Origin of the sequence: Sphingorhabdus buctiana, assembly GCF_042680825.1 — a bacterium.
In the GTDB taxonomy this organism is placed as follows: Bacteria; Pseudomonadota; Alphaproteobacteria; order Sphingomonadales; family Sphingomonadaceae; genus Sphingorhabdus_B; species Sphingorhabdus_B buctiana.
Window position 1 is genome coordinate 170,568 of sequence record NZ_JBHUEL010000011.1, and the last position, 193,652, is coordinate 364,219.

At 58.7% G+C, this 193,652-nt stretch carries 199 protein-coding genes, 4 tRNA genes, 2 pseudogenes and 1 riboswitch (1 of these 206 only partly in view); of the genes and pseudogenes, 86 read left to right on the top strand and 119 right to left on the bottom strand.

Annotated elements, in window-relative coordinates; all coding sequences use genetic code 11:
* Positions 1-60 carry the start of an NAD(P)-dependent oxidoreductase gene (locus ACFSAG_RS13340; RefSeq protein ID WP_381515718.1) on the bottom strand. 810 nt of this gene lie to the left of the window's left edge, so only the first 60 of its 870 coding nucleotides appear in the window; it begins with the start codon at positions 58-60; the stop codon falls past the left edge of the window.
* A gap of 58 nt (positions 61-118) precedes the next feature.
* On the opposite strand from ACFSAG_RS13340, the gene ACFSAG_RS13345 reads away from it, so the two are divergent.
* Both ACFSAG_RS13345 and ACFSAG_RS13350 read left to right on the top strand, forming a co-directional pair.
* On the top strand, positions 119-1,336 hold the full coding sequence (locus tag ACFSAG_RS13345) for a threonine ammonia-lyase (RefSeq protein ID WP_381515721.1): 1,218 nt from the start codon (positions 119-121) through the stop codon (positions 1,334-1,336).
* A gap of 103 nt (positions 1,337-1,439) precedes the next feature.
* Complete coding sequence (locus ACFSAG_RS13350) at positions 1,440-2,198, top strand: arginyltransferase (RefSeq protein ID WP_374612783.1); 759 nt, start codon at positions 1,440-1,442, stop codon at positions 2,196-2,198.
* Positions 2,199-2,245: 47 nt separating this feature from the next.
* Here ACFSAG_RS13350 and ACFSAG_RS13355 read toward each other — a convergent pair whose 3' ends face one another.
* From ACFSAG_RS13355 to ACFSAG_RS13380, 6 genes are all read right to left on the bottom strand, one after another.
* On the bottom strand, positions 2,246-3,070 hold the full coding sequence (locus ACFSAG_RS13355) for a glycine zipper 2TM domain-containing protein (RefSeq protein WP_381515725.1): 825 nt from the start codon (positions 3,068-3,070) through the stop codon (positions 2,246-2,248).
* A gap of 134 nt (positions 3,071-3,204) precedes the next feature.
* A complete protein-coding gene (locus ACFSAG_RS13360) occupies positions 3,205-3,687 on the bottom strand; it encodes a GAF domain-containing protein (protein WP_381515728.1) in 483 nt (160 codons plus the stop codon).
* A gap of 14 nt (positions 3,688-3,701) precedes the next feature.
* On the bottom strand, positions 3,702-4,103 hold the full coding sequence (gene arfB, locus ACFSAG_RS13365) for an alternative ribosome rescue aminoacyl-tRNA hydrolase ArfB (protein ID WP_374612787.1): 402 nt from the start codon (positions 4,101-4,103) through the stop codon (positions 3,702-3,704).
* 32 nt (positions 4,104-4,135) lie between these two features.
* Positions 4,136-4,927 (bottom strand): dioxygenase family protein, encoded by a 792-nt coding sequence (locus ACFSAG_RS13370; RefSeq protein WP_381515732.1) that lies wholly within the window; start codon positions 4,925-4,927, stop codon positions 4,136-4,138.
* A gap of 3 nt (positions 4,928-4,930) precedes the next feature.
* Complete coding sequence (wrbA, locus tag ACFSAG_RS13375) at positions 4,931-5,530, bottom strand: NAD(P)H:quinone oxidoreductase (RefSeq protein ID WP_374612791.1); 600 nt, start codon at positions 5,528-5,530, stop codon at positions 4,931-4,933.
* Positions 5,531-5,604: 74 nt separating this feature from the next.
* Positions 5,605-6,318, bottom strand: coding sequence for a pirin family protein (locus ACFSAG_RS13380; RefSeq protein ID WP_381515736.1), 714 nt, complete (start codon positions 6,316-6,318; stop codon positions 5,605-5,607).
* Positions 6,319-6,407: 89 nt separating this feature from the next.
* On the opposite strand from ACFSAG_RS13380, the gene ACFSAG_RS13385 reads away from it, so the two are divergent.
* Complete coding sequence (locus ACFSAG_RS13385) at positions 6,408-7,304, top strand: LysR family transcriptional regulator (protein WP_381515739.1); 897 nt, start codon at positions 6,408-6,410, stop codon at positions 7,302-7,304.
* Here ACFSAG_RS13385 and ACFSAG_RS13390 read toward each other — a convergent pair.
* Together ACFSAG_RS13390 and ACFSAG_RS13395 are read right to left on the bottom strand one after the other, a co-directional pair.
* Complete coding sequence (locus ACFSAG_RS13390) at positions 7,301-8,335, bottom strand: S66 peptidase family protein (protein WP_381516181.1); 1,035 nt, start codon at positions 8,333-8,335, stop codon at positions 7,301-7,303. The two genes, ACFSAG_RS13385 and ACFSAG_RS13390, sit on opposite strands and share 4 nt — an antisense overlap.
* A 20-nt stretch (positions 8,336-8,355) precedes the next feature.
* On the bottom strand, positions 8,356-11,274 hold the full coding sequence (locus tag ACFSAG_RS13395; protein WP_381515741.1) for a TonB-dependent receptor plug domain-containing protein: 2,919 nt from the start codon (positions 11,272-11,274) through the stop codon (positions 8,356-8,358).
* A 354-nt stretch (positions 11,275-11,628) separates the two neighbouring features.
* On the opposite strand from ACFSAG_RS13395, the gene ctrA reads away from it, so the two are divergent.
* Positions 11,629-12,330: a response regulator transcription factor CtrA gene (gene ctrA / locus ACFSAG_RS13400; protein ID WP_374612800.1), complete on the top strand. Its 702-nt coding sequence runs from the start codon at positions 11,629-11,631 to the stop codon at positions 12,328-12,330.
* Positions 12,331-12,435: 105 nt separating this feature from the next.
* On the opposite strand, the gene ACFSAG_RS13405 is transcribed toward ctrA, so the two are convergent.
* The 8 genes from ACFSAG_RS13405 to ACFSAG_RS13440 all read right to left on the bottom strand — a co-directional run bounded on the left by ACFSAG_RS13405 (position 12,436) and on the right by ACFSAG_RS13440 (position 18,822).
* A complete protein-coding gene (locus tag ACFSAG_RS13405) occupies positions 12,436-13,212 on the bottom strand; it encodes a metallophosphoesterase family protein (RefSeq protein WP_381515744.1) in 777 nt (258 codons plus the stop codon).
* 29 nt (positions 13,213-13,241) lie between these two features.
* Entirely contained in the window at positions 13,242-14,411 is a 1,170-nt protein-coding gene (locus ACFSAG_RS13410; RefSeq protein ID WP_381515746.1) for a saccharopine dehydrogenase family protein, read from the bottom strand.
* Between the two features lie 87 nt (positions 14,412-14,498).
* The gene (locus ACFSAG_RS13415) at positions 14,499-15,236 is read right to left on the bottom strand and encodes a hypothetical protein (protein WP_381515749.1); all 738 of its coding nucleotides are present in this window, start codon (positions 15,234-15,236) and stop codon (positions 14,499-14,501) included.
* 74 nt (positions 15,237-15,310) lie between these two features.
* Positions 15,311-16,486, bottom strand: coding sequence for an acyl-CoA dehydrogenase family protein (locus tag ACFSAG_RS13420; protein ID WP_381515751.1), 1,176 nt, complete (start codon positions 16,484-16,486; stop codon positions 15,311-15,313).
* 82 nt (positions 16,487-16,568) lie between these two features.
* Positions 16,569-17,123 (bottom strand): dCTP deaminase, encoded by a 555-nt coding sequence (gene dcd / locus ACFSAG_RS13425; RefSeq protein WP_115549989.1) that lies wholly within the window; start codon positions 17,121-17,123, stop codon positions 16,569-16,571.
* 62 nt (positions 17,124-17,185) lie between these two features.
* Positions 17,186-17,629 (bottom strand): cytidine deaminase, encoded by a 444-nt coding sequence (locus ACFSAG_RS13430; RefSeq protein ID WP_374612812.1) that lies wholly within the window; start codon positions 17,627-17,629, stop codon positions 17,186-17,188.
* Positions 17,626-18,270 (bottom strand): GH25 family lysozyme, encoded by a 645-nt coding sequence (locus ACFSAG_RS13435; RefSeq protein WP_381515756.1) that lies wholly within the window; start codon positions 18,268-18,270, stop codon positions 17,626-17,628. Before ACFSAG_RS13435 ends, ACFSAG_RS13430 begins: the two co-directional genes overlap by 4 nt.
* Positions 18,271-18,339: 69 nt before the next feature.
* A complete protein-coding gene (locus tag ACFSAG_RS13440; RefSeq protein WP_374612815.1) occupies positions 18,340-18,822 on the bottom strand; it encodes a UPF0262 family protein in 483 nt (160 codons plus the stop codon).
* 121 nt (positions 18,823-18,943) lie between these two features.
* Here ACFSAG_RS13440 and ACFSAG_RS13445 point away from each other — a divergent pair, with 121 nt between their 5' ends.
* Together ACFSAG_RS13445 and ACFSAG_RS13450 are read left to right on the top strand one after the other, a co-directional pair.
* The gene (locus tag ACFSAG_RS13445; RefSeq protein WP_374612817.1) at positions 18,944-20,449 is read left to right on the top strand and encodes a replicative DNA helicase; all 1,506 of its coding nucleotides are present in this window, start codon (positions 18,944-18,946) and stop codon (positions 20,447-20,449) included.
* Positions 20,450-20,520: 71 nt separating this feature from the next.
* A complete protein-coding gene (locus ACFSAG_RS13450) occupies positions 20,521-20,904 on the top strand; it encodes a DUF3224 domain-containing protein (RefSeq protein ID WP_381515763.1) in 384 nt (127 codons plus the stop codon).
* Here ACFSAG_RS13450 and ubiG read toward each other — a convergent pair.
* Positions 20,886-21,641 carry a bifunctional 2-polyprenyl-6-hydroxyphenol methylase/3-demethylubiquinol 3-O-methyltransferase UbiG gene (gene ubiG / locus ACFSAG_RS13455; protein WP_381515766.1) on the bottom strand — a complete coding sequence of 252 codons (756 nt, stop codon included), beginning with the start codon at positions 21,639-21,641 and terminating at the stop codon, positions 20,886-20,888. The two genes, ACFSAG_RS13450 and ubiG, sit on opposite strands and share 19 nt — an antisense overlap.
* Positions 21,642-21,709: 68 nt before the next feature.
* Here ubiG and ACFSAG_RS13460 point away from each other — a divergent pair, with 68 nt between their 5' ends.
* The 4 genes from ACFSAG_RS13460 (at position 21,710) to ACFSAG_RS13475 (ending at position 26,083) form a co-directional block, all read left to right on the top strand.
* Positions 21,710-22,966 carry an aspartate kinase gene (locus ACFSAG_RS13460; protein WP_381515769.1) on the top strand — a complete coding sequence of 419 codons (1,257 nt, stop codon included), beginning with the start codon at positions 21,710-21,712 and terminating at the stop codon, positions 22,964-22,966.
* Positions 22,967-23,024: 58 nt separating this feature from the next.
* Positions 23,025-24,023, top strand: coding sequence for an NAD(P)H-dependent flavin oxidoreductase (locus ACFSAG_RS13465; protein ID WP_374612825.1), 999 nt, complete (start codon positions 23,025-23,027; stop codon positions 24,021-24,023).
* A gap of 66 nt (positions 24,024-24,089) precedes the next feature.
* Positions 24,090-24,557, top strand: coding sequence for a PH domain-containing protein (locus ACFSAG_RS13470; protein ID WP_374612827.1), 468 nt, complete (start codon positions 24,090-24,092; stop codon positions 24,555-24,557).
* Positions 24,554-26,083 (top strand): PH domain-containing protein, encoded by a 1,530-nt coding sequence (locus ACFSAG_RS13475; RefSeq protein WP_381515772.1) that lies wholly within the window; start codon positions 24,554-24,556, stop codon positions 26,081-26,083. Before ACFSAG_RS13470 ends, ACFSAG_RS13475 begins: the two co-directional genes overlap by 4 nt.
* On the opposite strand, the gene ACFSAG_RS13480 is transcribed toward ACFSAG_RS13475, so the two are convergent.
* Positions 26,067-27,239 (bottom strand): alkaline phosphatase D family protein, encoded by a 1,173-nt coding sequence (locus ACFSAG_RS13480; protein WP_374612832.1) that lies wholly within the window; start codon positions 27,237-27,239, stop codon positions 26,067-26,069. The genes ACFSAG_RS13475 and ACFSAG_RS13480 overlap by 17 nt on opposite strands.
* A 113-nt stretch (positions 27,240-27,352) precedes the next feature.
* On the opposite strand from ACFSAG_RS13480, the gene ACFSAG_RS13485 reads away from it, so the two are divergent.
* Together ACFSAG_RS13485 and ACFSAG_RS13490 are read left to right on the top strand one after the other, a co-directional pair.
* Entirely contained in the window at positions 27,353-29,104 is a 1,752-nt protein-coding gene (locus tag ACFSAG_RS13485; RefSeq protein WP_381515775.1) for a DUF885 domain-containing protein, read from the top strand.
* A gap of 13 nt (positions 29,105-29,117) precedes the next feature.
* The gene (locus ACFSAG_RS13490; protein WP_381515778.1) at positions 29,118-30,383 is read left to right on the top strand and encodes a SulP family inorganic anion transporter; all 1,266 of its coding nucleotides are present in this window, start codon (positions 29,118-29,120) and stop codon (positions 30,381-30,383) included.
* Here ACFSAG_RS13490 and ACFSAG_RS13495 read toward each other — a convergent pair.
* Positions 30,380-31,564, bottom strand: coding sequence for a CaiB/BaiF CoA transferase family protein (locus ACFSAG_RS13495; RefSeq protein WP_381515780.1), 1,185 nt, complete (start codon positions 31,562-31,564; stop codon positions 30,380-30,382). The two genes, ACFSAG_RS13490 and ACFSAG_RS13495, sit on opposite strands and share 4 nt — an antisense overlap.
* 89 nt (positions 31,565-31,653) lie before the next feature.
* Between ACFSAG_RS13495 and ACFSAG_RS13500 the strand changes: the two genes are divergently transcribed.
* The gene (locus ACFSAG_RS13500) at positions 31,654-32,076 is read left to right on the top strand and encodes a DUF6491 family protein (protein WP_381515783.1); all 423 of its coding nucleotides are present in this window, start codon (positions 31,654-31,656) and stop codon (positions 32,074-32,076) included.
* Between the two features lie 39 nt (positions 32,077-32,115).
* Here ACFSAG_RS13500 and pal read toward each other — a convergent pair whose 3' ends face one another.
* The 13 genes from pal to ACFSAG_RS13565 all read right to left on the bottom strand — a co-directional run bounded on the left by pal (position 32,116) and on the right by ACFSAG_RS13565 (position 40,682).
* Positions 32,116-32,649, bottom strand: coding sequence for a peptidoglycan-associated lipoprotein Pal (gene pal / locus ACFSAG_RS13505; RefSeq protein WP_381515786.1), 534 nt, complete (start codon positions 32,647-32,649; stop codon positions 32,116-32,118).
* A gap of 32 nt (positions 32,650-32,681) precedes the next feature.
* Positions 32,682-34,040 (bottom strand): Tol-Pal system beta propeller repeat protein TolB, encoded by a 1,359-nt coding sequence (gene tolB, locus ACFSAG_RS13510; protein WP_381515789.1) that lies wholly within the window; start codon positions 34,038-34,040, stop codon positions 32,682-32,684.
* Positions 34,041-34,056: 16 nt separating this feature from the next.
* Entirely contained in the window at positions 34,057-34,890 is an 834-nt protein-coding gene (locus ACFSAG_RS13515; protein ID WP_381515792.1) for a hypothetical protein, read from the bottom strand.
* 4 nt (positions 34,891-34,894) lie between these two features.
* Positions 34,895-35,371: a protein TolR gene (gene tolR, locus ACFSAG_RS13520; protein WP_381515795.1), complete on the bottom strand. Its 477-nt coding sequence runs from the start codon at positions 35,369-35,371 to the stop codon at positions 34,895-34,897.
* Positions 35,372-35,381: 10 nt separating this feature from the next.
* Positions 35,382-36,074 (bottom strand): protein TolQ, encoded by a 693-nt coding sequence (gene tolQ / locus ACFSAG_RS13525; protein ID WP_381515798.1) that lies wholly within the window; start codon positions 36,072-36,074, stop codon positions 35,382-35,384.
* 14 nt (positions 36,075-36,088) lie between these two features.
* Positions 36,089-36,541, bottom strand: coding sequence for a YbgC/FadM family acyl-CoA thioesterase (locus tag ACFSAG_RS13530; RefSeq protein ID WP_381515801.1), 453 nt, complete (start codon positions 36,539-36,541; stop codon positions 36,089-36,091).
* A 105-nt stretch (positions 36,542-36,646) separates the two neighbouring features.
* A complete protein-coding gene (gene ruvB / locus ACFSAG_RS13535) occupies positions 36,647-37,642 on the bottom strand; it encodes a Holliday junction branch migration DNA helicase RuvB (protein WP_381516183.1) in 996 nt (331 codons plus the stop codon).
* Positions 37,643-37,665: 23 nt separating this feature from the next.
* On the bottom strand, positions 37,666-38,274 hold the full coding sequence (gene ruvA / locus ACFSAG_RS13540) for a Holliday junction branch migration protein RuvA (protein WP_381515804.1): 609 nt from the start codon (positions 38,272-38,274) through the stop codon (positions 37,666-37,668).
* A gap of 58 nt (positions 38,275-38,332) precedes the next feature.
* On the bottom strand, positions 38,333-38,803 hold the full coding sequence (gene ruvC, locus ACFSAG_RS13545) for a crossover junction endodeoxyribonuclease RuvC (RefSeq protein ID WP_374612861.1): 471 nt from the start codon (positions 38,801-38,803) through the stop codon (positions 38,333-38,335).
* A 107-nt stretch (positions 38,804-38,910) separates the two neighbouring features.
* Positions 38,911-39,654 carry a YebC/PmpR family DNA-binding transcriptional regulator gene (locus ACFSAG_RS13550; RefSeq protein WP_381515807.1) on the bottom strand — a complete coding sequence of 248 codons (744 nt, stop codon included), beginning with the start codon at positions 39,652-39,654 and terminating at the stop codon, positions 38,911-38,913.
* Positions 39,655-39,734: 80 nt separating this feature from the next.
* Positions 39,735-40,055 carry a heavy metal-binding domain-containing protein gene (locus ACFSAG_RS13555; protein WP_381515810.1) on the bottom strand — a complete coding sequence of 107 codons (321 nt, stop codon included), beginning with the start codon at positions 40,053-40,055 and terminating at the stop codon, positions 39,735-39,737.
* 26 nt (positions 40,056-40,081) lie between these two features.
* Positions 40,082-40,324: a DUF2312 domain-containing protein gene (locus tag ACFSAG_RS13560; protein ID WP_374612866.1), complete on the bottom strand. Its 243-nt coding sequence runs from the start codon at positions 40,322-40,324 to the stop codon at positions 40,082-40,084.
* A 55-nt stretch (positions 40,325-40,379) separates the two neighbouring features.
* Positions 40,380-40,682 carry a DUF1244 domain-containing protein gene (locus ACFSAG_RS13565; RefSeq protein ID WP_381515813.1) on the bottom strand — a complete coding sequence of 101 codons (303 nt, stop codon included), beginning with the start codon at positions 40,680-40,682 and terminating at the stop codon, positions 40,380-40,382.
* Between the two features lie 84 nt (positions 40,683-40,766).
* Here ACFSAG_RS13565 and pyk point away from each other — a divergent pair, with 84 nt between their 5' ends.
* Positions 40,767-42,215, top strand: a complete 1,449-nt coding sequence (gene pyk, locus ACFSAG_RS13570; protein ID WP_381515816.1) for a pyruvate kinase — start codon at positions 40,767-40,769, stop codon at positions 42,213-42,215.
* Positions 42,216-42,219: 4 nt separating this feature from the next.
* On the opposite strand, the gene queA is transcribed toward pyk, so the two are convergent.
* Both queA and ACFSAG_RS13580 read right to left on the bottom strand, forming a co-directional pair.
* Positions 42,220-43,248 (bottom strand): tRNA preQ1(34) S-adenosylmethionine ribosyltransferase-isomerase QueA, encoded by a 1,029-nt coding sequence (gene queA / locus ACFSAG_RS13575; protein ID WP_381515819.1) that lies wholly within the window; start codon positions 43,246-43,248, stop codon positions 42,220-42,222.
* 27 nt (positions 43,249-43,275) lie between these two features.
* On the bottom strand, positions 43,276-43,929 hold the full coding sequence (locus ACFSAG_RS13580) for a peptidylprolyl isomerase (protein WP_374612874.1): 654 nt from the start codon (positions 43,927-43,929) through the stop codon (positions 43,276-43,278).
* Between the two features lie 151 nt (positions 43,930-44,080).
* On the opposite strand from ACFSAG_RS13580, the gene ACFSAG_RS13585 reads away from it, so the two are divergent.
* From ACFSAG_RS13585 to ACFSAG_RS13595, 3 genes are read left to right on the top strand one after another with little or no spacing between them, the layout of a single operon-like run.
* Positions 44,081-44,626: a DUF3617 domain-containing protein gene (locus ACFSAG_RS13585; RefSeq protein WP_381515823.1), complete on the top strand. Its 546-nt coding sequence runs from the start codon at positions 44,081-44,083 to the stop codon at positions 44,624-44,626.
* Complete coding sequence (locus ACFSAG_RS13590) at positions 44,623-45,177, top strand: DUF3617 domain-containing protein (RefSeq protein ID WP_381515826.1); 555 nt, start codon at positions 44,623-44,625, stop codon at positions 45,175-45,177. Before ACFSAG_RS13585 ends, ACFSAG_RS13590 begins: the two co-directional genes overlap by 4 nt.
* Entirely contained in the window at positions 45,159-46,298 is a 1,140-nt protein-coding gene (locus tag ACFSAG_RS13595) for a serine hydrolase domain-containing protein (protein WP_381515829.1), read from the top strand. The genes ACFSAG_RS13590 and ACFSAG_RS13595 overlap by 19 nt, the downstream gene beginning before the upstream one ends.
* Before the next feature lie 72 nt (positions 46,299-46,370).
* On the opposite strand, the gene ACFSAG_RS13600 is transcribed toward ACFSAG_RS13595, so the two are convergent.
* The 3 genes from ACFSAG_RS13600 to ACFSAG_RS13610 all read right to left on the bottom strand — a co-directional run bounded on the left by ACFSAG_RS13600 (position 46,371) and on the right by ACFSAG_RS13610 (position 48,310).
* The gene (locus ACFSAG_RS13600; RefSeq protein WP_374612882.1) at positions 46,371-46,556 is read right to left on the bottom strand and encodes a YdcH family protein; all 186 of its coding nucleotides are present in this window, start codon (positions 46,554-46,556) and stop codon (positions 46,371-46,373) included.
* Between the two features lie 237 nt (positions 46,557-46,793).
* The gene (gene dapD, locus ACFSAG_RS13605; protein WP_381515833.1) at positions 46,794-47,633 is read right to left on the bottom strand and encodes a 2,3,4,5-tetrahydropyridine-2,6-dicarboxylate N-succinyltransferase; all 840 of its coding nucleotides are present in this window, start codon (positions 47,631-47,633) and stop codon (positions 46,794-46,796) included.
* Positions 47,630-48,310, bottom strand: coding sequence for a pyrimidine 5'-nucleotidase (locus tag ACFSAG_RS13610; protein WP_381515836.1), 681 nt, complete (start codon positions 48,308-48,310; stop codon positions 47,630-47,632). Before ACFSAG_RS13610 ends, dapD begins: the two co-directional genes overlap by 4 nt.
* Before the next feature lie 334 nt (positions 48,311-48,644).
* On the opposite strand from ACFSAG_RS13610, the gene ACFSAG_RS13615 reads away from it, so the two are divergent.
* On the top strand, positions 48,645-50,747 hold the full coding sequence (locus tag ACFSAG_RS13615) for a S8 family peptidase (RefSeq protein ID WP_381515839.1): 2,103 nt from the start codon (positions 48,645-48,647) through the stop codon (positions 50,745-50,747).
* A 10-nt stretch (positions 50,748-50,757) separates the two neighbouring features.
* Here ACFSAG_RS13615 and ACFSAG_RS13620 read toward each other — a convergent pair whose 3' ends face one another.
* From ACFSAG_RS13620 to msrB (ACFSAG_RS13670), 11 genes are all read right to left on the bottom strand, one after another.
* Positions 50,758-51,216, bottom strand: coding sequence for an SRPBCC family protein (locus tag ACFSAG_RS13620; RefSeq protein ID WP_381515842.1), 459 nt, complete (start codon positions 51,214-51,216; stop codon positions 50,758-50,760).
* A 5-nt stretch (positions 51,217-51,221) separates the two neighbouring features.
* Complete coding sequence (locus tag ACFSAG_RS13625; protein ID WP_374612892.1) at positions 51,222-51,584, bottom strand: HesB/IscA family protein; 363 nt, start codon at positions 51,582-51,584, stop codon at positions 51,222-51,224.
* Complete coding sequence (locus tag ACFSAG_RS13630) at positions 51,584-52,054, bottom strand: DUF59 domain-containing protein (protein ID WP_374612894.1); 471 nt, start codon at positions 52,052-52,054, stop codon at positions 51,584-51,586. Before ACFSAG_RS13630 ends, ACFSAG_RS13625 begins: the two co-directional genes overlap by 1 nt.
* The gene (locus tag ACFSAG_RS13635; RefSeq protein ID WP_381515849.1) at positions 52,051-53,265 is read right to left on the bottom strand and encodes an aminotransferase class V-fold PLP-dependent enzyme; all 1,215 of its coding nucleotides are present in this window, start codon (positions 53,263-53,265) and stop codon (positions 52,051-52,053) included. Before ACFSAG_RS13635 ends, ACFSAG_RS13630 begins: the two co-directional genes overlap by 4 nt.
* Complete coding sequence (locus ACFSAG_RS13640; RefSeq protein WP_381515851.1) at positions 53,265-54,014, bottom strand: SufD family Fe-S cluster assembly protein; 750 nt, start codon at positions 54,012-54,014, stop codon at positions 53,265-53,267. Before ACFSAG_RS13640 ends, ACFSAG_RS13635 begins: the two co-directional genes overlap by 1 nt.
* Complete coding sequence (locus ACFSAG_RS13645; RefSeq protein WP_381515854.1) at positions 54,011-54,403, bottom strand: hypothetical protein; 393 nt, start codon at positions 54,401-54,403, stop codon at positions 54,011-54,013. Before ACFSAG_RS13645 ends, ACFSAG_RS13640 begins: the two co-directional genes overlap by 4 nt.
* Entirely contained in the window at positions 54,400-55,143 is a 744-nt protein-coding gene (sufC, locus tag ACFSAG_RS13650; RefSeq protein ID WP_374612898.1) for a Fe-S cluster assembly ATPase SufC, read from the bottom strand. Before sufC ends, ACFSAG_RS13645 begins: the two co-directional genes overlap by 4 nt.
* 46 nt (positions 55,144-55,189) lie before the next feature.
* Positions 55,190-56,671: a Fe-S cluster assembly protein SufB gene (sufB, locus tag ACFSAG_RS13655; RefSeq protein WP_374612900.1), complete on the bottom strand. Its 1,482-nt coding sequence runs from the start codon at positions 56,669-56,671 to the stop codon at positions 55,190-55,192.
* Positions 56,668-57,072 (bottom strand): SUF system Fe-S cluster assembly regulator, encoded by a 405-nt coding sequence (locus ACFSAG_RS13660; RefSeq protein ID WP_374612902.1) that lies wholly within the window; start codon positions 57,070-57,072, stop codon positions 56,668-56,670. Before ACFSAG_RS13660 ends, sufB begins: the two co-directional genes overlap by 4 nt.
* Before the next feature lie 108 nt (positions 57,073-57,180).
* Entirely contained in the window at positions 57,181-59,256 is a 2,076-nt protein-coding gene (locus ACFSAG_RS13665; RefSeq protein ID WP_381515859.1) for a transglycosylase domain-containing protein, read from the bottom strand.
* Between the two features lie 47 nt (positions 59,257-59,303).
* Positions 59,304-59,696: a peptide-methionine (R)-S-oxide reductase MsrB gene (gene msrB / locus ACFSAG_RS13670; protein WP_381516186.1), complete on the bottom strand. Its 393-nt coding sequence runs from the start codon at positions 59,694-59,696 to the stop codon at positions 59,304-59,306.
* 96 nt (positions 59,697-59,792) lie between these two features.
* Here msrB (ACFSAG_RS13670) and ACFSAG_RS13675 point away from each other — a divergent pair, with 96 nt between their 5' ends.
* Positions 59,793-60,305, top strand: a complete 513-nt coding sequence (locus ACFSAG_RS13675; RefSeq protein ID WP_381515862.1) for a DUF4402 domain-containing protein — start codon at positions 59,793-59,795, stop codon at positions 60,303-60,305.
* A gap of 4 nt (positions 60,306-60,309) precedes the next feature.
* Here ACFSAG_RS13675 and holA read toward each other — a convergent pair whose 3' ends face one another.
* Genes holA through ACFSAG_RS13695 form a run of 4 tightly spaced genes read right to left on the bottom strand, consistent with a single transcriptional unit; the run spans position 60,310 to position 64,837 of the window.
* A complete protein-coding gene (holA, locus tag ACFSAG_RS13680) occupies positions 60,310-61,338 on the bottom strand; it encodes a DNA polymerase III subunit delta (RefSeq protein ID WP_381515865.1) in 1,029 nt (342 codons plus the stop codon).
* A gap of 11 nt (positions 61,339-61,349) precedes the next feature.
* The gene (gene lptE, locus ACFSAG_RS13685) at positions 61,350-61,841 is read right to left on the bottom strand and encodes an LPS assembly lipoprotein LptE (protein ID WP_381515868.1); all 492 of its coding nucleotides are present in this window, start codon (positions 61,839-61,841) and stop codon (positions 61,350-61,352) included.
* The gene (gene leuS / locus ACFSAG_RS13690; RefSeq protein WP_381515871.1) at positions 61,838-64,348 is read right to left on the bottom strand and encodes a leucine--tRNA ligase; all 2,511 of its coding nucleotides are present in this window, start codon (positions 64,346-64,348) and stop codon (positions 61,838-61,840) included. Before leuS ends, lptE begins: the two co-directional genes overlap by 4 nt.
* A 60-nt stretch (positions 64,349-64,408) precedes the next feature.
* Positions 64,409-64,837, bottom strand: coding sequence for a DUF3576 domain-containing protein (locus ACFSAG_RS13695; protein WP_374612912.1), 429 nt, complete (start codon positions 64,835-64,837; stop codon positions 64,409-64,411).
* A 255-nt stretch (positions 64,838-65,092) separates the two neighbouring features.
* Here ACFSAG_RS13695 and ACFSAG_RS13700 point away from each other — a divergent pair, with 255 nt between their 5' ends.
* A complete protein-coding gene (locus tag ACFSAG_RS13700) occupies positions 65,093-65,839 on the top strand; it encodes a hypothetical protein (RefSeq protein WP_374612914.1) in 747 nt (248 codons plus the stop codon).
* A 7-nt stretch (positions 65,840-65,846) separates the two neighbouring features.
* Here the strand turns inward: ACFSAG_RS13700 and ACFSAG_RS13705 are convergent, their stop codons facing one another.
* A complete protein-coding gene (locus ACFSAG_RS13705; protein ID WP_381515874.1) occupies positions 65,847-66,398 on the bottom strand; it encodes a thiamine phosphate synthase in 552 nt (183 codons plus the stop codon).
* Between the two features lie 23 nt (positions 66,399-66,421).
* Between ACFSAG_RS13705 and ACFSAG_RS13710 the strand changes: the two genes are divergently transcribed.
* Entirely contained in the window at positions 66,422-67,099 is a 678-nt protein-coding gene (locus tag ACFSAG_RS13710) for a YggS family pyridoxal phosphate-dependent enzyme (RefSeq protein WP_381515877.1), read from the top strand.
* A gap of 10 nt (positions 67,100-67,109) precedes the next feature.
* On the opposite strand, the gene pdeM is transcribed toward ACFSAG_RS13710, so the two are convergent.
* Positions 67,110-67,793, bottom strand: a complete 684-nt coding sequence (gene pdeM / locus ACFSAG_RS13715; protein ID WP_374612919.1) for a ligase-associated DNA damage response endonuclease PdeM — start codon at positions 67,791-67,793, stop codon at positions 67,110-67,112.
* Positions 67,794-67,858: 65 nt separating this feature from the next.
* Between pdeM and trhO the strand changes: the two genes are divergently transcribed.
* Positions 67,859-68,608 (top strand): oxygen-dependent tRNA uridine(34) hydroxylase TrhO, encoded by a 750-nt coding sequence (gene trhO / locus ACFSAG_RS13720; protein WP_381515881.1) that lies wholly within the window; start codon positions 67,859-67,861, stop codon positions 68,606-68,608.
* On the opposite strand, the gene ACFSAG_RS13725 is transcribed toward trhO, so the two are convergent.
* The 5 genes from ACFSAG_RS13725 to ACFSAG_RS13745 all read right to left on the bottom strand — a co-directional run bounded on the left by ACFSAG_RS13725 (position 68,605) and on the right by ACFSAG_RS13745 (position 74,695).
* On the bottom strand, positions 68,605-69,582 hold the full coding sequence (locus tag ACFSAG_RS13725) for a retroviral-like aspartic protease family protein (RefSeq protein ID WP_381515884.1): 978 nt from the start codon (positions 69,580-69,582) through the stop codon (positions 68,605-68,607). The genes trhO and ACFSAG_RS13725 overlap by 4 nt on opposite strands.
* 79 nt (positions 69,583-69,661) lie before the next feature.
* The gene (locus ACFSAG_RS13730; RefSeq protein ID WP_381515887.1) at positions 69,662-72,067 is read right to left on the bottom strand and encodes a ligase-associated DNA damage response DEXH box helicase; all 2,406 of its coding nucleotides are present in this window, start codon (positions 72,065-72,067) and stop codon (positions 69,662-69,664) included.
* A 6-nt stretch (positions 72,068-72,073) separates the two neighbouring features.
* Positions 72,074-73,459, bottom strand: coding sequence for a phosphoglucomutase/phosphomannomutase PgmG (pgmG, locus tag ACFSAG_RS13735; RefSeq protein WP_381515890.1), 1,386 nt, complete (start codon positions 73,457-73,459; stop codon positions 72,074-72,076).
* 40 nt (positions 73,460-73,499) lie between these two features.
* Complete coding sequence (locus tag ACFSAG_RS13740; RefSeq protein WP_381515893.1) at positions 73,500-73,913, bottom strand: J domain-containing protein; 414 nt, start codon at positions 73,911-73,913, stop codon at positions 73,500-73,502.
* Entirely contained in the window at positions 73,913-74,695 is a 783-nt protein-coding gene (locus ACFSAG_RS13745; RefSeq protein WP_374612929.1) for a division plane positioning ATPase MipZ, read from the bottom strand. The genes ACFSAG_RS13740 and ACFSAG_RS13745 overlap by 1 nt, the downstream gene beginning before the upstream one ends.
* Positions 74,696-74,789: 94 nt before the next feature.
* Between ACFSAG_RS13745 and panC the strand changes: the two genes are divergently transcribed.
* A complete protein-coding gene (panC, locus tag ACFSAG_RS13750; protein WP_381515896.1) occupies positions 74,790-75,632 on the top strand; it encodes a pantoate--beta-alanine ligase in 843 nt (280 codons plus the stop codon).
* A 96-nt stretch (positions 75,633-75,728) separates the two neighbouring features.
* Positions 75,729-76,025: an SEL1-like repeat protein gene (locus tag ACFSAG_RS13755; RefSeq protein WP_381515899.1), complete on the top strand. Its 297-nt coding sequence runs from the start codon at positions 75,729-75,731 to the stop codon at positions 76,023-76,025.
* A 14-nt stretch (positions 76,026-76,039) separates the two neighbouring features.
* Here ACFSAG_RS13755 and ACFSAG_RS13760 read toward each other — a convergent pair whose 3' ends face one another.
* Positions 76,040-76,663 carry a TetR/AcrR family transcriptional regulator gene (locus ACFSAG_RS13760; RefSeq protein WP_381515902.1) on the bottom strand — a complete coding sequence of 208 codons (624 nt, stop codon included), beginning with the start codon at positions 76,661-76,663 and terminating at the stop codon, positions 76,040-76,042.
* A 61-nt stretch (positions 76,664-76,724) separates the two neighbouring features.
* Between ACFSAG_RS13760 and ACFSAG_RS13765 the strand changes: the two genes are divergently transcribed.
* Both ACFSAG_RS13765 and ACFSAG_RS13770 read left to right on the top strand, forming a co-directional pair.
* Positions 76,725-77,606: a metal-dependent hydrolase gene (locus tag ACFSAG_RS13765; protein WP_381515905.1), complete on the top strand. Its 882-nt coding sequence runs from the start codon at positions 76,725-76,727 to the stop codon at positions 77,604-77,606.
* A 175-nt stretch (positions 77,607-77,781) separates the two neighbouring features.
* The gene (locus ACFSAG_RS13770; RefSeq protein WP_381516189.1) at positions 77,782-78,660 is read left to right on the top strand and encodes a metal-dependent hydrolase; all 879 of its coding nucleotides are present in this window, start codon (positions 77,782-77,784) and stop codon (positions 78,658-78,660) included.
* On the opposite strand, the gene ACFSAG_RS13775 is transcribed toward ACFSAG_RS13770, so the two are convergent.
* From ACFSAG_RS13775 to rplU, 3 genes are all read right to left on the bottom strand, one after another.
* Positions 78,657-79,244 carry a GNAT family N-acetyltransferase gene (locus ACFSAG_RS13775; RefSeq protein WP_381515908.1) on the bottom strand — a complete coding sequence of 196 codons (588 nt, stop codon included), beginning with the start codon at positions 79,242-79,244 and terminating at the stop codon, positions 78,657-78,659. The genes ACFSAG_RS13770 and ACFSAG_RS13775 overlap by 4 nt on opposite strands.
* A 202-nt stretch (positions 79,245-79,446) precedes the next feature.
* On the bottom strand, positions 79,447-79,716 hold the full coding sequence (gene rpmA / locus ACFSAG_RS13780; protein WP_374612944.1) for a 50S ribosomal protein L27: 270 nt from the start codon (positions 79,714-79,716) through the stop codon (positions 79,447-79,449).
* A gap of 19 nt (positions 79,717-79,735) precedes the next feature.
* Entirely contained in the window at positions 79,736-80,146 is a 411-nt protein-coding gene (rplU, locus tag ACFSAG_RS13785) for a 50S ribosomal protein L21 (RefSeq protein ID WP_374612946.1), read from the bottom strand.
* Positions 80,147-80,363: 217 nt separating this feature from the next.
* Between rplU and ACFSAG_RS13790 the strand changes: the two genes are divergently transcribed.
* The 3 genes from ACFSAG_RS13790 to ACFSAG_RS13800 all read left to right on the top strand — a co-directional run bounded on the left by ACFSAG_RS13790 (position 80,364) and on the right by ACFSAG_RS13800 (position 85,588).
* Entirely contained in the window at positions 80,364-80,885 is a 522-nt protein-coding gene (locus ACFSAG_RS13790; RefSeq protein ID WP_381515912.1) for a hypothetical protein, read from the top strand.
* A gap of 75 nt (positions 80,886-80,960) precedes the next feature.
* A complete protein-coding gene (gene ppc, locus ACFSAG_RS13795) occupies positions 80,961-83,642 on the top strand; it encodes a phosphoenolpyruvate carboxylase (protein WP_381515913.1) in 2,682 nt (893 codons plus the stop codon).
* 113 nt (positions 83,643-83,755) lie between these two features.
* A complete protein-coding gene (locus tag ACFSAG_RS13800) occupies positions 83,756-85,588 on the top strand; it encodes a DUF885 domain-containing protein (RefSeq protein WP_381515916.1) in 1,833 nt (610 codons plus the stop codon).
* A 2-nt stretch (positions 85,589-85,590) separates the two neighbouring features.
* On the opposite strand, the gene ACFSAG_RS13805 is transcribed toward ACFSAG_RS13800, so the two are convergent.
* The gene (locus ACFSAG_RS13805) at positions 85,591-86,958 is read right to left on the bottom strand and encodes a cytochrome P450 (RefSeq protein ID WP_374612954.1); all 1,368 of its coding nucleotides are present in this window, start codon (positions 86,956-86,958) and stop codon (positions 85,591-85,593) included.
* A gap of 233 nt (positions 86,959-87,191) precedes the next feature.
* On the opposite strand from ACFSAG_RS13805, the gene ACFSAG_RS13810 reads away from it, so the two are divergent.
* Entirely contained in the window at positions 87,192-88,067 is an 876-nt protein-coding gene (locus ACFSAG_RS13810) for a hypothetical protein (protein ID WP_381515919.1), read from the top strand.
* Between the two features lie 115 nt (positions 88,068-88,182).
* Here ACFSAG_RS13810 and ACFSAG_RS13815 read toward each other — a convergent pair whose 3' ends face one another.
* The 8 genes from ACFSAG_RS13815 to ACFSAG_RS13850 form a co-directional block, all read right to left on the bottom strand.
* Positions 88,183-88,434 (bottom strand): hypothetical protein, encoded by a 252-nt coding sequence (locus ACFSAG_RS13815; RefSeq protein ID WP_374612958.1) that lies wholly within the window; start codon positions 88,432-88,434, stop codon positions 88,183-88,185.
* Positions 88,435-88,597: 163 nt separating this feature from the next.
* Positions 88,598-90,340 carry an N-acyl-D-amino-acid deacylase family protein gene (locus tag ACFSAG_RS13820; RefSeq protein WP_374612960.1) on the bottom strand — a complete coding sequence of 581 codons (1,743 nt, stop codon included), beginning with the start codon at positions 90,338-90,340 and terminating at the stop codon, positions 88,598-88,600.
* A 61-nt stretch (positions 90,341-90,401) separates the two neighbouring features.
* Positions 90,402-91,727, bottom strand: a complete 1,326-nt coding sequence (locus ACFSAG_RS13825) for a methyltransferase family protein (protein WP_381516192.1) — start codon at positions 91,725-91,727, stop codon at positions 90,402-90,404.
* 79 nt (positions 91,728-91,806) lie between these two features.
* Positions 91,807-92,610 carry a lipid II flippase Amj family protein gene (locus ACFSAG_RS13830; RefSeq protein WP_374612962.1) on the bottom strand — a complete coding sequence of 268 codons (804 nt, stop codon included), beginning with the start codon at positions 92,608-92,610 and terminating at the stop codon, positions 91,807-91,809.
* Between the two features lie 12 nt (positions 92,611-92,622).
* Positions 92,623-93,843: an argininosuccinate synthase gene (locus ACFSAG_RS13835; protein ID WP_381515925.1), complete on the bottom strand. Its 1,221-nt coding sequence runs from the start codon at positions 93,841-93,843 to the stop codon at positions 92,623-92,625.
* 66 nt (positions 93,844-93,909) lie between these two features.
* Positions 93,910-94,476 carry a TMEM165/GDT1 family protein gene (locus tag ACFSAG_RS13840; protein ID WP_381515928.1) on the bottom strand — a complete coding sequence of 189 codons (567 nt, stop codon included), beginning with the start codon at positions 94,474-94,476 and terminating at the stop codon, positions 93,910-93,912.
* An 11-nt stretch (positions 94,477-94,487) separates the two neighbouring features.
* A riboswitch (yybP-ykoY riboswitch) is annotated at positions 94,488-94,677 on the bottom strand.
* A gap of 40 nt (positions 94,678-94,717) precedes the next feature.
* Positions 94,718-95,074, bottom strand: coding sequence for a hypothetical protein (locus ACFSAG_RS13845; RefSeq protein ID WP_381515931.1), 357 nt, complete (start codon positions 95,072-95,074; stop codon positions 94,718-94,720).
* 13 nt (positions 95,075-95,087) lie between these two features.
* Positions 95,088-95,687: a hypothetical protein gene (locus ACFSAG_RS13850; RefSeq protein WP_381515934.1), complete on the bottom strand. Its 600-nt coding sequence runs from the start codon at positions 95,685-95,687 to the stop codon at positions 95,088-95,090.
* 89 nt (positions 95,688-95,776) lie between these two features.
* Here ACFSAG_RS13850 and ACFSAG_RS13855 point away from each other — a divergent pair, with 89 nt between their 5' ends.
* The 3 genes from ACFSAG_RS13855 to ACFSAG_RS13865 are packed head-to-tail and all read left to right on the top strand — an operon-like array spanning position 95,777 to position 97,543.
* Positions 95,777-96,745 carry a helix-turn-helix transcriptional regulator gene (locus tag ACFSAG_RS13855; RefSeq protein WP_381515937.1) on the top strand — a complete coding sequence of 323 codons (969 nt, stop codon included), beginning with the start codon at positions 95,777-95,779 and terminating at the stop codon, positions 96,743-96,745.
* Positions 96,742-97,074: a cupin domain-containing protein gene (locus tag ACFSAG_RS13860; RefSeq protein WP_381515940.1), complete on the top strand. Its 333-nt coding sequence runs from the start codon at positions 96,742-96,744 to the stop codon at positions 97,072-97,074. Before ACFSAG_RS13855 ends, ACFSAG_RS13860 begins: the two co-directional genes overlap by 4 nt.
* Positions 97,075-97,114: 40 nt before the next feature.
* Positions 97,115-97,543 carry a DUF1801 domain-containing protein gene (locus ACFSAG_RS13865; RefSeq protein ID WP_381515942.1) on the top strand — a complete coding sequence of 143 codons (429 nt, stop codon included), beginning with the start codon at positions 97,115-97,117 and terminating at the stop codon, positions 97,541-97,543.
* Positions 97,544-97,547: 4 nt separating this feature from the next.
* Here the strand turns inward: ACFSAG_RS13865 and ACFSAG_RS13870 are convergent, their stop codons facing one another.
* A complete protein-coding gene (locus tag ACFSAG_RS13870) occupies positions 97,548-97,766 on the bottom strand; it encodes a hypothetical protein (protein WP_381515945.1) in 219 nt (72 codons plus the stop codon).
* Positions 97,767-97,934: 168 nt separating this feature from the next.
* Between ACFSAG_RS13870 and ACFSAG_RS13875 the strand changes: the two genes are divergently transcribed.
* On the top strand, positions 97,935-100,019 hold the full coding sequence (locus tag ACFSAG_RS13875; protein ID WP_381515946.1) for a malate synthase G: 2,085 nt from the start codon (positions 97,935-97,937) through the stop codon (positions 100,017-100,019).
* Here the strand turns inward: ACFSAG_RS13875 and ACFSAG_RS13880 are convergent.
* Complete coding sequence (locus ACFSAG_RS13880; protein WP_381515948.1) at positions 100,016-101,185, bottom strand: M48 family metallopeptidase; 1,170 nt, start codon at positions 101,183-101,185, stop codon at positions 100,016-100,018. The genes ACFSAG_RS13875 and ACFSAG_RS13880 overlap by 4 nt on opposite strands.
* A gap of 95 nt (positions 101,186-101,280) precedes the next feature.
* Here ACFSAG_RS13880 and ACFSAG_RS13885 point away from each other — a divergent pair, with 95 nt between their 5' ends.
* The gene (locus ACFSAG_RS13885) at positions 101,281-101,694 is read left to right on the top strand and encodes a response regulator transcription factor (protein WP_381515950.1); all 414 of its coding nucleotides are present in this window, start codon (positions 101,281-101,283) and stop codon (positions 101,692-101,694) included.
* A gap of 94 nt (positions 101,695-101,788) precedes the next feature.
* Positions 101,789-102,322, top strand: coding sequence for a DUF4199 domain-containing protein (locus ACFSAG_RS13890; RefSeq protein ID WP_381515952.1), 534 nt, complete (start codon positions 101,789-101,791; stop codon positions 102,320-102,322).
* Here ACFSAG_RS13890 and trxB read toward each other — a convergent pair.
* Positions 102,319-103,269, bottom strand: a complete 951-nt coding sequence (gene trxB, locus ACFSAG_RS13895; protein ID WP_381515955.1) for a thioredoxin-disulfide reductase — start codon at positions 103,267-103,269, stop codon at positions 102,319-102,321. The genes ACFSAG_RS13890 and trxB overlap by 4 nt on opposite strands.
* A gap of 155 nt (positions 103,270-103,424) precedes the next feature.
* Between trxB and ACFSAG_RS13900 the strand changes: the two genes are divergently transcribed.
* Positions 103,425-103,742 (top strand): 2Fe-2S iron-sulfur cluster-binding protein, encoded by a 318-nt coding sequence (locus ACFSAG_RS13900; RefSeq protein WP_374612988.1) that lies wholly within the window; start codon positions 103,425-103,427, stop codon positions 103,740-103,742.
* 1 nt (position 103,743) lies between these two features.
* On the opposite strand, the gene ACFSAG_RS13905 is transcribed toward ACFSAG_RS13900, so the two are convergent.
* The gene (locus ACFSAG_RS13905; protein ID WP_381515958.1) at positions 103,744-105,009 is read right to left on the bottom strand and encodes a NupC/NupG family nucleoside CNT transporter; all 1,266 of its coding nucleotides are present in this window, start codon (positions 105,007-105,009) and stop codon (positions 103,744-103,746) included.
* A gap of 4 nt (positions 105,010-105,013) precedes the next feature.
* Complete coding sequence (locus tag ACFSAG_RS13910; RefSeq protein ID WP_381515961.1) at positions 105,014-105,814, bottom strand: NUDIX hydrolase; 801 nt, start codon at positions 105,812-105,814, stop codon at positions 105,014-105,016.
* Positions 105,815-105,921: 107 nt separating this feature from the next.
* Between ACFSAG_RS13910 and ACFSAG_RS13915 the strand changes: the two genes are divergently transcribed.
* From ACFSAG_RS13915 to ACFSAG_RS13930, 4 genes are all read left to right on the top strand, one after another.
* Complete coding sequence (locus ACFSAG_RS13915) at positions 105,922-106,494, top strand: sigma-70 family RNA polymerase sigma factor (protein ID WP_381515964.1); 573 nt, start codon at positions 105,922-105,924, stop codon at positions 106,492-106,494.
* Positions 106,491-107,414, top strand: coding sequence for a hypothetical protein (locus tag ACFSAG_RS13920; protein ID WP_381515967.1), 924 nt, complete (start codon positions 106,491-106,493; stop codon positions 107,412-107,414). Before ACFSAG_RS13915 ends, ACFSAG_RS13920 begins: the two co-directional genes overlap by 4 nt.
* A gap of 52 nt (positions 107,415-107,466) precedes the next feature.
* Positions 107,467-107,982 carry a hypothetical protein gene (locus ACFSAG_RS13925; protein WP_381515970.1) on the top strand — a complete coding sequence of 172 codons (516 nt, stop codon included), beginning with the start codon at positions 107,467-107,469 and terminating at the stop codon, positions 107,980-107,982.
* Between the two features lie 181 nt (positions 107,983-108,163).
* On the top strand, positions 108,164-108,772 hold the full coding sequence (locus tag ACFSAG_RS13930) for a DUF4126 domain-containing protein (RefSeq protein ID WP_381515972.1): 609 nt from the start codon (positions 108,164-108,166) through the stop codon (positions 108,770-108,772).
* Between the two features lie 12 nt (positions 108,773-108,784).
* On the opposite strand, the gene ACFSAG_RS13935 is transcribed toward ACFSAG_RS13930, so the two are convergent.
* The gene (locus ACFSAG_RS13935; RefSeq protein WP_381515974.1) at positions 108,785-109,678 is read right to left on the bottom strand and encodes a murein L,D-transpeptidase catalytic domain-containing protein; all 894 of its coding nucleotides are present in this window, start codon (positions 109,676-109,678) and stop codon (positions 108,785-108,787) included.
* A 140-nt stretch (positions 109,679-109,818) separates the two neighbouring features.
* Here ACFSAG_RS13935 and uvrA point away from each other — a divergent pair, with 140 nt between their 5' ends.
* On the top strand, positions 109,819-112,776 hold the full coding sequence (gene uvrA / locus ACFSAG_RS13940) for an excinuclease ABC subunit UvrA (RefSeq protein ID WP_381515977.1): 2,958 nt from the start codon (positions 109,819-109,821) through the stop codon (positions 112,774-112,776).
* 5 nt (positions 112,777-112,781) lie between these two features.
* Here the strand turns inward: uvrA and ACFSAG_RS13945 are convergent, their stop codons facing one another.
* Positions 112,782-112,913, bottom strand: a complete 132-nt coding sequence (locus ACFSAG_RS13945) for a hypothetical protein (protein WP_381515979.1) — start codon at positions 112,911-112,913, stop codon at positions 112,782-112,784.
* 318 nt (positions 112,914-113,231) lie between these two features.
* Between ACFSAG_RS13945 and ACFSAG_RS13950 the strand changes: the two genes are divergently transcribed.
* On the top strand, positions 113,232-113,561 hold the full coding sequence (locus ACFSAG_RS13950) for a hypothetical protein (protein ID WP_381515982.1): 330 nt from the start codon (positions 113,232-113,234) through the stop codon (positions 113,559-113,561).
* Between the two features lie 189 nt (positions 113,562-113,750).
* On the opposite strand, the gene ACFSAG_RS13955 is transcribed toward ACFSAG_RS13950, so the two are convergent.
* The gene (locus ACFSAG_RS13955) at positions 113,751-114,185 is read right to left on the bottom strand and encodes a hypothetical protein (RefSeq protein ID WP_381515985.1); all 435 of its coding nucleotides are present in this window, start codon (positions 114,183-114,185) and stop codon (positions 113,751-113,753) included.
* Between the two features lie 246 nt (positions 114,186-114,431).
* Between ACFSAG_RS13955 and ACFSAG_RS13960 the strand changes: the two genes are divergently transcribed.
* On the top strand, positions 114,432-115,154 hold the full coding sequence (locus ACFSAG_RS13960; protein ID WP_381515988.1) for a hypothetical protein: 723 nt from the start codon (positions 114,432-114,434) through the stop codon (positions 115,152-115,154).
* On the opposite strand, the gene ACFSAG_RS13965 is transcribed toward ACFSAG_RS13960, so the two are convergent.
* Positions 115,151-116,149 (bottom strand): adenosine kinase, encoded by a 999-nt coding sequence (locus tag ACFSAG_RS13965; protein ID WP_381515991.1) that lies wholly within the window; start codon positions 116,147-116,149, stop codon positions 115,151-115,153. The genes ACFSAG_RS13960 and ACFSAG_RS13965 overlap by 4 nt on opposite strands.
* Positions 116,150-116,245: 96 nt before the next feature.
* On the opposite strand from ACFSAG_RS13965, the gene ACFSAG_RS13970 reads away from it, so the two are divergent.
* Together ACFSAG_RS13970 and ACFSAG_RS13975 are read left to right on the top strand one after the other, a co-directional pair.
* The gene (locus ACFSAG_RS13970) at positions 116,246-116,917 is read left to right on the top strand and encodes an EI24 domain-containing protein (RefSeq protein WP_381515995.1); all 672 of its coding nucleotides are present in this window, start codon (positions 116,246-116,248) and stop codon (positions 116,915-116,917) included.
* Positions 116,914-117,309 carry a hypothetical protein gene (locus ACFSAG_RS13975; protein WP_374614362.1) on the top strand — a complete coding sequence of 132 codons (396 nt, stop codon included), beginning with the start codon at positions 116,914-116,916 and terminating at the stop codon, positions 117,307-117,309. Before ACFSAG_RS13970 ends, ACFSAG_RS13975 begins: the two co-directional genes overlap by 4 nt.
* Here ACFSAG_RS13975 and queG read toward each other — a convergent pair.
* Positions 117,287-118,426, bottom strand: coding sequence for a tRNA epoxyqueuosine(34) reductase QueG (gene queG, locus ACFSAG_RS13980; protein WP_381516000.1), 1,140 nt, complete (start codon positions 118,424-118,426; stop codon positions 117,287-117,289). The two genes, ACFSAG_RS13975 and queG, sit on opposite strands and share 23 nt — an antisense overlap.
* Positions 118,427-118,475: 49 nt before the next feature.
* Between queG and ACFSAG_RS13985 the strand changes: the two genes are divergently transcribed.
* From ACFSAG_RS13985 to msrB (ACFSAG_RS14000), 4 genes are all read left to right on the top strand, one after another.
* Positions 118,476-119,408 carry an ABC transporter ATP-binding protein gene (locus ACFSAG_RS13985; RefSeq protein WP_381516002.1) on the top strand — a complete coding sequence of 311 codons (933 nt, stop codon included), beginning with the start codon at positions 118,476-118,478 and terminating at the stop codon, positions 119,406-119,408.
* Complete coding sequence (locus ACFSAG_RS13990) at positions 119,405-120,628, top strand: ABC transporter permease (protein WP_374614356.1); 1,224 nt, start codon at positions 119,405-119,407, stop codon at positions 120,626-120,628. Before ACFSAG_RS13985 ends, ACFSAG_RS13990 begins: the two co-directional genes overlap by 4 nt.
* A gap of 91 nt (positions 120,629-120,719) precedes the next feature.
* Entirely contained in the window at positions 120,720-122,018 is a 1,299-nt protein-coding gene (locus ACFSAG_RS13995) for a cytochrome P450 (RefSeq protein WP_381516006.1), read from the top strand.
* A 66-nt stretch (positions 122,019-122,084) separates the two neighbouring features.
* Positions 122,085-122,576, top strand: coding sequence for a peptide-methionine (R)-S-oxide reductase MsrB (gene msrB / locus ACFSAG_RS14000; protein WP_381516009.1), 492 nt, complete (start codon positions 122,085-122,087; stop codon positions 122,574-122,576).
* A 6-nt stretch (positions 122,577-122,582) separates the two neighbouring features.
* Here msrB (ACFSAG_RS14000) and ACFSAG_RS14005 read toward each other — a convergent pair whose 3' ends face one another.
* Positions 122,583-123,218 (bottom strand): ankyrin repeat domain-containing protein, encoded by a 636-nt coding sequence (locus ACFSAG_RS14005; RefSeq protein ID WP_381516011.1) that lies wholly within the window; start codon positions 123,216-123,218, stop codon positions 122,583-122,585.
* Positions 123,219-123,272: 54 nt separating this feature from the next.
* On the opposite strand from ACFSAG_RS14005, the gene ACFSAG_RS14010 reads away from it, so the two are divergent.
* Genes ACFSAG_RS14010 through ACFSAG_RS14020 form a run of 3 tightly spaced genes read left to right on the top strand, consistent with a single transcriptional unit; the run spans position 123,273 to position 125,065 of the window.
* A complete protein-coding gene (locus ACFSAG_RS14010) occupies positions 123,273-123,911 on the top strand; it encodes an SCO family protein (protein ID WP_381516013.1) in 639 nt (212 codons plus the stop codon).
* A 1-nt stretch (position 123,912) separates the two neighbouring features.
* Positions 123,913-124,347: a YcgN family cysteine cluster protein gene (locus ACFSAG_RS14015; RefSeq protein ID WP_374614345.1), complete on the top strand. Its 435-nt coding sequence runs from the start codon at positions 123,913-123,915 to the stop codon at positions 124,345-124,347.
* Positions 124,304-125,065 carry a M48 family metallopeptidase gene (locus tag ACFSAG_RS14020; protein ID WP_381516016.1) on the top strand — a complete coding sequence of 254 codons (762 nt, stop codon included), beginning with the start codon at positions 124,304-124,306 and terminating at the stop codon, positions 125,063-125,065. The genes ACFSAG_RS14015 and ACFSAG_RS14020 overlap by 44 nt, the downstream gene beginning before the upstream one ends.
* A gap of 7 nt (positions 125,066-125,072) precedes the next feature.
* Here the strand turns inward: ACFSAG_RS14020 and ACFSAG_RS14025 are convergent, their stop codons facing one another.
* Both ACFSAG_RS14025 and ACFSAG_RS14030 read right to left on the bottom strand, forming a co-directional pair.
* A complete protein-coding gene (locus ACFSAG_RS14025) occupies positions 125,073-126,791 on the bottom strand; it encodes an MFS transporter (RefSeq protein WP_381516019.1) in 1,719 nt (572 codons plus the stop codon).
* An 81-nt stretch (positions 126,792-126,872) separates the two neighbouring features.
* Positions 126,873-128,777 carry a hypothetical protein gene (locus ACFSAG_RS14030; protein ID WP_381516021.1) on the bottom strand — a complete coding sequence of 635 codons (1,905 nt, stop codon included), beginning with the start codon at positions 128,775-128,777 and terminating at the stop codon, positions 126,873-126,875.
* A 162-nt stretch (positions 128,778-128,939) separates the two neighbouring features.
* On the opposite strand from ACFSAG_RS14030, the gene ACFSAG_RS14035 reads away from it, so the two are divergent.
* Complete coding sequence (locus ACFSAG_RS14035; RefSeq protein WP_381516025.1) at positions 128,940-130,889, top strand: TIR domain-containing protein; 1,950 nt, start codon at positions 128,940-128,942, stop codon at positions 130,887-130,889.
* A gap of 30 nt (positions 130,890-130,919) precedes the next feature.
* Complete coding sequence (locus tag ACFSAG_RS14040) at positions 130,920-131,177, top strand: hypothetical protein (protein WP_381516028.1); 258 nt, start codon at positions 130,920-130,922, stop codon at positions 131,175-131,177.
* 37 nt (positions 131,178-131,214) lie between these two features.
* Here ACFSAG_RS14040 and ACFSAG_RS14045 read toward each other — a convergent pair whose 3' ends face one another.
* The 9 genes from ACFSAG_RS14045 to ACFSAG_RS14085 form a co-directional block, all read right to left on the bottom strand.
* Positions 131,215-132,276 (bottom strand): S1 family serine peptidase, encoded by a 1,062-nt coding sequence (locus ACFSAG_RS14045; protein WP_381516031.1) that lies wholly within the window; start codon positions 132,274-132,276, stop codon positions 131,215-131,217.
* Between the two features lie 13 nt (positions 132,277-132,289).
* Positions 132,290-134,254, bottom strand: a complete 1,965-nt coding sequence (locus tag ACFSAG_RS14050; protein WP_381516034.1) for a caspase family protein — start codon at positions 134,252-134,254, stop codon at positions 132,290-132,292.
* Entirely contained in the window at positions 134,251-137,523 is a 3,273-nt protein-coding gene (locus tag ACFSAG_RS14055; protein ID WP_381516036.1) for a caspase family protein, read from the bottom strand. Before ACFSAG_RS14055 ends, ACFSAG_RS14050 begins: the two co-directional genes overlap by 4 nt.
* A gap of 143 nt (positions 137,524-137,666) precedes the next feature.
* Complete coding sequence (locus ACFSAG_RS14060) at positions 137,667-138,311, bottom strand: N-carbamoylsarcosine amidohydrolase (protein ID WP_374614328.1); 645 nt, start codon at positions 138,309-138,311, stop codon at positions 137,667-137,669.
* The gene (locus tag ACFSAG_RS14065; RefSeq protein WP_374614326.1) at positions 138,311-139,492 is read right to left on the bottom strand and encodes a CaiB/BaiF CoA transferase family protein; all 1,182 of its coding nucleotides are present in this window, start codon (positions 139,490-139,492) and stop codon (positions 138,311-138,313) included. Before ACFSAG_RS14065 ends, ACFSAG_RS14060 begins: the two co-directional genes overlap by 1 nt.
* Positions 139,489-141,363, bottom strand: coding sequence for a hydantoinase B/oxoprolinase family protein (locus ACFSAG_RS14070; protein ID WP_381516041.1), 1,875 nt, complete (start codon positions 141,361-141,363; stop codon positions 139,489-139,491). The genes ACFSAG_RS14065 and ACFSAG_RS14070 overlap by 4 nt, the downstream gene beginning before the upstream one ends.
* Positions 141,364-141,375: 12 nt before the next feature.
* A complete protein-coding gene (locus tag ACFSAG_RS14075) occupies positions 141,376-143,424 on the bottom strand; it encodes a hydantoinase/oxoprolinase family protein (protein ID WP_381516043.1) in 2,049 nt (682 codons plus the stop codon).
* A gap of 10 nt (positions 143,425-143,434) precedes the next feature.
* A complete protein-coding gene (locus ACFSAG_RS14080) occupies positions 143,435-144,346 on the bottom strand; it encodes a hydroxymethylglutaryl-CoA lyase (RefSeq protein WP_381516045.1) in 912 nt (303 codons plus the stop codon).
* Positions 144,347-144,389: 43 nt separating this feature from the next.
* Complete coding sequence (locus ACFSAG_RS14085) at positions 144,390-145,064, bottom strand: GntR family transcriptional regulator (protein ID WP_374614318.1); 675 nt, start codon at positions 145,062-145,064, stop codon at positions 144,390-144,392.
* Positions 145,065-145,151: 87 nt separating this feature from the next.
* On the opposite strand from ACFSAG_RS14085, the gene ACFSAG_RS14090 reads away from it, so the two are divergent.
* The gene (locus ACFSAG_RS14090) at positions 145,152-147,665 is read left to right on the top strand and encodes a TonB-dependent receptor (protein WP_381516048.1); all 2,514 of its coding nucleotides are present in this window, start codon (positions 145,152-145,154) and stop codon (positions 147,663-147,665) included.
* 131 nt (positions 147,666-147,796) lie between these two features.
* On the opposite strand, the gene ACFSAG_RS14095 is transcribed toward ACFSAG_RS14090, so the two are convergent.
* Together ACFSAG_RS14095 and ACFSAG_RS14100 are read right to left on the bottom strand one after the other, a co-directional pair.
* Positions 147,797-147,872, bottom strand: a tRNA-Ala gene (locus ACFSAG_RS14095).
* Between the two features lie 111 nt (positions 147,873-147,983).
* Positions 147,984-148,301: a TIGR02300 family protein gene (locus ACFSAG_RS14100; RefSeq protein WP_374542184.1), complete on the bottom strand. Its 318-nt coding sequence runs from the start codon at positions 148,299-148,301 to the stop codon at positions 147,984-147,986.
* A gap of 154 nt (positions 148,302-148,455) precedes the next feature.
* Here ACFSAG_RS14100 and aroA point away from each other — a divergent pair, with 154 nt between their 5' ends.
* The 5 genes from aroA (at position 148,456) to ACFSAG_RS14125 (ending at position 152,951) form a co-directional block, all read left to right on the top strand.
* Positions 148,456-149,787: a 3-phosphoshikimate 1-carboxyvinyltransferase gene (gene aroA, locus ACFSAG_RS14105; protein WP_381516052.1), complete on the top strand. Its 1,332-nt coding sequence runs from the start codon at positions 148,456-148,458 to the stop codon at positions 149,785-149,787.
* Positions 149,784-150,416: a (d)CMP kinase gene (locus ACFSAG_RS14110; RefSeq protein WP_381516056.1), complete on the top strand. Its 633-nt coding sequence runs from the start codon at positions 149,784-149,786 to the stop codon at positions 150,414-150,416. Before aroA ends, ACFSAG_RS14110 begins: the two co-directional genes overlap by 4 nt.
* 222 nt (positions 150,417-150,638) lie before the next feature.
* On the top strand, positions 150,639-152,345 hold the full coding sequence (gene rpsA / locus ACFSAG_RS14115) for a 30S ribosomal protein S1 (protein ID WP_374614310.1): 1,707 nt from the start codon (positions 150,639-150,641) through the stop codon (positions 152,343-152,345).
* 176 nt (positions 152,346-152,521) lie between these two features.
* Positions 152,522-152,800, top strand: a complete 279-nt coding sequence (locus tag ACFSAG_RS14120) for an integration host factor subunit beta (RefSeq protein ID WP_374614308.1) — start codon at positions 152,522-152,524, stop codon at positions 152,798-152,800.
* A gap of 65 nt (positions 152,801-152,865) precedes the next feature.
* A tRNA-Leu gene (locus ACFSAG_RS14125) sits at positions 152,866-152,951 on the top strand.
* Between the two features lie 29 nt (positions 152,952-152,980).
* On the opposite strand, the gene ACFSAG_RS14130 is transcribed toward ACFSAG_RS14125, so the two are convergent.
* Both ACFSAG_RS14130 and ACFSAG_RS14135 read right to left on the bottom strand, forming a co-directional pair.
* Positions 152,981-154,195 carry a tyrosine-type recombinase/integrase gene (locus ACFSAG_RS14130; RefSeq protein ID WP_381516063.1) on the bottom strand — a complete coding sequence of 405 codons (1,215 nt, stop codon included), beginning with the start codon at positions 154,193-154,195 and terminating at the stop codon, positions 152,981-152,983.
* On the bottom strand, positions 154,195-154,914 hold the full coding sequence (locus ACFSAG_RS14135) for a hypothetical protein (RefSeq protein WP_381516066.1): 720 nt from the start codon (positions 154,912-154,914) through the stop codon (positions 154,195-154,197). The genes ACFSAG_RS14130 and ACFSAG_RS14135 overlap by 1 nt, the downstream gene beginning before the upstream one ends.
* Before the next feature lie 192 nt (positions 154,915-155,106).
* Here ACFSAG_RS14135 and ACFSAG_RS14140 point away from each other — a divergent pair, with 192 nt between their 5' ends.
* The 5 genes from ACFSAG_RS14140 (at position 155,107) to ACFSAG_RS14160 (ending at position 157,594) form a co-directional block, all read left to right on the top strand.
* Positions 155,107-155,343 carry a DNA-binding protein gene (locus ACFSAG_RS14140; RefSeq protein ID WP_381516069.1) on the top strand — a complete coding sequence of 79 codons (237 nt, stop codon included), beginning with the start codon at positions 155,107-155,109 and terminating at the stop codon, positions 155,341-155,343.
* Positions 155,344-155,655: 312 nt separating this feature from the next.
* Complete coding sequence (locus ACFSAG_RS14145) at positions 155,656-155,841, top strand: hypothetical protein (RefSeq protein ID WP_381516072.1); 186 nt, start codon at positions 155,656-155,658, stop codon at positions 155,839-155,841.
* Positions 155,831-156,046 carry a hypothetical protein gene (locus ACFSAG_RS14150; RefSeq protein WP_381516075.1) on the top strand — a complete coding sequence of 72 codons (216 nt, stop codon included), beginning with the start codon at positions 155,831-155,833 and terminating at the stop codon, positions 156,044-156,046. The genes ACFSAG_RS14145 and ACFSAG_RS14150 overlap by 11 nt, the downstream gene beginning before the upstream one ends.
* Positions 156,039-156,395: a hypothetical protein gene (locus ACFSAG_RS14155; RefSeq protein WP_381516077.1), complete on the top strand. Its 357-nt coding sequence runs from the start codon at positions 156,039-156,041 to the stop codon at positions 156,393-156,395. Before ACFSAG_RS14150 ends, ACFSAG_RS14155 begins: the two co-directional genes overlap by 8 nt.
* Positions 156,395-157,594 (top strand): hypothetical protein, encoded by a 1,200-nt coding sequence (locus ACFSAG_RS14160; RefSeq protein WP_381516080.1) that lies wholly within the window; start codon positions 156,395-156,397, stop codon positions 157,592-157,594. The genes ACFSAG_RS14155 and ACFSAG_RS14160 overlap by 1 nt, the downstream gene beginning before the upstream one ends.
* A 162-nt stretch (positions 157,595-157,756) precedes the next feature.
* Here ACFSAG_RS14160 and ACFSAG_RS14165 read toward each other — a convergent pair whose 3' ends face one another.
* On the bottom strand, positions 157,757-158,050 hold the full coding sequence (locus ACFSAG_RS14165) for a hypothetical protein (protein ID WP_381516083.1): 294 nt from the start codon (positions 158,048-158,050) through the stop codon (positions 157,757-157,759).
* Positions 158,047-158,553, bottom strand: a complete 507-nt coding sequence (locus ACFSAG_RS14170; RefSeq protein ID WP_381516086.1) for a hypothetical protein — start codon at positions 158,551-158,553, stop codon at positions 158,047-158,049. The genes ACFSAG_RS14165 and ACFSAG_RS14170 overlap by 4 nt, the downstream gene beginning before the upstream one ends.
* 144 nt (positions 158,554-158,697) lie before the next feature.
* On the opposite strand from ACFSAG_RS14170, the gene ACFSAG_RS14175 reads away from it, so the two are divergent.
* The 12 genes from ACFSAG_RS14175 (at position 158,698) to ACFSAG_RS14230 (ending at position 171,424) form a co-directional block, all read left to right on the top strand.
* Entirely contained in the window at positions 158,698-158,838 is a 141-nt protein-coding gene (locus ACFSAG_RS14175) for a hypothetical protein (protein ID WP_381516089.1), read from the top strand.
* Positions 158,839-158,914: 76 nt separating this feature from the next.
* Positions 158,915-159,451 carry a hypothetical protein gene (locus ACFSAG_RS14180; protein WP_381516092.1) on the top strand — a complete coding sequence of 179 codons (537 nt, stop codon included), beginning with the start codon at positions 158,915-158,917 and terminating at the stop codon, positions 159,449-159,451.
* A gap of 434 nt (positions 159,452-159,885) precedes the next feature.
* Positions 159,886-160,185: a hypothetical protein gene (locus ACFSAG_RS14185; protein ID WP_381516095.1), complete on the top strand. Its 300-nt coding sequence runs from the start codon at positions 159,886-159,888 to the stop codon at positions 160,183-160,185.
* Between the two features lie 9 nt (positions 160,186-160,194).
* A complete protein-coding gene (locus ACFSAG_RS14190) occupies positions 160,195-161,049 on the top strand; it encodes a hypothetical protein (RefSeq protein ID WP_381516098.1) in 855 nt (284 codons plus the stop codon).
* Positions 161,046-165,836: a thermonuclease family protein gene (locus ACFSAG_RS14195; RefSeq protein ID WP_381516101.1), complete on the top strand. Its 4,791-nt coding sequence runs from the start codon at positions 161,046-161,048 to the stop codon at positions 165,834-165,836. Before ACFSAG_RS14190 ends, ACFSAG_RS14195 begins: the two co-directional genes overlap by 4 nt.
* Before the next feature lie 813 nt (positions 165,837-166,649).
* Entirely contained in the window at positions 166,650-166,889 is a 240-nt protein-coding gene (locus tag ACFSAG_RS14200) for an HGGxSTG domain-containing protein (RefSeq protein ID WP_381516195.1), read from the top strand.
* Between the two features lie 30 nt (positions 166,890-166,919).
* Positions 166,920-167,174, top strand: coding sequence for a hypothetical protein (locus ACFSAG_RS14205; RefSeq protein WP_381516104.1), 255 nt, complete (start codon positions 166,920-166,922; stop codon positions 167,172-167,174).
* A 29-nt stretch (positions 167,175-167,203) separates the two neighbouring features.
* Positions 167,204-167,746, top strand: a complete 543-nt coding sequence (locus ACFSAG_RS14210; RefSeq protein ID WP_381516106.1) for a hypothetical protein — start codon at positions 167,204-167,206, stop codon at positions 167,744-167,746.
* A gap of 116 nt (positions 167,747-167,862) precedes the next feature.
* Positions 167,863-167,951, top strand: a tRNA-Leu gene (locus tag ACFSAG_RS14215).
* A 51-nt stretch (positions 167,952-168,002) separates the two neighbouring features.
* Positions 168,003-169,538, top strand: a complete 1,536-nt coding sequence (locus ACFSAG_RS14220; RefSeq protein WP_381516109.1) for a peptide ABC transporter substrate-binding protein — start codon at positions 168,003-168,005, stop codon at positions 169,536-169,538.
* Positions 169,535-170,983: an ABC transporter substrate-binding protein gene (locus ACFSAG_RS14225; protein WP_381516111.1), complete on the top strand. Its 1,449-nt coding sequence runs from the start codon at positions 169,535-169,537 to the stop codon at positions 170,981-170,983. The genes ACFSAG_RS14220 and ACFSAG_RS14225 overlap by 4 nt, the downstream gene beginning before the upstream one ends.
* Before the next feature lie 18 nt (positions 170,984-171,001).
* Positions 171,002-171,424: a DUF4112 domain-containing protein gene (locus ACFSAG_RS14230; protein WP_374614300.1), complete on the top strand. Its 423-nt coding sequence runs from the start codon at positions 171,002-171,004 to the stop codon at positions 171,422-171,424.
* On the opposite strand, the gene ACFSAG_RS14235 is transcribed toward ACFSAG_RS14230, so the two are convergent.
* The 10 genes from ACFSAG_RS14235 to hisS all read right to left on the bottom strand — a co-directional run bounded on the left by ACFSAG_RS14235 (position 171,421) and on the right by hisS (position 181,118).
* Positions 171,421-172,089: a ribonuclease T2 family protein gene (locus tag ACFSAG_RS14235; RefSeq protein ID WP_381516114.1), complete on the bottom strand. Its 669-nt coding sequence runs from the start codon at positions 172,087-172,089 to the stop codon at positions 171,421-171,423. The genes ACFSAG_RS14230 and ACFSAG_RS14235 overlap by 4 nt on opposite strands.
* Before the next feature lie 61 nt (positions 172,090-172,150).
* Positions 172,151-173,005, bottom strand: coding sequence for a carboxylating nicotinate-nucleotide diphosphorylase (nadC, locus tag ACFSAG_RS14240; RefSeq protein WP_381516117.1), 855 nt, complete (start codon positions 173,003-173,005; stop codon positions 172,151-172,153).
* 26 nt (positions 173,006-173,031) lie between these two features.
* On the bottom strand, positions 173,032-174,042 hold the full coding sequence (gene nadA / locus ACFSAG_RS14245) for a quinolinate synthase NadA (RefSeq protein ID WP_374614294.1): 1,011 nt from the start codon (positions 174,040-174,042) through the stop codon (positions 173,032-173,034).
* A gap of 93 nt (positions 174,043-174,135) precedes the next feature.
* On the bottom strand, positions 174,136-174,840 hold the full coding sequence (locus tag ACFSAG_RS14250; RefSeq protein WP_381516120.1) for a DUF4230 domain-containing protein: 705 nt from the start codon (positions 174,838-174,840) through the stop codon (positions 174,136-174,138).
* Positions 174,822-175,733 carry an MBL fold metallo-hydrolase gene (locus ACFSAG_RS14255; RefSeq protein ID WP_381516122.1) on the bottom strand — a complete coding sequence of 304 codons (912 nt, stop codon included), beginning with the start codon at positions 175,731-175,733 and terminating at the stop codon, positions 174,822-174,824. The genes ACFSAG_RS14250 and ACFSAG_RS14255 overlap by 19 nt, the downstream gene beginning before the upstream one ends.
* Positions 175,734-175,843: 110 nt before the next feature.
* Positions 175,844-177,454 carry a M56 family metallopeptidase gene (locus ACFSAG_RS14260; protein WP_381516125.1) on the bottom strand — a complete coding sequence of 537 codons (1,611 nt, stop codon included), beginning with the start codon at positions 177,452-177,454 and terminating at the stop codon, positions 175,844-175,846.
* Positions 177,451-177,819, bottom strand: coding sequence for a BlaI/MecI/CopY family transcriptional regulator (locus tag ACFSAG_RS14265; RefSeq protein WP_374614286.1), 369 nt, complete (start codon positions 177,817-177,819; stop codon positions 177,451-177,453). The genes ACFSAG_RS14260 and ACFSAG_RS14265 overlap by 4 nt, the downstream gene beginning before the upstream one ends.
* 331 nt (positions 177,820-178,150) lie before the next feature.
* Positions 178,151-178,792, bottom strand: coding sequence for a glutathione S-transferase family protein (locus ACFSAG_RS14270; protein WP_381516130.1), 642 nt, complete (start codon positions 178,790-178,792; stop codon positions 178,151-178,153).
* 29 nt (positions 178,793-178,821) lie between these two features.
* Positions 178,822-179,901: a peptide chain release factor 1 gene (gene prfA / locus ACFSAG_RS14275; RefSeq protein ID WP_374614282.1), complete on the bottom strand. Its 1,080-nt coding sequence runs from the start codon at positions 179,899-179,901 to the stop codon at positions 178,822-178,824.
* A complete protein-coding gene (gene hisS, locus ACFSAG_RS14280; RefSeq protein ID WP_381516134.1) occupies positions 179,898-181,118 on the bottom strand; it encodes a histidine--tRNA ligase in 1,221 nt (406 codons plus the stop codon). The genes prfA and hisS overlap by 4 nt, the downstream gene beginning before the upstream one ends.
* Before the next feature lie 116 nt (positions 181,119-181,234).
* Here hisS and ppa point away from each other — a divergent pair, with 116 nt between their 5' ends.
* From ppa to ACFSAG_RS14305, 5 genes are all read left to right on the top strand, one after another.
* Positions 181,235-181,771 carry an inorganic diphosphatase gene (gene ppa / locus ACFSAG_RS14285; protein WP_381516137.1) on the top strand — a complete coding sequence of 179 codons (537 nt, stop codon included), beginning with the start codon at positions 181,235-181,237 and terminating at the stop codon, positions 181,769-181,771.
* Positions 181,768-182,079 carry a hypothetical protein gene (locus ACFSAG_RS14290; protein WP_374614277.1) on the top strand — a complete coding sequence of 104 codons (312 nt, stop codon included), beginning with the start codon at positions 181,768-181,770 and terminating at the stop codon, positions 182,077-182,079. The genes ppa and ACFSAG_RS14290 overlap by 4 nt, the downstream gene beginning before the upstream one ends.
* Positions 182,080-182,155: 76 nt before the next feature.
* Complete coding sequence (locus tag ACFSAG_RS14295; RefSeq protein WP_374614275.1) at positions 182,156-182,572, top strand: hypothetical protein; 417 nt, start codon at positions 182,156-182,158, stop codon at positions 182,570-182,572.
* The gene (ribD, locus tag ACFSAG_RS14300; RefSeq protein ID WP_417766384.1) at positions 182,569-183,555 is read left to right on the top strand and encodes a bifunctional diaminohydroxyphosphoribosylaminopyrimidine deaminase/5-amino-6-(5-phosphoribosylamino)uracil reductase RibD; all 987 of its coding nucleotides are present in this window, start codon (positions 182,569-182,571) and stop codon (positions 183,553-183,555) included. The genes ACFSAG_RS14295 and ribD overlap by 4 nt, the downstream gene beginning before the upstream one ends.
* Entirely contained in the window at positions 183,540-184,148 is a 609-nt protein-coding gene (locus ACFSAG_RS14305) for a riboflavin synthase (RefSeq protein WP_381516142.1), read from the top strand. The genes ribD and ACFSAG_RS14305 overlap by 16 nt, the downstream gene beginning before the upstream one ends.
* A 56-nt stretch (positions 184,149-184,204) precedes the next feature.
* On the opposite strand, the gene ACFSAG_RS14310 is transcribed toward ACFSAG_RS14305, so the two are convergent.
* A complete protein-coding gene (locus ACFSAG_RS14310) occupies positions 184,205-184,975 on the bottom strand; it encodes a DUF1134 domain-containing protein (RefSeq protein WP_374614271.1) in 771 nt (256 codons plus the stop codon).
* 183 nt (positions 184,976-185,158) lie between these two features.
* On the opposite strand from ACFSAG_RS14310, the gene ACFSAG_RS14315 reads away from it, so the two are divergent.
* A tRNA-Ser gene (locus ACFSAG_RS14315) sits at positions 185,159-185,251 on the top strand.
* Positions 185,252-185,518: 267 nt separating this feature from the next.
* Here the strand turns inward: ACFSAG_RS14315 and ACFSAG_RS14320 are convergent.
* The 6 genes from ACFSAG_RS14320 to ACFSAG_RS14345 all read right to left on the bottom strand — a co-directional run bounded on the left by ACFSAG_RS14320 (position 185,519) and on the right by ACFSAG_RS14345 (position 192,380).
* Positions 185,519-185,887, bottom strand: coding sequence for a hypothetical protein (locus ACFSAG_RS14320; protein ID WP_381516145.1), 369 nt, complete (start codon positions 185,885-185,887; stop codon positions 185,519-185,521).
* Between the two features lie 9 nt (positions 185,888-185,896).
* Positions 185,897-186,952, bottom strand: a complete 1,056-nt coding sequence (locus ACFSAG_RS14325; RefSeq protein ID WP_381516148.1) for a Y-family DNA polymerase — start codon at positions 186,950-186,952, stop codon at positions 185,897-185,899.
* A protein-coding gene (locus ACFSAG_RS14330) for an IS3 family transposase (RefSeq protein WP_381516151.1) occupies positions 186,883-188,051 on the bottom strand; the annotation gives its coding sequence in 2 pieces (ribosomal slippage) (positions 186,883-187,790 and positions 187,790-188,051; 1,170 coding nt in all). Before ACFSAG_RS14330 ends, ACFSAG_RS14325 begins: the two co-directional genes overlap by 70 nt.
* 195 nt (positions 188,052-188,246) lie before the next feature.
* Positions 188,247-189,803 (bottom strand): DHA2 family efflux MFS transporter permease subunit, encoded by a 1,557-nt coding sequence (locus ACFSAG_RS14335; RefSeq protein WP_381516154.1) that lies wholly within the window; start codon positions 189,801-189,803, stop codon positions 188,247-188,249.
* Between the two features lie 4 nt (positions 189,804-189,807).
* Positions 189,808-190,947 (bottom strand): HlyD family efflux transporter periplasmic adaptor subunit, encoded by a 1,140-nt coding sequence (locus ACFSAG_RS14340; RefSeq protein ID WP_381516157.1) that lies wholly within the window; start codon positions 190,945-190,947, stop codon positions 189,808-189,810.
* A complete protein-coding gene (locus ACFSAG_RS14345; protein WP_381516160.1) occupies positions 190,944-192,380 on the bottom strand; it encodes an efflux transporter outer membrane subunit in 1,437 nt (478 codons plus the stop codon). The genes ACFSAG_RS14340 and ACFSAG_RS14345 overlap by 4 nt, the downstream gene beginning before the upstream one ends.
* 87 nt (positions 192,381-192,467) lie before the next feature.
* Between ACFSAG_RS14345 and ACFSAG_RS14350 the strand changes: the two genes are divergently transcribed.
* Together ACFSAG_RS14350 and ACFSAG_RS14355 are read left to right on the top strand one after the other, a co-directional pair.
* Complete coding sequence (locus tag ACFSAG_RS14350) at positions 192,468-193,091, top strand: TetR/AcrR family transcriptional regulator (RefSeq protein ID WP_374612006.1); 624 nt, start codon at positions 192,468-192,470, stop codon at positions 193,089-193,091.
* Positions 193,092-193,204: 113 nt separating this feature from the next.
* Positions 193,205-193,352: pseudogene (locus ACFSAG_RS14355) on the top strand (IS6 family transposase); the annotation flags it as partial.
* Positions 193,353-193,455: 103 nt separating this feature from the next.
* Here ACFSAG_RS14355 and ACFSAG_RS14360 read toward each other — a convergent pair.
* Positions 193,456-193,652 (bottom strand): annotated as a pseudogene (locus ACFSAG_RS14360) (hypothetical protein); the annotation flags it as partial.

Below are 193,652 nucleotides of genomic sequence, written 5' to 3' on the forward strand. Positions count from 1 at the left end.
AAGGTGTCGTGCGATGGGGCCACCCATCACGCCCAGACCGATGAAAGCTATTCTTGACATGCCTGTGCCTTAATCACTGTTTTCACATTGCGCCAGATAGGTTAGGGCCCGCGCCATTATGTCCGAGCTTCTTACCCTTGCCGATGTCCGCGCCGCGCATGAACGTATCCGCGATGCAATCGTACCGACGCCGACCCTGCACAGCAAAACCTTGTCGCAGTTGACCGGCGCGAACATTTACCTGAAGTTCGAAAACCTCCAATTCACCGCTGCGTACAAAGAACGCGGCGCATTGAACGCGCTATTGCTGATGCCCGAAGAGGCGCGCAGTCGCGGTGTAATCGCGGCATCGGCGGGGAACCATGCGCAGGGGCTCAGCTATCACGGCACCCGCCTTGGCGTGCCCGTTACCATCGTCATGCCCAAAACCACGCCCACCGTAAAAGTCATGCAGACCGAAGCGGTCGGCGGCAAAGTGGTGCTCGAAGGCGAAAAGTTCGACGATGCCTACAAACATGCCCGTCTCCTCGAAAAGGAACTGGGGCTCACCTTCGTGCATCCCTTCGATGATCCAAAAGTTGCCGCAGGCCAAGGCACAGTGGCATTGGAGATGCTGCAGGAAATCCCGGAAATCGACAGCCTGGTTGTGCCAATTGGCGGCGGAGGCCTGTTGTCGGGGATGGGCACAGCAGCGCGAGGCATCAATCCTGCCATCGAACTGGTTGGCGTGCAGGCCGAACTTTATCCGTCCATGTATGCCCTGCTCAACAACAAGCAGATGCCATGCGAAGGCGACACGCTGGCAGAAGGTATCGCGGTTAAGGTACCGGGCGAATTCACGTCAAAAGTGATACGCGACATCGTCGACGATGTTGTGCTGGTTTCGGAACCCGAACTGGAAACCGCAGTCAGCTTGCTTTTGCAAATCGAGAAAACCGTCGTTGAAGGCGGCGGTGCCGCAGGCTTGGCCGCCGTCATGGCCAATCCTGAAAAGTTCAAAGGCAAGAATGTCGGCATCGTGCTGAGCGGGGGCAATATCGACACTCGTTTGCTGGCGAATGTCCTGCTGCGCGATCTTGCCCGGTCAGGTCGCCTTGCGCGCTTGCGCATCACGCTGCAGGATCGCCCAGGCGCTCTCTACAAGGTGATGAAGCTGTTCAACGAACACAACATCAACATCATCGAAATCTATCACCAGCGCATCTTCACGACGCTGCCTGCCAAGGGCCTGATCACTGATATCGAATGCGAAGCGCGTGATGCCGAGCAGCTGCAGGGGCTGGTCGATTCGCTCAAACATGCCGGTTACAAGGTCGAACGGGTCGAATTGAACTGAATAAAATCAAGGGCATCGCATTTGATGGTAAATGCCCTTTTCAGCACCGCATGAAAGCGGCATAACCTTGCGATAACACAAAATTAAGCAAGGTCGGGTTTTCATGAGCGCACCAGTCCGTTTTCCGCGCTTCTTCGTTACAAATCCTGCGCCCTGCCCCTATTTGCCCGGAAAAACCGAGCGAAAGGTATTCACCGAACTCAGCGGCGCGCATGCCAGCGAACTCAACGAAGCGCTGGGCCGCATCGGTTTTCGCCGCAGCCAGAACGTTGCCTATCGGCCGAGCTGTGTGGACTGCAAGGCTTGCGTCCCAGTCCGCATCCTTTCCAACGAATTCCAGCCGAACGCGACGCAGCGCAAGATCCTGCGCCGCAATTCCGACCTCATCGTCACGGCTTGCCGCCCATGGTCGACCAACGAACAGTTCGAACTGCTTCGCCGCTATCTGAAGCAGCGCCACCCCGAAGGCGGCATGGCTGACATGGACGACATGGATTATGCCGACATGGTCGAACAAACGCCGGTCCGCAGCCATGTAATCGAATATCGCCTCCCCGCCCGCTATGGCGCGCAAGGCGAACTTGTTGGCGCGTGCATCACCGATGTCCAGTCCGACGGGCTGTCGATGGTCTACAGCTTTTATGATGCCGAAGCTGAGGGCCGGGCTGGCCTTGGTAACTTCATCATCATGGACCATATTTTGCGCGCACGCGATGCTGGCTTGCCCTTCGTCTATCTCGGCTATTGGGTCGAAAATGCCGCGCGCATGCAGTACAAAACTCGCTATCGCCCACTGGAAAAGCTGACTCCCGATGGCTGGGTGGATTTCGATTCCGGTGAACAGGGCAATCTGTTCGGCTGACAAAAAACCCCGCCGAAGCGGGGTTTTCTGTTTCAATTCAACTGAACTTAACGGCAGACGCAGCGTGGCTTTGCCTTGGCCCTTGGTTTCCATTTGCGAACCGCCTTCCGCTTTACCGGCACGGTTTCATAATAGATTTCTTCGGTCACTGTGGTCGTGGTGACCGGAACCATCGAATAGGCCATGACTGGTGCAGCATAATAGTAGTAGCCGTGGGGATACGCGCCATAGCCGTAACCCGGGCCATAGGCATATCCGCCATCACGCGGCAGGTGCTTTTCGCACTTTTTCATCGATTTCTCGACACCCAAACCAGCCAATGCGCCGAGCCCGGCACCAATCAGCGAACCTTCGGTTCGATTGCCGCGACCCGCGATGCGATTTCCAGCAAGACCGCCCAGGATAGCGCCGATTGCAGCACCGGCGACGCCATCATTTTTGAGGCATTTTTCATATTCGCCATAGCCATGTTGCCCGCCCCATGACGGACCAGCAGGATAAGGCGCAGCCGTTGGTGGCGGAACATCATAAGGCGCACCTGCCATCGGCATCGGATGCGGCGGCATGTCCATGGCCGCAGGCGCCGTTGCACCCCTTGTGCGGATTACCTTACCGTTCCACTGGCCTTCATAAACGCGGCGTTCCGGATCGATATAACCGCCCTTGGTCCATGCGCCCTCATATTCATAGCGCTCACCATTTTCATCTGAATAGGTCGACATGGCCGGGCCATCAAATTCGTAGATGCCACGGTCCGTACCCATTGACGGTTGATATTCGGCCTTGTCGTGATGCGGTTTGCCAGACGCAGCATGTGCAGGTGACAGCGCGAGCGAACCGGCCACGACGCTTGCAAACAAGAGGGTTTTCATCACAATTGCTCCCTAATCATCGGGAAGCGGATAAGACGCATTCTCCGATAGTTAAGAAGAGCTTAACACCGTTTTGGGTCGACAGATGTAAAATGCGCGCACGGTTTGGGCGCTGTTTCAAAATGATGCAGCGATCAGATCCGGCTCGCGAGCAGATTTGCGAGCGCCTCAATACCCTTTGCGTCTTCTGCGTCGAACCTTGCTGGCAGGGGGCTGTCCAGATCGATGACCGCAATTACCACGCCATCGCGCTTGACGGGCACCACAAGTTCCGACCGGCTGGCGGCATCGCAGGCAATATGTCCGGGAAAGGCATGTACATCTTCGACCAGTTGCGTCTCACCGGTACGAGCCGCGGCACCGCATACACCCTTGGTTAGCGGAATGCGGATGCAGGCCGACTTGCCCTGGAACGGCCCCAGAACCAGTTCCCCGCCCACCATCCGGTAAAAACCCACCCAGTTGAGTTCGGGTACAAACTGCCAAATCAGGGCTGAGATGTTGGCCATATTGGCGATACCGTCCGCCTCTCCCGCAGTCAGCGCATCAGCCGCCTTGAGCAGTTCGGCGTAAAGTTCAGCCTTTGGGGCATCGGTTGCGATATCGAAAGCGTACATGCAGCGTCAGATAGTCATTCGAGACGAACTTTACCACGGCCCTTCTTGATTTCGCCCCGGCCTTTTTTGGCGTCGACGCGCTTGGCCTTGGCGGCCCTGCTCGGCTTGGTCTTGATCCTGGGCGCTTCGCGCACGAACGCCTGGTCAATCAGGCGAATGATCCGCGCCCTCGCCTCCGCCCGGTTGGCCTCTCTCGTGCGATGTTCGCGGGCCGTCACCACCAATTCGCCCGACGAGGTCATCTTGCTGCCCGCAAGTGTCTTGAGTTTGCGAAAGGCAAAGGGTGGAAGGCCCAACCGAAACACGTCAACGCGCAACTGGCAGGCAGTGGCGACCTTGTTGACATTCTGCCCGCCCGGACCGGTCGACGCCAGGAATGTTTCTTCAAGCAATTCTTCGGGCAGTTCAAACGGCATCGCCCATTCGTAAGACCAAGCTTACAAAGGCGCTAGTCGAAACGCCACGCGTCCATGGCCAGCACACCATATTCGACGCTGGAATGCAGCTTGATCGCGCGTCCTGTTGCCCCGCCCGCCCCCAACGCCACGTAAAGCGGCAGGATGTGGTCCATCGTCGGATGGTTGTCGCTGCCATGCGGAGCGTGACCAATCGCGCCCAAAACTGCCGGATGATCTCCGTCTGCCAGTTTGGCATCGAGCCAGCTTAGAAATTCGCGCACCCATGGTTGCGCAGGTGCGTCCACTGAAAATCCACCCCGGAAAAATGCGTGCAGATTGTGGGTGATGGCACCCGATCCCATGATCAGGACATTCTCATCACGCAGTGGCTCCAATGTCTGGCCAAGCCGATAATGATGCTCCGGCGTCGCATGCGAGTTGATCGACAGCTGCACCACCGGAATATCCGCCTCGGGCCATGCCAGCATCAGCGGAGTCCATGTGCCATGGTCAAATCCGCGTTTGGGATCGAGTCTGCTTTCGATGACTGCATCGTGCAACATCGCCTTCAAGCGTTGCGCCAGTTCCGGCGCGCCCGGGGCCGGATACCGCATCTGATAAAGCACTTCCGGAAAACCGCCAAAGTCGTGGATCGTTGTTGGGCGCTCGCCGGATGTGACCGATGTCATTGGTTCATCATGGTGCGCCGAAATCATCACAATGGCATCAGGTCGTGCCGGCAGCCCACCGGCCAGCCCGGCAAGAAAGTGTCGGGCTCGGGTGTCGGAAATCACAATGGTCGGTGAACCATGCGAAACGAAAAGGGCGGGCTGCCTTGCCATCGCTCAACCAAATAATTTGGCTGCGGTATCAGCGACACGCCGGCCGAGATAACGCGCGCCTTCAAGCTCGGTTTCGCTTGGCTGACGGCTACCGTCGCCATTGGCTATGGTGGTCGCGCCATAGGGCGCACCGCCCACGACCTCATCGTTACGCATTTGCCCGGCAAAACCATAGTCGAGACCTACGATGGTCATGCCAAAATGCAGCAGGTTGGTGATGATTGAAAACAAGGTCGTTTCCTGCCCACCATGCTGCGTAGCACTGGAGGTAAAGGCGGCGCCGACCTTGCCATTCAGTTCACCCCGCGCCCAGACGCCGCCGGCGCTATCCCAAAAGGCCGCCATCTGGCTCGACATGCGGCCAAAGCGGGTGCCCGTGCCGACGATGATGGCATCATAATCCTTGAGTTCTTCGATGGTTGCTACTGGCGCCGTCTGATCGAGTTTGAAATGCGCAGCCTGTGCAACTTCCAGCGGCGCGGTTTCGGGCACGCGTTTCACGTCGACGCTCGCGCCGGCTTCGCGGGCACCATCGGCAATGGCATTCGCCATGGTCTCGATGTGGCCATAGCTTGAATAATAGAGGATCAGGACTTTCGGCATGGATAGTTCCTTCTTGTTTTGGGAAAGGGGTGGAAGCGGGCAGGGTCGCGCCCGCTTCCGGGGGGGAGAGAGGTTTAGTCGGAGTCTACGAGGACGATTTCGCTATCCTCGACGGCGGTGATGGTGATGGTTCCTGCTGTGATCGCCACACCGTCCCGTGCGTTGGCACGCTGGCCGTCAACCTCGATCACACCAGTTGCCGGAACCATATAGGCATAGCGGCGATCACCAACCTGATAGGACAGGCTTTCACCAGCCTTTAGCGTCGCGCCGAGCACGCGGGCATCGGTGCGGATGGGAAGAGCGTCCTTGTCTTCGTCGAAGCCGCTGGCAAGCACCTGCCATGCGCCGGAGCGATCGCTTTTGGGGAATGGCTTGGTGCCCCAGCTCGGCGCGCCGCCTGTCCGTTTGGGAACGATCCAGATCTGGAACAAGGTGGTCGCTTCATCCTCCAGATTATACTCGGCATGGCGGATGCCGGTGCCGGCGCTCATCACCTGCACATCGCCCGCCGCAGTGCGGCCCTTGTTGCCTAGGCTATCCTGGTGGGTGATCGCACCAGTGCGGATATAGGTGATGATTTCCATGTCCGAATGCGGATGCGGGGGGAAACCGGTTTGCGGCTGGATGATGTCGTCGTTCCAGACACGAAGGCTGCCCCAATTCATCCGGTCAGGATCGTAATAGTTGGCGAATGAAAAATGGTGGTGCGCATCCAGCCAGCCATGATTGGCCCCGCCGAGGCTAGCGAAGGGACGGATTTCCACCTTTGCTTTGCTGTCGATCATCGGAATGCTCCTGATTTGCGTGTTGCCGCCAAGATAAGCAGCCGAATGAGGATTGAAATAGAAACATTGGAAACCTATTGTTTCCATTTATGCGCTTACCCGATTATGAAGCATGGTCGATTTTCGCGGCCGTTGCCACCGAAGGTGGCTTCTCCCGCGCGGCGGAATTGCTCGGCCTTTCAAAGGCAACGGTTTCAAAGGCCGTCTCTCGTCTCGAGGCACAGGTGGGGGCGCCGTTGTTCCACCGCACCTCGCGTCGGCTGGTGCTGAGCGAGAGCGGCACCGCCTTGCTCGAACAGGCGAAGGCTATTGTGGCGGCAGGTGAAGCCGCCGAAGAGGCCGCACGCGATGAAGCCAGCGAACCCGTTGGCCAAATCCGGCTCGCCGCCCCGATGAGCTATGGCATCAGCCGCGTCGCGCCCCTGCTATCCGAATTTCTGTGCAGCCATCGGGGCATCAGCATCGACATGCATTTGAGCGATGCGCGGGTAGACCTGATCGGAGAGCGTTTCGACCTTGCGTTGCGCATCGGCGCGCTGCCTGACAGTTCGTTGCGCGCGCGGCGGTTGCGCGGCGTGAAAAGCTATGTGCTTGCAAGCCCGGATTACCTTGCCGAAAATGGCGAGCCGCGCCATCCGGCGCAATTGGGGGAACATCGCTGCCTAAGCTACTCGCTATCCTCCAACCCCGAAAGCTGGCGCTTCACCGGCCCGGATGGAAGCGAGGCCGTGGTGCGGCTTTCTGGACCATTGCGGGTAAACAATGGTGAGGCGATGCTGCCCGCGCTTTGTGCAGGTCTGGGTATCGGGACTCTGCCCGATTTCATCTGCGAAACGGAAATTGCGGCAGGCCGCCTGATACCCATTCTCAGCGAATGGAAAACTCCACCGATTGCGATCCATATCGTCACGCCGCCCGGAAGCTTTCGCCCACGGCGGCTAACGGCATTGATCGAATTCCTGGCGGAGAAGCTATCGACGGCTTAGGAAACTGCGGGCTCCAACAGCCGCAGCGTTCCTGCATCGCCATCAATCTCTGCCATCACACCCTGAGGGATAGTGAACTGGTCAGAGATATGGCCAAACCAGGCTCCTTCGAATGCCGGAATACCGAGCGGTTCGAAATGCTGGCGCAGGATTGAATTGAGCGTAAAGCCGCCACCCGGCCCACTGCCATCGGGATCGCGGCAATTGGTGCACTGGCCGAATACAACCCCGGCCAGTCCCTTTAGGACGCCTGCCTGCCCCAACTGGGTCAGCATGCGATCAATTCGATATTCCGCCTCGTCGATATCCTCAAGAAACAGGATCGCCCCGGTGAAATCGGGGAGGTAGGGCGTACCGGCAAGCGCGGTCAGCACCGTCAGATTGCCGCCAAGCAACTGCCCCTGCGCCTTTCCGCCCCGTATCTTGATCGTCCGCCAGCGCCGCTGGACCAAACGGTCCTCGCTCGCCTTCGGATTTTCAAACAGCGGGGTCGCCGCATCAAATGCGATCCGCTTAAAGCTTTCAACCGAGGCCTTGCCCCATGCGCTGCTGGCATTGGGCCCGTGCAGCGTCACTGCCCCGCCCTTGGCCGCTATCGCCATATGGAGCGCGGTGATATCGCTATAGCCGATCAGGAATTTGGGATTCGCACGCACCACATCCCAATCGATGAACGGCAAGGCACGGGCCGATCCCCATCCGCCACGCACCGCGAAAATCGCTTTGACATCCTTGTCGGCAAACATCGCAGTGACATCTGCCCCGCGCTCCTTATCCTGCCCTGCAAGATAGCCATAGCGCTTGAAAAGGTTGGGCGCGCGCTTGGGCACCAGCCCCATTGCGCGGATCGCCTCTTCCACCAGCACCAGATCGAATGGATCATCGCTGGCCGAGGCGGGCTCGATCAGCCCGATCGTGTCACCCGGCTTGATACGTGGTGGCTTGATGCGCTTGCCGTTGGGAGCAGCAGCCGCCGCTCCTGTGAAAGCAGGCAGGGCCGGCGACGCCATCAGCGCCGCCAGCCCCGTCATGATCATTCGACGCGAGGGCGTCAGAATTTATACTCCATCAGCAATGTGAAGGCGCGACCACGCGGATCGGCGACACGGGGCTCCCAACTGCTGCCCGCACCCGTATCGGTATCGTAGGTGATCGCAAATGGCGGGTCGCTGTCGAGAATGTTCTTAACACCAGCCGTAACCCGCATATTCTTTATGCCCTCATACATGACCGAGGCGTTGAAGATAACATAATCGTCTGTCCGATTGACTTGATCCGGACGGGTCAACGTGCCTGCACCAATCTGGCCGATGCGATTGTTTTTGTATCCCAAACGGAAGATTTGCGACAGCGAGAAACCGAAATCCCCAATGTCATAGGTAGTAACCAGTTGATGTTTCCATTTGAGGCCCAAATCGCCCGAGAATGTGAATTTGCCAACTTCGCTGGCGCTGATCGGTGCGGAGGGAACCAATTGCGATTTCTTTTTCAGCAAATAAGTGCCGTCCAGCGTCAAGCCAATTCGTCCATTGCCAAGTTCACCGCTGCCTCGGAACGAGATATCTATGCCTTGCGTAAACGCTTTACCCGCATTGATCACCCGCTGGTCGATCTGGGTTAAGACTCCAGCTGCGTTGCGAATGAAGCGGTCTTCGAAGATCGAATAATTGTCCGCCAATTCGCGCACTGACAAGGTCGTGATTGCACCCGAACGGTTGATCTTCCACCAGTCGATGGTTGCGCTGAAGTCAGACGACGGCTGCAACACGACACCCAAACCCCATTGCTTGGCCTCTTCGGGTCCCACATTCAGATTGCCGCCAGACAAAACGTTGGGATTAATCGCAACGCACAGTGGGTTGCCGACAATAGGTCGACCGCCCGGACAATCACGTGGGTCGGCCAGATCCGCACCAGGAAGTGGGGACTCAAGCGTGCCGTTAAAAATCTGATTGAAAGACGGAACCCGGAAGCCCGTGCTATACGAACCGCGCAACGCAATTTCGGAAATTGGCGCATAGCGGAACGAGAATTTCGGATTCACAGTCGACCCAAAACCGGTATAGTCGTCCGCGCGAATAGCGGCATTGAGTTCAAACCCGTCAAATGCTGGCAGCAAAAGTTCTGCATATGCGGCTTTTACCGTTCGCTCGCGGGGAGTAAGGGCGAAGGCATCGTCAAAAGGCGCATTGAATATAACTGGGCGTGTCGCAGCCGCTCGTTCATCGCCGTTGAAGCGATATTCTTCCTTGCGATAATCTACGCCGAAGGCCGCTTTAGCGGTGCCTCCGGGAAGTTCAAATAGCGACCCAGTGACCGATGCATCGAGTTGCGTAACTTTATATTTTCCTCCGTACAAAACAACACCTTCAGCAGATACCGCTTGAAGTGCGGCGAGCCCGGCAGCCGTTTGAGTCTGGCCGGCAGGGAGGAATGGGTTGATGAGTCCGCTATTCAATACGCCGACAATACCGGGCGCAGTTGCTCCTGGTGCAGTTGGGGCAGTCGGGTCCGGTGCACCGTTTGCTAGCGTGCCGCGATAATGATAGCCATTGCCGAGACGCGATTTCGACTGACTGCTCGCAATGGACGCCCCAGCGCGATATTCCCAACCGGCGAAGAGCGGTCCTTCAGCTCCGAACGAAAGCCGATCAGCCTGTGTCGATGTATTGATCGTCCGCGGACCGCATTCGATGCAGCGCCAGCGATACGCAATCGGATTGCCTGCGTTGAGAACAATACCGGGGAATGCTGCCCGTAAACTTGCAACAATGCCATCATATGTTGCTGCGGTCAGCGTGTTGCGTGGATAGCGCAACTGGAGGCTGGTCGTATTGTTCGAATACTGATTTTCAGAAAAGCTTTTGGTCGCATCGGCGTCCGAACGCATATATTCGAGGCTTAATTCATGGTCACTAATTCGGGCAACAGCGCGAGTAATGAAGCTGATCGTTTGTAACGGCTGCGTCAGAACGGCGGGCTTTCCAGTTTCATATGCGCATGCATAAGCCCGGTCAGCTGCACCCCATAGCACTTCATCATAATCGAACATGCCAGGCACAGACGAGCATCCTGCTCCTCCTGGAATATTTAGAATATTGATGCCACCGCTGCCGCGAACCGTTGTGCTGCCTGGCACAAATGGCGCGTTACCTGCCGTAATCAATGTGTTGATTGGGTTGAGTGTCGTCGTGCCCGTCGGAATTATCGTTGCGAACGGTGTGCCGCGTGTATCAGCTGACAAGCCAAAGCTTGGCAGGTTGGTAGTTACAAAGTCTCGCTGTAAACCTCGCAAAATTTTGTTTTCACTGTAAGATCCGGCAGCCATGATGTTGAAACCATCTCTGTCGAGATTACCAATACCGAAGGTGATCGAACCTTTGTAAATGTCTCCACCGCCATGCTGGGTTTTGTCGATAAAGCTCGATACACCCATTCCCTCATAGTCTTTCTTGAGGATGAAGTTGATCACCCCTCCGATTGCGTCAGTCCCATAAATTGCTGACGCTCCGTCTTTCAAAACCTCAACCCGCTCAACAGCCGCAAAGGGTATCTGGTTTACGTCAACGGCTCCGCCTCCTAGGCCGTGGGAGGCCACGCGACGACCGTTGAGCAGGATGAGAGTACCGCCAGACCCCTGATTGCGAAGATTTGCAGAAGAAACGCCGTTTGTGCCGCGTTGAGCACCACTGGTGATGTCCGAATTGGACGCCAGATTGTCCGCACCATTGCCATTCGAATTCAGCAACGAAATGAACTGTTCTGGGTTACTAATGCCTTCGCGTTCGATATCCTGACTGGTGTAGACCTGCAAAGGAACAGCACTTTCTTGCGGTTTGCGTTTGATGCTCGATCCTGTGACGATGATGGCTTCATCTTCATTATCCGCTAAAGTTGTCGCATCCTGCGCTGCAACTGGAACAGCGAGGCTCGCTGCTGTCAGATACAATGCCAGCTTGTGCAATTTCATGAGTAAGCCCTCCAACTGGTGCCGTCCCGCTTTGCGGTGATGGCAAATCAAAAACCCTGTGAATTAAGGCTAGCAACGCTCTTCAGGGTTGGCAAACAGCAATTTGAACCAACTTTCAGGTTATTTTACACCCCCAAGCAAAAATTTTTCTTCGCCGCTTCGTGACTCCAAAACCCTAGGATTTGAGTCACTTTTGCCCGATCCGACTCCCCGCGACTCGTGGATTCCTGCGCGTTAACGCGAAATTAACCTTTTCAGTTCATCTCCCTTATGGTTAATAACTGTCGATGGCTGTGTCGCCGCTTCGGGCGGCAAAGCTATCGGGGGTTGCAAAAGCAAAGAGGGGCCAGCCGCATGCGCGTGTTGCTGATTGAAGACGAACCGACTACCGCGAAAGCCATCGAAATGATGCTCGCGACCGAGGGCTTTAACGTCTATTCGACCGACCTGGGTGAGGAAGGCCTCGATCTGGGTAAGCTTTACGATTACGATATCATCCTTCTCGACCTCAACCTGCCCGATATGCATGGTTATGATGTATTGAAGAAACTGCGCGTCGCCAAGGTGCAGACGCCGGTCCTCATCCTTTCGGGCATTTCGGAAATGGACAGCAAGGTGCGCTCGTTCGGCTTTGGCGCCGACGATTATGTCACCAAGCCGTTCCATCGCGAAGAACTGGTCGCCCGCATCCATGCCGTTGTGCGCCGTTCGAAGGGCCACAGCCAGTCGGTTATCCGCACCGGCAAGCTTTCGGTCAACCTTGATGCCAAGACGGTCGAAGTCGATGGCGCCCGCGTGCACCTGACTGGCAAGGAATATGCGATGCTTGAGCTGCTTTCGCTGCGCAAGGGCACCACGCTGACCAAGGAAATGTTCCTGAACCACCTTTATGGCGGCATGGACGAACCCGAACTCAAGATTATCGACGTTTTCATCTGCAAGCTGCGCAAGAAACTCGCGCTGGCCTGCGGCGGCGAAAACTATATCGAAACCGTCTGGGGTCGCGGCTATGTGCTGCGCGACCTGGAAGACATGGATCAGCCGTTGGTCGCCTGATCACAGCCGAAATTACCCTGGCAGTAGTTTGAGAGGGGGCGGTGTTGAGAGGCACCGCCCTTTTTCTGTGTTAGTTTACCAGACCAGCCGCGCTGAAACGTCAAACTAGGTCTGCAAATACCAGCGATCTGAACCCTCAAGCCCGATCGCTGTTAGCTTTCCGCTGGCATAGGCGCCAGTGTCGATCCCGATCCGCGAACCGCGTTCGTCGATGTCGTCATAGATGGTGTGGCCGTAGACGATGACCTTTTCGAGGTCCCCGCGCTGGCCGACAAATTCGTCGCGTATCCAGCGAAGGTCGCTCTTGCGCTGTTCTGAAAGCGGCACGCCGGGGCGGATGCCGGCATGGACAAAGGCATAATCGCCGACGACAATCATATCCTCAAAGCTCTCGAGAAATTCGAGATGCTGTTCAGGGACCAGCGTTTCCAGCCGTTCGGCGAGTTGTTCGATGTCGAGTTCGATATATTCGGCGCGCGTAATAGAATAGCTTTGCAGCGTTGCATCGCCGCCGATTCTGAGGAAGAAACGCAACGTCTTGGTATCACGATCACGGCACGCCTTGACGAACACCTCCTCATGATTGCCCATCAGATAGCGCACTTTGCGCCCCTGCCCTTTGAGCGCCATAGCCGTTTCGATCACCCCCGCGCTATCGGGTCCGCGGTCGACAAGATCGCCCAAGAAAATGATCTGTGTATCGGCACCACCACGGGCCTTATCGTCGGCATCGATCTTCGCGAGCAAGTCTTGCAGCAAGTCGTTGCGACCATGGATATCACCGATCGCATAGACGCGCACACCATCGGGCACGCGCGCGGTATCGAGCGGACGTGAAGGTGCAGCTTTACGGAACAGGCGGCCCAGCATGGTGCGCGCCATATAGGCACGCCCATGCGTAAGGGGAAGCCCTAGCCTTCTTCGGCGAACGTCAGCCCGGCATGGGCTTGCAGGCGCGCAACCAGCTTTTCGCCCAGCGCCGCGCCGGGGGTGGTCACGCCGCCCTCACCATCGGTTTCGGCAAGGCAGAGCGCGGTTTCGGCAATCATCTTTGAGGTCGAGCCATAGCCAGGGTCCTTGTCGCCCTTCACTGAGTAAAGCGCGCGCTTGCCATCGGGATATTCGCCGACGAACAGAACATCGTAAAAGCCGTTTTCCCGCTCTTCCTTGGTCGGGCCTTCGCCGGGCTTCGGGCCCCCGTCACCGCCAAATGGTGCCTTGAGCGCAGTAGCGAGCGCTTCCGCAGCCTTTTTGCCCATGTCGCCGGGGCTGGTGAGGACCATCTCATCATAGCGCAAGTCGGCGCCCCAGGGGTGCCCGAGCAGGAAGTTGGTGCGGTGGACATTCTTGGTATTGATCGCCGCCATGATGAACGGTGCAGCCCAGCTGTCGAGGCTGTCATCATATTCGGGGATCATGCCTGTCGGCTGGTTGGGCCCTTCAAAGCCTGGCGTAAGTCCGAACGGGCTTAGCATATAAGGCGTCAGCGACGGGTGCTTGGCCAGCGTTTTCAAGGTTTCTTTCAGGCTGGCAGCGGTACCGCCAGAAAAGCCGCCCTGCATAGCACGGACACGGCCTTTGACGCGCGGTGCAGGCGAACCGAATTTCTCGGTCGCATGCTTTTGCAGCATCAGCACGCCGAGATCGAAGGGGATCGAATCAAAGCCTGACGAGAAGGTGATGCGCGCGCCACTGGCCATGGCTGCGTCATGATATTTGTCGATCATCTGGCGCATCCACACCGGCTCACCGCACAGGTCAGTATAGTCAGTCCCCGCCTCGACGCACGCTTTCACCAGCGGTTCACCGTAAAGCTGATAAGGGCCGACTGTGGTCAGCACCACCTTGGTGCGCTTGGCCATTACTTCCAGCGAGGCCGGATCGTTAGCGTCCGCAACCACCAGCGGGGTATCGGCCGACGCCCCAATCAGGTCACGCACTTCCTGCAACTTGGTCAGTGAACGACCAGCCATTGCCCATTTAAGGCCTGTCTTGTCTTTCAAATATTCGGCAACCAGCCGACCGGTATAACCCGTGGCACCATAGACGATGACATCAAATTCACGTGCTTCCTTGGGCATCACTCTCTCCTGATTCTGCTTTGAAGAGAGTGATGCGCGGAAGGCAGGCGAATGTCAAAAAACGGTTTCGATGCCTTCCTGCGCTATTCATTTGACGGGCGGTGCACCTTCCGCCTCTCTCGTGGTAACTTTCCCCCGCGGAGCCGGCCCATCGACGATCGCCGGATCGCCATTGTAGAGGATGGTTACCGGCACTTTGCGCGAGGCCACACCCGGATAGGTCTTGCCCGCCAGCACCGAATTCGCGTTCGCATCCATTTTGCACCAGGCAACCAGGTTTACAGTCACATCCATGTCATAGGCCTGCGTTTCACGCAGATATTCCGCAGCAGTGTTCCCTTTGGCGACATAGGTCGTCAGCTTGCGCTCATATTCGCGTGCCGGATTGAAGGTAAAATCGACCAGCGCATCACCCGCGCGGCGCGTGACCTTCAGTTCCACCTGCAATTCGACGTCGGCGGCATTGCGTCCGGCAACGCTGCTGTCCTTTGCCGATTTGCCATAGGGTGCCATTGCTATCAGTTCGGTCTGGTTGATGATCGCCCTGCCAATAATCGCCTGCACCGCCGTCAACCGCGCCCCTTGCTTGCAAAAGGCCTGCCCAGTGACAGTGAAGCGCGGATTTGTGCCGGTAACAACCAGGTCGCGTTTTGCGGCGATTTTTGATGCCGCCATATTCTTGAGGCCTAAAGATGCTGACGGGATATTCTTGGTAATCGCCACGCTACCGACAGTAACGCCAAATTGCGTTTCATCGGCCGCATAGGCAGCCAGCGGTGCGGCAACAATGGTTAGCGCCAATAGCGCATTCAGTTTCCTGTTCATGGAGTCTCTCCTCCCCTTCAATAGGAATAGAGTGTCACTCTAGAACTGAATGTGCAATGAATAATTTTTACATGTTAAAATGCATATTGTCGGCTCGCGAGATCGAACATGATCTCTTCCGATCCGCCGCCGATCGCCATCACGCGGACTTCGCGGTAGATGCGCTCGACACGACAGCCACGCATGAAACTGGCACCGCCGAGAATCTGGCACGCCTCGCGCGCGCAAAATTCCATCGTGCGCGTTGCCTGGACCTTCAGCAGCGCGAAATCGCCGGGGAAGGCCTTGCCTTCACGCACGCTCCACGCGCACTGGTCGATCCATGCCTGCGTCGAGTTGATCTGGCGAAGCATGTCGGCGAGCTTGTGCCGGATCGCCTGATTGCGGATCAGCGGCTTGCCAAACACCTCGCGCTGTTGCGCCCAATCGAGCGCATCTTCGAAACAGACGCGGGCATAGGCTGCGGCCTGTTGCGCCATCCCCAATCGCTCGCCGTTGAAATTGCGCATGATGCCCATGAAGCCGCCATTTTCAGGCCCGATCAGGTTTTCGGCAGGCACCTCGACATTGTCGAAATGCAGCGTGGCAGTGTCGGAGGCGTGCCAGCCCATTTTCGCAAGCGGGGTGCGGCTGAAGCCAGGCCGGTCGGTTTCGATAAGAAGCAGTGAGACGCCGCCCATGCCGGGTCCACCGGTGCGCACGGCGGTCGTCACATAATCGGCGCGCATGCCGCTGGTAATATAGGTCTTGCTGCCATTGACGATGTAAGATGCGCCCTTGCGTTCGGCCTTGGTTTTCAAATTGGCGACATCCGAACCTCCCGACGGTTCAGTGATGCCCAGCGAGATAATCTTTTCGCCTGCCAGCACGGCCGGGGCGATGCGTTGCTTCATTTCTTCGCTACCCATGGCCAAGATCGGCGGCAGGCCGATACCATGGGTCATCAGCGAAGCGGGAATGCCACCGGCACCGGGGCGACACATTTCCTCGCTCTGCACGAGCGAGTGGAAGATATCGAAACCGTTGCTTCCCGTGCCGCCAAACTCGGCCGGATAGCCAAGGCCTAATATGCCCGCCTCAGCAGCCTTTTTGTGCAAGCTGCGCGGCAGTTCGCCCGCGGCTTCCCATGCATCAACATTGGGCAGAATTTCGCGCTCCACGAACCTGCGGACGGTATCGCACACCGCCTCATGGCTTTCGTCATAATAGGGTGATCGCGCACGCCACTGGTCGAAAAGGGGTGATGTCATCTGGGCCTCTCCTGCATCTGCATTTGCCCCATGCTTAATCGCTCGATTAAATTGAGCAAGCCAGCAATGAGGTGTCAGCAGATTACAGGCGCGGCAGTGTCACGCCCTTCTGCCCCATATATTTGCCTGCGCGGTCGGCATAGCTCGTCTCGCACGGCTCATTGCCTTGCAGGAAGAGAAACTGGCACGCGCCTTCATTGGCATATATTTTCGCGGGCAGCGGGGTGGTGTTCGAAAATTCGAGCGTGACATGCCCTTCCCAGCCGGGTTCGAGCGGCGTGACGTTCACAATGATGCCGCAACGGGCGTAGGTCGATTTGCCGAGACAGATGACGAGCACATCGCGCGGCACGCGGAAATATTCGACAGTGCGGGCAAGCGCGAAGCTGTTGGGCGGGATGATGCAGACATCGGTTTCGCGGTCGACAAAGCTTTTGGGATCAAACTCTTTCGGATCCACAACGCTCGAATCGACATTGGTGAAAATCTTGAACTCGGGCGCGACGCGCGCGTCATAACCGTAAGAGGAAAGGCCATAGCTGATGCAACCGTCGCGGCGCTGCGCCTCGACGAACGGCTCGATCATGCCGTTTTCGAGTGCTTGCTGCCTGATCCACTTGTCCGAAAGAATTGCCATGATGACTCCCCGTTATCGGCAACCGCTTTTGCCGTTTCAGCGGGGGAGCGCAAGGGGCGGAATCAGCTTTTCAGGTTCGCAGGTCCAAATCCGTGCGGCAGCAATTCAGACAGCAGGTGCGTTTCATAGCCACTGGCATGCGCGCAGTGCACCGGAAGGTCGATTTCCACCTCGTCTGCCACTTCCTTGATGACCTGACGGCAACGGCCGCACGGGGTAATGGGTTCGGCGCCGATCACCGCACCCCCTTCGCTCGAGCGTGGGCCTCCCGCAACAGCTATAGCAACGATCTTGCGCATCTGCCCGTCGCTATTGGCTTTGGCGATGGCCACCGTTTCGGCACACAACGTCATGCCATAACTGGCATTTTCGAAGTTTGAACCGGTAATGATCTGCCCATCGTCGAGGAGCAACGCCGCACCGACATGGAATTTCGAATAGGGCGCATAGGCGCGATGCGTGGCATCGATGGCCGCTCGGACCAGTTTCTCATTCGTCTCGTTCATTCGCGCACGACCACCCATTGCACTGGTTCATCGACTCCATCGATACGGCGCTGCGGGTTGGCTGTCCACATCACCCAGGGACGGGTAGCATATTCGGGCAGCAGCCATGTCTTTTCCAGCCAGACCGTGCGGTCGATCGATGTGCTCAGCCGGTAATGCTCCTCAAAATCCTGGCTGACCTTGAGTATCGCGGGCCTGCCCAGATGCGCTTCGATCTGGGAAAGGAATGTCGCCACCTCCGAAAGCACAAGTGCGCGATCAGGTTTGCTGGTGCATTTTTCGGAGAAACCGAAATCCACCGCGGCGGGCAAAGACGTGTCGCTGCGGGGAACCGTGGTGATGAAAAGCGTCGCCTGGTCGCTCGCAAGTCGGCACAGATCATAGCGATGGAGCGGCCCATACCGCACCCCAGCTTCTCGCGCCGAAGCAATATTGGCGGCAAAGCTCGGGTCGCGATCCTTTGATCCTTCAGTCGCCGCCACATAAGCGAAATCGACGCCCGTTGCCGAAAGCATCGCCCAATCAAGCTTCCCATGCGATGCATCCACGACGATTCCTTGCACCGGATAATCGTCGCGAGACGGGGCCCAGCCCGTAATCGCACGCCACAGCAAAAATGCGCCCAGCAACAATGCAAGCATTATTGCGGCGTAACGCCAAAGCCTGAAATTTCCGCTGGCCATCCCTGTCCCCGAACTATGCCTGATGGCCTATTGCTTGATGTGAAGCACGCAAATCAACGTAAACAATCGCCGTGCTGTCGCAAAATCGACCTCGATCTTGCCCTCAAGCCGCTCCATCAACAACTCTGCCGCGCTGTTGTGAACACCACGCCGCGCCATGTCGATGGTTTCGATCTCCGCCGCAGTCGCCTTGCGGATCGCTTGGTAATAGCTGTCGCAAATGGCGAAATATTCGCGAACCGGCCGCTGGAAACGCCCCAGCCCCAATATCAGCGTCTCGTGCGGGCTGCCGTCTTCGCGGGTGATATCGAGTACCAATCGGCCTTCGGTTACGCTCAGCTTCAGCCGATAGGGCCCCGCATAGCCATCGCCCATATCGCGCAGCGGCTTGAAATAATTTTCTTCGATCAGATCGAAAATTGCGACCCGCCGTTCCTGTTCGATATCAGCGTTGCGACGCAAAATGGTCGCTTCGTCAAGTTCGACGGAAATGATGCGCGGGTCGGCCATGCGCCTCCTCTAGCCGATGCGCATTTTCGGGCAAGGCCCTCAATGTTGTCCACAATTGTTTCAACGACTCTATTTCCCTCGCCCTATTGCGGTTATCACCACCCTGAGCGATAGCATGCCTATGGCCGAACTGATCCGTCTTGCCGCATCGAATGATGGCGAAGAACAGCGCCTGCCCCGCAATGTGGAAGCAGAGGCAGCGTTTCTTGGCGCGTTGATGATCGACAACCGCATCATCGAGGATGTTTCGATCAAGCTTCGCCCGGAACATTTCTTTGAACCGTTGCACGGCCGCATTTTTGAACAGATTTTACGGCTGATTGACCGCAACATGCTGGTCACGCCCGTCACATTGAAACCGCTGTTTGAAAATGACGAGACGATGAAGGAACTGGGCGGTCCCGGCTATCTCGTCAAACTGACGGCGGATGGCGCGGGGCTGATCGGTGCGCGTGATTTCGCGCAGCAGATTTATGACCTCGCGCTGTTGCGTGAATTGGTGAGCGTCGGGCGCGGACTGGTAGAAGGCGCACTCGATACCAGCGATGCCGTCGACCCCAAGGCCCAGATCGAACAGGCCGAAGCGCAGCTTTACAAGGTTGCCGAAGGCGAAGGCGAAACGGGAAGCATGAAGAGCTTCCTCGCCGCATCGACCGAAGCGATCAAGAATGTCGAAAAAGCGCTAAACAGCGGCGGCCATCTTTCGGGCGTCACCACCGGGCTCGACAGCATCAACGCCAAATGCGGCGGCCTTCATAATTCGGATCTTATCATCCTTGCTGGTCGTCCAGGTATGGGCAAGACCTCGCTCGCCACCAACATCGCCTTCAACGCGGCACAACGCTGGCTGCGCGATGAAGAGGATGGAATCCCGCCGGAAAAAAGCGTCGGTGCAAAGACCGCCTTTTTCAGCCTCGAAATGTCGGCCGACCAGCTTGCAACGCGTATCCTTGCCGAACAGTCGGGCATCAGTTCCGAAGCGCTGCGCATGGGCAAGATCAGCCGCGAAGATTTCCGCGAATTGTCACGCGCCAGCCGCGACCTGCAATCGCTGCCGCTCTATATCGATGACACCCCGGCGCTCACCATCGCCGGCCTGCGCACCCGCGCGCGGCGCCTGCAGCGCAAGCATGGCATCGGCCTGATCGTCATCGACTATCTGCAGCTACTGCAGGGCTCCTCGCGCAGCAGCGACAACCGCGTCAACGAAATCTCCGAAATTTCGCGCGGCCTGAAAACGCTGGCAAAGGAATTGCAGGTACCGGTGATCGCGCTTTCGCAGCTTAGCCGTGCAGTCGAGCAACGTGAAGACAAACGCCCGCAGCTTTCGGACCTGCGTGAATCTGGCTCGATCGAGCAGGACGCCGACATGGTCTGGTTCGTATTCCGCGAGGATTATTATGTCGCCGCACGCGAGCCCAAGCATGGCAGCGACGACGATGTGAAGGCCACCGAGGAATATGAAAAGTGGCGGCAGGAAATGGAACGCGTCTTCGGCATCGCCGAGCTGATCGTTGCCAAACAGCGTCACGGCTCAACCGGCAAGGTGCGCATGAAGTTCGAGGCGAAGATAACCCGCTTCAGCGATCTGGCCGATGACAGCTATGCCGATCAGGGATATGAATGAGGGGGTTGCTCGCCGCTTTTGCCATGATGTTGGCAACTGCCGCTTCCGCGGAATCGATCAAGGAGCCCTTCATGTTTCATGCCGCCGGGGAATTTGAAGTTTCATTGAAGCCGGTTTCAGCGGCCGATGAAGCGCCGATGCGCATGTCGATCGACAAACAATTCCATGGCGATCTCGAGGCGACCAGCGTCGGTCAGATGATGGCGGGCGGTAATGAGGCCAATGGCGCGCGCGTATATGTTGCGCTTGAAACGGTCACCGGATCGCTCAAAGGGCGCAAAGGCAGCTTCATACTTGCGCACCGCGGGTCGATGTCCGCCAATGGACAGGCTTTATCGGTGATAATCGTTCCCGATTCCGTAACCGACCAGTTGAAAGGTATCGCCGGAAATCTCGATATCGATATTCGCGACGGCAAGCATTTCTACTCGATCGATTATACGCTGCCCGAGTAACGCGCCGCCAATATATAGTTGAGCGCCTTGTTCGAACTGAGGTGCAAACCCGACAGCGGTGAAAAGGCGATACCCTCTATCGCAATCACTTCCAGCCCCGCATCCGCCAGCATCGGTGCAAGTTCTTCGGGTGTCAGGAATTTATCCCAATCATGCGTGCCACGCGGCACCTGACCCAGCCGTTCGGCGGCCTCGACAAGGAATAGTTTCGAAGCAGCGGTGCGGTTGGGGGTCGACAGGATCATGAGGCCATCGGGTTTCAGCCGGGCGGCCAGTTCGCCGACGAATGCCTTGGGGTCAGTCACATGCTCGATAACCTCCATCGAGGTGACGAGATCAAACGCCCCCAATTGCTGCTCTGCCAGTTCGCCCGCCCGATAATCGATAGGCAAGCCCGATTGGGCGGCATGCGACTTTGCCGCCGCGATATTTTCAGCCGCAGCATCGACACCGGTCACGCTTGCGCCAAGCCGCGCCAGTGGTTCGCAGAGCAGCCCAGCGCCGCAGCCGACATCGAGTGCGAACTTGCCTGCAAGCGGCTTCATCGCTTGCTCGTCCGCCCCGAAATGCAGGTCGATCTGCCGCCGGATAAAGCCCAGCCGCACCGGGTTCAGCTTGTGCAGCATCGCGCTTGACCCTTTCGGGTCCCACCAGTCAGCGGCCAACGCACCGAAATGTGCGGCTTCATTTGGGTCGATAGTAGCTTTTCTTGCGGGGGCAGCGCTTGCTTTTGTCATTTCATGACCCTATCAGGCCGCCCGTTTGCAACAAAGCCTTAATCGCGGCGAAATTCCTTGGGGACTCCATGGCCCGGATCGTAATGAAATTTGGCGGCACCTCGATGGCGGGGACGGAGCGTATCCGCCGCGTCGCGCAGATCGTGAAGCGCCAAGCCGAACGTGGCGACGAAGTTGCGGTGGTTGTTTCCGCAATGGCGGGCGAAACCGATCGGCTCGTCAATTTTTGCCGCGAGGCGAACCCGCTCTATGACCCGGCTGAATATGATGTCGTGGTTGCAAGTGGGGAACAGGTAACGTCCGGTTTGCTTGCTATCACGCTGCAAGCTTTGGGCTGCAAGGCACGCAGTTGGCTTGGCTGGCAATTGCCGATCCATACCGACAATGCCCATGCAAAGGCACGCATCGGCACGATCGACAGCGAAGAATTGCTCGCGTCGATGGCCGGTGGAACGATCGCCGTCATCCCCGGTTTCCAGGGGTTGACCGATGATAACCGCATCACGACGCTGGGTCGTGGTGGTTCGGATACATCTGCTGTTGCCGTGGCCGCTGCGGTGAAGGCCGATCGCTGCGACATCTATACCGACGTCGATGGCGTTTACACCACCGACCCGCGCATCGTCAGCCGCGCTCGTAAGCTGAAAGCGGTCACCTATGAAGAAATGCTCGAGCTGGCTTCGGTCGGCTCGAAAGTCCTGCAAACCCGCTCGGTCGGGCTTGCCATGAAGGAAGGCGTGCGCGTGCAGGTGCTCAGTTCCTTCATCGACGAAAATGCGCCGAGCGCAGACACCATCCCCGGCACGATGATCGTGACCGACGAAGAATTGGAGAACGCCCAAGTGGAACGCCAACTGATCACGGGTATCGCCGCCGACAAGAATGAGGCGAAGATCACTTTGACCCGCGTGCCCGACCGCCCGGGTGCGGTGAGCCACATCTTCGCGCCGCTCGCGGAATCGAACATCAATGTCGACATGATCATCCAGAACGTTGGCCGCGACAAGGGCGAGACCGATGTGACCTTCACCGTGCCGCAGGCGGACCTCGCCCGCGCCACCGATGTGTTGCAGAACCAGCGCGAAGCCATCGGCTATAACCGCCTGATCCCCGACACCAAGGTTGCAAAAATTTCGGTCGTTGGCGTCGGCATGAAAAGCCATGCCGGCGTTGCCTCGACGATGTTCACTGCGCTTGCCGAGCGCAAGATTAACATCCAGGCGATCTCGACCTCAGAAATCAAGGTCTCGGTGCTGATCGACGAAGACGAAACTGAGCTTGCGGTACGTGTGCTGCATACAGCTTATGGGCTTGATGCGGATTAATACGTTCTCCGTTTGAATTATTCGTCGCCCCTGCGTAGGCAGGGGGACGGAGATTGCCATGTCGAAACTCGCCCACCTCATGTATCGCGGTACCGAATTTCTCGGTTGCGATGTTTCCATCCTTGGCGGCGCCATGTCTTGGGTGTCCGAGCGCAACCTGGTTTCCGCGATTTCGAACGCGGGCGGGTTCGGGGTGATTGCGTGCGGGGCGATGACGCCCGAATTGCTCGATGCCGAAATCGCTGCGACCAAGGCGCTTACAGCCAAGCCATTTGGCGTGAACCTGATCACCATGCACCCGCAGATCATGGACCTGATCGCGGTCTGTGCGAAACACCAGGTGAGCCATATCGTGCTCGCCGGTGGATTGCCGCCCAAGGGCAGCATTGAAGCGATCAAGGAATCCGGTGCCAAAGTCATGTGCTTTGCCCCAGCGCTGACGCTCGCCAAGAAATTTGCGCGTTCGGGCGTCGATGCGCTGATTATCGAGGGTAGCGAAGCAGGCGGTCATATCGGCCCGGTTTCCACCAGTGTATTGGCGCAGGAAATTTTGCCCGAACTGTGCGACCAATTGCCGATTTTCGTGGCTGGCGGGATTGCGCGGGGTGGCCTTATGGCAAGCTATCTCGAAATGGGGGCATCGGGCGTCCAGCTCGGCACGCGCTTCGTGTGCGCGCATGAAAGCATTGCGCATCCCAATTTCAAGCAGGCCTTCCTGCGCGCCAATGCCCGCGATGCGGTGGCCAGCGTCCAGATCGACCCGCGCCTTCCGGTGATCCCTGTGCGCGCGCTGAAGAACAAGGGCACCGAGGAATTCACGCGCAAGCAGATCGAGGTCGCGGGCAAACTCGACCGCGGCGAAATCGACATGGAAGCCGCCCAGCTTGAAATTGAACATTATTGGGCAGGTGCATTGCGCCGCGCAGTGATCGACGGCGATGTCGAATATGGCTCGGTGATGGCTGGGCAATCGGTCGGCATGGTGCATGTAGAGCGCCCCGTGGTCGATATCATCGCAAAGCTGGTGCGCGAAGCCGAGGAAGCCTTGGCGCGCTGAGCATCCGCCCAAACGGGCCGGAATTACTGTCTTGTCAAAGCAACACAGCATCCGCATAACTTGCGCATGGATGAACCAGACCAGCTCAAGCCGCTTGATCCCGCTTATGTAACGGTAATGCGCATCAGCGCCGCTTTGATGGCAGTGCCATTGCTTTTCGGCGCGATCATACTTGAAACCGCGCAGTTCACCGCAAGCGGATTGTTCATCATTCCGGCGGCCTTTTTGGCAGTCTGGGCTGTGTTCCGTGTCCCGTCGCGCCGGTTCGCCCGCTGGCATTATACGCTTGGAACTGACCGGCTTCGCATTGTGCGCGGATATCTGTTCTTTAGCGACACCGTGGTCCCGCTGGGGCGGATCCAGCATATCGACGTCCACCAAGGCCCCATCATGCGGCGCTATGACCTAGCAACGTTGACCGTGCACACGGCGGGCAACCACAACAGCTCGGTCAGCCTTCCCGGGTTGCGCCATGCCGACGCCGTCGAAATGCGCGAGGCTATCCGCGAATATATCAAGGCGGCACAGGCTTGAACGAACCGCTTCCAGCAGAAGATAATCCTGTCGCTGAAGGCCAGCGGCTGCACCCGCTCGGGCTTATCGTCGGCCTTATCACCGGCCTGCCACAGTTGATTTTCCCGATGGTCGCCGCAGTGTTCGGCACCGGCAGTCGCGATCGCCCCGAACTCATCCCGCTCGTGATCCTCGCCGTCCTGCTGATCAGCGTTTTTTTCCGCTGGCTCGCTTGGCTGCGCACACATTATCATGTTGGCGACGACGATATCCGCATCGAACGCGGAATATTGAGCCGGTCGGCGCGCTCAATACCCTATGACCGTATCCAGGATGTCAGCGTGGAGCAGAAACTGCTCGCACGGCTGCTGGGCATCGGCGAAGTCAAGTTCGAAACCGGCGGCGGCGAGGGTGAGGACGCCAAGCTCAGCTATGTCTCGCTTGACGAAGCCGAACGGCTTCGCGAAACAGTACGGGCACGCAAGGCCGGTGTCGCAACGCCCGAAGCCAGCGCTGGAGCCGTGCCCGAACCGGATCTGCCCCCCGTTTTTGCGATGGATACAAGACGGCTTGTGATCCTCGGCTTCTATTCGTTCAGCCTTGTGATTTTTGCGATCCTCGGCGGCTTAGCGCAGCAATTCGATTTCCTGCTTCCGTTCGACTGGTGGGATTTCAAGAACTGGATCGGCATAGCGGAGGATAATGGCGTAGACATCACGCATATTGACCGCAGCGTGCAGATTGGGGGTGCTATCATCGCACTGCTGGCACTTACCGCCATAGGTTTTGCGACCGGAATCGTGCGGACTTTCCTCAAGGAATATGGCTTCCGACTTGATCGCACGGCCAAGGGGTTCCGCCGCCGCCGCGGACTGACGACGCTGACCGACGTGGTGATGCCCGTTGCGCGTGTACAGGCGGCGCAGATCGAAACCGGCCCGATACGCAAAATAAACGGTTGGCATGCATTGAAATTCGTCAGCCTGGCGCAAGAGAGCAAGGACGAGAGCCACCATATTGTCGCCCCGTTGGCGCAAATGGACGAAATCGCACCGATCATGGCAGAGGCGGGAATAGCCCTTCCTTCAACCGAAGCACAGTTCCGGCGTGCGCCGTTGCTGTGGTGGGGGCAGGGTCTGGTCTATCTTTGGATAGCAATGGCAATCGGAACAGCCGCCACCATTATCTTCGCAGATGCGCCTTTTTCGAAAGCAGGCTGGATGCTGATCATTCCCTTGGCTTTCGTTCCGTTGGTTTGGCTTGAGTGGCGCAATTACGGCGACCTCGTCGATGAAAGCCAAATCTACCTGCGCGAAAACTGGTGGAACCAGCAGTTCAGCATCGCCCCGCAAGTGAAGGTGCAAAGCGCCGAAGTGTCGCAAGGGCCGCTGGCCCGCTTGTTTGGCCTCGCGACGCTACATTTCGGTATAGCGGGCGGCTCACTCCGCTTTGCGGCACTGCCTTTGGAGGACGCGCTCGCTGTCCGCGACCGCATCATGGATGCAGTCGCACCGGTCGATTTTTCCGAAATCAATCGAAGGGGCTGATCGTCTGCTCTTCGATGACGCCGCCGTCATCTTTGCGCAGTGAAAGCTTCACCTTCCTCGCGCCCCAATCAATGTCGATTTGCCCGAAATTGGGTATCGCCCAGAAGCCGCCGGTGCGTGCGGGATCGGGTTCGCGTTCGCTGTTGTCGCCTCTGCCAAAGGCAAAGTTGAGCGACGACGATGTGAAATCCCACAAGGGTTTCGTTAATCCCGGCACGTCGGTCTTATAGAAACCAGCCGCATGACGATCACCCGAAAGGATTAGCGCGTTGTTGACCCGCTTTTCAGCCAGAAGGCTATAAAGCTTGGCTCGCTCGCGCGGAAAGTTGGTCCAACCTTCATAATTATGGGCGCTGGTGATGACCTGTGTCGATGAAATGATGATGCGCAAATCGGCTGGCTTGGACAGTTCAGCCGCCAGCCATTGCCATTGCGCCTCGCCCAGCAAGGTGGCTTTGCGATCTTCGTTGGGCAGGTACCAGCCCAATGCCGGGCCCGGATCGCGATAGGGCATGCGCACCAGATCCGATCGGAAGAAACGGGTGTCGAGCAGGATGAACTGCACCCTTTTGCCTTCAGGCCCGACTATGCGGCTTTCATACACGCCAGGGCGCGACTTCACCTCGTCCGACGCGTTCCAATAGGTCTCATAGGCCTTTTCAGCATATTCCTTGAACGCGAAGCTGCCGCCTGCATCATTGGCGCCGAAATCATGATCATCCCAACTGGTCAACATCGGCACGGAACGGCGGAAACGATCCCATTCCTGCCGGGTCGAAAGCTTGCGATAGCTGGCCGCCAGCGTCGGGATATCGGCGCTCCATGGCGAGCCGGTATCGCCATAGACATTGTCGCCGATGAGAAGGAAAGCCTGCGGTTTCTGGGCGGCAATCACATCCCAAAATGCCATCGACCGGTTTTCATTCTGGCACGATCCGAATGCTATGCGCGTCAGCACGGTATCGCTTGCCAGAGCCGGATTGGGTGCGGCGACAGGCAGCTTCGATTGAAGCGCGGCATAATAGGGCCGCAGCGCCTCTTGCGCGCTTTGCGGGCTGGCCGATGCGGTAGCAGGCGATCCCGCCGGCCCGCCGGAGCAGCCGGCGACCAACAAAGCTGCCGCTGAAGCCAATATCCAATTCTTTGTCCGCATCATGCTTCCTTCATTCGTGCCCGATCAAGCGGTGCCGCCTAATGGTGTCAATCCTGTGACATTGTGCCGTGCCGCAGTGCTGGTTACAAGCAATCAACAATTCGGGAGTTTTTTTCATGCGCAAATTGTTCATCGCCGCACTGCTGCTGGGTGCAGCAATCCCCGCCCATGCCGATGCAGGTGCAGATGTCAAATCGCTGGTCCACGAATATTGGGCGATGTCGCTGAAGGAATCGCCGATTTACGCCAGCTCGTTGGGCGTCGACGATTATGCCAATGAAGTAGGTGACTATAGCCTTGCGGGCCGCGATCGCTTCGCCGCCGCCAGCGCCGTCATTCTTGCCAATCTGCAAAAAATCGATGCCTCGCAACTCACTGCTGCTGACAAGATCGAATATGGCATCCTGAAACGCACGCTCGAAGACAATGTCGAAGCCAATCGTTATGGCCAGCGGACGATCAATTTTTCAACCTATTCTGGTTGGCACCAGAGCTTTGCCGGGATGGCGGATAACCTGCCTTTCCGGAACAAGGCCGATTATGAGAGCTACAACACCCGCTTGAAGCAATATCCGCGGGTGAACGACCAATCGCTTGCCGTCGCCAATGAGGCATTGAAGGGCAAATATGTACTGCCCTGCGTCGTTCTCAACGGCTACGAAAAAGGCATTGCGGGCCTGGTGACCAAGGACGAGCGCCAGTCGCGCTATTTCCAGCCCTATGCCAAGGCGAAACCCGCCAATATCAGCCAAGCCGATTGGGATAAACTTTCAGCCGACGCGGCTGCGATAATAAGCGGGAGTGTATATCCGGCGCTGCAGAAGCATCTCCAATGGTTTGCGGCGAACTATAAACCCAATTGCGCCAAGAACCCCGGCATTTCAGCACAGCCGGGTGGCCGCGAATATTATGATTTCCGCATCCGTCAGGAAACAACGACCAACCTGACCGCAGACCAGATCCACGAATTGGGGTTGAAGGAAGTCGCCCGCATCCGCGCCGAAATGGTCGAGGTCGCCAAAAAGGCCGGATATGAAAGCCGGGAAGCATTCATCCAGCATCTTCGCAACGACCCGCAATATTATGCCAAAACCCCAGAAGAGCTGATGGAAAAGGTCGCGCGGGTGAACAAGACCATCGATGGCAAGATGCCCGGCCTGTTCCATCGACTGCCGCGCCTTCCCTATGGCATCAAGGAAATTCCGGCCGAAATCGCAGAGGGGACGACCACCGCATATTACAACCCCGGTTCACCTGCGATCGGGGTTGCAGGCTTTTATTATGTGAACACATCGAAACTCGACCAGCGTCCTTTCTGGGAAATCCCCGCTCTATCGGTGCACGAAGCCGTTCCGGGACACCACCACCAGATTGCCCTGCAGCAGGAGTTGGAGCTTTCCGATTTCCGCAAGAACGCCGTGTTCTTCACTGCCTTTACCGAAGGCTGGGGGCTCTATTCGGAACGGCTGGGTATCGAAATGGGCCTGTACGACACACCTGCCAAGGATATGGGACGCCTGTCTTACGAAATGTGGCGTGCCTGCCGACTGGTTGTCGATACCGGCATCCATTCCAAGGGGTGGAGCAAGGAACAGGCGATCGCTTTCATGACCGACAACAGCGCCCTGTCAGCCGCCAATATCGAGGCAGAGGTGAACCGCTATATCAGCTGGCCCGGCCAAGCGCTCGCGTACAAGCTCGGCGAACTCAAGATCCGCGAGCTACGCGAACTCGCGAGCAAAGAGCTGGGTAGCAAGTTCGACCTCGCCGCATTCCATGACACGGTATTGGGCCAGGGTTCGGTTCCTCTCAATGTGCTTGAGGACATTGTGAAAGACTGGATCGCCGCAGAGAAGGCCAAGGCCTGATCGCCGAAAGCCGATGCGCCAACCCAAGCTCTTTACCACCATCCGGGACTATAGCTGGTCGCTGTTCCGGCAGGATGCGCTCGCCGGACTGACAGTGGCGCTGGTTGCGTTGCCGCTCAGTATCGCCATTGCGATCGCCTCTGGCGCGACACCAGCGCAAGGGTTGGTCACCGCCATTATCGGCGGTTTTGTGATTTCGCTGACCAGCGGCAGCCGTGTGCAAATCGGCGGACCGACGGGTGCCTTCATTGTCGTGGTATATTCGGTGATTGCCGATCATGGCTATGATGGGCTGGTGCTGGCAACAATGATGGCAGGTGCGATCCTGCTGGTAGCGGGTTTTTTCCGCGCAGGCCGGCTGATTGCGTTGGTGCCGGAGCCGGTGATCAACGGCTTTACCGTCGGCATCGCAATCATCATCGCGGCAAGCCAATTGAAGGATTTCCTTGGCCTCGACATTGCCAACCTTCCAGCCGAATTCATTCCAAAAATCATGGTGCTGGCGAAAGCATTACCAGCGAGCAATCCCTTTGCGGTCGGCGTCGCCATGCTGGCATTGGTGTTGATGGTTACCTTGCGCAAATTGGCGCCTCGGTCGCCCAGCCTTGTAATAGGGGTCGCTGCAGGATCAATATTGGCGGTTGCGGCTTCGCTTCCAGTCGACACAATCGCCTCCCGGTTTGGCGAGTTACCCGCTGCCCTGCCCATGCCGTCAATGCCCGAATTCAGCATTGCCAAAGCGATCGAGCTGTTGCCCTCGGCATTGATCATAGCCTTCCTCGCCGGTGTGGAATCGCTGCTTTCGGCGATCGTCGCAGACCGGATGATCGAAGGGCATCACCGCCCCAATGCGGAAATCATGGCGCAGGGTTATGGCAATATCGCGTCGGCGCTTTTTGGCGGCATGCCGGTGACGGGGGCCATTGCGCGCACTGCGACCAACATCCGCGCCGGCGGCAAGACACCGGTGGCCGGGCTGGTGCACGCGCTGCTAATCCTTGCCATCATGCTGCTGGCGGCACAATGGGCCGGGATGCTGGCGCTCCCGGCTTTGGCTGCTGTGCTGATGCTCACTGCATGGAATATGAGCGAACCCGAGAAATGGCGTGAGCATCTGCACCTGAGATGGGCAGAAAAAGCATTGTTCTTCTCAACCCTTGTCCTGACGGTGTTGACCGACCTGACCATTGCCATCGGTGTGGGTGTTGCTGCGGGCCTTGCTTTGCGCCTTTTCAACCAAAGCAAATCGGAAAAGGATTGGACGCCGCGCAACCGCTAGCTGTCGCCTCCCAACACCTCGTCCCGGTCTGCATCAAGGCTGGGTGGATCGGCAAATACCGAAGCGGGCGTCGAGGCATAATGCACCGGGTGGCGCATCGAACGATAACGGTATCCGGCCTTCGCCTCGCGTTCCTCGAAAAAGTCGACAGCCTTCAGATGCGGATCGTCGAACACATCGGCCATCCGGTTATATTTCATCGCCGGGATGTTGTTGGCGTCGAGCAATTCCACCCATTCGGCGGTGGTCTTTGTCGCACTGCATTCCTCGATCGTCGCATAAAGCTCGGTCGTGTTTTCGAGCCTTGCCTTATAGCTGGAAAAGCGCGGATCCTGGAATACGCCAGGCCTGCCAGCCAGTTCAAAGAAGCGTTCCCACTGATGGTCGGCATAAGGCACGATCGCGATATAGCCGTCCTTGGTGGGATAGGGCCGCCGACGCGGATTGATCGACCGCGTATAGGCCATCTTGCCATTGCCGGGCAGGAAAGTGTTGCCCCACAGATTTTCAACCATGTGGAACCAGGTAAAGCATTCGAACATCGGCACCTGCACGAACTGCCCACCAAGGCCGTTGGCCCTACCGAGCAAAGCGGCGAGCACTGCGTTGGCCGCAAACATCCCGCTAACCTTATCTGCCACCAGCGTCGGCGCATATTGCGGGCGCCCCTTATCGCGCATTTCAAACAGCGACGCGAAACCCGATGCTGCCTGAATCAGATCGTCATAGGCTTGCCGCTTGGCATAGGGCCCCTCTGCGCCATAGCCTGCGCAATGCACATAGACGATGTCAGGATTGACCGCTCTCACATCCTCGTAACCGAGGCCAAGCCGTTCCATCCCCGCCATGCGGACATTGTGGAAGAAAACATCGGCCCCCTTGGCAAGTTCGAGGATTGCCGCCTTCTCCTCCGGCTTGGAAGCATCAAGCGCGACCGATTTCTTGTTGCGGTTGAGGCTGGCATAAATCGGGCCAAGGTCGCCGGTCGGGTTGTCCCCTGCCTTGCGCATGATGTCTCCACCGCCTTGCGCATTTTCAACCTTGATGACTTCCGCGCCCAGATCGGCCAATTGAACTGTTGCAAACGGGCCCAATACCACCGACGACATGTCGAGCACTTTGACGCCCTGGAGTGGCCCTGTCCGTTCCCCATCCCATTCCAGTTTTGGCCATCCGCTCACATCACTCTCCCTGTTTCTTTGCTCGTTCATTTCCTGATAATCGGCTATGGAGCAATGTCGATACAGCAATTCAATCACGGAGAATGATAATGTTGCGCACGCACCTGATCTCGGTTCTTTCTGCCTCCGTCCTGCTGGCTGGATGCAATTATAGCGACGCGGAATCCGCCCCTGCCCCCATTCGCGATAAAGAGGCGAAGGTCCTGGAAAAGGAATTGAAGGGCAAGGTTGCTGGCGAACCGCGCAGTTGCATTTCAAACACCCGCAATGTGAATGCGATCCGGATCAGCGACGATACGCTGCTCTATCGCGAGTCCGGGCGTACAGTTTATGTGAACAAGCTACGCTCGTCCTGTCCGGGGCTGACCCGCGGCGACGATATCATGGTCGTTGAAACCTATAGCGGACAGCTTTGCAGCGGCGACCTCATCCGGCTGGTGGATCGCACCAGCGGCATTCCCGGGCCCGTATGCAGCCTCGGTGATTTCACGCCTTACAAAAAGGCTAAGTAAACGGTGCCCCCCTCCCTCACGGGGAGGGGACCGTTCAGTTTACCGGATAACAACCGTCACAGCCCGGCGGTTTTGCGCCCATGCTTCTTCATTCGACCCCAGTGCCTGCGGGCGCTCCTTGCCATAGCTGACGGTCTGGATGCGCGATGCATCAACCCCGAGCGACGCTAGGTAGTTCTTCGCAGCGTTCGCACGGCGCTCACCCAAAGCAAGGTTGTAATCGCGTGTGCCGCGTTCGTCGGCATGTCCCTCAACCGTCACGCGGGCATTGGGATAACGCGCCAGCCACTGCGCCTGCGTCTGCAAGGTAGCCTGGTCGGCGCTGTCGATGTTGAAGCGGTCGGTATCGAAGAATATGCGATCGCCCATCGAGCCAACCGACTGGAGGAAATCTTCCTGACTTCCGGGGATGATCGCATTGCCCGATGGTGTGACCGTGTCACCGGTGTTGCCATAGGTGGTGTTGTCAGCGACCGGAGGTACATTTTCGACCTCCTTCTTGCCGCATGCTGCAAGCGTAGTGCTGGCGACCAGCAACAGTGCGAAAGTGCGTGCCATGTTTGTCATCTTCATTTCCTTTCTTTCTGCCCCGTTGTTGTAACCGCTCATGGAAGCACCGGACCCCAGGCCGGGTCGGAACCATCGACCGGAGTCGGCAATTTGCGTTCGTTCCGTCCGGTCAAGTCTACCTGCCAGACGCTTGTTTTACCAGTGTTCCGTTCGGTGCGGAAGAACTGGATCACACGGCCATTGGGTGCCCATGTCGGCGCTTCATCCTGCCAGCTATCGGTCAGCAGGCGTTCGCCCGAACCGTCGGGACGCATCACGCCGACGCGGAAGTCCCCCGCTATCCGCGTATAGGCGATAAGGTCACCGCGCGGGCTCCACTCGGGCGTTGCATAGCGGCCACCGCCATGGCTGATGCGGCGCTGGTTTGATCCATCGGCGTTCATCACATAAATCTGCTGGCTGCCACCGCGATCGCTCTCGAAAACAATCTGGCGACCATCGGGCGAGAAGCTGCCGCCAACATCGATGCCGGGCGCACTGGTGAGCTTTACCGGTGCGCCGCCATTGACCGAAATCTTGTAGATGTCGGTGTTGCCAGCAACTGCCATCGAATAGAGAATCGTCTGCCCATCTGGCGACCAGCGCGGCGCAAATGTCGGGTTGGCCGAAGCCGTGATCAATCGCTGACGACCACTGTCTATGTCATAAACATAGATGCGCGGATTACCGTCCTGATAGCTGAGATAAAGGATGGACTTGTAATTGGGCGAGAAACGCGGCGTCAGCGCGGTCGATTGGCCATTGGTGATAAAGCGGTGGTTTGCGCCATCCGAATCCATGATGGCAAGGCGCTTGACGCGTTTGCCCTTCGGTCCGGTCTCGGCAATGTAGGCAATGCGGCTGTCGAAGAAGGGCAGCTCGCCCGTGAGCTTCGAATAGATGGCATCCGCGCATTTGTGCGCAGCACGCCGCCATTCGCGTGGTGGGACCACGAAGCCCAACCGCGTCAGTTCTTGACCGAAATTGACATCATAGAGGTAGCAACCGACGGTCAGATTGCCATCGCCGCCCACGCGGACAAAGCCCTCGACCAACTGTTCGACATTGCGGCCCTTCCAATAATCATATTGGGGCGCGGTGACCTCCTCAATCGTGATCGGGCGGATACCGGCGGGACCTTGTGGTTCGAAAAGACCAGAGTTGCGCAGGTTGGCCGAAATCACTTCGGCAATCTGGCGCCCCAATGTGGCGCTGTTCCCGGCGGCGGTATCGGCCGGGTTGGGTGCGACCAAGGCGGGCACGGCGATGCGGCGAACCTTGGCGGTATCGAACTCGACCAGTTCGGGCTCATCATCTGCTGGCGGAGCAGTTTCCTGAGCTGCGGCAATCGGTGCCAGCGTGATCAGGCCCAATATGGAGAGCAAAAAGCCAATTAGCGATCGGTTCGGTTTCATGTCTCTCTCTTCCCGTTCAACCCGTAGCGCGCAGCCGCATGGCGTGCGTTTTCCAGACATCATGATAATCAGGGTCAAGCCCCTTGAAAGGCGATGCCGCACGCACTGCCTGAATGATGCATCGCTTCAACGGTTCCGCCTGCGGGCGGTTATTATCATTGATCCCGGTTTGCTTGTCGACCCGCACATCGGACAACCGTCCGTTCGGTTCAAGGCTCAAGGTCACGAAAGTTTCTATCTGGCGAATGTCGAGCCCGGTGGGCGCACAGCGTTCGATCTTGTCGCGGATCTGCGGCCCAAGCGCGAGATTGACTTCCCGCCGTACCTCTGCGCCTGCCTTGCGCGCTACAGTGCCCTGTTTGGGTGAAGTCCCCTGCGTCGGCTTGGGATTGCTCCCGACCCCGCGAACCGCATCTTCAAAACTCTTGCTGAACGGTTTGGGTGCAGACTGCTTGGGCTGCGCGGTTTGCTTGGGCGTCGCCTTGGGCTGCGCTGCGACCTTTTTCTCTACGGGTTTCGGTGTAGGTTTGGGCGCAGGTTTAGGGGTGGGCTTGTCCACTGCCTTTGGCAACGGCTTGTCCGGCACCTTCTCCACCTTCATTACAGGCGTTGGCTCGGGTTCTGCCGGAGCGGGTTCGGCAACCGATTCAGCAGGCGCCGGTTCTTCCAGCACGGGATCTGGCGCGGTCGAGACATCGGCGACTTCACCGACAAGCGAGACCGAAATCGGCTGCGGCTTGGTGATGCGATCGGCCGTGAAGAAGGCACCCAGCGCAAACGCGCCAAGCAACAGCGCATGGCCACCAATGGCGGTGCCGAGGCCTATCCTTTCCGCACGATCCATCGCCACAGGGCTATTGCTCCTCAGATGAACCTTGGGTGACTGGCGCAGCGGCGGCAGTTGTGACGAGGCTGACCGAGTTGAGCCCAACGCGATTGAGCTCGCCCATCACCTTCATCATCTCGCCATAGCTGATGGTGGTATCGCCGCGCAGCATGATCTGGCGCGGATTGGCAGGGTCCTGCTCTGCCGCAATCGCTTCCAATTGCGCCGACAATTCACCGGCACTCACCGCAGCACTGTCGATGAAGACCTGGCCTTCCTTGTCGATCGAAATGTCGAGCGGTTCATCCTTCTGGTCGAGCGGATTGGCCCGGCTTTCAGGCAGTTCCACCGGTACTCCAGAGACAAGCAATGGTGCCGTCACCATGAAGATGATGAGCAGCACCAGCATCACGTCAACAAAGGGCGTGACGTTGATTTCGGCCATCGGCGCGCGGCGGCTGCCGCGACGGCCATGGCGCGAGGAACCGCCGGAATTGAGGTTCATCGCCACAGGCTCAGCCTTCCCGCTCCAACTCGCGGCTCAACAGGCCGTGGAAGCCATCGGCAAAACGGCCCATGCGCGCCTCATACTGGTTCAGCCGGTGTGAGAAGCGGTTATAGGCGATCACCGCCGGAATGGCGGCGAACAGGCCGATGGCGGTTGCGAACAGCGCCTCAGCAATGCCCGGGGCAACCACGGCGAGCGAGCTGTTTTGTTCTGCGGCAATCGCCGAAAAGCTGCGCATGATGCCCCAGACCGTACCGAACAGCCCGACAAAGGGCGCGACCGCGCCGGTGGTCGCGAGGAAATTGAGCCGGTTCGAAAGCTTTTCGCTCTCTGCCGCGATGGTCGCGTCCATGGCCGTAGCAAGACGCTCGCGGGTGCCTTGGCGATCCACAACCTTTACCGCAGTCGATCGGCGCCATTCGGCGAGGCCGGCCGCAAACACCTTGGCGATCGGCAGGTCGGATTTGCCATGCTGCTTGAAATAGCCGTCAACATCTTCGGTGCGCCAAAATTCGCGCTCGAATGCCTCGCTTTGGCCAGTGATGTTGCGGATTTTCAAGACGAAGCTGATGATGATCGTCCACACCCAGATGCTGGCCAGCGCCAGCCCGATCATCACTGCCTTCACCACCCAGTCGGCCTGGAGGAAAAGGTGCAATGGCGAGAATGTCGCGCCCTGGGCCAAAATCAACACATCCATATTTTCTCTTTCTTCTAACCCTGCTTGCCGGCCTTGATCGCTTCAAACGCCTCCAGCCATTCGCGCGGCTGGCGGCGCGGGCGACCTTCGGGCGTCAGGAAAGCGGCGGTAACCTCTGCCTCGGTCAGCACTTGGTCACCGCGCATGACTTTCTGATGAATTACAACGCTCGCGCCACGGATTTCCTCAACCGTCGAAACCAACAGCAACGCATCGTCGAAACGGGCCGGCGCGCGATATTTGATGTGCAGGTCGGCGACCGCATAAACGCCTTCGCCGCAGTCAAATGCTTCGCGCTGGCCTATTCCGGCAACGCTGAGCATGTCCGAACGGGCTCGCTCCATGAAGTGCAGATAGCGGCTGTGATAGACGACGCCCGAGAAATCGGTGTCCTCGAAATAAACCCGCACCGCAAACAGGTGGCGGGGTCCGTCAAAATGGCCGTGATAGGGTTGCGTCCCGTTCATTGCGAAGCGGCTTAACGCATGGATTCCGCGACAGGAAGGGGGTTGGTCGGATTTGTGCACAACTTGTCGTGCGTGGGACTCACTTGGTCAGCAAAAGGACAGTCATTATTTATCGAACAACCCATCCTGCGCCCCGGTCGGCGGGGTGATGCCGAGATGCTTCCACCCTGGCCCGTTCAACTGCCGCCCCCGTGCGGTGCGCGCGATCAGGCCGAGTTGGAGCAAATAGGGCTCGACCACATCCTCGATCGTATCGCGCGGCTCGGAAAGCCCCGCCGCCAGAGCCTCGACGCCGACAGGGCCGCCGCGATAGATATCGGCGATCATCATCAGATAGCGCCGATCCATCGCATCGAGGCCCAGGCTATCGACCTCCAGCCGGTTGAGCGCGGCATCGGCGACCTTGGCGGTGACGATGGTTTCGCCCGCGACATTTGCGAAATCGCGCACGCGGCGCAGCAACCGGCCGGCGATACGCGGCGTGCCGCGCGAACGCTTTGCCACTTCGCGCGCGCCATCGGCGGCGATTTCGAGATCGAGCAGCTTCGCCGCGCGGGTGACGACCAGTTCCAACTCGTCATGCGTGTAGAAATTCAAACGAACCGGAATGCCGAAACGGTCGCGCAGCGGTGTGGTCAACAGACCCTGCCGCGTGGTCGCGCCGACCAGCGTGAAGGCCGGCAGGTCGATCCGCACCGAACGCGCCGAAGGGCCTTCGCCGATCATGATATCGAGCGCACGGTCCTCCATCGCGGGGTAGAGGATTTCCTCGACCACCGGATTCAGGCGGTGGATTTCGTCGATGAACAAGACGTCGCCTTCTTCAAGGTTGGTCAGCAGCGCCGCCAGATCGCCCGATTTCGCAATGACCGGGCCAGAGGTGGAGCGGAAGCCAACCCCCATTTCCTTGGCGACAATCTGCGCCAGCGTGGTCTTCCCCAGCCCCGGCGGCCCGAAAAACAGCACATGGTCAAGCGCATCGCCGCGCGCCTTTGCCGCCTCGATAAACACCCGCAAATTCTCCCGCGCCGCCTGCTGCCCGATAAATTCGGTCAGGCTTTTCGGGCGCAGCGCGGCATCGATATCCTCGGGCTTGCGCATGGGGGTGAGGTGGGGGTTATCGGTCACTTCGCCGCCCTCTTAAGCGCTAGTCGTACCAGCGCATCGAGCGTCGCACCGTCACCCAATTCTTCCAGCGCCAACGCCACCGCACCTTGCGCTTCGCCGGGTTTGAAGCCGAGGCCGGTGAGCGCAGCGACTGCATCGGAGACATTGCTGTTCCCCGCCTTGGCCGCCGCCGCCAGTTTTGCGCCGCCGCCAATCCCCGCCATCGCGCCAACCTTGTCGCGCAGTTCGTTGACGATGCGGCTGGCGAGTTTCGGGCCGACGCCGTTAGCGCGCGCGACCATCGCGCTGTCGCCATTGGCAATCGCAATAGTCAGGTCGTCCGCCTCCAATGCGGAAAGGATCGCCAGCGCCACCTTTGCACCCACGCCCTGCACGCCGATCAGTAGGCGGAACCAGTCGCGTTCCTCTCGGCTGGCAAAGCCGATTAGCCGCTGGTCATTCTCGCTCACCAGCATTTCGGTGAAAACCGTCGCGAAATCCCCTGAGCCGCCGAGCACCGCGAGTGTCCGCACACTTGCCTGCACCAGATAGCCCACGCCGTTCACATCGATCACCAGGCTGTCCACGCCCGTTTCATCGATGCGGCCATATAGTTTCGCGATCATGCGAGAGGGTTAGCTTGCCGATCACCGGTCGGCAAGCAAAAGAGAACAAGCCGTGAACTTATCCCCGGATATGGTGCGCGTGCGTCACCGCGACGGCGAGCGCATCGGCCGCATCTTCACCCGCCAGTTTCAGCCCCGGCATGAGCACGCGGAGCATCGCCTCGATCTGTTTCTTGTCCGCCTTGCCGGTCCCGACCACCGATTTCTTGACCAGCCGCGCGGCATATTCGGTCACGGGGGTGCGGTTGCGTGCAGCGCCGAGCAGCACCACGCCGCGTGCTTGCCCCAGCTTCAGCGTCGATTGCGGATTCTTGTTGACAAACACTTCCTCAACCGCGGCACAATCGGGTTTGAAATGGTCGAGGATTGCGCGCAGTTTCTCATCAATCGCGACCAGACGGTTTGCCAATGGCAATTTGGCATCGGTGGTGATCTCGCCATTGTCGATATGGCTGAGGCGATTGCCTTCTTTCACGATGATACCCCAGCCGGTGGTGCCCAAGCCGGGGTCAAGACCGAGGATGATCATTTTCTCCCCTCCCGCTTGCGGGAGGGGCCGGGGGAGGGCCTGTCCCGTATCTGCTGGAGGGCGACTGGCCCTCCCCTAACCCCTCCCGCAAGCGGGAGGGGAACTGCTTAGCCCAGCTTCGCCATCACTTCGTCGGAAACATCATAATTGCCCCAGACAGTCTGGACATCGTCATCATCTTCAAGCGTGTCGATCATCTTGAGCAATGTTGCGGCATTGGCCTCATCCACCTCGACCAGCGTCTGCGGGCGCCAGGCGAGCTTTGCGCTGTCCGCCGCACCGAGCGAAGCTTCGAGCGCCTTGGACACTTCGTGCAAGGCGTCCATCGCTGTCCAGATGCTGTGCTCTTCCTCACCACTTTCGACATCTTCGGCGCCGGCCTCTAATGCGGCTTCGAACACGGTGTCGGCATCGCCAACGCTGGCCGGATAAGTGATCAGGCCCATGCGATCGAAGCCGTGGCTCACCGCGCCCGACGCGCCGAGGTTCCCGCCATTCTTGCTGAATGCGGTGCGCACATTGGTTGCGGTGCGGTTGCGGTTGTCGGTCAGCGCCTCGACGATCACGGCAACGCCGCCCGGGCCATAGCCCTCATAGCGCACTTCTTCGTAATTCTCCGCATCGCCGCCGCTCGCCTTGTCGATCGCGCGCTGGATATTGTCCTTGGGCATCGACTGCGCCTTGGCCGCATTGACCGCGAGGCGCAGGCGGGGGTTCATGTCCGGATCGGGCATGCCCATTTTCGCCGCGACGGTGATTTCGCGGCTGAGCTTGGAAAACATCGCAGAGCGCTTCTTATCCTGCGCGCCCTTGCGGTGCATGATGTTCTTGAATTTGCTATGGCCTGCCATGGCTCTCTTCTTTGTTGGCTGAAGGTGATGTGAAGGCGCGCCCTTACATCAGGAAACGCGCCTTCGGCAAGCCATGTGGATTACCCGAGTTTGACTGCGGTTCCACTGGCGCTGACCATCAGCATCGAACCTTGTGCACCAAGCACTTCGTAATCGAGGTCAATGCCGATCACGCCGTCTGCGCCGAGCGCGCGGGCTTCATCCGCCAGTTCCTTGAGCGCGGTTTCACGGGCATCGCGCAGCGAATTTTCATAAGCCCCCGATCGCCCGCCAACGATATCGCGAACGCTGGCAAACAGATCCTTGAAGATGTTGGCACCGACAATGACTTCGCCGGTTACGACGCCGAGATATTGGGCAACGGGGCGACCTTCGATGGTGGCAGTAGTGGTCATCAGCATGGGAGACTCCTTCCTTGGAGCCATCTTTATGCCAGACCGAGCGCTGCCTTGTAAGTCTCCAAAATTGCTTCCATTTCCTGCCGGTCATGGGTTTCCATTTTGCGCAAGCGAACGATCTGGCGCATGATTTTGGTATCATAGCCCTGGCTTTTCGCTTCGCTGTAAACGTCGCGAATATCGTCGGCGATGCCCTTTTTCTCTTCCTCGAGACGCTCGATGCGTTCGATGAAAAGGCGCAACTGGTCAGCGGCGATATTGCCTTCGGACATGATATTCTCCGGTTGGTTGTAGGGCGCTTTACGCCCGAATCAGGAAGCGCCTCGCTTAATGGCTCGGTGCATTCTTGGCCATGCTTTCCTGCATCCGCGCAAGCTGTTCAGGGGTGGCTTCCGATTGGTACTTTGCCTTCCATTCAGCAGGCGGCATGCCGTGAATCAGGGTGCGCGCCTCTTCCTTTGAAAGCTCTGGCTGTGCCTCCATCACCCAATCGGCAAGGCAGTTGCGACAAAAACCGGCAAGCCCCATCAGGTCGATATTCTCGGCATCATGGCGGTGTTGCAGATGCGCAACCAACCGCCGGAATGCCGCCGCCGCCGCCACATCACTGATTTGCATGTCTGTCTGCATAGCTATGCTCCCTTTGCCTAAACGCTCCAGACCGTTATGGGAGGCACGAGAGACAAAATCCAGAGCGCGAAAGAGCCTTCTCAGATGCAATATCACAAGCCGCGCATGCGCAAGGTCCGTATCCTCGCGACATTGGGTCCCGCGAGCGACACGCCTGAAATGATCGAAAAACTGTTCCGCGCAGGGGCGGATGCCTTTCGCGTCAACATGAGCCATGGCGAACAGGCCGAAAAAGCGAAGCTGATCGCGAATATCCGTGCGCTCGAAAAATCCTATAACCGCCCGACGACGATCCTTGTCGACCTGCAGGGCCCGAAGCTGCGCGTGGGCACCTTTGCGGGTGGCAAGGTGGAGCTGAAAACCGGTGATGCATTCCGGCTCGATACCAGCAAGAAGGCAGGCGATGCTTCGCGTGTCCACCTGCCGCATCCCGAAATCTTTGCGGCGCTCGAAATCGGTACCCGCCTGTTGCTCGACGATGGCAAGGTGGTGCTGCGGGTGACCGATATCAGCCCCGACCATATCGATACCAGCGTCGAGGTGGGCGGGATGCTTTCAGACCGTAAGGGCCTGAATGTGCCCGACGTCGTCGTCCCGATTGCGGCACTGACCGAGAAGGATCGCTCGGACCTCGCTTTCGCTCTGGAACAGGGTGTCGATTGGGTTGCCATGTCGTTCGTGCAGCGCCCCGAAGACGTGGCCGAAGGCAAGAAGCTGATCGGTGGAAAGGCGGCCCTGCTCGCCAAGATCGAAAAGCCGGCGGCTATCCACCGGCTGGAAGAAATCCTCGAACTCGCCGACGGGGTGATGGTCGCACGTGGCGATTTGGGCGTCGAACTGCCGCCCGAACAGGTACCGCCGCTTCAGAAAAAAATCGTCTCGACAGCCCGCCAGATGGGCAAGCCCGTGGTCGTCGCAACGCAGATGCTCGAATCGATGATCGTCGCGCCGACGCCAACGCGCGCCGAAGTATCGGACGTTGCGACCGCAATTTACGATGGCGCAGATGCCGTCATGTTGTCTGCCGAAACGGCGGCTGGCGCTTGGCCGATCGAGGCCGTTTCGATCATGGATCGTATCGCCCAGCAGGTTGAAAGCGATCCTGATTTCTTCAAACGCATCCACTTCACCGTAACCCCCGCCGATGCCACCACGGCTGACGCGCTGGCAGAGGCGAGCGGGCGCATTGCCGATACGGTCGAAACCAGCGCGATTGTGTGCTTCACTTCCTCCGGCTCGACCGCGCGTCGCATTTCGCGTGAGCGACCCGCCGTGCCGGTCTTGGTGCTTACCGCCAGCCAACAAACTGCACGCCGGCTGGGCCTGTTATGGGGTGCCTTTGCCGTGCGGACCAAGGACATCGGCAGCTTCGAAGAGATGGTTGCCAAGGGCAAGCGCATGGCGCTGCGTTACCATCTCGGCAGCGCCGGTGCGCGGCTGATCATGATGGCAGGTGTTCCTTTCGGCACACCGGGTTCGACCAACGTGCTCCACGTCGTTCGCCTCACCGGGGACGAGTTGAAGGGGCATTGATCCTTCAGGGGATCAGCAGGCTGCTATCCCCATAGCTGTAGAAACGATATTCCTGCGCGATGGCGTGCGCATAGGCCGCACGCATCACATCAAGCCCCATCAGCGCGCTGACCAGCATGAACAGGGTCGATTTCGGCAGGTGAAAGTTGGTCATCAGCCCGTCGATCGCCTTGAAGCGATAGCCCGGTGTGATGAAGATTACGGTATCGCCCTCGAACGGGCGGATGACCTTATCGTCGCTGGCTGCGCTTTCGAGAAGGCGTAGCACAGTCGTGCCAACGGCGATGATACGTCCGCCCTTTGCCCGCACTGCATTCAATCGTTCTGCCGTGGCCGCGTCGATCCGGCCCCATTCGCTGTGCATCTGGTGCGCGTCGGTATCTTCGGCCTTTACCGGCAGGAACGTTCCCGCCCCAACGTGCAGGGTCAATGTTTCGTGACCAATCCCCGCTGCCGCCAGCGCATCCATCAATCGCGGCGTGAAATGCAGCGACGCCGTAGGAGCAGCGACGGCACCATCCTTTTGCGCGAACATTGTCTGGTAATCGCTTTTGTCCGCCTCATCGATCCCGCGCTTGCTTGCGATGTAGGGCGGCAAGGGCATCGTCCCCGCACGGTCGAGGAGAATTTCGACCGCTTCTTCGCCATGGAAAAACAGAACGAAACTGCCATCGGCGAGCCGTTCCTCTGCGGTCACCGTAACGCCACCGCCGAATATTATCTCGTCGCCGACCTTCAGCCTTTTGGCGTTGCGGATGAAAGCCTGCCAGCGGCGCAGGTCGATCCGCTTGTGCAGCGTCGCTCCAATCTTCGCCTCGCCGCGCCGCCCTTCGAGTTGGGCAGGAATTACCCGCGTATCGTTGAAAACAAGGCAGTCGCCGGAGCGTAAACGCTGCGGCAGGTCAAGGACATGTGCGTCCTCCATCCGACCATCTCCTGAAACGCACAGCATGCGCGCGGCATCGCGCGGTGAAACCGGGCGCAGCGCGATACGCTCTTGCGGAAGGTCGAAATCGAACAGGTCGACGCGCATTTTTCCGCGCCTATCCTTTTGCCAAGATTAGTTGAGCGGCTTGCTCAGATCATCGAGCGTCACCGGCGCCTCTGCTGGTGCGGCAGGCTTCGCAAGCGCTGTGAAATCCGGCGGAGGCACATTGTCCGCCGCAATCGACGCCTGGATGATCTTGTCGGGGGTTGCTGGTGGCTCACCGCGCTGGATGGCATCGACAAATTGCATGCCCGAAGTCACGCGCCCGAATACCGTATATTTGTTATCGAGCGAGAAACGCGGCTGGAAGCAAATGAAAAACTGGCTGTTTGCGCTGTCTTCAGATTGCGCCCGCGCCATGGAAACGGTGCCGCGCAGATGCGGTGCGGCGCTGAATTCAGCCTTAAGATCGGGAAGTTGCGATCCGCCGGTGCCAGTGCCGGTCGGATCGCCGGTCTGCGCCATGAAGCCATCGATCACGCGATGGAAGATGATGCCGTTGTAAAAGCCCTGACGGGTCAGCGTCTTGATGCGCTCGACATGGGCTGGGGCAATTTGTGGATAGAGCTTGATTGTCACGCGGCCACCCGAAGACAGATCGAGGTGCAATGTGTTTTCCGCCTCGTCGACAACTGGTGATGCAGGGGCTGCAGGCGATTCCGATTGGGCGTGGGCAAACCCTGCCCCAAACAGTGCAACCATCAGAAAAACAACAAAACGCTTCATCGCGGGCAAAACTCCCCAAAATTCGGATGCCGCCTCCTTAGCGGGCTGATCTGTCCTTGTCATGAACGAACCGCATGGTGCGCAAAACGGTTGCCATGGTTCTGGTTTCGCGACAAACAGGCCAGATGGGATTGCATTGGAGGGTTTGCAGATGAGGAAGCTTTTAATTGGCAGCGCCGCGTGTGCAATGCTGGCGCTATCGGCCTGTTCAGATAAAGGCGCTGATGCCGATGGCGACGGAAAAGTCAGCAACGAAGAGGCGCAGAAGGAACTTTCACAAGGCGGCGCGGTTGCGATGAAGCCGGGGCTTTGGGAAGTGAAGATCAAGTTCGGCAGCATCGAGGCGCCCGGTTTGCCCGAAGCAGCCAAGGCGCAAATGACCAAGGCGATGACCGAAATGAGCGTCAAATCCTGCCTGACCAAGGAACAGGCCGAAAAGCCTGGCGCGGATTTCTTTGGCGGTGACGAAAACAGCAATTGCAGCTTTGAACAGCTCAACCGTTCCGGCAACAAGATGACCGTCGCCATGACTTGCAAACCGGAAGGCGGCATCACGGTAGCCAGCAAGATGGACGGCAGCTTCGAAGGTGAAAGCTATGTGATGAACATGGAGCAGAAGACAAGCGGAACGCCCATGGGTGAAATGAAGATGAAGGGCCGCATCGAAGGCAAACGGATTGGTGAATGCCCGGCATGACGATGAAAGCAGTATCCCTTTCAGCAATGGTGCTGTTGATCACAGTTTCCGGTTGCAGCGACAGTGCAGATACCAACGGCGATGGCAGCGTTTCACGGCAGGAGCGCGCCGAAGAAATGCGGCGAGATGGCTATCTCGCCATGCAGCCGGGCCGCTGGCGCATGAACTTTGCCTTTACCGAAATCGATGTGCCCCGTCTGGGCGATGAGGAAAAGGCCAGCATCAAAGCACAGCTTGCGAAAGGCGCATCCGGCCTTTCCTGCCTCAGCGAAGCCGATGCAGCGAAGCCCGGCCCGGACTTTTTTGGCGGCGAAGGCGCGGAAGATTGCAGCTATACCCATTTCGACATTGCCGGAAATCGGGTTGATATGGCGCTGAGTTGCGGCATGGGCGATCTAGGCAAGGCCAAGATGAAGCTTGATGGCACATTGGGTGATGCCGATTTCAATTTCGATACCGATTTGGAAGTGCAGGTGCCAATGGCTGGCAAAATCAAGCTTAAGGGCAGCATGACTGGCACGCATGAGGGCGAATGCCGGGGCGACGAATAACCGCTGCTCGCGGCGCAGCGCTGGCGCTCGCAATTGCGGGTGCTGCCAGCGCTGCACCGGAGCAGGTTGGCTTGCCTGAGCCGGCACGCGTGCGGGTCGATTTTTCCTCGACCGCGATTTTGTCCAAGCAAGCTTCCGGCGAAGCTGGGGTAGTGGGCCGAAAGGTGGCCGCCGATGATCCGGTGCGGGTCGCCTCCATCTCCAAACTGGTCACTGCCATTGCAGTGATGCGGCTTGTTGATGAAGGTCGGATCGATCTCGATAAGGATATTGGCGACTATCTCGGTTTTGCAGTGCGCAACCCCGCCTTCCCTGACCGTCCAGTGACGCTGCGGCACCTTTTGAGCCACACGTCGAGCATAAGGGATTCGATCGACTATTTGCTGCCACTGGATGGCAGCCTGCAAACAGTGCTCTCCAACCCGGCGGTCTGGTTTCCGGGGCACGAGCCGGGAGATTATTTCAGCTACGCCAACCTCAACTCTCCAGTCATTGCGGCGACCATCGAAGCTGCAACGCGGGAGAGGTTCGACCGGTTGGTGGCAAAGAAGGTTCTCGCACCCTTGCGGCTCGATGCCTGTTTCAATTGGGGTGATGGATGTAGCCCGGGGCGACGAGCCCAAGCCGTCACGCTTTTGCGGACCAATGGCGATCTCGCGCGCGATGCAGCGATCAGCGGCACTGATCCCTGCCCCATACTCGCGGCGAGCGATGGCAGTTGCGACCTCATTCGCTATCGCATCGGAAAAAACGGATCATCCTTCAGCCCCCAAGGTGGCTTGCGCATTTCGATGCAGGATCTTTCCCGGGTGGGGCAATTGCTGCTGAATGGCGGCCGACCCATATTGAGCAGCAAGGCCTTTGCCGAAATGACCCGCGTCCAATGGCGTTTCAACGGGGTGAATGGCGACGATGATCGCGGCTATTTCCAGGCCTATGGTCTTGGCGTGCACATCCATGAAGACCGTGCGGGCCGCAAATGGATTGGCCATGTCGGCGAAGCCTATGCGCTGCGCGCTGGACTTTGGGTCAATCCGCAAACGCGTAAGGGCTTTGCCCAGTTTGTGACTATGGTTCCGGCCGAAACACCGGTCGGTCACTGTCTGGATACATGCCCCTGATAGTCTGGCTGCGCTCGCCATCAGGCTAGGGGCGAACCTTGGGAGAGGGCGGCGAGCGCAGCCTTACTGATATCAGGCCGGTTTCGGGGTCTTTCGACCCTTGGAAACCATCGCCTGCAATTTATCCTTCACCGCCAGCTTCATGCGTTTCAGCCGCTGGATCCGTGCGAAGCTCGGCCAGCTGCGGCGCATTTCGGCGCGCAATTCATCATCAAGCTTCTGGTGGTACTGCATCAGACGGAATGTCCGTTCCGACATCTCTTTTCTCCTCTTGAACAATGGTTGTTCAATCGGATGTTCCGATGCCGGGCAGAGGGTATTCGGGGGAAACAGGGACCGCACAACCCGAGCACCGGAAACATCCGATGCGGCCGACATCGCGTTCCTTCCGAAGAAGCGAGCGCCAGAGGGGCCCGGTCCGCAGATGCAAATTAGAGTGATTCGCTCTTATATTGCAAGCAAAACCGGAAACGGTTGGTCGATGAATTTAGGCGCTTAGTCGCGAAGCAACTCATTTATCGCGGTTTTGGAGCGGGTTTGGGCATCAACTCGCTTAACGATCACAGCGCAGGCGAGGCTCGGCCCCGGCGAACCATCGGGAAGCGGTTTGCCGGGAAGTGCACCCGGAACCACCACCGAATAGGACGGCACTCGCCCCACAAAGATTTCGCCGGTTGCACGATCGATGATCTTTGTTGTGGAAGACAGGAACACGCCCATCGCGAGCACTGCCCCCTGTTCGACAATAACGCCTTCGACCACTTCGGAACGCGCGCCGATGAAGCAATCATCCTCGATGATTACCGGACCAGCCTGCAACGGCTCAAGCACGCCGCCAATGCCGACGCCACCCGACAGGTGGACGTTCTTGCCGATTTGTGCACAGCTCCCCACGGTCGCCCATGTATCGACCATGCTGTTTTCATCGACATAGGCGCCAAGGTTCACAAAGCTGGGCATCAGAACCACGCCTTTGCCAATATGCGCACTGTGGCGAACGATGCTGCCCGGTACTGCCCGGAAACCGGCATCACGGAAGCGGTTTTCGCCCCAGCCGGAAAACTTTGAAGGAACCTTGTCCCACCAATGCGCACCACCTGGTCCGCCGGGAATCGTTTCCATGTCGTTGAGGCGGAAGGAAAGGAGGACAGCCTTTTTGAGCCACTGATTCACCTGCCATTCGCCGTCGACTTTTTCAGCGACACGGCGGGCACCACTATCGAGCAGGTTCAGCGCCTCAACCACGGCAGCGCGCACTTCGCCACCCGTTCCGGTGTTGATCGCGTCGCGTTCGTCCCAGGCCTTCTCGATTACTGCCTGCAATGCCTCGCTCATTTCCGTTCCTTTCCTGCGACCAGCCAATGGGCAAGGTCTTGTATCTCATGATCGACAAAATGCGGTCGTGGGTTTGCGGATCCATCGTCCGCGGCATGGTTGACCCAGACCGTGGTCATGCCAATCGTCTTGGCTGGCTCCAAGTTATGCGCCGAATCCTCAACGAACAATGCCGCCGTCGGGTTGATATCCAGCTGGCTGCACAATGCATGATAGCTATCGAGTGCAGGCTTCGGCTTATGTTCCATTCGGTGGATGTCGAACACGACCTCGAACGCGCCATCGAGCCCGCGTGCGGCGAGCACACGTTGCGCATAAGGTGCATCGGCATTGGTGAAAATCAGCTTCCTTCCGGGAAGCGATTCAATCCCGGTACGCAACCGATCACAAGGCTGCAGCAGCGACATGTCGACATCGTGCACGAATTCCAGATAGCCATGCGGATCGACTGCATGTTCGGCCATCAATCCGCCCAGCGTCGTTCCATATTTGCGCCAATAATCGTAACGGATCTGGTGTGCACGTTCACCATCGACCTTGAAATAATCTTCGACAAAGGCGGCAATCCGGTTGCGCACCTGCTCCATGATATTGTGCTCTGGCGCATAAAGCGTCAGATCCAGATCGAAGATCCAGGTGTCGACATGGCCGAAGTCGGGATGGGTTGCCGGAGACATGGCCGCCCCGTTAACTACAGGTGTCAAATCTCGCAAGGAACAACTGCGTTAATGCTGGCGCAAGCGCAGCAACGGTAATAACATAAGTTATAGTCTGGGGAGTATCATGGCGAGTACTGGCACGGGTCGCAAAATTGCTGTCGGCACTTCGATAATTTTTGCATTGACCGTATCCGCATGTGGCGGAGGCGGTGGGGTAAGTTCAACGCCGACACCTCCACCTGCGGTGACCCCGCCAGCGCCACCACCGCCGCCTGTTCCACCTCCACCCCCGCCTCCTCCCCCACCGACTGCAAATTTCAATACCGTTGAGTATCAACGATCCAACGGCGCTGTGCAGGCGCAGGCGATAGCTGCTTATAATGCCGGGGCGAGTGGAACCGGCGTTATCGCCGGCGTCGTCGACAGCGGTATCGATGTCGACAGCCCCGAATTTGCCGGAAAGATCCATCCTCAATCAGCAGACTTTGCAGGCAGTCGCGGACTCCAAGACGAAGGCGGTCATGGGACAGCCGTTTCGTCGGTACTCCTTGGGGCCAAGAATGACCTCGAAACCCATGGTGTAGCCTTTGGTGCTACACTGCTGGTGCTGCGGACCGATACCGCCGGCACCTGTGCCGATACGGATCCCGACAAGGGATGCACCCACAACGATAACAATATCGCGCGCGCCGTAGATCGAGCGGTCGCCGTCGGTGCGAAGGTGATCAACATGTCGCTCGGCGGATCGCCGATGAACTTGACGCTTCGAGCGGCAGTGGATCGGGCAACCGCCGCCGGCGTGGTCTTCGTCATCTCGGCCGGCAACGAATTCGATGACGATCCGGCAGTTGCTGTAAATCCCGATCCGATGGCGATGATAGCACTTGACCCGATCGCACGGGGCCAAGTGTTGATCGCGGGCGCAACCGATTCAACACAACAGATTTCGGCCTTTTCAAACCGGGCCGGTAACGGGCAGAATTATTACATCACCGCGCTCGGCGTGCGCGTCCGTGATCCGGACGAAAACGGCACCCAGTTTCTGTGGAGCGGCACCAGTTTTTCTGCACCCATTGTAGCAGGCGCGGTTGCATTGCTTGCGCAGGCTTTCCCCAATCTCACCGGAGCGCAGATTGTCGACCTTTTGCTTCGCACCACAACGGATCTTGGCGCTGCCGGGACGGATGCCATTTACGGCAGGGGAGAGCTCAATCTTGCTCGCGCATTCCAGCCACAGGGGCAACAGTCAATTGCGGGAACGCCAATTCCGGTTCCCACCGGTTCTACCGGGGCGCTAGGCGGACCAATGGGTGATGCCGGTGCCGGGCAAGGCCCGCAATCGGTGATCCTCGACAGCTATGGACGCGCGTTCCGGGCCGATTTCAGTGGTACCTTGCTCGCGGCCAAATCCGCACCCAAGCTCGCCCCGGCGCTCAGCATGGGTACCGAAACGCGCGTTGCGGCAAATCCGAATCTCGCAGTCACGCTTTCGGTCGCCAACCGCCGCGACGGAGTAGGGCCGGACCGGCTAGACCTGTCCCCCCGCGAACGATCACAAGCGCGCGCCATAGCTGGCTCGGTCATCGCCAAATTGGGGAATGACCGGCAAGTGGCGCTTGGCATTGCGCGGAGCAGCGGCGCCCTGATCGACCAGATGGCCATCGAACGCGCAACCAGCTTTATCGCCGCTGATGCGGCGCAGGAATCATTCGGCTTTTTCAGCCAGCCAAGCTCTGCCTTTGCCTATCGCCAACATATCGCCGGCTTTGGATTGACCGTTGCGGGCGAAAGCGGCGATGTTCGCCTATGGGAGGAATTTGCAGGCGATCCGCTGCGTAACCGCTATCGCGGTTATGGCTATCGCCTTGCTCATGTGGGCTTCGACCGTGATCTCGGCGCGCTGCGTCTCAAACTTTCGGGAACGATGCTCAACGAACGCCAAACGATATTGGGCGGCGGCACCAATATGTGGACGGGCGAAACAGGCGCACGCAGCTGGTTTGCCGACGCCGGGACTACACTATCGCTGGGTTCTGACTGGCGTGTGGAGGTCAATTATCGGCGCGGGTGGACGCGTATCGCTGCTGCCGGATTGCGCGACTCCGCCGATTGGCTGGAAAGCGATGCATGGTCTGCGGACCTCACTCGCGTTGGTGTCTTTTCGCTGCGTGACAGCCTGAGTTTGCGCGTCGCCCAGCCGCTTCGCGTGCACGGTGGAGGCCTGAACCTCACCCTACCGACAGGTTATGATTATTCGACCTTGCAGGCGAGTTTCGGGCGACAGTTCGTGTCGCTCAGCCCGACGGGGCAGGAACGGGATATCGAAGCTGCCTATGCAACGCCCTTTGCTGGCGGCTACCTGTCGGCCAACGCTTTCTGGCGGACCGAACTGGGCCATATCGAGGCTGCGCCCGACGACCTCGGGGTGGCGCTGCGCTTCAACCGGAAATTCTAGGAACCCGCCCTCAGTCGTAAGCAAACCGTCGCGCTACCAGTCGCTGCCAACGGCGCTGTCTATAGGCATAAAACAACCGCGCAAATGCCCAAATCAACGGCGTCAAAAAGCCTGCCTCAATTTCAACGCGGTCGATATAGCGGGCGCCTGTACCTTCGGCGGTTATTTCGATCCAGTGATCCCATCGTTTGATCAACCGGCTATAGCCATTGTCACGCACCACATATTTGCCGGAGGCCTGCTGGGGCATTTCAATGCGAATGGCCTGCCATCCCACGGGCAGCCAACCGAAAAGCAACATCCAGACACGGTATTCGCCCTCTACCCATTTGTCGGGAAACGGCTTCCCCTTGGGAAGAAAGCGGATCATACCGCGCGTGACATAGTGCAACAATTTAGGCGTCTGGACATGCGCCCAAATGGTCTCAGGTGTGGCGTCGAGAAATGTGGACAACTCTACGCGACGCATCAGGTTTATACCGTAAAGCTCTCGCCGCAACCGCAACTGCCGGTGGCATTGGGGTTGTTGAACACAAAGCCTGCGGTGAATTCGTCTTCCTGCCAGTCCATTGTCGAACCGACGAGATAGAGCACCGAACCGCCGTCGATGAAGAAGGTGCCGCCGGGGGTTTCGATGCGTTCGTCAAAGGCATTGGCTTCGCTGACATAATCGACCGAATAGGCCAACCCCGAACAACCGCGGCGCGGGGTGGACAGTTTCACGCCGACTGTACCCTCGGGGGCATTGCGCATCAGTTCGGCGACACGTTCTTCAGCCGCAGGCGTCAGCGTTACGGCGGCGGGCATAGGGCGGCGTGTTTTGGTTTCCGTACTCATCACAGCATCCCCAGTTCGAGGCGCGCCTCATCGGTCATCTTGTCTGGCCCCCATGGCGGATCCCAGACGAGGTTGACCTCGGCATCGCCGATTCCGGGTACGGCACCGACGCGAAGTTCGACTTCGCCGGGCATGCTTTCGGCAACCGGGCAATGCGGTGTGGTCAACGTCATCGTCACCATCGCATGCCCACCATTGATTTCGACGCCATAGATCAGGCCGAGATCATAAATGTTCACCGGGATTTCAGGGTCGTAGATTTCCTTGAGCGCCGAGATGACGGCTTCGTACAGGTCACCCTCGGGTTCTCCCGGTGCTGGCGAAGCAGGCTTTTGCGCAAGGAAGCCTTCAAGATAGTCCTTCTTGCGCTCCAGCTTCTCAGCCGGAGTCTCTGCATCTTCGACACGCGCTTTTGGCGGTGCGGGAACGCTGTCGACTTCCTCGACCATGATTTTCTGCTCTTCGCTCATCCGAAGATCCTCTTCACCCGTTCAAGGCCGCGAACCAGTGCCGCGACATCGCTTTCATCATTGTAAATCCCGAAGCTCGCCCGCGCGGTGGCGGGGACGCCCAGATGTTCCATCAGCGGCTGCGCGCAATGATGGCCGGCGCGAATTGCCACGCCTTCTTCATCCAATATGGTGCCGACATCGTGCGGATGCACCCCTTCCATGCTGAAAGAGACGATCCCTGCCGCATTCTCGGGCCCGTATAGCGTGATCGAGTTGATCGAGCGCAGTGCCTCCCGCGTCTGGCGGACGAGTTCGGCTTCGTGGGCGTGAATGGCGTCCAGCCCTATGCCATCGACATAATCGATCGCCGCGCGCAGGCCCATCACCTCGACGATGGCAGGCGTACCAGCCTCAAACCGTGCCGGCGCGGGTGCATATGTGGTCCTCTCAAAAGTCACCCGGTCGATCATCGATCCGCCACCTTGGTAGGGCAGCATGGCATCGAGCAATTCCTTGCGGGCCCAGAGCGCTCCGATTCCTGTCGGGCCATAAAGCTTGTGCCCGCTGAAAACATAAAAATCGCAGTCGAGTTCTACGACGTTGACCGGCAGCCTCGGAACCGCCTGGCAACCATCGAGCAGCAACTTCGCACCCACCTTGTGCGCCAAGGCGGCTGCCCGCTTAGCATCCAGAACCGAGCCCAGCACATTGGAAACATGCGCAAAGGCGACCAGCACATGCTCATTGGAGAGCATTGCCTCCGCCGCATCCAGATCAATCCGGCCGTCTGCCGTCAACGGGCAAACATCGATTTCATATCCGCCAAGCTGCCAGGGCACGATATTGCTATGATGCTCCAACTGGCTGAGCAGCACGCGGCCCTTTTTCGGATAGCTGTGCGCCACGAGGTTGATCGCCTCGGTTGCGCCGCGGACGAAGACGATCTCGTCTTCGCGACCACCAATAAACTCGGCCACCCGCCGTCGCGCTGCTTCATAGGCCAGGGTCATGTTCGCCGATCGCGCATAAACGCCGCGATGGACGGTGGCATAATCCTCTCCCATCGCGCGGCTGACGGCTTCGATCACCGCCTGTGGCTTCTGCGCGCTCGCCGCAGTATCGAGATAATGCCAGTCGCGCACGCCGGGGAACTGGTCGCGCAGTTCCCTGGCAAGACCACCGCCTTCATTTTCCCAGCGGCCCAATGCGCGATCGGAGACGATTTCCATCAGAACGTCCCTCGCAACGCGGCTTCGGCATAGCCTGTCATATGGTTGCGCCACTTGGTGTCGCCAATTTCGCCATAAGCCTCAGCGACGAAAGCCTGCATCAGCAGGTTGCGCGCCTCCGCCATCGGCAGGCCGCGTTGCTGCGCATAGAACAGCGCCATATCGTCGAGTTGGCCAATGGCGCAGCCATGCGCGCATTTGACATCGTCGGCATAGATTTCGAGTTCGGGCTTGGCGTTAATCGTCGCGGTGCGGTCCAACAGCAGGCCCTTCGCACCGAGAGCAGCATCAGTCTGCTGCGCATCTTTTGCAACGTCGATGCGGCCGATCATCGTGATTGTCGCTTTGTCCATCGCGACGCCGCGCATCACCTGGTTAGAGGTTGCGCCCGGCGCGACGTGGCGAAGGCGGGTGACGATCTCGGTGACTTCCTCACCGCGTCCAATACCGACCGCGCCCAATTCGAAGTGCGCGCCTTCGGCTAGCGTCACATCAATGTCGAGCCGCTTGTAACCGCCACCGGTAAGCAGGAAAAATGCTTCGCAGCGCGCGCCTTCAGCGATGTTGATCTGATAGCGCTGGATATCGACCTTGTTCGCAGCACCCGTCGAAACGCATTTGTATATCGGACGCGTCGCACCCGCCTCGACAGCAATATGCTCCGCCTCGGGCAATGCTTTCAGCCCTGCCAAAACCTCGGCAGGTGCATAGCGCCATTCCTCATCGCGGCGGGTGGGAAGCGCGCTCATACGCACCTCTTATATTTTGCGCGCGGCTGCTGCAGATACCGCCTGTCATCTTCGACATAGGTCTCGATCGACAAAGAGCGGCCGTTTTTTCCGAGTTTCAGGTAACTCCCTACCGGGTTGATCCCCTCCTCGGAACCTTCTTCCATATAGGATGCGTGGACATCAATCTTGCGTTTGGAAAGGCTGCGAACTTCGATGACAATATATTGGAACTTGGCCGTTTCAGGTTCGCTTGCTGCATCAACGATGCTGTCGTCATGGATCAGGATCGATCCTGCCGCAGTCCCAGCCGCGCAATCCACCTTCGCCGGATACCAGCGACCTTGAAAGTCCACCGGAATGGCGTTGGCGCTGCTTGCGGTAGCGGCAAGGGCAAGTGTCAGGCTCACGCGGCCAATTCCTTATAACCCTCACGCTCCAGCTCGAGCGCGAGTTCCGGGCCGCCGCTGCGCGTGATGCGGCCATCGGCGAGGACGTGGACGAAATCGGGCTGCACATAATCGAGCAGGCGCTGGTAATGGGTGATCAGCAGCACCGCCTTGTCGGGGCGGCGCATGATGCGGTTGATGCCTTCGCCGACGACGCGCAGCGCATCGATATCAAGGCCGCTGTCGGTTTCATCGAGGATCGCGAGCGCAGGATCGATAATGCCCATCTGCACCATCTCGTTGCGCTTCTTCTCACCGCCCGAAAAGCCGACATTCACCGGCCGCTTGAGCATTTCCATATCCATGCCCATCGCATCCGCCTGCGCACGGGCGAGCTTGAGGAATTCGCCGCCGGACAGCGGTTCCTCACCGCGATGCTTGCGTTGGGCGTTCAATGCCTCGCGCAGGAACTGGACGTTGGATACGCCGGGGATTTCAACCGGATATTGGAAGCCGAGGAACAGGCCGGCCGCAGCGCGCTCGTGCGGGTCCATGGCGAGCAGGTCTTCGCCGTTGAAAGTGACCGAACCCTCGGTCACTTCATAACCGGGGCGACCCGAGAGCACATAACCCAGTGTCGATTTGCCCGCACCATTCGGCCCCATGATCGCATGGATTTCGCCCGCGTTGAGCGAGAGGGTAAGGCCCTTGAGGATCGGCTTGTCCGCGACCGTGGCGTGGAGGTTGGTTATTTGGAGCATGTTTCGCGTTTCTTTTCAAAAATTTGTTCAGCATCGGGCCTTCGCCTTAGCCAACCGACCCCTCAAGGCTAATGCCCAGCAACTTCTGCGCCTCGACCGCAAATTCCATCGGCAGTTGCTGCAACACTTCCTTGGCAAAGCCGTTGACGATCAGGGCGACGGCTTCCTCCTGCCCCAGCCCGCGTTGCATCGCGTAGAAGAGCTGGTCGTCGGAAATCTTGCTGGTGGTCGCCTCATGCTCGATCTGGGCACTGGGGTTGCGCACCTCGATATATGGCACGGTGTGTGCGCCGCAGTCGCTGCCCAACAGCAGACTATCGCACTGGGTGAAGTTGCGCACACCTTCAGCATTGGGAGCCACGCGCACCAGCCCGCGATAGGTATTATTACTCTTCCCCGCGCTGATGCCCTTGGAAATGATCGTCGAACGGCTGCCCTTGCCATTGTGGATCATCTTGGTGCCGGTATCGGCCTGCTGGTAATTGTTGGTCACCGCGACCGAATAAAATTCGCCGACGCTGTTTTCGCCGTTGAGGACACAGCTTGGATATTTCCAAGTCACCGCGCTGCCGGTTTCGACCTGCGTCCAGCTGACCTTGCTGTTCTTGCCCTGGCACAAGGCGCGTTTGGTGACGAAATTGTAGATTCCGCCTTTGCCCTCCGCATCGCCGGGATACCAGTTCTGCACGGTCGAGTATTTGATCTCGGCATCGTCGAGCGCGACCAGCTCGACCACTGCTGCATGGAGCTGGTTTTCATCGCGCATCGGCGCGGTGCAGCCTTCGAGGTAGCTGACATAACTGCCCTTGTCCGCAACGATCAAAGTGCGTTCAAACTGGCCTGTATTTTCCGCATTGATGCGGAAATAAGTGGAGAGCTCCATCGGGCAACGCACGCCTTCAGGGATGTAGACGAAGGTGCCGTCCGAGAAGACCGCGCAATTAAGGGTCGCAAAATAATTGTCGTGCATCGGCACAACCTTGCCGAGCCATTTGCGGACCAGATCGGGATATTCCTTGATCGCCTCGCTGATGCTGCGGAAAATGACACCGGCGCGTTCGAGTTCGGCGCGGAAAGTTGTCGCCACGCTGACGCTGTCAAACACCGCATCGACCGCCACCTTGCGCGCGCCTTCGACGCCGGCGAGCACTTTCTGCTCCTCGATGGGAATGCCGAGCTTCTCGTAAACCTTCAGGATTTCCGGATCGACCTCGTCGAGGCTTTCCAGCTTTTTCTTCGCCTTGGGCGCGGCGTAATAATAGGCATCCTGATAATCGATCGGCGGAACGTTGAGCTTCGCCCAGTCAGGCGGCGTCATTTCCTGCCACATGCGAAATGCCTTCAGCCGCCATTCGAGCATCCATTCGGGTTCGTTCTTCTTCGCTGAAATGAAGCGAACAGTGTCTTCGTTCAGGCCTTTTTCGGCAAATTCGGTTTCGATGTCGGATGACCAGCCATGCTCATAATCGGCAACCTTGTCCGCAGCCTCGCGCGCTGCGCGGTCCTTGATCTCGATTTCGTCAGTCATGCTTGCACCAGGCTCGTCAATTTCACATCGGCGAGCGCGCCGCGCACCGCCTGATTTACCACCGCCCAATGCGCTTTGACGTTGCAGTCCGGCTCAATTGCGCAGTTGCAGCTTGCGGCGTTGGTGCAATTGGTCATCGCGATCGGGCCTTCGACCGCCTCGATAATGTCTGCCAGCGTGATTGCCGCAGCCGGGCGTGCGAGTTGGATGCCTCCGCCAAGGCCGCGCGCCGAACGTAGCAGGCCGGCCTTACCGAGGATGCTTACCAGTTTCTGCACGGTAGGAAGTGCGATTCCCGTTTCGCTCGCCAGTTCGGTCGCAGAGGTGCGCGCACCTCCGCAATGGCGTGCAGCAGCACCCATAACAACAACAGCATAGTCGGCCATGTTCGAAAGCCGCATCGCGCGCTCCAGACTGATTCCATATAATCGGATTGGATTAGTCTGATTTATATGCGCCGCTTTTGCGCGAATATCAACCCGGTTAGTACCCCAGGGCCAATTTTTGCCTTATTGCGGGCGCGGCGATGGCGCGATGACGGTTTTAGGGCCGGAATTGCGCGCTGGAGGTTGGTCGCGATTTTCGCCGTCACGTCCACTTCGCCCAAGAGCTTCGTCAATCCATGCCTCATCGAGCGGCTCGGGCTCCATCATCTCAGGCGGTATCCCACCGGCATCACCCGGCATTCCTTCGATCGGCATACCGTTTTCGTCGACCAATATTTCCTCGCCATCTTCGCCGAGCATCATTTCCTCATCCTCAAGACGTTCGGGGAAAGTCACATCGGTATCGAAATTCTCGACCGGGCGGCGGGCGACCGCCACCCGCATGAAATTGGCCCAAGCGGCAGCAGGCGCCGTCCCGCCCTGCAGATTTCCGACCGCGCGCGCATCGTCACGGCCCATCCACACGCCGGTTGTGAGGCCGGAAGAGAAGCCAAGGAACCAGCCATCCTTGTTGCTGCTGGTGGTGCCGGTCTTGCCAGCCACCGGGCGACCAATAGAGGCTGCGCGGCCTGTACCCGTGGCGACTGCGCTCTGCATCAGATCGGTCATCGCACCAGCGACATAATCCTCAACCAGCTGGATCTGGCGTGAGGGGCGATGCTGGTAAATCACGTCACCATCAATCGTGGTCACCTTGCTGATCGCGTAGGGCGTCACGCTTTTGCCGCGTGCGGCGATTGAGGCGAAGGCACGGGTCATGTCGAGAACACGGGTGTCTGACGAACCAAGGACCATGGCGGGCGTGGTCGAGATCGGCGTAGTGATGCCGAAACGGCGGGCCATGCTGGCAACGCTGCTGGTGCCGATTTCCTCACCCAGTTTCGCGGCAACCGTATTCTTCGAATAAGCAAAGGCCGTGCGCAGGGTGATCTCGCCCGAATAGGTACCGCTGCTGTTGCGCGGCGACCATCCGCCAATCGTCACCGCTTCGTCAACCACCTTGTCTTCGGGGCGGTAGCCGGCTTCGAGCGCAGCGAGGTAGACGAATACCTTCCAAGCCGAGCCCGGCTGGCGCAATGCAGTTACCGCACGGTTATAATTGCTGGTCGCATAGTCGGTACCGCCGACCATCGCGCGGACTGCCCCGTCGCGATCAATCGACACCAGCGCACCCTGCGCACCGCGCGGTACACCGTTGCGGATCGCGTCGGTAGCCGCGCGCTGCATCCCAAGGTCGAGCGTAGTCCAGACGTCGATCGGCTTTTCGGTTTCATCGATCAAATTATCGAGTTGCGGCAGCGCCCAATCGGTGAAGTAGCGGACGCTATCCTGCTTCGGCTCGGGTGCCATGCGCACCTTCGCTGGTTCAACCGAGGCCGCCTCTTCGGGCGTGATCATCCCGGCATCTTGCATAACTTCGAGTACCACGCCGGCGCGGCCGATCGCCGCCTGCGCGTCTGCCGTCGGTGAATAGCGCGAAGGCGCCTTTACGAGACCTGCGATGATGGTCGCTTCGGCGAGTGTGATGTCTTCTGCGCCATGATCGAAGAAACGGCGGCTTGCGGCATCGACACCATAAGCGCCGCCGCCGAAATAGACCTTGTTGAGATACAACTCGAGTATCTGTTCCTTGCTGAACTTGGTCTCCATCGCCATGGCGAGGATCATTTCGCGTAGCTTGCGGCCGATATCGCGGTTGTTGTTCAGATAGACGTTACGCGCCAATTGCTGGGTGATGGTCGAGGTTGCGCGCAACCCGCCACCATCGGTCAGGCTGACGACAACTGCACGCGTCAAACCATAGGGATCAATGCCGGGATGGTAATAGAAGCGGCGATCCTCCACCGCGACCATCGCATCCTTCATTTCGTGCGGAATCTCGTCAATCGGTATCCAGCGCCCAAAACTGGGACCCAAAGTCTGGATAACGGTGCCGTCTGCAGCGCGGACACGGATCATCTGCCCGTTGGGTGATGCCTTCAGATCCTCGAAACTTTCAATCTCGCCGCGCGCGATCACGACGAAAATGCCAATCACCATCAACCCCATCAGGGCGACGAGTGTTCCGATTTTGAGCGAACTGACGGCCCAGCGTTTGAACCGCGACCCTTCCGCTGCCTTATTTCCAGCTTTTGCCATTGGCGGACCTGTTACCGGTTTGCCGGGAATCCGACAAGCCGGGAAACTCAATCAGGCTGGAAATCGAGCGAGACGCTGTTGATGCAATAGCGCAGGCCATTGGGTCCTGGACCGTCAGGAAAAACATGGCCCAGATGCCCGTCGCATTTGGCACAGCGCACCTCGATGCGGATCATTCCGTGCGACGTATCGCGATATTCGGCAATCACATCGGGCGCGGCAGGCTCTGTAAAGCTGGGCCAGCCGGATCCGCTGTCATATTTGGTGTTCGATTTGAAGAGCAGCGTGCCGCAACCCCCACACAGGAAATCGCCGTCGCGCTTTTCGAGATTGAGCTCTCCACTGAATGCTCGTTCGGTGCCCGCTTCGCGCAAGACATGATATTGGACAGGGGAAAGGCGCGCACGCCATTGTTCTTCGCTGAGTTCGAGTTTTTCCATGTCCGGAATGTGTGCCTTCAGCGCCCAAGGGTCAAGAGCGACCTGCAGCGCGATTTTCACTGGAATTTAACCATAATCGGCGAAAATCCGCACAAGATGTATCGAGGCCTATCCCTGTCTTTCCTGCTTTGCGCTATCCTGCTTGCGCCTCAACAGCTTGGCGCGCAGGCGTTTGGTTCTGATCCTTTTACCCGGCAAGGTGATACCAAGGCTCGCCCTCTCAACATCGAAATCCGCAGTTCGCTCGATTTCAGCCGCGCGACGGCTACCGGTGCCAATGGTGGCAGCATAGCGATCGATCCCAACAGCGGGATGCGCACCGTCAGCGGCAATGTTGTCGATCTTGGCGGATCACCCTTTGCGGGGAGCGCCGTGATTACCGGCGAGCCGGGTCGTGCGATCCGCATCGAGATGCCGTCGACGATCAAACTATCCAGCGCGACCGGCGGATCGGTGGAGATCGTAGACTTGCGCACGAACCTATCGCCTGCGCCGCGCCTCGACATTTATGGCCGGCTCGAGTTTGCCTTTGGCGGCAATCTTTTGATCAAGGGGAATGTATCGGGCCAGTTTCGTGGCCGGATACCGATTACCGCGGAATATGAATAAGCACTCAGCGGCTGCGTGCTGCTGCCCGGGCTATACGGACCAGTTCTTCCTCCAGCAGGGTTTCGGTCAAATCCGCGCCGGTTGCCATCAGCTTTGCTTCAACTTCCAATAGGTGTCCGTTAAGCCCGGCCAGGCGCTGCGCGGTCCAACGCTGAACCTGGCGGCTGAACGCTTCCTGTTCCTTCCAGAATATCGCGCGATTCGCGCGGACAACTGCACCCGCATTCGCGCCTTCTTCCACCTTGGCACGCATTCCGGCCAGCATAGCCACACGCCGCTGCAACGCCCGGATGATGCGTATGGCTTCGATGCCAATCGCCCGCGCTTCGATGATCGTGCGGCCAAGCGCCTTGGTATCGCCATTGAGCACCTGGTTGACCAGAGCGTTGATATCTTCCTCCGCGGTTTCGGCAGCAAGCGCCGATAAAGCCTGCGGTTCAACCGTGACGATCCGATCATGCGCGGAATCGTAATAAAGCGACAGTTTTTCCAGCTCCATCGCAACCAGCCGCCTGTCCTGCCCGGTATAGCGCACGATCTGGGCCGCAAGTGTGCGGTCGATACGCAGGCCAACCGCGCCCGCAGCTGCCACCGCCTGATCGATCGCTTCAGCCTCGCTGGGCGGATAGCAGATGTAGCTCAACGCGCGGGGCGAACCTTCGATGAGGTTGCGCAGCTTGCTGGTTTTCTTGAGGTCGCCTGCCGTGGCAATTACGGGGTTCCCTGCCTGCTCCGCCAACAAAAGGTTGGCGATGGCATCAACACCCTCTTCCCGCGCGAAGTGCAGGCGTATGTGCCGGGCGCCGCCAAATAGCGACTGCGAAGCCGCTTCGTCCGCCAGCAGCGCCGGATCACCGCGCAGTTTGGCGCTATCAATCTCGATTGCTTCGCTATCGCTGCCAAGTTTAGCCACGAGAGCGCTGGCGATAGACGCCGCCGCCGATTCATCCTGCCCGAAAACGAAAAACAGCCGGATATCCGGCCGGGATTCGATTGAAGCGATGAAATCCTTTTCGCTAAGTTTGCCGCTCATCTTGCGGTCATTTACTTCGCGGACTGCGCGTAGAGCGAAAGCCGTGTGACAATCTGCTCGGCAACCTTTTGGGTCAGGTTTTCAAGTGCGGTGTTTTCCGCAGCGATCGTCGCATATTCGGAGCTGACGACATCGATACCGGCATCCGATCCGGCGGTTGCATCGAGCAGCGTCTTGTTGCTCGAAATATCGACCAACTGATAGCGCGCCCGCAATGTTCGCCGCTCCCGCGTCACAGTATCGTCGGCGCGCACGCCAAAACCTTCGATCTGATCATCCAGCTTGACCACCAGCCGGTAGCGCACGCCGCTTTCTGCACCGGCACCCAGCCGGTCATTGAGCGCGTTGCGCATCAGCCAGCCATTTTTGCCCTCGATCGGATCAACCGCGACCGAGCCGAGCAATGCCGAGACCTGCCCCTGCGATCCGCCGCTGTAGAGAGGCGTCAAGCCGCAAGCCGACAGCAGCAGCGAAGCAAGGAACAAGGGCAGCAGTCGCATCATATGACGATGTTCACCAACCGGTCGGGTACGACGATGATTTTCTTGGGGCTTGCGCCATCCATTGCACGCTGCACCTTCTCGCTCGCTAGCGCAAGCGCTTCAAGCGCATCCTTGGACGAGCCCTTGGCCACGGTCAGCGTATCGCGCAGCTTGCCCATCACCTGCACCGCGATGGTCACTTCATCGTCGATCAGCAGCGCGGGATCATGGCTGGGCCAAGGCTGGCCTGCGATCAGGCCATCATTGCCCAATGCGACCCAGGCCTCTTCGGCCAGATGCGGTAACATCGGCGCCACGAGCAGCGGCAAGGTGCGGATAGCCGCTGCGCGAGAAGCAGAGGGCGCGGCCTTTTCGATATCATTGACCAAGCCGTGCACCTTGGCGACCGCCTTGTTGAAATGCAGCGCCTCAATATCGGCGGCGATGCCGGCAATTGCGCGGTGCAGGCTCTTGTCGAGAGCTTTGTCCTCACCCTCGGCAGGCTCAAACCCGTCAACAAGGCGCCAGACGCGGTTCACAAAGCGCCATGTGCCCTCAATCCCGCTTTCGGACCATTCAAGATCGCGTTCGGGCGGGCTGTCGGACAGCATGAACCAGCGGACGGCGTCGGCACCATATTGGTCGAACATCGGATCGGGATCGACGACATTCTTCTTTGACTTCGACATCTTCTCGATGCGGCCACGTTCTACGGGTGCACCATCGAGCGTGAATGCCTTTTCGCCTTCAAATTTGATGTCTTCAGGGCTCAACCAAGCGCCGTCCGCAGACTTATAGGTCTCGTGCGTGACCATCCCTTGGGTGAACAGCGCTGCAAAGGGCTCTGCGAAGTCCAGCTTGCCGACCTTTTGCAGGGCGCGCGTCCAGAAGCGCGCATAGAGCAGGTGCAGGATCGCATGCTCGATACCGCCGATGTACTGCCCGACCGGCAGCCATGCTTCGGCCTCTTCCTTGTCGAACGGCTTGTCGTCCGGCTGCGACGCAAAGCGGATGAAATACCAGCTCGAATCGGCAAAGGTATCGAGCGTGTCAGTCTCGCGCACCGCCGGTTCCTGGCAATTGGGGCACTTCACATGCTTCCATGTCGAATGACGATCGAGCGGATTGCCAGGAATGTCGAAGCTGACATCTTCGGGCAGTTTTACCGGCAATTGGCTGCGCGGTACCGGCAGGACACCGCAAAATTCGCAATGGATGATCGGAATGGGTGTGCCCCAATAACGCTGGCGGCTAACGCCCCAGTCGCGCAGGCGGTATTGGGTTTGCCCCTCGCCCCAACCCTCTTGCTCGGCTTTGGCGATGATGGCGGCCTTGGCTTCATCGACGCCCATGCCGTCCATCCAGTCCGAATTCACAATCCGGCCTGGGCCGGTGTAAGCAACATCGCCCTCGAATTCGCTGTCGGTGACATCACCTTCCGCCACCACGCGGCGGACTGGCAGCTTGTATTTGCGGGCAAAATCAAGGTCGCGCTGGTCGTGTGCCGGGCAACCGAAAACGGCGCCGGTACCATAATCCATCAGCACGAAATTGGCGACATAGACCGGCAGGTGCCAGCTAGGGTCGAGCGGATGTTCGACCGTCAAATTGGTGTTGAAACCCATTTTCTCGGCGGTTTCGAGTTCGGCCGCGGTCGTCCCGCCGCGTTTGCACTCGGCGATGAAATCCTGCAGCGCCGGGGCATTTTCGGCGAGCGATTGCGCCAGCGGATGGTCGGCCGCAATCGCGACAAAGCTTGCGCCATACAGCGTGTCGGGGCGCGTGGTGAACACATCGATCCCATCATGCGTGCCCGTCAGGTTGAAGGTCAGCTTCAACCCTTTGGACTTGCCGATCCAGTTTTCCTGCATCAGCCGCACCTTGTCGGGCCATTTGTCGAGGCTTTCCAAACCCTCGAGCAGTTCCTCGGCAAAATCGGTGATCTTCAAAAACCACTGGTTCAGCTTCTTGCGTTCAACGAGAGCGCCCGAGCGCCAACCACGTCCGTCAATCACCTGCTCGTTCGCCAGCACCGTCATATCAACGGGGTCCCAGTTCACCTCGCTTTCCTTGCGATAGACGAGACCTGCCTTGTAAAAATCGAGGAACAGCGCCTGTTCATGGCCGTAATATTCGGGTTCGCAGGTCGAAAGCTCGCGGCTCCAGTCGATGGCAAGACCAAGGCGCTTGAGCTGCTTCTTCATCGCCTCGATGTTCGAGCGCGTCCAGGCACCGGGATGAACCTTCTTTTCCATCGCGGCATTTTCGGCCGGCATGCCAAAGCTATCCCACCCCATCGGATGCAGCACTGCATGGCCGGTCATCGCCTTGTAGCGCGCGAGGACGTCACCCATGGTGTAGTTGCGTACATGCCCCATATGGATGCGCCCCGATGGATAGGGGAACATCTCAAGGATATAGCTTTTCGGACGCGGATCGGTCGCCGGGGGCGCGTTGAACACCCCCTGCTCTTCCCAAATTTTCTGCCAATGCCCGTCCGCCTTGAACGGGTTAAATCGTGACGCCATGGCTGGCTTCTTCCCTGTTTGTCTTCGCGCCTTCAACGCGAAGACGCGGGAATTTCTGGTTTATTCTGCGATTGCGCTCCGGCGAAGGTCGCGCGCCTTGGTAAGGATGATGCCTTCAAGCTTTTGCACGGTTGCGGCACGGGTCGCCGCTGCCACCCATTGGCCGTTTTGCAGGACTTCGCGGCTCGCAGCAACGCGAAGTGCGTCTGCGCGCAGATCCTGGTCGAGGATCGAAACCGTCAGTTTCATCCGCTCACCGGGGCTGTTCGGGTTTACATACCAGTCGGTGACGATGACGCCGCCGGCGCTATCCGCCTGCACCAATGGCATGAACGAAAGTGCATCGAGCGAGGCGCGCCACAAATAGCTGTTGACGCCGATCGTCGTCACCTGGCTTGCAGCCAGGTCGGTCTTGGGCCGTTCTTTGCCCCCGCAGGCAGCCAGTGCCAATACCGAAGCCGTGACCAGGACGAACTGGTTAAAACGCATATTGAATCCTCGCGATTTCGCTGTTTGTGCGGACGTCTCTATTCACCTTTGTTGGCGCGGGCAAGCTTTCGCGAAACTGAACCGGATTTGGCTGTGCAAATAAGGCAAAAATGCGCGGAATCCGGCTTCAAACGCAATTGATTGTAGAGTCTTTGCAACAGGTTGCCAAAAACATCGCCGTTGTGGATAAAAACATTGTCGCAGACGGGATTCAGCCTATATCTGTTCATAGATGGAGTCGTAAAAAATACGGACATGAAACGGGGTGTAACAAATCTTGGTCGCAAAGGCCGCAAGTCAGTCGCCATTTTGGCGGCCGGAAGCCTGTTGTTGTCACCAGTCCTTGTCCCTGCTTTTGCTGCACAATTTTACGAAACTTCGAGCAATTCGAACGATTGGATGAGCCGTTTCACACCCGCTGGTGTTGATAGCCGGCTCGCTGCCAAACTGGAACGAAATGCCGTTTCGGGTAACAAATTCCGCTTCACGCCCGCAGGCCTGAACCGTCGTGGCGAGAATGTGTTGACCGTCGCTGCCCGCGCCGATGCGGGCAATGCGGTGTCGATCCGGTCCGCAATCGCGCAAATCGAAGCAGGAGCGGGGAACACCGTTCGCCTGAACAATTCGAACTACCAGCTCACCGCGTCACGTGGTTGGCAGGGTTTCAAGCTGCCTGCCAATGCCGTGCAGACCCAGCAACCTCGCCTCTCGACCATGGTCGGCCAAGGCAGCTTCAAGCTGGATGATGACGCAAAGAAAAAGCCCAGCCGTTTCAACACCGATGTCAGCGTCGGCAAGGTTGGCAATGCGGCACCCAATCCGCGTGGATCGGCAGCAGCGGGCGATTATGCCTTCAATGTCGGCGGCAGCTTCTCGATTTCACGTCGCATCGACGTGACCGCAGGCGTCCGTTACGCGAGCGAGCGTGACCGCCTGATGCCCGCTGCTAACAGCAGCCCGGATAGCGAAGCCGTCTACGTCGGCACCAAGATCCGCTTCTAAAGCAACTTCATTTTGTGAAAGCGTCGATGGCTGCCCAGCCGTGAACCATGGTTTGCGGCCATTTGGCTGCCTGCGCCCGGTTCATCCCGCCAAGCGCAATCACTTTTGCAGGCTGGCATAGCCGGGCAAGCTGACCAAAACGACTTGGCCCCAGCGCGGGCTGGCCCGGGTGCGAACGCGTTTGCCGCAAGGGCGAAAGAAACAATATTCCGGCACCGTTTCGCAGCGCCTCGCGAATTTCGTTGAGGTTATGAACGGGCGCACTGTGCCATATCGCCCGGTGGCGGCTGTTACGCCGGTGGAAGCCATCGGCGTGCCATTGCGCTGCATCGCGAGCTTCACCAGCGAGGATGAGCATATGCCCACGCCTAGCGCAGATGCGTCGAACCGCAGCAAACAGTTGGCGTCGCTGCCGCTCTTCCAATTCGTAATGGCGAAAAATGACACCTGACCCGGCAGGAAGTTTTTGAATTGCAGCCAGAAGCCGGCTCCCCAGGCGAGGGTCTGTCATCAACCATGTGCGAGGAACAGGTTTTCGCAATGGCTGGAAGGCGGGCATGCCAGCGGCTATAGCGCGCGGCCATGGCTGATGCGACTCCAGAAAATCCGGCCCAGCGGCTGGCCGATATCCGAACCGAAATGGCCAAGGCCGGCAAGATCGCGCAGCGATCGCCGGATGACGTTGCCCTGATCGCGGTTTCCAAGACCCGGAGCGCGGACGAAATCCGTCCGCTGCTCGAGGCAGGCCATCGGCATTTTGGCGAGAACAGGGTGCAAGAGGCGGCGACCAAATGGCCGGAACTGCGCGCAGCCGATCCGGATATCCAGTTGCACCTCATCGGCCAGCTGCAATCGAACAAGGCCGACGACGCGGTTGCGCTGTTTGACTGCATCCACTCGCTCGATCGTATGTCGCTTTTGACCGCGCTTTCGAAGGCGATGAACAAAGCAGGCAAGCAACTTCCCTGTTTCATCCAGGTCAATATTGGCGAGGAGGAGCAAAAAGGCGGTTGCGCGATTGCGGAACTGCCCGAATTGCTGGAAGCGGCCAAAGGCGCAGGGGTCGATGTCATCGGCTTGATGTGCATACCGCCAGCCGATGTCGAACCAGCACCTTATTTCGCGTTGCTTGCCGAACTGGCGGCCCGCCATGGCCTGAAGCAACTCAGCATGGGCATGTCAGATGATTTTGCGACGGCGATCCAGCTCGGCTCAACCCATATTCGCGTGGGTACGGCCCTGTTCGGGGCCCGCACCTAGATATTGGTTGTTATCGGGCGGTTGATAAAGCCGTTAGCGGGAAGCAGAGCGCCCTGCCCACTGCTGGTACGATGGCCTCTAGTGCCATTCCTGCACATGCTGCGCTGATCACTGGATCATCGGCATCAAGCCCGCCGGTCAGTGCACCAAATGCCGGCAGGATGAGTTTTTGCGGGCTGCGAACGAAGCAACGCCGCGAAACCAACCTGCCGCGGATTTGCTGGCGGAATTTGGGATGGAAATGGCCAGAGATTTCGGGTCCGTTAGACCGTGGCTCTGCCTCGTGCCGCAGGATGATGCCATCGATGCACAATTCTTCGTGAACGATACCACCCCAATTGGCGGCGATCCCCGGATCGTGGTTACCGACAATCCAGCGCCAATCATGGCTTGCGGTCAAGCGTCGCAACACGCTGGCTGCCGCGGCTTCCAAGCGCTCCTCACCACCATCGTCATGGAAATTGTCACCCAGGCAATAAATCGCCTGGGCACCGAATTTCCGCGAAAGGCTGGCGAGTTCCTCGAGCGTTGCTCGGCTGTCATAAGGGGGCAGGAATTGCCCAGCCATCGCATAGCTAGACGCCTTTTCGAGATGCAGGTCGGCGACAAGCAATGCCGAATGCGCTGGCCAGAACAATGCCGCCTCGCCTGCGAGGATGAATTCGCTTCCACCGAATGAGATTGTTGCCGTCACGACAGCCGCTATGCGCAAAGCAGCGCGGGCTGACAAGCCGCCGCTTTTGCGCTAAGCGCCCGCCCATGATTTCGGTTGTCGCTCTTTATCACTTCGCCCCGATTGCAGACATTGCCGCAGTGCGCGGCCCGCTTTTCGCATTTTGCGAAGCGCGCGGAATAAAGGGAACCTTGCTGCTCGCCAGCGAAGGCATCAATGGCACTGTTGCCGGAAGCCGCGAAGCGCTGGAGGAACTGGTCGCCCATATCAGGAACTGGGATGGCTTTGCCGCCATGGAAGTCAAATATTCAAACGCCGAGGCGATGCCGTTCGGCAAATTGAAGGTGCGGTTGAAGCGCGAAATCGTGACCATGGGCGTCGAAGGCATCGATCCGCGATCTGATGTCGGCCATTATGTCGATCCTGCCGATTGGAATGCGCTGATTTCCGATCCCGACACCATCGTCATCGATACGCGCAATGATTTCGAGGTGCAGGCCGGTACGTTCGAAGGGGCGATCAATCCCGAAACGGTTTCATTCCGCCAATTCCCTGCATGGTTCGATGCCGAGGCGGAAAAATTGCGCGCCGAAGGGAAAACGCCGAAATTCGCCATGTTTTGCACCGGCGGAATCCGTTGCGAAAAGGCGACCGCTTATGTGCGCGCGCAAGGCTTTGATGAGGTGTATCACCTTAAAGGCGGCATCCTCAAATATCTGGAGCAAGTCCCGCCAGAGCAAAGCAAGTGGCAAGGCGATTGTTTCGTCTTCGACGAACGCGAACTGATTGGCCACGGCCTCGAACTGCGCAAACCGCTGGCAGACAAGGCTGCTTAACGATTGGCCAATGCCAGCCGGGAAGCGGCTTCGCGCCTCGCGCCACGCGGCAAATCAAAGGCGACCCGACGGCTTCCGAAATCGATGATTACGCGGTCAAAGAGCTTAAGCGCATCCATGCCGAACAGGATTGCCGGCCGATCATTAAGGTTCAAGGCTTCGAATGCATAATTCTGCGTGAATGTTACCGGCAGGTTCGTAACGTTGAAATTGCCGATCCTGATTTCGCGGATCTGGCTGAAATCGCCGTGCAATTCCTTGCCAGTAACGCTTTTCATCTTCACCGGCATATAATCAAAGCGCAAGTGCCTCTTACGCAAACGATCACGCAGCGCGAAATTGCCCATGCTGGCCTGCGCGCCGGTATCGAGGATGATGTCGACCTTGATCCCGTCAACCTCTGCGCTGGAAAGGATCATCCGTCCGGCCCGCTTTTTTGCACTGACGACAATCATGCCCTGTTCGAGTTTTCCGGGTCGGCGGGTCGACGGAAGCACCTCGAGATGCTGTGTGCGAAAATCGAGGAAGACCTTGCTGTCCTCCAGGCTGTCGATACCAAGCAGGCCATTGCCACCCAGATTGTTTCGCTCCAGCGCGGGGGCTTCGATCCCTTCCACCTTGTGCGACTTGAGCGTCAATTCCTCGATGTAGAAAGATGGTGCCGTCGTGGGCCCGCTGATCGTGGCGAGCCGCAGTTCGGGCCCAGCTTCGAGTGCAAGGCGTTGCGCCAGATCACCTGATATCACCGTACGTTCGGCCCCGGTATCGACGATGAAATCCACCGGCTCGCTGTTGTTGATGCGCACCGGCACTGTCATCCGGTCGGTCCGGTCGATTTCGAACGGCTGGATGATCGACAATTCCGGAATGATGGGCACGTCTGACTGGGATGGTGCCGCATCCTGACCGGTTGCGAACGCCAGCAAGGGCGCTGTTCCCAACGTCGCCAATGAAAATACCAGCCAGTGTCGCATGGCCCGTCTCCTCTGGTCAGATATTACGCCGATATGAGGCAACCGACAAGCGGCGCACAATTTATTCGACGAACGACATTCAGGGGGTCATCGCGATGCCCGCGAGGCTCTCTGCTTCGACCAGCAACGCATCATCAACAGAACCCTGCGCCACGCTTTCGCGCCCGATCATAACCATCAATGGCACCGCCATCGGGCTGACGCGGTCGAGACGGATATGCAGCATTGTATCTTCGGCCCGGTCGAGCAGGTCGCCCAGCCGCCCTACATCGGTCAGCCGCGCGCGCGCATCATGCCACGCCGCTTCGAGCAGCAAATGGCCAGGCTCATATTTGCGCAGCACGTCATAAATCAGGTCGGTCGAAAAGGTGACTTGCTTGCCCGACTTGCGCTTGCCCGGATGCTGGCGTTCGACAAGGCCGGAGATGATCGCGACTTCACGGAAGGCGCGTTTGAGAAGGTAGCTGTTCTCGACCCAGTCGACAAATTCTACCTCCAATATGTCGGACGAGAATAAGGACGCAGGGTCGGTCACCTCCTCGAGGCTCCACACGCCGAGCGCATAGTCGTTGGCGACAAAGCCCATAGGTTTGAGCCCGCGCATTTCCATCCGCTTGGTCACCAGCATGCCGAGCGACTGGTGCGCGTTCCAGCCTTCGAACGGATAGACGACCAGATAATACCGGTCTTCGTGCGGGAAGGTCTCTGCGAGCAGTTGCCCCGGTTCGGGCAATGCGCTGCGCCAATCCTGCATTTCCAGCCATTCGCGCACATCATCGGGAAAGCGCGACCAGCCGGCCCGGTCGGTCAGGAATGCACGCACGCGGCTAGCCAAATGCGTGGTGAGCGGCATTCTCGCGCCCATATAAGATGGTATCTGCGCCGCCTTTTTTGCTGCCCGCACGATCAGGTCAAGATCGCGGATCGCCTCCACCTCAAGCGCCATTCCCGCGAAGATGAAGCTGTCGCCAGGGCGCAAGGGCGCTGCAAAATATTCCTCCACTCGCCCGAGACTGCGGCCATTTTTGAAGCGCACGTCGAGCATGGGTGCATCGACGATAATCCCGGTATTGAAACGGTGCTGCGCCGCAAATTTGGGGTGCGACAGGCGCCAATTGCCCTTCCCGTCCGGCACCAGTTTCCGGAACTTGTCGTAAGCTTTCAGCGCATAGCCGCCGGTAGCGACAAATTCGATCACGCGCCCGAAAGTCGCGGCATCCAGCCCGCTATAGGGCATGGCCGAACGCACCTCGTCGAGCAGCTCCGCCTCGTTGAACGGCGCGGCGCAAGCGCAGGCCATGACATGCTGGGCGAGGACATCATAACCGCCGGGGCGAAACACCTCTCCATCTCGCACGCCTTCCTCCACCGCATCAAACGCGGCCTGCGCCTCCAGATATTCGAAGCGATTGCCGGGGACGAGCAGCGCCTTCGAGGGCACGTCCAGACGGTGGTTCGACCGGCCGATGCGCTGCAGCAGGCGCGAACTACCTTTCGGTGCGCCCATCTGGATCACGCAATCGACATCTCCCCAATCGACACCCAAGTCGAGCGAGGCTGTGCAGACCAGCGCCTTCAGCTCGCCCGCCGCCATCGCGCCTTCGACCTTGCGCCGCGCCTCGACCGATAGCGAGCCATGGTGGATGCCGATCGGATATTTGGGATCGTTCGCGTCCCAAAGCTTCTGGAAAATAAACTCTGCAAGGAAACGTGTGTTGCAGAAAATGAGCGTTGTGCGGTTCCTGCCAATCTCCTCGATCAGCTGCGGCACCGCATATTGCCCGCTATGCCCCAACCATGGCACGCGGCCTTCCGGAAGCAATATCTGAAGATCGGGGTCAGCGGCGGGTTCGCCCTCGACCAGCCGCACCGCATCAATCTCGCCATAGGGCGCGAGCCAGGCGCGATAGGCATCGGGATCGGAGATGGTCGCCGATAGCCCGACCCGCTGCATCTGGGGGGACAGCTTTTGCAACCGCGCCAGACTGAGCGACAACAGATCGCCGCGCTTTGAATTAGCGAAGGCGTGGACCTCATCGATGATTACACGCTTGAGTCCAGCGAACAGCAAAAGGCTGTCTTCATGGCTGAGCAGCAGCGACAATGACTCCGGCGTGGTCAGCAGGATATGCGGTGGACGCACCCGCTGCCGCGCCTTTCGCTCCGACGGCGTATCGCCCGTGCGGGTCTCGATGCGGATCGGCAGCCCCATCTCCTCGACCGGCATGAGGAGGTTGCGCCGCACATCGACCGCGAGCGCCTTTAGCGGGGAAATATAGAGCGTGTGAAGCCCGTCAAAATCGGGGTCGGCGATGAGTTCGGCCAAGGTCGGAAGAAAGCCCGACAGCGTCTTACCCGCACCCGTTGCCGCGACCAGCAACGCATGCCGCCCCTCTGCCGCAGCCTCAACCATCTCCAACTGGTGCCGCCGCGGCGCCCAGCCACGAGAGGCGAACCAATCGTTGATGATGGGGGGTAAAGTCACCTGGGCTTAATGCCCGACATTTTCCCCACGTTCCAGCCCGCTTGCCGCGAGTTGCGCGTCGATTTGTGCCATCAGCCGCTCAAGCCCCGCCTCTGACGAAGCCTCAGCGCGTGCAACCAGCACGTCCTGTGTGTTTGAGGCGCGCAGCAGCCACCAGCCATCGGCGGTATTCACGCGTGCGCCATCGGTGGCGTTCACGTCCGCGCCTTCCGCCGAAAGCCGGGCCAGAACTTCGTCAATCACCGCGAATTTGCGGCTTTCATCGACCTGGAAACGCATTTCGGGGGTGTTGATCATCTCGGGCATGGCGGAGCGCAATTCGGTGACGCTTTTGCCCAGCTGCGCCGAGGCGCGCATCAGCCGCAAGCCGGCATAGATCGCATCGTCGAAGCCGTAATAATCATGCTTGAAGAAGATGTGCCCGCTCATCTCGCCCGCTAGCGGAGAGGAAACCTCTTTCATTTTGGACTTGATGAGGCTGTGCCCGGTCTTCCACATCAAAGGCTGGCCGCCGAGCTCCGCGATCCGGTCATACAGCGCCTGTGACGCCTTAACGTCGGCGATAATCGTGGCCCCCGGAACATCGGCAAGCACATCTTCGGCGAAGATTTGCAGCAACTGGTCGCCCCAAATCACCCGTCCCTGCCCGTCAATCGCGCCGATACGATCGCCATCGCCGTCAAAAGCCAATCCGAAATCGAGCTGCTTTTCCGCGACAAGCGCCTTCAGGTCAGCGAGGTTCTTCTCCTCGGTAGGATCGGGATGATGATTTGGAAATTTGCCATCAACTTCTGTAAACAGCGTGTAATGCTCACCCGGAAGCAGCTTCACGAGCCGCTCGACCACCGGGCCAGCGGCACCATTGCCAGTATCCCAACCGATCCGGAACGGCTTATCGGGCGCGGCCTCGGCAATGCGCGCGACATATTGGTCCATAATATCGAGCGTGGAAGCGCTGCCGGTTCCTTCGGCCCAATCACCCGCCGCGGCCATCGTGCCGAGCGTCTGGATATCCGCGCTGAAGAAGGGACGTCCCTGGAAGACCATCTTGAAGCCATTATAGTTGGCGGGGTTATGGCTGCCGGTTATCTGTATGCCGCCATCAACCTCCTCGAGCACGGCTTCGGCATAATATAGCATCGGCGTCGGCCCCATGCCGACCGAGACTGCGTCCAATCCGCTATCATTGATGCCGCGGATCAAAGCCTCTTCGAGCATTGGAGAACTGGTGCGGCCGTCATAGCCCACTGCCACCTTTTTGCCGCCTGCCCGGCCAAGCAATGTCGAAAAGCCGCGGCCAATGGCATAAGCGTCCTCTGCTCCCAACGTTTCTCCAATGATCCCACGAATGTCATATTCACGCAGCGAAGTGGGATGGAATTTGTGCGACATGGGGGAGAACTCCGAAGTTTTTGAATGTTCGGAAACGCGCCTAACGCTTTTTTCGTTTCAAATCATCAAGCAAAAGGTCACGCGCTTCATTCAATTTACGTTTGCGCTCTTCTTCGTCGCCACTTGCGGAATCTTGTTTCGCGACCAATTCCTTGTGCCGTTCCTTGATCTTTTCAGCACCATCTTCTGGAGACACGCCCAGCATCCAGCGCGCGGCCGCAAGTTCATATTCGTTGCTGGGGATCTTGCGCAGTTTCGATAGCCGCAAGGTCATCCCGCGAAACCAGAATATGCCGACCCCGATAGCCGGCAGCCCTAGCAGCCAGGCACCGCGCAAGGACAGCACAGCCCCGGCGATTACCAGCGCCAACGGCAATAATTGCTTGGGCATCAACTTCCCCGACCACAGCCCCCAGCCAATGCCAGCCGCTACAAGAAGGAGGAGTAATGCCATCAGACGAGCTGCGGCTGTGAAAATTCGGGGAGCGCGAGAGCAGAGACCAACTCACGCAATTCCTGCCGCGCCACGACATGCGCGGTACCCAAATTGCCCAAATGCCCCTTGTCGACCAGTGTGAGCCCCGACGGGAAAAGTTCGCGATAGATGACGCGTTCGTTGAGACCCGGCACCACTCGGAATCCCGCGCGTTTGGAAAGCTCTGCAATAGCGTCGGTCATACGTTGCTGGTTGCGCGCTTCCATATTATGCAGGCGGTTGCGAAGCACCACCCAGTCAATCGTTGTGCCATCGGCGCGGGCGCGCGCCATGCGCGCTTCCCACATCAATTCAGCGTAGAAACTGAGCTTCTTCACCTTGAAATTTTCGGCATCGACACGGCCCATCAGATCGAAATCAATGAAGCTGTCATTGATCGGGGTGACCAGCGTGTTGGCGCGCGTGGCAACAAAGCGCGCATAGGGATCGTCGCGACCCGGCGTATCAAAGATCAGGAAATCGCTGTCCGCTTCCAGCCGGGCGATCTGCTCTTCGAGCCGCGCCTGCGATTCCTGTTCGAAGACATCGAATACCGGCAGGGGCAGTTGAATATCGCGGCGCGCCATGGTGTCACGCCGGTTTTCCAGATAGCGGAAAAGCGTGCGTTGGCGCGAATCGAGATCGAGGCAGGCGACCCGGGCACCGCGCGAGGCAAGCCCGATGGCGACATGAATGGCAGTGGTGGACTTTCCAGTGCCGCCCTTTTCATTCGCAAATACAATATGATGTGCCTTGGCCATGTGCCCTTTTTGCCCCTGATACCGAAATTCGTCTTGCGCAGCGCGATGTGCCGCGCTGTATGCGCTCACCTGCCATAACCAAGGCCCAAATTACGTGCAAACCATCAATAGCCTGTCCGCACTCCGCGCCGCCACCCGCGCCATAAAAGCTGCGGATAAGTCGCTTGCGCTGGTACCCACAATGGGCGCACTCCACGCCGGGCATTTAGAACTGGTGGAAGAGGCCAAGCGGCGTGCGGACGCGGTGGCGGTATCGATTTTCGTCAATCCCACCCAATTCGGCCCGAATGAGGATCTCGACGCCTATCCCCGCATGCTTGAAGAGGATTCGGCAAAATTGCGGGCGGCTGGGGTCGACCTGCTTTGGGCCCCGCCAGTGAGCGAGGTCTATCCCGAAGGTTTCGCCACCAAAGTTCATGTCGCCGGACCGAGCAGCGGCTATTGCGGTGGCGCACGTCCGGGACATTTCGATGGCGTCGCTTTGGTGGTCACCAAATTGTTCAACCAGGTTGAACCCGATCTCGCCTGCTTTGGCGAAAAGGATTTCCAGCAGCTTGCCGTAATCCGCCAGTTCGTCCGCGATCTGGATATCAATGTCGAAATAGTCGGTGTGCCCATTGTGCGCGATAGCGACGGCCTCGCGCTCTCTTCACGCAATGCCTATCTCTCGGCGCAGGAACGCGCGGCCGCACTGGCCTTGCCACAAGCGCTGCAAAAGGCACGTGATTCCATATTGGCAGGGGGGCATATCGAATTGATCTTGGCAACGGCGACCGACGATATTTTGGCTGCCGGTTTCTCCAATGTGGATTATTTTGCCTTGGCCGACGCCCAAACGCTGCAACCTGTTACGGCATTGACCGGACGACCGGCTCGATTGCTGGCAGCCGCGAAAATCGGCAAGACCCGATTAATCGACAATCTTGCCGTAGAATGAGTTTCTCCAGCGCGGATTAAAAAACTTCGTTCGGCGTTAACTATTTATTATCCATGTTCGGGCGAACACTCCCCTAGCAACTGAGGGGAATTCATCATGGCCAACAGCCTGAAAAGTGCGACCTTTCTTATGGAGAGCCGACTGGCGGATGCAGCCCGTGGCAATGCGCAGGCCCTGTTTGACCTGGGCGTGGCTTTTTCAACCGGCAGCGGCGGCGTCGATGTCGACCTGATCGAGGCGCATAAATGGTTCAATCTCGCCGCACTCAACGGAAATGAAGAGGCCGTTTATTGCCGAGCCGAGATTTCCGACGAGATGACTGCGCGCGAAATAGCAGATGCACAAAAAGCTGCGCGTGCATGGCTTAACCAGACGATGCGCCGCGCCGCCTGATTCTCTGAGCTTTATTACTGCTGCCTTGCTTGCCAGGCAGCAAAGGATTGGGCCAAACGCTCGGCGGCAATTTCACGGCCGGCCCCGCGATCGAGCCCCAGCGACATGGACAGCGGACCGCCAAGCAGCGAGTCGCCCAGTGCCAAGAGCACCAGTTCCATCGTCAGCTTGTGCAGATTGCCATCTTCATGGCCGCCTTCACCCACTTCATCGACCAACCGATGGATCGCTTCCACCACAGGGTTGAGCGCATCCTCATTACCGCTGAGCAGCATCCAAGCGGCAAGGGCTCCAGCACCCGCTTTATCGAAATGGTCGAAAATCATGTCGACCAGATCGCGCGGGCCGATATCGCCTCCGCGGAAACGGTGGATCTGTTCACCAATATCGGAACAGATCGACTCCGCATGATAAGCCGCCAAATCGCGTTGCAGGCCCGAAGCCGAGCCGAAATGGTGCAACAAATTGGCATGCGTGCGCCCGATGCGCGCGGCGACAGCCTTTAGCGTGACGGCCTGCGGGCCTGCTTCAACCAGAATATCGCGCGCAGCCTCCAGCGCAGCCAGACGGCTGGCTTCTGGTGACAAACGTTTGCGTGCGACCGCTTCACCCTTTGTCGGGAACTTCACAATTGACATCGGTGTTAATTACCTTAAATACCCAGCTATATCCCTATTCCCCACTAACAAGGGACAACTCGTGAACGCTCCTGTCAAGATTGATACCGAAATAGCTGTGCAAAAAGCGGCCCCGACGCCGCCGGATCTGGTCATCACGCCGCGCGACCGGCGTTTCGGACGTGGCGAAGGCCATGTACAGGGTCGTTGGTGGAACAATGGCAACCCCTTCGCGACCGCCTTTTTCAACGCGCTGTCGACCACTTTCCCGAAAGGTGAGGCCTTTTTCATCGAAAGTGTGAAGGCATTCCGCGAGGGCGCACCGCCGAAATTGGCAAAGGAAATCCGCGCCTTTACCATGCAGGAAGTGATGCACACGCGCGAACATGTGGCGTTCAATCGCCGCGTAACCGATGCGGGCTATGATGTCAGCTTCCTAGATGCGCAGGTCGACCATGTCCTTGAACTGATCAAGACGCGCCCGGCAATCGTCAACCTGGCCGCGACCATGGCGCTCGAACATTTCACCGCCATCCTTGCCCGCGAGCTGCTCGAAAATCCAAAGCATTTGCAAGGAGCTGATGCAGAAGCTGCCGCATTGTGGCGCTGGCATGCAGTCGAAGAGATTGAGCACAAGGCCGTTGCCTATGACACATGGCTGCATGCAACGCGAGGCTGGAGCCGGTATCGCCGTTGGAAACTGAAATCACTGATGATGCTGGTGATCACCACGCGCTTCATTCCCGAACGCATCAAGGGCATGCTCAACCTTCTCGAACAGGATGGCATAACCGGTTGGCGCGCCAAGCGTGGCATATTGTGGTATGCCTTTGGCAATCCGGGCATGTTCCGCAAGATATTGGGCGCTTGGGCGGCCTATTTCCTGCCGGGTTTCCATCCCTGGAACGCCGACGAGAAGCACCTGATTGCCCGTTATGAGGCGGAAAACCTGCAATCATCATGATGCCGCGTTAACGCCGCAAACCTTTGGTGATATTGCAAAATCGCCATTTCTTTACGGTTGTTAACCATAGCAATTTACAACTATTTATCCTGCTGCCGTTAATCGGTCGGGCATGGATATCGCGAGCATTTCAAGCAGGGCGCCCGCGCCCGCCGTCAGGAACGCAGCGCAGCGCATGCATGTGCGCGCATTTCGGGGCAGCAAGGCCCAGCTGAATCGACGCCATTGGGTACGCGACGACATGTTCGCTACCGCATTCCTCAACGCGCTATCAGTAGTGTTCCCGCGCGGCGAAGCGTTCATGATCGAAGCATTGCACCCTTGGCGCAATCGAACCGACGGGCAATTGCAACGCGACATAGCGACCTTTATCGAACAGGAAGCCGCGCACAGCCGCGAACATGTCGGCTTCAACAAAGCGATTATCGAAGCAGGCTATGACATCGACGCGCTTGATCGCGCGATCAAGCAATTCGTATCCTTCTTTTCAGGATGTGGCGAAGTCACCAAGCTTGGTGCCACCATGTGCATCGAGCACCTGACCGCAATTGTCGCGGCAGAAATTCTCAAGAATCGCAAACATCTCGAAGGCACCGACCTCGAACTGCGCAAGCTATGGCTCTGGCACGCAATCGAAGAGGTGGAGCATAAGGCTGTCGCCTTTGACGTCTGGATGTTTGCGACCCGCGAGTGGAGCGGCGTACGGCGCTGGTTTACGCGCAGTGCGCTGCTCCTCGCCGTGTCGATCAGTTTCTTCATCAACCGCACCCGCGGGCAGGTCGAATTGCTCAATCAGGATGGGCTGGCAAAGCCGACCGCTTGGTGGCTCTGCATACGCAACGGATTTGCCAAGGGTGCGATAGGGCGCAATGTGATGGGCCCGTGGCTGGAATTTTTCCGTCCCGGTTTCCACCCGAACCACATTGACGACCGCGAGCTTTTGGTGCGTGGAGAGAATATGCTCGCGGCCATCAAGCTAGTGACCGAGGGTGCAGCGGGCGATGTCGTGCACACCGCGCCGCCGCTTCGCGAAAAGGTCATTGCCCCCGCTTAAGCGGCGCGCAGCCCTTCAAAACAACCGCTTCGCATCGCCCAAATCGACGCTGCTTCCGGGGTCTGATCGTCGTCGCAGCAAAGATCCTGTTCGTATAGGATCGTCGTTGCTGCATAGCCCCGCCCTGCGCTGAAACGCTCCTCACGCTGACCCGTGGAACGGAAACCCAGCTTACGAAGTACGGCACCCGATGCCGGATTATCGACGAAGTGCGATGCGACCAGTTTGCGGTGGCCCACGGTCTTTGCGATCTCGACAACCGCGCGACCGGCTTCGCTCGCAAAGCCCTGCCCCCAATAGGGGCGAGCGATCCAATAGCCGAGTTCAGCAGCGTCGCCATGTTCGCCAATACCACACGCGCCAACGATGACGGGGGCGCCCTCGGTGCGCTTGTAAAGAATGAAATTGGGGAACAATTCGGCTTGTTCGCTGCTGACAAAGCGCACCGCATCCTCGAGCGAATAGGGCCAAGGCGCACGCGCGAGGTTGCGCACGATGCCTTCATCGGCAATCGCACGGTACAGCGGGCCCGCATCTTCGGGCCAGCTGGGTCTTAACAACAGTCTTTCAGTCCTTGCGAACATTGGCTCTCTCCTGACCAGACGGCTGCCCCTTGGAAGGTTTTAGTGACAGCCTTGTGAAACTTTTCACGCCCGATGGGGCGAGGTGCAGGGAGAATGGGGCAAAAAGAAAAGGGAGCCGGATGACCCGTCTCCCTTGCGCGATGGGAGGTGTCGCCACCCCCCCGGGTCGTCCAGACGGACAACCCGTTATGGTTGTCCTATGTTATTCTGCGGCCACTGCCATAGTGTCTACCGACACATATTTGCGGCCGAGTTTGCCGGCGTGGAATCGGACGCGACCTTCGACGAGTGCGAAGAGGGTGTGGTCCTTGCCCATGCCAACGCCAGCGCCCGGGTACACTTTGGTCCCGCGCTGACGCACGATAATATTGCCGCCGATCACTTCCTGACCGCCGAACTTCTTCACGCCAAGGCGACGACCTGCTGAGTCGCGACCGTTACGGCTGGAACCACCTGCTTTTTTATGTGCCATGGTCTAAACTCCTGAATTCTTATTCGGCTTTTTTGGCAGCGGCCTTTTTCGGCGCAGCCTTTTTGGCGGGAGCTGCTTCAGCAGCAGCTTCGGTCTTTTCAGCCTTGGGGGCAGCAGCCTTTTTCGGCGCGGCGCCACCAACGGCAGTGATGCGCAGCAGCGTCAGCGACTGGCGATGACCTTGCTTACGGCGATAATTGTGCCGACGGCGCTTCTTGAAGACGATGACCTTTTCGCCACGCTCCTGCGCAATGATCTCGGCCGAAACGACCAGACCCTTGGCGTCCTTGATCTCGCCACCGTCGCCCGCGAGCAACACATCGTCCAGCGACACGGTGTCACCAGCGTTTCCAGGCAGTTTTTCAACTGCGATCTTGTCTCCGGCGGCGACGCGATACTGCTTGCCGCCTGTGCGCACGATAGCGAACATGGCTTGTCTCAATCTCTTTATATCTGCTTTTCGCCCGTTTTTTGGGCTTTTCCAACGCGCAACAACGAAACACGAGTCCCGAAGGCCCGCATTGGAAGGCGCGCAGCTAGTCGATTGAGTCGGCTTTGTCAACGTGCCTTTCGGCTTTTTTGGCGGGTTTCGGGCTATCGATGCGCCAGCGCTTGCCTGCACGTTCAGCGCCGCCTAAACCTGCTGCATGCATCGCGTCAACCGCAAGACTATCTGCCTTTTGCTGGGCTCCAGCCTGTTATTGGGGGCATGCGCCCTTCCCGAGGGTGAGTTTCCTTCGCTGGCGAAGCGGCCCTATGAAACCGAGGCTCCAATCGTCGAGCCACCTGCTGAGGCAGAAATTTTGTCGACCAGCCTGCCCGATTCGCTGCGCGCACAATTGCAGGCGCTTACCGATCGGCACAACGCTGCTGACGCGGCCTTTCGCAATGCCCTGCCAGCAGCCCGCCAGGCAGTACTGCTCGGCTCCAGCGCTGCCGAAGGAAGCGAAGGCTGGGTCGTTGCGCATATGGAAATTTCCAGGCTTGAAAAATTGCGTTCGGATTCGCTGTCGGCGCTAGCCGAAATTGATCGGTTGATTGCCGCAGAGCGCGACAAAGGAGCGGACGAAGGCATCATCCGTCTGGCAGCCCCCTATCAAGAGGCAGTGCGCAAGGATGTCGATGCGCAAACCCGCACGATCGTCGAGTTGAGCAACCTTCCGGGCTAAACGCACGCACAGCGGCCATCTTTGCATAGCTATGCCGCTTGACCCGGGGGCGAAGCGCTCGCAATCGTCCAGCCCATGAACCGAACGGCGCCCCAACCCATCCAGCAAAATCCGGATATCCGCTTTCTTGGCAGGATGCTGGGCGATGTCATTCGCGCCTATGGCGGTGAAAAGCTGTTCCGGCAGACCGAATATATCCGCGCGGCGAGCGTTGATCGCCACCGCGGCGTCGGCGGCCAGGTCGACACCGGGCTGGAAGCGCTGAATCTTGACGATACCGTTGCCTTTGTCCGTGGCTTCATGCTGTTTTCGCTGCTGGCCAACCTTGCCGAAGACCGGCAGTCGCATACCCAGGATGGCAGCGCGACCCTTTCTGAAGCGGTGGCTAGATTGCAGGCCGAGGGGATCGGTGCCGAGAAGGTTGGCGAACTGCTGGGCCAGAGCCTGATCGTCCCCGTGCTGACCGCGCACCCGACCGAAGTGCGCCGCAAGAGCATGATCGACCACAAAAACCGCATAGCTGCGTTGATGCGGCTGCGCGATGCGGGGCAGGATGTGACCGACGCCGGCGATCGCGTCGAGGATGCCATACAGCGCCAGATCGCCCTACTCTGGCAGACCCGCCCATTGCGCCGCGAAAAGCTGGTGGTTGCGGACGAGATCGAAAATGCTCGCGCTTATATGGAGGAAGTGTTCCTCGTCGCATTGCCAAAGCTGTACGCGCGCTGGGAGCATGAACTGGGCCATCGCCCGCCATCCTTCCTGCGGCTGGGAAGCTGGATCGGTGGTGATCGTGACGGTAACCCGTTTGTCAACGCGCAAACGCTTGATCATGCCCTGACGCGCGGCGCGGGAACAGCGCTCAAGCATTATCTCGACAGCGTCCATTCGCTGGGTGCAGAGATTTCCATCTCTTCCGAACTGGCCCATGTTCCGCAAGCCGTGCTGGATCTTGCCGACGCCAGCGGCGATGCCGCGCCCAGCCGTGTCGACGAACCATATCGCCGCGCACTTTCGGGCATCTATGCCCGCCTGTGCGCGACATACGCGCAGCTTGTCGGCGAGGCGCCACCGCGCCCGTCGCGTTTATCTGGCCAACCCTACGCATCACCCGAAAGCTTTCGCCGCGACCTTGTTACCATCGCCTCTGCGCTCGCTTCTGAAGGCCAGGGTGCCTTGTCGAGCGGAGGCGCTCTCGGCCGGTTGATACGCGCGGTCGAGACATTCGGTTTCCACCTCGCAACGCTCGACCTGCGCCAGAATAGCGATGTTCATGAGCGCGTTGTTGCCGAATTGCTGCGCGAGGCTGGCGTGGCGCCGGCTTACTTGGAAATGGACGAAGCAGCCCGGGTTGCCCTGCTGTCGCAGGAATTGTCGCACAACCGGCCACTCGGCGGAGCCGCGACCGCCCTGGACGAAGAAGCATCGGGCGAACTTGCCATCGTCCATGCCGCCGCCCATGCGCTCGAAACCTTCGGGCACGGCGCAATCACCACTTATATCATCAGCAAGACGACCAGCTTGTCGGACTTGCTCGAGGTCTATGTGCTGCTGAAGGAGGCAGGGCTCTATCGCATCGAATCCGACGGAACGCCCGTTGCGCCGATCATGGTGGTTCCGCTGTTCGAAACCATCGGCGACCTTGAAGCCGCGCCTGACATCATGGCGGCATTTTTTGCGCTGCCCGCGATGAAGGCTCTGGCCCATGCGCGTGGGCATCAGGAAGTGATGATCGGCTATTCGGATTCGAACAAGGATGGCGGCTACCTGACTTCCACCTGGGGACTCAACCAAGCTTCACTGGCGCTGGCACCGGTATTTGAAGCTTCAGGCGTCACGATGCAGCTTTTCCATGGCCGTGGCGGCGCGGTCGGGCGCGGGGGCGGTTCCGCATTCGGCGCAATCCAGGCGCAGCCGCGTGGCACCGTCAATGGCCGTATCCGCATCACCGAACAGGGCGAAGTCATCGCCGCCAAATATGGCACGGTGGACAATGCCGTTGCCAATCTGGAAACGATCGCTTCGGCGACGTTGCTGGCTTCGCTTGAGCCTGATCCGGTTGCGGCAGCCGATGCAGCCCGCTTCTCGGCAGCGATGGACGAACTGTCCGCGACCGCATTCGCGGCCTATCGCGGTCTGGTTTACGAAACGCAGGGCTTCACCACCTTCTTCCGCCAGATGACGCCAATCTCGGAAATCGCCACGCTCAAGATCGGCTCGCGCCCTTCGAGCCGCAAAGCCAATGATCGGATCGAAGATCTGCGCGCCATTCCATGGGTGTTCAGCTGGGCCCAGGCGCGCGTGATGCTGCCCGGCTGGTTCGGTGCGGGTCAGGCACTGGCCGCGTTCGAGGATAAGGGCTTGCTCAAGGCAATGGCGCAAAGCTGGCCATTTTTCCAAACCATCCTCGCCAATATGGAAATGGTGCTCGCCAAATCCGACATGGAAATCGCAGCCCATTATGCCACGCTGGTAGAGGATCAGGCGCTGTCCAAGCAGCTTTTCGGTGCAATCCAGTCGGGCTGGAACGCGGCGCATGACGGCCTGTTGGAGGCAACCGCTCAATCGGCGCTGCTCGAGGCAAGCCCGGCGCTCAACAACTCGATCCGGCTCCGCATGCCCTATATCGAGCCGCTCAACCATTTGCAGATCGAATTGATGAAACGCCATCGCGCTGGCGAAGATGACCCGCGCATCGCAGAGGGTATCCAGCTCACCATCAACGCAATAGCAACCGCGCTGCGCAACAGCGGCTGACGCCCAGCTTCGACCAATAAGGCTGCTGCTTCGACAAAGGGCGTGTTTTCACGCTTCACCTTGCGCGTGCCGCTGTTAGAGCATCGAGCCAGAAACATTCTGGAGAGCTTTCGATGCGCATCAAAACCACTGCCCTTACTGCAATTGCCTTGGCGCTTTCCGTGCCATTGGTTGGTGCACCTGCCATGGCGCAGGCTGCCCCTGCCGCCACCACGGCTGAAGTTGACCAGAATTCAGCGCTGAAAGCCTTTTTTGACGAGCAGGATAAGGAAAGGCTGGCCCGATCACCGCTTGGCAAATCCTATCGCGGGATCAAGGATGCCGATTATGGCCGCTGGGATGATTATAGCGAAGCCGCGGAAGCAAGAGATCATGACGCTGTTCAAGCTGCTTTGAAGGAACTCAGAACCCGTTTTGACCCGGATAAGCTGAGCCCTGAAAACCGCCTTTCATACCGTTTGTTCGAAAAGCAGGCGGAACGCTCAATTGCTGCCTTCCAGTTCAGTCACAATGATTATGTGTTCGACCAGATGAACGGGGCGCAAAGCCAGATTCCCGCCTTCCTGATCAACATTCACCGGATCGATAGCAAGGCCGATGCGCGCGCCTATATCAACCGGCTCTATGGTATCGGTACCGTGATGACGCAGGCGATCGCTACGTCGAAGGAACGGGCGGCCAAAGGCGTGATGCCGCCCAAATGGGTTTTCCCCTATGTCATCAGCGATGCCCGCAATGTGATCACCGGCGCTCCCTTCACCGATGGAGCCGACGCGCCGCTCTTCGCTGATTTCAAGGCTAAGGTCGGCAAATTGAAGATCAGCGATGTCGAGAAGCAGTTGCTGATTGAAGAAGCATCGCAGGCGCTGCTGAAAGGTGTGAAGCCGGCCTATGAATCGCTGATTACTGAAATGTCGGCGCAGGAAAAGGTGGCGAGCACGGACGACGGCGTATGGCGGTTCAAGGACGGTGCGGCCTATTATGCGGAGCGGTTGGCCAACTACACCACCACCGACATGACGCCTGACCAGATCCACGATCTTGGCCTTTCCCAGGTTGCGCGCATCCATCGCGAGATGGACGTGATCCGCAAGAAAATGGGCTTCAAGGGCAATTTGCAGGCCTTCTTCAAATATATGCGTGAGGACAAGAAATTCTATGCGCCCGAAAGCGATGAGGGTCGGGCACTGTATCTTGCCGAAACGCAAAAGGCCTATGACAAGATCAAGCCGCTGCTGCCGCAATGGTTTGGCGTTCTTCCGCAAGCCCCGCTGGTGGTGAAACGCGTTGAGGAATTCCGCGAGAAATCGGCTGGCAAGGCATTCTACCAGAGCCCGGCACCCGATGGATCGCGGCCCGGCACTTATTATGCCAATCTCTATCGCATGTCAGACATGCCGCTGACCGAGGTCGATGCGCTGTTCTACCATGAAGGTGTGCCGGGCCACCATCTGCAGCGTGCCATCCAGACAGAGCTGAAAGACGTCCCCGCATTCCGCCAATTTGGCGGCGTCACCGCCTATTCAGAGGGCTGGGGGCTTTATTCGGAGAAGCTCGCCAAGGATATGGGGCTCTACACCGATCCGGCCCGCGATTTCGGGCGACTGCAACTGGAACTGCATCGTGCCATCCGGCTGGTCGTCGATTCGGGCATTCACCACAAGCGCTGGACCCGCGAACAGGCGATTAAATATGTCGAGGATAATTCAGCCGACGCCCCCGGCGGGATCGTGAAGGCCATCGAGCGCTACATCGTCTATCCGGGACAGGCGACCGCCTATATGGTCGGTCGCCTGAAAATCAGCGAGCTGCGAGACAAGGCGCAGAAAGCACTGGGCAAGAAATTCGACGTGCGCGGTTTCCATGACACCGTGCTCAAGTCGGGACCTGTTCCGCTCGATGTGCTCGAGGAACGGGTCGACGCCTGGATTGCCTCGCAGAGATAAACTTAAAGCGGAACCATCCGGACCCGGAGCCCGTCCTTGGGCTTCGGGATCGGCCAGGCCTGCCATGCAGGATCGTAGCCCTCGGCAACCTCCACCCGCACCTGCGTGAGCAAATGGTGCATGAACAGCTTCATCTGCATATAGGCAAAGTGCAGGCCAAGGCACATATGCGCGCCGCCGCCAAAGGGCACCCATGCATATTTGTGCCGTCCTTTTGAATTTTCGGGCGTGAAACGCATCGGATCGAATATTTCCGGGTTCTCCCAATATTCGGGCATCATGTGGGTGACCGTCGGGTTGATGCTGACGGTGGTTCCCTTGGGGATGGTATAGCCCATGAATTCAAAGTCGCGCAGCGCGCGGCGCGGGATTGAAGGCACAGGCGGGATCATCCGCAACGCTTCCTTGAACGCATATTCGGTGAGTTCGAAGGAATCGAGTTGATCAGGCGAAATCGCACTGCCGGCAGGCGCGATCGACAGGCATTCGGCGCGCACCTTTTCCTGCCATTCAGGGTGCTTGGCGAGCAGCCAGATCATCGACGTTACTGACGAGGTGATGGTATCGTGCGCGGCCATCATCAGAAAGTTCATATGATCGACGATTTCGCTATCGGTCATATATTGCCCATCGTCGCGGGTGGCGCGGCAGAATTGGCTGAACATATCCTGCCGGTTGGGGTTGCGGCGCCGTTCCTCAATCTGCGGTCCGAAATAGTTGATCAGGTAATTCCGGCCAGCAACGCCGCGCCCCATTTGCGTGAAGGGCAATGGGCGGCGCACCGGTGAAATCGATGCGGCAACCATGTCGACAAAGGCCTTGTTGATCTTGTCCGCCTCTGGCCCCAGCGGCACGCCAAGGAAGGCGTCAGCCGCCACATCAAGCGTCAGTTGCTTGATCGCAGGATAAAACAGCATGTCACCGCGCCATTTGGGCAGTTGCTCGGCGAAGATGCGGTTCATGTCGGCAACATATCCGCGCATCGGCTCTGGCTTGAAGGCGATGCCCAGCGCGCGCCGGTCCATGCGGTGATGGTCAAAATCCATCAGCATCAACCCGCGCGGGAAAAGCAGGTTGAGCACCGGGCCCCAACCCTGTTCAGACGAGAACAGCTTGTCGCGATCGAACAGCATCAGCTCATTCGCCTCTGCCCCAATCAGCGAGAGGTTGACTGCTCCAAAGGCGCTCGAGCGATACACCTTGCCATATTTGCCGATCATATAATTGATGAAGGCCGGTGGATCGCGCAGGATGCGGAATGTGTTGCCAATGAAAGGCAGGCCATTTTCACCGGGGATATGATCCAGCGCTTCAGGTTTCGCGCGGGGCGTCCAATGCGGATTTGCGGCTTCGCTGCTGGCAAGTGCCATGGGGGAGGTCTCCGGTCTGTTTTAATTATTCGATTAATGCCGCTTACTGCCATTAGTGTTAACAAGGCGCAAGCGGGTTGCTTCACGCTTGTTTACGAAGCTGAACGCCAGCCAACGACGCCATTCAGATGCAATTCAACTGGCGAAGCGCAATCCCGCACCTACGATGGACCGTGCCTGCGAATCGGCCAAATGAGTAACAGAAGCTGCAGGCACCAATTGGGGTAATTCTGATGAGTGGATTGCGCGCAAAAATGGCCGCCCGGATTGCGGCTTTGGGGCTGGCTACAATGGGGCTTTCAGCCTGCTATTATGATGCAGGTGTTGGCCTTGGCTATTACGACGACGGCTACAGCTATTATGATCGCTATGACTGCGATCCTTACAGCCCGCTCGATCGCTATTATGACTGCGACTATCGCTACGGCTTTTACAATATCGGCTATGGCGGTGGATGGTACCAGGATTACTGGTATCCCGGCTATGGCTTCTACATCTTTGATCGCGGCGGAAAGCGCTATCGGATGTACGACCATCACCGTCGCTATTGGGCCGGAAAGCGGCACGAATGGTACCGCGAGCATCACGGGCGCCGCGATGGCCGGGACAGATATCGCGATGGCGATCGTCGCCGCAATTATGGCGGCGCCAATGGCAATATCGGCTGGCCCGAGCAACATGGCGGACGGGTAGACGATCGTCGCGGACGCGACAGTTACCGCGATCCGAACGCTGTTGGAAACGGACAGGCGGACATCTGGCACCGCGATCGCAGGCGCGAAGATCGTCGCGGCGATGGGCGCGGTGAACGTCGGCGCGACTGGCCTCAAAACGGCCAGAACGCGTCGCCCTCCGTACCGCCCGTCGCGATACCGCAAAGCGAACAACCGTCAGGTCGCGGAGATGGCCGCGGCTGGCGACGGGGGGCTGAAGGAAGCACTCCTCGCATGCGCGATGGCAATCGCAGGGGCTGGCAGGCACCGCAGCAACCCCAGTCGCAACAGTCGGCTGCACCTGCACCCGCAGTTGCCCAACCCAGAACTGCAAGGCCAGGTCGCGATTATGAACGACCTCGCCGGGTCAACCAGACCGAGCCGCAGGAAAACTAAGGCCGCAAAAACAAAGGGCGGTCGTGCCGGGGGTACGACACGACCGCCATTCACCGGGGAGCGTTGCGGAGCCTAGGGAGAGGCTTTCCGCAGGTGGACCAGGACGCCCCCGATTCTAACTCAGTTTCTCATCTTCCCACCGCCCCAGCTTTTTGCCGTTGCGACGTGCTTCGATGGCTTCATCGGCAATACCCGTCAGATATTTCAGGTGGGCAAGCTGCGCCTGCTTGCGCGCGGCCGGAGTCAAACTTGCGACCGACGACACCAGCGACTTTGCGTCGCCATCGCTGAGGCCGATGACCAGCGCGAGGAACACCGACGCAAAACCGAGAGCGGTGACGGCTACCAAGGCGGTATCGGGCGACATGTTCATTTCCTCCTGAACAAAAGACCATTTTTTCTAGTGAAGAAACATATCGCGAAGGCTGGTTAACTTCGTGCCCAGAGGCGGGGTTAAGGCAAAATTAGGCACAAAAAAATCGGGGCGCCCGATTGAACGCCCCGACTTGTCCGCAAAAATTGGGCGATGCTTACTCGGCTGCGATCGCCATTTCGACGCGTTGCGGCCCACGGATCAGGCCGCCCGGATACACGCCGGTGCACACGCCGTCCTTGAAGGTCACTTCGCCCGACTTGATCGTATAGCGATAGCCCTCTGCCTTTTGCAGAAGGCGCTTGCCACCCGCTGGCAGATCGAAGGCGAGCCAAGGTTTACCCAACTTCAGCTTGTCGAAATCGATGATGTTAATGTCAGCAAGATAGCCAGGTGCAAGCACGCCGCGATCTTCGAGGCCATAGAGCACGGCTGTATCGCGGCACTGGCGCTTCACGGCGTTTTCGAGGCTGATACGCTTGCCGCGTTTGCGATCACGCACCCAATGCTGCAGCATGAAGGTGGGTGAGGCTGCATCGCAAATGGTGCCACAGTGCGCGCCGCCATCGGAGAGCGAGTTCACCGTGTCGTCCGATTCCTGCAAAGCCTCTAGGAAGTCGAGATTGCCGTCGGCATAGTTGAGGATGGGAAAATAGATGAATCCCTTGCCGTCATCCTTCATCAGCAAGTCATAGGCATATTCAATGCCCGACTTGCCAGCCGCAGCCGCCCGCGCCGCGATACTGTCCGCAGCGGTAGGCTCGTAATCGAAATCGGGCCCCATTTCATATTGGACCATCCAACCACCAGCGATGATCCGGTACAGGTCGGCGACGTCGACATCCGGGATTTCGGACGGTGTGTCGATCATCCGCTGGCGGAACTCCGGATCCTTGAGTTTCGCCAGTTGCTGATCCCATGGCAGCGCGTCAATTTCGGCCCAGACGGGTGAGAAGCGGAAGGGGTGCACTGTTCCCTGCCACGCCATGATGATGCCATTGCCGCGCAGCGCGATCTGCGCGACGATATTGGCGCCATTATCGTTCTGCGCACGCATTTCGGAAATCTGCTCGTCGAGCGGCAGTTCCTTGGCAATCGACTGGAGCGCGGCGAAGGTGACCGGCAAGCCGGTTTCGCGGCTGAGCGCACCCATCCATTCAAATTCATTCCACTCGCGTTTCAGGTCAGAGGCCATTTCGAACACGCCATAGCCGACCCGGCCCATTCCGCGCCCGATTTCGATCAGTTCCTCTGCGGTCGCAGTAGTACCCGGCACCAGTTCACCATCGATCGACTTGTGCAGGATGGTACGCGATGTCGAAAAACCGAGCGCCCCGGCGCGCACGCCTTCCTCGACGATGCGGGACATTTCGGCGATGTCCTCGGCAGTGGGTACGGCGCCCGGCTGTTCCCGATCGCCAAGCACATATGCACGCACCGCGCCGTGCGGCACATGCGTGCCAATATCGACGGTGCGCGGCAGCCGCTCCAGCTCGTCCAGATATTCAGGGAAGGTTTCCCAGTTCCAGCTCATCCCTTCCGACAAGGCGGTGCCCGGAATATCCTCGACGCCTTCCATCAGGCTGATCAGCCATTCGTGCCGGTCAGGCTTGGCAGGCGCAAAGCCGACGCCGCAATTGCCCATGACGACAGTGGTCACGCCATGCCAGCTTGATGGGGCCATTTCCTGGTCCCAAGTCGCCTGGCCGTCATAATGGGTGTGCACATCGACCCAGCCCGGTGCGACGATCATGCCGGTGGCATCAATCTCTTCCTTGCCGCTGCCGCTGACCTTGCCGACCTGGCTGATCAGGCCGTTGTCGATTGCAATATCCCCCGTAAAACGCGCTGCGCCCGTGCCGTCGACGATCGTTCCGCCGCGAATAACCATATCATGCATGGCCGACTCTCCTCCTCCAAAGTGGGGAAGAGGCTATCACATTAATCGCGCGATTAAACCCCTATTCGGCAGGGTGCGCCGGAGCGTTTGCCTTGACCCGTGAACCAAGCAGCCTGCGCAGCCGGTTGAAACCGCGCGTGATTGGGGCATTGCGATCCATCCATGCCGTATAGTCGGCATAGGCAGGGTCAGCCATGAGATGCTTTTCCTCGGTCTTGGCACGCCAGTAATAGACCGCGCTCACCAGTGCGAGCAGCGCTGTATTGCGCGCCATGTCGGCTATACTGCCGCTGGTGACAAGGAAGGGTAAGGTGGCGAGCCACCAATAGGCATTTTTGCTGAGATAGGCGGGATGCTTGGTCCAGCGATAGGGGCCGTGCGTCAAAATCCCGCGATGCGTCAGGTTCGAAAAACGCAAGCCAAAGGCAACCGTCGCCCAGGCATAGATAGCGGTCAAGATGACGAGGATCGCGCCCCAGAACCACAAAAGCCCCATCTGCCCATCAAACCAATAGGCCCAATCGCTAGTCGCGACATGGTAGTCGAGCGGCCCGCCATTGTTCATCAGGATGAAGGGCGGATAGCAGATCAGTGCCGCTACCCAACCGGACAGATATGGGTTGGCAGTTCTGATATGCGCATCAAGCGGCTTCATCGTCAGCGCATAACCGACCGTTGCGAACTGCACATCAACCACGAACATCGTCGTGATCAGCGCGTTCGCGAGCCACACCGGATTTTGCCAGACCTCGGCAAAGTTCATGTTTACCAGATCGCGGAATCCCGGCGGGACAATCGAGACCATGAAAGCCAGGAAAAAACCTTTTACCGCCCATGCGCGCAAATGATGGCGAATTTCCTCTCCATCCCAATCGTCACGTCCAGCGATCCACGCGCCAAAGTGCCAACCGCCATCGCGGGGGTCGACCATGTAGCGATCGAGCCAGACGACATAAGGCACCGAGACGATCACCAAGGGAATGGCGATGAGGGTGAAGACCTCCATCGAAAACAGATACTGCCCGGCCCAATACCAGCGGCAGAGCATATAAAGCGCGGCAATGCCCGCCCATGTCGCCCAGAGCCCGGCAATCTTGATGATGCTGGTATCGAGCACTTCGGCGACCGGCCGTTTGAGCGACCAATCGAGGCCTGTGGACGGACGGCGATGAACCTTATCAACCAATAACGACCACAGGATCATTGGAAGGCCGCAGGCGACGACGGCGATCAGCGCTGCATAGGGCCCGGCAGCACGCTCAGGCAATCCGGGATAGCCTAGCGATGCAGCGATGCTACCAAAATTGCGCGCGATGAAGACCCACAGTGCCAACCCGGCAAGCCCTGCAAGCCCGACAGCCGTGCTAACGGCCGAGCTTGGTCGCATATCGATACTGGTGGTTTCTGCCCTGGTCACAATCGCCGCAAATAGCGGAAAAGGGTTAAAAAAGCGATTGCCAAACCGCCTAGACGCGCACAGCCACCCAGACGATCAAAGCTGCCGCAGGTACGAGCATCGCCTGCGCCAGCAATGTGCCGGCAATCCGGCTCATCGACAGCCAGACGATAGTACGGCGATATTCGGGCTGGCTGACGCGGCCTTCAACAACATCGTCGGTCATGACCGAGAGTTGAGGATCAATGAGGACGAAGAGCAGGATGGTCGCAAAACCATTGACCACCGCCGACAATTGCGATGCCGTCACGCGGAATTCGGGGTGGAGGTAGCCGGCATAAAGCGACGCGATCACACCGACCGTCAGCAGTGCTTGAGCGACCACATTCATCGCTATCACCCGCCAGGAAACCGCCGCGGGTTTGGTCCAAAGCTTGAGGTGCTGGCTGCTCGGCAGTTTCACAGCGCGTGCCACCGTTTTCATACCCTTGGGCGTCAGCGCGCTCCACGCCAGCTTGGCAACCGAGCGATGGTGCTGGAATTCATCAATGGCCGCAGTGAACCAGCGTTGCACGGTTGGCACAGCCAGTGCGCCGAGGATGGTGGCAACTGTTGCCGAAAGCAGCACCAGCCGCATATCCATCAGAAGCCGCTCGCCGGTACCATCGGCAATCGCATTCTCGATCCGCTTTGCGAGGAAGGGCCCGAGGAAACTGTTCGAAGTCCGTGACACCAGCACCAGCACATTGAACAACGCAAAACTCAGGGCAATCTTGTGCGTCCGTACTCCGGCAATACGCGCGGCATAGGCAAGCGCGCCGATAAGGTGGATCACCAGCGTCAGCAGGCAGATGTTGAAAAGCGGCCAATCCATCGGCCGCCTTTATCAGGCCTTGCCTTGGCGCGCCAGCAAACGCAGGCGGAGTGCGTTGAGCTTGATAAAGCCTGCCGCATCCTTCTGGTCATAGGCGCCCGCATCATCCTCAAAGGTCACAACCTTTTCGCTGTACAGGCTATTCGGCGATTTGCGCCCAACGACCGAGGCGCTGCCCTTGTAGAGCTTTACCCGAACCGTGCCCGAAACATTGGCCTGGCTATGGTCGATGGCTGCCTGCAGCATCTCGCGCTCTGGCGAGAACCAGAAGCCGTTGTAAATGAGCTCTGCATATTTCGGCATCAGCTCATCCTTGAGATGCGCTGCGCCGCGATCAAGCGTGATGCTTTCGATGCCGCGATGCGCGCGAGCATAGATTTCGCCGCCCGGTGTTTCGTACATGCCGCGTGATTTCATCCCTACGAAGCGGTTCTCGACCAAGTCGAGGCGGCCAATTCCATGCTTGCGGCCGAGATCGTTTAGCGCGGCAAGCAACGTCGCCGGGCTCATCGCTTCGCCATTCAGCGCAACACCATCGCCCTTTTCGAAATCGATGGTGATATATTCGGGCTGGTCGGGCGCGTCCTCAGGGTTGACGGTGCGCGAATAGACATAGTCGGGCGTTTCTTCCCACGGATCCTCAAGGCATTTACCCTCGGACGAGGTGTGGAGCAGGTTCGCGTCGGTCGAAAAGGGGCTTTCGCCGCGCTTATCCTTTGGCACCGGAATCTGGTGCTGCTCTGCCCATTCAATAAGGCGGGTACGGCTGGTCAGATCCCATTCGCGCCAGGGAGCGATCACCTTGATATCCGGGTTGAGCGCATAGGCCGACAGCTCGAAACGCACCTGGTCATTGCCCTTGCCGGTCGCGCCATGCGCGATGGCATCGGCACCGGTTTCGGATGCAATCTCGATCAACCGCTTGGAAATGAGCGGGCGTGCGATTGAAGTACCGAGCAAATAATCACCTTCATATCGCGCATTGGCGCGCATCATCGGGAAGACGAAATCGCGGACAAATTCCTCACGCAGATCATCAATGTAGATGTGATGGTCTGGAATACCCATCAACTCGGCCTTTTTGCGCGCCGGCTCCAGTTCTTCCCCTTGTCCGAGGTCTGCGGTGAAGGTCACCACCTCGCAGCCATATTCGACCTGCAGCCATTTCAGGATGACGCTGGTGTCGAGACCGCCCGAATAGGCAAGGACAACGCGTTTGACCGAATCTTTCATTGGGGAACCTTTGCGCAAAAATCGTCGCGCGCGCCGCTAGCAGGGGGGAGCCAAGCGCGCAACCGCCTAGACCGCCAAGCCCCATATCTGCCAGACACCAAGCGCCAAGAACAGACCGGCCGCGATCCAGCGCATGACGTTGAGCGGCACGCGTTTGACCAGTTCTTCACCCAGATAGACCGCAGGCACATTTGCGATCATCATGCCGAGCGTGGTTCCAGCGGCTACCATAAACACCGATTGATACTGCGCGCCTAATGCGACCGTTGCGATCTGTGTCTTGTCGCCCATTTCCACCAGGAAAAATGCGATGGTGGTTGTCAGGAAGACACTACCCTTGTGGCTGACCTCGCCTGCATCATCATCGATCTTGTCGGGCACCAATGTCCAGAGTGCCATTGCGACAAAACCCAACGCAACCGCCCAGCGGAACCACGGCGCGTCGAGCAAACCGGCCACCTGTTGCCCTGCGAAAGCCGCCAGCGCGTGGTTGAGAAGGGTGGCGGCCAATATGCCCAGAATGATGGGCAAGGGCTGACGGAACCGCGTGGCCAGCAAAATGGCGAGCAACATCGTCTTGTCGCCAATTTCGGCAAAGGCGACGATGGCCGTGGAGGTGAAAAAAGCTTCCATGAAACACTTCCGGGGCCGGGCAGGAAACAGACGCAATGCCACCAGCAGCCCCGCCCAGCCGGAACGGACCGCCGATGCCATTGGTCTCGCCTTGGGCAGCTTTGCGCTGCCCCACATGCACCATGGCCTCTCGGCCAAATATGTTGATGCATGTCCCGCTTCCCTATGGAAACGGCTGGCTACTCCCCAGATGACGGCTGCGCTTTATGCGCCGCCCGATGTTTTGACAAGTCCCGCTTTGCTATCGAGCAAAAGCGATCCAACCCACGATCGCCAGAAAAGGCAACCCCGCCAGATCGGCCAGCGCTATGCTTTTGAGTGCCGGTGGGGATCCCGCATGCCAGTAAATTGCGAGGAAGGAGAGCATGCTCGTTGCGATCACCGCAACGGCAAGGCGGCGCGACGCGGGATCGACCATCGCCCAAATGCACGCGAGCACAACAATGGCAAACAATGCCGCGCGATGCTGGAGCAGTGCGAGCAGCGGCCCAATCGCATCGATGCGGTAGAGCCGCCCTATCGCCTGCGGCCGAAATAACATAGACGCGGGGACGATATGGATGAGCGCTAAAACAGCGAAACAAAGCTTCTCAATCATTGATGCCGCCTCCCTAGATCCGGGTCCATTCCATCCACCAATTCCATTCCCAACTCTTGCCGCCATTGCTGGAGGTAGACTGGTGCCAGCGGCAACCAGTTGGAGTGATCCGGTCCCACACGCCGCGATACAGCCACTTGACCCCCTCGACCTCGTCTTCCGAAATAAAAACGCCTTCCCCATCGATGAATTCGCCTTTTTGCGGCGGGTTGACCACACCGTTACCGGCGCTGGTCCAATGATCGGCCCATTTCTTTTCCTGCGGCAACCAGACACGCACGCCCATGCCCATGTCGCTGCCATCGGCCTTGCGCAGCTCTTCGATACTGCCCATGCCATTGAGGACGCGGTGGACGGTGGCACCGCTATCGAACCGCTGCCATTCGTCCTTGGTGCCATCCTTCAACCGTTTGTGCCGGATGCGCCGCTCACCCGCGAGGAAGTCGAAATCACCCATCCCTTTGCCGGTGATAATGCCTTTGCCTGCGGGCGTGTAATCGGTGTCGATCGGTGTTTCCATAATACCTCCTGATGCGGCGCGTGCGGATAAAGCGGTAGCCAGCGCGCCAAGCAGCAAACCAGTGCCACCTTGCAAGACAGTCCGTCGTTCCATGTGCCAGCCTCTTTTCAGATACAGAAAGAGCGGCGATACAGCCCAATAACTGACAGGATTTGTCAGTTATTTTTTGCTACATGAAATAAATGCGAGCCAGCCGCCTCTTGTCGATCCTGATCCTGCTGCAACTGCGGCAACGGCTGACTGCGGAAGAACTTGCGGAGGAGTTCGAAGTTTCGGTCCGCACCATCTATCGCGATATCGATGCGCTTAGCGCAGCGGGTGTCCCGGTCTACGGCGATCGCGGACCAGGCGGGGGATTCCAGTTGCTCGACGGTTATCGTACCAAACTCACCGGGCTGGATGCATCCGAGGCCGAGGCGATGCTTCTGATCGGCCTACCGGGCGAGGCACAGGCCATGGGGCTCGGCGATGCAGCAACCCGGGCGCGCAACAAACTGCTTGCCGCGCTGCCCAAGGCAGGCAGCGAGGAGGCCAACCGCATCGCCGGACGTTTCCACCTCGACAGTCGCGACTGGTACCGGGCCGCCCGCCCGACACCCTTCCTGTCGCGGGTCGCGCGCGCGGTGCTCGACCGGCGTTTGCTGACGATGACCTATGATAGTTGGAAGGCGCGGGCGGATTGGCGGGTTGAACCACTGGGCCTCGTACTCAAGGCCGGGCACTGGTATCTGGTGGGGCGCGGGCATGGAAAAGTACGGATTTTCAACATATCCGATATCCAGTCGCTTGCGTTGCTTGATGAAGAGTTCGAACGCCCCGGTGACTTTGATCTGGCTGCTTGGTGGCAAACCGAGCAGGCGCGGTTCGAGACTGAACTTTTCTCGGAAATCGCGACGCTCCGGCTTTCCCCGCTGGGACTCAAGCGCTTGGCGGCGCTGTCACCGCGCGGGGCAGCGGCCGCGCGATCGGCGCAAATCGGCGATGACGGCTGGGCACTTGCCGAAATCGCCATTGAGAATAGCGATCATGGCGCGCGCGAAATTTTGATGATCGGGGCCGAAATGGTGATCCTGTCGCCCGCGAACTTTCGCGAACGCGTCCATGCGCTGGCCGCAGGGATTGCAGCGTTGAACAAGGGAGCAATCGGATGACATGGCAAAGTTCAAAAAGCGCAATCGACGCGATCCTGGCGACGCAGCCCGTAGACCAGCAGTTCCACTATCCGATCCGTCACGGCACGATGCGCGTCGGACTTTATGTACCCTCCGGTATCGACGACCAGACACCGCATGATCAAGATGAACTATACATCATCGCCAGCGGAACTGGCTGGTTCGTAAATGGCGAGGAGCGCATCGCCTTCGCTCCGCATGACGTCCTGTTTGTCAAAGCGGGGATCGCACATCGTTTCGAGGATTTCAGCGATGATTTCTCAACCTGGGTAATATTTTGGGGCCCAAAAGGTGGGGAATTGGCTTGATCACCTAAAGGGCATATGATGCCGCCGTGGAGGGCAGATCATGACCAGAGCCGAAAACAAGACCAAGGCAACCGATGTCAGCGTAGATGACTTTATCGCTGCCGTCGCGGACTCAAGCCAGCGCTCCGATGCGGAAAACATCAGGGCGATGATGGAGAAGCTTTCGGGCGAGCCCGCCAAAATGTGGGGCCCGTCGATCGTCGGATTCGGCAGTTATCACTACAGATATGAAAGCGGACGTGAGGGCGATATGTGTCGTATCGGCTTTTCACCGCGCAAGGGGCAGACCGTGCTGTACCTGATCGATGGTTTCGAAGGGCATTCCGAACTTTTGGCGCGCCTTGGCAAACACAAAACGGGCAAATCATGCCTCTACATCAAGCGCCTTGCCGATGTGGACCCAGCGGTACTGGAGCAGTTATGTCATCGCTCATTAGCTTACATGGCGGAAAAATATCCGTCCCGCTGACCGATCAGTCGAGTCCTTTGCCGCGGCCCGATTGACGATATTCAAAGGCGCGCCGCGCCCTGATCCGGGCGATCACCAACCAAGTGCCGCCTGCAAGCATCGCGGCCAAAAGGCCGAGGGCAATGACAATCCTGTCTTCCATTTTTTCAACTAACCCGTTTTTTGCCGGATCGTTGTCCGGCTTTGTTGGCGTTGTATCTAGCTTTTTCAACTCACCTTTCAATGTGTAACATTGACTAATTCGGTCGTAACCAACTCCATTCGTCGCATTTCTGGAACCAAATAGGATCTATGCACTTTCTGCTTTTGCTGGGCGTAAAGTGCGGCTAGGGCACGCGCAGAGCATAAAGCCGATCTCCCCAGGCCCCAAAACCCACCTATTGGAGCCAATATGTCAGACTATGTGAACCGCGCCGGACTGCAAATTGCGTCCATTCTGGCCGATTTTGTCGAGAGCAAGGCTTTGCCCGGAACCGGTGTAGAGGCCGCTGCGCTTTGGCAAGGGCTTGCCGATATCCTTGCGCGATTCGTGCCGGTCAACCGCGCGTTGCTTGCCAAGCGCGATGACATTCAGGCCAAGCTTGATACATGGCACAAGGCAAATCCCGGCCCGATTGCCGATATGGGCGCTTACCGGAAATTCCTGACCGAAATCGGCTATCTGGTTCCCGAGCCTGTCGGATTTGAGATCGGCACGAAAAATGTCGATGCCGAAATAGCGCTGATGGCCGGCCCGCAATTGGTGGTGCCCGCGCTCAACGATCGTTTCGTGCTCAATGCCGCTAATGCGCGTTGGGGCAGCCTCTATGACGCCTTGTACGGCACTGATGTGCTCGATGCCCCGGCGGCACGCCCCGGAGGTTACGATACAGAACGCGGCGATGCGGTGATCGCTTATGCGCGCAAATTCCTCGATCAGGCAGCACCGCTCGCCAATGGCAGCTGGGCGGATTGGGATGGCGGCGACCTGCAATTGGCCGACGCCTCGGTTCCGATCATCCGCCGCGGTGACGATATCCTGTTGCGCCACAATGGCCTTGGCATTGAAATCGTCATCGATCGCGAACATCCGGTCGGCAAGACCGACAAGGCAGGCATCGCAGATGTGATCCTCGAAGCCGCACTGACGACCATCATCGATCTTGAGGATTCGGTTGCGGCAGTCGATGCCGAAGACAAGGTGAAGGGCTATACTAACTGGCTCGGCCTGATGCGCGGCGATCTAACCGCCAGCTTTGAAAAAGGCGGCACCACCATGACCCGCGCGCTCGAAGATGATCGCGAGTGGGATGAAGAGTTGCTGCACGGCCGCTCGGTGATGTTTGTGCGCAATGTCGGTCATTTGATGACCAACCCTGCGGTGCTGCTATCGGATGGCAGCGAAGCGCCCGAGGGCATTCTCGACGCGGTCTTCACCTCGCTCTGCGCGATGCACGACCTGCTCGGTCTGGGCAAATACAGGAACAGCCGCGCGGGCAGCATCTATATCGTCAAGCCCAAGCAGCACGGGCCAGAGGAATGCGCCTTCACCAACGACCTGTTCGATGCAGTCGAAGACCTGCTGGGTCTCGACCGGCACACGATCAAGGTCGGCGTGATGGACGAAGAACGCCGCACCAGCGCGAATCTCGCCGCGTGCATTTATGCCGTGCGCGACCGTATCGTCTTCATCAACACCGGCTTCCTTGATCGCACTGGCGACGAGATGCACAGTGCGATGCAGGCCGGACCGATGATCCGCAAAGCGGACATGAAGGCGAGCACCTGGATTCAGGCTTATGAATCGCGCAACGTCCAGATCGGCCTCAGCAGCGGGCTTTCGGGCAAGGCGCAGATCGGCAAGGGCATGTGGGCCGCGCCCGACATGATGAAAGACATGATGGCGCAAAAGATCGGCCATCCCAAATCGGGCGCAAACACCGCCTGGGTCCCCTCGCCCACTGCCGCAACACTGCACGCAATGCATTACCACATGGTCGATGTGTTCGAGGTGCAAAAGGAGCTGGCCAGCAAGGAAACCCCGGCACTCGATGCCTTGCTGACCATCCCCGCAGCGCCGCGTGGCCACAACTGGTCTGCTGAAGAAGTGCAGCAAGAACTAGAGAATAACGCACAAGGCATCCTTGGCTATGTCGTGCGCTGGATCGACCAGGGCATTGGCTGTTCAAAGGTTCCCGACATCCACGATATCGGCCTGATGGAAGACCGCGCCACTCTGCGCATATCGTCGCAGCATATCGCCAACTGGCTGCTCCACGGTGTGTGCACCCCCGAACAGGTCGATGCCGCCTTTACGAAGATGGCAGCCAAGGTCGACGCGCAGAATGCCGGTGATCCGTTCTACGAAAAGCTGGAAGGCAACAGCATCGCCCTCAAGGCCGCACGTGCGCTGGTTTATGAAGGTGTAGCGCAGCCCAGCGGCTATACCGAGCCGCTGCTGCACAAATTCCGATTGGAGAAAAAGGCGGCGGCTTAACGCCCCGCCTTTTCCATTCCCTTCGATTTCCACTCCATCGCATTGCGCACCCGCCATTCAACCGATGGATGGGTGTAGAACAACGCCTCCTGCAAGGCGCTGGGCCTAGGGTATCGATATTCGGCGGTCTTCACCAACGCGCTTGCCAATGCGTCGGGCAGGTTCACATGGCGAAGTGAATAATTGTCTGCCTCACGCTCGCCCTGCCGAATGACCGCGTTCATTACCGGTTGGGCAAATAATCCAAGAAAGCCGACGGTGAAAATCAGTATCGGCAGCCCGTGTGGATCGCCGATGCTGGCCGTACTGCCAAACAGTCGCGCCATTCGCGGAAACAGGCGGTCGGCGAGGAAGAACAGCACCATTGCGAGCAACACCAGTACGCCGACCATCCGCCAGATATGGCCGCTGACATAATGGCCGATTTCATGGCCTGTCACCGCCTTCACTTCGTCAAGCGACGCGCCTTTCAGCGCCACGTCCGAAATCGCGATACGCTTCGATCCGAATAGCCCTGAAACATTGGCGGTGAAATTGTTCGACTGGCGCGAGCCATCATAAACAAAAATGCGGTCTGCCGGAATGCCGGCCTCAGCCGCCATATCCACCAGCGCCGCCTTTACCGGGCCGTCCTGTAACGGCTTATACTCATTGAAGAGAGGCTCTATCAGCACCGGTGAAAGCAGCAACGTCGCGCCCCCTGCGATAGCGGCCAGCCCGCCCGACCATAACCACCAGCGCTTGCCTGCCTTGCGGATCAGCGCATAAATTCCGAGGAAAAACAGCGCGCCAAGTAGGCTGGAAAGTACCGTCCCGATTGCATCTTGCATCAGAAAGTCTGCGAGCGGCTGGCCGGTACGACCATAGGATTTTTCAAAACCCCACTCCTGGTAGATACCCCAGGGCAAGCCTATTACGGCAGAGGAAATGAAATAGGTGAAGCCCACCAGCCAAGTGCGCAGGCTCCATCCCCGCTTTTCCAGTTTCGCCGAAACCTTGTCGAGAATGCCGAGCCGGACGATGATCCAGGTGACAACAGCGGAGGCGAGAAGACCCCAGAGCGACATCCAATGGCTCGCACTGGTATAGTCCGCCGCTTTCTGCAAAGCCTCTGGCCCAAGGCTATCGATATAGCGGGCGGTTTCCGCTGCCGGATTGAATGCCATGATTTTTCTCCCCCATCCGCTGTGTTAACTATGTGATACAGCCATGCTTGGCAAGTCACTTGCCTCGCATCCTTCGAGATGGTTTATTCGGGCAGATGTGGAGGGTGATGATCCTTTATGGATTGGCGCTGGCGGGCGGGGCATTTGTGCTCGAATGGCTCGACTACAAACATGCAGTGCGCGCATGGTCGACCGAATTTTATGTCGGCGTCGTCGCTATCTTTTTTGTCGCATTGGGGATCTGGGTCGGCAACCGGCTGACTGCGCGGCCGAGTGGTCCCGCATTCGAACGCAATATTGCTGCTATTCGCTCGCTCGGCATCAGCGATCGCGAGTGCGAGGTGCTCGATCTGCTCGCCTCAGGTGCTGCGAACAAGGTGATTGCCCGCCGGCTCGGCATTTCCCCCAATACCGTGAAGACCCATGTCGCGCGACTGTTCGAAAAGCTGGAAGCGGCCAACAGGACCGAGGCGATCCACAAGGCGCGAACGCTGGACATATTACCATGAAATCGGGCGATACTGCCCCAATCACCCGTTTGGGCGATAGCCTGCGTCGTAAAGGCGGCTTAGCTCTGGCCCGTCCAGAAAAAGGAGACAGGATATGGGACGGATTATCGGAGTTTACGGCACCATAAGCGGTTTGGTGCTTGCCAGCAGTTTCCTGGTCGGGTGGTTGATGGGTGCGGAGATCGACGATCATAATGTGTTCGTGGGCTACACCATCATGCTGGTCGCACTGAGCATGGTGTTCATTGGTGTAAAAAAATATCGCGACACGGTGTTGGGCGGTGTGATCCGTTTCTGGCCTGCCGTTGGCGTCGGGCTGGGCATCGCGGCGGTTGCGTCGCTTTTCTATGTGATTGGCTGGGAAATCTATATGTACGCCACCGATTACAGCTTCATGGGCGCGTATGTAGACAGCACAATAGCGGCCAAACAGGCGGCAGGTGCACCGGCAGCTGAAATCGCCAAATTCACTGCCGAGATGAAGGCGTTCGAGGTACAATATGCCAACCCGCTGTTCCGTGTGGCAATCACCTTGGCCGAAATTGCCCCTGTAGGGATGCTGGTTGCATTGATTAGCGCCGCGCTGCTCCGCAAGAGCAGCTTCATGCCGGCAAAGACAAGATCCTAGAGACTTGCGTCGATAAACCGTTCGGCATCGAGCGCGGCCATGCAGCCTGTGCCCGCGCTCGTTACTGCTTGGCGATAGACATGGTCCATCACATCGCCACAGGCAAAAACGCCGGGGACGCTGGTTTCGGTTGACTGTTGCTGGTTGCCGCCACGCACCTTGATATAGCCGCCATCCATATCGAGATGGCCTTCGAAAATCTGCGTGTTCGGCTTGTGGCCGATCGCAACGAACACGCCGTGGAGTTCCACATCCTCGGTCGAACCATCCTGCGTCGATTTGATCCGCATACCGGTAACGCCCATCGCATCGCCGAGCACTTCATCGAGCGTGTGGTTCCACTTGATCGTCACCTTGCCCTCCGCCTCACGCGCGAAAAGCCGGTCTTGCAGGATCTTTTCGGATTTCAGCTTGTCGCGACGATGCACCAACGTGACATGGCTGGCGATATTGGCAAGGTAGAGCGCCTCTTCGACAGCGGTATTTCCGCCTCCGATCACCGCCACGGGCTTGTTGCGATAGAAAAAGCCGTCGCAAGTGGCGCAGGCCGAAACACCTTTGCCCATAAACGCCTGTTCTGACGGCAGCCCCAGATACTGTGCGCTCGCACCTGTTGCGATGATCACCGCATCAGCCGTGTAGTCACCTGCACCGCCGGTAAGCGTGAAGGGGCGCTTCGAAAAATCGACCTTTTCGATATAGTCATTTTCGATCCGAGTGCCGAAACGCTCGGCATGCTTCCTCATCCGCTCCATCAGCTCTGGGCCCATCACCCCAGCATCGTCGCCCGGCCAGTTGTCGACCTCGGTCGTGGTCATCAACTGACCACCGACTTCGACCCCGGTGATAATCATCGGCTTTAGATTTGCGCGCGCGGCATAGACCGCAGCGGTATAGCCGGCGGGGCCGGAGCCAATGATGATAACGGGCGCGTGACGGTCTGACATTTGCGAGAATCCTGTTGCTTTGGTTGCCGGACATAGGGAGCGGCCCGCCCAAGGCCAAGTGCCCGATGATTTTTGTCCACAAAAAGTGGCTTCCCTTAACGTCAAGCGCCTTATATCAGGCGCGCAAATTCGTGATTAGTACAGGGGAGTTCCGCATGCCCAAGATTACCGTCATTGCCCGCAACGGCTCGGCACAGGAAGTTGAAGCCCAGAACGGCCTTTCGTTGATGGAAGTGATCCGCGACAACGGCTTTGACGAATTGCTGGCGCTTTGCGGCGGCTGCTGCAGCTGCGCGACCTGCCACGTCTATGTCGACAGCGCCTTTGCCGATAAGGTTCCGGCGATGAGCGAAGACGAGAATGACCTGCTCGACTCAACCGACAGCCGCAATGAAAGCTCGCGCCTGTCGTGCCAGATCCAGGTGAACGACGCGCTCGAAGGCCTCGTTGTCACCATCGCTCCGGAAGATTGATCTAAACCGCAGTCACCAACCCGATGACCGCACCGGTCATCGCGGAGGCGAGGTTGCCGGCAATCCAGCTCTTCACACCCAGCGCTGCGGCCTCGCCGCGGCGGTCGGGGCAGAGCGTGCCGATGGTTGAGACCAGCAACCCGACGCTCGCCAGATTGGCGACGCCGCACAGCGCATAAGTGACGATCAACTGGCTGCGCGGCCCGAGTTCGCCCGCCGGAAGCGCTGCCAGATCGAGATAAGCGACATATTCGTTGAGGATCGCCTTGGTGCCCATCAGTGCGCCTGCAGTGGGTGCCTCGCTCCATGGAACGCCGATCGCCCACATCAATGGCGCAAACAACCAACCGAACATTCGGCGCAGCGTCAGTTCCTCGCCGCCCACCATTGGCAGCACACCCAGCATTTGGTCCACAAGTGCGACCAGCGCAAAAACCACGATGATCACGCCAATCACGGCGAGGAACAGTTGTATCCCATCCATTGTGCCACGAATGATCGCATCGATGCTGCTGTCATATTTGAGGCTGGTATCATCGGGATCGGTCGCTGTACTGCCATCGCCCGGCAACATCAGTCGCGCGATCAGCACTGCCGCAGGCAGTGAGATCAACGAGGCGGAAATCATGTGCCCTACAGCGTTGGGCACGGTCTTGGACAGGGTCGTGGCGTAAAGGATCAGGATAGCGCCCGAAATTGTCGACATGGTGAGCGCCATCACCATGAACAATTCGCTCCGGCTCATCCGTTCGAAATAAGCGCGCAGCACCAAGGGCGCTTCAACAACGCCCAAGAATATGTTCGCGCCGCCGCCCAGCCCAACAACGCCGCTAACGCCCAGGGTTCGCTGCAGTGCCCAACTCAAACCCCGCACAATCCAGGACAGGATTTTCCAGTGCCAGAGCAGGGCCGAGATTGCCGAAAAGACGATCACCAGCGGCAGGATCTGAAAGGCTATGATCAACGGCGGCTGGCTGCCCTCCGCCATTGGAAAGGGCAAAGGGGCACCACCGAGATAACCGAACATATAGCTGGAACCGACCAATGTTGCCTTTTCGATTGCCTGTACTGCATGGTTGGCAAGATTGATCGCATCCCAGATCAGAGGCACGCGCACGATCAAAATCGCAAGCGCCAGTTGCAACAGCATCGCGCCGCCAATCCAGCGCCAGCTTGGAAGCTGTTTGCGGTTTTCAGAAAATGCCCATGCCAAAAGGACGATGAGCACAACGCCCAATAGCCCCTGAAGCTGTTCGAAAATCGCCAAGCGTCTAGCCGCGCGTTGCCGTGGTCATTGCTTCGGCCACCACCGGATAGCCGTGCCCGTCGGGAATGCAGATGTGCGGAACGCCGTCACGCTCCTCAACATAGGTCAGCAACAATTTCACTGGATATTGGGCGGCATGCGAAGCGGCATCTTCAAAACTTTCAAATTGCGCCAGCCGTTCCAGGTTGCGCACGGTTGGGAATATGGCCTTAACTTCTTTGCGGGCGATCTTGTCTAGTATCCCCGGCGCGCTATCCCAGAACAGCATGCGGTTTTCGGTGTTGTCGACCACTGCTGGCAGATGCGCATCGCCAGCATCCAACAGGTAGAAGCGCGTATCGAACACGCGCGTTTCAAGATTGGGTGGGCGCCAGCGTGCCCAAGGCACCAGCTGGTGGAGTTGCGGGGTCCAGCCGAAATCGTCGCAGATTTCTTTAAGGCTGGCACCGTCAAAGAGTGCCGCACGCGCCTCTGCACAATCGGCGGCGTCGGTCACTCCATCAAGCGCCAGTGCAAGGCCTGCCTCTTCGATGGTTTCCCGGATGACGGCCAGTCGCGCAGCGGCTTCATGCAAGTCCAGACCATGATCGAGAATACCAGCATAGGCCCGGTCATGATCATCGACCTTGCCGCCCGGAAATACGACCATACCCCCGGCAAAGGCCATCGACTTCACCCGCTCGACCATCAGGATCAGCGGCGGGCCGCCCTCCGGATTGTTGCGGAATATTACCATGGTGGCTGCAGGAGTCGCGGGCGGCATGACTTCGCCGGTGACGGGGTGGATCAATAATTCTTCAGACATCGACGGCCAATGCAGCATGAATGGAGCCCGCTGCCAAGCCATGATTTTTTCGCGAAGGGTTTTTGTAACCGCTGCGTTATATCATCGATGGCCAGGAAACAGGGTGAATGATGGCGACACAGCCGCAGCATTTGATCGATCAAAACGACGATGCGCTAATGGCGCAGGTCGCCGCGCGTGACACATCTGCGCTGCGTTTACTCGCCGATCGCCATGCCGAAATCGCCTGGCGGATCGCCTATCGCATGCTCGGCGACCGGCAAGAGGCGGAAGATGTCGCGCAAGAGGCATTGCTGCGGCTTTGGCAACATGCAGATCGCTGGCAGCCTGGAGGCAGCGGCGTTGCCGCTTGGCTGACGCGCGTTGCCACCAACGCCTGCCTCGATCGCCTGCGCCGTCGCCGCTTTGTTGCCGACGATGCAGTTCCGGAGCGTGCAGATGAAAGCCCGCTTGCCGATGAAACCATCGAAGAGGATGAGGTCCGAAACGCCGTCGCCAACTGCATCGAGGCACTGCCGGACCGCCAGCGAGCGGCAATTGTGCTCACTTATTATGAGGAAAGGCAGAACCGCATGGCTGCGGAAATCCTGGCGATGCAAGTGAAGGCTTTTGAATCGCTGCTGTTCCGCGCGCGCGGTTCGCTGCGCGACTGCGTCGAAAGCAAGGGAGTCGTGGCATGAGCGAGCCAGCATTTCCGCCAAATGTCTCCGCTGCGCTGGACCGGCTTACCGTTCCGCCTTTGCCGCAGGGATTTGGCGATCGCTTGATTGCCCGCATCGAAGCAGGCGACCTGCCCCATATAGCGACCGATGTCGCCCAACATTTGCCATCACCACGCCGCCGCTTTGGTGGAAGTGGCTGGCGTCGCTCGGGCGGCATAGTTGCGATTGCGGCGACCTTCAGCCTTGCCACGGCCACGGCTGCCGCTTCAGGATTTTTCGGGGAACCGATCTATGTCCCCGTCGTCAGCGATGCACTGGCCAAGGCTGACCTGGTCGAGTTGCCCAAACGGGAGCAGATCGCCCCCAAGCCCGCGGCGAAAGCCGCCAGCATGTCGGCCGAGAACGGGGACGCGAAGATCCAACCGACGCCGCAAGGTCGCGAAGCGGTGCGCAGTCTTTACCAGCGACTTCGCGACGATCCCGAATTCCGCACGCTGCCACGGCACGAACGCATGGCGATAGCCCGGCAGGAAATCCGCACATTGGTGCAAAATGGGGACGTCACCATACCGGAGCTGCGCCATGCCATGGCCGAGCATCGCTTGCGGACCGACCCGGCCACGCGCCAGACAATCCGCCGCGAAATCGTCCGGCGGAAATTGCAGAGCGAAGCGGCGCCCGTTGCAACGACACCGGCCGATGTTCCAGAAGGACGGCTGCAACCCGCTGTCGAAGCAAGGCGCGAGGCGTTCCGCGAATTGGTACCCGAACAACAGGGCCGCATCCTTGAACTGCGCCAGCAGTTGCGCAACGCTTCGCCAGCCGAGCGCCGCGCGATCCGACAGGAATTGCGGGAAATGTTGCAATCGCACACCGATGCGCCGGTGGAAGAAAAAATCGAACCCACCAGCGAAGGGAATCAGACGGTCGTGCGTTGAATGTCTGAAGGGCTGAAATTGGCCCTTTCGACAGACAGCAAAGGACCAAGTCATGAAAAAGCTGATTGCGTTTACACTCACCGTCGCTCTTTTGACCGGCACCGCTTTTGCCGAGGCACAGACCCGTACCTCAACCTTTGACGGCCCCAAGGCCAGCGGTACAAAAACCACCGTGCGCGACAAGGATGCTGGCACATTCAGTTCCGACAAGTCGGTCACCCGCAAAAGCGACGGTGCCGTTGCGACCACTTCGCGGGACCGCCAGCGCACCGACACCGGCTTCACGAGCAGCGGCACGCGCACCGGTTTTAACGGGCAAACATCCTCTTATGATTATGAGCGTACCAAGACCGAAAATGGCTGGACCGCAACCGGTAGTGGCACTGGGCCCAAGGGTGGCGAATATAGCTATTCAGGCTCCAAGGCCCGCACCGATAACGGATTTACCGCCAACCGCTCGGCTTCGCGCTATGGCATCGAGATCTATAACCGCACCGATACGGTTTCGCGCTCCAACGGCATGGTAACGCGCGACACCAGCGTCACGCGCAAACCACGCAAACGGTAAATCCGACCATCGCCCCCCTTGGTCATCCCGCCGTCAACCACACACCCGGCGGGATGACCTACCCATCCATTCACAAAAGAGTGAGCGGCGCTTTCGCGTAAACTCTTGCCCCTGCCCATTGCCACCACCGAACTAAGCTGGCACCATCGTTTCATCCGAAACTGATCCACGGAGAAGCTGGATGGGTATCGTCGAATTGCTGGGGCTCGCCGCAAGTGTCAGCCTGTTATCGGGATGGCGGCTCTATCTGACCGTTTTCGCAACCGGGCTTGCCATGCATTTCGGCGCGGTTGACCTGCCCGAAAATCTCAAAATGCTCGATGTGCTCGCCAATCCCTGGGTGATCGGCATTTCAGGGCTCGGGGCGCTGGCAGAATTTTTCGCCGACAAGATCGCCTGGCTCGATTCGATCTGGGATGGACTCAACACGCTCGTTCGCCCGCTGGGCGGCGCGTTGCTCGCGCTGGCGGTGGTCGATGCAGGCGACCCGGTGTGGCAGGTCATCGTTTTCTTGCTTGGTGGGGGTGCCGCATTGGCCAGCCACGCGACCAAGGCAACGACGCGTGCCGCAGTCAACACGAGTCCAGAACCGGTCAGCAACATTATCCTGTCAACCGCAGAGGATGTGGTAACGGGCGGCCTGCTCGCACTGGCCTTCGCCTATCCCGTGGCCGCCGCCATCATTGCGCTGGTCCTTTTGGCGCTCACAATTTGGGGGCTGTTCGCAGCAAAGCGGATGTTGAAACGGCTATTTGCACCACAAAGCGGGACTGCACCCCCGCAATCCTGACAACACGGCGTTTCAGTCGGTGCCGGTTCCCTGGCGGAACAGGACCTGCTGGAAAGCCGATTGGGGTGCCGCTGCGGGTTGCATAGGCGTGGGCTTTCCACGCTGCGCCAGCCCTTCCTTGCCCAGCCCGGCATAGAGGAAACCACCGTCGCGGAGCCGGTCGTAAAGCCAATCGCGCCGGTGCGGTTCGACTACGAAACAGCCCTCGCTCGTTCCCGGCTTTCCGCCGCGTGCCGATAGCAGGCTGTAGTTGAAATAGCGCCGCCGTTCGGGCGCATAGCTGTGCACCACGATATCGCGTTGGCGCATCGAACTGTTCGAGGGATCGAGCCCGTCGAGCCGCAGCGACAGGCCGTTGCGCCCGCGATAGAGCTCCCCGCCGCGCGCCGCGCCGAGCGAGGACATCCAGCTATCCTGCACATCGCCAAAGGCATCGGCAAAGCCATCGTCATCGGGATCCGAACCGATGCCGTGTGCCACGACAATCGGCGTATCAAGCCCGTGCCCGCTTTCCAGATCGACAACATAAAGCCGGGGTTCGGAACTGCGCTTGGCGAAATCGACCACGACGATCTGCGAAGGCCCGGCCCCGCTGCCCCAGCGGCAGACATGCTTTTCATAGCTGGCGAGCGCCTCGTCGAGCAGCGATCGGTCGAGCCGCTGCGGCAATGGCGCGGTCGTCGCAATCGAAGCCTCGGTCACTTCGGCAGGATAATGCTGGGTCAGCCGTGCCTTTGCTTCGGCAAAGCCCGTACATGCGAAACGCTTGTAAGCCAGAACCGGCTGCATCACAGGCGCGGTTGCGGGATCGCCGGTGCCGGGAGCGAAAATGATTTCGGATTGTGCCGATGCGGGTGCAGCAAAGGCTGCGATGCCCAACAGCGCATAGATTGCGTTTCGATACACAGCGAATCTGGCCCCTATTCTCTGCATAATGTTCAATTTACAGCAAAAGCGCCGGGTTGCAAAACCCCCCGCGAGCCGCCATCTCGAAACCGAACAGCGCCCTCTTGCGCATTGCGAACAAATCTGGAACATATCATTTCATGAGCCTGACCCATATTTCGGTGCGCGGTGCGCGCGAGCATAATCTCAAAGGCGTCGATATCGATTTGCCGCGCGACAAGTTGATCGTGATTACCGGCCTTTCGGGCAGCGGCAAATCGAGCCTTGCCTTCGACACCATCTATGCCGAGGGGCAGCGGCGCTATGTGGAATCGCTCAGCGCCTATGCGCGGCAGTTCCTCGAGATGATGCAGAAGCCCGATGTCGAGCATATTGAGGGCCTCTCCCCGGCTATTTCGATCGAGCAGAAGACCACGTCGCGCAATCCGCGTTCCACGGTTGCGACGGTTACCGAAATTTATGACTATATGCGCCTGCTATGGGCGCGGGTTGGCGTGCCCTATTCGCCGGCAACCGGCCTGCCGATCACCGCGCAGACGGTGACGCAGATGGTCGACCGGGTGATGCAGTTGCCCGAAGGCACGCGCGCCTATCTGCTCGCCCCCGTGGTGCGCGGGCGCAAGGGGGAGTATCGCAAGGAACTGCTCGAATGGCAGAAAGCGGGCTATACCCGCGTGCGCATCGACGGCGAATTCTACCCCATCGAAGAAGCCCCCGCGCTCGACAAGAAATACAAGCACGACATTGAGGTTGTGGTTGACCGCATCGTCGTGAAGGACGGCATCCAGACGCGGCTGGCGGACAGTTTCGAGCAGGCGCTGAAACTGGCCGAAGGGCTGGCCTTTGTCGATCTGGCGGATGGCACGGTGGCCGAGGCGATGGGTGGCGCGGATAGCGTTCCCACCGCTTTTGGCGAAGCGCGCGCTACCTTCACCCCTGCCCCAAGCAACGTCACCGGCGGCGCGATGAAAGGCACAGGCCTGCCGCCCAACCGCATCGTGTTCAGCGAGAAATTCGCCTGCCCCGTCAGCGGCTTCACCATTGCCGAGATCGAGCCGCGCCTGTTCAGCTTCAACGCGCCGCAGGGGGCGTGCCCCGATTGCGACGGCCTTGGCGAACGGCTGGAGTTTGACCCGCAGCTCGTCGTCCCCAATGAGGGGTTGAGCCTGAAGCAGGGGGCGGTGGTACCCTGGGCGAAATCAAACCCGCCCAGCCCCTATTACATGCAGGTGCTGGCGAGCCTCGCGAAAGCCTATGATTTCGACCTCACCACCCCGTGGAACCAGCTTGAGCCCGATCAGCGGATGATCATCCTGCACGGCACGGGCGGGCTGCCGGTCGAGCTGACCTTCATGGACGGGCGCAAGGAATATACCGTGCGCAAGCCGTTCGAGGGCGTGATCGGCAACCTCAATCGCCGCATGTTGCAGACCGACAGCGCGTGGATGCGCGAGGAGCTGGGCAAGTTCCAGACGAGCCAGCCCTGCGAGACCTGCCACGGCGCACGCCTCAAGCCCGAGGCGCTGTCGGTCAAAGTCGCCGGCACCAACATCTCCGAACCCACGCGGATGAGCGTGGCGGACGCGCTGAACTGGTTCAGCAATCTCGACGCGCAGCTCACCCCCACGCAAAGCCAGATCGCCCGCGCCATCCTGAAGGAAATCAACGAACGGCTGGGTTTCCTCAACAATGTCGGGCTGGATTATCTGAACCTCGATCGCACCAGCGGCACCCTATCCGGCGGGGAGAGCCAGCGCATCCGCCTCGCCTCGCAAATCGGCTCCGGCCTGTCGGGCGTGCTCTATGTGCTCGACGAACCCAGCATCGGCCTGCACCAGAAGGATAATGACCGGCTGCTCGCCACGCTCCAGCGGCTGCGCGATCTTGGCAACACCGTAATCGTGGTCGAGCATGACGAGGATGCGATCCGCACTGCCGATTGGGTGGTCGATCTCGGCCCCGGCGCGGGCGTGCATGGCGGGGAGGTGATCGCCGAAGGCCCGCTCGAAACGATCCTGAAGGCAAAGGGCAGCCTGACCGCCGATTATTTGAACGGCACCCGCGAAATCGCGGTTCCGAAGAAACGGCGCAAGGGCAATGGCAAGAAGCTCACCCTCCACGGCGCACGCGCGAACAATCTGAAAAATGTCACGGCGTCCATTCCCTTGGGCACATTCTGCTGCATCACCGGCGTATCGGGATCGGGCAAATCGAGCTTCACCATCGACACGCTCTACGCCGCCGCGGCGCGGCAGCTGAACGGCGCGCGGGTGATCGCGGGCGCGCATGACAAGGTGACCGGGCTGGAGCATTGCGACAAGGTGATCGACATCGACCAGTCACCCATCGGCCGCACCCCGCGCAGCAACCCCGCCACCTATACCGGCGCCTTCACCAATATCCGCGATTGGTTCGCAGGGCTCCCGGAGTCAGAGGCGCGCGGCTACAAGCCCGGCCGGTTCAGCTTCAATGTGAAGGGCGGGCGCTGCGAAACCTGCCAGGGCGACGGGGTGATCAAGATCGAGATGCACTTCCTGCCCGACGTCTATGTGACGTGCGAGGAATGCCACGGCAAACGCTATAACCGCGAAACGCTGGAGGTGAAGTGGAAGGGGCTGTCGATCGCCGACGTGCTGGACATGACGGTAGAGGATGCGGTGGAGGTGTTCAAGGCCGTGCCCCCGATCCGCGACAAGATGGCGATGCTGGCAGAGGTCGGCCTCGGCTATGTCAAGGTCGGCCAGCAGGCAACGACGCTATCGGGCGGCGAGGCGCAGCGCGTGAAACTCGCCAAGGAACTCAGCCGCCGTAGCACCGGCCAGACGCTCTACATATTGGACGAGCCCACCACGGGGCTGCATTTCGAGGATGTGAGGAAGCTGCTCGAAGTGCTCCATCGGCTGGTCGAACAAGGCAACAGTGTAGTGGTGATCGAGCATAATCTGGATGTGATCAAAACTGCCGACTGGATCATCGACCTTGGGCCCGAGGGCGGCGTCAAGGGCGGGGAGATTGTTGCGGAGGGGACGCCGGAGAATGTGGTTAAGGTGGCTGCGTCCTACACGGGGCATTATTTGAAGCCGTTGTTGGAGAAATAGCCTTCCTACAAATCCTCCGCCTCCCGCACATAGCCCCACTCGCCAACGCCATCCCATGCCCGACCGTCGGGAAAATGCAGCTTCACCCCTGACAGCGCGGCGCGCTTGACGGCAGGCGCTGTCTCAAGCGGTGCCACGATCCGGAAACGGGCACCCGCATCCCGCTGTCCTACACGCCAACAGCTCTGCTAATATGCCCAAAGCTCTTTGAAACGCCCGCGGCCTTTGTGACGCAGCGCTGAATATCCTGTCGTTTGCATGCGTGCGGCGACGCGGCTTTAGCGTGCTTTGCGCGCTTGGCGTGAGGGGGAGCAAATCAGCTCCTTCCGCGCAGGGCCTATAGGGGGTGGGGAACGCCTCTACTTTCTGAAGAATCCGCCATTTTTTGCCCCCCCTTCAAAATCCCCCGCCCCGCCCCATATCGGCAACAGCACTCAGGAGGAGTTCTTTATACCATGCGCCTTTCCGCCCTTTCGCTTGCCCCGATTGCCCTATTGTCGCTCGCCGCCTGTGGCGAAGGCGGGGCGATTGACGAAAATGTGAAAGCCACCGTGCGCCAGTCGATCGTCGCCAGCTGCGCCGCGACCGCGGAGGGGCAGGTGCCCGAGGGCGTCAATGTCGACCTCAATAAGGTCTGCGATTGCGCCGCCGACAAGCTGATGGCGGGCAAGAGCGTGCAAGACCTGGTTTCCAACCCGCCCACCAGCGTGGAAGACCTTGCGCCGATCAAGGAGTGCCTGAAGGAAATCGGCCCGGTAACGGTTGCGCCCCCACCGGAGGGGTGAGCTCTCTTTTTCGTTTCACGCAAAGACGCAAAGGCGCAAAGAAGTCCAATCTGCGAAGCCGCTTTACATGTACGACCACTGCTTTTGACGGACAGTAACGATAATGGAGAATGCGCTTCGCGCGGATGAACTCTTCGCGCCTTTGCGCCTTCGCGTGAAACCCTTCTGCATCTGCCGCTTCCGGCGCGCTTAGCCGATAAAACTCCGCGCCTTGGCTATCGTCTCGGCCAATCCGGCGCGCATCGCCGCCCATGCCGCGCGCTCATCGGCTGCGTCTTCGGGCAGCGTTTCCTCGATCAGGTCGATCCCCGCCCACAGCATCCCTTCATACCAGCCGGGCTCGACTTTGAGCGTTTCCTGGTGGTGGGGGATCGAATCATAGAGGATGATGCGGATCTCCTCTGGCCGTTCGAACCAGGTCATCAGGCAATAGAGGACATTGCCGACCATCTCCGCTTCCAGCAACGCGCGCTTGCCGAGGCCGTGATGTTCGAAGCTTTCCTCTGCCGCCGGATGCGCGGCGTAGAAGCGCGCCATCAACGGTTCGGTGATATCGCCGATCGCCTCCGCCACGCGCTCAAGGCTGCGTTCGACCAGCGCCAGTTGGGCCTTCCTGTCTTCCATTCCCATCTCCCTTGAACGCATTTGTGGCACAGGCTGTGCGCGGCGGGAATTGATTTTGCGCAAGCCCACACGCTTTCGATAGCCGGGCGTTGCCATTTCCGGTCGGGGGCATTTTTCCACCGTTATATGCCTTTGGACAGATTCCCATGGCCGGGACAATGTGTAAAAACCCGTCACAACGCACAGAGCGATAGCGTAATCCCAGCCTTTCGGGTCGCACCGAAAAACAAATCCGGAGGAAGGGACATGGCGACCGCTGCCCAAACAATCGACGCCGAACGGCGTTTCTATGGGCGCATGGCGCTCGCCATCATCATCGCGATCTTCATCGGCTTTGCACCCAGTTTCTACCTGATGCAGATGGTCAGCTATCCCCGGCCTAATCCGCCGCTAACGGTGATGACGATGCTGCACGGGCTGGTTGCAACCGGCTGGCTCGCGATATTCTACACGCAGGTGCGGCTGGTTGCGGCGAAGCGGCGCGATGTCCACCGGCAGCTGGGCGTTTGGGGAATGGCGCTAGGCGCAGCCGTGATTCCGATCGCCTATCTCACCGCGATGCAGGCAATCCCGCGCGGGCTGCACCCACCGATCATCGATGCCGAAAGCTGGTCTGCCGTGCCGCTGCTCGCGGTCCCGGCAATGGCTTTGCTGTTGTGGATGGGCTGGCGCAATCGGATCGACCCGCAGGCGCACAAGCGTTTCATGCTGGTCTTCACCATCTGCATGGTGGAACCGGGGCTTGGCCGCTGGCCGGTATTCCCGCCGACCATGGCCGGGCATGTGATCAGCAACCTGCTCGCCTTTGCCTTCATCATCCCGCTGGTGATGTGGGACAGGAAGACGATCGGCAGCCTGCATTGGGCGACCAAGGTCGCGATGGGGGCGCTCGCCTTTGGCTGCTTCGCGCGCTACATCGTATGGGGCCTTGGCATCTGGCCCGCGGTGGTGCGGGTGCTGCCGGGTTAGGCGCCCAGCCGCTCGTCCACCATCTTGCGGATATCCGCCTCTGGCCGCGCGCCATAATGGCTGATCACCTCCGCAGCGCAGACGGCACCCATGGTAAGGCACGCCTCGAGGCTGCGCCCTTCCGCGAGCCCGGCAAAAACGCCAGCCGCAAACAGGTCGCCCGCGCCCGTGGTGTCGACCACCCGATCGACTGTTTCGGCCGGAACGCGCGCATGTTCGGCGCCGCGATGCGCCTCTGCCCCCGCCGCACCATGGGTGCAAACCAGCATCGGCACGCGCTGCGCCAGCGCCGCGACTGCGGCTTCGGTATCGTCGGTCTGCATCATCGCGCGCACTTCGGTATCGTTGGCGAAGAGCAGGTCGAGCGAACCGTCAGCCATCAGCGCAAAGAATTCATCGCGATGCCCGTCGACAACAAAGGCGTCAGACAGCGTCAGCGCAACCTTGCGACCGGCGCTTTTTGCGATGGCAATCGCCCCCGTCATCGCAGCACGCGATTCAGGTGCGTTCCACAAATAGCCTTCCAGATACAGCCAGGCTGAATCTTCGATCTTGCCTTTGTCGATAGCGGTCTCGGGCAGGAATTGCGCCGCACCGAGGAAGGTATTCATCGTGCGCTGGGCATCCGGCGTCACCAGGATCAGGCAGCGCGCGGTCGGCGGCTGTCCTGGACGGGCGGGCACATCAAAGTCGATACCCGTCGCACGGATGTCATGCGCAAAAACGTCACCCAATTGGTCTTGCGCAACCTGCCCGATGAACGCGGTCTTGTGGCCGAGCCGCGAAAGCCCCGCCAGCGTATTGGCCGCGCTGCCTCCGCTGATCTCCCGACCCGGACCCATGGCATCGTACAGCGATTGCGCGCGATCGGCATCGATCAGCGTCATCCCGCCCTTGTTGAGCTTCTGCGCCTCGATAAAGGCGTCGTCGGCGTCTGAGATCACGTCGACAATGGCATTGCCGATGGCCAGCACGTCGTAGCGGGTTTGTGTCATCATTGGGTCCCTGATTGCGTTTGGCGCGCCCTAATGTGCCTTGGCCAAAAGGGCAAGTGGCTTGCATGTGTAATACACCTGCATTATCTTGGGCGGATGTTGAGGGCCATCTCGTTCGGCTTCGCCAGCCTTTCGGACAAGGGGATCATGATGATCCTCATCCGTGTCATGCTGCTGACGCTGCTCGCATTCGTCTTGCTCGGTATCGGGCTATGGTATGCGATTGACTCGGCGTTCCACTATTTCGGTTATGCCGACGACGGCGGGTTAAGCGCGGTGGCAGCCATCGCGATGTTGGCCCTGTCGGGCCTGGTGCTGTTCCGCATGGTTGCGGTTGCGATCACCTGGGTCTTTTCAGATGACATCATCGATATCATCGAGGCGAAGCATTATCCGTTCGAAGCGGCGCGTGGCAAACGGCCGAGCAACTGGCAGTCGGCCAAAATGGGACTGCGATCGGCGATGCGGGCGCTGGGCTATAACCTGCTTGCACTGCCTTTTTACCTGATCCTGCTCGTCACGGGCATAGGGGCTCCGCTGGTTTTCCTGGGCGTCAACGCCTTGCTGCTCGGGCGCGACCTTGAGGATATGCTGGTCGCGCGCCACGGCCACCACCTTGCTGCCTTTGGCAAGGGCGAGCGCCTGATGCTCGGGCTGGCCGGGGCGGCAGGAATGATGGTGCCCTTGCTGCAATTCGTCGTCCCGGTTGTCGCGACCGCATCTGCAGTGCATATGGCGCATGGAAAATATCGGGTGAAAGTTACGTGACGCGAATTGCAGCCATCATCAGCGCACTGGCCCTGCTCACTGCCGGGGCCGCACAAGCCGATAACAAGCGCACGAACGCCAATCCGATCCCGCTCGATCGCCCAGCCGCATCGACGCCGGCTCCTCGACAAGCCCAATCCGTGCGCGGGCTGGATGCAGTGATGGGCAAAGACATGGCGACGCTGGTCCGCATGTTTGGCCAGCCCCGGCTCGATGTGGTCGAGGTTCAAGGGCGGAAGCTGCAGTTCAGCGGACGCGCCTGCATCCTCGATGCCTATCTCTATCCTGAAGGGCGCAATGGGCAGGAAATCGTAATCCATGTCGATGCCCGTCGCAGCGACGGTGCAGAGGTCGATCGCGCACAATGCATCAGTGCGCTTTCGGCGCGCTAACCTGCCATTCGGTTTGCACCGATTCATCTCGTTCAAGTTTGAAGCGCGCTTCTCGCTCTGCGGCGAACCGTACAGGATCCAATTGCGCCAGTGCCCATACGGCCGCGCCTCGAACGATGGCGTTGGCATCGTCAAGCAAGTGCACGATTTGGGGCACGAGACCAAGGTCTTTGCTGTTGCCCGATGCGATCAGCGCATTTCTAATGAACCTGTCGCGCCCAGTGCGCTTGATGGGCGTACCGGCAAAAAGCGCGCGAAAACCGGCATCTTCCAGCGCAAGCAGGTCTGAAAGAGGCAATTCGGATAGCTCCAGCCGCTGCGCCATCGCCTTTTGCACGGAGGCGGTTTCGGCAAATTTGTTCCACGGACAAACGGCAAGGCAATCGTCGCAGCCGTAAATATGGTTGCTCATCGCCTTGCGGAATTCATGTGCGATCGGGCCCTTATGCTCAATCGTGAGGTACGAAATGCAACGCCGCGCATCGACGCGATAGGGCGCCGGAAAGGCATCGGTCGGGCAAGCCGTCTGGCACGCAGTGCACGATCCGCACCGTTCTTCCCCTTCCGCATCGGCTTCCAGCTTCGCAGTGGTGTAGATAGCGCCTAGCAACAGCCAACTGCCATGCTCACGGCTTACCAGATTGCTGTGCTTGCCCTGCCATCCCAACCCCGCCTTTTCGGCGAGGGCCTTTTCAAGGACCGGGGCGGTATCGACAAAGACTTTGACCTCATCTCCGGTCTGGTGGACGAACCATTGCGCCAACCGCTTGAGCGCGCCTTTGACGACATCATGATAATCCTTGCGCTGGGCATAGACCGAGATGCGGCCAAGATCCGGCCGATCCGCCAGCGCCATCGGATCGCTTTCAGGGGTATAGCTCATCCCGAGCATGATCACCGAGCGCACCTCGGGCCACAGTCCGGCGGGGCTGGAGCGCTGCTCGACCCGCTCCTCCATCCACAGCATGTCACCGTGCCGCCCTTCCGAAAGCCATTCGCGTAGCCTTTCGCCGGCAAGCGGGGATATCCCCGCATGCGCGATGCGGCACACGGCGAAACCTTCCTCCTTCGCCTTTTTCTTCAGCGCGTTAACCAAATTTGTCTTGTGTCTTTTCACGCGCTGTCCCTATCTCGGGTGTCGGATCAGATTTGAGGCGATTTACCATATGCATGCAATCGAGGCACGCGGGCTTGTCAAGCAGTTCGACGGATTCCGCGCGGTAGACGGCATAGACCTGAATGTGCCGGAAGGCAGCATCTACGGTATCCTGGGCCCCAATGGCGCGGGCAAGACGACGACGATCCGGATGCTGCTGGGTATCATCGATCCCGATGCGGGTACGCGAACCTTGCTCGGTTCGGATCGCCCGCTCAGCCAGTCCAAGCTGGTCGGTTACCTGCCAGAGGAGCGCGGGCTGTACCAATCGATGCGCGCGGTCGATACAATCGCTTTCATGGGCGCATTGCGGGGCCTGCCATTGAAAGACGGCGAGAGGCTCGGCCGCCAATTGATGGAAGAGGCGGGGCTTGGTTACGCTGCAAACCGGCAGATCCGGCAACTGTCAAAGGGCATGGCACAAACCGTCCAGCTGTTAGGTACGATTGTCCATGAACCCAGACTGATCGTTCTGGATGAACCTTTTTCAGGCCTTGACGCGTTGAACCAGGCAAAGCTGGAGCGCATGATCCGTGCACAGGCCGAACGCGGCGTAACCGTTATCTTTTCGACCCATGTCATCGCCCATGCTGAACGGTTGTGCGAGCGCATCGCGATCATCGCCAAAGGCAAAGTCAGCTTTGACGGGCTGGTATCGACCGCGCGCGACCGGTTGCGCCCGCAAGTTCATCTGGAAACCGAAACACTCGATGGTCCATGGCGCAAGGCGCTGCCCGATACGGTTCGGCAGGAAGGCAATTGGTGGCACTTCACATTGCCCGACAGCGGTGTGGAGCCGTTGCTGACCGCACTTGTCGAAGGCAAGGCGGGCGTCAAATCGCTGTCCATCGAACGACCCGGGCTGCACGATGCCTTTGTTGCCATTGCTGGTGAGGATGCCGCAGCCGAAATGGACGCGCCGACCGCGGAGGAACTGCTATGATCGAGACCATTCGTGCCGCGTTCGTGATCGGCCGCCGCGATTTCACCGCAATCATCTTTTCCAAAGCCTTCTTCTTTTTCCTCTTGGGGCCGATGTTCCCGCTTCTGGTCGGCGGTGCTGCCGGTTTGCTCGGCGGGCAGGTGGCGAAAGATATCGACCGGCCGGTAATCGGCGTGGCGATGTCTGTTGAAGACAGCCGCCAATTGCTTGCCGCGCGCGCAACTCTTGCTGAGCAAGTCGGCGAACGACGCCTTCCTGAATTGAAACAGCTCGACCAATCTTCTGCCACCATTCCACCCGAAACTCTGCTCAAAGACCAGAAAAACGGGCTAGCAGCGGTGCTTGGCGGTACGCTGGACCAACCGGTGTTAACCGGCACACAGGGACCGATCGAAAACTATCGCGGCGAAATCGCGATGTTGAGCGCTTTTGCCCAAAATGCCGAAACAACAAAGTTGCCGCCGGTGGAAACCCGGCTTGTGGAAAGCAGTGCCGGCAATGAAAAACAGCAAAGGCTGGTTACCGCGCAAGGCGCGCAAGTGCTGCTGTTCATGTTGACGATGCTGCTGGCTGGCATGGTACTTTCCAACCTTGTGGAGGAAAAGGCGAACAAGATCATCGAAATCCTCGCCGCCGCGGTGCCGATGGATGCCGTCTTCCTGGGCAAGTTGTTTGCCATGCTGGCGATGGCCTTTGTCGGCATTACGGTCTGGTCCAGTGTCGGTTTCGGGCTAGCTGCACTTTCCGGCCCAGCCTTGCCCAGCCTGCCCACACCGGCGGTTGGCTGGCCGCTGTTTGTGCTGCTTGGCGTGGTCTATTTCACCATGGCCTATTTGATCCTGGGGTCGCTGTTCCTTGGCATCGGCGCGATGGCGGCAACGGTGCGCGAAGTGCAGACGCTCTCGATGCCGGTGACCATGGCGCAGCTGATCAACTTTTTCCTCGCCATGTATACAGTCACGAAAATGGGCGAGCCGATTGAACTGTTTGCCTGCCTTTTCCCCTTCACCTCACCCTTTGCAATGATCGCGCGAGCAGCGCAGGATGGGGCGCTATGGCCACACCTGCTTGCGGTGGTTTGGCAGGCAGTCTTTGTAGTCATCATCCTGCGCATCGGTGTCTATCTGTTCCGCCGCAACGTGATGAAATCAGGCAGTGCCGGCCGCATCAAGGATAGCGGAGGCAAAAAGCTGTTCGGTTTGGTCAAACTGCCCGGGTAAAATCCTAACAGCAAATTAAGTTGCGTATCGAAATGGGATTGACATTATTGTCAGCAATGGCACTCTTCCAGCCAAAGAAGAGGAGTCTCAAATGGCAACCGCCCCCATTGTAGATGCGACTGAAAACGAAACCGGTGAAAAGCTGCCTTGGAAAATCGTCCAGTGCCCGACCGAATGGGACGTCACCCGTCCCGAAATTTATGTCGAGGACCGCTGGCATCCGATTTTCAAGGAAATGCGGGAGCAGGCCCCAATCAACAAAGTCGAAGGCAGCGGCTTTGGCGGCTATTGGAATGTCACCACGCTGAAGGCCATCCAGCATGTCGAGGCCCTGCCCGACATCTATTCGTCGTCATTTGAGCATGGCGGCATCACGCTGGTCGATGACGAAGCGCTGGACGAGCCCATCCCCGAGGAAGAACGTATCGTGATGCCGATGTTCATCGCGATGGACCGTCCCAAGCACACCGAAGAACGCCGCGTGATTGCACCTGCTTTCACCCCGGGTGAAATGGAACGCATGGCTTCGGATATCCGCCGCCGCACCGGCGAGTTGCTCGATTCCCTGCCCATCGGCCAGTCGTTCGATTGGGTAGACAAGGTTTCGATCGAGCTGACCACCCAGATGCTCGCCCTGCTGTTCGATTTCCCTTGGGAAGACCGCCGCAAACTGACCGAATGGTCCGACTGGGCCGGTGATGTCGAACTTTTCCGTACCGAAGAGACCCGCAAGGCGCGCCTAGAAAAGATGTTCGAAATGGGTGCCTATTTCCAGCGCTTGTGGGATGAGCGTAAGGACAAGGGCGAGGCGCCCGACCTTATCAGCCGCATGATCCATTCGCCGATGAAGGACATGACACAGTTTGAGTATATGGGGAACCTGATCCTGCTCATCGTCGGCGGCAATGATACCACCCGCAACTCGATGTCGGGCTATGCCTATGGCCTGCACAGCTTCCAGGATGAACGCGAAAAGCTCGAGAAAAACCAAGAGCTTATTCCGAACGCAGTGAGCGAAATCATCCGCTGGCAGACCCCGCTAGCTCATATGCGCCGCACTGCGCTGCGCGACCATGACCTGTTCGGTGCACCGATCAAGGCAGGCGACAAGATCGGCATGTGGTATATTTCGGCCAACCGTGACGAAACGGTGTTCGAAAATCCCGACAAGCTGATCGTGGACCGAGAGAATGCCCGCCGCCACTTGTCGTTCGGCTATGGCATCCACCGCTGCGTCGGTGCCCGCCTTGCCGAACTGCAAATTCGTGTATTGCTTGAAGAAATGGCAAAACGCCGCTTGCGCCCCAATGTGGTGGCAGAGCCTGTGCGCGTGGCTGGCTGTTTCGTGCACGGCTATCGCTCGATGGATGTCGAACTCAGCAAATATTGAGCATCGGCGTGAAACCTTTGGCCTGTTTTCATCGTATTTGATGCAAGACAGGCGAAAGGCAAAATCATGACCAAACAGGACAAGCGCAGTTTCCTTAAATCCGGCGTGGCCGCGATGGCGGCCTTCGCGATCGGGCTGTTTGGGGCCGCAGGTGCGCAAGCGCGCCGCACCTTTGCGGTGGTGAAACCGGATGCCGAATGGCGCCGCATCCTATCGCCGATGGCCTATCGCGTTCTGCGCAAGGAAGACACCGAACCGCCTTTCTCAAGCCCGCTCAATAACGAAAAGCGCAAAGGCAATTTCCTGTGCGCCGGATGCGGGCAAAAACTGTTCAACGCCGCGGCGAAATATGAAAGCGGCACTGGCTGGCCAAGCTTCTACACCCCGATCAAAGGGGCGATCGGGACGAAGATGGATTATGGACTGCACCTGCCCCGCATTGAAGTGCATTGCTCACGCTGTGGCGGACATTTGGGGCATGTTTTTGATGACGGCCCGCGACCGACCGGCAAGCGTTATTGCATGAATGGTGCGGCGATGAAGTTCGAACCCGTTTGAAGCGGGTTATTTGGGTTCGGCAATTCCGCTGAAATCCAGTTCCCCGGATTTCTTCGGCTCGTCGGCCTGTCCACCGCGTTCGATGATCGCCAAAATGGCGCTGTTGCGCCCGTCCTGCGCCGCATATTCGCGCGCGCTGAGGCCCGCAACTGCATCACGCTTGTCGGGATTGGCGCCCGATTTCAGCAGCAGGCGAACCATTTCCGGGTTGCGCAACTGCACCGCGCGGATCAACGGAGTCTCTCCGCTGCGATTGGTGCCATCAACGCTTGCCTTGTTCTTGATCAGGCGAGCAGCACCTTCGACGAAGCCCAACTGGGTCGCCAGCATCAACGGGGTTACGCCTTTGCGGTCCGCAAGGTTCGGATTGGCTCCTTTCTGGAGGAGATAGCTCAGCCAAGTTTCGTCGCGGCGGGCAACAACGATATGAAGCGCGGTTTCACCGGTGCCATCGCGCTTGGTGTTAACGATGACCGATCCGGGCTCGTCCAGATATTTTGCCGCCTCGTTCCCATCGCGTTCGTCGACCGCCTTAAGGAAGTTGTAGCTGTCGGAAAATTGCGCCGAAACTGGCTGAACAGCCAGACCTGCTGCCAGAAACGCTATGAAGAGAGCGCGCGCCTTGTTCCGCATAAGAAGCATGACCCCTGTCGTGAATCGATTGATGCAAACTTGAAATCGCGCCCTTAACAGACCATGGCTGGCGCTGCCATGAACAAAAATGCCATCACGCTTATTCTCGCCCTTTCTCTTGGTCTCTCCGCTTGCGGTTCCCCAAATGATCAGGTGCCTTTGTCGCAAGCCCCGCTCGCCGGTGCGGCCATAGGCGGGCCGTTCACCCTGACCGACCAGGATGGAAAGCAACGCAGCTATTCCGAATTCGACGGCAAATATCGGATCATCTATTTTGGCTACACCAATTGCCCCGATATCTGCACGCCCGACTTGCAGCATTTGATGGCGGGGCTGAGCCAATTTGAGAAGGCCAATCCGGAACTTGCAGGTAAGGTGCAACCGCTGTTCATCACCGTAGATCCGCAGCGCGACACGCCCGCCATACTCAAGCAGTTTGTAACCGCTTTCCACCCACGCCTTATCGGTCTTACCGGAAGCGAAGACCAGATTGCCGCCGCGGCAAAATCCTTTGCGGTTTATTATCAGAAGATGGAGGGATCGAGCCCCGACGCCTATCTGATGAGCCACAGCCAAACGCCGTTCCTGATGGGGCCCGATGGCAAGCCGCTTGCTTTGATGCCAGCGGATACACCGAATACCGAGGCCAATGAGGGCGATCCCAAGCTGGTTGTCGCAGAACTCACCAAATGGGTGCGCTGAGTTGAGCGATACCCCCTTCTGGGAACGGCCAATCGAAACGCTTGCCAGGGATGAATGGGAAGCGCTTTGCGATGGCTGCGGCAAATGCTGCCTGCACAAGGTGGAGGATGAGGATACCGGCCGCATTTATCCCACAAACGTCGCTTGCAAATTGCTCGATCTGGATAGCTGCCGCTGCGCCGATTATCGCAATCGCCGGATGCATGTGCCCGATTGCATCCGGTTGACACGCAAGACAATCGACGATTATCCTTGGCTTCCATCGACCTGTGCTTATGTGCTCCGTCAGAATGGGGAGCCGCTGCCCGAATGGCATTATCTGGTCTGCGGTGATCGCGAGGCGGTGCATAAGGCTGGCATCTCGGCCAAAGGTCGGGCAATATCCGAATTGCATGCTGGACCGCTTGAAAACCATATTGTCGAGCAGCCTCTCTGATCCATCGGGCGGCGATCCCGTCGTGGATATTGAAGGGCGGCAAGTGCCGGTTCGCATCAAGCGCACGCGGCAGGCTAGGCGCATTTCGATGCGGGCTGACGCGATCAAGCGCGAAATCCGCATCACCATGCCGGTATATGCGCCAACCGCCGCTGCGCTCGATTTTGTGCACAAGAAAAAGCAGTGGATCGCAACGCGTCTCGAAACGGCACCATTGATCAAACCGCTTGGCCCAGATTCAACGGTCGCCTTCATGGGTGAGGCGCACCGGATCGTCTGGAGCACGGGAAACAGCCGCCGCGTCAGGCAAGTGATTGGCGATCAGGGTCCTGAACTCCATCTGGGTGGCCCTGCAGAGCTTGTCGGACAGCGCATCATTCGCTGGCTACGCGAAGAGGCCCGTCCGGTCTTTGCCGAAGATATCGATCATTATTGCGCGAAAGCCGGTGAACCCGTGCCACAATTGGCGATAGGCGATCCGCGCAGCCGATGGGGCAGTTGCTCATCGCGCGGCACGATATCGCTTAGCTGGCGGCTGATCATGGCACCGCACCATGTCCGCCGGTCGGTCATCGCGCATGAAGTCGCCCATATGCGCCACATGGATCATAGTCCGGCCTTCTACGCCTGGTTCGAAGAACTATTCGAAGGCGACCGCAATGCCGCCGATCGTTGGCTGAAGGCGCATGGCACCGCGTTGCAGATGATCGGTCGATAGCGACCCGTCAGTCGTCTATATTCCTTTTGAAAGTTTCTGGCAGGAACAAGAGCCCTGCAATGACGGTCAATGCTGCCACGACAATCGGGTACCAAAGCCCGTAATAAATATCGCCGGTTGCCGCGACCATCGCAAAAGCGGTTGTGGGCAGGAAGCCACCGAACCAGCCATTGCCGATATGATAGGGGAGCGACATAGAAGTGTAGCGGATCCGGGTGGGGAACAATTCCACCAGCAACGCTGCGATCGGTCCGTAAACCATGGTCACCAGCAGCACCAAATAGGTAAGCACCGCAACCACGAGCGGCTTGTTGATCTGTGCGGGATCGGCAAACAGAATTTTCTTGGGTGCCTTTTCATCCTTCGCCGCTGCCGGATTATCCTTCACGGGATAGCCCGCGGCCTGCAAGTTGCTCATCACTTCTCCGCCAAACGCCTTGATCGCTAAAGCCTTTTCCTCTCCGACCAGTTTCGACGGATCGGGCGCGGTGATAACCTTGTCCCCGATGCGCACAGATGCAACCGTGCCTGCCGGAGCACTAACCACGCTGTAGCTGACCGCATTTTTGGCGAGATAGGATTTGGCGATATCGCAGCTCTTGCTGTCGAACTTATTCCGGCCAATGGGGTCAAATTGCAGCGAGCAATCATTTTCATTGGCAGTAACCGAAACAGGCGCCGTGACACTTGCCTTCGCCATCGCCGGATTGGCGACATTGGACAAAGCGTTGAACGCAGGGAAATAGGTCATCGCCGCCAAGCCACATCCTGCAAGGATGATCCACTTGCGGCCAATCTTGTCCGACAACCAACCAAAGAAAATGAAGAATGGCGTTCCAATCGCCAAGGCGATGGCGATCAGGATATTGGCCGTCGCGCCATCGACCAGCAGCATTTTTTCGAGGAAGAAGAGCGCGTAGAATTGCCCTGTATACCAGACAACCGCCTGCCCTGCGACCGCACCGAACAGCGCAATCAAAACGACCCGTCCGTTGCGCCAATTGCCAAAGGCTTCTGAAATGGGCGCTTTAGATGCAGTCCCCTCTTCCTTCATCTTCTGGAAGACCGGGCTTTCCTGCAATTGCATGCGAATCCAAAGCGAGACACCAAGCAGGATCACTGAAATCAGGAATGGCACGCGCCAGCCCCAATCCTTGAATGCCTCTTCACCGATCAAGGTGCGCGTGCCGATAACCACCAGCAGCGCCGCAAAAAGCCCGAGTGTCGCGGTGGTCTGGATGAAGCTGGTGTAGAGCCCGCGCTTGTTGTTCGGCGCATGCTCGGCAACATAGGTGGCCGCCCCGCCATATTCGCCGCCCAGTGCGAGCCCTTGCAGCAAACGGAGCAGGACGAGCATGATGGGCGCTGCGACCCCGATACTCGCATAATTGGGCAGGATGCCGACGGTGAAGGTAGCAAAGCCCATCAAACCCATTGTTACGAGGAAGGTATATTTCCGCCCGACAATGTCGCCCAACCGGCCGAAGACCAAAGCTCCGAACGGGCGCACGGCGAAACCGGCGGCGAAGGCCGCCAAGGCAAAAATGAAACCGGTGGTTTCGTTTACGCCTGAAAAAAACTGCGCCGAAATGACGGTGGCGAGCAGCCCATAGAGATAGAAATCATACCATTCGAAAACCGTACCCAAGGATGACGCCAGTATGACCCGCTTCTCGCCCCCTGTGGCTTCGTGATGCTTCGGCATGGAATCTGATGATGCGGCCATGCGCTTCTCCCCTCATTGGCGCCTTATGCGGCATCCTATCGGTTGCTGGTGCCGGGTGGTCAAGCACGCAGAGAAAAGCAATCAGACCGGTACTGCAATTTGCTTGCCGCCAAACACCGACTGCCAATTTTCAATTTCTGAAACGACGACATCGTCCATGGCGTGGACCAGTTCCGCCACCTGCGCATAGCGAAGCGAACCTTTGGGGGCATTCAATAGGATCGCGATGCGCGCCTCGATAACCGCCAGCTTTTCGGCGGTCACTTCGGATATGGATGCAAAACGTTCGAAGTCGCCAAAATAACGGATTCCGGCAAAGGCACCGCCCAGCGCGGGTAAGACCACACCCAGGAATGTGAATGTTTTCGAGCTTTTGTGGACGAAGGAATCGGGGATCGCGCCCATATAGCTGAAAATGATCAGCAAAAGATAAGTTGCCACAGACAGCACAGCCAACACGAACAGCCGCTCTGACAAGCGGTCGAGACGGTGGTGCACATGGGTCAGCCGCTCCGCCTTGCGCTGGTGGTAAAGCCGCTGTCGTGACACATGGTCTTGGAGCAGTGATTTAAGGGCGGCGCGCAAATAATCCTGCCCGATCCGAACCGAGGGAAGCCCGATATCGCAGAGCACCTCACGCGCATAAAATTCAGGCCAGCCGGTATCGGTGCCCCGGGGCCACCGGCCAGCCGCGCGGGCAACGCCCAATACCAGCATGATGGGTGCATGGCGGAAATATTCCGCCACCCGCCGCGTTTCAAACCATCGCCCGTGCCAGCGTCGGCGCTGCCCGATGACGGTGATTGAAAGGATCGTGGTGAGCAAAAGGAATTCACCCAAGGCAAATGGCCATTTTGCATCGACCGTGACGAGCGGGAGATAAGCAACGCCGATGGTAATGGCCAAAGCGGAAAGCAGGAAGTTGGTTACCATTCCGCCGCGATAGGCATCTGACAGAAACGTCGAGAGCCCGTCCGCCCACGCGAACCGCTCCATTATCTCGCGTTGGATTTTCTGGGCAAAATCGGTGTCGCCACCCGGCAGCTTGTGGGCCGCATCCAATATATGGGCGCCGCTCCCTGTCGCGATCTGCTCCGGGGTCTCATAGCTTTGCACCAACGGCCCGAAACGTTCCTTTACCCCACTGCCGCCGAACAATGCCTCTATACGGCGATAGGCGTGGAACCGTCGCAAGCTGCGCGCGTGCCATTGTTCGGTGTGGAATCGTACGGCGCGTTCATTCTGGTCTGAATCTGGTGGATTCAGCGTTGTTTCGATCACCTGTTCCAGCGCGGCCTGATCGAGCGGCTGCAGACTTTCATGGGCGAACAATTCCTCAGGCGTTGTCAGCAAAGCGATGCGATCGGGCCGTTCGGCATTGATCCACAATACCGGGGTGCCAAGGCTGACTGCGACCGAAATCGTATGCCGCGTTCCGCCAATAGCCCCGGGGGTGACGCCGTCCCAGATTGCAACCAACAGATCCGATTGTTCTATCATCACCCGACCGGCGGTCGCGACGCGCTCTGCTACAATCGTCAGATAATCCTGCCGCGCTTTTGCATTGACGGGCTCAGCCAGATGCGATTTCAGAAGGGCGTTTACATGCTCATCCTGTTCGGCGAGTTCGAACAATTTCAGACGCTGTGCGATATTGCGCATATACTGGGCTTGCTCGACATCGTCCCCTGCATGCATCGCGACATTCAGATCGATGCCAAACGGCAAGGGCGCGGTAACTTCCCAACCGTGCTGTAATGCGGTTTCGACCGCTATCATGTCGGCCCCAAACGCCAGCAAGGCATGCAGACGGGTTGCGCCGACACTATCGCTCTGTCGCGCGGTGACGGCGTCGATCGTTGCAAACAGTCCGGCGAGACGGGTCTCGATCGCCGCACGGTTGGCGGCGAAGGCGGCGTTGCTGTCCCGATGCCCGGTGATGCCAACACAGATCCGGGCAGGCGGCAATGCAATCGAGTTGGACATAAAAGGCTGATCTCGCTTCCTTGCCCTCTATCGTAGCGGCAGCCTGCGTATCGACAAGCCCTGTCGTGGAATTGGCTATCGCGCAATTTGCTTGTGTAAAGTGATGAAAAGCAGCACATTAACGACTTGCTCTGCAAGGCCAGACAGGGGTGCGATTGGCGGATGGAACAAGGCAATCGGGCACAAGGAACGCAGCAGGACGCGAGTACGGTCTTTGTCAGCTATTCGCGCGAAGACCGGCAACGGGCTTTGCCTATCATCAAGATCATCGAAGAAGCCGGCTTCATCGTCTGGTGGGATGGCTTGCTTGAGGGCGGAGAGCGTTTTGCCCGCATAACGGAAGAAGCGCTCGAAAGGGCAAAAGCCGTCGTCGTACTTTGGTCTGCAGCCTCTACCAAGTCGCACTGGGTGCATGACGAGGCAACCGTCGGCCGCGATCGCCAGCGGCTGGTGCCGATTTCGATCGATGGCAGCGAACCACCGCTCGGGTTCCGCCAGTTTCAGGTGATCGATGCGTCTCCAATCAAAGTGAAAAGCAGCTCCGCCGAAATGCGGCAGATGCTGAAAGCGATTGCAACCCTGCATGGTCGGCAAGCGGATTTTGCTGCTCCAGTATCGCGCCCTGCGAATGGCCCCAACAGGCGCATGCTGTTGATCGGCGGAGGTGCGACCGCACTTGTGGCAACGGGCGCCGCAGCATGGCTGACCGGATTGATTGGATCTGGCAAGGCTTCAGCAGTCAGTATAGCGGTACTTCCATTCGATAATTTGAGCGGGGACCCGCAGCAGACCTATTTCTCCGATGGCCTGGCTGCAGAAATTCGCACCCAGTTGACCCGCAACGAATTGTTGCAAGTCGCTGCACAAGCCTCTTCCAACCTGTTCCGTGAGGATAAGGCCGATGCAAAAGCAATCTCGGACAAACTGGATGTCGCCTATTTCCTCGACGGCAATGTCCGGCGTGCCGAAGATATCGTCAAAGTTGCCGTGCAACTGATTGACGGGCGAACGGGCAGCGCCAAATGGGCGGAGAGCTTTGAGCGCCCGTTGACCAATGTATTTGAGGTGCAAAGCGAAATCGCACTCAAGGTCGCAAGCGCGCTTTCGGTTGAAATCGATCCGTCGAAACGCCGCGAAGCTGGGAAGAAGAGTTTGGCGGGAACCAAAAGCGTTGCGGCATTCGATGCCTATCTGCGCGGCAAGGATCTTTACGATGCAGGGATTGATGAGAATAGCGATCGGCAGGCGTTGGCGAAATTCAACGAAGCGATTGCCGACGATCCCCAATATGCCGCAGCCCATGCCGCACGTTCGCGGGCGCTGGCGGTCATCGCCAACCTGTATACCGGCGGCGCCGAACGAAAGGCCCTGTATGCCGAGGCCGTTACGGCAGCCAAAAAGGCAGTCGCGCTGGCCCCCGAATATGCCGAAGCACATTCCGCGCTGGGCTTTGCGATTGCCTTTGGCCAACTCAACATGAAGGCGGCACGGGCGCCTTATGAAAAATCGCTTCAACTCGGCAAAGGCGATGCCGATGTGTTGAGCCGCTATGCCGTATTCCGCTCGCGCTTTGGCGAATATGAGGCAGCGAACGCGGCTATCCTGCAATCCTCTGCGCTCGATCCGTTGAACCCCCGCACCTTCCGTTCAATCGGCGACATAAATTACGGTGCTCGTCGATATGACCAGGCTATCAAGGCGTTCGACCAGGCACTGAAGCTCAATCCGAAACTGAGTGGCGCCAAGGCGTCGATCGGTTTCGCGCTTTATATGCAAGACAGGCTGGTTGAAGCTGCGCGCTATTTCGCCGAGGAGAGCAGCAAGATCAGGCGGCTGACGGGAGAGGCAATAATCGCTCACCGATTGGGCCAAAAGGCCGTCGCAGAAAGCAAGTTGGCCGAAATGAATGCAGAGTTCGGAACCGAAAGCGAATATCAATATGCGCAGATCCAGTCGCAATGGGGCAACACCGAAAAAGCGCTGGCATCATTGCAGTCGGCACGCGCACACGACGATAGCGGGTTGGTGATGATGCAAAATGATCCGTTGCTCGATCCGATCCGAAAAGCGCCGGAATTTTCCAATTTGCTTAAGTCATTGGGTTTCGTGTAAACCGATGTTCCACAAAGTAGGGGTAGAGATATGCGTAAAATCATAACATTGGGATTGATCGCTTCCGCTTCGTTCGCGTTATCAGCGTGCAACGACAAGACGGCTGAAACCGAAGAAGAAGTCGTCACCGAAGAAGCAGCTCCTGCCGAACAGGCTGAGCCTGCTGCTGAAACCACCGAACCCGCAGCCGCAACGCCCGCAGCCGAAGAAAAAACCGGCCCGGATGAGCGCACTGGTCCCGACGAACGCACCGGTCCCGATGAGCGCACCGGCCCAGACGAACGCTAAGTTATCTGCAAGGGCGGGCTAGTCCCGCCCTTGTCTCTTATTGCTTTGAGAAGCGCTTGCGCGAAGCCTTCGCGCTCTTGATCCACGACTGGTAGGCAGAAACGCGGGTATAAAGACCCGGATAACCGGGATTTGCGCAACCGACGCCTTGCGAGACAATGCCGACCAGAACCCTGTCGCCGTTAGGCAACGCACGGGTCAGTGGGCCGCCGCTATCACCTTGGCACGAATCCGCATTTTTCGGACCAAGCGCAACGCACATGGTTTTTGCGCTCGCTATGCCCTTATATTCCGCAATCGCCGCGCATTTGCTTTCATCGGTCTTGAACACCGTCGCCTGCTTGAGTTGCGCCGGGTTGCGCTGCGGTCTGCCGCCTATGTCGACCCGTGCCATCGTCGATTTCTTGCGCGCACCCTGCCAACCCCAACCGCTTACGCGTAGCGGCTCATTGCGTATTGGCGGGGCGTTGGGCACATTGGCCTGCATGGTGATTGGCGCGAGCGCGCCTGATGCAAGCAATTTGATCAACTGCCCATTATCGGCGACCTTGATCAATGCGATATCATCCTTGGGAACTTCCTCTGTGTAGCCGGCATGGGTGATCACCTGCGCAATCGCAAAGGTCGCACCGCCTGCTGCCAGATTCTGCGTTCCCATGCGAACGCGTCGATGCGTGAACACGTCAACCGGTTTGCCATCGACCATGCCAAGGCCGGTCACACAGTGCGCTGCGGTTAGAATCCAGCCGTCGCCAATATAGGAACCGCCGCATTTGTGAGCCAGTTCAAAGCCTTTGCGCAGGTTCAGATATTTGCGCTTTTCAGGCGGGGTGATTTGCGGGTTGGCATCATCGGCAATCTCCTTGGCGGTGTAACTTGCAACGGTCGAATAGATTTCAATCTGCCAGGGGGCCGAATTGGGCGGTGCATCTTCACCACCGACAATGCGGCCTTCATCGTCAATTTCTTCCTCTTCATCGACCGTTGCCGTCTCATCAGCTGCCGCTGCATTCTGGTCCGGGGGCGCCGTTTCGACCTGCGAAGCAGCCGCATTTGCAGTGGGAAGGGTGAGCAGGAGCCCCAAGGCGAGTTTTTTCATCTGTGGCTGGTCCTCATTCCACGATCACTGTTTCTACAATGGCTTTCCAATCGCCGGCGCGGGGCACCGATGCACCGCGCACGCCCTTTTGCGCATCACACAGCAGCCGTTCGAGCGGAGATGCACAGCCAACAACGCTGCGGCTATTGGTGCCATCCTGTTCAAGCGCAGCAGCATTGATCGGGCGTTCGGTGGCGATGGTCACGAAGCGATAGGTTCCCTTCGCCAGCGGGACCACTGGATCGTGCACGTTGCGATAGGGCTGTAAAGGCGCGACTGCCGGATCAACATCGCCCGGCCGCGGCAACACCAGCGCCACGCCAAAGGTCGGGTCAATCCCGAACACATAAAAATAAAGCGGCTTATCCGATTCGTTGTTCACCGTGACAATTGCCTGCGCATCTCGTTTCAGCAGGCGCATCTGCCGCTTTTCCATCGGGGGGCACCCGTCGCTGGGGGCAGCATATTCCTGGTCATCAACACAGAATCGGATTGCCGATTGGGCGGCACCATTTTCGGTTCGCAGGTCTAGAAGTTGCTGCACGCGCAGGATTTTGCGCAGCTTGGATGACAGTTTTTCGGCAAATTCGGGTGCATCGACAGGTCCGAGTTCCCCTATCTGGGTGCCATCAACGGCAAACAATACCGCCTCCCCCTTTTTTTCGGGGTGCGAGCCGATTTGCGCCTGAACCGGTGATTTGCCACCGCCAAAAAATGGAAGTGCATCAAGCGCCAATTGCACCTTCGCACGCTCGGTTTCCTTTTTGACAATGTTAGCGATGCGCAGCTTCAATTTGCCTACGCCACGCATGGTTTCAACGGCGACCAAATCGGTGCCCAAATTGGGATGCGCCGCATCAAGGGCAAGCTTTGCGACATAATCCTCAACGTCGGTAACCGTTGCAGTGGCCAGCGGCTTTGCGTTGATGGCCACTGCCTGGGCCTGACTAGGAAAGAGATTAAAGCGCGAGCCTTCGACGATACCGGTCAATCGCCCGGCCTGGAGCTGCATTTCGCCTTCGACCAGCTTCGCTTCGAAAAGCGCCTTGGGCCGCGCGGCCGAACCAAGCGACGCAGTGAGCTGCCCTTCGCCCACCGGGGTCTGCGTTATAAGTCCGCCAAGCGCTACACGAGTCCGTACTTCGCGTATCAGGTCACCAAAGGTGGCTCCGGGCATAGCAAACATTGCTTCAATCAATGCGGTAGTGAAAACGCCTTCGCGTTTGCCGACACTGCCGGCGGGAATTTCCTGTGCCTGCTCGCCATCCTGTGCTGCGGCAAGGTGCACCCAATAGCCGCCACCCGGCCCCACAGGCGTTGGAACGCCCCCCCGAACCGGGGGCCTGACGGTTAACATGGGGACGTTGCGCGATTCCCCACTGGCACCATCACGTGTTGCAGTTCCCGAATTGCAGCTATCGAAGATCGTGACAAAACGAATGCCGGCTGCGGCTGCCTTGTCCTTGATGGCCTTCAATTCGATATCGAGAATGTCACCTTTGGCGATGCTTCCGGGTTCGCGGGCGTCGCTGGGCAATATGGTGCCGTTAAACCCCGAAGCCTGATCGAACAGGCTGTCGCTTGGATATTGTGAGCCGTGCCCGGCAAAGTAGAACAGCACCGTGTCTTGTGGAGCCGAGCGTGCAATCAGCGTTTCGAGCGCGCCCAAAATGGCGTCGCGCTTGGCACAGAAGTTGACCAGCGTTATCGAATTCGTCGTCTCGCCTTTGCAGTTTTCCGGGCTGACGACGTCCTCGGACAGTGGATCAAGTTCGAGTCCATGGAGTTGCGCCAACGCCTTCTTGAACCGCAAACTGTCGTTAACCGCCCCTTTGAGGTCTTTGAAGGCCGCTTTCCTTCCGGGCGCGGATGAAAATTGGTAGCTATCTATACCGACGAACAAGGTCCTGATCTGCTGCGCGTGCGCCGGAACGGGAAGTGCAGCGACAAGCAGCAACAGGAACCCCAGAAACTTCATTTGGCCGGCCCCTTCAGGATAACCTTGCTGGGAAATCCATAGTCGAACAAAGTGGGCTGCTGGATCTTTTTGAAAACTTGTTCGACCCTTCCGGGAAAGCGGAAACTGCTGCCTTCAACTTCGGATCCACCCGTAATACGTGCATCGTCGTTCAGGGTCGGCAGGCGGTAAATCGGATAGTTTATCCACTCATCTAGGCTGATCCGATCGTCCAACGTCCCATCAAAGAAACCATCCGCTTGCACAAGACCTTCGTCGGGTCCTGCCAATGCATAAGTCAGCAAGCCATGGCGCAATTTGGAATCTTCAAAAGCAACATCTTCAGCCTGGGTCGCTACCAATATTTTGATACCTTTGTCATAGGCCAGCTGTCCCAATCCTTTGTCGCCCAAAGGGCCCGGTTTGAAATTGGGCGTATTCACGCTTGCCCCCGCATGGCATGCATCGATGATCAATACGATGTCTGCAGCGTCCATCACGCGTAACCACATCGTCATTTCGTCCATATTGACCAAGGTATGGGGATGCGGTTCTCCTGACCCATCCGCTCCTTCCGGCCAGGCCGCATCGGTTGGCAGAAGGAAGAAGTTGCGTTGCTTGTCTGCCCAGCCATGGCCGGAAAAGCTGATAATGATGAGATCGTCGGGCGACGACAGATCTAGTGCTGAACCGTCTATTCCGTTCGCCGCCAGAATCTTCAGACCCTCCTCTCGCTCGAAGCCTGCCAGCATTGCCATGATCATGTTGATCGCATCCGCCGTCGGCTTCACGTCGCTGCCGTCCTTGGCAGCAACAACCATCCTGCGCATTTCATAGCCCGGGATGTCTGTAACCTGATCGTTGATCAGTTGCGCATCGGCGGCTGCATAATCCAGCTTGAGCCGTTTTTCGTCATATGCGTCTATACCTATCGAGATCACAAATGCGCGCGGCTGAAATGACTGCATGTCGGGCCGGACATAATCGGTATAGATTGCGGTCTCGCTTTTCACCCTGTCTTCGTTGAACGCATAGGCGGTAAAGACAGGCTTGTTGGCGTCGGCAGCGCTTGGCAACCGCACCCGGAATGTCTTTTCATAGATGCCATCGCCCGGCTTGGCATCGTCGTCGACAAGCTTGTTGTGCGCGCGCCAATCCGCCAGCTCGTCCTGTGGTTCAAGATCCTGATTGTCGGGGGTATGCGCTGCAAAACGATAATCGCGAAACAGCCGCAAATCGTAGACGCCGCTCGACTTTCCATCAGGCGAAGCCGTATCGCGATTTTCGGTAACTTTCACCGAGACAACGGCTTCGTCAGGCGTTTCGCCGGTCTCGACTTTGACAATTTCGACAAGTGGCAAGATGCGGTTGAGCTGCGCAATGGGTTTGGGTGGGGGGATGACGGTGTCGCAATCACGAATGTAAGAGCAGGTCATGATCGCCTCGGTCAGCCCGGGCATATAATAATCGCGCATGAAAGTTTGGGGCGATAGCGACTCAAAAGGTCGATCGGGCATCACCCAACGGAAACTGTCGCTGTCCGGGCCCAGATTGGTATCATAGCGCCCATCAGGCAGCGCAGCGACATAGCCCTGATCGGCAAAGAAATGCGTGGTCAACAGCACCGGCCAGCCGGGCTTGCTGGTATCCCACATTCGTAGGCCATCATGCGCCGAAAGCGCCCAGAAAATCGGGGTTTCGCTCAAAAATCCACCCGCAATGACGCGGCCGAATGAAAGCGGCGCCAATTCCTGTTCCCCCGCGACATCCGACAGGCTGATCAGGTCATCGCCTTCACCAGCCATCGCAACGACTGAACCATCGGTTTCGAGCACCCTGGTGCTGGTGGACCGTCCCTCCATCGGCAACCATTCGTCAAATTCGAGCCACCATGTGCCTCCGCCGCTGTCGCTCGATACCAGCAGGAATTCATCGAACAAAAGCTGCGATTTCGTAACCGGGCCATCGCCTTCAAACTGGCGTTTTTTGACCACCGCACCGGTGCGTGTATCTATAGCATGAAACCATGTCGCTCCATCTGCGGCGACCGTGACTGCTGACAGGGTTTGCCCGGTGTCTGAAACCGAAATCCCGGTGATGCGCATATTGGCTTCGAGTTTCAGGTCGCCGAAATTACGCCAGCGTTTCTTATTCCCGTCGTAACGCTTCAGGCCGAAATCGCCTTTTGCATGCGCATTGCAATTCGACAGTCCTGCTGCAAAATAGCCGCCGTCGGGTGCAATTTTGATGAAACAGGCGGGGTCGAAAGACTCCACGATCTTGCCATCGTCGGTGTTTATCAAAGCGGCTTTGGCTGCAGCGCCTTTTGCGCCCTTGTCGAGAGATTCCGTTTCGACGGTCGATGTCGCCAGCAACCGGTTGCTATCCGCCCATTGTACGCGGAAATAGTCTCCGGGCAGCTTGACCGTATTTTGGAACTGCCCGGTCGACGTATCAAACAGTTCAATGGTGGACGTGCGTTTGTCGCTGTCTTGTCCCAATTCGGGCTCAGACAGCATGGCAAGAATACTGCCATCGAATGATAAAGCCGCATCGCGAAACCGTAGCGAGCGGGTGAGCGTGAGGGCCAAATCTGGCTTCCCTGCCTCCCGGATCAACAACCCGTCTTGATCGCGCACAAGGGTGCGTTTGCCATCATGTGAAGCCGGCAAGGGTGCAAGTTCGACGACCGGTTCCTGTCCGCTTTCGCTCTGCGCCAAAAGCGCTTCGCGTGCTTTACGAGCTTCCTCAAATTTGGCGCGGTCTTCCTCGGTCCATTGCTCCTGAAGTTTCGTCCGTTCTTCAGCGCTGGTTTCCGAAGGGAGGCGCATCACGCCTCCGCCAACCGCTGTTGTGAAGATCGTGCGCGTTTGCAGGTTCAACCGGTAAGTTTGGCGCGCGATCCCATATCGTGATTGGTCGGTGAACAATCGCTTCTTTGCGTCGACTTCCTGCGACCTTATTGCGACCTCGGTTCCGTCCTCAGAAACCGTCATTCCCAATAGGCGCTTGGTAACCGTCGCGCTTCGGCTGCTCCCTCCGGGGAGCGGGATGCGATCGACGACGTGCCCTGTCTTGGTATCCCATATGAGTACGAGCCTGCTCGCATCGCCGGCGGTTATCAGATAGCGATCATCCGGGGTCCAGGCCGCCACTTCGATCCCGCCATAAGGCAATGTCTGCAGGACAATCTTGGGATTTATCTGTTCGTTTTGCTGGGCATGAAGCGAGGACACTGCGAAGAGCAGGCCGAAAAGCACAAAGCCAATAGCTTCAATCCGCGAAAACACGGCAAAGCAAGGACATACATGGTCCCCCAGTCAGGTGACAGACATATACACCGAATTACAGTTAGGCGAAAGTCCAAGCTGGAAGAACGAAAACCAGTTGATGGCCCTCAGCGCCGGGTGGCACATTCGGTGTACCCGACTGGCTAAATCCCGTTGGCGGATTGATTCATGAAGCGGAGTGCGTCCACTTCCGAGATGACTTCGGCATATTTCGACCGCAGGTCAAAAAGATTGGCCTCATGTGGTGCAGGATGCCGATCCCCGCACCCGTCGCGCACAACAAATGGGGCAAAGCCGTTTTGCAGGGCATCGAGCGCGGTTGCGCGCACGCAGCCTGAAGTCGACATCCCGGTTATCAGCAGCGTATCGATGTCCTTTGCACGAAGCTCGGCGCAGAGCGCTGTCCCGAAGAATGCAGAGGCAAATTGTTTCGAAATGATGGTTTCGCCTTGTTTCGGCGCAAGGCTGGGCGGAAATTCGCCCAGCGGTGAACCAGAATCGAAAACGCGAAGAGCAGGGATTTTCTTATAGAATAATCCGCCATCGGCTCCGCCCGGTTGGTAGACCACATTGGTGAAGATCACTGGAATGCCAGACGCGCGTGCCGCCGCTAACAGCCGTTCATTGCTCGCCAATGCCTTTTCAGCCCCGGCATAAAGCGGCGAGCCTTGATCGAGATAGGCCATAACAAAATCGACGATCAGCAGGGCGGGCTTGTTGCCAAAGGCCAAATGCCCGTCAAAGGCCCCCGAGTAGTTCGTCGAAAGGTCATCGTCACCGGTTGGCATCAGATGGCACCTGCTGTCTTGAGCGCGCCGATTTCGGCTCCGGAAAGTCCCAACAAACCGCCATACACCTCTTCATTATGCTGCCCGACGAGCGAAGGCGCCGGAGAGCGCACCCCGCTCGGGGTGGCGGATAATTTGGGAAAGGCGCCCTGCATTTTCAGCTTGCCGAAGCGTTCGGTTTCAACCTCGATGATTGCCTCGCGCGCCTTGAAATGCGGATCAGCCAGCATTTCGGGAGCTCGATACACCCGGCCTGCGGGTATGGAATAGGCAATCATAAGTGCATCGACTTCGTCGACTGTCAGCGTCCTTGTCCAACTATTGATCAGTTCATCAAGCTCCAACTGGTTCTGCCCGCGCGCCAGATGGGTTGCATAGCGTTCGTCAGTGCCCAGCTCTGGCCGCCCCATGGCTTCGGCAAGCCGCTGCCAGAGCGAGTCCTTGTTGGCGCCGATCATATATTCGCCATCTTTGCAGATATAGACGTTCGATGGCGCGATGCCGGGAAGAATAGAGCCTGATCGTTCGCGGATCACGCCTTCATGGTCATATTCGGGCACGAGTCCTTCCATCACCTGCAGCACGCTTTCATACAGCGCAGCATCGACAATCTGGCCCTTGCCGGTTTGGCTACGATGATGCAGCGCCGCAAGCACACCTATGCAACCATAGGTGGCCGTCAGGGTATCGCCGATCGAAACGCCCATACGGCTAGGCGGACGGTCGGGTTCGCCGACAATATAGCGCCAGCCGCCCATGGCTTCGCCGATGCCGCCAAAACCGGCGCGGTCCGAATAGGGCCCGGTCTGGCCATAGCCAGACATGCGCGCGATGATGAGACCCGGTTGTTCGGCCAAGAGGCGTTCAGGCGACAGCCCCCACTTTTCCATCGTGCCGGGTTTGAAATTCTCGATCAAAACATCCGCGGTCGCGATGAGCTTTCGAACCAGTTCCTGCCCTTCGGGGATGCGGAGATTGGCCGATACGCTCTTCTTGTTGCGCGCAATGACTTCCCACTGAACCTTGTCTTTGCCCTGACCCCAGATACGCATCGGATCCCCCGCGCCCGGTGGTTCGACCTTGATGATATCCGCGCCCATATCGCCGAGCAACTGGCCGCAAAAAGGGCCTGCCAGAAGCTGGCCCATTTCGACAACTCGCAATCCTTTTAAAGCGCTCACTCAGCTGCCTCCAGCATAGGCCATACAGGCTGGACGGGGGCTTTCAGGCCTGTTTCCGCTTCACAATTTGCGCGCAGGGTCTCGATACCGGGGCCATAGTTGAACAGCGGCAATGCGCCGCGCTCGCTGCGCATTTTGCTACGCAAGGCTTCTGTCGCTGCGATATCGATGACGCCCTGTTCATTTGCCACGACACCATAGGCCTTTGCACCATCCGGGGTAACAAGTCCTTGGATGATCTCCTTGCCGACCAGTACCGGGTCGCGTTCGAGCGGATCGCCCCAGCCACCGCCGCCCCAGGTGATGAAGTGCAACTGATCGCCCTCTTCAACCTGCACTTCCTCGACCTTGTTGCCGATGATTTGAGAAGTGCCATCGGCCTTTTCGAGGATTTTGCGCGCACGCTTGCCGGGCTCTCCGCCATTGACACCCCAAGGGGGGACGAACCAGCGGTCGTCGTGGATGGAGATCGTACCACTGGCGAGGAAACGGTAAGTCATATGAATGCCGTTGCCGCCCCGATGCACGCCTGCGCCACCGCTGTCGGGTTCGGTCTCGTAACGTTCGATCAGCAGCGGGAAATAACGCTCCAGAAACTCATTGGGTACGTTGGTGAAGCCCGGCCAAAGCGAATGGCCGTCGGGTCCATCTCCCATAGGCCGGCCGGGGATGCCGCCGAAACCGATCTGGAAGAGCTGGAACCATTCGCCTTTCTTGTCGTGCCCCGAGTAGAAAAGATGGGGGCTGGAGGAAAAACCGGCCGCATTCAGGAATTCCGGCGTTTTTTGGCCCAACAGCCCGCCTAGAATGTCGAAAATGCGGCCGAGCGCATGGGTGCGACCCGAAAGCGCTGCAGGAAATTTTGGTTTGAGGAGCGACCCTTCGGGGATCCGCACGTCAATCAGATCGTAGAAACCATCGTTGAACAGGATCTGCGGGTCAAAGACCATGATCATGTAGATGCCGAAGAACATCTTGAACATGTTCTCGTTGAGATAGAAGTTAATCGAGGCTTGGCTCTGCGGGTCGGTTCCCGCGAAATCGAGCACGACCTTTTCGCCTTCGCGCCACATCGTGCATTTGATCTTGTAAGGGCCGGCGCCCATGCCATCATCGCAGATATAATCTTCGAAGCCGACCGGTTCCTCGCCAATCGCCATCGAAATCAGCGATTTCATGGCGCGGTGGTTGCGGGCAAGCAGTTCCTGCGTCGCGGATACATAGACGTCATCACCAAAGCGCGCGGCCATTTCAATCACCCGTCGCGCCGCAACCCGGCAAGAGGCGATCAATGCGTTGAGGTCCGCCTGGCACCAATCGGGCTTGCGCGTTTGGTGCATGACGAGCTTCATCAGGTCTTCGTTATACTCGCCATTTTTCCAGATCTTGACCGGCGGGATGCGCACCCCTTCTTCAAAGATCGAATGCGCATTGATCGGCATCGAACCGACCACCTTGCCGCCGATATCTGACTGGTGGCCAAACATCGAGGTATAGGCAATCAGGCGCCCGTCCTTGAACACCGGAAGCAGCACCAGCCAGTCGTTCGAATGGCTGACCGCGCCCGCGCAAGAATAGGGGTCGGACAGGAAGATCATGTCGCCATCTTCCAGCGTGCCATCATAATTATCGAGGAAGCCGCCAATAAAGCTGCCGAACTGGCCGACGATCATCTTGCCTGTATGATCGGCGATCAGCGGAAAGGCATCGCCTTGTTCGCGGATACCCGGTGACATTGCGGTACGAACGAGCGTCGCATCCATTTCGATACGGGCATTGCGCAGCGCGTTTTCAATGATGTCGAGCGTGACGGGGTCAATCGCGACCTTGTTGAACGGGGTCTTGTTGGTTTCAATGATTGTGGCGGGCATAGTGTCGCCTCCTCAAGCCAGATTGATCAGGATGTTGCCGACCTTGTCGACGGTCGCAACGCATCCGGTTTCGATGAGCGTGGTGGAATCCATTTCGACGACGATGGCCGGTCCAGGGATGATATCCCCCTGGCGCAGCTTCGACCGGTCATAGATCACCGCCGCCTGTTCCTTGCCATCCATCCACAATGTGTGATCGCGCATTTTGGCGGCGGCTGGATTGCCGTCACCCTTGGGCAGTTCGGCGGCAGGCAGATCAAGTGCCTGCCCCAACGCCACCGCACGCAGGTTCACGATTTCGTGAGGCGTATCCATGTTGAAGGTGAAGAGCCGCAGATGCTCCTCGTCGAAGCGCTTCAATATGCCGTCGATGCCATCGCGCTCAAGCACTTCGGGCGTGATGGTCAATGGCACTTCGAATGCTTGCCCGGCATAGCGGACATCGATTTCAAACTCGCTGCTGATATCCGCATCCGCAATACCATCCGAACGCAGTTCTGCCCGGGTCTGGTCAGCCATTTCCTTGAGGATAGCGATCAATTCCTGCGCGTCGGTGGTGGTCGCCAGTCGCGAGAAGGAGCGTGCGGTTTCGGTGCGCATCCGCGTGGTCGCATCCCCCAAAGCACAGAGCACACCGGGCGAAACCGGCGAGACCGCAGGCCAGCTTCCCATCAACCGCGCAACCGCGTTGACATGCAATGGCCCGGCTCCGCCAAAACCCATGAGCGCAAAGTGGCGGGGATCATAGCCTTGCTGCACCGAAATCATCCGCAACGCGCCGAACATGTTTTCGTTCACGATATCGATGATACCGCGAGCTGCAGACATGAGGTCGATGCCGAGCGCATCAGCGATGGTCTGCACCGCCTTTTTAGCGCCCTCACGATCGAGCTGGAAACTGCCGCCCAGCAGGTTTTCGGGCAGGTAACCCAGCACAACATTGGCATCGGTCACGGTCGGCAATTCACCGCCCTTGCCATAAGCCACCGGCCCCGGAACCGCACCGGCCGATTGCGGGCCGACGCGCAGAGCGCCGGTCAATTCGGGCACATAAGCGATCGATCCGCCACCAGCGCCCACGGTCTTCACGTCGAGTGACGAGGCACGCACCGCGAGATGCCCGACCTCGGTGGTGCGGACACGGCGCGGCTCCAGATTTTCGATCAACGCAACGTCGGTCGAGGTGCCACCGACGTCAAGCGTCAGGATATTCTTGATTCCGGCATTTTTGCCCACCCAGAGCGCTCCGGTAACCCCACCTGCAGGACCGGACATCAGGATGTTGACTGGATGCTCTTCCGCCTTTTGCGCAGACATCAAGCCGCCGTCCGAACGGAGCAGCGAGAGTTTTCCAGCAAAGCCTGAATCCGCGAGCTTGTTGCGCAGGTTGGAGACATATTTACTCACCACCGGGCGCACAGCCGCGTTGGCGACAGTCGTCAGTGTCCGCTCATATTCCTGCATTTCAGGCAAAACTTCGTGGCTCAGCGACACGGGAACATCCTGCATGATTTCACGCGCCAGTTCGCCAACGCGCTTTTCATGCGCGCCATTGGTATAGGCATTCATGAAGCTGACAGTGATGGCTTCGACGCCCTGGTCCTTCAGTTGCGTTAACGCTGCGCGCGCCGAGCTTTCGTCGAGCGCGCGGACTTCCTGACCCTGCGCATTCATCCGCCCACCAACCGTCACGGTGTCTTCGAGCGCCGCCAGCGGTGTCGGTTTGGGCCAGATGATCCATGCAGCGAGGCCGCCGGGAACATAGGACCGGGCGATCTGCATGATATCGCGGTAGCCTTCGGTCACGATCAGGCCGACGCGGGCCCCTTTGCCTTCAAGCACGGCATTGGTGGCAACGGTGGTGCCGTGGAGGAAATATTCGATTTCCGCCGGCTTCACCCCCGCATTGGCGCAGATCGCGGTCACGCCGTTCAATATCCCTTCGCTGCTGTCGTGCGGCGTAGAGGGCGTCTTGTGGCGCCAGAATGCACCGGTGTCGGCATTGAACAGCAACAGGTCGGTAAATGTCCCGCCGACGTCCACGCCCAAACGATACCCCATTATAGTCTCCTCAAGCTGCTTTGGGGAAATGTGGCGCTTGCGCGACCATTCCCGGCAGTTTTCTTCCCATGACATCCGAGAGCCAATTGCTGGCCTCGATCAGTTTATCCAGGTCCATGCCAGTGCCGACACCTGCCCGCTCCAGCATGTAAACCACATCTTCGCTCGGCACATTGCCGGCGGCACCCGGAGCGAACGGGCAGCCGCCCAACCCGCCGAGCGATGCATCGACAACCGTCGCGCCCGCATTCACCGCAGCCCATACATTGGCGAGCCCAGTGTTGCGGGTGTTGTGAAAATGCACGCGCACCGGAAGCGGCTGGACTGCCTGACGCACGCGCTCGACCAACCGTGCGACGTGCGCCGGGTTGGCGACGCCGATCGTGTCGGCAAGCGCGATTTCGACCGGCCCCGCCTTGGCAATCGCGACCGCCATCTCGACCACCCGGCCTTCAGCCACTTCACCTTCGAATGGGCAGCCAAATGATGCAGCGATGGTGCATTGGCCCGTGCGCCCCTGTGATCGGGCCAATTCGATCACTGCCTTGGCGGCTTCGACCGATTCGTCGCTGGTTTGGCCCTGGTTCGCCATTGCGAAAGTATCGGTTGAAACTGCGACCGCACCCAACTGGTCGATCCGGCCAGTTGCAATTGCGCGTTCCGCGCCACGCTGATTCATCACCAGGCCGATATATGTAACGTCATCGCGTTGAGGCAGGCCAGCGCAGACTTCTTCGGCATCTGCCATCTGCGGCACGCGTTTCGGATTCACGAAACTGGTCACCTCGATACGGCGTGCACCCGCATCGATCGCGCGACCGATAAGGGCCAGCTTGTCAGCGGTCGAGACCAGAATCTTTTCGTTCTGGAGCCCGTCGCGCGGCCCGACTTCAACAAATTCTATGCTGCGAGGATTGTCCATGATGGGGGCCTGATGCCATAATTGTATACAAATTCAAACAGGATTATGCCGCCTCATCCGCCTTTCCCATTTCGGTGCCGCGTGCATGCGCCTCTGCATAAGCGTGGAACGCACGGCGAATATGCGCCGTCATCACCGCAGCCGCCCATTCGCCGTCGCGGTTATCAAATGCCATAACCAGCTCTTCATGCTCATTATGGGATCGCCGCAAATTTTCGAGGTCATATTGCTGTGCGGTTCGCAGCACGACTGGTTGTTCGGTGACCTGCGCGAGCATGCCCGTTATTCGCGCAGAACCGGACGCTTCCATGATAATGGCATGGAATTGGCGGTTATGGTCGAGGAACTTTGGAATATCGGGCTTTGACGCGCTGATTGCCTGTTTGATTGCCTCATTATGGCTGCGCAGGCGCGCCAGCTGATCCCAGGAAATGCGCGTCGCGGCGCGCCTCGCGGCATATGCTTCCAGCATTGCGCGCAACTGGAACGCCTCTTCAAGATCATCGAGCGACCAATCGGCAACAAAGCTGCGTTGCGATTCGTTGCGGCGGATGAACAACTCCGCCTCCAAACGGCGCAGTGCATCGCGAACGGGCGTCCGCGATACGCCGCACAGCTCGGCAAGCGCCTCTTCGCGGATCTGCAATCCAGGTTGCAATTCGCCCGACAAAATCATGCTGCGGATGTGGCTGTAAGCGCGATCCGATGCCCGGGACATAGGTAAATTGCTCCTCTTGACGAATGCTATTTGTATACAATAAGCTGCCTACAAAGCAATAAAAGCTATTACAGGGAGTTTGGTAACATGCGTCTTACAAAAAATACGCTCCTCGCATCGATTGCAGTCAGCACGTTAATTCCCGGCATCGCCCAGGCCCAAGAGGCAGAAGATGGCGCCGAGGCCCAAGAGATCATCGTTACCGCTCGTCGTCAGAACGAACGACTAGTCGAAGTTCCGGCCTCGGTATCGGTGATCGACGCTGAATCGCTCTCCAAGACCGGGGCAGACAATGCCCAAGGCTTTGCGCAACTCACGCCCGGCGTTACCATCGTCACCGGCACGGCTGAGGCGGGCGATACCCAGATCAACATTCGCGGCATCAACGGCGCGCGCGACGCGGAAAGCTCTGTCGCGCTGGTGGTGGACGGCATCCTGAAGACTAACACCGCGCAGCTCAACCAGACCCAGGGAACGCTGCGCCAGATCGAAATCTTGAAGGGTCCGCAGGGCGCCATCTACGGCCGCAACGCCGCCGCCGGCGCTATTGTCATCTCAACCGTCAAGCCCGGCGACACACTCGAGGGCGCGGTCAAGCTGAGCTACGCCAATGAAAAAACGGCGGAAGGCTCCGCCTATATAGCCGGTCCGATTGGTGAAGGTGCTGGTTTTGTGCTCTCGGGCAATTACCGCACTACGGACGGCTTTTACCGGAACCTCTTCCTCGACCGCAAAGTAGTTGACGATCAGGAAGTCTATTCAATCGACGGCCGCGTCATGGTGGAACTTGGCGAAGCGACCAATCTCGACCTGAAAGCCCGCTACTCGAAACTTTCCGGTGCTTCGATCAACTTCAACTCGGTATTCCATATCGAAGCATTCGGCGGCGCGTTCTTCGAGGATGTCGATGATCATGAGCTGCGTTACTATGGCAATATCCGCCCAACCAATGACCAGCGCTCGATCGACTTTTCGGCGAAGCTCGAGCATGATTTCGGTTCGACCCGCCTGACCGCTTGGGCACTCTATTCGGATGTCGACCAAAGCCTGACCGCAGATGGCACTTCAGCCGACTTTGCACGCTATATCTCGCCCGCTTTAGGCGCACCTGCCAATGCGACCAATCTGGCCGTCCAGAACCAATGCTTTGCAACCACCGCAGCACTGACCGGATTTCCGGTGAACGCACCCGGCTTCATCGGCCAGATACCGGTGCCCTTCATCTTCGCGCCTGCCACTGGGTCGACCTTCGGTGCTTACAGCCCGACCACCTGCGACGGCACGCAATTGCAGATCCGCAATCAAAAGGACATCAGCGGCGAAATCCGCCTGGCCTCGACCGGCGATGGTCCGCTGAACTGGCAATTGGGCGTCTATGGCCTGCACATCGACCGTTCGGTCGGCGTCAGCTTGGGTGCCGATCTTGGACAAGGCGTCAGCCGCGAGTTGTACAACGCCCCAGGCAGCAGCAACCCGACGTCGCAGTTGTTCTACGACAAGTTCAAGACCGATGTGTATGCCGCTTTCGGTTCGGTCGACTATAAGATGTCGGATCAATTCAAAGCCGGTCTCGCGCTGCGCTATGACGTCGAAGATCGCAGCACCACCAATCTCGTTCCCAATGTGCTCGACCCGATTACCGGGGCGAAAATCAATCCCGGCCTGCCCGCAACCGGAAGCATCGCCGACAAGTCGGCCAGCTTCAAACAACTGCAGCCAAAGCTCTCGCTGAGCTATACCCCGAACAGTTCGACCAACATCTATGCCAACTGGGGCATCGGTTTCAAATCGGGCGGTTTCAACAACACTGGCTCTGCCGCGCTTGTGAACGCCAATTTCAACGTTCCCGCCATTGGCGCCGGCGTGACCATCAACGACCAGTTCCGCAAGGAAAAGTCGAGCGCATTCGAAGCCGGCATCAAGGGCTCGCTTTTCGACAACCGGGTCACTTTTGATGTAGCTGGCTATTACACCCGCATTACCGACATGCAGTTCTTCGAATTCTTCGTTGGCTCATTCGGCCTGCTGCGCGTGGTTTCGAATATCGACAAGGTCGATGTCAAAGGCATCGAAATCAACAGCACGGCAAAGATTGTCGATGGCTGGAAGATATTCGGATCGGTCAACCTGACCGACAGCGAAATCAAGAAGAACGCTTCGCGCCCCTATACCGTCGGCAACAAATCGCCCTACACGGCCGATTATACCATCAACCTTGGAACCCAGATTGATGCGCCGCTGAACGATGCGATGGATCTGGTGCTGCGTGCCGATTACCGCATCACAGGCCCGACCTGGTTCCACACCGTACAAGACCAGACACGCGCAACGATCTTCAGCCAGTTGCTGCCGATCTCAGCGCTGGCCCTGTCGGGCTTCGTCGGTAACGCCAATTATAGCGTGGCAAAGCGCAATGCCTTTGGCGTGCTGAACCTGCGTGCCGGGCTTGAAGGGGAAAACTGGAACCTGACAGCCTTCGCCGACAACCTCCTCGATCGAAAATATATCAACGAGGCGATCCCCGCGATCGAATTTGGCGGTTCGTTCATCTCGCCGGGCGCACGTCGCCTGATCGGCGTCGAAGTGGGTTATAAGTTCTAACGGAGTACCAACCGGGAAGCACGCGGTAGAACCGAGTGCGCGATCAGGCCAGTCGGCACTCAGGTGCCACTGGCCTTTTTGTTCGGGCGAGCCATTAGCTTGCTGGAAAAAGCTTGGAATACTGAGAGGAATGGTGGAGCCTAGGGGAGTCGAACCCCTGACCTCTTGCATGCCATGCAAGCGCTCTACCAACTGAGCTAAGGCCCCAAAATGCCGCTAACCGGGCGGCTATGTCCGTATCAGAGGCGCGCCTTTAGCCGCACTGCCCCTCAATTTGCAAGCGGGAAAATGGGCCTGCCATTCCCCCGCCTGAAAGCATTATTGTTCGTCGCCGTCGTCGTCCGTGCCGGCAACGCCAAGGTCGTCATCGCCGCCAAGATCGACGTCATTGTCGGGCGAAACATCGCCGTCGACTGCATCGACATCGATGTCGAGATCATCGTCACCCAGATCGGCATCGTCCTGCTTCTTCTCGACTTCCTCGAAGGGCAGCGGTTGCTTCGACTTGAGCACAGGCTCCGGATACCACTGGTTACCGCAGTCGATGCACTCGACCGGTTCATCCTTGGTCAGATCGTAGAATCGCGTACCGCATTTCGGGCAGGTGCGCTTCGTTCCCCATTCAGCCTTCACCATGGTGGGCCTGTAATCCTTTCAAATTGCGTGAAATGCGGTCTCGTAGAGGAGACTCGCTGCAAAACAGGCGCCGCCCTTGCCACAGAGCAACGCTGCTGTCAAAAATTAGTGTAAGCGTTGACTTGTCAGTCGTGCAACAGCAAAGCACCCCGCCATGCACAGCGCCCAACCCCGCCCCGCCTCTTTTTCTCCTCGCGGCCCCCTTCGCGGCACGATCAAGGTGCCCGGCGACAAGTCGATCAGCCATCGCTCGCTCATGCTCTCGGCGCTCGCCATCGGTGAAAGTCGTGTGGCTGGGTTGCTCGAGGGTGAGGATGTGCTCTCCACCGCCGCTGCGATGCGCGCGATGGGGGCAACCATCGAACGCACCGGCGAAGGCGAATGGCGCATCCACGGTGTCGGCGTTGGCGGGTTGCTGCAACCACAAGCCGCACTCGACATGGGCAATAGCGGCACCTCAACCCGGCTGCTGATGGGGCTGGTCGCCAGCCACGCGATCACGGCTACCTTCATTGGCGACGCCAGCCTTTCAAAGCGCCCGATGGGGCGGGTAATCGATCCGCTCTCGCTGATAGGTGCCGAGTTCAACGCGAGCCCCGGTGGCCGCCTGCCGCTGATGGTGCGCGGTATCTGCCCGGCAGTGCCGATCAGCTATCGATTACCGGTAGCGTCTGCGCAGGTGAAATCGGCGGTTCTGCTCGCGGGTTTGAACACGCCCGGAATTACCGAAGTCATCGAACCCGTCCCGACCCGCGACCATAGCGAGCGGATGCTGGCCGGGTTTGGAGCCGATCTGACGGTCGAAACCGATGGTGACGGTGTGCGCCATATCCGCCTCGTTGGTGAAGCCGAACTGAAGCCCCAAACAATCGAAGTTCCCGGCGACCCTTCGTCGGCAGCCTTTCCGGTGGTGGCCGCGTTGATCACGCCGGGCAGCGAAGTGACCGTTACCCATGTGGGCATGAATCCGACACGCACCGGTATCTTCAAAATGCTTGAGGCGATGGGGGCGGACCTAACCTATTCGAATGAGCGCATCGTTGGCGGTGAGCCAGTGGCAGATATTACCGCCCGCCATTCGAACCTAACCGGCATCGAAGTGCCACCCGATGTAGCGCCGAGCATGATTGACGAATTTCCCGTGTTCTTCGTGGCCGCCAGCGTGGCGCAGGGGCGCACCGTTACCAGCGGGCTTGATGAACTGCGCGTCAAGGAAAGCGATCGGCTCGCGCTGATGGCGGCGGGCCTCACGGTAATCGGAGCGAAGGTAGAGGAACGCGAGGACGGGCTGGTGATCGATGGCAGTGGCGGCGAACCGCTTGAGGGCGCCGCAACCGTTGCCAGCGCGCTCGACCACCGCATCGCCATGAGCTTCGCCGTCGCCGGGCAGCATTGCTATCATGCTGTGTCGGTTGACGATGTGTCACCAATCGCGACCAGCTTCCCGACCTTTGAAGCAATGATGGCCGGGCTGGCGGGCGCATGATCATCGCGGTCGACGGGCCCACGGCGTCAGGCAAGGGGACCATTTCGCGGGCGCTTGCCGCGCATTATGGCCTGCCCTGGCTCGACACCGGCCTGCTTTATCGCGCTGTCGGTCGTCAGCTCGCACTGAACGGAGGCAATCCCGATCTAGAAGCGGACGCCGTGGCAGCCTGTGCATTCCCCGACAGCCTGCTTGATGATCCAATCCTGCGTGATGAGGCGACAGGAGGCCTCGCCAGCCGCGTCTCGGTGCATCCCGGGGTGCGTGCGGCACTCAACAAACGCCAGGTCGATTTTGCCAACCAGCCGGGCGGAGCCGTGCTCGACGGGCGCGATATAGGCACGGTAATTGCCCCGCATGCCGACGTGAAACTGTTCGTAACCGCCTCCGCTGAAATCCGGGCGGAACGGCGTTTCAAGGAAATGCAGGGACGCGATGCTTCGGTTGAATATGAAACCATCCTCGCCGATATCCGCGCCCGCGACAAACGCGACAGCGAACGCGCCGACGCGCCGCTGAAACCCGCCGAAGACGCGCACTTGCTAGATACCGGCAATTTGACTATAGGCGCGGCCGTTCAAAGGGCGATTGCACTGGTGGACGCGAAGACAGAGAACCGGTCCGCATAAAGGCCGGCCAAGCCAGCACACAAACAGGGTACGCGGCAGGAACGCCTCCGGGCGAAGCTTGCACCGCGTTGCTCAACATGTGCTGGAATTTGTCTAATCGCTGAAATCAAAGCGATAATCCTGCGAATGCCTGTGCAGCATGGGGCTGTATGGGCAGTCTGGTCAAAGACCATCGGAACCAACCGATTGGCCGGATAAAGCGTAAGTAAGGAAACTCACATCATGGCAACTTCGCCAAACCCTACCCGCAACGATTTTGAAGCGTTGCTCAACGAATCACTTGGTGGTGCAGAAGGCGGCTTCGAAGGTCGCGTTGTTAAGGGCACCGTCACCGCAATCGAAAACGACTTCGCAATGATCGACGTCGGCCTGAAGAGCGAAGGCCGCGTGGCCCTGCGCGAATTCTCGATGCCCGGCCAGAAAGCCGACCTCAACGTCGGTGATGAAGTCGAAGTCTATGTCGACCGCGTCGAAAACATGAACGGCGAAGCCGTGCTGTCGCGCGACCGCGCGCGCCGCGAAGCCGCATGGGACAAGCTGGAAGGCGAATTCGCCGCTGGCAATCGTGTCGAAGGCGTTATCTTTGGCCGCGTCAAGGGTGGCTTCACTGTTGACCTTGGCGGCGCTGTGGCATTCCTTCCCGGTTCGCAAGTCGATGTTCGCCCCGTTCGCGATGTCGGCCCGCTGATGGATATCGCACAGCCGTTCCAGATCCTGAAGATGGACCGTCGCCGCGGCAACATCGTCGTTTCACGCCGTGCGATCCTCGAAGAAACACGCGCTGAACAGCGTTCGGGCCTGATCCAGAACCTGGCTGAAGGCCAGATCATCGAAGGCGTCGTCAAGAACATCACCGATTATGGTGCGTTCGTTGACTTGGGCGGCATCGATGGCCTGCTGCATGTCACCGACATCAGCTATAAGCGCATCAACCACCCGTCGGAAATGATCAACATCGGCGACACCGTGAAGGTGCAGATCGTTCGCATCAACCGCGATACCCAGCGCATCAGCCTTGGCATGAAGCAGCTGGAATCGGATCCGTGGGAAGGCGCAATCGCGAAATATCCGGTTGGCGCACGCCTTTCGGGTGCTGTCACCAACATTACCGAATATGGTGCATTCATCGAACTCGAACCCGGCATCGAAGGCCTGGTCCACGTTTCGGAAATGTCCTGGACCAAGAAGAACGTCCACCCCGGCAAGATCGTTTCGACCAGCCAGGAAGTCGACGTTGTTGTCCTCGACGTCGATATGGACAAGCGCCGCATCAGCCTTGGTCTCAAGCAGGCTCAGGCCAATCCTTGGGAAGCCTTTGCTGAGAAGCACCCAGTTGGCTCGACCGTCGAAGGCGAAGTCAAGAATGCGACCGAATTCGGCCTGTTCATCGGCCTCGATGGCGATGTCGACGGCATGGTCCACATGTCGGATATCGCATGGGGCATCTCGGGCGAAGACGCGCTGCACCTTCACCGCAAGGGTGAAATGGTCAAGGCAATCGTCCTTGACGTTGACCCTGAAAAGGAACGCATCAGCCTTGGCATCAAGCAGCTTGAAAAGGGTGCACCGACCGCAGGTGGTGCTGTTACCAGCAGCGGCCTGAAGAAGGGTGCGACCGTCACCGTCAGCGTTCTCGAAGTTCGCGATGGCGGCCTCGAAGTGCAGGCTGGCGAAGATGGTGCAACCGGCTTCATCAAGCGTGCCGATCTGGGCCGTGACCGTGACGAACAGCGCCCCGACCGCTTCCAGGTTGGCCAGAAGTTCGACGCCATGATCACCGGTTTCGATCGTTCGAAGAAGCCGAATTTCTCGATCAAGGCGCTGCAGCTGGCCGAAGAGAAGCAGGCTGTCGAACAATATGGTTCGTCGGACTCGGGCGCTTCACTCGGCGACATCCTTGGCGAAGCTCTGAAGAGCGCCAAGAAGTAAGCTCCGGCATAGTGTCAAAATGGGGCCGTTCCGTTCTGGAACGGCCCCTTTTTGTTGCGCAATCGATTTTACAAACCGTTATAATACCATTGTAAGTCAGGCACTTTTCTGCCAACATCCGACATGTTGAGGGGTTAGAACCGAGTCTATTGGCCGGTTTTTTGGGAGCATGAGTCATGATCCGATCTGAACTGGTGAAAAAACTCGAAGCAGAAAATCCCGGGATGACGGGCGAAGAAGTTGAGCGCATTGTCGACCTGTTCTTCAACCAGATTATCCAGCGGCTTGCCGAAGGTGGCCGCGTCGAAATTCGCGGTTTCGGCGCATTTTCGACCCGATCGCGCAATCCGCGCAAAGGACGCAATCCTCGCACCGGCGATGCAGTCGACGTTCCTGCGAAGCGCGTGCCTTATTTCAAGCCCGGCAAAGAAATCCGCGAACGCCTGAACAAATAGTTCGGGTCGATTTCCAAAATACAACGCTGGAAACGCAGCGATTGCTGTGCCATGCGCTTTCGCGTGCGGACGTGGCGAAACCGGTAGACGCAACAGACTTAAAATCTGTCGCCCTTTGGGCGTGCGGGTTCAAGTCCCGCCGTCCGCACCAAGTTGTTATTGCTAGATAATTTCTCGAAACTAAGCCGCTTTCCGGTCGGCTGGTTTTGGGGCCGTGTGTAGTTCCTGTGTAATCGGTTCCGGTAAACCTATGTCGATGGCAGCAATTGCTTCATCGATGTGAGCGCCTGCAATGTGAACATATCGCATTAGGGCGCTTAGGGTTTTGTGGCCGCTGATCTTTTGGATTGTCGGCAAGTCTGCCTTGGCCTGCACCAGCCGCGTTATTGCAGTATGGCGCATAACGTGGGGCGTTACCTTGGCGGGGTCCATGCCTGCCCGTTTCACTATTCGCAGAAACTGCTTTGTCATTGCCTGACGGTGTGGCGTGGTGCTGTTGCTCTTGGTTGCAGGGAACAGCCAGCCGCTTTGGTCCTCGCGCTGGTCGCGTTCCTTGGCCAGCATGTCGGCAAGGCTCGGTGTGATTGGCTGGATGCGCTGCCCTGCCTTTGCCAATGGGACATAGATTCGCCGGTTCGCAAAATCGATCTGGTCAAGCCGGATGCGCAAGATTTCACTGTGCCGCATGGCGGCGTTCAATCCGATTGCAACGAATAGCCAGCCCTGCGGGTCTTGGTCGGTTATCGCAGCGCGCAATAGGTCCTGCTGCTGCTCTGGTGACAGGATGGTGATTTGCTTTTGTGCCTCGGCGCTCTTTTCAATCGTAGGGCAATCCTCGGCTTTCAACCATTTCCATTTCACCGCGCGGCGGAATAGATGGGACAGGGTGCTTAATTCGCGGTTGACAGTGGAAGGGCTGGCTCCATCCGCAACGCGCTTCTTCGCATAACCCTTCACTGCAAAGTCTGTCAGCTTGTCCAGCCGGTGCGCTCCGAGGGCTGGCACAAGATGCTGATTAAGGTTGCGGCGCTTGTTCGCTATGTCGGCAAAGCCTTTGTCCTGTGGCCCTGTGGTGGCTTCAAGCGTGGTAAGATATTCGGTGGCGGCTTCGCTAAAGGTTCGGTGCGTTTTGCGTTTGGGGGCAAGGTCCAGCCGATCTTCCCGCGCTCTGGTCCTAAGTGCCTCAATGGCATCCTCTGCCTGTTTTCGTGTTACGCCTTCGCTTTCCCTTCCGATAACGCGGTGGATGCGCTGGCCGTCTGCCATAATGTTGATTGAATAACGGACGTCGCCTGCACTGGTGCGCTCGGCAACAATGCCATGCTCTGCAATGCGCTTGCCTATTTCAAGGTTGCGGATTGCGGGGCGGGTTAGCTTGGCGAAGGTTTTTGCCATTAGTCTTTACTCCCTTCCTTCTCTTCCTCGCCAAATTGAGAGGGCAGCAACTCATAAAGCCTTCCCCTGAAGGCATTTGGATTGATGTTTGAAGTTGCCAGCAACCCCAGCAAGGCATTGGGCGGAGTAACGAGCCTTCGCCCTTCCTGCTCGGCCTCAATCAATGGGCGCATAGCCTCGGCCTCTTCGGCCTCCAGCTGATTAATTGCCGCGTCCAATTTCAGGACTGAGCTAAACAAATCCTGACATTCTTCTTTCGCCTTGCCATCGGGCATTGCATTTATTGCGGCCTGTTCCCAAAGCCTTGACGATTGCGGCTCTGGCTGACTCCGACCAAATATGCCGCGTCGGTGTTTATAGCCAAGCAAAGGCGCAGGCTTTGGGTCAACTCGAATAGACACGCCAAGATTTGCCAGCAACGCAACGGCAGTTAAGCGCAATCGCTCATGCTCATTGAGCCTGTCTCGGACTTCCTGCACCACCTCGTCGTCCTTGACCTTCTCGGGCTTGTCGTCCTCAATGACGCGCGCGAGCATTTCACTGACTGCGGCCCAAGCCTTCAGATTTTTATGCCATTTGCCGTGCGCCTGTTCCTCAAGTTCTGCAATTCGGTCGGCTATTCTATCGAGCAAAGCATTGGTCTCTTTGCGGCGCGATAGGTGCTTTGCCAAAATGCTTTCAGCCTCGCTCGCAAGCGGTCGCCCCGAATCGGTGGCCAATGTTTGTAGCCTCTCCCTATCCGCAACAAGCAACCGGACATTGACCTGAATCCGACGCTCTTCCGCGCTTTTTGGGGGTCTTCCCCTGACAGGCCCTTTATCGCTACTCATAATTATGCGTCCAAACATTGCCTAAAATACGAACATCTGCTATATGTATCGCATTGTTGAGACGAAAAGGGAATAGTTGCGATGCTTGCTGACAATGTTGAAATGCTGAAGGTGCGGGTCTTCCCCGACAACAGGGTGGACAGGGTAAATGCCGCGATTGCCTTGGGGCGATCTGCGAAAACGCTCGCAAGCTGGAAGTGCAAGGGCATTGGTCCGCGTCCGGTCAATGTCGGCGGGCGTGTTTTCTACGATTGGGATGAAGTGCGGGCAATGGCGCGGGGTGAGAAGCCTTTAGTGCCTGCGGTTGCTCTTGCCTGAAAGCAAAAGCCAGACATTCCATACGGGGCGGAATATCTGGCTTCAATCGCGTAAGCGGCCTTGGTCTGGCCTTGCGAGTATAACCATAAGCACCGGTTTACGCAAGGTCTTGCGCCGCTTCCGCAAAGTTAGGGAAGCGATGAATGAGACAAACACTTACAGTTCGAGATCGGGGCATTGAGGCCCTACTTGCTGGCTTGCCAATAGAGCCTAGCGAGCGCGACAACGCGCGGCGGTGTGCCGTGGGGTTGTCCAATTCACTGGCGCGATGGGACATGGAGCGCCGCAAGCGCCGTGCCAACGGTGATCGCAATGGGTAGCCATACCGTCACGATCAAACAGGAGCGCGGCTTCGTCCGGCTCATTGTCCAGCCGGTTCCACCAGAGGGGACGGGGCTACCTTCAACCTATTCGAGCCTGCATCTCGCGCAAGAGGCTGCGGAACGTCTGCACCGCGAACGCGGGTGGATGTTCAAGGGGAATGGCCATGCAAATTGAAATCAGAACGCCTGCTGATGCGGGTTTCGCCCTGCTGCTCGCTCACCGCGAAGGCAGAACCAAACTTAACCGGCGTAGCGCGCAATTTGCAGGGCAATTGCTGGCGAATGACGATCCACTGACGGAGCCGCAAGCGCGCTGGTTAGCCCAGTTGATGGACCGTGCTGGTCTTCCTGATTTTACCAATGGGGGCATTGATGACTGACAACTTAGACGATTATCCAAAGGGTCCCGGCTATCGCCGCAACTGCGAAGCCAGCCGCGATGGGGCAAAGGCTGCTGCGCCTGCCAAGCAAACGCAAGAGGCTGTGCTGCTTAGTCTTGCAACAAAGGCAGGGAACAAGGGTGTCACCTATCAGGAGGCTTCGGACGCGGTAGGCGATGCAATCCGCCCTGATGTGGTTCGCGCTAGGCTTTCCAGCCTGATGAAAGCCGGAAAGCTGGTGAAACTGAACGCGCGACGCATGGGCGGCTATCGGGTGAATATCTCGCCCTATGTCCTGCCGCAGTTCGCGCCGAAAGTTGATAGCCCGCAAGGCGATCTGCTCTCCTGATGCGCTTTCTTCCGCAAGATGAGCGGGACATTCCACTATCGGTTCGATTTGAAACGAGCGGGGTTTGGCCAATCCTTCGGGAAATGTATGGCTTGGACGCCACAGGGGCGGCCATTGCCATGGCGTTGCTTGACGCCTTCCTATATTACCAGATGGTTAGCTATTCCCGCTCGCGGTCGCATTACGATGATCGAAAAAATCACCCGCTTTTGTCATACCGCAAAGTGGTCGGGGCCGTTGACTTCATGGGCGCTCAGGGTCTGATTACCGACAATAAGCAAATGCCAGGGTGCCGAGGCTGGCAATCCGCTATGGCCGGAACCAATGAGTTTTTGGAATCCATAGCCGGAATGAGCGACGGGTTGCCTTTAGATTTGCCGCGCTATCCTATCGAACTTAGGGACAAAGACGGAAGGCCTATAGTCGTTCCGCCCTGTCGGGAAGTTGGGCGCATGTTGCGCCAACTTTGGGAGTTAAACGAAGTCATAGCTTCGACCGCTATCCTGTCGGGCGATGGGCGTAGGCTAGATGCGGCCTTAGTCCGCATTTTTAATAAAGAGATGTCGAGGGGCGGGCGCTTTTATGCGTGTGGTCGCAGCTGGCAGAATATTCCGTCGCTAGAGCGCCAATTCGTAACGATTAATGGTGAAGCCACAACTGAATTGGATTTCGCAACCTTACATGCGGCAATGCTCTATTCGGAAGTCGGGGCAACGCCACCAGATGACAGTTACGCTATCGAACCTTGGCCGCGCGATCTGGTCAAGCGTTCGTTCCTGACGCTTATCAACGCGAAAACATTTCAAGCGGCTCTTGGTGCTATTGCGAATAGCCGAGAAATGCTCGCGTTCATGGGCCATGACATGCGGGGCCGATTGGCCAGCGCCAAAAATTTAATATCCGACATCAAGGGCAGGCATCAGCCTGTCGCAGAATTTTTTCATAAGGATGCTGGGGCGCGCCTGATGCGCAAGGATAGCGACTTGGCGGCGGCAATTTTGAAAAAACTACTAGCTAATGGTGTTGTGGGCCTTCCCGTTCACGATTCCTTTTTGGTCCCGGCCTCAAAATCGGCCCAATTGGAGGAAGTGATGCACGATTGCGCGGCTCAAATTGGTTTGAAGGACTCAAAGGTCACATATCCAACCCTACAACCCCCACCTACCTCCACAATCTCTCCATATGTGGTCACGTTTTGAGGTTACTTTTTGGAACTTAAAGAAAAACCACGCCGCGCAAGAAGAGTTAAATTGGCTCAGTCTGTTGCCGTTTTCTATCGGGCAATATCGGCGGTTCCACCAATAAAAAACCGGCCCAACATTGCGCGGGGCCGGTCGTTTGGTTTTGGTGCTGGTAGCTGATTATCGGAAGGCTTGCGCCTCGACGTTTACGGGGCTGCATCCCGCGACAAAGGCAAAGCGTTGGTCTTCCAGCCAGTCGCCGCTTGCGTCGTGGCTGTCGGGTTCGCGCTCGTCAATTGCCTCCTGATCGCAGTTGTCCTCAAGGTCGGGGTCTCCGTCCAGTGCGTCCAGCCGGTCAATCAATCGCTCTGTGAGGGCCGCTAATTCGTGACGGGAGAGCATGGGGATTGCTTGACTGATGAGTGACAAGGGAAGCGCCGTAGCGCCTCCCCGAATTTGTTGGCGGCGGCTCATGCTTCTACCTCCGCTTCAAGGCCTTTGCAGCATTGCCGCACCATGGCTTTCACTGCCGCGCCTCCGTTTGCGGCTTCCATGCGACGGGTAAGGCTGCGGTGGCGGGAGTTAGTAGGGTCGCCACAGACAAGGGCTTCACCGTCTCGGACAAGGTAGGAGCCGCCCTGCGTTTCCCATTCGTGAAGCCATAGGTCAGGCTGGAAGATGGGGCTGACCGTTGCGCCGCTCAATCGCCGCAAGTCGGCAAGGATGGAAGCCGTAGCCTCTGGCGGGGGAAGTTCCGTGTCGTCGTTGGCGATTTCAAACTTCACCAGCACCGCCATAAGATCGGGCGCGGCGGTTTTCCACATTTCAGCTTCAATGCGGCTAAGGCGCTGAACGGATGCGTCCCCCGCTTCTTCCGTATCGGCCTCGACCATAAGGTGGTGGCGCTCGGCCTTGTATGCCTCAAGCAATGCCGCGAATGCTTGCTGTTCCGGGGTTGGTTGGTTAGTCGTTTCCATAGCTTCAATCCTTCTCAATCAAGGGTTGTGGTTAGAGCCGGTGCTTGGGGCCTAATCCTTGCATCGGCTCGCATTATCTGTTATCAACAAATAATGAGTGCGTCAATAACTGATAACAGAAAAAGAGGGCGAGGCCGTCCGCATGTGGGCTCCACATTGGTTGGCGTGCGCTTTCCTCCCGACGAATTGGCTGCGTTAGACGGCTGGATAGATGCACAGGGCGATAGCCTGTCGCGGCCGGAAGCTGTGCGCCGGATCGTGGCAAAGGCGATTGCGCGTCTTTAACTTTCACTTTAGCCTCGCCGCATAGTGAGAGGTAAATGCCATGCTTAGAATAGCTGTGACGATTGTCTTGGTTTCAATGGCCGGGGTGGCCTCGGCACAATCCAGCACAACCAAATGCAGCAAAGACTATTGGGGCAACGTAACTTGTAAGACTGAACAGGACCGCCAAGTAAATTGGGACAAACTCACGAACCCCGTACCTGCCCCTATTTACGTCCCTCCGCCACGGCCGCAGATCGTTTATGTGCCGCAGCCCACGCCACAAGCGGCACCGGCTGCACCAGTGGCAGCGGCCTCCGCAATGACGCAGTCACAGTTTCAAATTGGTTCTGTCGGTTGGTTGAAAGACTTATGCCGAGATGGCCGCGAAGCTTGCCTGACTTACCTGTATGGCGTGATCCAAGTGGGGTATCGCAACAACGAACTGAATTTGTGTCCACCGGCTGGCATCACCCTAGGCGACTACCCAAAGATTATACTGGCTGACCTGAAAAACAATCTTGTGCTTACAGACGGGGTATCGTCTGACATGGGGGTTATCGTGAGCCTCAACACGCAATTGGGATGCAAGCCCAAGCCCGATGCGGAACAGCCCACCCCACCACAAAAGTAGGGGCATATTCCTGCGCTGGGGACTCGCTGGGCGCTATTTCATCGTTGCTGGCTGTCATGCAGCGGCTTTTGCGTATCGTGCCTGTATGGGCCTTAAAATGACTCTGCTGCGCTAGCGTTATTACGCAGGCAATACGCAATCGCCGGGATAGCTTTGCGCATTCCGTGCGGGCGCGCGAAATAGGACCAATACGCGCGCGCGTTAATTTATATATAGGGCCGAGTCGGTCCTTTTTTCTTGACTTTAATGGCCTACTAATGTAGGACAGCATTACTGACCTATTAGGGGGTTGTTATGCGTCCACAGATACAAGGCACGCCTATTAGATTCCGGGTGAATGGTGTCCTTTTAGCAAAGGCCATGGAGCGGGCACAAAGCGAGGGCGTATCGCTCTCGGAGCTTGTTCGTACTGCATTGCGCCGGGAGTTGGCGCAGTGACTTCACAAGCCTTCCCGGAGGAGCAAGCGCCAACGCTTGGCGAAATTCTTGCGGCATGCCTAAAGCCCGGGCCTTTGTCTGATGACGAGGCGATGCACTTTGCAGGCTTCCATCTGGCTGGCCTGATTGCCCACAATTCAACCGCCGACTTTGAGCAAGTCTGGCGCGAGATGACACACTTGCCAGAGGGCTTGCTGGTCCTGCTCGATAACCGGGAAGGGTGGCAGGCCCTTTCATCTGTCATTTGCGGATTGCTTGGCGTCGATACCGCGCCGGTTACTCCGGTCATTCATTAGGGGGAATTTATGAACGCACTATCAGGCCTTCGTTACGACTTGCTGCAATCCACCGATATTGGCGGGGCTTTCAATCGTGGCATGGAAATGGGCACGCAGATGCGCGAGCGACGCGATCAGCGAAATGCGCTTAATCTTTACGCGACCGATCCGGCTGGGGCCATCAATGCCCTGATGCCGGTAAATCCTGAAATGGCCATGCGCCTGAATGATGATTACCGCGCGGGCGAAAAGACCAAACGCGAGGCGACCTTTCGCGAAGCTGCCTCCGGTTACATTGGCGGGGATGGTGATGCAGCCGATGCGGAGTTTCTTCGCATGGTTGAGATTGACCCCATGGCGGCCATGAAAATCAAGAGCGCCAAACGTGATGAGGCTTTCGACCGGCTCAAGAGCGTGGATGGTGCTTACGATATTGCAATCCAGCACCTTGGCTCCGTTACTGATGAGGCTGGCTATCAAGCCGTGCTTGGCGCTGTTGAATCGCGCCTGCAGCCATTGGGCCTAGATATTCGTTCGATGGTTCCGCCGAACTATCCGGGGCCTGATGGTGTCCGCCAACTGCTTCAATCGGCAATGACGGCAAAGGAACAGCTGGCAGCCTTGCACCGTGGCGATCGATTGGAAGCGGACATGGAGGATGACAAGGCAGACAATGCCCGCGCCGACCGTGTGGCCGACAATCTCATTTCAACGCGAACCCGCAATGCTTCCACAGCTGAACGCCGTGCCACTGTCTCGGAGCGTCGGGGCTCTGGCGGGCGCGGCGGTGCCAGCCGTCCAACTGCAACCGGCCCGAACGGTCAAAAAATCCAATGGAATGGCCGCAACTGGGTCGATGAGAAGGGCGCAATTGTAAAATGAGCAATGTTCCTCCCCCGCCTGAAGGCTTTACGATTGACGAAACCAAGCCTTCCAAGCGTGGGGGCGGACGTTCACGCAAGGCCAAGGATGCCCGTATCAAGGCAAAGCCGGTCGATGGCGACACTGCAGGCGTAAAAGCCCGTCTATTGGGCGTGGATGCGTTTGAGCGCGGTCAGACAGGCGTGGGCTATGATTACAGCGTCATGCCCCTTGGCGAGCAATCTGCGGGCTTTCTGGCAAGCCAGCTTGGTCCACAAACCGAAATCAACTTTGTGCCAGGGCAATCCACCTATGGCCGGGCTGTCGCGACGTTCAACAACAACGGCAAGGATGTCGGTGCGGAAATGCTGCGTGCAGGCCAAGGCGTGCTTGTGCCGGAGTATGTTAAGAACAATCCGCAATTGCTGTCCGAATATGAGGCGGCGCAAGATGAGGCCATCCGTAACAAGCGGGGGGCATGGGCTGGCAGCTTTCGCACGCCTGCCGATTACCGGACATTCCAGCGCACTGGCAGCTATCCTAATCCCCTAGCTATCAACGTCACGGGCGATGTTGGCGATACCATCACAAACAACGCGCCGGGAACGGTTCGAGTAGACCCGAAGGAAAAAGACACCTCTGCACTGCAGGCGGCTTTCGATGCGGGTAAATCATTCGATGAGATAATGGCGCTAGGCAATCAGGCTGGCGTGCCAACCCCGAACGAATCCGATTTGCGCCTTGCGATTGCTGAGCGGGACAAGGGCGTGAAGGGCATTACCTTCTCGGCTCCCCCTTCGCAGTTGGTTCCCGCCTCTGACGTTCAACCACAATGGGCCGTTACTAGGCATTTGGCGGCCTTCAATGAAGGGCTTGCCGATACGCTGGGCGCGCCTGTCGATCTGGTGAATATGGGCCTGAACGCTTTGGGCGTTCCTGTTTCTGACAAGCCTTTCCTTGGCTCGGAATCTATCCGGTCGGGGCTTCGTGCGATGAACATGGGGCAGATGGACGCAAGCTATGCTCCGCAGTCGGATCTTGAACGCTATACGCAAGCGGGTGCGAGGGGATTGGGGCAGGCTGCTATTCCAGCCGCTGGCACGATTGCGACGGGGGCACGGCTGGCTGCATCGGCTGCACCTGTGGCGGTGCGTGCCACTGGTCCGGTAGCCCAAGGGTTCCGCAATGCAATGCTCGATGCTGCAAAGGCTCCGGGCGTCACGCTGGCGACCGAAGCGGGGGCCGGTGCTGGCTCCATGCTGGCGAATGAGGCGGTGAATGATTACGCGCCTGACAATGCTTTGCTCCGAATTGGCGCTCAAACTATCGGGGCGTTTGCTGGTGGCGGTCTTGCCCTCAAGGCAGCGCGTCCGCGTGGCGCGAATGTTCCACCTCCCCCGCGTGGCTACACGATTGATGAAACTGAAACGGTTGCGCTCAATAATACAGGGCTAGAGTCTGACGTTGTGCAGTCCGCGCCTGTTCGCCAGCCGGATGTGATTGATGTGCGTCCAACCACAAGGCCAATGCAGGCACCGGTTACCGAGGGGCAAGTGCAGGCCATGGGGCAGCGCATTGCGCCTAGCGACGTGACGCCTATTCAGGCCAATGAAGTCGGCTCGGTCGATGAACTGGCACAAGCCAATGCTGGCCTCTATGCGCCACTTGCTGCGCCGGATGAAACTGCAGCCCTCAACTCCCGCAATCTGCAATCGGGTTCAACTGGCAACGTCTTGCCCAAGCGCGGACCGGTCGATCTGGTAACGTGGCTTCGCACGCAAGGGGGTGTGCAGGATCAAGGCGGGGAACTGTCCTCCATGGGCATTACCAACGCGAGCCGGGAATTGGACTTTGCCAAGGGCGAGGCGCGCTTTGGTCCTGTCGTGAATGAGCGCGGCCTGTCTCTGGATGAGGCGGCGCAACGTGCATGGGAGGCGGGCTATTTCCCCGATTTTGCAGACCGTCCAACCGTTAGCGAATTTCTCGACGCTGTGGATGGCACATATCGCGGCACGGCTCGCACCTTCCTGCCTGAAGACTACACCGAAATAGACGCCTTCGAAGCTGCGCGGACGCAGCGCACCGATGTAGAACGTGCTGCTACGGAAGGCCGTCCATTGTTTGAAGATCGTGGGCAGCCTGTCTCGCTCGAAGATGTAGAGGCTAATACTCCCCCGGTGCAGGCCTATGAGGAATGGCCAGCCGGTGGGCCTGACTTTGCGGGCAACATCAATCTGGCCAAGCTGGAAACACCGCAGGATATTAAGCGGGCGCTAGTCCAGACCAATAACCGCGTCGGGTTCGATGCTGCTACTCGTGGCCGCGTCACGCAGGAAGAAACGCAACGCCTCGCCAATGAACTTGGCATGTCCGCCGATGATCTGCTCACGCGTCGCAAGGGGCAGGCATTGAATGCAGAGGAGGCTTTGGCCGCTCGGCAAATTCTTTCGAAGTCGGGCAACGAACTGGTCAACCTTGCGCGCCGGGTGCAACGCCTCGAAAATCCGGGCGATGAAGTGCTTGCCGAATTTCAACAGGCATGGGTGCGCCATGTCGCCATACAGGAACAAGTTGCAGGCTTTACCGCCGAAGCGGGTCGCACGTTGGCGCAATTCAAGATGCTGGCCAATTCGCGCAACGTCCCCGGCTCCGTGCTGGCTGCAAAGATACAGGGCGGGGGTGGCACCAAGCGCCTTGTTGAGGCCGCTGAAGCGATTGTTGATGCTGCCGATATTGAACCGGGCAAGCTAAACGAATTGTCGCGTGATGCGCTCAAGCCCAAATTCAAGGATAAGTTAGTTGAGTTGTGGTATAACTCGCTGCTGTCCGGACCTCAGACGCATGTTGTTAACATGATGTCGAATAGCCTGACGGCTCTTGGCCAATTCCCAGAATATGCAACTGCTGCAACGCTTGGACAGGTGCGCCGAGTGCTTCCAAAGGCTCAACAAGATCGTGTGCTGTTCTCTGAACTTGGCGCGCGGGCGGTTGGCTTGCGTTCCGGTGTCCGTGAAGGACTGCGCGAATTTGCTCGTGCCCTCAAGACCGGAGAGCCTTCGGACCACGTTACCAAGGTGGAGTCTGCCTCGCAGAAAGCAATTTCAGGGGTGAAGGGTGAAGTTGTTCGCATTCCCTCGCGCCTCCTGACTGCTGAAGACGAACTATTCAAAGCAATGGCGCGCCGGATGGAGATGCATGGGCAGGCTATCCGCACCGCTCGATCTGAAGGCCTCAAAGGTGAGGCCGCAAGGAAACGTGCTGCGGAACTGGTCGCCAACCCCACCGAGAAAATGCTGGAGCGCGCGCTTGATTATGGGCGTTATCTGACGTTCCAGCGTCCGCTAGGCCCTGTCGGCTCCAAGGTGGCAGGCATTACGCAGGATTGGCCTATTCTAAAGCTGGTCCTGCCGTTTGTCCGCACGCCTACCAACTTGCTCAAATTCACCGTTGAACGCTCGCCGCTTGCGCCTCTGCTCAAGGAATGGCGCTCCGATTTCAAGGCGGGTGGAGCCAAGCGGGATTTGGCGATTGCCAAGGCGCTGGTCGGCACGGCTGCGGGGATGGCTGTTGCTGAACTGGCTCAACAGGGCGTAATTACGGGCTCGGCTCCTTCAGACAAGGGCAAGGCCGCAATGATGCGCGCCAATGGCTGGCAGCCTTATTCAATCAAGCATGGCGACAAATACTATTCGTATCTGCGAATGGACCCTTTCGCGTCCACCATGGGCGTAGCTGCTGACCTCGCAACCAAAATGGACGGGATGACCGAAAAGCAACAGGATGAAGCGGCCCTGATGCTCACGGCGTCCATCATGAAAAACCTTTCGGACAAGGTTTGGCTGTCGGGCCTCTCTGACGTGCTGGAAGCGGTTAGTGACCCCGACCGCTACATGGACAGCTTTATAAACCGGCTGGGCGGCTCGCTGGCCGTTCCTACTGGCGTTGCTCAAGTGGCGCGCACCATGGACCCTGTGACGCGCGAACGCGAAACGCTGCTGGATGCGGTCAAAGCTCGCATTCCGGGGCAATCCGATAGCCTCTATCCTGCGCGGGATATATTCGGGCAACCTATCGAGAACGAGGGCGGGGTGGGGCCTGACCTTATCTCGCCAGTCTGGCAGTCCACTGATCGTAAAGACCCCGTGATAGAGCGCCTGCTTGCTGCGGGTGTGACATTTGACAAGCCAAACAAGAAAATCGGCGAGCGCGAACTAACGCCAGCCGAATATGACGCCTATCAAGCCAAGGCTGGTGAGTATGCCCGCGAATGGTTGCCGGAACTGGTCATGTCGCCGGGATGGGAATCGATGGACAACGAGGCGCGCGAGGATGCTGTTCGCAAGACGGTGAAGGAAGCCCGCCTGCAGGCACGCACTGACCTGTTTGGCGGACCGGCGAAGAAAGGCGAGGCGAAAAACGAAAAGGCAGAGCCTGCCGATAAGTCCGATGTGCATGGGTATCTGCTCGAAGCTATCCCCGGCATTCAAGTCACGTCTGGTTATCGCTCACAAGCGTATCAGGCAGACATGCGGAAGCGCGGTTACAATCCTGCAAGCAATAGCGGCCATCTGTCTGGCTCGGCTCTCGATCTGTTGCCGCCTCCGGGCAAGTCGATGAACTGGCTAAAGGGACAGGTTAAGCGGCTTTACCCCAAGGCGCGGTTGCTTGTTGAGGGGGATCACCTGCACGCTACGTTCCCCGGCTATTACAAGGCTCCGGTGCTAGGCAATGCACAGTCGTTTGGATTGTCTAACCCTAACGCAAACATGCCCCTTCCCCCTCCGGGCTTCACAATGGAGACGCCATAGGCGGCCCTGTTATTGCAGGTGAAATACAGGCGCGAGACACCGTAAATACGGGACCAATACGGGCAAAGACGCTCAGGTCAAAAAGTGCGATTGCAGCGGAAAGGCGAGTGACCGTGAATAAAAAAACGAAAAAAACTAGCATAGCTGAACGCAAGCAAAGTGGTGTCGTGGTTGTCGATAGTGGCGATAGCGAAATAATCCGCAAGCAAATGGAAGCAACCGTTGACGGGTGGGCTGACATGCCTGCGAAGGTTCAAGACGAGATTGTTGCACTGAACGTGGAAATTCACGCAATGCACCGTTCGCCAGTTATGGCGCTGGACGGTGATAACAAAGTCGGTTTGAACAAGAGCAACCCGCAACTTCACACCATGCGCCTGATGGCAACTCTTGCCAGTGGATCGGCGGAGTTTGTGAATTACGTTGTCACGCAGCTAGCCCAAACGCTCAACAAGGCCGGGGCGCTATCAGTCGAAAACATCAACGCGGGCTTGTCCTTCATTGCGGGCATAGGTCCAAAGAATGAAGCCGAAGCCATTTTAGCCATGCAAATGTTTGTCACGAATGATGCGGCATTGCGGGCCATGAAGGTGATGCACGCGACCGATTACACGGACACAAAACTGGCATTCGGCAACATGTCTGCAAAGCTGATGCGGACATTCACCATGCAAGCGGAAGCCATGGCGAAGCTACAACGTGGCGGCGTCCAGCGTGTGGAGCATTACTATATCGACAATCGGGGCGGTCAGGCTGTGATCGCGGACACTGTAAACACGGGGGGTCAAATTGGAAAACCGCAACAACAATGCGATGCAGCCGGAAATACTGGCGCAGGCTCCCCGATGTGGAGCGAAAACGCGGCGGGGAACGTCCTGCCAATCGCCAGCCGTTCAGGGCAGGAAACGATGCCGGATGCACGGCGGAACCAATCCCGGCGCGCCGAAGGGTAATCGGAACGCTTGGAAGCATGGGCGCTACTCCGCTGAAACGCGACAATTGCTCGCATACCTGAAAGGCGTTGTCCGGAGCGGTGCTGCCGTTATGGCTTGATAGATGTTCGCATATTGTTCCAATAGGTGAATGCACCGAATCAATCGCGACATGCTTAGGGTGGAGTTGGCCGTCACCCTGAAAACGGCCTTGACCCGACATAAGGAATTGCTGCGGGCCAAGCGGCTACCACATGAAAGCGATGCACTATCGGATGCCTTGGCCGTGGCGATCCTTGATCTGGTGGATTGTGATAGTCGAGCGGTGGTCCAGACTGAAACCTATGGCTATTCTGCCCACGGTCCGCGCCAAGGCAAATGGGGCATTGATGAGCCTTCTCCATAGACGTAGTGTCGTCGCCGGAGGGTTCGGCCATGATGTTAATCTTGCAGATTGCAGCCGGGATAGTGCTGGGAGTGGCTATAATAGCTTACCGGCATACTCTGATTTACGTGGCTCAGGCGCTGGCCGTCGTTGCGGCTGTAATTGCAGTCGTTGTAGCTTTGGTCGCACTTGGTTCTATCGGCATAGAGGCGGGCGGGCCTACGCTTGCGAAATACGGTGCCAAGCTTGCCATCGCCATTGGCGGGATGGTCCTGCTTACTTTGATCGTAATCGGTGCCTACGGCTTCGCAGTGTTTTGTGGGGCCGTTAACTTCCAGCCGAAGTTTCTGGAGAGGCATATTGTTCTGTATTTAGTTGCCAATATCGCAATCGTATTTGCGGCGTTTGGGGTTTTAAGTTTCGTTCCACCTGCCGCCGCCTTTTACGAGCTGGTAAATAGCTGGTCACGCAGCAACGGCTACAAAGATGCAGGCACATCGGCGATATTTGGTCTGGCGCAGCAGTGGCCGTGGCTAGCATTGGGCATAATGCAATTGGTGAAGCGCGGGCCTGTGGTGGCCGATGAAACATAGTCCAATCGCAGCGTGTGTAATTCGCGTGTAATCCCGCAAGGACAATTCAGGCAGCGTCGGGAACAATTGAGGAACGGTATTTATCATAATTTCTTTATTATTCTGTGACTTAAAATGCGTTGGGAAGAGTCGGGAATATTTCATTCATTGACTTAAAATCTGTCGCCCTTTGGGCGTGCGGGTTCAAGTCCCGCCGTCCGCACCAACTTCTGCAATGACTGTTGCCCTCGCGCCAGCCACGGCCTAGGCTTTCGCCATGTACCGGCTGGTTCTGCTTCTTGCCTTTTTCCTGTTCGCATGTGGGCCAAAAAGCGAAGAAACCAGCCGTCCGCGCGATGCCATTGTCCGTCTGATGGAAGCGGATTCGCGCGGACTTGACCCGCAAATGGTTTCCGATCTGGCATCAACGCGCGTCGCGGCAGACCTGTTCGAAGGCCTGACCCGTTTTGATGCCAAAGGAGAAGCTGAGGCCGGTCTTGCTGAAAGCTGGAGCGTTTCGAGCGACGGAAAGGCCTGGACTTTCAAGTTACGCCCCGACCTTCGTTTTTCGGACGGTACGCCTATCCGCGCAAAGATATTTGAAAAGGCATTTTCGCGCATCAATGATGAAGCAAGCGGATCGCCGCACGGGGCGCTTTTTGGAATCATCGAAGCCGTTAGCGCAAGCGACGATAGGAGCGTCGTCGTCTCGCTCAAAAATCCCTTCCCGCAATTGCCCGCCCTTCTGGCGCACCCGGCCATGGCCGCACTGCCCTTTCATCGGATCGACGCAGCCGGGGAGAAATGGGCGGCAGAACGCCCGCTGGTGACGAGTGGTGCCTATCACCTGACCGAGTGGAAGCTCAGCCAGCAACTGGTGCTGGAAGCGAATCCGCACTGGCATGGGGGCCAGCCGAAATCGCGCCGGATCATCTGGAAACCGATGGATAACCTCAATTCCGCGATGCGCCTGATCCTTGCTGGCGGAGCGGATATCAGCGGCGAATACACGCCAGCGCGACATCACTGGCTGCAGGAAAACTATCCGGCCATTGTTCGCAACACTCCGTTCCTTGGTACCTATTATTTTGCCTTCAATACCCGCCAGCCGCCATTCAACGATATCAGGGTGCGCCAGGCGCTTTCAATGGCGATCGACCGTGAATGGATCGCGCGGCAAATGGTCGATGCGGGCAATATCCCTGCCTGGGGGTTGCTACCCCCCGGTCTTGATGGCGGTTCTCCATTCAAACCCGAATGGGCGTCGGCAACACGCGCACAGCGAATCGAACGTGCCCGTGCATTGCTGTCAGCGGCGGGTTATGGCCCGCACAAACCGCTTCGCTTCGAAATCCGCTTCAACAGCTCAACCGAACATCGGCGGGCTGCGGTTGCAATGATGACGATGTGGCGTGAACTTGGGGTCGAAGCGAAACTGCTGAACAGCGAGGCAGCGCTGCATTTCGACAGCCTTAAGCGCGCCGATTTCCAATTTGCCCGATCAGGCTGGATTGCAGACCTGCCTGCGCCTGAAAATTTCCTGGCCGTGCACCGCAGCGATGCGGGCGTGCAGAATTATTCCGGCTATGCCAATCCGTCCTATGACGCTGCCCTTGATCGCGCGATGGCCGAGCCAGATGCCAATGCAAGAGCGGCCTTGATGCGCGAGGCAGAAAGGATATTGATCGCAGACATGCCAATCCTGCCGCTCTATTTTTATGCCTCCAGGTCGTTGGTACGTCCCGACATAAAGGGCTGGCAGGATAATCCCGGCAATGTCCACCCGAGCCGCACCTTATGGAAAGCGCCATGATGCGCGGCCTGGTCTTGCTTGCTGGCACGGCTCTGCTGGCTGGATGCTCTGGCGGCATCGACAATAACCGCCTGCGCGTTGATGTGATCGAAGACAGCCCGCGCGAAATCGCGGTGGGCCGCATGCCCCTGTCACCGGCATCCGCCTATTTGCGCACTGCAACCGCGCAAGGTCTGGTCGCCTTTGACGCCGAGGGCCGCGTCGTACCCGCGCTTGCATCACGCTGGATCGTTACCGACGATGAACTTGGCTATATCTTCCGCTTGCAAAAGACGCGCTGGAACAATGGCCGCGAGGTCAGTTCCGCCGAAGTCGCCGCAGCATTGCGGAGCAGGATAAATGAGCTCGGCCGATCGAGGTTCGGAAGCGAACTGGCGAATGTGAACCGTATCCTGCCGATGACTGGAAAGGTCGTCGAGATCCGACTGAACGCACCGATACCCAATCTTTTGGAACTGCTTGCCCAGCCCGAGTTCGGGTTGATCAACAAGGCCAATGGGTCAGGGCCGATGATTGCAGAGCGGATTGCGGGCAACATGCACCTGCGCAACCGCCTCGAGGAGATCGACGGATCGATTGAACTCGACGATAAACGGGTGATTCTCGCCGCCCACCGTCCATCACGATCGCTGGCCCGTTTCGCACTGGGCCAGACCGATCTTGTCCTCAACGGGCGCTTCGAACATCTGCCCCTGTTGACCGCAACCGATGGCAACGAAGCAGGTACACGTTTCGACGCAGTCCCCGGTCTTTTCGGATTGCTGTTTGTGGCCGATGGACCCTTTCTTTCAAACAGCGCGAACCGCGAAGCGATTGCCATGGCAATCGATCGCCCCCGACTGCTGACCTCGTTCAAGATTACTGATTGGCGCGAGACGCTGACGCTGGCGCCAGAAACGTTGAAGAACCGGGAGCAAATAGCGCGCCCTGACTGGGCGAGCCTCAATGTCGCACAACGAAAAGAAAGCGCCAGGGCAACGATCGCCGCTTGGGAAGCGGCCAATGGCGATGTCAGGCCCTTGCGGATTGCCATGCCGCGCGGCACGGGTGGCCGGATCGCTTTCGCCCGGATCCATAGCGATCTCGCCGCGATCGGCCTTGATGCGGAGCGCGTCACTTATTCGCAGCCCGCCGACTTGGTATTGATCGACAAGGTTGCCGACATATCAAGCCCGGGTTGGTATCTCGACCAGCTATCGTGCAATGCGACCCCGATCTGCAGCAGCAAAGCCGACCAATTGCTCGATGCCGCGCGCGTGGCGACGGTGCGCGAAGAGCGGATCCGGCTTTGGGGTGAAGCCGAACGCGAATTGATAGCGACGCGCAACTTCATCCCCATAGCCAATCCGGTGCGCTGGTCGCTCGTCCGGAACGGGTTGCTTGGTTTTGCGCAAAACCCGCGTGGCTGGCATCCCTTGCAATATCTGGGGCGCGAACCGACATAGGTGAATGAAGGAGGCCTTATGCCTTTATCGCAAGACCAGTTCGACGAGCTCGCCAAATCGCTTCCCGCCATGGGTCGAGACCCGCATTCGGTGCGTCAGCGCGTCGAAGCGATGGAACAATTGCTCGAACGCAGTTTCCATATTCCCGGAACCAAAATTCCCTTCGGGCTGGATTCGGTGGTCGGCCTGGTCCCGGTTCTGGGCGATATCGTCACTGCGGTGATGGGTGCCTATATGGTATGGGAAGCGCGCAATCTTGGCATGTCGAAATGGCAGTTGATGCGCATGACCGCCAATGTCGGCATCGATACCGCGCTGGGCGCCATCCCGGTTGTGGGTGACGCCTTTGACCTTGTGTGGCGATCGAACAGCAAGAATTTGCGCATCATCAAGAAGCATCTCGACAAGCACCACCCCGGCACCCGGATTATCGAGGGCTAACTACCCCGCCAGATCTTGATCTGTGCTTTTGCCGAGGCACTCCGGTTGGATGGAGCGCAAGCCTTGGGTTTAAACTTTCGGTCGAGGCAGATTCGCACCTCTTCCAGCCAGCCGCGCCGGTTTGTTTGAATGCGGATCGCGCTTTCCGGCAGTCCGTCATTATGGAGTGCAAATTCCTCGGCCAACCGCCCGGCAGTCAGCGTGCCTTCGCGTTCGCCTTCGCGCGAAAGCCGGTCCATGTCAGGAAATTCCAGCGCGTTGAACAACAATCGTGCCGCACCGAAATAGGTTTCGGGTTTGCGTGCCATGCAGGTGCCATGTTTGGCCCATTCATGCTGCAGTAGCCTGACGGACGGCGTCATGCAGATATTCTCGGCTACGACCTTGCGCGACAGCGGCTCCGCCTTCCGGCACCATTGCGGATGGTTTGATCCGCTGCCCTGTGGCCATAATCCATGAAGGATGAAGCCGAATTCTCCCATGGCTTTGCCGCATTGGAGCGCATCAGCCGGATCATTTTTGCGGCCCCGGCAATGTTCGCGGCTCCAGCTTAGCGCCAGCACATAACCCGTAATCGGGGTGCGTCGGACTTCGCCCTTGTCCGGATATTCGGGCGTCGGTCTGGAAAGATTTGCAGGGGCACGGCATTGCCACGCCTGCGCCAAGGCCGGCTGGGGCGGCGCTGAGGTGGCCAGTAACGCAAGCGCAGGAAGCGCAAGCGCGAGCCTAGACCACATCGAAGTCCAGCCCGATATCGGCGGCCGGTGCACTCTGCGTCAGGCGGCCGACCGAGATATAGGTGACGCCGGTCTCAGCCTTGGCGCGGATGGTTTCGAGCGTTACCCCGCCACTGGCCTCGGTCGGCAAGCGTCCGTTGACCAGCGCAACTGCCTGTTTCAGTTCATCGACATCCATATTGTCGAGCAAGAGGTGCGTTGCCCCGGCTTCCAGCCCCGGTTCGATCTGCGCGATCCGATCAACCTCCAGAATGATGCGTTCGACACCGGCATCTTTGGCGCGCCGTACCGCCTCGGCTACGCCGCCGGCAACGGCGACATGATTGTCCTTGATCATCGCGGCATCCCACAGCCCCATGCGATGATTGGTGGCTCCACCCATCCGAGTCGCATATTTTTCTAGAACGCGAAGGCCGGGAATGGTCTTGCGGGTGTCGAGCAAGGTGCAGCCGGTTCCGGCAATTGCGTCGACATAGCGCCGGGTAAGCGTGGCTATGCCCGAAAGATGCTGCACGGTATTGAGCGCAGAACGCTCCGCCGTCAGCATCGCGCGTGCCTTGCCCCGGATACGCATCAAGTCGGCCCCGGCTCCAACGCTTTGCCCGTCCGCTGCCAGCATTTCGATCTCTATATCCGGATCAAGGTGCCGAAAAAACGCTGCCGCAATGGGAAGGCCGGCGACGATAATCGCATCGCGGCTATCCATCACACCGGCGAAATGCATGTCGGCGGGGATGACACTTTCCGAAGTGACGTCGCGCCCGCTCGGGCCGAGATCTTCGGCCAGCGTGGCGCGCACAAACTCTGCGACATCAAAACCCGGCAAATCGAAACTGGTCGTCATTCTTTTTCCCTCAACCAGAGCCGCGTTCAGCCGTTCGGAAAGGCAAGGTCCTTGCGGCCCAAATCGCCCTGCCCGACAGTTTTGGAGGCCATCTCCAGCATCCGGTCGAGGCTTTTCTTGGCCGCTACCCGCACGCTTTCTTCAAGCTCGACCTGCGGCTGCAGATCGCGCAGCGCGAGATAGAGTTTTTCGAGCGTATTGAGCGCCATGTATGGGCAGATGTTGCACGCGCAGTTGCCATCGGCTCCCGGTGCGCCAATGAAATTTTTCTCCGGCAGCGCCTTTTCCATCTGGTGGATGATATGCGGTTCGGTTGCGATGATCACCGTGTCGCCGGGAACTTCCTTGGCATATTTGAGAATGCCGCTGGTCGAGCCGACATAGTCGGCATGGTCGATGATGTGCGGCGGGCATTCGGGATGCGCGGCAACCGGCGCGCCGGGATATTGCGCCTTGAGCTTGAGCAGTTCGGTTTCGCTAAATGCCTCATGCACGATGCACACACCTGGCCAGAGCAGCATCTCGCGCCCGAACTTGCGAGACAAGTAACCACCCAAATGCCGATCCGGGCCAAAGATGATTTTCTGGTCTTTGGGAATTTGCGCTAGGATGGTTTCGGCGCTGCTGCTGGTGACTATGATGTCGGACAGCGCCTTCACCTCGGCCGAGCAGTTGATATAGGTCAGCGCGATATGATCAGGATGCGCCTCGCGGAAGGCTTTGAAACGCCCCGGAGGGCATGCATCCTCAAGGCTGCAGCCAGCAGCCATGTCGGGCAGGATCACGGTTTTTTCCGGTGACAATATCTTGGCGGTTTCCGCCATGAATTTCACACCGCAAAAGGCGATGACATCCGCATCCGTTTCCGCTGCACGGCGCGACAGTTCGAGCGAGTCGCCAACGAAATCGGCCAGATCCTGAATCTCCGGCTTTTGGTAATAATGCGCAAGGATGACCGCGTTGCGCTCTTTCTTCAGCCGGGCGATTTCGGCGAGCAGGTCGATACCGGCAAGGTTTTCACGGGAGGGGGCGTTCATGGCTCTTCCTTTTCTCCTCTGACGCGCAGAGGGATGAGGGGGACTGGCACCGTCCTTATGCCCGCCCACCCTGTCTCGCAAGCGGGTGTGGAATTATTTCACAATCTCTTCGAGCGGCGTCGATTCATCCCAGCGGGTGGTGACATCGCCGCCCAGTTCATCGGCAAAATAGGCCTCGACCTTGGCATCCAGCCCGGCTGCGCGCAGCGGGGCCTCGAAATTCTGCTTGATCGCGCGCTTGAATGCATCGCGCGCCAACCGCATCGGTACCGGTCCATTGGCTTGGCGCGTTAATTCCGCGAGTCCCTTGTCGCGATTGGCATCATCAAGCACATCATCAACATCAGTAAATGTCCGCAAAATGCCATTTTCGCCATATTCCTGGATGGTCTTGAGGTCGATTTGCGGTGGCGCAGTTTCGATCGGAGGAATTTTGACGCGAAGCGTTCCGGTAGCTGCGTCCCACCGCACATCGCCTTCCTCAAGCTTTCCGAGGTCGACTTCATAGCGCACCAACCCCTGCATGATCAGCGTCTTTTTGGCGGAAAGGCCAAAGCGCCGCTGTTCGCTCGTCACGACCGCAGCATAGTTGGCGGCAAAGGCGGAAAGCCGGTTCTGCTCGCGCAGTCCTTTCAGGCTGGCGCTTGCGACTGTATCCGGTGAAGGTCCATCGCGCAGCGAGCGAAAACCGTCGATCGCCCACCAGACCGCAAGGATGAACAATATCGGCGCCGCCAGCGCAGCACCGCGCATGGCCCAATTGCGCAGCTCTTCGTGGCTTACGCCGCCAGCTGCCATGCCTCACCAGCCAGTGTGACGCGACCCTGCTTTTCGAGATCGACCAAATGCGCAAGCACCGATCGCCCGGCCGCACCTTTCAACCGCGTGTCGAGGCCCTTGTACATTTCGGTGACCATGTCGGGGATCAATTGCGGACCGGTTTCGAGCAGGCCGAGTATCTGCCGTTCGCGCATCCGCCGATGGCCGATCATTCCGCGAACCAACTGTTTGGGATTTTCAACAGCGGGGCCATGTGCAGGGTAATAAACGCGATCCTCGCGTTCATAGAGTTTTTGCAGGCTCGCCATATAGGCCGCCATATCGCCGTCGGGTGGCGAAACGACGCTGGTCGACCATTTCATCACATGATCGCCGGTGAACAGCGCGCCGCTTTCAAGCAAAGCGAAGCAAAGGTGGTTGCTGGTATGGCCCGGCGTTGCCACCGCCTCGATCGTCCAGTCTTCGCCCGAAATCTGTTCACCATCCGAAAGGATGCGGTCGGGTGCATAGTCGGGATCAAAGGCACTGTCGGCACGTGGGCCATCGTCGGCAATCGCCAAAGGTGCACAGCCAATGATCGGAGCGCCCGTCAGCGCCTTTAATGGAGCAGCGGCAGGCGAATGATCGCGATGCGTATGGGTGCACAGGATCGCGGTAACTTTTGCATCGCCCACGGCGCGCATGATTGCCTCGACATGGCCTTCGCCATTCATGTCCTTCGGATCGCCGATGCTGAGGCCGCTTCCGGCTGGACCCGGATCGATGACTGCAATTTCACTTCCAGCACCAACCAGCCAGGTCTGGGTACCTGTGAAGGTATAGGGCGATGGATTGGGTGCAAGCACGCGGCGAACCAGCGGTTCGTGCTGTTCGGTTTCGCCTGCTTGGATGCTGTCGGGCCAGTCGCTCATGCGGCCTATATGGTAGTGCGAACGGCGCTGGGCAATGAAAAAGGGGCGGATTGAACAACCCGCCCCTTCAAACTCAAGCTTAACTTGTCGTGGAAATCGATCGCAGCGGATCAGGCATCCCCACTGGCAGCGCCATCGTCCTTCAGTTGCTTTTCAAGTTTCTCGATTTTCTGGTCGAGGCTTTTGAGAACATCATCGCGCACCGAGGCGGGCATTTCACCATCGGACTTGATTTCGTCGCGTGCCTCTTTCAGCCCCTGGATTGCATGTTTGCGGGCCATATTCGCCTGCCCCTTGCCACACAATACGATGCGGACACGCGATTGCTTCTTGCCATCCGAACCTTCGACATTGGTCGTCACCGGCTGGCCGTCTTCGCACTTGCCCTTAAATTCGGCAATGTCGATTTCGGGGATGAGCGCGGCAATCTTCATTCCGTCGACCATCTTTTCGGTGTCACCCATCATGCGAATGGCATGCGCTTGCGCACCATCCGCCGACGAATGCACGATCACGCGCTTCACCATCTTGTTGCGCTCACCCTCGGCTACGCTCCATTCGGCTTTCGCGCGCGACGCCTCGGCTTCGGCGACCATCTTCTCGACATCCGCCTCGCTCAGCTCCTTGTTCGACCGCAGGATGATGGTCTTGCCATCCTTTTCGATCTTTTTGACGAACGGCGTCTCCGCATCGCCCGACACATCGACGGTCACATCCTTGCCATCGGTGCTTTTCACGACGATTACCTTGTGCTTTCGCAGCTCAACCTTCTTTTCCGCCGGAGCCTCGGCAGCAGGTTCGGCTTGCGCGAACACCGGAACCACGGTGGCGGTCAGCGGCAGCGCGATGGCCGTTGCGGCCAGTATCGCCAGCTTGCCGGACAGTCGGCGTCCCTTGCTGGTCTCGTTCATCATCAGTCTCCTTAATCTCTGGATTATTGTCTTTGGATTGTTCAGCGCCATTGCGAAGGCGGGCAAGCCTTCGGTGGCGGTGCGCGCCAAGGCACGGCCATAGCTTTGGCGGGTGGATGCATCAGCGCCAGCAACAACGCGTGCGTCGCACGCGGCTTCCTGGTCAAAGCGGAAAGCGCTCCATGCCATCCATGCCAGCGGGTTGAACCACATCAGGCACAGGAAAATGAAGGCGGCCATATTGGCAAACAGGTCTCCACCGCGATGGTGGGCCAGTTCATGTGCAAGCGCGAGTTCGCGTTCGCGTGGTGAAAAGGTGCGGGTAAATTCGCGCGGCACCGCGACATAACGTTTGAACAAGCCGAATGCGAGCGGACCGGCAATACGATCGGTCTGGATGATGCGAATACCATCGATCATGTCGATTTCGCGGGCATCGCTCAGCAATTCTTCCCGCATGGCCGCGTACCGGTACATCTGCACGATGAAGAGCAAGGCAGCACCACCCAGCCAAAGGGTGATGGCCACCAGCGTCCAATCAACGACCGGGCCGCTCGCGATTGCGTTGCCCGCATCTACGGCAACCGAAGCCGATATGCCCCCTGCATCGCTGGTGGTATCAACAGCTACCGGTGCTGGCAGGCGAACTTCCTGCGTCAGTGTTGGCATGAAGAGCCGTGCAGCGGGTAAAGCCCAAAGGAAATAAGCAGTGCTAGCGCCGAAATGGCGCGCAACCGGGGTACGGATCAGCAGCACCAGCAGCAGCAATGCGCTGGTCGCCAGCAAAGTGTCACTCAGCCACTCCGTCATGATTTCATCTCCCTCAGCAGCTTTTCGATTTCGGCTATGTCATCGTCGCTCAGGCTTTGCTGTTCGGCGAGGTGCGCCACCAGCGGCATGAGCCTGCCCCCGAAAAAGCGGTCGACAAGGCGGCGCGATTCGCGCGTCACATAGGCATCGCGTTCGACCAGTGGCGAATAGAGGAAGCGGCGCCCGTCGAGATGATGGCCGACGGCTTCTTTTGCAACGAGGCGCGACAAAAGGGTTTTGACCGTCGCCAAGGACCAGTCACGCTGGCGGGCAACCCGACCTGCAACATCCGTTGCGGTCAATGGTGCTTCTTCCCACAGCACCTCCATCACCGCCAGTTCCGCTTCGCTGATGCGTTCAGACATCCAGAATCACCTTATCTACATTGCCCCATCTTCGATTACAGGCGTAGTCAGATCGATTACGGATGTAAACCAACGCTTCGACGAACGACGTCAGCGCGGTTACCAACTTCATGCGAAGCGGCCGTCAGAATGTCGATAAATCTTACAGGAGCAAAGGAGGTTAATTTGCCCGAAACCATATAAGTATCTGAATTTATTAGATTCAGTGAAAATGGCACAGGGTCTGCATAGTATTGGATGTTCAACACCCACTATTACCATGGACGGGTTGGTTGCTTCTCTGGTCTCGCACCAACCCGTCCCGGCATTCCCCAAAAAATCTGCAGTTAGTTTATTCAGCCAACCCATGTTTGGGATCGGCGCTGGCGATCGCGGACGGCATGGCTGCCACCTTGTCGCGCCAGGCCTTGAGATGCGCGGCATCATCAGGGATCGGCTGCCCGACCATTGCGCCAAATTCGACCCAGCAGAACAGCGCGATATCGGCGAGGGTGAAGCTATCGCCGGCAACGAAAGGCTGACGTGCGAGCAATGCATCCGCCTGCCGCAAGCCATCCTGCGCATAGGCCTTGTTGCCTGGTGCCGCCTCGGGCACGCAGAGCATGCGATCCTTGAACATCGGCAGGCCTTCAGCGCTGCGGAAACCGTTCATCATCGGGCTGCCGATGCTGTAATCGATGTGGCGGATGGCCGAGCGAACGGCTGCGCGCGCTTCGGGCGTCGCGCCGACCAACGGCTTTTCCGGGAAGCGCTCATCCAGATAATCGCAGATCACCGTGGCTTCGGAAATCAGGCTGCCATCATCGAGTTCGAGCACGGGAATGCCGCCACGCGGATATTTTTTCAGCCATTCACCCTGACGGTTTTCGCCTGCGCGAATGTCGACAAAGGCACGATCAATTTCGAGGCCCTTTTCGGCAAGATAAAAGAGGACAACTCGTGGGTTGGGGCCAACTGACTGGTATAATTTCATCGTCGCACTCTCCTCTTGCGGTAAATTTTTTATCCGGCGTCCATCCCCGCCAAACGTGCAGACTGGTCTTCGGCTATCAACGCGTCAACCAGTTCGGCGAGGCCGCCGCCTTCCAATATCTCGGGCAGTTTGTGTAGCGTCAGATTGATGCGATGGTCAGTGACGCGGCCTTGCGGGAAGTTATAGGTGCGGATGCGCTCGCTGCGATCGCCCGATCCGACCATTGCCTTGCGCGCCTCGGCCTCTGCACCTTGTGCCTCGTCACGCTCCTTCTCATAGAGCCGCGCGCGCAGCACCTGCATCGCCTTTTCCTTGTTCTTGTGCTGGCTGCGGCCATCCTGGCAGGTAACGATGATGCCCGATGGCAGGTGGGTAATACGCACCGCGCTGTCGGTGGTGTTCACATGCTGCCCGCCCGCGCCAGAGGCACGATAAACGTCGATTTTGAGGTCCTTGTCCTCGATCTGCACATCGACTTCGGTAGGCTCAGGCAAAACCGCGACGGTCGCGGCGCTGGTGTGGATGCGGCCTCCTGATTCGGTGACGGGTACGCGCTGCACGCGGTGCACCCCGCTTTCGAATTTCAGCTTGGCAAAGACGCCCGCCCCCGAAACCGCAGCGACGATTTCCTTGAACCCGCCGACGTCGGAGGCGTTCATCGAAATGGGTTCGACCTTCCAGCCCTGCAGCCCGGCATAGCGTTCATACATGCGATAAAGATCGCCCGCGAACAACGCCGCCTCATCACCGCCGGTACCAGCGCGAATTTCGAGCATCGCCGAACGCTGGTCTGCAACGTCGCGGGGGAGGAGGAGGATGGCGAGTTCATGCTCGGCGGTTTCGATCCGTGCGCGCACGCTATCGATTTCCTCACCCGCCATCGCCTTCAGATCGGCATCGTCCCCGGCGAGCATTTCCTCCAGCCCGGCCAGTTCATCGCGCAAGGACCGCATTTCTGCAGCCGCCTTCGCTACCGGCTCGATTTCGGAATATTCCTTCGACGCCTGCACAAAGGCATCGCCCTCGAGCGTGCCCGACGCCATCCGCGCCTCAAGCTCGGCAAAGCGCGCCTCGATCTGTGCGATGCGTTGGGGGGAGATGGCTGTCATGCAAGCGTTTTGAGAAAATCGAGAAGGCGTACATTCTCACCTTCGGCTGACATGCCGTAATATCCGTTTTCATTCACCCGCAGAATTGCCGAGGGATTGTGTTTGACTGCCTTGTCATAACGTTTCTTTGGAGAGCCAGTCGCAATCATGTCGGCAGAGATGCCTGCAAACCTCAATTGTTTGAGCAACGCGATTGCGTGTTGCATACCGTCGTCATTTTCGAGGACGATCATCGCATCGAGTTGATATCCGACGGGCGCCTCAATCAACATCGCCAACCGCTCAATCCCGGCAGCCCAACCTACAGCTGGCGTGGCAGGCCCACCCAGATTCTCGATCAGCCCGTCATAACGCCCGCCACCGAGCACGGTGCCTTGCGCACCCAGCCGGTCGGTGGTGAATTCGAACGCGGTGTGGCGGTAATAATCAAGGCCACGCACCAGCTTTGCATTGCGCGTCCAGGCGACGCCGGCGGCATCCAATCCCGCTGTGACTGCGCCGAAAAAGTCTTGTGCTTCACCGCTCAAAAACTCGTCAATCTTTGGCGCAGCATGGGCGACGCCGCGATCGTCGGGATCCTTGCTGTCCAGGATGCGGAGCGGGTTTTTCTCCAGCCGCGACAGACTGTCTTCGGAGAGGACATCCTTGTGATCGTTGAAATAGGTGATCAACGCCGCGCGCCACGCATCACGGCTGGCGGCATCGCCCAGCGTGTTCAGTTCCAGCGTCACGCCTTCCTTGATACCCAGTTCGTGCAGCAACTGGTCGGCCATCACCAGCAGTTCGACATCCGCCGCCGGCTCGGCAGCCCCGATGATTTCGGCGTCGATCTGGTGGAACTGGCGATAGCGGCCCTTTTGCGGGCGCTCATAACGGAATAGCGGGCCATGCGCGGTCACCTTCATCGGTGCATGCTGCTGCCAGCCATTGGTGAGGTAGGCGCGCGCTATGCCTGCGGTAAATTCGGGCCGCAGCGTGATCGAATCGCCGCCGCGATCCTCGAAGGTGTACATCTCCTTCGAGACGACATCGGTCGCCTCACCCAGCGAACGCGCGAAGACCGCGGTCGGCTCAATCACCGGCAGTTGCAGCCCCTTGAAACCATAAAGCCTGCGCACCCGCTCAAAAGTCGAGACGACATGCGCGAACCGCTCCTCGGTTTCGCCATACATATCCTGCGTGCCACGCACCGGCTGCGGAGTTTGAATTTTTGCCATAATGCGCGCGTCCCTAGCGGGTTTTGTGATATGGGGGAATAGGCCGCTATTCAGCCTTCCGTCAGGCGCGATATTCGACTAGGGGCCGCGCAAAACAACCATGAAAGCCATCTCCCATGCGTATCGACCTTATCCCTGCCGGTGATAATCCTCCTGAAAGCCTGAACGTCCTCATCGAAGTTCCCATTGGCGGCGAACCGGTGAAGTATGAATTCGACAAGGCATCAGGCGCGCTGTTCGTCGACCGATTCCTCCACACACCGATGCGATATCCGGCCAATTACGGTTTTGTGCCGCACACGCTGGGCGAAGATGGCGATCCGCTTGACGCCCTTGTCGTTGCGCGTTCGCCAATCGTCGCGGGTGCAGTCGTCAAATGCCGTCCGATCGGCGTGTTGTTGATGGAAGATGACAAAGGCGGTGATGAAAAGCTGCTGTGCGTTCCCGTCAACACCACCTTCCCTTATTATGCCGATGTCGTGACCTATAAGGATATGCCGCCGATCGTGCTGCAACAGATCGAGCATTTTTTCACCCACTATAAAGACCTTGAGCCCGGCAAATGGGCGAAGCTCAATGGTTGGGGCGATGTCGACGAAGCCAAGCGCATCATCGTCGAATGTGTCGAGCGCGCCAAGGAACACGGCATATGAAAGCGGCGCTGCTGGTTCCAATAGTCGCTCTGGCGCTGGCCGGATGCGCCACGCCCGAAACGCGCATCCGTACCGCACTGACCGAAGCCGGACTATCCAAACCGGTGGCGTCGTGCATGGCAGATCGCATGGTGGACCGGCTGTCGCTGATGCAACTCAACAAGCTCAACGGTCTCAAGAAGCTGCAGAGCAAGAAGGCAAGCCAGATCACCATCGAGGAATTTGTGAAGCGCACCCGGGCATTGCAGGACCCGGAGATTCTGGGTGTGGTCAGCTCCTCAGGCGTGATCTGCGCGATCAAGTCTTAAATCGTTGCCCCTCTCGCCCATGGGAGAGGAATCATCGCCACTGGAATTCTGCGCCTGCAATCCCTAAACAAGGCCAATGAGTTTTTTCCAGGATGCATCGATCAAGGGCGGGGTTGCCGACCTGTTTGGCTATATGCGCGAACAGCGCGGCAGCAAGCTCATGATTTTGCTGCTGGCCTGTGTGCCGACAGCGACAATCATCACCATGTTCTATTTCGATGCGATGGGCAAAGCGACCCCACCACCGCCGACCGTCACTTATATCGAAAGCTGGCCTGCAGATCGATCTGTCGAGGAAAGCCTTGCCGCAATCCGGGAGCACCAGAAGACCAAGGATGCGATGCGCGCGCGCGAACGCGAAGCCTATAAGGCCCTGGGCAGCGTCGTCGGCATGGATGTCGAGAAGCTCGACGCCGAAGCGCGAAAGGAAGAAGCGGCCCGCCGCGAAAAGGCCGAGGCAGAGATCGCCGCACGTTTGGGAGCTTCAAAATAGCCGTCTCGGCTGATGACCGGCGCTGGCTGGCCGCCGCAATTGCACTTGCCGAACGTGGCAAGGGCCTGACCGGCAACAACCCTTCAGTTGGCTGCATCATCGTCAAAGACGATATCGTTATTGGACGCGGCTGGACACAGCCCGGCGGCCGGCCGCACGCCGAGGCGATGGCTTTGGAGCAAGCTGGGCCAGCGGTCAAAGGCTCCACCATCTATGTCAGCCTTGAACCTTGCGCGCATGAAAGCGTACGCGGGCCAAGCTGCGCCGACGGGCTTGTCGCTGCCAAGCCAGCGAGAGTCGTAGCCGCACTGACCGATCCCGACCCGCGCACGGCTGGCAGTGGTTTTGACCGGCTCGTCGCGGCAGGGATTTCCGTCGAACGCGATGCGATGGCGGTGGAAGCGCACGCCAGCCTTGCAGGCTTTATCAGCCGCATCACCAAGGGCCGCCCGCATGTAACGCTGAAGCTTGCCACCTCGCTTGATGGTTGCATTGCGATGGCGGATGGCCGCAGCCGCTGGATCACCAACGATGCGGCCCGCGCCCATGCCCATGTCGAACGTGCCCGATGCGACGCGATCCTTGTAGGTGCAGGCACGGTGCGCGCCGATACGCCCAAACTCAACGTCCGCCTGCCCGGCCTCGAAGGCCGGTCACCGCGCCGCATCATGCTAGGTAGTGGCGACGCGCCAGAGGGGTGGGAGGCCATCCGCACGCCCGATGCCATATCTGCGCTCGATTGCAACAGCCTGATCGTCGAAGGCGGCGCGCAAACCGCGAGCGCTTTCCTGCGCGCGGGGCTGGTCGACCGGCTGATGCTTTATCGCGCACCGATCATCATCGGAGGCGGCAAGCCCTGCCTTGGCGATATAGGGCTGGCAGATCTGTCGGAAGCGCATGGCCGCTGGCAGCTTTCGGACACGCGGATGCTTGGCAACAACCGGTTTGAAGTCTACGAGGCCATCCCATGTTCACAGGCATAGTCACCGACATCGGAACCATAACCACCGCCGAACAGCGCGGTGACCTTCGTCTAATCATCCAATGCGGCTACGACATGGGTGGGGTCGATATGGGCGCGTCAATCGCCTGTTCGGGCTGCTGCCTGACCGTGGTCGATAAAGGTGCAGACTGGTTTGCGGTCGATGCCTCGGCCGAAACCGTCAGCAAGACCGCAACCGGCATGTGGACGCAAGGCCGCCGCCTCAACCTGGAGCGCGCGCTCAAACTGGGCGACGAACTGGGCGGGCATATCGTCACTGGTCATGTCGATGGCGTTGGCGAAGTGTTGTCGGTTGAACCGGTCGGCGATTCGCACAAAGTAACGATCGCTGCTCCGGCCGCACTTGCACCTTATATCGCCGAGAAAGGCTCAATCACCGTCGATGGCGTTTCACTGACGGTGAACAGCGTCATCGACGCAAGCGATGGCCGTGCACATTTCACGCTCAACATCATACCGCACACCTGGGATGTCACGACGCTGGCCGAACTGGCTGCGGGACGCGCCGTAAACCTCGAAATCGACGTTCTGGCCCGCTACCTGAAGCGCATGGAAGAAGTCCGCGCGAAATAAAAAAAGGGCGTCCCTAAGGACGCCCATTAGCCCCTGTACGGTGCGACCCGGGGCCTTTAGAACGGCAGCCAGCGCTGCTTCTTCGAAAACTTCATATAACCGACATTGGCGCCCAGCCGCAGTCCGGCCCCGACGCGGATCGGGATCAGGACTACATCGCCTCGACGTAGGTAGCTGGCGTTGAAACCACCGACCAGATAGGCCACGCCCTCGCCCGAAGGATAGCGTTTGTATAGGTCTTCGGTGTCATAGAGGTTGTACACCAGCACAAAGGTGCTGCCCGCATTGGCGCCGGCATCGAAACCAATCGACGGACCAGTCCAATAAACCGGGCGCTGGCCTTCTACCTTGTGATGCAGTGTTCCAGATCCGTAACGCAAACCAACGACCAGCGCGCCGCCACCTTCGCGACCGACGATATATCCGTTGGGCTGGCCCTGTTTCTTGAGGATATCTTCGATCAGCTTGCCGAGCCCCTGCGCACCCTTGCCGAACACGCCTTCAGCCGCACCGATCAGGTCATCTTGCTGATATGTTGAGGCGTCACCCGGCTGGGGAACGGTCGTCGCTGTGGTCGGTTCGGCTGTTGTGTCGACCGAGGGCGTCACCGTCGTGTCGCCTTCAATGGGCGGGTCGGTCGGGATATCGGATGCATTCGGCGTTTCCACCTTGGGCGGAGTGCCGAGATCTGCATCGATTGCATCATTGGGGTCGATAGACTGGATTTGCGCATTCGCCGGCGCAACCGAGGCTGGGCCGACCAACAGCAATGCAGCAAAGGCAAGCGCCAGACGGTTCCCGAAAACTTTCAGCGGGTGGCCTGTCATATGTCGCAATCCTCCAAACTTGAATGGCACGCTATGGCTCCCGCTAGGCTGCGCACAATGAACGGGCGATGAGTCGAGTCGCTTTCGCGCCCAAACGAGTCAAAACCGCTGAAGAAATTCCAATGGAATAGGCATTGCAGCCAGGTTGCTTGCCCGCTATAGGCGCCCGACGCCAATCGCGCAGGAGACGTGGGTGAGTGGCTGAAACCAACGGTTTGCTAAACCGTCGTACTGGTAAATCCGGTACCGAGGGTTCGAATCCCTCCGTCTCCGCCATTCAATCTATTGGAATCGTTCTATTCCTTGGGTTGAGCTCGAAAAATCCCGTGTGTTTCAAGGGTTATAGGCCAAGGGCTCTCCACCGGGTCAGGCCGGATATGCCCCTGCCAAGCTCTCTCTCGGCCGATATTATCCAAAGCTCTCGACTACACCGGTTTTAGTGTAGAGCTTTATCGCATTGAAATTCTGCGGGTATTTTGGCCTCCCTTTTTGTGGTCAGAGCCGAGATTCACTTCAAAAACCGTCCCGGTTCCAACCGCTACATCACCGCAAAGCTTGGGCGATTATCAGCGCGAGAGCCATGATCGTGATCCACGGCCAGGGCGTTGCCCAAAGCGACCGCACCTTCAATTGCTCAAGCTGGGCAATTGCCATCCGAACGCTGGCCTGCTGAAAGTGCAGATCTTTGAGGGCGGCTTTCATCACCTCAGTCTCGATGTAGGTCGATGCGTCGTCGGCCAACAGCTCGACCTCATCAAGCAACCGAAGCACCTCCCGCAGTCGGGGAACTGCGCTCGGATCAGGAGTGCCGAGCATGGCGATCGCCTCTTGATGCTTGCTCTTGGCCAGCGTCAGCATCTGGCTGATGTGTTCGACAGCAGCATCAGGCAGGTCAGGATCAGCAGCGTCCATGGAGCACTCTTACCCCATCTTGGCGGCAGGAATATCCCCCCACCGAGTCGTAAAGCTGGGCGACAGGTTTTCTTGCCGCATCCGCCATTCGCCGCCCTTGCGGGCCAACCCCAGGCGTGCCTTGCCGCGACCGAAACGGGTGTTGATCTCGTCCAGCGCGGCCATCAGGCCGTCAGGCTGCTCAATCATGTCAAACAGCGACGCAGGCACAGAGGCAGGTTCGCCGAGGTCGAGAAGCAAAACTCCGGCCTTCCTCCAGCCATACCCATCGCGCCAAATGCGATCGAAGATTCGCAGGACGGCATCGGTGATGACGCGGGTGTCGTTGGTAGGGCGCTGGAATGTAGCGGAACCCGACACTGACTTCTGCGCGGCGTTCTGGTCGAATGGGTCGGTCCGGATGAACAATTGGACTGCGCCCGCCACCTGTCCGGCATGCCGAACCTTCTCGGCCACCCGTTCGGCAAAGCTCATCACGGCATCGTGAACCTGGCCCTTGTCGCGGATCGCTTCCCCGAAGGTTCGGGAGCAGCATGTAGTCTGGCGCGGCGCGGGCTGGTCCTCGAGCGCGTGACAGGCAATCCCTCGCAGCTCATGAACTGTTCTGAGGCCGACGATGCCCATGCGCTGCCGCACCCAGCCGTCCTGGGCGCAAGCGAGGTCATAGGCCGTGTGGATGCCGCGCTCCTCGAGCATTGCGTTCCAGCGCCGCCCAATCCCCCAGACATCACCCACGGCGGTCTTGCGCAGTGCCGCCTCCGTCCATTGCGGGTGACGGCTGAGATCAAGGACGCCGCCTGCCTTGGCTGATTTCTTCGCGAGCCGATTGGCAACTTTGGCCAGGGTCTTGGTTGGCCCGACGCCGATCGATACCGGAATCCCGGTCCACTGGTGTGTGCGGCGCCTCAGGTTCCGACACCAGTCAGTGAGATCGGCCACCGCCATCCGGTCGAGGTCGAGGTGACCGGCCCCCACCGAGTGGTCCGTGTTGTTTGTTAGTGCATAATTGCCTCTGGCACCATGGGTGACCGTAGGTGGAGCGAAGCGGAACCGGAGGGCAGCCATGGTGGCGTCGCTGCTTCCGGGGCCGGTGGTCGGTAGCCAAGTGAGCTGTGCGGTCTGACGGTGTTGTAATGCCGCCGCCAGGCTTCGATCAGGATCTGAGCCTCGGCCAGGGTGTAGAAGATTTCTCCGTTCAAGAGTTCATCACGCATCGAGCCGTTGAAGGACTCGCAGTAGCCATTCTCCCATGGGCTGCCAGGTGTGATGTAGAGCGTCTTCACTCCGATCTTAGCTAGCCATTGCTGTACCGCATTTGCGATAAATTCCGGGCCATTGTCCGACCTTATGTGCGCCGGCGGCCCCCGTGTAACGAACAGTTCAGCTAGGACTGCCAACACATCCTCGCTTCGCAAGCGTCGCGCCACTGGCAAGGCCAGACACTCCCTGCTGGCTTCATCGATAATCGACAGGATACGGAACTTGCGACCATCGTGCGTCCGACCCTCAACAAAGTCGTATGACCACACGTGCCCCGGATACTCGGGTCGCAGCCGGATACATGATCCATCGTTGAGCCAAAGTCGGGAACGTTTGGGTTGCTTATGCGGCACCTTCAACCCCTCCCGGCGCCAGATGCGCTCCACGCGCTTAAAGCTCACATGCCAGCCTGCCTCGCGCAGCAGAGCCGTTATACGGCGATAGCCATAGCGACCATATTGCCTGGCTAAGGCGATGATGTCCTGGGTCAGTGCCGCTTCGTCATCAGCCCCACGCGGCGTCTTGCGCTGTGTTGATCGATGTTGCCCCAGCACACGGCAGATCCGTCGCTCGGACACCGAGATTATGCCCCTAATATGATCAATACAGCGCCTGCGGCGCGCGGGGCTTAGAAGTTTCCCTTCGCTGCCTCCTGCAGGATCAGCTTGTCGAGCGTCAGGTCCGATACCGCTCGGCGCAACCGGGCATTCTCTTTCTCCAGCTCTTTCATCCGCCGGGCCTGGTCCATCTTCAGGCCGCCGTATTCTTTACGCCAGCGATAATAACTTTGTTCGGTAACACCGATCCGCCGGCAGGCATCAGCAACTGTTCCACCCTGTGCTAGCACGATCTCCGCTTCACGCAGCTTGCCGATGATGTCTTCCGGCTTGTGCTTCCTTGCCATTTCAATCCTCCTTCGTGGCCATTCCTAAAATAGAAATTGGGCCACTCAGAAGGGGGCAGATCAAAAGGTCGGGTCACGACTGGGGCGTCGCTTGCCTCGGCAGATGTAACCGGAGCCTTGGGCTATACCCCTGCCAACAAGGCGGGCGAGAGCTTTACCGGTTCGATCTCGGTTACGGGTACGATCACGGCAAGCCTAATGCGCTTCGCCCGGGCTCAGCGCTTTGGCGGGGCGGGGGGCCAGCCACACTGCCAGGACCGAAATCAGGAAGATAGCGAAGCTGAGCATGAAAACGTAATGCGCGGCGCCCGTCAGGGCCTGGATTTCGACAATCCCTTCCAGCGCGGAGTAGTTTTGCCCCGGCGTCAGTCCAGCGTCCTGCATCGCCGCCGCCGCGCCGTTTGCGTCGTTAATGCCCTGCACGAATTCTGTCCGCTGCACCCGCGCATTGTTGACCCACAAGGTGGAGGCGATGGCGGTTGCGACTGCGCCTGCCACTGTGCGGCTGAAGGTGACGATCCCGGCAGCGGAAGCGACCTGATCGGTCCGTACCGCCGCGATCGACAGGGCCGACAGCCCGACAAAGAAGAACGGCATCCCCAGCCCCTGCAAGAGCTGCGGCATGGCCAGGGCCCAGAAGGTCGATTCCGTGTTCCAGGCCAGCCGCAACAGCGTGGTCAGGCCAAGCCACAGCATCCCCAGGCTGACGGTCAGGCGCACATCCACCCGGTTCAGCAGTCCGGCGGCCAAAGGCGCGACAAGGATTGCCAGAACCCCCTGAAACCCCGTGACCAGCCCGGCATTGGTTGCGTTATAGCCAAGCGCTTGCTGCATCCACAGCGGCACCAGCACGACAGTCGCGAAGAACGCGCCATAGCCCAGCGACATGGCCAGAGTGGCAGCGGCGAGGGTTCGGTCGCGCAGCAGCCGGATGTTGACTACCGGGTGCGGTTCATACCACTCCCAGATAACGAAGGCGGCAAAACCGATTGCAGCAATGATCGCCATGACCACGACGATGTCGGAATTGAACCAGTCATGCTCGCGCCCCGTTTCCAGCATGATCTGGAAAGCGCTGACCCAGACAATCAGCAGGAACAGGCCGGTCTTGTCGAGCGGCGGGCGGGCGATGGCGGTTTCATAACGGCCCAGGCTGCGCATGAATGTCAGCAGGCAGAAGGCGATCACCGGCAGGTTGATGAAGAATATCCAGTGCCAGCTCCAGTTGTCGCTGATCCACCCGCCCAGGATCGGGCCAAAGATCGGCGCGGCAATCGTGGTCGTGGCCCACAGGCCCATGGCCATCGGCACCTTTTCCGGGGGAAAGATGCGGGTCAGCATCGCCTGGGTCAAAGGCATGATCGGCCCGCCCGAAAGCCCCTGCAACACGCGGCTCAGCACCAGCAATTCGATGCTGGGCGAAATCCCGCACAGGAACGACGACAAGCCGAAGCCCGCGACGCACAGGATCAAGGTGCGAACCGTTCCGAAACGCGCGGCCAGCCAGCCGGTCAGCGGCACGGTGATCGCTTCGGCAACGGCGTAGGACGTCAGCACCCACAGCCCCTGGCTGGGTGACACCGCCAGTCCGCCGGAAATATGCGGCACCGAAACGTTGGCAATCGTGATGTCCAGAACCACGATGAAATTGCACAGCGCCAGTGCAAAGGCGGCCAGAAACAGGGCAAGCCCGGTCAGCGGCACCGGCGAGGATGCTGCGCTGCCGTCAACGGTCTGGCCGGGGTTTGCCATGGCTTCAGTCCCGAGTGTCGATCTCGGCCTCCATCGAGGCTCCGATCGGTAGCGGGTGCTGCTTCAGCTGGGCGGGATCGAGGGCAATCCGAACGGGCACGCGCTGCACCACTTTCACCCAGTTGCCAGTGGCGTTCTGGGCCGGGATCAGCGCCGTGGCAGCGCCCGATGCTGCGCCAACCCCGATGACCTTGCCGCGATAGGTCACGCCGGACCCGTACAGGTCCGAGGTAAGCTCGGCGCTCTGTCCGATCCGGACACCGCGCAACTGGGTTTCGCGGAAATTGGCATCGACATAGACTTGGGCCAGCGGAACAATCCGCATCAGCGGCGCGCCCGGCGCAACCTGCTGTCCGGTCTGGACCTGCCGCTGGGAAACCACTCCGGCAATCGGCGCGCGGATCACGGTGCGGTCCACAGCCAGTCTGGCCGCATCAAGCCGGGCCTTGGCCGCCACGACGTCCGGATCGGCCTCGATATTGCCGGTTCCGGTAATCACGGCATTGGCCTCTGCGCTGCCGCCTGCCGCGGCGCGGCCTGCTTCGGCAGCATTGACGGCGCTGCGGGCGGATTCGAAATTGGCCCGGGCGCTGGCCGCTGCGGCGCGGGCCTGGGCCAGTTCCTCGCCCGCCACTGCGCCGGACCCGACCAGACCCTGACGTCGCGCCAGCGCATCCTCGGCGCGGCGCAATTCGGCTTCGCTTGCGGCAAGACGGGCGCGGGCCTGGCCGATATCGGCCATGGCCCCGGTCACCCGCGCGTTCAGGCTGCGGCCATTGGCCTGGGCCTGAAGAAAGCGTTGCCGCGCCTGACGCAGCGCCGCTTCTGCCGCGACCAGCTCGATCCGGGCATCGGCATCGTCCAGCCGGACCAGCACGTCTCCGGCCTTGACCGTCTGGGTGTCGGTTACCCGGACTTCCGCGACAGCGGCGGCAATTCGCGGCGTGATTACCGCGGAATCCGCCGCGACATAAGCATTGTCGGTGCTGGCCATGCCGCGTTCGAACAGCAGGTACCACAGGCTCCATGCCGCAGCCGCCAGACCGACCACCAAGGCAAGGCGCATCAGCATTGTCTTGCGGCGGTGGGCCGGTGGAGCATCGCTGTCATTGGCCAGATTGCTTGCGCTGTCGGGATTGTTCATCGGTTCGCTTCCGGCTTGTATTCAGGGGTTTCTGCAAAACCGCCACCCAAGGCGACGGACAGGGCAATATCGGCCTGTTGATTGAGGGTATTCAGCGCGGAGAGCGCCGCCCTTGCGCCGATCAGCGCACGCTCTGCGGCAAGGGTCCTGCGCAAATCGTCTAGTCCGGCGGCGTGGCGTTGCCGCGTTGCGGCCAGCTGGCGCTGCGCCGCGTTCACCGCATTCTGCGCTGCGGCGATCTGGTCCGTCAGGCTGGCCTTGCTTGCCGCAGCGTCGGCAACCTGACGGATCGCCGTGATCAGGGCCGCATTGTACAGCGAGACTGCCTCGTCATAATCGGCCCGCGCCGCGCGGTATCCGGCGCGCGCCGCGCCGCCATCGAAAATCGGCAGGCGCAGGGCCGGCCCCGCATTGGCGATCAGTGACGAATCCTGGAAGAGGTTGTCCAGCCCGATAGCCTGAAAGCCGACCAGCGCGACAAGATTGATGTCCGGATAGAACGCCGCCCGCGCGATCCCGATCCGCGCCGAGGCACTTTCCGCACGCAGCCGCGCCGAAACCAGATCAGGACGGCGACCGACCAGATTGAGCGGAAGATCGCCGGGCAGGGCAAGGTCTTGCCGCACAGCAAGCTGCGGCCGCTGGATCATCTGCCCTCGTTCAGGTCCCGCTCCAGCCAGTGCGGCCAGTGCGTTCCGGGTCAGGGCAATGGCCTCATCCAGCGCTTTCAATTCGGCCACGGTGCGGGCCAGCTGGCCTTCCGCTTCGCTGACCACCGCGCTGTTTTCCAGCCCGCGGGCCTGCCGCGCCTGGAGCAGCGCCAGTTCGTCCCCGGCATTTTTCAAGCGCGCTTCGGCCAGATCCCGGCTGGCGAACAGGCCGGCAAGATCGGCATAGGCCGATGCGATTGCCGCCTGCAGCAAAAGGCGGGTCTGGGCCACGTCAACCTGCGCGCTCATGGCGGCGGAAGTGGCTGCGGCAAGGGCCGAGCGCTTTCGTCCCCACAGATCAAGATCGAATTCCAGCAGCGCGCCGATCCGCCCTTGATCGCGCACGTCTCCCGGTATCAGGCCCGGCGGGAACCCCTGGTTCTGGCTTTGCCGGATCGCACCGGCACTGCCTTCAACGCCCAAGGCAGGCAGCGTCGCCGCTTTCGCCTGAGCCTGAAACGCCAGAGCGCGGCGCGCTCTGGCCTGGGCGGCGGCAAGATCGGGGGAAGCACTAAGCGCCTCTTCCATCAGGCGGTCCAGCGCCGGGTCGCCCATGGCCGTCCACCACCGATCGTCAGGAAACGAGCCCGGCGCGGCGGCTGGCCTGACGCCAAGGGACAAGGTTGCCGGATCGCGCAGGGCAGGCGGCGCATCCAGTTGCGGGATGGACGCACAGCCGGTCAATGCCAGCATTGCCAGCAACGCTTGAGTGTGCCTGATCATAAAACCGTACTGCGCAGTATCATTGTGCTGCCTCTTACGGATATGCGGGCGGTTGTCAATGCAAATGATACTGCTTAGTATCACTGCATGACAGAACGAGAGCATGGAGCAGGAGGCGCGCGCCGCAAGGCAATCCTTGCGACGGCGCGCGAGATGTTTCTCGATCAGGGCTACAAGCCGGTTTCCATGTCGGCCATTGCGGCGCGGCTGGGGGGATCCAAGACCACGCTGTGGTCCTACTTTCCCAGCAAGCCGGTTCTGTTCATGGCAGTAGCCGAGGATCTGGTTGACGAATATGCCGAGTTCATTTCCGCATCACTGGTCCTGAACCAGCCGCTGGACCGCTCGCTGACCGTGTTTGGCGAGCGCCTGCTGGCCGCGCTCACATCGCCGCCGATTACCGCATTGATGCGCATTGTCACGGGCGAGGCGCGCGACATTCCGGGGCTGGGGCAGATGTTCCATGAACAGGGCCTGGCCCGGGGCTGGCGGATCACGACCGAATATTTTGCCGAACTGCAGCGGCGCGGGTTGCTGCGCAGCAGTGCCGACCCATTCCGCGCCGCCCAGCACTTCATCGCCCTGTGTCAGTCCGGTTGTTACCAGATCCACATGATCGGCGACCAGAAACCGCCCAACGCCGCAACGATCGCGGCGGATGTCAACGAGGCGGTCAAGGTCTTCTGCGCAGCCTATGGTCCGCAGGATTGATCGCCTGCCAGCATCCTCAGCTGAACGCGTGAAATAGGCCCAGTGATGACAATCGAAAAGTCATTGCGGCTAAGCCGAAACGCTCTCCCTAGGTAGGATGAGGGTGCTGAGAGATAAGCTTCAAACGACATAGGTTTCCGCTAGATGTGATCCGCTATGCGGTCTGGCTCTATTTTCGCTTCGCGATGAAGCCTGCGCGATTTTGAAGATCTGCTCGCGGAGCGCAGCGACCGCGTATGGCACCTGGACGAGATGGTGGTTCGGATGGGCAAACCTCGGTTCACCCGGTGAGAGTTAAGCTGACAATGCCCTTTTGACCGGAAGAGAAGGTTTCGCATCAGACTGACGGTTCCACCCTGACCTTTCAGGCTGCGACCAGAACCTTATCGACGACGATGTCATCGGCATGAGCGCGGGCCTGAGCCAGATCATAAGTCGTCTGCATATGCATCAGGGTGTCCGCCTTAATGCCGAAGGCCTTCTCAAACCGAATTGGACTTGTAACGGTTTCGTGCCGGTCACCTATCTCATTATGCCACCTTGGCCTCGAATGCGAGCGGG

Coding starts and splice junctions, on each gene's coding strand:
- ACFSAG_RS13885 (WP_381515950.1), top strand. CDS start 101,281: ATGTGGAGGGTGATGATCCTTTATGGATTGGCGCTGGCGGGCGGGGCA.
- ACFSAG_RS13560 (WP_374612866.1), bottom strand. CDS start 40,324: ATGTCCGAAGGCAATATCGCCGCTGACCAGTTGCGCCTTTTCATCGAA.
- ACFSAG_RS13380 (WP_381515736.1), bottom strand. CDS start 6,318: ATGATCGACAGCAAAGCAAAGGTGGAAATCCGTCCCTTCGCTAGCCTC.
- leuS (WP_381515871.1), bottom strand. CDS start 64,348: ATGGCGTCACGATTTAACCCGTTCAAGGCGGACGGGCATTGGCAGAAA.
- rplU (WP_374612946.1), bottom strand. CDS start 80,146: ATGTTCGCTATCGTGCGCACAGGCGGCAAGCAGTATCGCGTCGCCGCC.
- ACFSAG_RS13850 (WP_381515934.1), bottom strand. CDS start 95,687: ATGGAACGACGGACTGTCTTGCAAGGTGGCACTGGTTTGCTGCTTGGC.
- ACFSAG_RS14110 (WP_381516056.1), top strand. CDS start 149,784: ATGATCATCGCGGTCGACGGGCCCACGGCGTCAGGCAAGGGGACCATT.
- ACFSAG_RS14310 (WP_374614271.1), bottom strand. CDS start 184,975: ATGACAGGCCACCCGCTGAAAGTTTTCGGGAACCGTCTGGCGCTTGCC.
- uvrA (WP_381515977.1), top strand. CDS start 109,819: ATGAGCCTGACCCATATTTCGGTGCGCGGTGCGCGCGAGCATAATCTC.
- pal (WP_381515786.1), bottom strand. CDS start 32,649: ATGAAGATGACAAACATGGCACGCACTTTCGCACTGTTGCTGGTCGCC.
- ACFSAG_RS14200 (WP_381516195.1), top strand. CDS start 166,650: ATGCAGCCGGAAATACTGGCGCAGGCTCCCCGATGTGGAGCGAAAACG.
- ACFSAG_RS13450 (WP_381515763.1), top strand. CDS start 20,521: ATGTTTCATGCCGCCGGGGAATTTGAAGTTTCATTGAAGCCGGTTTCA.
- ACFSAG_RS13490 (WP_381515778.1), top strand. CDS start 29,118: ATGCGCCAACCCAAGCTCTTTACCACCATCCGGGACTATAGCTGGTCG.
- ACFSAG_RS13930 (WP_381515972.1), top strand. CDS start 108,164: ATGGGTATCGTCGAATTGCTGGGGCTCGCCGCAAGTGTCAGCCTGTTA.
- ACFSAG_RS14295 (WP_374614275.1), top strand. CDS start 182,156: ATGAGTTTTTTCCAGGATGCATCGATCAAGGGCGGGGTTGCCGACCTG.
- ACFSAG_RS13445 (WP_374612817.1), top strand. CDS start 18,944: ATGGCCGAACTGATCCGTCTTGCCGCATCGAATGATGGCGAAGAACAG.
- ACFSAG_RS13865 (WP_381515942.1), top strand. CDS start 97,115: ATGACCAGAGCCGAAAACAAGACCAAGGCAACCGATGTCAGCGTAGAT.
- ACFSAG_RS13420 (WP_381515751.1), bottom strand. CDS start 16,486: ATGACATCACCCCTTTTCGACCAGTGGCGTGCGCGATCACCCTATTAT.
- ACFSAG_RS14100 (WP_374542184.1), bottom strand. CDS start 148,301: ATGGTGAAGGCTGAATGGGGAACGAAGCGCACCTGCCCGAAATGCGGT.
- ACFSAG_RS13360 (WP_381515728.1), bottom strand. CDS start 3,687: ATGTACGCTTTCGATATCGCAACCGATGCCCCAAAGGCTGAACTTTAC.
- ACFSAG_RS13385 (WP_381515739.1), top strand. CDS start 6,408: ATGCGCTTACCCGATTATGAAGCATGGTCGATTTTCGCGGCCGTTGCC.
- ACFSAG_RS13960 (WP_381515988.1), top strand. CDS start 114,432: ATGGCGACCGCTGCCCAAACAATCGACGCCGAACGGCGTTTCTATGGG.
- sufB (WP_374612900.1), bottom strand. CDS start 56,671: ATGACTGACGAAATCGAGATCAAGGACCGCGCAGCGCGCGAGGCTGCG.
- ACFSAG_RS13550 (WP_381515807.1), bottom strand. CDS start 39,654: ATGGCAGGCCATAGCAAATTCAAGAACATCATGCACCGCAAGGGCGCG.
- ACFSAG_RS14350 (WP_374612006.1), top strand. CDS start 192,468: ATGACAGAACGAGAGCATGGAGCAGGAGGCGCGCGCCGCAAGGCAATC.
- ACFSAG_RS13925 (WP_381515970.1), top strand. CDS start 107,467: ATGAAAAAGCTGATTGCGTTTACACTCACCGTCGCTCTTTTGACCGGC.
- queA (WP_381515819.1), bottom strand. CDS start 43,248: ATGCGCGTCGACCTGTTCGATTTCGACCTTCCGCAAGAGCGTATCGCG.
- ACFSAG_RS14325 (WP_381516148.1), bottom strand. CDS start 186,952: ATGGCTGCCCTCCGGTTCCGCTTCGCTCCACCTACGGTCACCCATGGT.
- ACFSAG_RS13990 (WP_374614356.1), top strand. CDS start 119,405: ATGATCGAGACCATTCGTGCCGCGTTCGTGATCGGCCGCCGCGATTTC.
- ACFSAG_RS13790 (WP_381515912.1), top strand. CDS start 80,364: ATGCATCGCGTCAACCGCAAGACTATCTGCCTTTTGCTGGGCTCCAGC.
- ACFSAG_RS14335 (WP_381516154.1), bottom strand. CDS start 189,803: ATGGCAAACCCCGGCCAGACCGTTGACGGCAGCGCAGCATCCTCGCCG.
- ppa (WP_381516137.1), top strand. CDS start 181,235: ATGCGTATCGACCTTATCCCTGCCGGTGATAATCCTCCTGAAAGCCTG.
- ubiG (WP_381515766.1), bottom strand. CDS start 21,641: ATGACAAAAGCAAGCGCTGCCCCCGCAAGAAAAGCTACTATCGACCCA.
- ACFSAG_RS13995 (WP_381516006.1), top strand. CDS start 120,720: ATGGCAACCGCCCCCATTGTAGATGCGACTGAAAACGAAACCGGTGAA.
- ACFSAG_RS14070 (WP_381516041.1), bottom strand. CDS start 141,363: ATGCCCGCCACAATCATTGAAACCAACAAGACCCCGTTCAACAAGGTC.
- tolQ (WP_381515798.1), bottom strand. CDS start 36,074: ATGGATGTGTTGATTTTGGCCCAGGGCGCGACATTCTCGCCATTGCAC.
- ACFSAG_RS14020 (WP_381516016.1), top strand. CDS start 124,304: ATGCTGGACCGCTTGAAAACCATATTGTCGAGCAGCCTCTCTGATCCA.
- prfA (WP_374614282.1), bottom strand. CDS start 179,901: ATGACAGCCATCTCCCCCCAACGCATCGCACAGATCGAGGCGCGCTTT.
- ACFSAG_RS13640 (WP_381515851.1), bottom strand. CDS start 54,014: ATGAGCGCGCTTCCCACCCGCCGCGATGAGGAATGGCGCTATGCACCT.
- ACFSAG_RS14170 (WP_381516086.1), bottom strand. CDS start 158,553: ATGGAAACGACTAACCAACCAACCCCGGAACAGCAAGCATTCGCGGCA.
- ctrA (WP_374612800.1), top strand. CDS start 11,629: ATGCGCGTGTTGCTGATTGAAGACGAACCGACTACCGCGAAAGCCATC.
- ACFSAG_RS13880 (WP_381515948.1), bottom strand. CDS start 101,185: ATGGCATTCAATCCGGCAGCGGAAACCGCCCGCTATATCGATAGCCTT.
- ACFSAG_RS14090 (WP_381516048.1), top strand. CDS start 145,152: ATGCGTCTTACAAAAAATACGCTCCTCGCATCGATTGCAGTCAGCACG.
- ACFSAG_RS13985 (WP_381516002.1), top strand. CDS start 118,476: ATGCATGCAATCGAGGCACGCGGGCTTGTCAAGCAGTTCGACGGATTC.
- tolB (WP_381515789.1), bottom strand. CDS start 34,040: ATGAAACCGAACCGATCGCTAATTGGCTTTTTGCTCTCCATATTGGGC.
- ACFSAG_RS13840 (WP_381515928.1), bottom strand. CDS start 94,476: ATGGAAGCTTTTTTCACCTCCACGGCCATCGTCGCCTTTGCCGAAATT.
- ACFSAG_RS13665 (WP_381515859.1), bottom strand. CDS start 59,256: ATGGCAAAAGCTGGAAATAAGGCAGCGGAAGGGTCGCGGTTCAAACGC.
- ppc (WP_381515913.1), top strand. CDS start 80,961: ATGAACCGAACGGCGCCCCAACCCATCCAGCAAAATCCGGATATCCGC.
- ACFSAG_RS14205 (WP_381516104.1), top strand. CDS start 166,920: ATGCACCGAATCAATCGCGACATGCTTAGGGTGGAGTTGGCCGTCACC.
- ACFSAG_RS14030 (WP_381516021.1), bottom strand. CDS start 128,777: ATGTCCAACTCGATTGCATTGCCGCCTGCCCGGATCTGTGTTGGCATC.
- ACFSAG_RS13630 (WP_374612894.1), bottom strand. CDS start 52,054: ATGAGCGAAGAGCAGAAAATCATGGTCGAGGAAGTCGACAGCGTTCCC.
- ACFSAG_RS13355 (WP_381515725.1), bottom strand. CDS start 3,070: ATGAAAACCCTCTTGTTTGCAAGCGTCGTGGCCGGTTCGCTCGCGCTG.
- ACFSAG_RS13695 (WP_374612912.1), bottom strand. CDS start 64,837: ATGCGTTTTAACCAGTTCGTCCTGGTCACGGCTTCGGTATTGGCACTG.
- ACFSAG_RS14040 (WP_381516028.1), top strand. CDS start 130,920: ATGCGTAAAATCATAACATTGGGATTGATCGCTTCCGCTTCGTTCGCG.
- ACFSAG_RS13845 (WP_381515931.1), bottom strand. CDS start 95,074: ATGATTGAGAAGCTTTGTTTCGCTGTTTTAGCGCTCATCCATATCGTC.
- ruvC (WP_374612861.1), bottom strand. CDS start 38,803: ATGATCATCCTCGGTCTTGACCCCGGCTTGGGCACCACCGGCTGGGGT.
- ACFSAG_RS14290 (WP_374614277.1), top strand. CDS start 181,768: ATGAAAGCGGCGCTGCTGGTTCCAATAGTCGCTCTGGCGCTGGCCGGA.
- pgmG (WP_381515890.1), bottom strand. CDS start 73,459: ATGTCGCACAAATTCCATCCCACTTCGCTGCGTGAATATGACATTCGT.
- ACFSAG_RS14180 (WP_381516092.1), top strand. CDS start 158,915: ATGGCCGGGGTGGCCTCGGCACAATCCAGCACAACCAAATGCAGCAAA.
- msrB (WP_381516186.1), bottom strand. CDS start 59,696: ATGGAAAAACTCGAACTCAGCGAAGAACAATGGCGTGCGCGCCTTTCC.
- ACFSAG_RS14150 (WP_381516075.1), top strand. CDS start 155,831: ATGCAAATTGAAATCAGAACGCCTGCTGATGCGGGTTTCGCCCTGCTG.
- ACFSAG_RS13755 (WP_381515899.1), top strand. CDS start 75,729: ATGGCCAACAGCCTGAAAAGTGCGACCTTTCTTATGGAGAGCCGACTG.
- ACFSAG_RS13580 (WP_374612874.1), bottom strand. CDS start 43,929: ATGAAGCGTTTTGTTGTTTTTCTGATGGTTGCACTGTTTGGGGCAGGG.
- ACFSAG_RS13470 (WP_374612827.1), top strand. CDS start 24,090: ATGGATGAACCAGACCAGCTCAAGCCGCTTGATCCCGCTTATGTAACG.
- ACFSAG_RS13350 (WP_374612783.1), top strand. CDS start 1,440: ATGAGCGCACCAGTCCGTTTTCCGCGCTTCTTCGTTACAAATCCTGCG.
- ACFSAG_RS14305 (WP_381516142.1), top strand. CDS start 183,540: ATGTTCACAGGCATAGTCACCGACATCGGAACCATAACCACCGCCGAA.
- ACFSAG_RS14155 (WP_381516077.1), top strand. CDS start 156,039: ATGACTGACAACTTAGACGATTATCCAAAGGGTCCCGGCTATCGCCGC.
- ACFSAG_RS13910 (WP_381515961.1), bottom strand. CDS start 105,814: ATGTCTGAAGAATTATTGATCCACCCCGTCACCGGCGAAGTCATGCCG.
- ACFSAG_RS13565 (WP_381515813.1), bottom strand. CDS start 40,682: ATGCAGACAGACATGCAAATCAGTGATGTGGCGGCGGCGGCGGCATTC.
- ACFSAG_RS13405 (WP_381515744.1), bottom strand. CDS start 13,212: ATGGCGCGCACCATGCTGGGCCGCCTGTTCCGTAAAGCTGCACCTTCA.
- pyk (WP_381515816.1), top strand. CDS start 40,767: ATGCAATATCACAAGCCGCGCATGCGCAAGGTCCGTATCCTCGCGACA.
- ACFSAG_RS13610 (WP_381515836.1), bottom strand. CDS start 48,310: ATGTCTCCGGCAACCCATCCCGACTTCGGCCATGTCGACACCTGGATC.
- lptE (WP_381515868.1), bottom strand. CDS start 61,841: ATGATGCGACTGCTGCCCTTGTTCCTTGCTTCGCTGCTGCTGTCGGCT.
- ACFSAG_RS13950 (WP_381515982.1), top strand. CDS start 113,232: ATGCGCCTTTCCGCCCTTTCGCTTGCCCCGATTGCCCTATTGTCGCTC.
- dapD (WP_381515833.1), bottom strand. CDS start 47,633: ATGAGCGAGGCATTGCAGGCAGTAATCGAGAAGGCCTGGGACGAACGC.
- ACFSAG_RS14120 (WP_374614308.1), top strand. CDS start 152,522: ATGATCCGATCTGAACTGGTGAAAAAACTCGAAGCAGAAAATCCCGGG.
- trxB (WP_381515955.1), bottom strand. CDS start 103,269: ATGTCAGACCGTCACGCGCCCGTTATCATCATTGGCTCCGGCCCCGCC.
- ACFSAG_RS14230 (WP_374614300.1), top strand. CDS start 171,002: ATGCCTTTATCGCAAGACCAGTTCGACGAGCTCGCCAAATCGCTTCCC.
- ACFSAG_RS13810 (WP_381515919.1), top strand. CDS start 87,192: ATGAGTGGATTGCGCGCAAAAATGGCCGCCCGGATTGCGGCTTTGGGG.
- ACFSAG_RS13530 (WP_381515801.1), bottom strand. CDS start 36,541: ATGAACGGGACGCAACCCTATCACGGCCATTTTGACGGACCCCGCCAC.
- ACFSAG_RS14025 (WP_381516019.1), bottom strand. CDS start 126,791: ATGGCCGCATCATCAGATTCCATGCCGAAGCATCACGAAGCCACAGGG.
- ACFSAG_RS13725 (WP_381515884.1), bottom strand. CDS start 69,582: ATGCGACACTGGCTGGTATTTTCATTGGCGACGTTGGGAACAGCGCCC.
- msrB (WP_381516009.1), top strand. CDS start 122,085: ATGACCAAACAGGACAAGCGCAGTTTCCTTAAATCCGGCGTGGCCGCG.
- nadA (WP_374614294.1), bottom strand. CDS start 174,042: ATGAACGCCCCCTCCCGTGAAAACCTTGCCGGTATCGACCTGCTCGCC.
- ACFSAG_RS14340 (WP_381516157.1), bottom strand. CDS start 190,947: ATGAACAATCCCGACAGCGCAAGCAATCTGGCCAATGACAGCGATGCT.
- ACFSAG_RS13390 (WP_381516181.1), bottom strand. CDS start 8,335: ATGACGGGGCTGGCGGCGCTGATGGCGTCGCCGGCCCTGCCTGCTTTC.
- ACFSAG_RS13770 (WP_381516189.1), top strand. CDS start 77,782: ATGCATGTGCGCGCATTTCGGGGCAGCAAGGCCCAGCTGAATCGACGC.
- arfB (WP_374612787.1), bottom strand. CDS start 4,103: ATGCCGTTTGAACTGCCCGAAGAATTGCTTGAAGAAACATTCCTGGCG.
- ACFSAG_RS14255 (WP_381516122.1), bottom strand. CDS start 175,733: ATGAGCGACTGGCCCGACAGCATCCAAGCAGGCGAAACCGAACAGCAC.
- nadC (WP_381516117.1), bottom strand. CDS start 173,005: ATGACGACCAGTTTCGATTTGCCGGGTTTTGATGTCGCAGAGTTTGTG.
- ACFSAG_RS13500 (WP_381515783.1), top strand. CDS start 31,654: ATGTTGCGCACGCACCTGATCTCGGTTCTTTCTGCCTCCGTCCTGCTG.
- ACFSAG_RS14265 (WP_374614286.1), bottom strand. CDS start 177,819: ATGTCTGAACGCATCAGCGAAGCGGAACTGGCGGTGATGGAGGTGCTG.
- ACFSAG_RS13345 (WP_381515721.1), top strand. CDS start 119: ATGTCCGAGCTTCTTACCCTTGCCGATGTCCGCGCCGCGCATGAACGT.
- ACFSAG_RS13970 (WP_381515995.1), top strand. CDS start 116,246: ATGTTGAGGGCCATCTCGTTCGGCTTCGCCAGCCTTTCGGACAAGGGG.
- rpsA (WP_374614310.1), top strand. CDS start 150,639: ATGGCAACTTCGCCAAACCCTACCCGCAACGATTTTGAAGCGTTGCTC.
- ACFSAG_RS13915 (WP_381515964.1), top strand. CDS start 105,922: ATGATGGCGACACAGCCGCAGCATTTGATCGATCAAAACGACGATGCG.
- ACFSAG_RS13440 (WP_374612815.1), bottom strand. CDS start 18,822: ATGGCCGACCCGCGCATCATTTCCGTCGAACTTGACGAAGCGACCATT.
- ACFSAG_RS13900 (WP_374612988.1), top strand. CDS start 103,425: ATGCCCAAGATTACCGTCATTGCCCGCAACGGCTCGGCACAGGAAGTT.
- ACFSAG_RS14260 (WP_381516125.1), bottom strand. CDS start 177,454: ATGACGGAGTGGCTGAGTGACACTTTGCTGGCGACCAGCGCATTGCTG.
- ACFSAG_RS13675 (WP_381515862.1), top strand. CDS start 59,793: ATGTATCGAGGCCTATCCCTGTCTTTCCTGCTTTGCGCTATCCTGCTT.
- ACFSAG_RS14080 (WP_381516045.1), bottom strand. CDS start 144,346: ATGGACAATCCTCGCAGCATAGAATTTGTTGAAGTCGGGCCGCGCGAC.
- ACFSAG_RS13600 (WP_374612882.1), bottom strand. CDS start 46,556: ATGTCGGAACGGACATTCCGTCTGATGCAGTACCACCAGAAGCTTGAT.
- ACFSAG_RS14210 (WP_381516106.1), top strand. CDS start 167,204: ATGATGTTAATCTTGCAGATTGCAGCCGGGATAGTGCTGGGAGTGGCT.
- ACFSAG_RS13625 (WP_374612892.1), bottom strand. CDS start 51,584: ATGAGTACGGAAACCAAAACACGCCGCCCTATGCCCGCCGCCGTAACG.
- ACFSAG_RS14130 (WP_381516063.1), bottom strand. CDS start 154,195: ATGGCAAAAACCTTCGCCAAGCTAACCCGCCCCGCAATCCGCAACCTT.
- ACFSAG_RS14320 (WP_381516145.1), bottom strand. CDS start 185,887: ATGGACGCTGCTGATCCTGACCTGCCTGATGCTGCTGTCGAACACATC.
- ACFSAG_RS14160 (WP_381516080.1), top strand. CDS start 156,395: ATGCGCTTTCTTCCGCAAGATGAGCGGGACATTCCACTATCGGTTCGA.
- ACFSAG_RS13395 (WP_381515741.1), bottom strand. CDS start 11,274: ATGAAATTGCACAAGCTGGCATTGTATCTGACAGCAGCGAGCCTCGCT.
- tolR (WP_381515795.1), bottom strand. CDS start 35,371: ATGAACCTCAATTCCGGCGGTTCCTCGCGCCATGGCCGTCGCGGCAGC.
- ACFSAG_RS13835 (WP_381515925.1), bottom strand. CDS start 93,843: ATGAAAGATTCGGTCAAACGCGTTGTCCTTGCCTATTCGGGCGGTCTC.
- ACFSAG_RS14060 (WP_374614328.1), bottom strand. CDS start 138,311: ATGCCAACCGGTGACGATGACCTTTCGACGAACTACTCGGGGGCCTTT.
- ACFSAG_RS13435 (WP_381515756.1), bottom strand. CDS start 18,270: ATGCTTGCATTGTTGCTGGGCGCATTTTTGCTGTGGCGTGCGATTACG.
- ACFSAG_RS13955 (WP_381515985.1), bottom strand. CDS start 114,185: ATGGAAGACAGGAAGGCCCAACTGGCGCTGGTCGAACGCAGCCTTGAG.
- trhO (WP_381515881.1), top strand. CDS start 67,859: ATGATTTCGGTTGTCGCTCTTTATCACTTCGCCCCGATTGCAGACATT.
- ACFSAG_RS13410 (WP_381515746.1), bottom strand. CDS start 14,411: ATGCCCAAGGAAGCACGTGAATTTGATGTCATCGTCTATGGTGCCACG.
- ACFSAG_RS14190 (WP_381516098.1), top strand. CDS start 160,195: ATGAACGCACTATCAGGCCTTCGTTACGACTTGCTGCAATCCACCGAT.
- ACFSAG_RS14085 (WP_374614318.1), bottom strand. CDS start 145,064: ATGTCCCGGGCATCGGATCGCGCTTACAGCCACATCCGCAGCATGATT.
- ACFSAG_RS13815 (WP_374612958.1), bottom strand. CDS start 88,434: ATGTCGCCCGATACCGCCTTGGTAGCCGTCACCGCTCTCGGTTTTGCG.
- ACFSAG_RS14220 (WP_381516109.1), top strand. CDS start 168,003: ATGTACCGGCTGGTTCTGCTTCTTGCCTTTTTCCTGTTCGCATGTGGG.
- ACFSAG_RS13485 (WP_381515775.1), top strand. CDS start 27,353: ATGCGCAAATTGTTCATCGCCGCACTGCTGCTGGGTGCAGCAATCCCC.
- ACFSAG_RS14270 (WP_381516130.1), bottom strand. CDS start 178,792: ATGAAATTATACCAGTCAGTTGGCCCCAACCCACGAGTTGTCCTCTTT.
- ACFSAG_RS14010 (WP_381516013.1), top strand. CDS start 123,273: ATGGCTGGCGCTGCCATGAACAAAAATGCCATCACGCTTATTCTCGCC.
- ACFSAG_RS13745 (WP_374612929.1), bottom strand. CDS start 74,695: ATGGCCAAGGCACATCATATTGTATTTGCGAATGAAAAGGGCGGCACT.
- ACFSAG_RS13760 (WP_381515902.1), bottom strand. CDS start 76,663: ATGTCAATTGTGAAGTTCCCGACAAAGGGTGAAGCGGTCGCACGCAAA.
- rpmA (WP_374612944.1), bottom strand. CDS start 79,716: ATGGCACATAAAAAAGCAGGTGGTTCCAGCCGTAACGGTCGCGACTCA.
- wrbA (WP_374612791.1), bottom strand. CDS start 5,530: ATGCCGAAAGTCCTGATCCTCTATTATTCAAGCTATGGCCACATCGAG.
- ACFSAG_RS13370 (WP_381515732.1), bottom strand. CDS start 4,927: ATGGCAAGGCAGCCCGCCCTTTTCGTTTCGCATGGTTCACCGACCATT.
- ACFSAG_RS13920 (WP_381515967.1), top strand. CDS start 106,491: ATGAGCGAGCCAGCATTTCCGCCAAATGTCTCCGCTGCGCTGGACCGG.
- ACFSAG_RS13965 (WP_381515991.1), bottom strand. CDS start 116,149: ATGACACAAACCCGCTACGACGTGCTGGCCATCGGCAATGCCATTGTC.
- dcd (WP_115549989.1), bottom strand. CDS start 17,123: ATGGCAATTCTTTCGGACAAGTGGATCAGGCAGCAAGCACTCGAAAAC.
- ruvA (WP_381515804.1), bottom strand. CDS start 38,274: ATGATCGCGAAACTATATGGCCGCATCGATGAAACGGGCGTGGACAGC.
- ACFSAG_RS13805 (WP_374612954.1), bottom strand. CDS start 86,958: ATGGCACTTGCCAGCAGCGAAGCCGCAAATCCGCATTGGACGCCCCGC.
- ACFSAG_RS13480 (WP_374612832.1), bottom strand. CDS start 27,239: ATGATGCGGACAAAGAATTGGATATTGGCTTCAGCGGCAGCTTTGTTG.
- ACFSAG_RS14035 (WP_381516025.1), top strand. CDS start 128,940: ATGGAACAAGGCAATCGGGCACAAGGAACGCAGCAGGACGCGAGTACG.
- ACFSAG_RS13855 (WP_381515937.1), top strand. CDS start 95,777: ATGCGAGCCAGCCGCCTCTTGTCGATCCTGATCCTGCTGCAACTGCGG.
- ACFSAG_RS13820 (WP_374612960.1), bottom strand. CDS start 90,340: ATGCATGATATGGTTATTCGCGGCGGAACGATCGTCGACGGCACGGGC.
- ACFSAG_RS13595 (WP_381515829.1), top strand. CDS start 45,159: ATGCCGGGGCGACGAATAACCGCTGCTCGCGGCGCAGCGCTGGCGCTC.
- ACFSAG_RS13890 (WP_381515952.1), top strand. CDS start 101,789: ATGGGACGGATTATCGGAGTTTACGGCACCATAAGCGGTTTGGTGCTT.
- ACFSAG_RS14050 (WP_381516034.1), bottom strand. CDS start 134,254: ATGAAGTTTCTGGGGTTCCTGTTGCTGCTTGTCGCTGCACTTCCCGTT.
- ACFSAG_RS14075 (WP_381516043.1), bottom strand. CDS start 143,424: ATGGGGTATCGTTTGGGCGTGGACGTCGGCGGGACATTTACCGACCTG.
- aroA (WP_381516052.1), top strand. CDS start 148,456: ATGCACAGCGCCCAACCCCGCCCCGCCTCTTTTTCTCCTCGCGGCCCC.
- ACFSAG_RS13775 (WP_381515908.1), bottom strand. CDS start 79,244: ATGTTCGCAAGGACTGAAAGACTGTTGTTAAGACCCAGCTGGCCCGAA.
- ACFSAG_RS13585 (WP_381515823.1), top strand. CDS start 44,081: ATGAGGAAGCTTTTAATTGGCAGCGCCGCGTGTGCAATGCTGGCGCTA.
- sufC (WP_374612898.1), bottom strand. CDS start 55,143: ATGCTCCAAATAACCAACCTCCACGCCACGGTCGCGGACAAGCCGATC.
- ACFSAG_RS14250 (WP_381516120.1), bottom strand. CDS start 174,840: ATGGCAGCTGGCGGCGTAAGCCACGAAGAGCTGCGCAATTGGGCCATG.
- ACFSAG_RS14145 (WP_381516072.1), top strand. CDS start 155,656: ATGGGTAGCCATACCGTCACGATCAAACAGGAGCGCGGCTTCGTCCGG.
- ACFSAG_RS13875 (WP_381515946.1), top strand. CDS start 97,935: ATGTCAGACTATGTGAACCGCGCCGGACTGCAAATTGCGTCCATTCTG.
- ACFSAG_RS13705 (WP_381515874.1), bottom strand. CDS start 66,398: ATGCCCGCCTTCCAGCCATTGCGAAAACCTGTTCCTCGCACATGGTTG.
- ACFSAG_RS13415 (WP_381515749.1), bottom strand. CDS start 15,236: ATGAACAGGAAACTGAATGCGCTATTGGCGCTAACCATTGTTGCCGCA.
- ACFSAG_RS14005 (WP_381516011.1), bottom strand. CDS start 123,218: ATGCTTCTTATGCGGAACAAGGCGCGCGCTCTCTTCATAGCGTTTCTG.
- ACFSAG_RS13740 (WP_381515893.1), bottom strand. CDS start 73,913: ATGGCATTACTCCTCCTTCTTGTAGCGGCTGGCATTGGCTGGGGGCTG.
- ACFSAG_RS13590 (WP_381515826.1), top strand. CDS start 44,623: ATGACGATGAAAGCAGTATCCCTTTCAGCAATGGTGCTGTTGATCACA.
- ACFSAG_RS13555 (WP_381515810.1), bottom strand. CDS start 40,055: ATGCTGATGACCACTACTGCCACCATCGAAGGTCGCCCCGTTGCCCAA.
- ACFSAG_RS13635 (WP_381515849.1), bottom strand. CDS start 53,265: ATGGAAATCGTCTCCGATCGCGCATTGGGCCGCTGGGAAAATGAAGGC.
- ACFSAG_RS14045 (WP_381516031.1), bottom strand. CDS start 132,276: ATGAAAAAACTCGCCTTGGGGCTCCTGCTCACCCTTCCCACTGCAAAT.
- ACFSAG_RS13825 (WP_381516192.1), bottom strand. CDS start 91,727: ATGCGACCAAGCTCGGCCGTTAGCACGGCTGTCGGGCTTGCAGGGCTT.
- holA (WP_381515865.1), bottom strand. CDS start 61,338: ATGAGCGGCAAACTTAGCGAAAAGGATTTCATCGCTTCAATCGAATCC.
- ACFSAG_RS13800 (WP_381515916.1), top strand. CDS start 83,756: ATGCGCATCAAAACCACTGCCCTTACTGCAATTGCCTTGGCGCTTTCC.
- ACFSAG_RS14165 (WP_381516083.1), bottom strand. CDS start 158,050: ATGAGCCGCCGCCAACAAATTCGGGGAGGCGCTACGGCGCTTCCCTTG.
- ACFSAG_RS13660 (WP_374612902.1), bottom strand. CDS start 57,072: ATGCGGCTTTCGAACATGGCCGACTATGCTGTTGTTGTTATGGGTGCT.
- ACFSAG_RS13465 (WP_374612825.1), top strand. CDS start 23,025: ATGTCGAAACTCGCCCACCTCATGTATCGCGGTACCGAATTTCTCGGT.
- ruvB (WP_381516183.1), bottom strand. CDS start 37,642: ATGCGCAAGCCCGAGGATATCGATGCCGCGCTGCGCCCGAAAAGCCTG.
- ACFSAG_RS14140 (WP_381516069.1), top strand. CDS start 155,107: ATGCTTGCTGACAATGTTGAAATGCTGAAGGTGCGGGTCTTCCCCGAC.
- ACFSAG_RS13830 (WP_374612962.1), bottom strand. CDS start 92,610: ATGGATTGGCCGCTTTTCAACATCTGCCTGCTGACGCTGGTGATCCAC.
- ACFSAG_RS14195 (WP_381516101.1), top strand. CDS start 161,046: ATGAGCAATGTTCCTCCCCCGCCTGAAGGCTTTACGATTGACGAAACC.
- ACFSAG_RS13460 (WP_381515769.1), top strand. CDS start 21,710: ATGGCCCGGATCGTAATGAAATTTGGCGGCACCTCGATGGCGGGGACG.
- ACFSAG_RS13700 (WP_374612914.1), top strand. CDS start 65,093: ATGAAACGGGGTGTAACAAATCTTGGTCGCAAAGGCCGCAAGTCAGTC.
- ACFSAG_RS13430 (WP_374612812.1), bottom strand. CDS start 17,629: ATGAACGAGACGAATGAGAAACTGGTCCGAGCGGCCATCGATGCCACG.
- hisS (WP_381516134.1), bottom strand. CDS start 181,118: ATGGCAAAAATTCAAACTCCGCAGCCGGTGCGTGGCACGCAGGATATG.
- ACFSAG_RS13620 (WP_381515842.1), bottom strand. CDS start 51,216: ATGCGTCGCGTAGAGTTGTCCACATTTCTCGACGCCACACCTGAGACC.
- ACFSAG_RS14345 (WP_381516160.1), bottom strand. CDS start 192,380: ATGATCAGGCACACTCAAGCGTTGCTGGCAATGCTGGCATTGACCGGC.
- ACFSAG_RS13710 (WP_381515877.1), top strand. CDS start 66,422: ATGGCTGATGCGACTCCAGAAAATCCGGCCCAGCGGCTGGCCGATATC.
- ACFSAG_RS13860 (WP_381515940.1), top strand. CDS start 96,742: ATGACATGGCAAAGTTCAAAAAGCGCAATCGACGCGATCCTGGCGACG.
- ACFSAG_RS14225 (WP_381516111.1), top strand. CDS start 169,535: ATGATGCGCGGCCTGGTCTTGCTTGCTGGCACGGCTCTGCTGGCTGGA.